Below are 228,000 nucleotides of genomic sequence, written 5' to 3'. Positions count from 1 at the left end.
GTGCCTTACCCGGGCGCCTGCATCCACGTGCCGCCACCGCCGCCGAACCAGTTGGTGCTGGTGCGTTATCCGAAGGGGTTGAAGCTGGATGACATCTATACACCACTGTGGGTAACCGGCACGTTGAAGATCGAGAAGGTCAACAACGACCTGGCTGATGCGGCGTATGCGCTGGATGCGGCGAAGGTGCGGGTAGTAAAAGAATCGGATCTGTAGGTGATCAAAATGTAGGAGTGAGCCTGCTCGCGATGGCGGTGTAACAGTCAACATTGATGTTGGATGTTATGGCTTCATCGCGAGCAAGCTCGCTCCCACATTGTTTTGCAGTGTTAGAGGGATTTGCTGGCGATGCTTACGCCCAAGGTATGGCTGGCACCCGGTGCCAGTGTCACCACATCACCCATCACATTCGCCGTCTCGATGCACAGCATCCGCTGCCAGCCATCGTCGGCCATGTCGCTGAACGCTGCCGCACGCTCGATCCACGGGTTCCAGATCACCGCTGCGCGCGACCCGCTGCTGGTCAGCTCGATGCGTCGCTCCCACGCCGGATCGACAATGCTCAGCGTCGTCGGGGGATCGAGGTAAATGCGATCAGTCTCGCCGGTAAACTGCAGGTCACCAGACTGAGTGACGGTTTTCCAGTCATCCAGCGTCTCGATGTAGCTCAAGCCATCCAGCCCTTCAACCTGCACGTTGCGTACATCGCTGACCGCGAAATAACTGTGCAGCGCCTGGCTGAGGGTGACGGTATCCGTGCCCTGGTTATGGCTGGTCAGGCTGATGTGTAGTTGCTCATCCAGACGAATGCTCAGCTTCAAATCCACCTGATGCGGCCACTGCGCAAAGCCACCTTCAGGGTAGGGCAGGACAAATTCCACCTTGAGGCTTTCGCCTTCGGCCTCAATGCCGCCCAACTCCCAATCCATTGCCCGGACAAAACCGTGGGCGCTCGGCGCTTCATGGCTGACGCGCATCGCCTGAACGCTCTGCGGGTTGCGTGCAAGGTTGCCGAACCACGGCCAGCACACCGGCATGCCGGCGCGGATGCTCTTGCCGGTCTTGAACACGGCCTCATCGTTGAGCCAGATCAGCGGCGGTTGGCCGGCCAATTGATAACTGAGGATGTGCGCGCCTTGCTGGGCGACCAACAATTCAGCCTGACCGTGGCGGATGCGCCAGCAGTTCAGTTCATCCAGTTTCACGGCTTCAACGTTGGGCGTGTTCATGGGACAACTCTCGATCGGGAACAATGACTGCAATGGACCGCAAAACCGCCTCAGCGTTTAACGCGCGCGGGGCGGAACCGAGCGAGTACGGCCGCTGCCGTCGATGGCGACGAACACAAACACCGCTTCAGTCACTTTACGCCACTCGCTGGACAGCGGATCGTCGCTCCAGACCTCGACCATCATCTTGATCGAGCTGCGGCCGATTTCCAGGGCCTGGGTATAAAAGGAGAGCTGGGCGCCCACCGCCACTGGAACCAGGAACGCCATGCGATCAATCGCAACGGTGGCAACACGCCCGCCAGCAACCTTGCTGGCCATGGCGGTGCCGGCCAAATCCATCTGCGCCACCAGCCAGCCGCCGAAAATATCGCCGAAGCCGTTGGTTTCGCGAGGAAGCGCGGTGATTTGCAGGGCCAGATCGCCTTGCGGGATTGGATCTTCTTGTTCGAGCTCTATCATGCCGGGGGTGCCTCTGACCCGTGACTCTTCGTTGGTACTTCAGGTGAATAGCCGCTTTCAAGAAAAACGATTCAGCCCCGAACATACTACGTTCGTCACGTTTTTCGTAAGGCGCCTAAAGGGAAACTCTGCGAAATCGACTGGTAGAGCCAGCAGCGTCTTCGCACAGCAACCCTTTCAAACTGTTGCAAGATCCCGAGTATATCGGTCGGTAGACTCCGAGACGACCGCCGGGTTCTCATTTTGACCGTCAAAAACGCACCTCTATGTGCTTTTTCGAACAATTTGTTATGGTGCCGGACCTGCCCAAGCCTCCGCCAGCGTTGTTGAGGTTGCAGATTCGACTATAAGAGAAGCCCTTGCCATGACCACAGCGCCCTCGAGCATCGCGCAGCCGACTCAACCCGCACGTCCCTTGACCCGCAACGACTACAAGACTCTATCGCTGTCTGCCCTGGGCGGTGCGTTGGAGTTCTACGACTTCATCATCTTCGTGTTCTTCGCCACGGTGGTGGGAAAACTGTTCTTCCCGGCGGACATGCCCGAGTGGCTGCGGCTGATGCAGACCTTCGGCATTTTCGCTGCCGGCTACCTGGCGCGCCCGTTGGGCGGCATCGTCATGGCGCACTTCGGCGACCTGCTGGGACGCAAGAAGATGTTCACCCTGAGCATCTTCATGATGGCGGTACCGACCCTGATCATGGGTTTGCTGCCGACTTATGCGCAGATTGGCATGTGGGCACCGATCCTCTTGCTGCTGATGCGGGTGATTCAAGGCGCAGCGATTGGCGGTGAAGTGCCCGGCGCGTGGGTCTTCGTTTCCGAACACGTGCCGCAACGGCATATCGGCTACGCCTGCGGCACCCTGACCAGCGGTCTGACGGCAGGCATTCTGCTGGGCTCGCTGGTCGCCACGGCGATCAACAGCATCTACACCCCCGTGGAAGTCTCGGATTACGCCTGGCGGATCCCGTTCCTGCTCGGTGGTGTGTTCGGCCTGTTCTCGGTGTACCTGCGCCGCTGGCTGCACGAAACCCCGGTGTTCGCCGAACTGCAACTGCGCAAGGCCCTGGCTGAAGAAGTGCCGCTACGCGCCGTACTGCGTGACCATCGCGGGGCGATCCTGATTTCCATGCTGCTGACCTGGCTGCTGTCCGCCGGCATCATCGTGGTCATCCTGATGACCCCGACCGTGTTGCAGACCGTTTACCACTTCTCGCCGACCACGGCGTTGCAGGCCAACAGCCTGGCGATTGTGTTCCTCAGCCTGGGCTGTGTGGCGTCCGGTGCGCTGGCGGATCGCTTTGGTGCCGGACGGGTGTTCGTGTTTGGCAGCGCCGCGTTGCTGATCAGCTCGTGGACGTTCTATCACAGCCTGTTCAATCACCCGGACTGGCTGTTCCCGATGTATGCCTTGACCGGTTTGCTGGTGGGCACCATCGGCGCGGTGCCGTACGTGATGGTGAAGGCCTTCCCGGCGGTGGTGCGGTTCAGCGGGTTGTCGTTCTCGTACAACCTGGCCTACGCGATTTTCGGTGGTTTGACGCCGATGGTGGTGACGTTGCTGCTGAAGGAGAGCCCGATGGGGCCTGCCTATTATGTGGCGATCATTTGCGGGGTCGGGATTGTGGTGGGTGGGTATCTCTGGAAGAAGGGGCGCTAACCGTCGCCATCAAGGCTTTCGCCAGCGCGAAAGCCTTGCCTCACACTCGCCTGACGGTAAACGTGCTCCGCGCATAAGCATGTCCTCCAAAGCATCCGCAGCCTGCTGCAATCCAACAACCTGGCAGTCAACCATCAGGTCCAGCAGCCAAAGTGCACCGTGTACCTGTAGCCCATCCTTTTGTGCCTGCTTTCTAAGTTTGCCGTCCCCCGTCAATAACGGTCGACCTGTTTGCTGAGCCAGTAGATAGCAGGAAACGTCTGCCAGAGAGCTGTTGTTATGTTCGATTTTCAGACTGAACAGCCGTGCCACTTCCGGACCCTCGAATGATTCGACTATTAACCCGTGGGCTAGCAATTCGTCGTGCGGAAAATCTTCGAGCTCGTGCAGTACGAAATCTGTGCAGCAAAGAGTGAACGGCAGTCTGAACATCTGTTCCAGCAGCCCTGCATTCCTGAAATCGATCCAGATATTCGTATCGCTGATGTAGATCAGAGTCATGCACTCTCCAGTGAGCCCAGGAAGTTGGGATCTAAAGCGCTCACTGGTTTGCGTAGAAGTTCAGCTGCACGGGATTTGGTGATCAATCCTTCGGCCAATCCCCAAAACACCAACGACTCAAAACGTTGTGGAGGTTTGCACGGCAATGGCTCTGGCTCGGCCTTGCGCCAGCCGTTCGAGCTGAATTGAATGGTGAGGGATTTGTAACCGCCGTCGCTGAGAAGATTTAAATCCTTGAGGCGCCGCAGTGCTGCGTGCATCGAAATTCCATATTGGCGCTTGGCGATGAGCAGTTCCCGGGGATGAACCCTGGAGCGAGGGTGGTTACCAAAGTCACTGGTGACACCTTTGGCCGGATAGAGGAAGGCCCCCGCGAAACGATGGCAGCAGTTTTCCTTTTCTCTTTCGGGCATTTCTTCGGGTAACTGCATGACCCAATGACCCAGCTCATGGGCAGCGGTGAAGCGTATGCGTTCGCCAGGACGCTCGGCGTTGAGCGCGATCAGGACATGACGACCGTCACCGGTAGCGGCGCAGGCCCCATCAAAGTCATCTGGCCCCATGAGCATGGCTACCTTGATGCTGTGCTCTTCCAATTGCTCGGTAAGGTTGGAGATGGGATCACTGCCGATCTTCCAGAACTCACGCAGTTGTTCGGCCGCGCGTTCAGCTTCCTCTATAGAGGAAACCGGTAGCATTTGCGCTGGGGTGGCCGGAGTATGGATGTCTGCCGGGTCGAAGCAATCCTCCAGAGCGATGTAGCGCTCGAGATGCTCACGAATCTGTTCTTCGACTTGAACCTGGCGGTACTTCGGCATTTTCGCCAGTTTGCGAAACTCTAACGGTGCAAGTGGCACAGCCTCCGCGCGGAAAAAGTACTCAGGACTGACCTCCAATACTTTTGCCATTTGTAACAGGCGTGCGGAGTTTGGAGTGCTTGACCCTTTCTCGTATTTGCTGAGGCCTTGCTTGGTGATATCGCCAAGCTTGAGTGCTAAAGCCTCTAGAGACATGCCCCGCAGTAGGCGGGCGCGGCGAATTCGGTCGTTAATCATGGGGTCCTCTCGTGGTTGACAAGGCTATCTTCTAGTTATGATTTGTCAACCTGCGCTGCAAGGCTGGATGTATCCGGCACTCGAATGCTGGCCTTTCATCCAATTGTCATATTTCAGCCATAGAGTGTTCACACGGCCTGCTGATACTTGGCCCCGACTTAACACACCCTATCTGCTAGGAGTAAGGCATGAAACTGAAGCGTTTGATGGCGGCAATGACTTTTGTCGCTGCTGGCGTTGCGACTGCCAATGCGGTTGCCGCTGTTGACCCTGCTATCCCGAGCTACACCAAGACCACTGGTGTGTCGGGCAACCTGTCCAGCGTCGGCTCCGATACCCTGGCCAACCTCATGACCCTCTGGGCTGAGAACTACAAAAAAGAATACCCGAACGTCAACATCCAGATTCAGGCCGCGGGCTCTGCCACCGCGCCACCTGCGCTGACTGAAGGTACCTCTAACCTGGGCCCGATGAGCCGCAAGATGAAGGACACCGAACTGGCTGCCTTCGAACAGAAGTACGGCTACAAACCAACCGCTATCCCGGTTGCCGTGGACGCCCTGGCTGTCTTCGTTCACAAAGACAACCCGATCCAGCACCTGACCATGGAACAAGTCGACGCGATCTTCTCGTCCACTCGTCTGTGCGGCGCTAAAACCGACGTCAAAACCTGGGGCGACCTGGGCGTGACCGGCGACCTGGCCAACAAGCCGGTTCAACTGTTCGGTCGTAACTCGGTATCCGGCACCTACGGCTACTTCAAAGAAGAAGCCCTGTGCAAAGGCGACTACAAGCCAAACGTGAACGAACAACCTGGCTCGGCTTCGGTCGTGCAGTCGATCAGCTCCTCGCTGAACGGCATCGGTTACTCGGGCATCGGCTACAAAACGGCTTCCGTGAAGACAGTGGCTCTGGCCAAGAAGGGCAGCACTGAGTTCATCGAAGACAGCGAAGAAAACGCACTGAACGGCAAATACCCGCTGTCGCGTTTCCTCTACGTTTACGTCAACAAAGCCCCGAACAAGCCTCTGGCCCCGCTGGAAGCCGAGTTCGTGAAACTGGTTCTGTCCAAACAGGGCCAGGAAGTTGTAGTGAAAGACGGTTACATCCCACTGCCAGCCAAAGTCGCAGCCAAAGCACTGGCTGACCTGGGTCTGTCGGAAGGCGGCGCTGAAGTCGCAAAAAAGTAACAAATTGATTCGAGGTTAACCTCGGATCCTGTGGGAGCGTGGCTTGCCCGCGATGGCCGTAACCCGGTCTCCCGGCAAGCCAGGGCTCTTGCTCCCACACCCCCAAATTTCCGGTCCTCTGCCAGTTCCCGCTGGCGGCGGACTTGTTGCGTCACTGCATTGTCATCTTTCTGTCATACAGGATCGCTAGGGTGTGCGCATGAATGATCTGGCCAATTCCACCATGACTACGAATCCCCCCAAGCGAATTGATTTCAATACGCCTGAGCTGCAACGCAAGCGCCGCATTCGCGCGCTCAAAGATCGCCTGACCCGTTGGTACGTCCTTGTTGGCGGCCTCGCTGTCCTCGGCGCGATCACGCTGATTTTCTTCTTCCTTGCCTACGTCGTCGCGCCCCTGTTCCAGGGTGCCAACCTGACCGCCAAGGACGCCATCACGCCCGCCTGGATGCAAGACGCCGGCAAGCCGTTGATGATCTCCCTCGAAGAACAGAACCAGGTCGCCATGCGGGTTTCCGACAAGGGCCAGGCGCTGTTCTTTGATATCGACAGTGGCGCTGAACTCAAGCGATTCGATCTGCCGTTGCCCGCCGGTGTCAGCGTGACCTCCATCGGTGAAGACCAACCGGGCCATCCATTGGTGGCTGTGGGTCTGTCCAACGGTCAGGCACTGGTGTTCCGTCACACCTATAAAGTCAGCTACCCGGACGGCAAGAAAACCATCTCGCCGGCCATCGAATACCCGTATGGCCAGACGCCGATTGCCCTGAACGAAGCGGGCGGCGCGCTGGAGCACATCAGCCTCAACGCCAACGATTCGACGCTGATGCTGGTCGGCGCAACCGGTTCGCAACTCAATGTTTTGTCGCTGACCAGCGAAGAAAACATGATGACCGGTGAAGTCACCAACGAGCAGAAGCGTATCGACCTGCCGCAGATGACCGAGGCGGTGAAGAACATCTTCGTCGACCCGCGTCAGCAGTGGCTGTACGTGATCAACGGGCGTGCTCAGGCCGACGTGTTCAGTCTGCGCGACAAGAGCCTCAACGGTCGCTACAAACTGCTTGAAGACGGCGAAGCGCAAATCACTGCCAGTACCCAACTGGTGGGCGGTATCTCGCTGATCCTCGGCGACTCCAAAGGTGGTCTGGCCCAGTGGTTCATGGCGCGCGACCCCGACGGCGAGCTGCGCCTGAAGCAGATTCGTACGTTCCAGATGGGCACCACGCCAATTGTTGAAATCAGCGCTGAAGAACGTCGCAAAGGCTTCGTCGCCCTCGACGCCTCCGGCAAACTCGGCGTGTTCCACAGCACTGCTCACCGCACCTTGCTGGTGGATCAGGTCGTGGAAGGCCAGGGCCTGTTCGGTCTGTCGCCACGCGCCAACCGCATCATTGTCGAAGCGGGCGGCAAGATTCAGCCGCTGCTGCTGGACAACCCGCACCCGGAAGTGTCCTGGAGCGCGTTGTGGAGCAAGGTCTGGTACGAGAACTACGACGAGCCTAAATACGTCTGGCAATCGACCGCCGCCAACACTGACTTCGAACCGAAGATGAGCTTGTCTCCGCTGACCTTCGGTACCTTGAAGGCCGCCTTCTACGCCATGCTGCTGGCGGCACCGCTGGCCGTCGCTGCGGCGATCTACACCGCGTACTTCATGGCCCCGAGCCTGCGCCGCAAGGTCAAGCCGGTGATCGAACTGATGGAAGCGATGCCGACGGTGATCCTCGGTTTCTTCGCCGGCCTGTTCCTCGCTCCGTATGTAGAAGGGCATTTGCCGGGCATCTTCAGCCTGCTGATGCTCCTGCCGATCGGCATCCTGGTCGCCGGTTTCACCTTCAGTCGCCTGCCTGAGTCGATCCGCCTGAAAGTGCCGGACGGCTGGGAAAGCGCGATCCTGATCCCGGTGATCCTGTTTGTAGGCTGGCTCTCGCTGTACATGAGCCCGTACATGGAAACCTGGTTCTTCGGCGGCGACATGCGCATGTGGATCTCCCACGACCTGGGCATCACCTACGATCAGCGCAACGCACTGGTCGTCGGCCTGGCCATGGGCTTCGCGGTCATCCCGAACATCTACTCCATCGCCGAAGACGCCGTGTTCAGCGTACCTCGTGGCTTGACCCTCGGCTCCCTGGCCCTCGGCGCCACGCCGTGGCAGACCATGACCCGCGTGGTGATCCTCACCGCCAGCCCGGGCATCTTCTCGGCACTGATGATCGGCATGGGCCGTGCGGTCGGTGAAACCATGATCGTGTTGATGGCCACCGGTAACACCCCGGTCATGGAAATGAACCTGTTCGAAGGCCTGCGCACCCTGGCGGCCAACGTTGCGGTGGAAATGCCCGAATCGGAAGTCGGCGGCAGCCACTACCGCGTGCTGTTCCTCTCGGCGCTGGTGCTGCTGTTGTTCACCTTCATCATGAACACCCTCGCAGAACTGATTCGTCAGCGTCTGCGCAAGAAATACTCGTCGCTTTAAGAAAGGTAGAAGTCTGTGAAACAGAACTCCCTGAATGGATGGTTCAAGAGCGGCGCCCCGGGCGTCTGGATCAGCGGTGGCGCGGTGTCCATCGCGGTCATCATGACCATTGGCCTGCTGGCCGTGATTGCCGTGCGCGGCCTGGGTCACTTCTGGCCGGCGGATTTGATTCACGCCAGCTACGACGTGCCGGGCCAGGCCAATCACCTGGTCATCGGCGAAGTGGTACAGAAGGAAGAAGTGCCGCGTGAGCGCCTGAAAAGCGCTGGCCTGCCGGTACCCGATCAGGGCCCGGAGTTCATGACCCGCGAGCTGATCAAAGTCGGTAACCGTGACTTGAACGGCAACGACTTCACCTGGATCGTCGGCGAGTGGCTGACCAACCAGAAAAACCCGCCTGAGCTGATGACCATCGAGCGTCGCGAGTGGGGCAACTTCTACGGCTACCTGGTCAACCTCAAACAGGACGGCAAAGTCATCGCTGAAGGCGAAGCGGCCTGGCCGGAACTGCAGGCGCGTGTTGATCGCGTGAACAAGCTCGCGGCACAGCTCAAGACCCTGGAAAAGGTCGACATCGGCGCCATCAACTCGGGTCTGGAACGCATTCGTCTGCACGGTCGCAAACTGGAACTGGCCGGCAAACTCGACGCCGCCGCGCAAGCGGACATGGATGCCGAGCGCGCCGAGCTGAATGCACGTTATCAAGACATCGAAGCCCGTCTGAATGACCTGCACGCCCAGTTCAACCGCGACAGCCTCACGGCCCGCGATGCGAACGGCAAGGAAGTCGAAATCAGCATCGGCAAGGTAGTTCACGCTTACCAGCCGAACGCCATGGGCACGATGACCAAGGTCGGTTTCTACTTCAGCAAGGTCTGGGAATTCCTGTCCGACGACCCGCGTGAAGCGAATACCGAGGGCGGGATCTTCCCGGCGATTTTCGGCACCGTGATGATGACGTTGATCATGGCGATGATCGTGACGCCATTCGGCGTGCTGGCAGCGGTTTACCTGCGTGAATACGCCAAGCAGAACACGTTGACCCGGATTATCCGCATCGCGGTGAACAACCTGGCGGGCGTACCGGCCATTGTTTACGGCGTGTTCGGTCTGGGGTTCTTCGTCTATGTACTGGGCGGCTCGGTTGACCGGTTGTTCTTCCCTGAAGCCTTGCCGGCACCGACCTTCGGTACACCGGGTCTGCTCTGGGCCTCGCTGACCCTGGCACTGCTGGCCGTACCGGTGGTGATCGTGGCCACCGAAGAAGGCCTGGCGCGGATTCCTCGCACCGTGCGTGAAGGCTCGTTGGCCCTCGGCGCGACCAAGGCAGAAACCTTGTGGAAGATCGTGCTGCCGATGGCCAGCCCCGCGATGATGACCGGCATGATCCTCGCCGTGGCGCGTGCCGCCGGTGAAGTGGCGCCGCTGATGCTGGTGGGTGTGGTGAAACTGGCGCCGTCGCTGCCGCTGGATGGCAACTACCCGTACCTTCACCTTGACCAGAAGATCATGCACCTGGGCTTCCATATTTATGACGTCGGCTTCCAGAGCCCGAACGTCGAAGCCGCGCGGCCGCTGGTATACGCCACGGCACTGCTGCTGGTACTGGTGATCGCCACGCTGAACCTGTCGGCCGTCTACATCCGGAACCACCTGCGCGAGAAATACAAAGCGCTGGATAGCTAAGTTAATTGGTCGCCGCTGTCCCTTGAGGGAGCTGGTGTCAGACAGAGATTTTGAGTAAGCCGCTGGCCCGAATACCAAGCCAGCGGTTCAACGAACCGAATTTGTTAGCACAGGGAGCCTCCCATGCAGCACGAAACACATACCCACGGCATCAACATGTCGGCGTTGGGTCGCGACAAACAGAGCCTGAGTCTCGAGCAGGAAACCGTGGCCATTGAAGTGCCGGGCCTGAGCCTGTTCTACGGCGAGAAACAAGCGCTGTACGACGTCAGCATGAACATCCCGAAACAGCGTGTGACCGCGTTCATCGGCCCGTCCGGCTGCGGTAAATCCACGCTGCTGCGGACCTTCAACCGCATGAACGACCTGGTGGATGGCTGCCGTGTCGAAGGCGCGATCAACCTCTACGGCAACAACATCTACCGCAAGGGCGAAGACGTGGCCGAACTGCGTCGTCGCGTGGGCATGGTGTTCCAGAAGCCGAACCCGTTCCCGAAAACCATCTACGAAAACGTTGTGTATGGCCTGCGCATCCAGGGCATCAACAAGAAGCGCATCCTCGACGAAGCCGTTGAATGGGCGTTGAAAGGCGCGGCGCTGTGGGACGAGGTCAAGGACCGTCTGCATGAATCGGCACTGGGTCTGTCCGGTGGCCAGCAACAACGTCTGGTCATCGCGCGCACCATCGCCGTGGAACCGGAAGTGCTGCTGCTCGACGAACCGTGCTCGGCACTCGACCCGATCTCCACGCTGAAAGTCGAAGAGCTGATCTACGAACTGAAATCGAAATTCACCATCGTCATCGTGACCCACAACATGCAACAGGCCGCGCGGGTTTCCGACTACACGGCGTTCATGTACATGGGCAAACTGGTGGAATTCGGCGACACCGACACCCTGTTCACCAATCCGGCGAAGAAACAGACCGAAGACTACATCACGGGGCGGTACGGCTAGCCGTACAGCTGCAAGCCGCAAGCTTCAAGCGGCAAGAAAGAAGCGGTGCGATATCAGGACTTATACATAACTGCTTGAAGCTTGCAGCTTGAAGCTTGCAACTTTCGCGGAGCGAAACAGATGATTAGTAAAGAAGGCCTTACCCACCACATTTCTGCGCAGTTCAACGCTGAACTGGAGGAAGTGCGCAGCCACCTCCTGGCCATGGGCGGGTTGGTGGAAAAGCAGGTCAACGACGCGGTGACCGCGCTGATCGAAGCCGACTCCGGTCTGGCCCAGCAGGTTCGCGAGATCGACGACCAGATCAACCAGATGGAACGCAACATCGACGAAGAATGCCTGCGCATTCTGGCCCGTCGTCAGCCGGCAGCGTCTGACTTGCGCCTGATCATCAGCATCTCCAAGTCGGTCATCGACCTGGAACGCATCGGTGACGAAGCGACCAAGATTGCCCGCCGCGCCATTCAGTTGTGCGAAGAAGGCGAAGCGCCGCGCGGTTACGTCGAGGTTCGCCACATTGGCGATCAGGTGCGCAACATGGTGCGCGATGCGCTGGACGCGTTTGCCCGTTTCGACGCCGACCTGGCGCTGTCGGTGGCGCAGTACGACAAGATCATCGACCGCGAATACAAGACCGCCCTGCGTGAGCTGGCGACCTACATGATGGAAGACCCACGCTCTATCTCGCGGGTCTTGAGCATTATCTGGGTGTTGCGTTCGCTGGAACGGATCGGCGACCACGCGCGCAATATCTCGGAACTGGTGATTTACCTGGTGCGCGGCACCGACGTGCGTCACCTGGGCCTCAAGCGCATGAAAGAAGAAGTTGAAGGAACAAGCGGTGAAACCGCTAATGTTCCGGGCAAAGCTGACGATAAGTAAGACTGCCCAAGAAAAACGCCCGGTCCTTTGGCCGGGCGTTTTTGTGTGTGGTTTTCGACGTTACTAGCAGCACCCGCGAACGAAAAGTCCCGGCGTGACTGAAGGTTTTTGGCAATGTGCCATCAGCAAAACGGTATGCTTGCCGGGATTTTTTCGAGGGGTGATGGATGAGCAAGATCAGCGTGTTGGTGGTGGACGATGCAGCGTTCATTCGTGACCTGGTAAAGAAAGCCCTGCGCAACTACTTCCCGGGCATTCGCACGGAAGACGCGATCAACGGCAGAAAGGCTCAGGCCATGCTGGCCAAGGAGACGTTCGACCTGGTCCTGTGCGATTGGGAAATGCCGGAAATGTCAGGCCTGGAACTGCTGACCTGGTGTCGCCAGCAGGACCACCTCAAGACCATGCCCTTCGTGATGGTCACCAGCCGTGGCGACAAGGAGAACGTGGTCCAGGCGATTCAGGCCGGCGTTTCCGGCTACGTCAGCAAGCCCTTCACCAACGAACAACTGCTGACCAAGGTCAAGCAGGCGTTGAACAAGGTCGGCAAACTGGACGCCCTGATGAGCGGCGCGCCGGCGAAAATGAACTCGGCCTTCGGCAACGATACCCTCAGCGCCTTGACCGGCGGCAAACCGGCCGTGATCGCACCGACGCCAGCTGCCGCCCCGTCTCGTGGTTTGCTCAACAGCCCACCGGTCAAGGCCCCGGCTGCCGTCGCGCCTGCCAGTGGTCGTGGTCAAGGCCAGCTGCGCTTGCCGAGCGGCATCCAGCAATGCGTGATCAAGGCCTTGAGCATCAAGGAAGCGCTGCTGGTGGTTAAGCGCACCGACACGCTGCCACAAATCCTCGACAGCGCGGTGCTCGACCTGGAGCAGGGCGAGAACGCTGAAATCGCGCGCCTGAACGGTTACCTGCACGCTGTCGTCGCCCATGAGCCGAAACCGGACAGCGACTGGTTGCAACTGACCTTCCGCTTCGTCGACCAGGACGCGCAAAAACTCGACTACATCTCCCGCCTGATTGCTCGTGGTACGGCACAGAAGCACTTCATTCCTGGCGCGTAATCTTCGTCGCCTGACAGTCCGCTTTCGCCAGCAGGCTCCCACACCGGAATGCATTCCCCTGTGGGAGCGAGCTTGCTCGCGATGGGGCCCTCAAAATCACCACATAGCTGGAGAGTGGGAACGATCATTTGAAACATCTGCCGACTCCTTGGGTCCATTGCAGCTGCTAGGCTCACCCCAAGGCCTTACTCGACAGAACCTTGCCCATGCTCGCGCGCCTGCTGTTTTTCTGTGGTCTGTTCATGGCCGCCACTTCGGCGATGGCCGTGACGGTCTACAAGTCCACCGACGCCAATGGCGTGGTCTCCTACAGTGACCGCCCCACGAAAGGCTCCGAGGTGTTCGTTTTTCGAGATCGCATGGATGAGCACCTTGAGCGTCAGGTGTACCTGGTTTTCCTGAAGAAGGACGGCGAGCACAGCGTGTACGTGCGCAATAACCTGTACGCGCCAGTGGAGATCGGCTTGAGTTTCGCCGGGTTGAAAAACGTCAGCGGCGCGCCGGGTAAACCGATTCGCAAGGTATTGCCGGCGCGCAGCAGCGTCCGTGTCGCAGTGCTCACCGCGACTCAGGCCGGAAGGCCGCTCGTGTACACCCCGAAGTTCAAATACGCCTTGGGCAACCCCTCAGGGTCTGCCATGGCCTATCGATACCCGTTCCCCTGGCGAGGCGGTCCGTTTCATGTGAGCCAGGGTGCCGAAGGCGCCTACAGCCACTTCGGGCCGAAGAGTCGCTACGCGATCGACATCGCCATGCCTGAAGGCACGCCGATCATCGCTGCGCGTGGCGGGGTGGTGGTGAAAACCGAGAGCGGGCAAACGGGGCGTGGCACCAATCCGTCGGGCAATTTCGTGCGGGTGCTGCACGATGACGGGACCATGGGCGTGTACCTGCACCTCAAGCAAGGTTCGGTCTGTGTTCGTGAGGGGCAGCGGGTGTCGGTGGGCAGTGCGTTGGCGCTGTCGGGCAACACCGGCAACAGCACCGGGCCGCACCTGCATTTTGTGGTGCAGCGCAATACGGGACTGGGGCTGGTGTCGATTCCGTACCAGTTCAAACAACCGATGGGGGTGTTGCCCAACTTTGTGTTGGGCAAGCAGTGATGTGTTGCCTGTACTGACGCCTTCGCGAGCAGGGTCGCTCCCGCAGGTTTTGTGGTTTAGTCGAGCATTAACACCTTGGCCAGAATGATCTTCGGCCCTTTCATCTTCTTGATGATGATCCGCAAACCTTCGACTTCCAGCACTTCTTCCTCTTCCGGCACCCGCTTGAGGCTTTCGTAGACCAGCCCGGCGAGGGTTTCGGCTTCGACGTGATCCAGGTCGATGCCCAACAGGCGTTCGACCTTGAACAGCGGTGTATCACCGCGCACCAGCAGTTTTCCAGGCTGGTACGCGAGGATCCCGCGCTCGGCCTTGCGATGTTCGTCCTGAATGTCGCCAACCAGCACTTCCAGCACGTCCTCCATGGTCAGGTAGCCAATGACGTTGCCATCGGCCTCTTCCACCAGGGCGAAGTGCGAGCCGCCCTTGCGAAATTGCTCCAGCAGCTGCGACAACGGCATGTGCCGCGAGACGCGTTCCAGCGGCCGGGTCAGCTCAGCCAGGTTGAACGACTCGGGGATGTGATCCAGCGCCGCCAGCTCCAGCAGCAGGTCCTTGATGTGCAGCAGGCCGACGAACTCCTGTCGCTCGCTGTCGTACACCGGGTAACGGCTGAATTTGTGGCGACGGAACATCGCCAGGATCTCTTTCAGCGGTGCGTTGAACTCCAGCGTCACCAGGTCTTCCCGGGAATTGGCCCAGTCGACCACTTCCAGCTCGCCCATTTCCACAGCCGAGGCCAATACGCGCATGCCTTGGTCGCTCGGGTCCTGGCCACGGCTGGAGTGCAGGATCAGTTTCAGTTCTTCACGGCTGTAATGGTGCTCGTGATGCGGGCCGGGCTCACCCTGGCCGGCGATGCGCAGGATGGTGTTGGCGCTGGCGTTCAGCAGGTAGATCGCCGGGTACATGGCCCAGTAGAACAGGTACAGCGGCACGGCAGTCCACAGCGACAGCAGTTCCGGTTTGCGGATGGCCCAGGATTTCGGGGCCAGCTCGCCGACCACGATGTGCAGGTACGAAATGACGAAGAACGCGGCGAAGAACGAGACGCCTTTGATCACTTCGGCCGACTGCACGCCAACTGCTTCAAGCATCGGCTCGAGGATGTGCGCGAACGCCGGTTCACCGACCCAGCCAAGGCCGAGGGAGGCGAGGGTGATACCTAACTGGCACGCCGAGAGGTACGCATCGAGCTGACTGTGAACGGTGCGCAGGATATGTCCGCGCCAGCCGTTTTTATCGGCGATGGCCTCGACTCGCGTCGAGCGCAGTTTGACCATGGCAAATTCCGCCGCAACGAAAAATCCGTTGAGCAACACCAGGATCAGAGCAAAGAGAATCATGCCGAAGTCGGCGAATATTGTTGCGAGGGTCAAGCCAGGGGAAGGGTCCATGATGGGGTTTTGCGGGTTCCGTCTATTCAAAAAAAGGGGAGTAATGCGGTGCCTGAAGGGCAGGCACAAGTCAGCCAATGTAGCGGCTGACTCGGTGATTGCCTAGTGGCGCGTGCTGGCCGGTATCAGTCAGCGGTTCTCAGGACTTGGGATTTGGCCACCTGAGCCGGGGCAAAGTGGCAGGTGAAGGTGCTGCCGTGGCCTGGCACGCTGCTGATTTCCATCCGCGCGCGGTGGCGCAACAACACGTGTTTGACGATAGCCAGGCCCAGGCCGGTGCCGCCGGTGTTGGAATTGCGGCTGGAGTCGACGCGGTAGAAGCGTTCGGTCAGGCGCGGCAGGTGTTTGCTGTCGATGCCGATCCCGGAATCCTGCACGCTCAGGTGCGCGCCTTGCTCATCGGCCCACCAGCGAATGCGGATATTGCCTTCGGCCGGGGTGTATTTCACTGCGTTGAACACCAGGTTGGAAAACGCACTGCGCAGTTCCGCTTCGCTGCCCTTGAGCATGATCGTCGGGTCGGCTTCCAGGGTGATGCGCTGGTTTTTCTGCCCGGACAGCTGCTGAGCGTCGCTCTTGATCGACTGCAACAGGCTGTCAACGACCACGGGCTGGTTGTCCGACGGGTAATCGGTGGCTTCCAGCTTGGCCAGCAACAGCAAGTCATTGAGCAACGTCTGCATGCGACCGCCCTGTTGCTGCATCTGCTGCAAGGCACGGGTCCAGCGTGGGTTCACTTCATCGACGTTGTCGAGCAGGGTTTCCAGATAGCCACAGATCACCGTCAGCGGCGTGCGCAGCTCATGGGAGACGTTGGCGATGAAGTCTTTGCGCATCTGTTCCAACTGATGGATACGCGTGACGTCGCGCACCAGCATCAAGTGTTCATTGTTGCCGTAGCGGGTGATGTACAGCTGAATGCGCACGCGATCATTGGTCGGCGACGGGATTTCCAGCGGTTCGGCGTAGCTGTCCTGCTCGAAATATTCCTTGAAGCGCGGGTGGCGCACCAGGTTGGTGACCGGCTGACCGCTGTCTTGCGGGGTCTTGAGGCCGAGCAGGGTTTCGGCGGCGAGGTTCCACCATTCCAGGTTGCCGTCGCTGTCGAGCATGACCACCGCGTCTTTCAGCGCGGCGGTTGATTCCTGGATCCGGTCGATCACCGCTTGCAGACGCCCGCGTACCCGTTGGTCGCGACGTTGCAGGTGATAGATGCTGTCGAACACCTCGCCCCACAGGCCATAGCCATCGGGTGGTGCTTCATCGGCTGAGTGCAGGCGAAGCCATTCGTGCAAACGCAGCAGTTGCTTGAGGGTCCAGGCCAGGTAAAGGCCCAGCCCCGCGGCCAGGCTCCAGCCGTAGTAGCCGGTAATCAGGCCGATCACCAGGCAACCGGTGACCAGTAACAGCATGTGGCGAATCAGGGTGCCATGCCAGTTTTGGTTCACGGAAACGTGCGTCCTTGTCAGCTTGTCGGGCGGGTAAGGGCAGGGTCAGGCTTTGGTGGAAAAGCGGTAACCCGTGCCACGCACGGTTTGTACCAGATTTTCGTAAGCATCGCCGAGGGCCTTGCGCAGACGACGGATGTGCACGTCGACGGTACGCTCCTCCACATACACGTTGCCGCCCCAGACCTGATCCAGCAACTGGCCACGGGTGTAGGCGCGTTCCTGGTGAGTCATGAAAAATTGCAGCAGGCGGTATTCGGTCGGGCCCATTTCGGCCGGTTTACCGTCGATGGTCACGCGGTGACTGATCGGGTCCAGCAGCAGGCCGCCGACTTCAATCGGCGCTTCGCCATCGGTTGGGCCGGCACGGCGCAACACGGCTTTGAGGCGGGCGACCAGCTCTCGCGGGGAAAACGGTTTGGTGATGTAGTCGTCGGCGCCGACTTCCAGGCCCTGGATCTTGTTGTCCTCTTCGCCCTTGGCGGTGAGCATGATGATCGGGATGTCCCCGGTCAGCTCATCGCGCTTGAGGCGGCGGGCCAATTCGATACCGGAGGTGCCGGGCAGCATCCAGTCGAGCAGGATCAGGTCCGGCTTGCGGTCAACGATGATGGCATGGGCCTGCTGCGAGTTCTCGGCCTCCAGGCAGTCATAGCCGGCCATCTCCAACGCAACGGCGATCATTTCGCGAATGGGCGCTTCGTCGTCGACGATCAGAATGCTCCTGCCAACCATGCCTTAATCCTCTTGTCATTTAACTGTCTTGCGCCGCATTAGATAACGGAATTATTGCAGTCGTGTGACAGTATTTTAGCTGCCCGGCGATTGTCATGATCCTGAACTAAGCTCTAAGTCCGAATCCTGACAACCACAAAAGGAAGGTTTCCATGAAGCAAATCTCACATTCCTTTAAAGCCCTGCTGTTGGCGGCTGCGTTCTCCTTGCCGGGCATAGCCTTCGCGGCTGAGCCGGGCATGATGAAAGGCGACATGATGGTCGACCACAAGGGCATGACCTTGTACACGTTCGACAAGGACACGGGCGGCAAGTCGGTGTGCACCGGTGAATGTGCCAAAAACTGGCCGCCGCTGGAGGCAAAGGCAGGCGACAAGGCTGAAGGGAAATGGACCATTATCAAACGTGACGATGGCATGATGCAGTGGGCGTACAACGGCAAGCCGCTGTATTACTTCATGAAGGATAAGGCTCCCGGAGATATGACGGGCGACAAGATGAAAGACGTCTGGCACGTCGTTCGCGAACATATGTAGAGATGGTGTAGCCCTGTAGCAGCTGGCGTAGCCTGCGTCCGGCTGCGCAGCAGTCGTAAATCCTGAGTGTGCGGTCCATCTGATACACCGCGTGAGCAGACTTTACGACGGCTGCGCAGCCGGACGCAGCCTTCGGCAGCTGCTACATAAAGCGTGTCCGTCAGCGCAGTGCGTAATCCAGCACGATCCCGACAAAAATCGCCAACCCGGCCCAGTGGTTGTGCAAAAACGCCTTGAAGCAACGCATCCGGTCCTTGTCACGGGTGTACCAGAATTCCCACGCGAAACAGCCTGCCGCCGCCAGCAAACCGAGGTGGAACCAGCCACCGAGCTCGAATGTCGACCCTGCCAGCAACAGGCAGCCCAGCGCCAACCCCTGCAACGTCAGGATGATCACCCGATCCGCATCGCCAAACAGAATCGCCGTGGATTTCACGCCGATCTTGAGGTCATCGTCACGGTCAGTCATCGCGTAATACGTGTCATAACCCACGGTCCAGAGCAGGTTGGCGATCCACAGCAACCACGCCGTCGCCGGCAGTTCACCGGTTTCGGCGGTGAACGCCATTGGCATCCCCCAGGAAAACGCCGCGCCCAGCACCACTTGCGGGTAATAGGTGTAGCGCTTCATGAACGGGTAACTGAACGCCAGCGCCAAACCGCCGAACGACAGCCAGACCGTCGCCGCATTGGTGCACAACACCAGCAGAAAACTCACGCCCATCAACAGCGCGAAGAACACCAGGGCTTCTTTGGAACTGATCCTGCCGCTGACCAAGGGGCGTTGTTCCGTGCGTTTCACGTGGCCATCGACCTTGCGATCCGCCCAGTCATTGATCACGCAACCCCCGGCGCGGGTCAGAATCACGCCCAAGACAAAAATCACCACGTTGGCCAGCGACGGCGAGCCTTTGCCGGCAATCCACAGCGCCCACAGCGTCGGCCACAGCAGCAGATAAATGCCGATCGGTTTGTCCATGCGCGTCAGTTGAATGAAATCCCAGGCCCTAGGGTTCAAACGGTTCAAGGACTTGAGCAGGCTCTGGTACATCAGCAGTTCTCCGGATGGGCGCGAGTGGCGCTCCACAACGTCGGCAGGAAGATTTCGGCCACCAGCACGCTCAGGGCGCCACGGTCGAAACGCGAGCGCCGGCCCCACAATTCCGATGTCCGGCACTCCATTGGCAACCAGGCTTGAGGGTAGTGACACACCTCGATAGCGCGACGCTGGAACGCATGATCGCAAAACAGCAATTCCCCCAGGGAACGGCTGCCCAGTTCGTCCATGTGCAACCCGTCACCCTGCAACGCGCTGCGAGCTGCAACGCTGCGGGCAAACACCCATGCCTCGCCGTGACCGCGCAAATACACCTCGCGCACCCAGCCCTCGCTGCCCTCGGCCAGGTCCAGTGCAGCACATTCGTCGGCGCGCAGTGGTTGCCAGCCTTCGAACAGTGGCGTGACGCTGAAGCGGTCATTCGACAAACGGATCAACCGTCGGGTCAGGGAGCCTTCGTCGAACAGCCAGTCGAGGGTAGACGCGTCGGGGAGGGGCGTGAGTTGGCTTTGGGGGAGCCACAGCGGGGCGTTTGAGTGCGGCACAGTGAGTCATTATTGGCAGCAAATGAGGCGGCGAGCTTACCATGTCAGCCGGCGATTTTGATTGACCGGCCTGCCGTTGCGCCGAACAGGCTTGCATCTGTCGGGCCCGATCAGTACAAAACGCCCTGAGCCGGACGGCAACGCTGCAACCATCGACCGTTCGTGCCGGCAATACGCCTGAATCCTGAGGAAGTAACTGAATGAAAAAGTGGCAATGTGTGGTCTGCGGCCTGATCTATAACGAAGCCGACGGCTGGCCGGACGACGGTATTGCGGCGGGCACGCCGTGGCAGGACGTGCCGGAAGATTGGCTGTGCCCGGACTGCGGCGTGGGCAAGATGGATTTCGAAATGATCGAAATCAACTAAGAATCCAAGGAGTAAGGAATGAACGCACCTGTCGTCATCGTCGGTACCGGGCTGGCTGGCTATAACCTGGCCCGGGAGTTTCGCAAACTCGATAGCGACACCCCGTTGCTGTTGATTACCGCCGATGACGGGCGTTCCTACTCCAAGCCGATGCTCTCCACCGGTTTCGGCAAAAACAAAGACGCCGACGGCCTGAGCATGGCCGAACCCGGCGCGATGGCCGAACAGTTGAAGGCTGAAGTGCGCACCCACACACGCATCAGCGGCATCGATCCGGGCCACAAACGCTTGTGGATCGGTGAAGAGTCGGTGATTTACCGCGACCTGATTCTGGCCTGGGGCGCGGAAACCGTGCGCGTGCCCATCGAAGGTGACGCGGCGGATTGCGTGTTCCCGATCAACGATCTGGAAGATTACGCGCGCTTTCGTGCAGCGGCGGCCGGCAAGCGTCGGGTGCTGTTGCTCGGCGCCGGGCTGATTGGCTGCGAGTTCGCCAATGACCTGAGTCTGGGCGGTTACGAGGTGCAACTGGTTGCACCGTGCGAGCAGGTGATGCCAACCCTGTTGCACCCGGCTGCGGCGGCTGCCGTCCAGGCCGGGCTGGAAAGCCTCGGTGCGCGATTCCATCTCGGGCCGGTGCTCAATCGCTTGCAACGCGTGGCGGATGGCCTGGAAGCGCATCTGTCCGATGGCCAGGTGATCCCTTGCGACGTTGTGGTGTCGGCCATTGGTCTGCGTCCGCGTATCGATCTGGCCGCGGCGGCCGGTGTGCAAGTCAACCGTGGCGTGGTGGTTGACCGTCATCTGAAAACGTCCCATGACAACATCTACGCGCTAGGCGATTGCGCCGAGGTCGATGGGCTGAATTTGCTGTACGTCATGCCCCTGATGAGCTGTGCGAGAGCGCTGGCCCAGACCCTGGCCGGAAACCCTACGCCCGTGAGCTACGGCCCGATGCCGATCACCGTGAAAACCCCGGTGTGTCCGTTGGTGGTCTCGCCGCCGCCACGGGGCAGCGAGGGCGTCTGGACGGTCGAAGGGCAGGGCGGCGACATCAAGGTGTTATGCCGCGATGCCAGCGGAAAACTGCTCGGTTATGCCCTGACAGGCACCGCCGTGATGGAAAAACTGGCCCTCAACAAAGAGCTTCCGGCACTGCTGGCGTAAATACCGGTCGTTCTGTCGGAATCACCCCTCTTTTGCCCCTACAAAGCACGCGCCGAGACTGGCGCGGCTCTTCCTTGCGTGCCATCCTCACTCCCGTCTGCCGCAGAGTAGAGCACCTGCGGCGCTTTGGGCGCTGCTCCACAGAGAGCAGCACGGACATAACAACAAAAAACCGTCAAAGGGGCTTCACTAATATGCGTAAACCAGAACTCGCCGCAGCAATTGCTGAAAAAGCAGACCTCACCAAAGAGCAGGCCAACCGCGTTCTTAACGCCGTTCTCGAAGAAATCACCGGCGCTCTGCATCGCAAGGACAGCGTCACGCTGGTGGGCTTTGGTACCTTCCTGCAACGCCACCGCGGTGCCCGCACCGGCAAAAACCCGCAAACCGGTGAGCCCGTCAAAATCAAGGCCAGCAACACTGTTGCGTTCAAGCCAGGCAAATCGTTGAAAGACAGCGTCAATCCGTAATACGCACCGACTGCCCGCGTCGCGGGAGAGCGGGATAAAAAATGGGCACGCCAACGAGGTTGGGTGCCCATTTTTTTTATGTGGCGGATCAACTGGCCCGGCTGTGTTTCCTGGCGTGAATCGCCGCCATTTCTGGCTCTGAATACAAGGCGCTGATGGTTTCAGTGCCTTCGAAGGCCAGCACTTTGAAATCGTTGCGAACCGTCGGGATCACAAGGGTGAATTGAGGGGCGTTAGCGGGTGCGAACATGCGCTTATCCTTTTGCTTTTTTAGCTCATCCTTGAGCTGAGAACGGAGAATCTTGTGTTGTCAGAGACGTGTTTGGTCGGTGTAGGCACCTGCACGCTATCAACGCATCAGAAGGGTGGATGTAGGGCGCAGCCGGAAGCATTGTCCGAAACTTCCTTATTTCAGAATATTGCGCTGCAGTTGCGAGCGAAGTTCATGCAATTGCCCGGTGTATTGCCGAACTTGAGTATCTGCTCCAATTGAAAGTGCTATCGGTTCGATGGCACTTTTTTGTGTATCCATTGTCTGATCGCGTTTTTTTTAAATTTCGGAAACATTTCAGAGCTTTCCTACATTCATCCTTGCTGATTGTTGGCATGCTGCACACCTTCTGCGGGGCGATGGCAGCCAATAATCTGCGTCAAGGTCGGCGAGCCGCTCTACCTCAATGGTTTCATGGGTATCACATGAAGGCTTGAATATTAAAACGACATCAGGGGATCCCCCTACACATATAGGGATTTCTCCTACGGTCAATAAACAACACTTCGTCTTGTTGTTTAATCAGATGCTTGCTAGTGGCCATCATTGTGATTACGATGCGCGCACTTGAAAGAGCACGAACTCAATTGGATGAGACTCATCGCAGCTCTTTGATACTGTCCCGCGCCGCTGGAATACTCTTTTGGCGTATGACTGTAATCCTAAATAAAGGCCATGGATGTCCTACTCGAGCAAACTTTCCGCGCATTATCTCGAACTCGCAAAAGTCTCTGTTTCCAAAGAGAATTTCGCGGGCGAGGACGTTCGCTTTTCAAGCGAATATGAAGCCCTGGAAAGCGAGCTGGCGAAAGCCTCGTCCATGCACGAAAGCGGTCAAATCGACTGGCTGAAAATCCGCGAAAACAGCGAAAACCTGCTGCGTACCCAGTCCAAGGATTTGCGCGTTGGTGCCTGGCTGACCTGGGCGTTGTACCAGCGTGAATCGTTTCAAGGACTGCTGGCCGGCCTCGGTTTGCTGCACCATTTGTCAGAACATCACTGGGCCGAAGTCCACCCGAACAAGGCCAGAACCCGCTCCGCCGCGATCAGTTGGCTAGTGCCGCGTCTTGAGCAGGTGCTGACCGAAAACATCGCGATCAAAGAGCAGTTACCGATGTTCCGGCGGCTGGTCGAGCACCTTGAAGGCCTCGATGCCGCTTGCACCGAGCACTTGGGCGACGACGCACCGTTGCTGCTGCCGATCTCCCGCCGCCTGAAAAACATGGTGCAACGCGCCGCCGACAACCAGCCGGAACCCGGTGTGGTCGGCGCCGCCGTCGCCCAGGTCAAACAAGCTGCTACGCAGTTGTTCACCCCCGGCGCACCGATCGATAACGAAAAAGAAGCACACAAGGCCCTGCGCGCCCAGCAAGAGAGTGCGCGGCCGTTGTGTGCCTGGTGGCTGAAGCAGAAAGCCACCGACCTGCGCGCCTTGCGCCTCAATCGCACGTTGCTGTGGTTGCCCATCGACGCCGTCCCCGAGCGTAACGCCGAGCAAATCACCGTGCTGCGCGGCTTGCCGGCGGACAAGCTCAAGGCCTATCAGGACCGTTTCGACCAGGCGAAATACGCCGACCTGCTGGTGGAACTGGAGGCGAGCCTGGCGAAGGCGCCGTTCTGGTTCGATGGCCAGCGAATGGCCTGGGAATGCCTTCAGTCCTTGAACGCCGAAATGGCGATGCGCGAAGTGGAAATCCACTTCGCGCTTTTGATTCAGCGCCTGCCCGGCATTATCGAATTGCGTTACCACGACGGTGCGCCATTCGCCGATCCGGCCACCCGCGCCTGGATCAGCGCCCACGTCATGCCGCACCTGCAAACCGCCAGTGCGCCGCGCAAGGTCGAAGTGGCTGACACGCAGCCGGCGTGGGAACTGGCCCTCGAAGAAGTCCTGCCGATTTTGCGCAAGGACGGCCTCAAGGCTGCCGTGCAAATCCTCAAGCAGGGCCTGCAAAGCGCCCAGGGCGGGCGCGTTCGATTCTTCTGGCAGTTCGCCCTCGCGCGGCTGTGCTTCATGGCCAAGAAATACGAACTGGCCAAGACCCAGTTAGAGACCCTCGACCAAACATTACAGGACTCAGGCCTGAACGCCTGGGAGCCCGATCTTGCGCTGGAAGTGCTGCATTTACTGCATAGCTGCTGCGAGTTGTTGCCGCAGAACCATGCCGTACGTGAACGCAAGGAAGAGATTTATCGCAGGCTGTGCCACCTCGATCTCGAAGTGGTACTCGAATAGGCCCCCGGGCCACAACCGCAAGGAGAAAAGCCATGGCCAAAGAAGGCTCGGTAGCCCCCAAGGAACGCATCAACGTCACTTTCAAACCTGCCACCGGTGGTGCCCAGGAAGAGATCGAACTGCCGTTGAAACTACTGGCAATCGGTGACTACACCCACCGCAAGGACGAACGCAAAGTCGAAGATCGCAAGCCGATCAGCATCGACAAGATGACCTTCGACGAAGTGCTGGCCAAGCAAGAGCTGAGCCTGACACTGAGCGTACCGAACCGTCTTCAGGAAGAAAGCGACACTGAAGAACTGGCCGTGAAACTGCGCGTCAACTCGATGAAGGACTTCAACCCGGCCAGCCTGGTCGAGCAAGTGCCTGAGCTGAAAAAACTGATGGAACTGCGCGACGCGCTGGTGGCCCTCAAAGGCCCGCTGGGTAACGCACCTGCGTTCCGCAAAGCCATCGAAGGCGTGCTCGCCGACGACGAATCCCGCGGTCGCGTATTGGGTGAGCTGGGCTTGAACGCCGCCGCCCAGGACGCCTGAGCCCCCATCAGCCAAGGAAGCCAAGACAATGAGCACTAGCGCAGCACAGCAAAAGAGTAACGAGAACGGCGAATACAGCATTCTCGACAGCATCATCGCCGAAACCCGCCTGACCCCGGACGACGAAGCCTACGACATCGCCAAGCGCGGTGTGTCGGCCTTCATCGAAGAGCTGCTCAAGCCGCAGAACAACGGCGAGCCGGTCAAGAAAGCCATGGTTGACCGCATGATCGCCGAGATCGATGCCAAGCTCAGCCGCCAGATGGACGAAATCCTGCACCACCCGGACTTCCAGTCGCTGGAATCGTCATGGCGTGGCCTGCAGTTGCTGGTCGACCGCACCAATTTCCGCGAAAACATCAAGATCGAAATCCTCAACGTCTCCAAGGACGACCTGCTGGACGACTTCGAAGATTCGCCAGAAGTGATGCAGTCGGGCCTGTACAAGCACATCTACACCGCTGAATACGGTCAGTTCGGTGGTCAGCCGGTGGGCGCGATCATCGCCAACTACTTCATGTCCCCGAGCTCGCCGGACGTGAAACTGATGCAGTACGTGTCCAGCGTTGCCTGCATGTCCCACGCGCCGTTCATTGCCGCGGCCGGCCCGAAATTCTTCGGCCTGGAAAGCTTCACCGGCCTGCCGGACCTGAAGGATCTGAAAGATCACTTCGAAGGCCCGCAATTCGCCAAATGGCAGAGCTTCCGCCAGTCGGAAGACTCCCGTTACGTTGGCCTGACCGTGCCGCGTTTCCTGCTGCGTAACCCGTACGACCCGGAAGACAACCCGGTCAAATCGTTCGTGTACAAGGAAACCGTCGCCAACAGCCACGAGCACTACCTGTGGGGCAACACCGCCTACGCGTTCGGCACCAAGCTGACCGACAGCTTCGCCAAGTTCCGCTGGTGCCCGAACATCATCGGCCCGCAGAGCGGTGGCGCGGTGGAAGACCTGCCGTTGCACCACTTCGAAAGCATGGGCGAAATCGAAACCAAGATTCCTACGGAAGTATTGGTTAGCGACCGTCGTGAATACGAACTGGCCGAGGAAGGCTTCATTTCCCTGACCATGCGCAAAGGCTCCGACAACGCGGCGTTCTTCTCCGCGAGCTCGGTGCAGAAGCCGAAGTTCTTCGGCATCAGTGCAGAAGGCAAGGCGGCAGAGCTGAACTACAAGCTCGGCACCCAACTGCCGTACATGATGATCGTCAACCGTCTGGCTCACTACTTGAAAGTGCTGCAGCGCGAGCAACTCGGTTCGTGGAAAGAACGTACCGACCTCGAGCTGGAACTCAACAAGTGGATCCGCCAGTACGTGGCCGACCAGGAAAACCCGAGCGCCGAAGTCCGTGGCCGTCGTCCGCTGCGTGCCGCCCAGATCATCGTCAGCGATGTCGAAGGCGAGCCTGGCTGGTACCGCGTCAGCCTGAACGTGCGCCCGCACTTCAAGTACATGGGTGCCGATTTCACCCTGTCGCTGGTTGGCAAGCTGGACAAAGAGTAAACGGAGCTAACTCATGACTGGATACGGCAGCCTTTTCGAACGCCTGGGCGGCGACGCGGACAAACGCGTCGGCTGGAGCCGCGAGGTTTCCGCCATGGCGTCCGTGGCTGCCCATCTGGCCAAGATGCTCAGCACCCGTGCGGGCAGCGTGCAAACGCTGTCCGATTACGGGCTACCCGATCTCAATGACATGCGTCTGAGCCTGCACGACTCCCTGAGTCAGGCCCGTCTGGCCATCGAAAATTTCATCGAAGCCTACGAGCCACGCCTGAGCAATGTGCATGTCATCTCCCTGCCGCGTGACCACGATCAGCTTCGCCTGTCCTTCAGCATCGAAGGCCTGCTGGAAGTTGATGGTTTCAAGCGTCAGGTCAGTTTCGCCGCGCGCCTGGATGGCAGCGGTCAAGTGAAGGTCAACTAAGGAGATTCGTATGTCCGGCAAACCCGCAGCCCGCGTATCCGACCCCACCGCTTGCCCGCTCCCCGGCCACGGGACCAACCCGATCGCCGCCGGTTCCGGCGACGTGTTCTTCGACGGCCTCGCGGCCGCCCGCCAAGGCGATGCCTCGGCGTGTGGTGGTGCGATGGTCGGCGACCTTGCAACGACTGTTTTGATCAACGGTAAACCGGCGGCCACTGTGGGCTCCGTTGGTACTCATGGCAACAAAGTTACGGCTGGGTCCGGGACGGTGATTATTGGGAATTCGCATTCGCCGGCGCCGTTTGTTCCGCCGTTGCCGGTGGAGATTCAGTGGCCGTTTAACGAGCACTTTGTGATCAATTGCCAAGAAAGCGGAAAGCCGCTCGCCGGAGTGGAATACACACTTAAAACTGCCTCGGGGAAGATCATTAACGGTGTGACGGGGGCGGACGGAAAAACGCAAACAGTTTTCTCAGCTACTGCGGAGGCGGTTGAGTTGGTCATTGAACCCCAAGCCAGAGTTGTACTCGCTTAGTTATTTGCTTTTCGCCACCAGTGACAATCGGATCCTGGAGTAACTGTTAGAGGGATATGGAAATGGCAGCAACAACAGTGGCAACGACCATGACTCCGGCAAGTAATAAAGTCGGACAGTCTGCGACTGCGCGTCAGTTCAAGATCACTGATATTCCAGATACGATGAAAAAAATGAAATGGCCAGTTGCCGCAGGCCTTATGAACCATTGGTTCAGTGGTAAGCCATGGCCAACTGGTGATGGTGGGATGGATGATAAAGTAAAGAAGCATGATGTTTTCGCGCCCAAGGAATACATAGAAGAATCCCTCGTTAAAATGAGTTGGGTTTCCGGTTTTGAACGTGCAAATTCTGCGATAAAGCATTTGAGGGGGACCTGGAATAGTCCAGCTGGAGTCACTCTGATCAAAAGCAGGCTCCGTCGAGCGTTTTCCGGTAAAGCCTCTGGGTGTTATCCGGTTGCGTTTAATGGTGTTGCCAGTGCTGCTGAGAAATTTGGTTATTCAAATAACAAAGTAGTCGAGTTTGAGCAGACAGGCTCTGATGAGGTGAATGAGCTTCGAGCGGCACTGGCTAATTTCAACATGCGAGCTATTGCTGAAGGTGTCGTCGTTGTAACGGATAAGAGTATCGTATTTACCCCGTCGAAATTGGGCTTTTATATCGAGGATTCCTACGATTTCAACGATGGCGTAGCTCTGTTCAGTCAGATTCTTGGCTACTGGAATTTTGATAAGTTAGTGACGGACCCCGTTGAGGGAGCAAAAGCTAACGCGAAACTGGCTGCCCAAATGAATGCTGTTATGGCGGAGTCGCAATATCAGGGTGTGAGAGGACAGCAAAGCACACAGCAAAAAGATGAGGCCGTACGTCGATATCGAGAGCTCGAAGGCAAACACTACATGCTCGTTCAAAACAGTGATTTTCGAGACTATCGTGATCTGAATGAGAAGGGCGGCGATTTTCGCGTGTATTCGGACATTATGTACGAGCCCGTAACGTCTGCACCTATTGAGATATCTGCTAAATGAAGATCGGACATAAGTACGCCATAAGCTTGGCTGTCTTGTTGTGTAGCTTGTTGATGGCTAGTGCAATCATTGTGGTTGAAGTTTTAGGTCGTGCGCCAGACTATTCGAAAAAAAGTCCGTCTGGGCAATACCTTATCGAGTCTGTTCCTGCAAGCTCGCTTTTGACCCCGCGAGACTTTGTTTATCTGCGATTCACCGATTTAAACAACCCCAGTCAGGTTTACCGTACACCTCTTTTTTCCGAGTTGGAGTTGGATATGCGCGCCGATGAAGATGAAAAAACAGTGGGTGTTGTATTTATAGAGTTTGATAAGTCGAGCAAGGCTTTTACGTTGGGGCTTTCCAGCCCGAAAAAGCACTGGTTGAATTTTTTTATCAGCAATACGCCTTACAGGGTTCTGGAAAACTGATGCTGGGTTCAGTGACCGGGATGCTCTTTGCAAGACCACGAAAAAGCAGTTGTGGCATCAGCACGGCGATTACGCCTGAAAAAATGAGAGAGCGGTAATCATGAGCGCAATGGATTTGCAGGGGTATCTGGCCCCTCGCGCTCTACAGGATTTTTTTTGATGAGTTCCACTACCAGGCAGGTAACCCGTGTCCTTTAACCACTACTACCAAAGCGAACTCACCGCACTTCGCCAGTTAGGTCGTCGTTTCGCCGAGCGTAGCCCGGCGTTGGCGCCTTTCCTCGGTCAGGCCGGGCGGGATCCGGACGTGGAGCGGTTGCTGGAAGGTTTTGCGTTCCTGACCGGTCGCCTGCGTCAGAAGCTCGATGACGAATTGCCCGAACTCAGCCATTCGCTTATGCAACTGCTGTGGCCCAACTACATGCGGCCGCTGCCGGCGTTCAGCATTTTGCAGTTCGACCCGTTGAAACGTTCCGGCCCGGCGCTGAAGGTCGATCGCGATACACCGATTGAAAGCGTTCCGATTGAAGACGTGCGTTGCCGTTTCCGCACGTGCTACCCGACCGAAGTCCAGGCGCTGGATCTGGCCGCGCTGATGTACTCGGTGAAAGGCGACGGTTCGCTGTTGAGCCTGCGCCTGGAGATGAGCGCCGACGGTCACCTCGGTGAGCTGGAATTGAGTCGTTTGCGCCTGCACTTCGCCGGCGAGCGTTACATCAGCCAGATGCTGTACCTGAGCCTGTTGCGCAATCTGGAAGGCATCGAGTTGATCCCGCTGGATAACGCCGGCAAGCCGATCAATGGCGTCAACGGCACCCCGATGGCGTTCAAGATGCCCGGCGACCGGGTGCAGCCGGTGGGTTTTGCCGAAGAAGAAGCGTTGATTCCGTATCCGCTGAACACCTTCCGTGGCTACCGCTACCTGCAAGAGTATTTCGCCTTCCAGGACAAGTTCCTGTTCGTCGACGTCAACGGTCTGGACATTCTCAAGGCGCTGCCGGAAAACACCCTCAAGCAGATGCGTGGTCTGGAGTTGCGCTTCGATATTCGCAAGAGCGGCATCCTGCGCATGCGTCCGACCCTGGACAACGTGAAGCTGTATTGCACGCCCATCGTCAACCTGTTCAAGCACGACGCACTGCCGATTCGCCTCGACGGCAAGCAGGACGAATACCTGCTGTTGCCTGCCGAATACGACCTGGAAAACTGCGGCGTGTTTTCCGTGGAAAGCGTCACCGGCTGGAAGCCCGGCGGTCTCGGTTATCAGGAGTACGTGCCGTTCGAATCCTTCGAGCACGACCCGAGTTTCGACGTGCCCACCAGCCGTCCGCACTACAGCATTCGCCAGCGTTCATCGCTGCTGCACGACGGCCTCGACACTTACTTGAGCTTCGGCATCCGCCATACCGAAGCCCACGAAACCCTGTCGATCGAGCTGACGTGCACCAACCAGAACCTGCCAAAAAAACTCAAGCTCGGCGACATCTGCCAGGCCTGTGAAGAGACGCCGGAGTTTCTCAGTTTCCGCAACATCACCCCGGCTACCCCGAGTTATGCGCCGCCGCTGAATCGCGACTTCCTGTGGAAGCTGATCAGCAACATGTCGCTTAACTATCTGTCATTGGCCGACGTCAATGCGTTGAAGGTGATTCTCGAAACCTACGACCTGCCGCGCTACTACGACCAGCACGCGGAGAAGGTCAGCAAGCGCCTGCTCGGCGGGCTCAAATCGATCAAACACCAACACGTCGACCGCCTGCATCGCGGCTTGCCGGTGCGCGGGTTGCGCACCGAGCTGACCATCGACCCGGAAGGCTACATCGGCGAAGGCGACCTGTTCGTGTTCGCTTCGGTTCTTAACGAGTTTTTCGCGCTTTACGCCAGTCTCAATTCGTACCACGAGCTGCGGGTAAAAAGCACACAGGGAGAGGTGTACCAATGGACACCACGTATGGGCCTTCAGCCGCTGCTTTAAGCGGTCTGACCCGAGGAATACGCGAGTACTCGCTGTTTCAGGCCGTGCTGCTGGTGGTTGACCGGCTGCGCGAGGCCCACCCGCACCTGAGTCAGGACGATTTGTACGACCAGCTGGAATTCCAGGCCAACCCGAGCCTGGGTTTCCCTGGCAGCGATGTCGATCGCGTGGAGTTTTTCCACGAGCACGGGCAGATGCGCGCGCGCCTGCGTTTCAACCTGATCGGCCTGGTCGGTTCCGGTTCGCCGCTGCCGGCGTTCTACGGCGAACAGGCCCTGGGCGACAGCGAAGACGGCAACCCGACCCGCAACTTCCTCGACCTGTTCCACCATCGCCTGCAACGGCTGATGCTGCCGATCTGGCGCAAATACCGCTACCGCGCCAGCTTCGAGAGCGGTGCGCTCGACCCGTTCTCCTCGCAATTGTTTGCGTTGATTGGCCTGGGCGGCGAAGAGATCCGCAAGGCCGGCGAACTGAACTGGAAACGCCTGCTGCCATACCTCGGCTTGCTCAGCTTGCGCGCGCACTCGGCGGCGCTGATCGAAGCGGTGCTGCGTTACTACTTCAAGCACGCCGAGCTGACCATCGAGCAGTGCATCGAGCGCCGCGTGGAAATCCTCGACGAGCAGCGCAATCGTTTGGGTCGCGCCAACAGCCTGCTTGGCGAAGACCTGGTGCTGGGCGAACACGTGCGCGACCGCAGCGGCAAATTCCGCATTCACATCCGCGAACTCGACTGGCAACGCTTTCACGAATTCCTGCCCATCGGTTTCGGCTACCAGCCGTTGTGCGCGCTGGTGCGCTTTACCCTGCGTGACCCGCTCGATTACGACATTCGCCTGGTGTTGCGCCACGAAGAAATCCCGGAACTGCGCATCGGTGAGCAGAACGCCTGTCGCTTGGGTTGGACCAGTTGGCTGGGCCGCGAAAAAGCGGACGGCGTGGTGACCCTGGGCAGCAAAATTCATTAAGGACAGATGACCAATGATCAACGTAGACCTGCAACAACTTATCCAGGCGCTGGACGCCGAAACCCGTCGTGACCTGGAAAGTTCTGCCGAACGCTGCGTCGCCCGTGGCGGCAGCAAGATCCTCGTCGAAGACTTGTTGCTCGGCCTGCTGGAGCGCCCGCAAGGCTTGCTCGCGCGCGCGCTGCAAGATGCCGAAGTGGATGCCGGTGAACTGAGCGCGGCCCTGCAATCGCGGGTCGAACACAGCGCTTCGCGCAACCCGGTGTTTGCCCCGGAACTGGTGCAATGGCTGCAGGATGCCTTGCTGGTGGCGAACCTCGAACTGGGCCAGACCCAGGTCGAACAGGCCGCGCTGATCCTCGCCTTGCTGCGTAACCCGATGCGTTACGCCGGCAGCCGTTACCAGGCGTTGTTGGCCAAACTGAACATTGATCGCCTGAAAGAATTCGCCCTGTCGCAGAAAGATCAACCGGCCACCGGCAAACCCGCCGTGCCGGGCGAATCGCTGCTGCAACGCTTCACCCACAACCTGACCCAACAGGCCCGCGACGGCAAACTCGACCCGGTGCTGTGCCGCGATGGTGCGATCCGGCAGATGATCGACATCCTTGCCCGTCGCCGCAAGAACAACCCGATTGTGGTCGGTGAAGCCGGTGTGGGTAAAACTGCGATCGTCGAAGGCCTGGCCTCGCGCATCGCCGCCGGTGAAGTGCCTCAGGTGCTCAAAGGCGTCGAGCTGCTGTCGCTGGACATGGGCCTGCTGCAGGCCGGTGCCAGCGTCAAAGGTGAATTCGAACGTCGCCTCAAGGGCGTGATCGACGAAGTCAAAGCTTCGCCGAAACCGATCATCCTGTTCATCGACGAAGCCCACACGCTGATCGGCGCGGGCGGCAATGCCGGCGGTTCCGACGCGGCCAACCTGCTGAAACCGGCGCTGGCCCGTGGCGAACTGCGCACCATCGCCGCCACCACCTGGGCCGAGTACAAAAAATACTTCGAGAAAGACCCGGCGCTGGCCCGTCGTTTCCAGCCGGTGCAACTGCACGAACCGACCGTCAGCGAAGCGGTGACCATCCTTCGTGGTCTGGCTCAGGTGTACGAGAAGAGCCACGGCATCTACCTGCGCGATGACGCCGTCGTCTCCGCCGCCGAACTGTCCGCCCGTTACCTCGCCGGTCGCCAACTGCCGGACAAAGCCGTCGACGTGCTCGACACCGCGTGCGCCCGCGTTCGCATCAGCCTCGCCGCCGCTCCGGAAAGCCTTGAACGCCTGCGTGGCGAACTGGCTGAAGGCGGTCGTCAGCGTCAGGCCCTGCGCCGTGATGCGGAAGCCGGTTTGCTGATCGATCACGAAGCGCTGGAAGCACTGGAAGCGCGGCTGGAAGAAGCTGAAGACGAAAGGGCGGCGCTGGAAATCCTGTGGACCGAACAGAAGGCATTGGCCGAACGCCTGTTGGACCTGCGCCAACAACTGGCCAAAGCGCGTGAAGCCGCTGCCGTCGAACCCATCGTCACGGTTGAAGAAGACGCCGAAGGCACCGTGATCGAAACCCTGCCGGTGGACGAAGCGCACAGCGTCGAAACCCTGGAAGCGGCACTCAACGAAACGCACAAAGCGCTGACCGAGCTTCAGGTCAAAGAACGCCTGGTGAGCTTCGAAGTCTGCCCGCGTCTGGTCGCCGAAGTGATCAGCGCCTGGACCGGCGTGCCCTTGGCGCAACTGGCCCGCGAGCACAATGCCAAGGTCGCGAGCTTCGCCACCGACCTGCGCACGCGCATCCGTGGTCAGGAACAAGCCGTTCACGCCCTGGACCGCTCGATGCGCGCCACCGCTGCCGGCCTTAACAAACCGGACGCGCCGGTCGGCGTGTTCCTGCTGGTAGGCCCGAGCGGTGTCGGCAAGACCGAAACTGCGCTGGCCCTGGCTGATCTGCTTTACGGCGGTGATCGTTTCATCACCACCATCAACATGTCCGAGTTCCAGGAGAAACACACCGTCTCGCGTCTGATCGGTGCGCCACCGGGCTACGTCGGTTATGGCGAGGGTGGCATGCTCACCGAAGCCGTGCGTCAGAAGCCGTACTCCGTCGTGCTGCTCGATGAAGTCGAAAAAGCCGACCCGGACGTGCTCAACCTGTTCTACCAAATCTTCGACAAAGGCGTGGCCAACGACGGCGAAGGGCGCGAGATCGACTTCCGCAACACGTTGATCCTGATGACCTCGAACCTGGGCAGCGACCGCATCAGCGAACTCTGCGAAAACGGCGCGCGGCCAACCGCCGAAGTCCTTGAAGAAACCATCCGCCCGGTGCTCAGCAAACACTTCAAACCGGCGCTGCTGGCGCGGATGCGCGTGGTGCCTTACTACCCGGTGGGCGGTCCGGTGCTGCGCGAGCTGATCGAAATCAAACTCGGCCGTTTGGGCGAGCGCCTGAACCGTCGTCAGCTGGACTTCACTTACTCCCAGGACCTCGTCGATCACTTGGCCGAACGCTGCACCCAAAGCGACAGCGGCGCACGCCTGATCGACCATTTGCTCGACCTGCACGTGCTGCCGCTGGTGGCCGACCGCTTGCTCGACGCGATGGCCACCGGTGAAAGCCTCAAGCGTGTGCATGCCACGCTCGACGGTGACGCCAGCGTGACCTGCGAGTTCGCCTGAGGTGGGTGTGATGTTCACTCAAGTGCCGCAACCGCTGGTCTATGCCGAAGCCTTGCTGGCGCAGTTCGCCAGCCTGTCGCGGGCGGCGGACGGGGCTGCGCTGCTGGGTGACTTCGTGCGCGGTCTGGCCGAGCTCAGCGGTTGCGAACTGACGCAGCTGTACTTGCTGGACGCGACCCACACCTGCCTGGGCATGAACGCCGAATGCCTGAACGGCATCCTGCAACCCCGGGAAGCGGCGAGCCTGCCGGCGGATTACAACGGTGAACAACTGCTGCAGTTCGCCCTGTGCCAGAACCGCGTGGTGAGCCTCAGCGAACTGAGCGGCAGCCTGCACGAAACCAGTTTCCTGCCGCCCCAGGCCACGCCTTGGCAGTCGCTGTTGTGCGTGCCTTTGGTCAATCAGCAGAAGTCGGTTGAAGGCTTGCTGCTGTGCGCCAGTCGCCGGCATATCGACCTGCAAGGCTTTGCCGACTCCCTCGGTCAGCTGGGTTCGTTCGTGCTCGGCCAGTTGCACCTGCTGCAACGGTTGCGTCAGCCGAGCGGTGTTTCGCGGCCAGCGCCGGTCAGTGTGCCGAGCGCCAGCGGTTACGGTTTGATCGGTAAAAGCTCGGCCATGCGCCAGACCTATTCGCTGATCAGCAAAGTCCTGCACAGCCCATACACCGTGCTGTTGCGCGGCGAAACCGGCACCGGCAAGGAAGTGGTCGCCCGGGCGATTCACGATTGCGGGCCGCGCCGCTCCCAGGCGTTCATCGTGCAGAACTGCGCGGCGTTCCCCGAGAACCTGCTGGAAAGTGAACTGTTCGGCTACCGCAAAGGCGCCTTCACCGGCGCTGATCGCGACCGCGCCGGGCTGTTCGACGCGGCCAATGGCGGCACCTTGCTGCTGGATGAAATCGGCGACATGCCGTTGTCGCTGCAAGCCAAGTTGCTGCGCGTGTTGCAGGAAGGCGAGATCCGTCCGCTGGGTTCCAACGATACCCACAAGATCGACGTGCGCATCATTGCCGCGACGCACCGGGATTTGTCGGTGCTGGTCAGCGAAGGCAAATTCCGCGAGGACTTGTACTACCGCCTCGCGCAATTCCCGATCGAGTTGCCGGCCCTGCGCCAACGTGAAGGCGACATCCTCGACCTGGCCCGGCACTTTGCGGAAAAGGCCTGCTCGTTCTTGCAACGCGATGCGGTGCGTTGGTCTGACGCGGCGCTGGATCACCTGTCCGGTTATGCCTTCCCCGGCAACGTGCGCGAACTCAAAGGCCTGGTCGAGCGCGCCGTTTTGCTGTGCGAGGGCGGCGAGTTACTGGCCGAGCATTTCTCCCTGCGCATGGAAGCCATGCCGGAAGACAACAGCCTGAACCTGCGCGAACGCCTGGAGCAGGTCGAACGCAGCCTGCTGCTCGATTGCCTGCGCAAAAACGACGGCAACCAGACCCTCGCCGCCCGCGAACTCGGCCTGCCACGACGCACGCTGCTGTACCGCCTCGGGCGCCTGAATATCAACCTGGGTGACTTCGATGGGTAGGTCAATGACCGTCGATTTCACCTCATTCGCTTCTGATAGCGCCGCCCAATCGGGCCGGCGCTTTGTGCTTTGTCTATCCCTGGAGACCCTCTGATGCCTGTTCGTCACTGGCAAGCCGTCCTGCTGACCCTCGTCGTTCTATGCGGCCTCGGCGGCTGTAGCGGCAATTACAAATACAACGACAACACCTATCGCCCATTGGGTGATCCGCAGGCGGTCAATCGCGGCAAGTGACCGCAAGGAGTATCACCATGGAACTGGTTTTCGAAATGCTCAACACCAAGCAATTCGTGCCCACGGACTTGTGCCAAAAGACCTTTAAACAGGCTGGGGGCGTGATTGGCCGGGGCGAGGATTGCGACTGGATCATTCCTGATCGCAAGCGCCACCTGTCCAACCACCACGCGTTGATCAGCTACCGCGAAGGCACGTTTTTCCTGACCGATACCAGCAGCAACGGTATCCAGAACAGCGAAAGCGGCGCACGCCTGCGCAAGGGCGAAGCCATGCGCATCGAACACGGCAGTGTCTATGTGCTGGGTGATTTCGAGATCCGCGCGCGGCTGGTGCGTGACCCGGCGACCTTCGACGTCGAAGTTGGCCGTCCGCAAGCGGCCGGCAGCATCATTCCGGATGACGCGTTCCTCGACCTCGACCCGCTCAATGCACTGGATCAGCAAGAACGTGTGTATTCGGAAATCGAGCAATTGATCTCCCCGAGCACCGCCATCGAAGACACCCGTCAGCGCGCCGACTACGCCCGTATCGACATGGAAAGCCTGATGGTCCCGGAGCTGATCAATGCCCCGGCCGAACCCGCTCCGGCCCCACCGCCGAAAGCGGTCGAACGTCAGAGCGAAGGCTTCTGGGAGCATTTCGGTGCCGCGCTGGGCGTGGACCTCAAAGGCCTCGACCACGACGCCCGCGAAGCGCTGGCGCTGAACGCGGCCCGCTTGCTCAAGCAAAGCGTCGGCGGTTTACAGCAGAGCCTGCGCACCCGCAGCGAACTGAAAAACGAACTGCGCCTGGCCCAGACCACCGTGCAAGGCTCGCAAAAGAACCCGCTGAAATTCGCCGTCGATGCCGGTGAAGCACTGGGCATTTTGTTGCAGCCGAACAAGCCGGGCCAGTTGCCGGCAGAACAAGCGATCTCCCGCGCGTTCCGCGATTTGCAGGCGCATCAGGTGGCTTTGCTGACCGCCAGCCGCGCCGCCGTTCGCGGCACGCTGGAGCACTTCTCGCCACAGCAATTGACCCTGCGTTTCGAGCGCGACAACAAGCCGTTGCTCGCCACCTCGGGCAGTCGCTGGAGAGCCTACGGTCGTTATCACCAGGCCCTGCGTCAGGACGATGACTGGAGCGAGCGCCTCTTGGCCCGTGACTTCGCTCAGGCCTACGAAGAGCAGATCCGCCTGATTTCCACCCTACACACCGACCACCAAGGATGATGCGCATGTCTCGCTGCTCGACCGCTTTTTTCAAGACGCTGACGGCGCTCATGGCCCTGGTGCTGTTGGCCGGCTGCTCGTCGCTGTCGCCGTATTCGAAAGTCACCAAGCTCAACCTGAAACTGACCGCCAGCGATCAGCTGAACCCGGACCTCAACGGGCGTCCGTCGCCGATTGTCGTGCGCCTGTTCGAGCTCAAGCACCCGGTGACGTTCGAAAACGCCGACTTCTTCAGCCTGTATGAACGCGCCAAGGAATCCCTGGCCCCAGACCTGGTGGCCAGCGAAGAACTCGAGCTGCGCCCCGGCGAAACCGTTGAGCTGAAACTCAGCGTGGAGGAGGGCAGCCGCTACGTTGGCGTGCTCGCCGCTTACCGCGACCTGCCGGAAACCAAATGGCGCTACACCGTGCAAATCACCCCGGTGGAAGTCACCGACGCTGACCTGACGCTCGATCAGGCCGGTATCCGCAATAGCCTCGAAACGCTCGCCAAGGCGGATGACTGATCATGAATAACCATAAAGTCATTTGGCAGGAAGGCATGCTGCTGCGCCCGCAGCATTTCCAGCACAACGATCGCTACTACGATCACCAGATGAAGACCCGCACCCAGTTGCTGGGCAGTTACACCTGGGGTTTCCTGAACCTGGACATCGATTTGCAGTTCCTCAACATGGGCAAACTGGTGGTCAGCCAGGCCTCGGGGATTCTGCCGGACGGCAGCCTGTTCGAACTCGGTGGCAACACCGAACCGCTGGCGCTGGACGTGCCGCCGAACACCGGCAACACGCCGATCTACCTGGCGTTGCCGCTGGTCACCGGTAACCACATCGAGGCGCGCCGTCCGGAGCAATCCGACGTGCTGGCGCGCTACACCGCGTACGAAGCCGAAGTCGCCGACTCCAACGCCGGCGACGACTCTGCCAGCCAGGTGCGCTGCGGTCGCCCGGACTTCAAATTGTTGCTCGGTGAACAGCAGAGCGATCAGGCCTACGTGAAGCTGAAAATCTGCGACGTGCTCGACACCACGCCTGACGGCGTGATCAGCCTCGATCCGGATTTCGTGCCGACTTACATCCAGGCGCATGCCTCCAGCTACCTGCTGTCGTGCCTCAAAGAAGTGATCAGCATGCTCGGTCACCGTGGCGACACCATCGCCGAGCGCATCCGTTCCAACGGCAAGGTCGGTGGCGCGGAAGTCGGCGACTTCATGATGCTGCAACTGATCAACCGCACTGAACTGTTGCTGCGTCACTACCTCGGCCTGGAGCAGGTTCACCCGGAAGAGTTGTACCGCACGCTGCTGACCATGCTCGGTGACCTGGCGACCTTCTCCAGCGACAGCAAACGCCCGCGCCTGGACAGCCGTTACCAGCACAGCGATCAGGGTGCGAGCTTTCGCAAACTGATGGAAGCGATCCGCCAGGTGCTGTCGATGGTGCTGGAACAGCACGCCATCGAACTGATCCTGCAGGAACGTCAGTACGGGATCATCGTCTCGCCATTGCACGACCACAAACTGCTGGGCTCGGCGTCGTTCGTGCTCGCGGCCAGTGCCAACTGCGACTCCGAAGAACTGCGCCACCGCTTGCCGGCGCACCTCAAGGTCGGCCCGGTGGAGCGCATCCGCCAACTGGTCAACCTGCACCTGCCGGGCATCAAGGTCAAACCGTTGCCAGTGGCCCCGCGGCAGATCGCGTTCCACTCCAACAAAACCTATTTCATCCTCGAACTCAGTTCGGGAGACCTGGCAGACCTGGAGCGCTCCGGCGGCTTCGCGTTCCACGTTTCCGGTGAATTTGCCGAGCTCGAACTGAAATTCTGGGCCATCAGGAACTGACTGAAATGATTAAGGACATGGAACACCATCAGGACGATAAAACCGTCTTGCTCGACCGCCAGGGCCACGGCCCGGCGCAAAGTCCGCTGACCGATTTCGCTGCACCGCCGCGTTTCGAACAGCTCGAAGAACGTATGATCTACGCCGCGCGTTTGCGTCCGGCCGAAGCGTTCAACATCAGCCTCAATTCGCTGGTGGCCGCTGCGTCCGAGCTGCTCTCGGAAGTGGTGCGACTCAAGCACAGCGACACCCGCGAAGACATGTATGCGCTCAACGAGCGACTGACCGCCGGGCTCAAGCTGTTTGAAGTGCGCGCACTGCACAACGGCGCCGAAAGCAGCCAGGTGATGGCCGCGCGCTACGTGCTGTGCACCGTGGTCGACGAAGCCGTCGTGACCACGCCGTGGGGCAACGAAAGCGAGTGGTCGCAGATGAGCCTGCTCAGCAGCTTCCACAACGAAACCTTCGGTGGCGAGAAGTTCTTCCAGCTGCTGGATCGCCTGTCGAAAAACCCGGTCAAGCACCTGCCGATGCTGGAGTTGATGTACCTGTGCCTGTCCCTCGGTTTCGAAGGCAAGTACCGCGTACAAGCGCGCGGCATGCTCGAACTCGAAGGCATCCGCGATGCCTTGTACCGGCAGATCCGTCAACTGCGTGGCGACGTGCCGCGTGAGCTGTCGCCGCACTGGGAAGGCCTGAACGATCAGCGCCGCAGCCTGGTGCGCATCGTGCCGGCGTGGATGGTGGTGCTGTTCACCTTCGTCTGCCTGGTGGTGATGTATTCAGGTTTCGCCTGGGTGCTCGGCGAGCAGCGCGACACCGTTCTGCAACCTTTCCAGCCGCTAGATCCGGCCGCGGTCCAGCCGCAGTCACAGCCGTAAACAGGGACGTGTCATGAAAAAGTTTTTCAAGAAAGTCGGCGCATTCTTGCGCAAGACCTGGGTCTGGACCTTGCTGGTGGTGCTGTTTGTCGCGCTGCTGGTGTGGTTCGTCGGGCCGCTGCTGGCGGTGGATGACTACAAGTTCTGGGAAGGTTCGACCTCGCGCTTGCTGACCATCAGCGTGCTGTTCCTGATCTGGGGCCTGACCATGGTCTTCGTCAGCTGGCGCGCCGGTGTGCGTAAAAAAGCCATCGAAGACACCGAAGACGGCCAGGACCGTATCCGCCGCGAAGAGCTGATCGACGAAGAAGAGAAAGAGCTGAAGGTGCGTTTCAAGGACGCCCTGAAAACCCTCAAGACGTCGAGCCTGTATCGCGGTCGCAGCGAGCGCTGGCGCAGTGATTTGCCGTGGTACTTGCTGATTGGCCCACAGGGCAGCGGCAAGACCAGCCTGCTGGACTTCTCGGGCCTTGAGTTTCCGATCAACAAGATCGACCGCAAGCTCACCCGCGACACCCAAGGCACTCGTCATTGCGACTGGTATTTCGCCGACCACGGTGTGCTGATCGACACCGCCGGGCGCTACCTGACCCAGCCGGACGGCGAAGTCGACGGCAGCGCCTGGAGCACCTTGCTCGACCTGCTGCGCAAGCGTCGCCGCAACCGGCCATTGAACGGTGTGCTGGTGACCATTCCGGTGGAAACCCTGCTGTGCCCCGACGAGAAAGACCTCGACACCCTGGCCCGCCAGGTGCGTGCGCGCTTGCAGGACGTGCATCAAAAACTCCACGTCGACGTGCCGGTTTACCTGGTCCTGAGCAAGGCCGACAAGCTGCTCGGTTTCGACGAGTTCTTCGATCAACTGACCCGCGAAGAAAGCGATCAGGTGCTCGGCACCAGCTTCCGCAAAGAGCAGAGCGGCACCGACGTTGTAGTATTGCGCGCCGAGTTCGAAGAGCTGCTGCGTCGCCTGAACAGCCAGGTGATCATGCGCATGCATCAGGAGCGCGACACCCAGCGCCGTGGCCGCATCCTCGACTTCCCGCATCAGCTGGGGCAGATCGGCGAGCGCCTGTGCCTGTTCGTCGACATGGCGTTCACTGGCAACCGCTACCAGCGTGTCAGCCAGTTGCGCGGTTTCTACCTGACCAGCGCACCGCACCTGACCCAGGAAATGGACCAGACCACCGCCGGCATCGGCGCCAATCTGGGCATGAACGCGGGCGTGCTGCCGACCCTGCGCAGCGGCCGTTCCCGCTTCATCCATCATTTGCTTAGCCGGGTGATTTTCCCCGAGGCCGATCTGGCCGGTCTGGACAAGCGCGAACGCAGCCGCATCCATTGGGGCCAACGTGCGCTGTATGTGGGCGCGCTGGCGGCATTGGCGCTGTTCGGCATGCTCTGGGCGGGCGGTTTCTCCGCCAACTACGAGCGTCTGGAAAACCTGCGTAACTTGGCCACCAACTGGACGCAACAGCGCTCGGCGCTGACCGCGCGCGATGATTCCATGGCGGTGCTCAAGCCGCTCGACACGGCCTACGCGGCGACTCAGGTCTTCCCGAAAAAAGGCGACGTGAGTTACCACGAGCGTGGCGGTCTGTATCAAGGCGAAGACGTCAATCCAGTGGTCAAGAACGCCTACGAGCGCGAGCTCGAAGCGCAATTGCTGCCGAAGGTTGCGACGCTGCTGGAAGGGCAGATCCGCGCCAACATGCACGACCGCGAACGCCTGCTCAACAGCCTGCGCGCGTACCTGATGCTGAACATGAAAGACCGTCGCGACGGCCCGTGGCTCAAGGATTGGGTTGCCACCGAATGGTCCCAGCGTTATGCCGGCAACACCGCCGTGCAGAACGGCTTGAACACGCACTTCGAGCGTTTGCTGCAGCAGCCGTTTATCTACCCGCTCAACGATCAACTGGTGGCACAGGCCCGTCAGGTCCTGCGCAGCGAATCGCTGGCCAACGTGGTTTACCGGATGCTGCGCGAGCAGGCCCGCAACCTGCCGGAATACCGTCTCAGCCAACACCTCGGCCCACAAGGTTCGCTGTTTGTCGGCACCGATTACGTGATTCCCGGCTTCTACACCCAGCAGGGTTATCAGCAGTATTTCTCGGTCCAGGGCAGTGCGCTGGTCACCGACATCCTGCGTGACAACTGGGTACTGGGGGAAGGCTCGGGCATCAGCGGCATGGACTTGCGTCGCCTGATGGTCGAACTGGAACAGCTGTACTTCCGCGACTACGCCAACTTCTGGAGCGAAGCGGTCGGCCAGGTTGCGTTGCCGCCGATCAACGACGCGGGTGAGGGCGCCGAGCAACTGGCGGGCCTGACCTCGGCCAACTCGCCAGTCCTGCAACTGCTGGTGGAAGTGCGCGAGAATACGCGCTTCCCGGTGGCCGCTGACAGCGCTGAAGACGCCGCCGATGCAGCCGGGAAACTGGCAGAGAAGGGCGGCAAGCTCGGCAAACTCGCGGCAGCGGCGGCGGATAAAGCCGCTGACATGACCAAGAACCTGCCGGACACCGCGAAGAAATCACTGCAACGCCGCTTTGAACCGTTGCACCGTTTGCTGGACGACAACAACGGCCCGGCCGCTGATTTGACCCCAGCCCTGGCGGCGCTCAACGACCTGCAAATGCAGCTGGCGAGCCTGGCCCGCGCCAGTTCCCCGGAGCAGGCCGCGTTTGAAATGGCCAAGACCCGCATGAGCGGCCAGCGTGATGCGCTGAGCGCCCTGCGCAATGCTTCGAATCGTCTGCCGCGTCCGGTCAGTGTGTGGTTCAACGTGCTGGCCGAAGACACCTGGCGTCTGGTGCTCAACGATTCTTATCAGTACCTGAACCAGCGCTATCAGAGCGAGCTGTACAGCTTCTATGGCAAGGCGATCAACAAGCGTTATCCGTTCAGCGCCCACAGCACCAGTGACGTGGCGATCAGCGACTTCCGCGAGTTCTTCAAGGCCCAGGGCATCAACGATCGCTTCTTCGAGACCTACATGCGTCCGTTCGTCAGTGGCGATCCGGGTAACTACCGCCTGCGTAGCATCGACGGTCACAGCCTGCCAATTTCCAAGGTCTACCTCGACCAGATGGCCGCGGCCCAAGTGATTCGCCAGAGCTTCTTCTCGATCAACCCGGCCGAGCCGCAAGTGCAGTTCAAACTGGAGCCGTACACCCTCGACCCGGCCGTCAGCCGTTCCGAGTTCAAGTTTGGCGACAAGACCATCGAATACCGCCACGGTCCGATTGTGCCGGTGTCGTTCAAATGGCCGACCGACGCTGAAGACGGTCGCACCAGCCTGGTCCTCGACAAAATGGCCGGGCGCCCGATCGGTATCGAAAAGAACACCGGCCCATGGTCGCTGTTCCGTCTGTTCGATCTGATGCAGACCGAGTACCTGAGCGGTCGCGATGTGCTGGTATTGAAAGCTGACGTAGGCGGCCTGCGCGCCAATTACCTGCTCAGCAGCCAGCGCACACCGAACCCGTTCGACATGGGCGTGCTGCGCACCTTCCGTATGCCGGTGCAGCTCTGATGCTGGTTGCCAGTCCCTGGCGCAGCGCTGCGCGTACCGACGCCGGCAAGGTTCGGGCGCGCAACGAAGATGCTTTTCTCGACTGCCCGCAGCAGGGGCTGTGGGTGGTCGCGGACGGCATGGGCGGTCATCAGGGGGGCGACATTGCCAGCCAGTTGATCGTCGCCAGCCTGGCGGAATTGCCGGTGCAGGATGATTTCGACGAACGCCTCAAAGGCATTCGCCAGTGCCTGCACTGGTTGAACCGCCGCTTGGGGCAGGAGTTGACCGTCACCGCCGGGCGCCACGACAGCATCATGGGCAGCACCGTGGTGGCGCTGTTGGTGGACGGCAATCGCGCGGCCTGCATCTGGGCCGGTGACAGCCGTTGCTACCTGTGGCGCGGCCAGCGTTTGTATCAACTGTCCAAGGACCACTCGCTGCAACAGCAACTGATCGACGAGCAAAACATGAGCATCGAAGACGCCAAGGCTCACCCTGCCGCCCATGCCCTGACCCGAGCGGTCGGGGCGGCCGAGCAATTGACCCTGGACGTGCTCGAACTCGAGGTTTATCCCGGCGATGCGTTTCTGTTGTGCAGCGATGGTTTGTACAACGGGTTGAGCAGCGATGCCTTGGGCAACGCCCTGAGCCTGACCGCGCCGCACGTTGCGCTGGAGCGTCTGTTCGATGGCGCCTTGCGTGGCTCGGCCCGGGACAACCTGACTGCCGTGGTGATCCGACAATGACCCAACTCATGCCGCCGCTCGACGACCTGCTGGTGACCGACGAGGAAGCCAATAACCTGACTTACTTCGCGTTCGCCAAGTCGCATAAAGCTGAGCCCGCGCTGGCGCCAACCAAGGCCAGCATCGGCGAAATGCCCGACGTGCTCGCAGGCCGTTACCGCATCGAGCGTCTGCTCGGTGCCGGCGGCATGGGCGCGGTTTACCGCGCACGGGACTTGCTGAGCGAACAGTTCGGCGATCCCGACCCTTATATCGCGCTGAAAATCCTCAGCGAAGAATTTGCCGAATCGCCGGACGCCAGTGCCTTGCTCTACAGCGAGTTCGCCCTGATCCGGCGCCTGCGCCACGACAACGTGCTGCGCTTGCACAGCTTTGAAGTGGACACCGACTGCCAGCGCGCCTTCATCACCATGGAACTCATGCGTGGGTTGACCCTGGACAAATTACTCTGCGAGCGGCCCCTGGGCCTGCCGTGGAAAGAACTGCGCGACATCGCGCTGCCGCTGCTCGACGCGCTGGCCTACGCCCACTCGCGCGGCGTGCTGCACGGCGACATGAAGCCGAGCAACGTGATGCTCAGCGAAGAAGGCGTGCGCCTGTTCGACTTCGGCCTCGGCCAGGCGGTGGAAGGCATTCTCCCCGGCCTGCCGCACCTGAGTCGCGACCGCTTCAACGCCTGGACCCCCGGCTACGCCGCCCCGGAACTGCTCGAAGGCCAACCGCTGACCGCCAGCGCCGATGTGTACGGCGTGGCCTGCGTGCTCTACGAACTGGCCGGCGGCAAACACCCGTTCCGCCGCTTGCCCTCGACCGAGGCCCGCGACGGCCAGCTCGAACGCGAGCTGCACCCGCCGCGAAACCTGCCCAAACACTGCTGGCCAGCCCTGCGAACGGCGCTGGCTTTCGATGCGGCCAAGCGCACCATCACCGCCGCCCAACTGCGTGACGCCCTGGGCGCCACATCGTCTTTGCTGCAACGCCTGCGATTGAAGGCGTAACGGATGACCACCGAACAGGGAGCAAGCAATGTTCAACCTCGCTAACGAAACACATTTCACTCTGACGGTTGAAGACTACGTCGGCGACCTGCAAGTGCTGTCGTTCACCGGCCCCGAAGGCATCAGCCAGCCGTATCGCTTCGACCTCGAACTGGTCAGCGAAAACCCCGATCTGGACCTGGAAAAACTCCTGCACAAACAGGCGTTCCTGGCGTTCGATCCACAGGGTTCCGGCATCCACGGCCAGATCTACCGCGTCGCCCAAGGCGATGCCGGCAAGCGCCTGACCCGTTACAAAATCTCCCTGGTGCCGCACCTGCAATACCTGCATCACCGCACCAACCAGCGCATTTACCAGCAGATGTCGGCGCCGAAAATCATCGCGCTGATCCTCGAAGAGCACGGCATCAAAGGCAACGCCTACCGCTTCCAGCTCAGCCAACCGTGCCCGGACCGCGACTACTGCGTGCAGTACGACGAAACCGACCTGCACTTCGTCCAGCGCCTGTGCGAAGAGGAAGGCATTCACTACCACTTCCAGCACAGCGACAAAGCCCATCTGCTGGTCTTCGGCGACGACCAGACCGTATTCCCGAAGCTCGGCCAGCCAACCGCGTATGTGCAAGGCAGCGGCATGGTCGCCGACGAGCCCGTCATCAAAGGCTTCAAACTGCGCCTCGAAACCCGCACCGGCCGCGTCACGCGCCGCGACTACGATTTCGAAAAACCACGCCTGCAACTCGAAGCCGCCTACAAACCCGACGGCGAAAGCACCGAACCGGATCTGGAAGATTACGACTACCCTGGCCGCTTCCTCGATCGCGCGCGCGGCAAATTCCTCAGCCAACGCGCCCTCGAACGCCACCGCGCCGACTACCAGCAAGCCGAAGGCCACGGCGACCAGACAAGGCTGATCAGCGGCCACTTCCTGGAAATGTCCGACCACCCGCGCACCGAGTGGAACGACCTCTGGCTGCTCACCGAAATCGTCCACGAAGGCAAACAACCGCAAGTCCTCGAAGAATCGGTGACCAGCGACACCACCGACAACAAAGACGACTTCCACCAGGGCTACCGCAACCGCTTCCTCGCCACCCCGTGGAACGTCTTCTACCGCCCCGCGCTGGAACACCCCAAGCCCCGCGTCCTCGGCAGCCAGACCGCCATGGTCACAGGGCCCAAAGGCGAAGAAATCCACTGCGATCAGTACGGCCGCATCAAAGTGCAATTCCACTGGGACCGCGAAGGCTTGGCCGACGACAAAACCAGCTGCTGGATGCGCGTTTCATCGAGCTGGGCCGGCGACCGCTACGGCGCCATCGTCATCCCGCGCATCGGCATGGAAGTCCTCGTCACCTTCCTCGAAGGCGACCCCGATCAGCCGTTGGTGACCGGGTGCCTGTACCACAAGGAAAACCAGGTCCCCTACGAATTGCCGGCGAACAAAACCCGCACCGTCTTCAAAACCCTCAGCTCACCGGGGGGCGGTGGGTTTAATGAACTGCGGATTGAAGACAAGAAGGGTGCGGAGCAGATCTTTATTCATGCGCAGCGGGATTGGGATGAAAACATTGAGCATGATCAGAAGATTCGCGTCGGCAATGAGCGGCATGACACGGTGGTCAAGAACACCTACACCGAGCTCAAGGCGGAAGAGCATCGCACCACGATCGCCGACCGCAAGGTTGAAACGCGGCTGGATGATCACCTGACGATTGGGCAGAACCAGCACGTGAAGCTCGGGACTGCGCAACTGACGAGTGTTGGGAAAGAGATTCATCTGAAGGCTGGGGCGAAGATTGTTATCGAAGCTGGCAGCGAACTCACCATTTTGGGGGGAGGGAGCTTTATCAAGCTGGATGCCGGCGGGGTGACGGTGGTTGGGCCGGTGGTGAAGATTAATGCGGGTGGTTCGGCAGGGAGCGGGACGGGGATTGGGATTAAGCCGCCGGTGCTGCCGGGGGCTGCGGATAAGGATAAGGCGGGGAGTTTGATGGATCAGGCGTTGGGGAATGCGCCTGAGGAACAGGTCAAACGCAAACCGAAACGAATGCTCAATTTTTCCGGGTAAGACATTGACGGCAATCCAAGCCACCAGGGATCAGAATTCAGGTAATTGGTAATGACAGAGACAACAAACAAAATTCAAAAATGGTCGTATCCCCTGAAAGTAGGGACAGCCGAAGCGACCGATCCGCAGCAGTTCTACAAAGCGTTAGCCAAAGCTAAAGATGGTTACTACCCATTGGGGGCAAATGGCCTTTGGCATGGTGGTGTTCACTTCGATGAAGCTTCGGGGTTGGTGAAGGATTTGACGGAGGTCAGATGCATCGCTGATGGAGAGGTCGTCGCATACCGAATTGACGAGAAATATCCGACTTCTGATTTTGGCTCGGCGCACTCGGTTTATTCGACGGGGTTTGTGCTGGTGAAGCATCGACTTGAACTTCCGTCACCTTCTACGCCAGCTCCTGCTACCGGTGCGGCTGCTGCAACTGGGCCGAGCCTGACTTTCTTCAGTCTCTATATGCACCTACTTGATTGGGAAACCTATAAAACGAATCCTACGCTTAAACCACCGGGTTTCTGGGGGAAAGGCCTTTATCAAGTAAAGGAAAATCTTCGAACCAAATCATTGGGGCTTAGGGTTCGTGAAGGAAATTCGTCTCAAACACCCATTTTGGCCGTACTACCCCGTGGCACTAAGATTCTCACCAAACCGGCACCGTCTAACCAAAACTGGCTTGAAGTAGTAAGCGTCACTCCTGAGTTCCCAAGCTTGGCTGTCAACACTGGATGGGTATTTAAGGGGCAAATGAAACATCTGGGGGGTGAGAGCTATCTGGTAGGAGAGGAAGCAAAAGACGCTCCTCCAGACCAAAAGAGCGGCGCTAACGTTCGCGATGCTACTAGCAGTGGGCAACCGATCGCGTTTTTACCGGCGGGTACGCAGATTAGGATTAGCGACGAACAAGCCGCAAGACAATATCGCAAGCTGGTAGAGATCGTAAGCGGTCAGCCTATTCCAGTTCTAAAGGCTGGTGGCGACGGTAAATTGCCTGGATTTGTTTGGCTTGAAGATTTGGAGGCCAAGAACGAGCCCCATGCCCCTATTGGGCAGGTAGTTCCACTGGCTCAGGCCTTCAAAGTTAGGGCCGGTGAGGTGTTGGGGCATGTTGGAAAATACCAGACCCATGCAGATGCCGCCCCGAAGAATTTATTACATCTCGAAGTTTTCAGCTGTGAGGACGTGAAATCTTTTACTAGTAAAAGTAAAGAAAAGGCTGTCGGCCTACCCGCTGCTGAAAAGACATTAGTCAAGATACCAGTAGACACGTGGTTAGTTACTCATGCTCCACACATGAATGCCGCGACCCCTCCTAAAGCAGCAGATCCAGGTAATAAAGTGGGGTATGACTTCTATATTCCTGTTGGATTGCTTGAAGCATTGCCAGCGGAGAAGAAAATCAAAGAATCTGTTGTGATGGGTACATCGACCTCCACCACCTATTGGTGGCGCCTAGATGGGTTATTAGGTGACAAAGATGGTAATGGAATTGATGGATGGTTTGCAGAACCCGACACAGTGCTCTCGCGGCACTCTCCTTTTGAATGGAATGGGTTCAACTTTATTGACGAAACCACGAGCAATGTCGACCACCTAGCAGCTTTTCTGCATGCCCAAGATAGGCTCGATGAACAAGAGCGTGAATCGTATCTTCCGAATGTAGAGGTCGCCCTCGCTGGTTCTGTTAGCGAGACGCTGTACAAGATTCTCGACAGGAATGGGGATAAAAAGCTGGCGCCGTCTGAAATTGCGGAGGCGTTGGGCAAACCGTGGTTCTCTCAACCCATATCGCAGATGGTGACGCGTTATGAGAATGAATGGGACTACAAAAAAGAAAACTGGGATGCCCTGGATGAAATTATTGGCCACAGCGATTCTGACCCTCATAAAGCTTGGGTAGAAGAAAAGGTACGAATTGAACGGTTAAGTTGGTGGGCGAAGTTGGTTGGGCAGCATGGAATAACTGCTACTACTAGCGTACAACATATTCACCCTGTTGGCTTGATATCAAATTGTATGAAGTATTCTTGCGGGTGCTTAAATATAGAGAAGTTCGTTGAAGAGTACAAAAAAGAACATCGGCATGTATTTGGCTGGTTCGAAGACGACAACGTGACTCATGTTTCACTGGCTTATTCTCTGAATCAAGAGTCAGAAGAAAATCTGAAAAAGCTATTGGCGATGATGATGAAGTTGTGGGGTGAGTACTTTGATGAGTGCAATGATGTTTACTTGGCCTATATGTTAGCCACAATTCGTGTGGAGGCATACGATTTTAATCGCGTTGTTTTCTTCGCCCCTATTGCTGAAAAAATCAGTGAAGAAAAAGCTGAAATAGATTACGGTTCTGGCCCCACAGGGCGTAGGGCCGCTATGGCGAGGGACTATCATAATACTGAAATTGGTGATGGCTACAAGTATCGGGGTCGTGGGCTTAGTCAGATAACCTGGAAAGCTAACTATGAAAAGTTTTCTGCAGCCTTGGGGATAGATTTTACAAATAATCCAGATTTGGCTTTAGAGTTAGAATATGCAACTAGAATTATGATTGGCGGAATGAAGGGCGGGGTATTCAAAGCAGGAGAGACACTTGCTGCGCATTTATCTCCTGGAAATAAAAATTATGTTACGGCTCGTAGAATCATTAATGGGACTGACAAGAAAAACGTAATTGCATTTTATGCCCAAAAATTTGAAAATCTTTTAGAGAGAATTAAAAATTGAAGATTTTAGTTTTGATTTTAGCCATTCTGGTTCCCGCCTTAAGTTACGCGAAGCCATTTTTTCCCAGTCATGATTCGTGCGCCGGCAAAGAAAAAACACAAGCTTGCAAAGTTGTACTCAATGAAGACGGTTTTTTAGTTGATGCTGTTACAGGTGAAAAGCTATCAGAAATCTCTGAGGATACGGGGATGATGAGCGCTAACTGGCTTTATATATATGGTGATAAATATGTTCTGGAGCATTTGGACTTTTCATCCTCTAAGTCCCGTAGCTGGGTAGTGTTCTCCTACAGTAAGCAGCAAGTTGTGGTCGATAGGATCTACAGTTTTTCTCAGGTCATTTCAGCGGCATCGGTAGCTGCTTGGTATGGATATGAATGCCGAGCCGGCGAAGGAAGTCTAATCAATGCAAAGGATCAAGCATTTAGTGAGTCGGCAGTAAGCGCATTTTGTGGAAAAGCTGCCAGAAATAGTCTGAAGCTAAGAAAAGAAACGCCTGATTCGTCCATGGGTGTAGATATCGCTATAAATATCCCTGTTTATAGCGCAGGGGAAACAGCCGATTCAGCTACGTATTTGTTTTTCGACACGGATAAGCCCGATTTTTTTCAGATGGCTTGTTATTCGAACTGCAAACTGAAGTCTGATGGCACGGCCATCACGTATGTCGGAAGAGTTTCCAAAAGTACCTGGTTTCTCGGCGACATAAAAAATACTTCATGTGCTAGTGAAGGGAGTTATAAATATAAGAGCTCCTCCGAGAAAATTGTTTTTGATGGATGTGTCGAAGCAGGAAGCATGAAATTGACTGAGTACGCAGCTGGTGGAAAAAGCCCGCGGGCTCAGTTTGTTGGTAAGGCAGATGGTGATGGCTATAAAGGCGAGTGGATATCAAAATCTGGTGATAATAAAAAATATAGCTTCTTCATGTTTCCTTTAACAGTTTATTGAATTGCAGATGAAAGGGGGTGGGGCAAGCTTTAACAGTTATGTGGAGGTTTGGCCTGTCTCGCAGCAAATTCGAAAAGCGCGAATTTATATATGAAGTACTTTTTTGTTCTTGCTTTGTTTGCTACTGCTGCTCGCGCTGCCCCTGTAGATGTCTGTTATCCCACGGAAGGGCCTAAGCATTTTTTATCGCAGTGGACCGAAGATTCACGCACAATCGATTTGCTTTCACGGGTTGAGGATGAGAAATTTTCAATTGAGGAAGGGGAAATCGTCTATAACGAAGACTTCAATGGTGATGGAGTGAAGGATTTTATTTTTCTTTCATATTCTAGCGCGGGTTCCAGTGGTGATTTTACTTACGGATTTTTTGTCCAGTGCCAAGGCTTTCTGAGGAATGTGGGAGGTGATTACTTTGCAGATGTAAAAGTTCTAGATAGCCATCCAGAGAATACTCCATATAAAGATATTCAGATCTATTCTTATAATAGAGATAAACAAGATCAAATTATGCACAGAGATGGAAAGCCGCTGACTACTCCCCATCTTTGGCGCTTCAATTCAGAAACGAAGCTGTATGAAGGTGAGTCAAGATAAGTGGAGGTTGAAAGTGAAAAGTTGACGGATTTATTTATGATGATGCGGTCGCCAATAAATAATCCATCCCCTTTTCCTAGTCCCCTTTTTCTAATAAATAAATCTGCCCTGCGGTTTTACTTCTTCTCCTGTGATCGGTCGTAGCGTCGAGGGTCAACCGTGACAACGAAGTTTAAAAGGTTTGCTGTAGCACTGGTGAGCGCCGCTTTCGCGGCATCGATGATTTCGGCTCATGCACAGGTGAAAAGGGGACGGATTTATTTATGATGATGCGGTCTCCAATAAATAAATCCGTCCCCTTTTCCCCGTGAGTGGATTAAACCCGGATCTCCGGGTGTTTTATTAATTGCCCGATGAACATGGAGGAACCGAAGGTATGTCAGTATTAACAGGTGTTATTAAGTCAGTTCGCTGCTGCGCGACGTTGATGGTAGAGCTGTTTGTAGGAAGGCAGTATTTAGATCGGAAAAATATTAACTCTAATAGGCCTGGAAAATTATTAATCCTATCAGTCGGAATGCTTTGCGTAAGCGCGTGCAACGCTGGTCCGGAAATGGTGTCTGCACCGGTTACTGGTTATAACCATACATCCGCAGAAATTATAAGATTTAGTATTAACGGTGCCGGTGGTCCACGGATTCCAGCAAATCAAGGTGGAGGTGAAGTTTTCTGTGGCACACTACCCGTTCAGTGGAATCCTGGAATTAGAGCGATTATCGAGTGGGACAAAGATCCAAAGCCATACCAATCCCTCAAACGTGATCAGTATGGGCAAATTGTTAAAGAGGCTGCAGTTCGTCACTCCTCTGGTTACTCTCACCATACAGCTACGGTTGAGATTCCCAAGTACGCCGAAAAACTATGTGCGTTACAGGTTCACTTTCTTCCCTGCGACCAGGTAAAAGTATCCACGACTTGCTTCACACCCGGCAATCCAAATTATCCAGATAGAGCGTACTTTCAAGCTAAGGAGCCGACCTCATGTTCGAATCATTGATGGCAGATGGTGCTCCTCCGCCGGAGGGAGCACTAATTGCCCCAAGCTTTCCTCTTACGCGTCGGTTGCCAAATGATCCGGGACAGTTGTCGAAGAACATACAACAGCAGAAAAAAGACGAAAGAGTATTTGGTAATAATCAACGCAAGCTTGCTCAAACTAAGGGGCAGGCAAATAGCGGGGTGCCTTGCTGTAAAACATTACATATCACATTGGCTTTTGATGGCACCAATAACAACGATCAAGCAGACGGCTCGTCAACACCCAATTCTCGAAGCAATATCGCTCGGCTTTTTCACGCAAGTTTGGGGGCAAACCCTGATACGCAGAGTGAGGGATTTCTAAAATATTATTGTCCCAGTGTCGGGACAGTTTTTCCGGTGAAAAGGGGACGGATTTATTTATGATGATGCGGTCTCCAATAAATAAATCCGTCCCCTTTTCCCGCTTTTCCCCTGATACCAAGCCCTCGCTGCACTAATGAATATTAACTAAGAGGTCATTCGCTATGCTCCGTTTTTTTATGTTTGCTTTCGTTTTTCTTATATCAAATTCCAGCAGTGCTCAAGATGTAGATTACCTTCAGGGTCGAGTGATTCAGGGGCCGTTTAAAACTAATGTTGTAAAGGGAGGGGAGCTGTCCTTTTTGCAGACAGGGAGCGCAGAGTTTCCGGTTTCTTTGGTTTTGGATGTTGTTGGTGTCGATAATAAAAAAAATAGAAGTCTTGTCGATAAATATGATGTGGCGGGCTCGGACCCAAAAATCGAGTCGATTTTTTTTATCCGGTAAAGGGTAAGAAAAATGTACTGGTTTTGGTTTCTTGGGAAATCACGAGCAGAGGAATTGGAACGTACGGAACCCTTTATCAAGTTTATGGGTATGAAAAAGGTTCGGACAATAAATTGGTTGTGAATAAGCTTGTCAGGTTTGATAAGAACTTGAGTGGGATGGAAGGGTATCAAGAAGGTGAGGAGCAACATTTCCCTTATGTTAATGCAGGTTTGATCAAGTCCTATATTAACGCTGCTAAATAGTGATGGCTGGCAATTTTTTGCGTGCCATAGGGGAACACCACGCTCTATCACTTGTGCGTAAACGTGGCTTGTCCCCGGATTCACGGTTTTCGTAGTGATTGGGAGGTAGTGGGCAAAAGTGCAGCCAGCGGCTTCCTTGTCGCGCATTTCAGGGTGAAAAGGGGACGGATTTATTTATGATATGCGGTCTCCAATAAATAAATCCGTCCCCTTTTCCTTACAAAAAACTGATGGCGCGATTTGAGGCTCAGCAAAAGCGTGATACGGAACAAGGGAAAGCGTTCATGGCTATTGCCAGAGATTCCCAGCGGGCCTGGATCAAGTTGCGAGACACCACTTGCCCGCTTGAAGCCATGGATATCGAGCCTGGTACAGCGGCGCATGCCACGACGATCAATAACTGCATTGCCAGAATGAGTTTGGAGCGTGCTGTTTATCTGGACGGGATCGTGACGGATAGGTCGGGCGACTTGCTCGATCTTAACAAGGTGTTTACGGCGGGCTCACAACGCTACGGTGATGTTGTGGCTCGCTATGTGACTACCTTCGGCAGCGTTTGTCTCAACGCCCAGATCCTTGCGCCTGACGGCGGCTGGAGAGTACTGTCATCTGCGCGGTTCTGCAGCTTTGACGGCAAATCGTTTTGGGATGGTTATTCCTATGCCGGGTTCGAAAACCTTGAGTTTCATGCGGACGGGTTGCACGTGACGCTCAGCTTGTCGGAACTTCGTGGCAATGGTGAGGAGCGTCGTGCCTGTGTAATTCCGATTCAGGACTCGCAAATCAAAGAGCTGAAATGCGGCCCGCCTGAATCCATGTAAGTACAAGCAAAGATATGAATTGTTCGATTCGTGTATCACCAAGGAAGGTAGCTGAAATTGGAAAGGCTTTTAAGGTATGCCTGCGTGCTCGGACTCATGGTTGGCTTACCAATTCAACCGGCATCGGCAAGCGACCCGCAAACCATTGGTGAGCTGCATCCGCCTGTAGTGGCATCCGTGGGCGATCAAAAGATCATGGTGTACTTTTTTAAGAACAATCTGAAAGATCAGGCGACAGAGGTCCACGTTCCTGACGCCGAAATTTTCTACTCACCAGTAAACGCAACGAAGCCAACGCTGAACTATGTGTGGAAGCTGGAAGATGAGCAGGTTGTGTCGGTGTTTTTCTTCGAGCGAAAGACCCCGGAGCGGGCGGGGAAATCCATGTTTGTGCTGGGGAAAAGCAAAGAGTCGTACATTAGCTTCGAGGGCTTTTCCTATTCAGTATTAGAGCTGCCGCTCATTAAAAACGGCAACCAGTTGTCTTTGAAGTTTTTTCGCGGTGATCCGTCAGATCCTGAATTGCAGAACTGTCGCGACGGTAGAGATCTGGAGAGGGGGGTAGACGTGGTATGCGCTTACAAGGACGCGGCGAGTATTAAAAAGCGTTTGGCAGCACTTGATGGAAAGGCTGTTGCAGATCAAAAGCGGGAGCCCGGTCGTCGCATTGGTATTCAACAGTGACCACGGTAGTTCAGAGGCTTTCGGTCGTAACGTTGACGGACAACACCGCTAAAGGAATGATCGATTTGAAATCTTTGTCTGTGTTTTTTATTGCGTTGTTGCTCCTCTGCCCGATGGCGGCTTACAGCGAAGTCACAACTGAGGTTTCTTGTTTTCGTTCGCTGGAAGGCAAAAACATCAATTTCGAATTCAGAACCTATTACGACTCGGTCATCAAATGGGGAGGCGCCGGGGTTAGGTATAGCAAGTCGAAGAAGGCCATTCCTCTCGTCTATCGGAACACTGAGGAAGAAGTCATGACGGAAGACGGGCCGTATCAGTTCACGACGACTTGGGTGGAGGTTTCTGACGGTGTGGTGACGGGGGAGTATGAAAGGGCAACTCAGGGGGCTCGGGTAAACTCGATGTACTACACGAATTACAAATCCGGTAAGAAGTATTCGTTCGATCAAGATATCAGCATGGAGGCGTCACCAGAGGCAGGCTGTCAGTGGTGAGTCGAGATCATCAAGAAAGGGGACTCAACATCCCCTTTTTTTATCCCGTGGCTCCGTTACACCTTCGCCCGATGCTCCGCCGGATTCGGCGAATCAATGTGATCCAGCGCTCGCTCCACCAACAACCGGACCCCATCCGCCAATCTGCTAAGCGCCAAAGCTAAGGAGCGACGTGCTCCGTCCACGTCGTCGGCCAGGTTGGCGGCGATGGCGCTGATGGATAGCAGGTCTTCCGAGGCGTTGGCCAGGAGGGCTTCGGTGTCGATGTCGGGGGAGACGGCGAAGAGGTTGCCTTTGCGAGGCTTGGGTTTATCGCCTGGTGGTGGGGCGAAATGGTGGTTGAGGGCGCGTTCGGCGGCTTCGTGGAGTTTCTTCGAATCGAGGGATTCGTAGGGGGAGGTGGCTTCGTTTGCTGGTGGATTCGGTGTTGGCTTGATCATTAGTAATTTCCGATATGTGTTTTAGATGTAGCTGTCTACTCTTCGCTTGCATTCGAATAAGGGTGGCAGCCGTGCGCAGGTGTGCAAGACCGGGCATATCGGACCCCGGCAGACCCCAAAGGGACCTCCCACGCACAGCCGCCATGAAGCATTTACATCAAGCTGAAAGACGCTTGATGTTCGGTTTGGCGACCGTGCGGCGATATGTACCGGACTTGCACGTCCGTGTCACCGATTTTGCGGTAACGAACAAAGACTATCGGCGAAGCCAAAGGCTGCCTAGTTCACGAACAGCACCACGTGTTGAAGGAAATATCCGAGGGAGTCGAGCGTAGAAACATCAAAATCCTCACGCTTTTAAACACCCTCGTTTCGTCAATGACTTGGTAGTCATCAGCGTCAAAAACCACGGCATCTTCTTCTATCGCTGCACAACAGTGGCGTTCTCGCTTGAAGCCGCTACACTGCGCCGGCCGTTCACTTTTCTCTTGAGGCTGTGCGCATGAAATTTCGTTTTCTACTGTGGATGCTGGGTTTGTTGATGGGTAAGGCCAGTCGGACTAATCCTGCGTTTCAGCAGCAGTTGGGTGACAAGGAATTGGTGTTCCAGCTACAGACCCTGGACGGGAAGGTGGCGCGGCATTTCTTTGTGAAGGATCAGCGCATTACCAGCAAGTCGGGCGTGTATGCCGAGCCGGCGTTTGCGATTGCGTTCAAAGATGCGGCGTATGGCTTTGCCACGATGCAGGCGAAGAACAAGCAGTTGGCGTTTATGACGGGGATTCAGGACAAGTCGATTCAGATCAAGGGCAACCCGGCGTTGGTGATGTGGTTCCAGGGGTTGACCAAGTATTTGAAGCCTAGGAAGGCTAAGGCATAGGTCATTCAGCCATTCGACTCAGAAGGCTCGCCGCCGTCGAGTGGCTGGGCGGCCTCTAAGTCGCTGAGCGGATTAAGACTCATGAGCTACGTTTCTGCGCACGCCTCTCCTGAAGATAGCGCCCTTGCAGCGCCAGGATCTCAGACTTGCTGAGAACACCCTTTCTCTTGAGATTGACGAGCAGTTGCTCGATGCCATCCAACTCAACGACATCGCCAGTCATACGGGTAATGATCACGGCTATACGGCTCATGCCGTCAGGATCAGCAGTAACCTTGTGATCGTTAGCAAGTTTGCGGATTTGACTTGCAACACTGACAGCCGCTGTTTGGGTCATCGGAAGCGCTCAATTGGCAGTCGCATCATAGCGGGGCGCAGGTTTGAGGTGATCAGATAAACCGCGGGGTATTCTTCGCGAGCAGGCTCGCTCCCACAGGGGCTTGTGGTGATTCAGAGATACCGAGTTGGATTCATCGCGAGCAGGCTCACTCCTACAGGGTCTTGTGGTGAATCAGGTAGATCGGCGGGGGATTCTTCGCGAGCAAGCCCGCTCCCACATTAGACCGAGTGTGGGAGCGGTTTTTTTTAGGCCTGTGTGAATTGCGAAGCCAGTTCGCGCAGCAGCACTTCAGCCTCTAGAACTTTGCTGACCACGTCGTTGGCTTTGTCGCGGCTCAGGCCGACGCGTTCCAGCAGGGCGTCGGGGATGTCTTCATCCGGCCCGGAGCCAATCCCACGACTACGCAGCAAACGCACCGCCAAACACACGAGGTTCGGGTATTCGGCGTAGTCGCCGTCGTAGTGCGGGTCGTGCTGGAAGCGCAGGGCGGTGGCCAGTTCGTCGGGCATGTCCCAGTAGCGCATCAGCCATGAGCCGATCTGTTCGCGGCTGATGCCGAGCAGGTGTTGCTCGACGTAGCTGTGGCACAGGTGCTGGTTGACTTCCAGGTGGCGGCAGATCAGTGAGAAATGCGGCGGGAAGACGTGGGCCAGCAACAAGTAGCCGAAGTTGTGCAGCAGGCCGGCGAGGTAGGTCAGGCCGGCTTCCGGGCGCTGGGCGCGCGGCATGGCGCGGGTCAGGCCTTCGATGACGGCGGCGGTGTAGATCGATTGCTGCCAGTACGGCGTGGCGTGTTGCGGGTGGTCTTTGGGCAGGCTCAGGGTTTTGCCCAGAGCCAGGCCGAGCGCGAGGTTGATCACCAGGTCGAAACCCAGGACCCGCACAATCGCGTCTTCTACTGAGCGAATCTTGCCCGGCGAGGCGTAGTACGGCGACGCGGCCCAGCTGACGACTTGCGCGGCCAGCGCCGGGTCGGTTTCGACGACGCCGGTGATGTCGTCAATGGTGGCGTTGGGGTCGACGCGCAGCTTGATGATTTTCTGTGCGGTCTCGGCCAGCGGCGGAATCTCGATGGTCTCTTCCAGGCGTTGCTGGATGCGTCGCGCGGTGAACACTTGAACGGCCTGGGTGATTTCCTTGCGGTCATCGTCGGGACGGTCGAGGTTGGGACGGATGCTGGTCAGGTTCTCGCCGAAGTTGGCGGCGCTGGCCTTGGTCAGCATGGTCTTGAAATCTTCGCTGGTGATTTCCAGCAGCAGGCCCGGCTCGCCCGAGTTGATCAGCAACTTCGGTTGGCGCAGCAGGCTTTCTTCGTACAGACACGGCGAACTGGTCAACGCCGGCAGGCCGGGTAACAGGCTCAAGCTGTGTTTGCCGAGCATCTTCACCAAGCGTTCGGTGGGCACGGCAGTGAGGCGGCGGCCGGTCAGTTCAGCGAGGCGATTGAGGTCGAGCAATTGGCTTTGCGCAAACAGCACCATCAGCGCGCCGACGGCATCGTCCAGCAACACGGCCTGTACTTTGCGCGAGGCGTTCAAGCCGTGGTGGTCCAGCACTTCTTCGTAGGCAATGCCCAGCTTGCCCAGCAGCAACCGAATAACAGACGGAGCGTGCAGGGGTTCCGGGGCGAGGGCAGCTTCAGTCATGGTCTGTATCCGTATTCAAACAATTGCAGGAGTATAACCAGCTTGTTTAAAAGCATCGTCCACAAACTGCGACGGTGCTCACACTTGGCCGTATTGCTGCCCATGGCGCAGCCAGCGGTCGAGCAGCGGGCTGACGTGGTCCGGCCAGCGCTCCAGCAATGCCTGGGCGGCGTCGCGCACGGCGGGCAATAAATCGGCATCACGCATCAGGTCGGCGACCTTGAATTGCAGCAGGCCGGTCTGGCGCGTGCCGAGCATTTCGCCGGGGCCGCGCAGTTCGAGGTCCTTTTCGGCGATGACAAAACCGTCGTTGGTTTCACGCATGATACCGAGGCGTTGACGACCGATTTGCGACAGCGGCGGATGGTAAAGCAGCACGCAATGGCTGGCCGCGCTGCCTCGACCGACACGGCCACGCAACTGGTGCAATTGCGCGAGGCCGAGGCGTTCAGGGTTTTCGATGATCATCAGGCTGGCGTTCGGGACGTCGACGCCGACTTCGATCACGGTGGTCGCAACCAGCAGTTGCAGGTTGCCGGCCTTGAATTCGGCCATCACGGCGGCTTTTTCCACCGGCTTCATGCGGCCGTGGATCAGCCCGACCTTCAACTCGCCGAGGGCGGCGGTGAGGTCTTCGTAAGTGGTTTCGGCGGCCTGGCAGGTCAGCTCTTCTGACTCTTCAATCAGCGTGCACACCCAATAGGCCTGACGCCCTTCGGCACAGGCGCCGCGCACCCGTTCGATGACTTCAACGCGCCGGGTGTCGGTGATCAACACGGTGTTGACCGGGGTCCGGCCGGGCGGCAGTTCGTCGAGGATCGAGGTGTCGAGGTCGGCGTAGGCGCTCATGGCCAGCGTCCGCGGAATCGGTGTGGCGGTCATGATCAGTTGATGCGGACACATGCGCCCGCCGACACCTTTCTGTCGTAACGCCAGACGCTGCTGCACGCCGAAGCGGTGTTGTTCGTCGATGATCACCAGCGCGAGGTTCTTGAACTGCACTTCGTCCTGGAACAGCGCGTGGGTGCCGACCACCATCGGCGTGCCGCTGGCGATCTGTTCCAGCGCGGCGACGCGGTTCTTGCCCTTGAGCTTGCCGGCCAGCCACGCGACTTCAATGCCCAGCGGTTCGAGCCAGCGCTTGAAGGTGATGAAGTGCTGCTCGGCGAGGATCTCGGTGGGCGCCATCAGCGCGACCTGATAGCCGGCCTCCAACGCCTGAAGCGCGGCGAGGGCGGCGACCACGGTTTTACCGGCGCCAACGTCGCCCTGAATCAGCCGCAGCATCGGTTCGTGCTGGCTCAGGTCGTAGGCGATTTCGTTGCCGACCCGTTGCTGTGCGCCGGTCGGTGCGAAGCCCAGATTGGCCAGGTACTTGGCCGGGAGTTGGGTGGCTTTTGGCATGGCCGGTGCGCGCAGGGAACGCATGCTTTCCCGCAGCCGTTGCTGGGACAGTTGATGGGTCAGCAACTCTTCAAAGGCCAGGCGGTGCTGCGCCCAGTGATGGCCGAGGGCGAGTTCATCGACGTCGGCATCGGCAGGCGGGTGATGCAGGTAGCGGATCGCATCGGCCAGCGGCGCGAGTTGATAGTCACGAGCGAGTTCGGTCGGCAGCCAGTCGGGCAGGCTGGTCGGGCCGAGCATGGTCAGGGTTTGCATGCACAGTTGACGCAAGCGCTGCTGGGTCAGGCCTTCGGTGAGCGGGTAGACCGGGGTCAGGGTTTCGTCCACCGGCGGTGGCTCGTCGCCGGTGATGGCGCGGTATTCCGGGTGGTAGATTTCCAACCCCGACGCACCGGGCCGGGCTTCGCCGTAGCAGCGAATCCGCGTGCCGCGTTTGAGGCCTTCTTTCTGTGCATTGCTGAAATGGTAGAAGCGCAGGCTGAGCCCGCCGGTGCCGTCTTGCAGGCGCACGACGAGGCTGCGGCGACGGCCCATGACCACATCGGCGCCGCTGACGGTGCCTTCGATCACGGCGTCTTGCCCCGGTCGCAAATGGCCGATCGGGACCACGCGAGTGCGGTCCTGATAGCGCAGCGGCAGGTGAAACAGCACGTCCTGAAGATTCTCCAGGCCGACCTTGGCCAGCTTCTCGGCCATGGCCTCGCCGACACCCTTGAGTGCCGTCACCGACACTTGCGACAACTCGGTCATGACAGCAACTTACGCCGCCACCACCGGCACGGACGGCTTGGCCACCGAGCACAGGCGAATGGAGTCAGCGAGGATTTCAATCGCCTTCGGCCGCGGGAAGCTGGCGCGCCAGGCGATGGCCACGGTGCGGAACGGCACCGGCGGCGTCAGTGGGCGCACTTCGATCACGCCGGGGGCGTAGTGATGGCTGTCGACGGCCGACAGCGGCAGGATCGAGATGCCGAGGCCGGAAGCGACCATGTGGCGGATGGTTTCCAGGGAGCTGGATTCCACCGTGGTGTGTTTGGCGCCGTCGTTGCCTTTGGTCAGGGTCGGGCAGGCTTCCAGCACTTGATCGCGGAAGCAGTGGCCTTCGCCGAGCAGCAGCAGGCTCTTGTCGTTGAGCAGGCTGGCGTCAATGGATTCTTTTTGCGTCCACGGGTGCTGGGCCGGCATCAGGACGTAGAACGGCTCGTCGTAGAGCTGCAAGGTCAGGACGTCGGCTTCGTTGAATGGCAGGGCGATGATGATCGCGTCGAGCTCGCCGTTGCGCAGTTTGTCGCGCAGCACGTGGGTGAAGTTTTCTTCGATGTACAACGGCATCTGCGGGGCGACCCGGTGCAGTTGCGGAATCAGGTGCGGGAACAGGTACGGGCCGACGGTGTAGATGGCGCCGACTTTCAGCGGGGCAGTCAGCTGGTTTTTACCGGCCTGGGCCAGTTCGCGGATGCCTTGGGCTTGTTCCAGGACTTTTTGCGCCTGGGCCACGATGCCTTCGCCGACCGGAGTCAGGCGCACGGCGCTCTTGCTGCGCTCGAAAATCAGCACACCGAGTTCGTCTTCAAGCTTTTTCACGCCCACCGACAGGGTCGGTTGACTGACGTGGCAACGCTCGGCCGCATGGCCGAAATGCTGCTCTTGGGCGAGGGTAACGATGTAGCGTAATTCTGTGAGAGTCATAGCAAGCGTCCATGAAGTTGCGCGCCAAGCATAACGGCTGCAATCGATAGACGCACGTTATCAGAGTGAGTGTGTTGAGTGACACTGGGTAATGCGTGTTTGCCGCTGGCAGATACGCGAAAGGCACCTTTCGGTGCCTTATCGCGGACATTCCTGCTGGGGGAGAACCCTGTGGGAGCGAGCTTGGCTCGGTATTGCTTCTAGCGGCGGCGTTTGTCTATGGAATACAGGAACGGGGCCGTGATTTCGATAGTGCCGTTGGTGAGCATGTCAGCCGGTGGCTTGGGCAGCGGCTGGGCGTCACGGATCATTTGCAAGGTGGCGCGGTCCAGATCGGAATTGCCGGAAGGGCTCTCCAGTTGGAATGACAACACATTCCCTTGCGCATCCACGACAAAGCGCAAACGGTTCACGCCTTCCTTGTTCCGCAGCCGTGCAGCGTCCGGGTATTTCTTGTGTTTGGCGAGGTGAGCGAGCAATTCGCTTTGCCAGCTGGCCTTGGCAGCCTGCTGCGCCGGCGATGGACCCGGTGCCGGTTGTGCGGATTGTTCGGTAGGCGCCTGAGTCGGTTGTGCGTCGCTCGGTTTAGCCTCGGACGGCTTTTCCTTCGGCGGCTCCGGCTTCTTTTCCACGGGCTTGGGCGGTTGCGGCGTGGGCTTGGGTTTGACCGGCTTGGGCACGGCAATCTCGGCTTTCGGCACCTCAGCCAGTTTCGGGATCGGCAGTTCTTCCACCGGGGCCGGTGGCTGCGGCGGCGTGATGACCTTCGGCGGCGCGGGCGGTGGCGGCGCCGGGACCGGTGCCAGCTCAACCATCATGGCCTGCGGCGGCAGCTCAATCGGCGGGCGCGACGTCCAGTTCAGCGCCAGCGCGATGGCCAGTGCATGAACGCCCAGCACCACGGCCAGGCTCGCGCTGTAACGCGTCAGCTTATGGCGCGTCGTGATCATTTCTTGACTGCCGACTCGAGCCCGACCAGACCCACCTTCAGGTAACCGGCGGAGCGCAGGTTATCCATCACGCTCATCAGGTCGCCGTAATCCACGCCTTTGTCAGCCTGGAAGAAGATCGTTGTGTCTTTCTTGCCCTTTGTCTTGGCGTCCAGTGTGGCGCCGAGGGCTTCGGCCTTCACTTCTTCTTCGCCGAGGAACAGGCGCTGGTCAGCCTTGACGCTGAGGAACACTGGTTTTTCCGGACGTGGTGCCGGTTTGGCGGTGGAGGTGGGCAGGTCGACCTTGATGTCCACGGTGGCCAGCGGGGCGGCCACCATGAAGATAATCAACAGCACCAGCATCACGTCGATGAACGGCGTGACGTTGATTTCGTGGTTCTCGGCCAGATCGTCGTCTGCGCCTTCTCTCAAATGCAAGCCCATGGCTGATTACCCTACTTTGACCATGTGCGGTTGCGTGGAGCGCTCGGTGGTCGGCAGGTGATCGAGGTCACGGCTGACCAGCAGCAGGACTTCAGCCGAAGCGTCGGACACTTGAGCCTTGTAACCGGCAATGGAGCGGGCGAAGACGTTATAGATCACCACGGCCGGGATCGCTGCCACCAGACCCAGCGCGGTCGCCAGCAGGGCTTCGGCGATACCGGGCGCCACGACAGCGAGGTTGGTGGTCTGGGTTTTGGCGATGCCGATGAAGCTGTTCATGATGCCCCACACGGTGCCGAACAGACCCACGAACGGCGCGGTGGAACCGATGGTGGCGAGGACGCCGGTGCCGCTGCTCATGTTGCGACCGCACGCCGCTACCAGGCGCTCGAGACGGAAGGCAACACGTTCCTTGATGCCTTCTTTTTCGCGGCTGTTGACCGACAGGCGCATCTCTTCCAGGGCGTCATGCACCAACAGGTTGGCGAGGGTGCCTGCCTTGGTAGCGGTCGCGCTGGCTTCTTTAAGGGTGGTGGCTTTTTTCAGGTGGACGATTTCGCTGCGCAGACGACGCTTGGCGCCCATCAGTTCAAGGCCCTTGGCGATCCAGATGGTCCAGGTGATGATCGAAGCAATGGCCAGACCGATCATCACGATTTTCACGATAATATCGGCGTTCTGGTACATGCCCCACGGCGACAGGTCGTGGGCCATGCCCAGGGAGTTGTCGGCTTCGAGCACTTCAGGAACGTCCGCAGCGTCAACCGCCTGAGCCGGATCGGTCGCGGCTGGCGCGGCGACAGGGGGGGCGTGATCGGCGGGTGCAGGAGTCGCGGCGGCAGCCGGCGCGGCAGGTGCTTGTGCGTCAGCGAATGCGGCGGTCGGCGCGAGCATCAGGCTCAGCAGCAGAGCGGCCACTGCGCTCCAGGCGCGAGGTCGTTTGGTTGGCGAAGCGGAGAATTGATTGCGTGTCATGCTGGCCGGACCTGAGAGAAAAAGACGGTTAATGTTCTTCCAGGCCTCGCGAGGCCGAGAACAAAAGTGGCGTGCATTATTGCAATTAATTCTTGTTAACAAAAGTAATAGAGTCTCTTTTTTTCCTGCATTACTAGCCGCTCGTCTTGTGTCGGCGCTAGTCTGCGGCTTTCCGATAGGAGTTTTTCGATGTCCACACCCTCAGTTTTGATCGCCGGTTGCGGTGATGTCGGCAGTCGCCTGGCCACGCAATTGGTGGCTGGCGGGTGGGAGGTCCATGGCCTGAGACGTGACGTTTCACGCCTGCCCGAGGGCGTCATTGGCGTTGCCGGCGACTTGTTCAAAGAGGACTGTCCCGAGACCTGGCCTATCGGTGCGGTGGATTACCTGGTGTATTGCGCGGCGGCTACCGATCACGATGAAGCCGGTTATCGCGCTGCGTATGTGCAGGGCTTGGAGCATGTGCTGGAGTGGCTGAGCGACTACGGCCAAGTGCCAGAGCGACTGCTGTTTGTGTCCAGCAGCAGTGTGTATGGCCAGCAGGAGGGTGAATGGGTCGATGAGACTTCGCCGACCATTGCCACCGGCTATTCAGGTCGTTTGATGCTGGAGGCTGAGCGGGTGGCACTGCAAAGCGGCATCCCGGCGAGCATTCTGCGCTTGACCGGCATCTACGGGCCGGGCCGCGAATGGCTGCTGACACAGGTTCGTCGCGGTTATCGCGTGGCAGTCGATCCGCCGTTGTACGCCAACCGTATTCACGCCGACGATGCGGCGGGGTTGATGGCGTATTTGCTGGAAGCGGATCGTCGTGGTGTGGCGCTGGATGACATTTATATCGGCGTCGACGATGCGCCTGCACCGTTGGCCGAAGTGGTGGGCTGGTTGCGCGAGTATCTGGGCGTGACGGAGTGGGATGAAGACTCGAGCGTGCGGCGCACGGGCAGCAAGCGTTGCAGTAATGCGCGGGCCAAGGCTTTGGGTTGGACACCGAAGTACCCAAGCTATCGCGAAGGTTATGCCGCCATTCTCGAAGGCCGCAGCTGACTCCCAGTGGCCACAAAACTGTGGGAGCGACGGTGCGACCTGTTCGCGAAGGGGCCATAACATTCAACATTTCTGTTGGCTGTTAAACCGCTATCGCGAGCAGGTCGCACCGTCGCTCCCACATTTGATCTTCGTTGTAGCTGAGATCGGGTTACTGCTTTTCCAGCAACCATTTGCGGTCGCCCGGGGTGAACTGCGGCATTTCGTCAGCCTGTGCGGTGTTCACCGCCTGGAAAATTTCCAGCTCCTTGCCCTTGCGCGCAAAGATCCAGGTGTTGCCTTGGCCGTTCAGCTGCAGCCACATGTTGTCGTTGCCGCCGCTCATCGACGCGCAATCGCCCGCCAGGCACAAGGCATAGCGGTCTGCGCCGGGCAGGCCGGCCACCTGGCCATCAGCCTGGAATTGCACGGTATTGCCTTCGCCCTGACCGCTGACAATATTCCAGTTGCCACCCATGTACGCCGTATACAGCGCACGTTCGAAGGTCGCACCCACCGGGGCACCTTCCGGTACCTGGATCTGCGCGCGGTCGAAAACCTGGGCAGGTTCGTTATCGAGTGCAGCCTGGCGCAGTTGCTTGCCGTCGCGTTTCAGCTCACTGCCGGAACTGCCGTAAAACTCGATCTTCCAGGCGCCGGACTCTTCGCCCAGCAGCTTGCCGTCGACATTTTCAAAACCGTTGGTATAGCGGGCCTGACCGGCCTTGGTGTTGACGTCCCATTCCAGATTCGGGCCATAGGCCTGGAGCGCTTCGCGCAGGGGAGCGCCTTTGGCTGCAGTGTCAATCGCCACCTGATTGATCCAGGTGCCGCTGATGTCACGATCGGCAGGGTTGCTGGCACAACCGCCCAAGAGTAGGGCGACCAGCGAGAGGGCTAGCGCATGGCGCATGGTGGAATCCTTTCAAGACAAGATCGGCGCAGCCTTTAAGAGGGCTGCGCCGGACGCATTACTCGATGACCAGAATGGCATCCATCTCAACCTGCGAACCCTTTGGCAGGGCAGCCACGCCGATGGCGGCGCGGGCAGGGTAAGGCTGGTCAAAGTACTTGCCCATGATCTCGTTGACCTTGGCGAAGTGGCTCAGGTCGGTGAGGAAGATGTTCAGTTTGACGATGTCTTTGAACGAGCCACCGGCCGCTTCGGCCACGGCTTTGAGGTTCTCGAACACCTGGACAGTCTGGGCTTCGAAGCCTTCAACCAGTTCCATGGTTTTTGGGTCCAGAGGAATCTGACCCGACATGTAAACAGTGTTGCCAGCCTTGATCGCCTGGGAGTAAGTACCGATGGCAGCCGGGGCCTTGTCGCTGGTGATAACAGTCTTGGTCATGAATGACTCCTTGTAAGAGTGGGCTTTACGCACGCATGCGGGTGATGCGAATCACCCCGGTCAAGGCACGCAGTTTCTTGATCACGCGAGCCAGGTGCACGCGGTCGTGCACGCTGACCACCAGTTGGACCACGCTGATGCGACCATCGCGTTCGTCCATGCTGATTTTTTCGATATTGCCGTCGGCCGCGTTGACGCTGCTGGCCAGCAGGGCGATCAGGCCGCGCTGATGTTCCAGCTCGACGCGCAGCTCGACGTTGAATTCGCCGGTGACATCCTTGGCCCACGAGAGCTGGATGCATTTTTCCGGGTTGTGGCGGATTTCGCTGATATTGCGGCAGTTGTCCAGGTGCACCACCATGCCTTTGCCTGCGGACAGGTGGCCGACAATCGGGTCGCCCGGGATCGGCGTGCAGCACTTGGCGTAACTGAGGACCAGACCTTCGGTGCCGCGAATCGCCAGCGGGCCTTCCGGGCTTGGCAACTGTTCGCCTTCGCCAAGCAGGCGGCGGGCGACCACGTACGCCATGCGATTGCCCAGGCCGATGTCTTCCAGCAGGTCTTCGATCAGTTCGAGGCGGTACTCGGCAAGCATCGCCGTAACACGCTCTGGCTGGATTTTTTCCAGCGAACTGTCGAAGCCGTTCAGCACCTTGTTCAGCAGGCGTTCGCCGAGGCTGATGGATTCGGAGCGGCGTTGCAGTTTCAGTGCATGGCGGATGTGTGTCCGCGCCTTGCCAGTGACCACGAAGTTGAGCCACGCCGGGTTCGGCCGCGCACCGGGAGCGCTGACGATCTCGACCGTGGAGCCGCTTTGCAGCGGTTCGGACAGCGGTGCGAGACGACGATTGATCCGGCAGGCGATGCAGCTGTTGCCCACGTCGGTGTGCACCGCGTAAGCGAAGTCGACCGCCGTGGAGCCTTTGGGCAGCTCCATGATCCGGCCTTTGGGCGTGAACACGTAGACCTCGTCCGGGAACAGGTCGATCTTCACGCTTTCGATGAATTCCAGCGAGTTGCCGGCGCGTTGCTGCATTTCCAGCACGCCTTTGACCCACTGGCGGGCGCGGGCATGCGTGCCTTTTGGCTGCTCGTCGCCGCTGGATTTGTACAGCCAATGGGCGGCGATGCCGTTGTTGGCCATCTCTTCCATTTCACGGGTGCGGATCTGGATCTCGATCGGAACGCCGTGCATGCCGAACAACGTGGTGTGCAACGACTGATAGCCGTTGGCCTTGGGGATCGCGATGTAATCCTTGAAGCGACCCGGCAACGGTTTGTACAAATTATGCACAGCACCCAGCACGCGGTAGCAGGTGTCAACCTTGTCGACGATGATCCGGAACGCGTAGACGTCCATGATCTCGTTGAAGGCCCGACGCTTGCCGCGCATTTTCTTGTAGATACCGTAGAGGTGTTTCTGGCGACCGCTGACCTCGCCCTGAATGCCGTCGACGGCCAGGCAGTGGCTGAGGGACTCTTCGATCTTGTTGACGATTTCCTTGCGGTTGCCCCGGGCGCGCTTGACGGCCTGGTTGATCCGCGCGGAACGCATCGGGTGCATGGCCTTGAAGCCGAGGTCTTCGAATTCTATGCGAATGGCGTGCATGCCCAGCCGGTTGGCAATGGGCGCATAGATTTCCAGGGTTTCCTTGGCGATCCGCCGGCGCTTTTCACCGGACAGGACTTCCAGCGTGCGCATGTTGTGCAGGCGGTCGGCGAGCTTGACCAGGATCACGCGAATGTCGCGCGCCATGGCCATGGCCATTTTCTGGAAGTTTTCGGCCTGGGCTTCGGCTTTGGTCTCGAAGTTCATCTGGGTCAGTTTGCTGACCCCGTCGACCAGTTCGGCCACGGTTTCACCGAACTGCGCTTGCAGCGCTTCTTTGGCAATACCGGTGTCTTCGATCACGTCATGCAGCATCGCAGCCATCAGGCTCTGATGGTCCATGTGCATGTCGGCAAGAATATTCGCCACGGCAAGAGGGTGCGTGACGTACGCCTCACCGCTACGGCGGCGTTGACCGTCGTGAGCTTGTTCGGCGTAGAAGTACGCTCGGCGAACCAGGTTGACCTGGTCCTTGCCGAGGTAGGTCGATAAGCGATCGGCGAGGGCGTCTATGCTCGGCATGATAACTCCTGCCGTTCGCTGTGACCCCGCGCCGTGCTACGTCGACCAGGCATAGGCTTAGACGGCCTCGTTGGACTCGTCCTCGAACGCTGCGAACAGCGGTTCGTCTTCGACGATTTCAGCGTTGGCGATGAACTCGTAGCTCATCAGGCCTTCAGCGATTTCACGCAGCGCTACAACGGTAGGCTTGTCGTTTTCCCACTGTACCAGTGGCTCTTTGCCGCCGGTGGCCAGTTGACGGGCACGCTTGGTGGACAGCATGACCAGTTCAAAACGGTTTTCCACGTGGTTCAGGCAGTCTTCAACGGTTACGCGGGCCATGGTATTCCTCGGAGCGAATGCAATATGCGCGCTGCCCGGGTGGGCGAGCGGACTGAACAGTTTAAAAAATCACCAGCGATTAGGGAAGCGCTGATTTTTTGACCAAGCCCTTCAACGCGCTGCAAGTACCAATGTAAAGCCCTTGCAGCGGTTTTGGGAAGTGCTGTTTAGCCGAGCAATTCAGCCAGCAACCTGCCGAAACGCACCTGTTGGCGCTTCTGTTGCAATTGATTGGCACGGAAAATCGCCTTCAGGTCATCCAGCGCGTGGGAGAAATCGTCATTGATGATCAGGTAGTCGTACTCGACATAGTGGCTCATTTCGTTGACGGCTTCGCGCATCCGGCCGGCAATGATCTCGTCGCTGTCTTGGCCACGGTTGGTCAGGCGCTGGTGCAAGGCTTGCAGCGATGGCGGCAGAATGAAGATCGAGCGCGCCTGGGGCATCAGCTTGCGCACTTGTTCTGCGCCTTGCCAGTCGATTTCCAGAATCAGGTCATGGCCTTCGTCCAGCGTCTGCTGCAGATGGCTTTGCGAGGTGCCGTAGAAGTTGCCGAATACTTCGGCGCGCTCCAGGAAATCACCGTGCTCGCCCATTTTCACAAAGGCTTCGCGGGTCACGAAGTGATAGTTCACGCCGTCCACTTCACCCGGACGCATGGCGCGGGTGGTGTGGGAAATCGATACGCGAATCTCCGGGTTGGTGTCGGTCAGAGCCTTGACCAGGCTGCTCTTGCCCGCGCCCGAAGGGGCGGAAATGATGTACAGGGTGCCGGTGCTGTGGGTCATGTCGGGTTTGCCTTACTCAATATTCTGCACTTGTTCGCGCATCTGCTCGATCAACACTTTGAGGTTGACCGCCGCTTGGGTGCTGCGCGGGTCGAAGGCTTTGGAGCCCAGTGTGTTGGCTTCGCGGTTGAGCTCCTGCATCAGGAAGTCCAGGCGCCGACCAGCAGCGCCGCCGGATTTGAGCACCCGGCGAACTTCGATGATGTGAGTGCTCAGGCGATCCAGTTCTTCGGCGACGTCGCTCTTTTGCGCGAGCATGACCATTTCCTGCTCCAGACGCTGCGGGTCGAGGTCGGCCTTCATGTCGGCGAAGCGGTCGAGGACTTTCTGGCGCTGGGTGGCGAGCATCTGCGGGACCAGTTCGCGCAGGGTGACGACGTCTTCCTCAATGGAGGTCAGGCGATCGTTGATCAACCGCGCCAACTCCGCGCCTTCGCGCTCGCGACCGGCCTTGAGTTCTTTCAGGCCTTCGTTGAACAGCGCCAATGCTTCGGCATTCAAGGCTTGCGGGTCGGTGGCGTCGCCTACCAGCACGCCAGGCCACGCCAGCACTTCCAACGGGTTGAGCGCCGCAGGGTTCTTGATCAGGCTGGCAATCGTCTCGGCAGCGGCGACCAATTGCGCGGCGCGCTCGCGGTCCACTTGCAGTGGTTTGTCGGTGTTTTCTTCGGTGAAGCGCAGGGTGCATTCAAGCTTGCCCCGGGAGATGCCTTGACGCAGGGCCTCGCGGACCGCGCCTTCGAGATCCCGAAAGGATTCCGGCAGGCGCAAGTGCGGCTCCAGGTAGCGGCTGTTGACCGAGCGCAGTTCCCAGCTCAGGGTGCCTTGGGTGCCGGCTTTTTCTACGCGGGCGAAGGCGGTCATGCTGTGCACCATGGAGGTACCTCGCAAGTCGGGTTTGCGTTACCAAAGGTTTCGCGGACCCGATATCTGTGAATTAAAGCCGACAGGCAGCAAAGGCGCAGGATTGTAGCGCAGTGGGGCAGATGCGCCCAAACACACGGTGTGACAAAGGGCTGCAGGCCGTCGGTAAAGCGCTGTTCAGGGCCTTCGGTCGTCGGGCGGATTTTTTAGAAGTGCCCACTCGTGGCCTGCCGCTCTATAATGCTCCGCAGTTTTCCGTCCCCCGTACAGGTATTCCCTATGAAACGTCCAAGTGGTCGCGCTGCCGATCAGCTCCGCTCGATCCGCATTACCCGCAACTACACCAAACACGCCGAGGGTTCTGTGCTGGTCGAGTTCGGTGATACCAAAGTCATCTGCACCGTCAGCGTCGAAAACGGCGTGCCGCGTTTCCTCAAAGGCCAGGGCCAGGGCTGGTTGACCGCCGAATACGGCATGCTGCCGCGCGCCACTGGCGAGCGTAACCAGCGTGAAGCGAGCCGTGGCAAGCAAGGCGGCCGTACCCTGGAAATCCAGCGTCTGATCGGTCGTTCCCTGCGCGCTTCGCTGGACATGTCCAAGCTGGGCGATGTGACTCTGTACGTCGACTGCGACGTGATCCAGGCTGACGGTGGCACTCGCACCGCGTCCATCACCGGCGCCATGGTTGCACTGGTCGATGCCTTGAAAGTGATCAAGAAACGCGGCGGCCTGAAAGGCGGCGACCCGTTGAAGCAAATGATCGCGGCCGTTTCCGTGGGCATGTACCAGGGCGAACCTGTGCTCGACCTCGACTATCTGGAAGACTCGGCTGCCGAGACCGACCTGAACGTGGTGATGACCAGCACTGGCGGTTTCATTGAAGTTCAGGGCACTGCCGAAGGCGCACCGTTCCAGCCTGAAGAGCTGAACGCTATGCTGGAACTGGCGAAGAAAGGCATGACTGAAATCTTCGAGCTGCAAAAAGCTGCACTGGCCGACTGATCGGACCCGCTTCAACCAAGGAGGACGTTATGAGTGATGAGCAAGAGCTGCTTCCCATCCCGAGCAAAGAGGCTCGACAGTGGGCGATGTTTTGTCACTTGTCCGCCTTGCTGGGGATCTGGATTCCGTTTGGCACGTTGATCGGCCCGCTGATTCTCTGGCAGATGAAGCGTGAGATGGACCCGTTTGTCGATGCACAGGGCAAGGAGGCGCTGAACTTTCAGATCACCGTCGCCATTGCCTCGGCCATCTGCTTTTTGCTGATGGTGGTGATTATCGGGTTCTTCATGTTCGGTCTGGTGGCGATTGGCGCGTTGGTGCTGACGATCATTGCGGGCGTGAAGGCTAACGAAGGGTTCCCTTACCGTTACCCATTCACCTGGCGGTTGATCAAATAACGACCGGCGCTGATTTCCCCTGTGGGAGTGAGCCTGCTCGCGATTGCGGTCTGACATCAGAGTTCATGTCGCCTGACACGCCGCTATCGCGAGCGGGCTCACTCCTACAGAAAAAGCCAAAAATCAGCGCGCACAAAAAAGCCGACAGTGATGTCGGCTTTTTTGCATCTGCGAATCGACGCTTAGATGGTCAGCGTCCAGTCGTAGTCCACGATCAGCGGTGCATGCTGCGAGAACCGTGGCTGACGTGGCAGGCGCGCGCTACGAACAAAGCGGCGCAGGCCCGGGGTCAGCAACTGGTAGTCGAAACGCCAGCCCAGGTTGAGCATCTCCGCCTGTTCGTTGTCCGGCCACCAGCTGTACTGGTCGCCTTCACGGCTGACTTCACGCAGGGCATCAACATACCCCATGTTGCCGACAATCTCGTCCATCCAGGCACGTTCAGGTGCCAGGAAGCCCGGGGATTGCTGGCTGTCGCGCCAGTTCTTGATATCCAGCTTCTGTTGCGCCACGTACAGCGAGCCACAGTAAATGTACTCGCGACGTTTGCGTCGCTGTTTATCCAGATAACGGGCGAAGTCGTCCATTAGCTTGAACTTCTGGTTCAAGTCTTCATCGCCATTCTGCCCCGAAGGGAGCAGCAAGGTCGCGATGCTGACCTTGTCGAAATCGGCTTGCAGGTAACGCCCGTAGCGGTCGGCCGTCTCGAAGCCGAGACCGCTGATGACTGCCTTCGGTTGCAACCGCGAATACAAAGCCACGCCACCCTGGGCAGGAACTTCGGCTTCGCAGGCATAAAGGAAGTAGCCATCCAGTTGGAAGGCTGGATCGTCCAGTTCAAAGGCGGAGGCGCGGGTGTCCTGCAGGCAGATGACGTCGGCATTCTGTGCTTGCAGCCAACTGAGCAAACCACGCTCGACTGCAGCCTGAATACCATTGACGTTCACACTGATGATCCGCATAAATGGCCCCAAAAATCGCGTGCGTGTATGATACACGGCGTCAACCTAATTAGCTAAATCCGTGGTATTTGGGGTTTTTTTCATGCAAGCGTATCAGCGCGATTTCATTCGTTTTGCCATCGATCGCGGCGTTTTGCGCTTCGGTGAGTTCACCCTGAAGTCCGGGCGCACCAGTCCTTACTTCTTCAACGCTGGCCTGTTCAACACGGGTTCGGCCCTTGCGCAGCTGGGTCGTTTCTACGCGGCAGCCATCGTCGAGAGCGGTATTTCGTTCGACGTACTGTTTGGCCCGGCCTACAAAGGCATCCCGTTGGCGGCAACCACGGCAGTGGCCCTGGCTGAACACCATGACCGTGACCTGCCATGGTGCTTCAACCGCAAAGAGGCCAAGGCCCACGGCGAAGGCGGCAGCCTGGTCGGCGCACCGCTGACCGGCGACGTGCTGATCATCGACGACGTGATCACCGCCGGCACCGCGATTCGTGAAGTGATGCAGATCATCGCTTCCCAGGATGGCGCCAAGGCCAAGGGCGTGCTGATCGCCCTGAACCGTCAGGAGCGTGGCAACGGTGAGTTGTCGGCGATTCAGGAAGTGGAGCGTGATTTCGGGATTCCGGTGATCAGCATCGTTTCGCTGAACCAGGTGCTGGAGTTCCTGGCTGACGATCCGCAGCTCAAGCAGCATTTGCCTGCCGTAGAAGCCTACCGCGCCCAATTCGGCGTGTAACCCCGTCCCTTTGTGGGGGCGAGCCTTTGTGGCGAGGGAGCTTGCTCCCGCCGGGCTGCGTAGCAGACCCAAGAATTTTGTGAGTGCTGCGCACTCAAGCGGGAGCAAGCTCCCTCGCCACAAAAGATGATATGCCGCAGGGATCGCAGGCAAAAAAAGACCCCGCTCAGCCTGGCAGAGCGGGGTCTTTTTGTATGTGCCGCTTAAGGACGCTTGCGATTACTGATCAGCGTACCCACACCGGTATCGGTGAAGATTTCCAGCAGAATCGCATTCGGCACCCGGCCATCAATGATCAACGAGCTGCCGACGCCGCCCTGAACCGCTTCCAGCGCGCAACGGATCTTCGGCAGCATGCCGCCGTAGATCGTGCCGTCAGCGATCAGCTCGTCGACCTGCTGGGTGGTCAGGCCGGTCAGCACGGTGCCCGACTTGTCCATCAGGCCAGCGATGTTGGTCAGCAGCATCAGCTTCTCGGCTTTCAGCGCCTCGGCGACTTTACCGGCCACCAGGTCGGCGTTGATGTTGTACGACTCGCCGTTCTCGCCAACGCCGATTGGCGCGATCACCGGAATGAAGTTGCCTTTCACTAACAGGTTCAGCAGCTCGGTGTTGATCCCGACCACTTCGCCCACCTGACCGATGTCGATGATTTCCGGTTGGGTCATCTCCGGGGTCTGGCGGGTGACGGTCAGTTTCTTCGCGCGAATCAGCCCGGCGTCTTTACCGGTCAGGCCGATGGCGCTGCCGCCGTGACGGTTGATCAGGTTGACGATGCTTTTGTTGACCTGACCGCCGAGAACCATTTCCACCACGTCCATGGTCGCGGCGTCAGTGACGCGCATGCCGTCGACAAAATGGCTCTCGATCGACAAGCGCTTGAGCAGGTCGCCGATTTGCGGGCCGCCGCCGTGAACCACGACCGGGTTGATGCCCACGGCCTTCATCAAGACGATGTCGCGGGCGAAGCCGGTTTTCAGCTCCTCGCTTTCCATCGCGTTGCCGCCGTATTTGATCACCAGCGTCTTGCCGACATAGCGGCGAATGTAAGGCAGCGCTTCGGACAGGACCTTGGCGGTGTTGGCGGCGGCTTCGCGTTCGAGGGTCATTCAGGGCTCCGGGTGCTTCGTTAAATCAAAACGGTAATTGGAGATCAGGTGCAACACGTTTCAGCTGGGTGTGGAACACGTCCTTGATGCGCTGCAATTCAGCCTCATCATCGGCCTCGAAACGCAGCACCAGCACCGGTGTGGTGTTGGAGGCGCGCACCAGGCCCCAGCCTTTGGCGTAGTCGACTCGCACGCCGTCGATGGTGGTCAGGTCAGCGCCTTCGCCCCACTTCGCATCGTGCAGTGCATCAATGATGCTGAATTTGCTCTCTTCGGTCACATGGATATTGATTTCCGGCGTAGAAATATCGTTCGGGAAGGTCGCAAACAGCTCTTCCGCGGTGGATTTTTCTTTGCTGAGGATCTCCAGCAGACGCGCGGCGCTGTAAATGCCGTCGTCGAAGCCGAACCAGCGTTCCTTGAAGAAAATGTGCCCGCTCATTTCGCCGGCCAGCAACGCGCCGGATTGTTTCATTTTCTTTTTGATCAACGAGTGACCGGTCTTCCACATTAGCGGCCGACCGCCATATTCCTTGATCAGCGGAACCAGGCGGCGGGTGCATTTGACGTCGAAGATGATCTCCGCGTCCGGGTTGCGCGCCAACACGTCGCGGGCGAACAGCATCAGCAGGCGGTCCGGGTAGACGATGCTGCCGGTGTTGGTCACGACGCCAACGCGGTCGCCGTCGCCGTCGAAGGCCAGGCCGAGGTCGGCGTTGGTTTCCTTGACCTTGGCGATCAGGTCGACAAGGTTTTCAGGCTTGCCCGGGTCCGGGTGGTGGTTCGGGAAGTTGCCGTCGACGTCGCAGAACAGCGGAATGACTTCGCAGTTCAGCGCTTCGATCAACTGCGGGGCGATCACGCCGGCCGCACCGTTGCCGCAGTCGACCACGACTTTTAGGCGACGGGCCAGTTTGATGTCCTGGACGATTTCGGTGTTGTAGCGGTCGAGGATCTCGACCTTGGTCACGCTGCCCTTGCCGCTGCTCAGGTTGTGGGTCTTGAGGCGGTCGTGCAGGGCCTGGATCTGTTCGTTGGCCAAGGTGTCGCCGGCGATGACGATCTTGAAGCCGTTGTAATTCGACGGGTTGTGGCTGCCGGTGAGCATCACGCCCGATTTGCCGGCCAATACGTTGGCGGCGTAGTACAGCGCCGGCGTCGGCACCAGGCCGACGTCGCTGACGTGGCAACCGGCATCGGCCAGGCCTTTGATCAGTTGTTCGACCAGCTCCGGGCCGGACAGGCGGCCGTCGCGACCCACGGAAACGTTCGGTTCGTCCTGAGCCAGGCTTTGGGCGCCGATGGCGCGGCCGAGCCAGTAAGCGGTTTCAGCGTTCAAGAACTCCGGGACGGTGCCGCGAATGTCGTACGCACGGAAGATGCTGTCGGGAAACTTGGGGGCGACTTGGGCGGGGGTGTTCATCTGTAGGAATGCTCCATCTCGAAAGTGGCTGTACCTGCCTGCGACAAATGCATCGGCCGGCTCAAACTGAAGGGTATGACGGCGTTTTCCGCGGAGAGTTCGTGGTGCGAAAAGGCCATGCCACCGGGATTAGCGGAACCTGGGACGGCCAATGCCTTGATTTTCGGCGGTAAACCTTCCAGATGAACGTTGTAATTCAGTGCCAAACCAGTGGGAGCGAGCAAGCTCGCTCCCACTGGTTTTCTATCGGATCAATGGCTGCCGGAATGTCCGAAACCGCCCGTGCCGCGCTGGGTTTCGACGAACTCTTCAACCATCTCGAAATGCGCTTGAACCACGGGCACCAGCACCAATTGAGCGAGGCGCTCGCCAACGACCATGGTGAATTCGGTCTGGCCACGGTTCCAGCAGGACACCATCAACGGACCCTGGTAATCGGAGTCGATCAAGCCGACCAGGTTGCCCAGCACGATGCCGTGCTTATGGCCCAGGCCAGAACGCGGCAGAATCAGTGCCGCCAGGCCCGGATCGCCGATGTAGACCGACAGGCCGGTCGGAATCAGCACGGTTTCACCCGGCTTGATCACGATGTCTTTTTCCAGCATGGCGCGCAGGTCGAGGCCGGCGGAGCCTGGGGTGGCGTATTGCGGCAGCGGGAATTCGGTTCCGATGCGAGGGTCGAGGATCTTGGCTTGCAAAGCGTGCATGTAAATTAAACCTGGTTCAGACGTTCGGCGATAAAAGTGATCAGCTGGCGAGCAATCTTGCTCTTGCTGGTCTGGGCGAAAAGTGTGGCGTGTAGCTCGCGGTCGATCACGCTGCAGGCGTTTTCTTCGCTGTTGAAGCCAATGCTCGGGTTGGCGACATCGTTGGCAACGATCAAATCGAGGTTCTTGTCTTTCAACTTGCGCGCAGCGTAGTCGAGCAGGTGTTCGGTTTCAGCGGCGAAACCGACACTGAACGGACGGTCAGGGCGTGTGGCGATGGTGGCCAGGATGTCCGGGTTACGCACCATCTGTAGCAACAAGCCGTCGCCGTTCGTAGGGTCTTTCTTGAGTTTCTGTGGGGCGACGACTTCCGGGCGGTAGTCCGCGACCGCTGCCGAGGCGATGAACAGGTCGCAAGGGATCGCAGCTTCGCAGGCGGCGAGCATGTCGCGGGCACTGACCACGTCGATGCGCGTCACGCGATCCGGTGTTGGCAGGTGCACCGGACCGGTGATCAGGGTCACGCGGGCGCCGGCCTCTACCGCGGCTTCGGCCAGGGCAAAGCCCATTTTTCCGGAGCTGTGGTTGGTGATGTAGCGCACCGGATCGATGTTTTCCTGGGTCGGGCCGGCGGTGATCAGCACGTGTTTGCCGGTCAACGCTTTGCGCTGGAAGCAGTCCGCCGCGCATTGGGCGAGTTCGACGGCTTCGAGCATGCGCCCCAGGCCGACGTCGCCACAGGCCTGGCTGCCGGAGGCCGGGCCGAAGGCCTTGATGTCGCGGCTTTCGAGGGTTTGCAGGTTGGCCTGGGTTGCCGGGTCGCGCCACATGGCCTGGTTCATCGCCGGAGCAACGGCCACCACGGCGTCAGTGGCCAGCACCAACGTGGTCAGCAGATCGTCGGCAATGCCTTGGGCCAGGCGGGCGATCAGGTCCGCGGTGGCAGGGGCGATCAGCACCATGTCGGCCCATTTGGCCAGCTCGATGTGGCCCATGGCAGCTTCAGCCGCCGGGTCCAGCAGGTCGAGGTGGACGGGGTGGCCGGACAAGGCCTGCATGGTCAGCGGGGTGATGAACTCGCTGCCGCCACGGGTCATGACCACGCGCACTTCGGCGCCCTGGTCGATCAGGCGGCGAACCAGGTCAGCGCTCTTGTAGGCAGCAATGCCGCCGCCGACGCCCAGAACGATGCGTTTCCGATACAGCCGCTGCATAGGTCTGCCTTTCATTTCGTTGATGACAGCATGGCGAGACCCCCTCCCCAGGGATGAAATCGCCAGCAAAAAAGATGGGCTACGATATCACAGCGACCGCTATGGAACAGCGGCGCCCACATACAGGGAAGGTGCTATGAGTATTCGTGATTGGCCGGCGGCGGAGCGGCCGCGGGAGAAGCTGTTGGAGCATGGCTCGGCGAAACTGTCGGACGCCGAGTTGCTGGCGATTTTTCTACGAACCGGTGTATCCGGTAAAAGCGCAGTGGATCTGGCGCGACACCTGTTGAGTCAATTTGGCAGCCTGCGCAGACTGCTGGAAGCGGATTTGCGCACCTTCAGTGGGGAGCTCGGACTCGGCCCAGCAAAGTACGCGCAGTTGCAGGCCGTGCTGGAAATGGGGCGCAGGCATCTGGCCGAGCGGTTGCGTCACACCTCGGTACTTGAGAATCCGCTGGCCGTGCGTGAGTACCTCAAGTCGATGTTGCGTCATGAGCCACATGAGGTGTTTGGCTGTCTGTTTCTGGATTCCAAACACCGAGTACTGGCGTTCGAAGCGCTGTTTCGCGGCTCAATCGACAATACCAGCGTCTATCCACGGCAAGTGGTCAAACGGGCTCTGGCGCACAATGCCGCGGCTCTGATCCTGTGCCACAACCATCCGTCGGGCAATCCTGATCCGAGTCAGGCTGATCGGTTGCTGACCAAAAGCCTGCAAGAGGCGCTGGAGCTGGTTGATGTGCGGGTGCTCGACCATTTCATCATCGGCGACGGCGATCCGCTGTCGATGGCTGAATATGGGTGGATGTGAGCGAGGGATTCGACGCTAAGTGAGTCCCTGTGGGAGCAGGCTTGCCCGAGATGACGTCGGCACATTCAACATAGTTGTCGCCTGAAAGTCCGCTATCGCGGGCAAGCGCGCTCCCACAGGTTTTGTGTGGGTGCTTATGGCTTGAGGACTACCTTCGAATAGTCCTGACGACCGAACGGGCTGACCGAGTAACCCCCCACCTCTTTGCGCGTCAACGCGAAAGCCGTCGGGTGAGCCAGTGGCAGCCACAACGCCTGCTGCTGGATCTGCGCCTGCGCCTGTTCATAGAGCTTGGTGCGCACACCTTGCTCGCCGGTGGTCTTGCCGGCGCTGATGAGCTTGTCCAGGTCCTGGTTGCAATAACGGGCGAAGTTGGTGCCGGACTTGACCGCTGCGCAGGAAAACTGCGGCGTGAGGAAGTTGTCCGGATCACCGTTGTCGCCGGCCCAGCCCATAAACAGAAGGTCATGCTCGCCGGCCTTGGCGCGACGGATCAGTTCGCCCCATTCGATCACCCGGATTTCGGCTTGAATGCCGATTTCCGCGAGGTCGGATTGGAGCAACTGCGCGCCAAGGCTTGGGTTGGGGTTCAGCAAACTGCCGGAAGGACGGGTCCAGATGGTGGTCTGGAAACCGTCTTTCAGCCCGGCCTTGACCATCAAGGCCTTGGCTTTCGCTACGTCGTGCGGGTAGCCCGGCAGGCCTTTGGCGTAACTCCAGGTATTCGGTGGGTACGGGCCATTGGCTGGCTCGGCGGTGTCCTCGAACACCGCTTTGATGTAATTGGCCTTGTCGAACGCAAGGTTGATCGCCTGGCGCACTTCCGGTTTGTCCAGCGGTGGATGCTGGCTGTTGATGCCCACAAATGCGGTCATGAAGGCGTCAGTCTTTTCCACTTTCAATGTCGGCTCTTTCAGCGCGGCCTGTACGTCCAGTGGCTTGGGCGACAGGGCGATCTGGCATTCATTACGACGCAATTTCTGCAGTCGCACGTTGGCATCCGGGGTGATCGCGAAGATCAGCGGGTCCACTGAAGGCTTGCCGCCAAAGTAGTCCGGGTTGGCCTTGTAGCGAATCGAGGCGTCTTTCTGGAAGCGCGTGAACACGAACGGGCCGGTGCCGATGGGCTGGCTGTTGAGCTTCTCTGCAGCGCCGGCCTTCATCAGCTTGTCGGCGTACTCGGCGGAATAGATCGAGGCGAAGCCCATGCTCAGAGTGGCCAGGAACGTCGAGTCCGGGTGATCGAGGGTGAAACGCACGGTGAACGGGTCCAGCGCGTCGATCTTCTTGATCAGCGTGGGCAATTGCATCGATTGCGCGTGCGGGAAACCGCTCTGGGCGACCTTGTGCCACGGGTTGGCCGGATCGAGCATGCGCTCGAAGCTAAAAATCACGTCTTCGGCGGTCAGGTCGCGCGTCGGGCTGAAGTAGTCGGTGCGGTGGAATTTCACCTGCGGATGCAGTTTGAACACGTACGTCAGGCCGTCGGGCGTGACTTCCCAGCTGTCCGCCAGGCTGGCGACCACTTTGCCGCTGGCCGTGTCGAAGTCCACCAGGCGGTTCATCAGCACGTCGGCCGAGGCGTTGGTGGTGGTCAGCGAGTTGTATTGCACCACGTCGAACCCTTCGGGGCTGGCCTCGGTGCAGACGCTAAGCGCCGCGGCATGGGCCAGTGGGCTCAGCAGGAGAGGGGCGAGCAACAGGGGTAGGGCAGCGAGGCGCATGGTCGGATTCCTTTACAGATCGAAGGCCCATCTGCAAGTGCAGTCTGGAAAAGGCTTACCCTAGTGGGCTCTTTTGCAAATGACTATCCCCTTTTTCATTTTAAGGGGAGTATGTGCGATTGTTTTCAGTGCGCACCGGCTGAGAAGAACCCTGGGTTGGCCGGTTGGCCGATTCTCTGCGACGAGCGGTCTTTCGCAACGATAGCCTTTATCCAAGGCGCTTGTGGCCCGAAAAACCGGGTTTTTATTTAGTCTGTGCACACGGAATGTTGTTGCTCTTCAGTCTTTCTGGTATAAAGCAGCGCTCTTTTCTAGGGGCCCGGTTCCTTCACTGTAGGTGTAGCCGGTAAGACCTCTAAAGAAACGCGGCGCCTGGCGCCAAATGACTGAGAGATTAAGCGGCCAACCCATGCCGGGTTGGGCATGTGGTTTTAGAGGGCTGAGGCATGTCGAGAGTATGTCAAGTTACCGGTAAGGGTCCGGTGACTGGGAATAACATTTCCCACGCAAACAACAAAACCCGTCGTCGTTTCCTGCCGAACCTGCAGCATCACCGCTTCTGGGTTGAAGAAGAGAAACGTTTCGTGCGTCTGCGCGTATCTGCCAAAGGCATGCGTATTATCGACAAGCGTGGCATCACTGTCGTGCTGGCCGAAATCCGCAAAGCCGGCAAGATCTAAGGGAGCTAATCATGCGTGAATTGATTCGTTTGATTTCGAGCGCCGGTACTGGTCACTTCTACACTACCGACAAGAACAAGCGTACTACCCCGGACAAAATCGAGATCAAGAAATTTGATCCGGTTGTTCGCAAGCACGTGATCTACAAAGAAGGCAAAATCAAGTAATTGATTTTTCTCTCTTACGAAAAAGGCCCGTATCGCGAGATACGGGCCTTTTTTGTTGCCTCAGGAAAGCCTCAAGCCTTCTGCTCAAACGCCACATAAATCTTGCGGCACGGCTCCAGTACTTCCCAGGTGCCCCGGAAGCCGGCAGGAATCACGAAGCGGTCACCCGCGCGCAGGGTTTTGCTGTTGCCATCGTTGTCGCGCAGCACCGAAACCCCTTGAACGATTTCGCAGTACTCGTGTTCGGTGAAGTTCACCGTCCATTGCCCGACTTCGCCTTCCCAAACACCAGCATTCAACTGCCCGCACGGGCTGTTGTAATGGTTGTACACCGCTTGCTCGGGATCGCCCTTGAGGACTTTCGCCGGGTCCGGCCGATAGCGCTCGGGCGCGGTCGTGGCCTGGCTGAAGTCGACGACATCCTGGATATTCATTGTTGTAATTTCCCGTGATTGCCTGAAAAGTCCAAAGTCTATGTTTATTAAAATGAACATCGCAAGGCCGTTTGCCGGCCTTATGTCAAATATATTGAAACATGAGGGGTGGCTGGTTTAGGGTGGCAGTTGCCTTGGGCCGAAAAAGCAGGCTGGCCGGGCAGAATTCCTGACAGCGCCCGCGAAGACCGCGCAGCGTTCGTATTCAATAAGAGGAGGACACTCGAATGACCACCCTGACTCGTGCCGACTGGGAACAACGCGCTCGCGATCTGAAGATCGAAGGCCGCGCCTACATCAATGGCGAATACACCGACGCTGTCTCCGCCGAGACCTTCGAGTGCATCAGCCCGGTCGATGGCCGTCTGCTGGGCAAGATCGCCAGCTGTGACGCCGCCGACGCCCAGCGCGCTGTTGAAAACGCTCGCGCCACCTTCAATTCCGGCGTCTGGTCGCGCCTGGCGCCCGCCAAACGCAAAGCCACCATGATCCGTTTCGCCGGCCTGTTGAAGCAGAATGCTGAAGAGCTGGCGCTGCTTGAAACCCTGGACATGGGCAAGCCGATCAGCGATTCCCTATACATCGACGTTCCCGGCGCGGCGCAAGCCCTGAGCTGGAGCGGCGAAGCCATCGACAAGATCTACGACGAAGTCGCAGCCACCCCGCACGATCAGCTGGGTCTGGTGACGCGCGAGCCGGTCGGTGTCGTGGGGGCCATCGTGCCGTGGAACTTCCCGCTGATGATGGCCTGCTGGAAACTCGGCCCGGCACTGTCCACCGGTAACTCGGTGATCCTCAAGCCGTCGGAAAAATCGCCGCTGACCGCCATTCGCATCGCGGCACTGGCCGTTGAAGCCGGTATCCCTAAAGGCGTGTTGAACGTGCTGCCGGGTTACGGTCACACCGTCGGCAAGGCCTTGGCCCTGCACAACGATGTCGACACGCTGGTGTTCACCGGTTCGACCAAAATCGCCAAGCAACTGCTGATCTACTCGGGCGAGTCGAACATGAAACGCGTCTGGCTCGAAGCCGGCGGCAAGAGCCCGAACATCGTATTTGCCGATGCACCGAACCTGCAGGAAGCGGCCGAAGCCGCTGCCGGCGCCATCGCCTTCAACCAGGGCGAAGTCTGCACCGCCGGTTCGCGCCTGCTGGTGGAGCGTTCGATCAAGGATGCATTCCTGCCGCTGGTGATCGAGGCCCTGAAAACCTGGAAGCCAGGCAACCCGCTGGACCCGGCGACCAACGTCGGCGCGCTGGTCGATACCCAGCAGATGAACACCGTACTGTCCTACATTGAGTCCGGTCATGCCGACGGCGCCAAACTAGTGGCCGGGGGCAAGCGCACGCTTCAGGAGACGGGTGGCACCTACGTTGAGCCAACGATTTTCGACGGTGTGAGCAACGCGATGAAAATCGCTCAGGAAGAAATCTTTGGCCCCGTCTTGTCGGTCATCGCTTTCGACACCGCCGAAGAAGCCGTTGCGATTGCCAACGACACGCCATACGGCCTCGCCGCTGCGGTGTGGACCAAGGACATCTCCAAGGCTCACCTGACCGCCCGTGCGCTGCGTGCCGGTAGCGTCTGGGTCAACCAGTACGACGGTGGCGACATGACTGCACCGTTCGGTGGCTTCAAGCAGTCGGGTAATGGCCGCGACAAGTCGCTGCACGCGTTCGACAAGTACACCGAGCTGAAGGCGACCTGGATCAAGTTGTAATCAGTAACGGGCCCCGATACCGGGGCCCGGCACAACGAAGATCCCCTGTGGGAGCGAGCTTGCTCGCGATAGCGGTCTGACAGTCGACGTCATTGTTGAATGTGAAACCGCTATCGCGAGCAAGCTCGCTCCCACAGTGTTTTGTGTTGTACATAAAAATATCCACAGGAGCGTGGAACATGCGTTGGGCGACTTATTTCGCCGTGTTGGCGTCTGTCTTGAGTGTCGGCCTGGCCTTGGGCGTCAGCATGCCGCTGGTGTCGTTTCGCCTGGAAAGCTGGGGCTATGGCTCGTTCGCCATCGGTGTGATGGCGGCAATGCCGGCCATTGGCGTGTTGCTGGGGGCGAAGATCTCCAGCCACCTGGCCGCGCGTCTGGGCACGGCGAATCTGATGCGTCTGTGCCTGTGGGCCGGGGCGTTGTCCATCGGCTTGCTGGCCCTGATGCCGAGCTACCCGATCTGGCTGCTGTTGCGCCTGATGATCGGAGTGATCCTGACGCTGGTGTTTATCCTCGGTGAAAGCTGGATCAACCAGCTCGTGGTCGAACAGTGGCGCGGGCGGCTGGTGGCGCTGTATGGCTGCAGCTATGCCCTGAGCCAACTTGCTGGCCCGGTGCTATTGGGCGTTCTGGGCACCGAACATGATTACGGTTTCTGGGTCGGTGTCGGCTTGCTGACGACAGCACCGTTCCTGTTGTTGGGTCGCAGCGGCGCGCCCAGCAGTGAAGCGAGCAGCGTGACCTTCAGCGACTTGCTGGCTTTCTGCCGTGGCCTGCCGGCGATTGCCTGGGCGGTGTCGCTGTTCGCCGCCTTCGAAGCGATGATCCTGACCTTGTTGCCGGTGTATTGCCTGCGCCAGGGTTTCACCACGGAAATCGCCCTGGCGATGGTCAGTACCGTGGTGGTCGGTGATGCGTTGCTGCAATTGCCGATTGGTGCGCTGGCGGATCGTCTGTCGCGGCGCACGCTGTTTACGGGCTGCGCGGTGGTGTTGCTGCTGTCGAGCCTGGCGATTCCGCTGCTGATCGACACGCTGCTGATCTGGCCGTTGTGGGTGCTGTTTGGTGCCAGTGCAGGCGGTTTGTTTACCTTGTCACTGATCCTGATCGGCGAGCGTTATCGCGACGATGCGCTGGTGCGCGCCAATGCGCATATCGCGCAGCTGTGGGGGATTGGTTGCCTGGTCGGGCCGTTGGCCGCTGGGGCGGGTAGCCAGTGGATCAGCGGGCATGCGTTGCCGTTGCTGATGGCAGCCGGTGCGTTTGGGTTGGTGATTCTGCTGATGCGCCAGGGTGCGTTTGGCACGGTGGCCGAACCCGCCTGACACCGTCCCCTGTAGGAGTGAGCCTGCTCGCGATAGCGGTGTGTCATTAGGCATCTGTGTTGGCTGGCGTGACGCCATCGCGAGCAGGCTCACTCCTACAAAGATTTTTATCGCTTGTCAGAGCATCCGTTCGAGGCCGACCGTGGTACTCATCCACGCATTGAACCGTCGCCACCAGCTCCCCGGTTCCTTGGTCAGGGTGTGCAGTTTGCCGTCGTCTTCAGTGACCCAAACCACCTTGCCATCCTGCAGTTTCGCCTCATAGCTCAATGGTGGCTCCATACCCTGCATTGCCAGGTCGCGCACATGCGCGGCCAGTTCGGGGCTGTCCACCAGCACCCCGACTTCGGTGTTCCACAGTACCGAGCGCGGATCGAAATTGAACGAGCCGACAAAGGATTTCTGCTGATCGAAGATCATCGCCTTGCTGTGCAGGCTGGAGTCGGAGCCTTGGTAAGCGGGGCGTCCAAAGAAGTGTGGTCCACTGCCGCCGCTTCCTCCTTCACCCGGTTGACGCCGTAGTTCGAATAACTTCACGCCGTGTTCCAGCAACGCCTTGCGATAGGGCGCATAGCCGCCATGCACGGCCGGCACGTCCGTGGCTTCCAGCGAATTGGTCAGCAAACTCACCGAGACCCCGGCATCGGCGCGACCGGTCAGGTACACCAGTCCAGGCTGGCCGGGCACGAAGTAAGCCGAGATCATGATCAGCTCTTTGCTGACGCCGTTCAGTTCGGGCGCCAATTGTGTCGTCAGCAACAAATGCGGATCCGGCTCTCCGTCGGCCAGCACCTTGCTCGGCGCATCCCACAGCGCCTGGTTCCAGGCCCAGATCAGCTCACGACGCCAGATGTCCAGGCGCGGATGCGTCTTGAACGTCATCAGTTGTTGGTACAGCGCATGGTTCTCTTTGCGCGTGTCATCCAGCGATTCCTCCAGGCGGGTCCGGGTGTTTTTCAGGTCCTTGGCCGTGGGTTTGCTGGACAGGAATTGTTCGATCGGCTTGCTCAGCGCGCTGTTCCAGTACTGATCAAAACTGTGCCCCAGTTGTTCGGCCACCGGGCCGACGCCGAGCATGTCGATGTCAGTGAAATTCAGGTTGGGCTCGGCATCGAAATACTCGTCGCCCAGATTGCGCCCACCCACGATGGCCATGCTGTTGTCCGCCAGCCACAACTTGTTGTGCATGCGCCGGTGTTGCTGCGACAGGTTGAACAAGCGGCCCATGGTTCGTGTCACGCCGGTGCTGCGACCCAGGTGCAACGGGTTGAAGACGCGGATCTGAATGTTCGGGTGCGCGGCGAGGGTGGCGATGATCTGGTCCAGGCCGTCGCTGGTGGTGTCGTCTAGCAGCACCCTGACGCGTACGCCGCGATCTGCCGCTTTGAGCAACTCCTCGACGAGCATCCGCGTGCTGATGCCGTCATGCACGATGTAGTACTGCAAATCGAGGCTGCTTTGCGCGTTGCGGATCAGCTCGGCGCGAGCGGTGAAGGCTTCGGTACTGTCGGACAGCAGGCGAAAGCCCGACTGGCCCTGATGCGGCGCAGCCTGCGCCTGGACCGAACGGCCGAACGTCGAGTCACTGGCGGGCAGCGCCTGACTGGCCTGACGCTGAACGTCAACGCTGGCGCAGCCGCTGAGGAACGAGGCGAAGAGCAGAACAGCGAGCAGGTTTTGTCTGGCTCTCACGTAGGATCGTTCCGATTGGCGGCAGGTGTCGGCATATGGACGCTGGTTTCCCGAGAAAAGTCAGTCAGTGATGCTGTCAGTTTCGGCTAACAGTTTGATAGCCAGGGCACCGACCTTGCGCACCGCCTCTTCAATCTGCGGTGTTGGCTTGGCAGCGTAGTTCATGCGCAGGCAGTTGCGGTACTTGCCTGACGCAGAAAAGATGCTGCCCACGGCAATCTGTACGCCTTGATCGTGCAACGCACGATTCAGTTTCAGGGTGTCGAAGCTTTCCGGCAGCTCGACCCACAGCATGAAGCTGCCTTGCGGGCGACTGGCGCGGGTGCCGACCGGGAAGTAGCGCGTGACCCAATCGATCATCACGTCGCGATTGCGTTGATACTGCGTGCGCATCCGCCGCAAATGCGGCTCGAAGTGCCCGGCCTTGAGAAACTCGGCGATCGCAATCTGCGGTTGTGGCGCGGTGGAGCCGGTGCTGATGTATTTCATGTGCAGCACCCGCTCCAGATACCGGCCGGGCGCGACCCAGCCGATGCGTAATCCGGGTGCCAACGTCTTGGAAAACGAACTGCACAGCAGCACGCGACCGTCCTCGTCGAAGGATTTGATCGTGCGCGGTCGCGGGTAGGTGTAGGCCAGTTCGCCATACACATCGTCCTCGATAATCGCCACGTCAAAACGCTGTGCGAGCGTCAACAACGCGCGTTTTCGCGACTCGGGCATGATGTAGCCCAGCGGGTTGTTGCAGTTGGGGGTCAACTGTATGACTTTGATCGGCCACTGTTCCAAGGCCAGTTCCAGCGCGTCGAGGCTGATGCCGGTGATCGGGTCGGTGGGAATTTCCAGCGCTTTCATGCCCAGCCCCTTGAGGGTTTGCATGGCGCCGTGAAAGCTCGGCGAGTCCACGGCCACAATGTCCCCCGGCTCGCAGATCGCCCGGATGCTGGTGGACAGCGCTTCGTGGCACCCGGTCGTGACCACCAGATCGCTGGCGCTCAACTGGCACCCGGAGTCGAGCATCAGGCGTGCGATCTGTTCGCGCAGTTCGAGGGTGCCGTGGATGTTGTCGTAATACAGGCCGGGCATGTCCTGCCGACGGCTGATACGCGCGAGGTTGCGCAGCAGCGGTTTCATGGTCGGCGTGGTGATGTCCGGCATGCCCCGACCCAGTTGCACCACGTCCTTGCGCGGCACCGCGCGAATCAGCTCCAGCACCTGATCCCACTGCGAAATATCCACCGGCCGCTGGGCCGGACGCCCGATGGCCGGCAGCTCCGGCAGTTCGCGACCCACGGGTACGAAGTAGCCCGACTTGGGTTTTGGCGTCGCCAGGCCACTGTCTTCCAACACGCGATAGGCCTGCTGCACCGTGCTCAGGCTGACCCCGTGTTCAACACTCAGCGCCCGCACCGAGGGCAGCCGGTCACCGGGGCGATAGAAGCCCTGTTCGATACGCGTGCCGAGCAACTCGGCGAGGTTGACGTAAAGGGTCATGGTGCAGTCTCGGTGTGGGTGATTCGGTAAACCAATACAGATCAGGCAAGAAATGAGGATTCAGACGCTGGGACGCCAAATCTGTATGGAATTAATACTTATCTGTTGAATCTGTAATGCTTTTCGTCGCCCACGCATCATGAAAGCTCTGGCTACCCAAGTAAACAGGAGCAATCAAAATGAACGGCTTGAGCGATGTGCGGCTGACGTTACACAGTCAGGAACTGGTGAGAGGGCAGGAACACGGTACACGTGAGGCGCTGATGCGCAACGCACCGTCCGGCCTGGGTCGCTGGGGTCTGTTCTGGCATCGTCTGCACACGCGCAAGGCGTTGCTGGCGCTGACGCCGGAGCAGCTCAGGGATGTGGGGCTGACGCGGGAACAGGCGCGGGAGGAGGGGCTCAAGCCTTTCTGGCGGATCTGATTTTTGTGGTTTTCTCCCGGCCCAATCGCGAGCAGGCTCACTCCTACAGTTGATCTGTGTTGTTTACAAATCCCCTATAGGAGTGAGCCTGCTCGCGATGGCGCCGGAACAGACACCAAAAACCTGTCAGGCCAACTCTTTAAGCCGATGCCACAACATCCCCAACGCCAACAACGGCGAGCGCAAATGTTTCCCGCCCGGAAAGGTGATATGCGGCACCTTGGCAAACAGATCAAACCCACCACTGTGCTGCCCGCTGATCGCTTCAGCCAACAACTTGCCGGCCAAATGCGTGGCATTCACCCCATGACCGGAATAGGCCTGGGCGTAATACACATTCGGCTGGTCTTTAAGCCGGCCAATCTGCGGCAGGCGGTTGGCGCCGATGCCGATCATTCCGCCCCATTGATAGTCGATCTTCACCGTGCCCAGTTGCGGGAAGACTTCCAGCATCTTCGGTCGCATGTACGTGGCGATGTCTTTCGGATCGCGGCCTGAATAATGGCAGGCACCCCCAAACAGCAAGCGCCGGTCGGCAGAGAGCCGGTAGTAATCCAGTGCCACGCGCTGATCACAGACCGCCATGTTCTGCGGCAGCAGTGAATGGGCCAGTTCTTCGCTCAACGGCTCGGTGGCGATGATGTAGCTGCCGGCGGGCAGCACCTTGCCGCTGAGTTCGGGGTTGAGCTGATTGAGGTAGGCGTTGCAGCCCAACACCAGCGTCTTGGCGCGGACCGAGCCGTGGGCTGTGTGGACCTTGATCTCGGGACCATAATCGATGCAAGTGACCGCCGATTGTTCAAACAGTACCGCCCCCATTTCCTCGGCCGCCGCCGCTTCGCCCAGTGCCAGGTTCAGCGGATGCAGGTGCCCCGAGCCCATGTCGATCAAACCGCCGACGTAACGATCGGAGCCCACCACCGAGTGCATTTCATTGGCCTGCAGCAGGCGGGTTTCGTAGCGATAACCGAGGCTGCGCAGCTCTTCGGCATCCTCGGCGAAGCCTTCGAGGTCGCGGGGTTTGTTGGCCAGGTCGCAGTAACCCCACGTCAGGTCGCAGGGGATCTGAAAACGCGCGACGCGCTGGCGGACGATTTCCACCGCCTCCAGGCCCATGAGCTTCATCTGGCGTACGCCGTCGGTGCCGATCACGTTGGCGAATTGATCAAGGCCATGACCGACGCCGCGAATCAATTGTCCGCCGTTGCGCCCGCTGGCGCCCCAGCCGATTTTGTGGGCCTCGAGCAGGATGACGCTCAAGCCTCGTTCCGCCAGTTCCAGAGCAGTGTTCAGCCCGGAAAACCCGCCACCGACCACGCACACATCCGCCACCAGATCCCCCCTGAGCGCCGGATAATCGGGTCGCGGCAGGCTGCTGGCGGCGTAATAAGAGGCAATGTGCTGGTGACCTGGAGCGGATGGCTGAGCACCGGCATTCATGGGCGTGTTCCCGATTCTGGCGTCTGGAAAAGTTGACGGAGCATAAGCCGGACCTTCTGGCACGGGCAACATTGGTCGGCTGCTGCTGTATGGATCGGCGCCTTTGCTGCAGAATCGCGCTCTATTCCGCTTTTGGTCACCGCTTCAATGAGCTGCAACAGTCAGAAAATCCGAACGCTTCGCCAACAGATTCCCTCGTTCGAGTGCGTGCCCGGCTGCCATGACTGCTGTGGGCCGGTGACCACCTCGCCGGAAGAAATGTCCCGCCTGCCGCGAAAGACCCGCGCCGAGCAGGACGCGGCGATGGATGAGCTCAATTGCGTGCACCTGGGGCCGAACGGTTGCACGGTGTATGACGAGCGTCCGCTGATTTGCCGGTTGTTTGGCACCACCAAGACCTTGCCATGCCCGAATGGGCGGGGGCCGGTGGAGCTGATTCATCCTCGGGTGGAGAAGCAGATTCATGAGTACATGGCGTCTACCCGGCAAGTGCTTGTTTGAATCCATTCAGGTAGACCGAGTTGCCTCAATCGCGGGTTGGCCACCGAATATCTCAATCCGGAATCGGCAAACTCAAGCTCTCCTTCACCTCTTCCATCACGATATAGCTCTTGGACTCGCGCACATGCGGCAGCTTGAGCAGGATGTCCCCCAGCAGCTTGCGGTACGAGGCCATCTCGGAGATCCGTGCCTTCACCAGGTAGTCGAAATCCCCTGACACCAAGTGGCATTCCAGCACATGGGGCAGTTTCAGCACCGCGCGTCGGAACTCTTCGAAGGTATCCCCGGATTTGTAGTCCAGGCTGATCTCGACGAACACCAGCAGACTGCCCTTCAAATGCTGCGGATTGAGCCGGGCGTTGTAGCCCATGATGATCCCTTCGCGCTCCAGGCGCCGCACCCGCTCAGTGCACGGCGTGGTAGAGAGCCCGACCTTTTCCCCCAGCTCCGTGAACGAGATGCGTCCGTCCGCTTGCAGGATCCGCAGAATGTTGCGGTCGATCTTGTCCAGCTCTCGTTTGGTCTGAGTGTTGGTACGCATAGGGGATGCGCCTCCGTGAAAAGGGTTTTTGCCGAGAATTGTCGCCAAATATAGCTGCTTATATAGTGAAAAACACTGGCAAATCTTTTTTACACTGCGCACATCACTGCTTGAATACAACACACGTCAGCGGTCAGCCGCGATGAGGGATATGAAAATGCGCGTTATGGTCTTGGGTAGCGGCGTCATCGGTACCGCCAGTGCTTACTATCTGGCTCGTGCCGGGTTTGAAGTGGTGGTGGTGGACCGTCAGCCGGCCGCTGCCATGGAGACCAGTTTCGCCAACGCAGGTCAGGTCTCGCCGGGCTATGCCTCGCCGTGGGCCGCGCCGGGCGTGCCGCTCAAAGCCATCAAGTGGCTGTTGCAGCGCCACGCACCGCTGGCGATCAAGGCCACGGCCGATATCGACCAATACTTGTGGATGGCGCAGATGCTGCGCAACTGCACCGCCAGCCGTTACGCGGTGAACAAGGAGCGCATGGTCCGCCTGTCCGAGTACAGCCGTGACTGCCTCGACGAATTGCGCGCCGAAACCGGCATCGCGTACGAAGGCCGCAGCCTCGGTACGACCCAACTGTTCCGCACCCAGGCTCAACTCGACGGCGCCGCGAAAGACATCGCCGTGCTGAAAGAGTCCGGCGTTCCGTTCGAACTGCTCGACCGCGCCGGCATTGCCCGCGTCGAGCCAGCGCTGGCCAGCGTCACCAACATCCTCGCCGGTGCCCTGCGCCTGCCGAACGACCAGACGGGCGACTGCCAGATTTTCACCACCCGCCTGGCCGAAATGGCCGTGAAACTGGGGGTGGAATTCCGTTTCGGCCAGGACATTCAGAAACTCGACTACGCCGGTGATCGCATCAACGGCGTGTGGATCGACGGCAAGCTGGAAACCGCTGACCGCTACGTGCTGGCACTCGGCAGCTACTCGCCGCAATTGCTCAAGCCGCTGGGGATCAAGGCGCCGGTATACCCGCTCAAGGGTTACTCGCTGACCGTGCCGATCACCAACCCGGCAATGGCCCCGACCTCGACCATTCTCGACGAGACCTACAAGGTCGCGATCACCCGTTTCGACAACCGCATCCGCGTCGGCGGCATGGCGGAGATCGCCGGTTTTGACCTGTCGCTGAACCCGCGTCGGCGCGAAACCCTGGAGATGATCGTCAACGACCTTTATCCTCAGGGCGGCGATCTGGCCCAGGCGAGTTTCTGGACCGGTCTGCGTCCGACTACTCCGGACGGCACGCCGATCGTGGGCGCGACCCCATTCAAGAACCTGTTCCTGAACACCGGTCACGGCACACTCGGCTGGACCATGGCCTGTGGCTCCGGCCGCTTGCTGGCTGACCTGATGGCCAAGAAGACGCCGCAGATCAGCGCCGAAGGCCTCGATATTTCCCGTTATGGCAGCAAACCCCAGGAGTCCGCAAAGCATGGCAATCCAGCGCCAGCTCACCAATGAACGCATGAGTCAGATCGTCAGCCACAATGGCACCGTGTATCTGGCGGGGCAGGTCGGCGATGACTTCAACGCCGGGATTGAACAGCAGACCCGCGATGTCCTCGGCAATATCGAGCGTTTGCTGGATCTGGCCGGGACTGACAAGCAGCATCTGCTGTCGGCGACGATCTACCTGAACGACATCGAGGCGCACTTTGCCGGGATGAACTCGGTGTGGGACCAGTGGCTGCCCAAAGGCGCCGCCCCGGCCCGTGCCACCGTCGAAGCGAAGATGGCCAAGCCGAGCATCCTGGTTGAGATCTCCATCGTCGCCGCGTTGCCCTAACCGTTTCAAAAATCCCTCTGCCGGTGCTGTTGGCGGTTTACGCCGCCAGCCAGCGCCGGTTTTTTTATTCCCATGACCGCCTAGAAGTCTGCCGCCATGCGTCCAGCCCGTGCCCTGATCGACCTTCAAGCCCTGCGTCACAACTTCCGAATCGCCCGCGAAATTACCGGGGCCAAAGCCCTCGCGGTGATCAAGGCCGATGCCTATGGCCATGGCGCGGTGCGTTGTGCCCAGGCGCTGGAAGCCGAGGCTGACGGTTTTGCCGTGGCCTGCATCGAAGAAGCGTTGGAGTTGCGCGCGGCGGGTATTCGGGCGCCGGTGTTGCTGCTGGAAGGGTTCTTCGAAGCCGATGAGTTGGCGCTGATCGTCGAGCATGATTTCTGGTGCGTGGTGCATTCGTTGTGGCAACTCGAAGCCATCGAGAAAGCCACGCTGAGCAAACCGATCACTGTCTGGCTCAAGCTCGATTCGGGCATGCACCGCGTGGGTCTGCATCCAAAGGATTATCAGGCGGCCTATCAACGGCTGCTGGCCAGCGGCAAGGTCGCGAAAGTGGTGCTGATGAGCCACTTCGCCCGGGCCGATGAGCTGCACGAACAGGCCAGCGCCGAGCAGGTCGCGGTATTTGAAGCCGCGCGCAAAGGTTTGTCGGCGGAAGTCAGCTTGCGCAACTCGCCGGCCGTGTTGGGCTGGCCGCAGATCCCAAGCGATTGGGTTCGCCCCGGTATCATGATGTACGGCGCGACGCCGTTCGAAGAAGCCAACACCGTGGCGGCCCGCCTGCAACCGGTGATGACCCTCGAATCCAAAGTGATTTGCGTGCGTGAACTGCCGGCTGGCGAGCCGATCGGTTACGGCGCCAAATTCATTACACCCAAGCCGATGCGTGTAGGCGTGGTCGCCATGGGCTATGCCGACGGTTACCCGCGTCATGCACCGACCGGCACGCCGGTCATGGTGGCCGGGCAACGCAGCCAGTTGATCGGCCGGGTGTCGATGGACATGCTCTGCATCGACCTGACCGATGTGCCGCAAGCCGGCCTCGGTTCGACCGTCGAGTTGTGGGGCAAAAACATCCTCGCCAGCGATGTGGCAGCGGCGGCGGACACGATTCCTTATCAGATCTTCTGCAACCTGCGTCGGGTGCCACTGCTCTATTCCGAGGGCTGACACCTCGCGGGCCGCACCGAAAATCGCCTCGCCCCACAGGATTCAGGTCCAAGTGTTGTAAATACTGAACGCTGTCGCCATGATAACGCTCAATATTCCAACAACCTGAATCCCTGGAGGCGCAAGCATTGGACGTCGGTGAACGACTGCAATCCATCCGTAAGCTCAAAGGCCTTTCGCAGCGTGAGCTCGCCAAGCGCGCGGGTGTCACCAACAGCACGATTTCGATGATCGAGAAGAACAGCGTCAGTCCCTCGATCAGTTCGCTGCGCAAAGTACTGGGCGGGATTCCCATGTCCATGGTCGAGTTCTTTTCTGAAGAAATCCTGCAGGAAAAACCGACGCAGATCGTCTACAAAGCCAACGAGCTGATCGATATTTCCGATGGCGCCGTGACCATGAAACTGGTCGGTCGGGCACACCCGAGCCGGGCTATCGCGTTTCTCAATGAAATCTACCCGCCAGGCGCCGACACCGGTGACGAGATGCTCACCCATGAGGGCGAGGAAACCGGCATTTTGGTGGAGGGTCGACTGGAACTGGTGGTCGGGCTGGAAACTTTTGTGCTCGAGGCCGGCGATAGCTACTACTTTGAAAGTACCAAGCCGCACCGTTTCCGAAATCCGTTCGATGCGCCGGCGCGACTAATCAGCGCAGCGACACCGGCGAATTTCTGAGTAAAGAAGGCGCCCTGCCAGTCAGGCCGAGGCACCCGGGCGGTTTTTCCGCTGCAGCATAAGACCCCTTCGACTTTGGGGTTGTTTCAGTGTGGCGGGCTTACCGCTATACTTGCGCCCGCCTGCGAACCGTGGCCGTAGGCGTGACTAGCCACCATTGAGGGTGAACGCGTGAACCTAATTATGAAAATGCTGGCTGCACCAGCAACCGTATTGGCCCTATGGGCTGTCAGCGCTCAAGCTGCGACGAACGACGATATTGCCAAACGCCTTGAACCGGTCGGTCAGGTCTGTGTACAGGGCAAAGAGTGCAAGGGGATGGAAGTTGCTGCCTCTGCGGGCGGTGGCGGCGGTGCCAAGACCCCGGACGAAGTGATTGCCAAACATTGCAACGCTTGCCACGGTACTGGCCTGTTGGGCGCACCGAAAATCGGTGACGCTGCTGCCTGGAAAGAACGTGCCGATCACCAGGGTGGCCTCGACGGTATCCTGGCCAAGGCCATTACCGGTATCAACTCGATGCCGCCTAAAGGCACCTGCGCCGACTGCTCGGATGCCGAGCTCAAAGGCGCGATCCAGAAGATGTCCGGCCTGAAATAAGCCCGGGTCTTCAGCGAAAAAACCGGCCTCGGCCGGTTTAATGAGATGGTCACCCCACACCCTGCGAGGGCTACGCTTTCGCAGGGTGTTTTGTTTTCGGAGGCCATCATCATGAGCGAGTCAGCGCTGATCGGTATCGATCTCGGTAAACACAGTTTCCACCTTCACGGCCAGGATAAGTCGGGTCGTGAGGTGTTTCGCAAAAAATGCTCACGACCGCAGGTGATGCATTTTTTCGGCAACCTGCCGAGCTGGGTAGTCGTTTGCTGAGCTTGCCGTGTGTCGGGCCGATCACCGCCAGCCTATTGGCTGTGGAGATGGGCGATGGTCAGCAGTACCGATGCAGTCGCGATTTTGCTGCGTCCGTTGGCTTGGTGTCCAGGCAGTACAGCACGGGTGGCAAGGCCAACCTACTGGGGATCAGCAAGCGCGGTGACAAGCACCTGCACTCAGTATGAAGCAGGGCCAGACGCGCTGAACGCCTGACCCTGCGGTTGTTGCAGTACCACGAATCACCCTTCAGGTTTTGCGATAGCTGAACAACGGATGACGTGAACGGCCTACCGGCCTGGCGAAGATCCTGACACAAAAATCGGCTCCAGAAGCCGACGGTTTTTTAAGGATCGTCAGGCGCGACTCTCATCGTGGCGCTGGGGCATGCCCCAAACAGACGCCGGATAGATTTAAGCAAGCCAACCACTTCAGCCACTAATCAGTATTGCAAAAATGGGGGTGACCATAGATTTTTGTGCCTGCGATTTGTGCGGGAGGCTATCCATTGCAGCAAAGACCCGGCAAGCTCGGTCCAACCCCGATTCACGGAATGTAAGGGAGGATCACATGGTGCAGCTGTGTTCTATCGAGCAAGCGGTCGATGACGTACTGGCGCGATTGCCGGCGCACATTCACATGGGCTTGCCCCTCGGCCTGGGCAAACCCAACCACTTCGTCAACGCGCTGTACCGGCGCATCGCGCAACTGCCGCAGCGGCAGCTGACGATCTACACCGCGCTGTGCCTGGGTCGTCCGTCACTGGGTGACGGTTTGCAGAAGCGCTTTCTCGAACCCTTTATCGAGCGCGTATTTGGCGACTATCCGGAACTGGATTTCCTCGCCGAACTGCGACGCGACAACCTGCCGCCGAACATCCATATCCAGCAGTTCTTCATGCAGCCGGGCAGCCTGCTGCATAGCGCATCGGCCCAGCAGGATTACGTCAGCAGTAACTACAGCCATGCCGCGCGGGACATCAACGCCGCCGGTTTGAACCTGATCGCGCAACTGGTGGCCAGCCATTCCGAGCACCCCGATCGCCTGAGCCTGAGTTGCAACCCGGACATTACCCTCGACCTGTTCCCGATGATCGCCAAACGGCGGGCGGCGGGGGAGACGATCCTGCTGGTGGGCCAGGTGCATAACGATTTGCCTTACATGCCTGGCGACGCGGAAATCGGCATCGACACCTTCGATCTGCTGGTCGACGAAAAGGACGACAGCACGTTGTTCTCGACGCCGAATATGCCCGTGGGTTTCCAGGATCACTTCATCGGCCTGCACGCCAGCACATTGGTACGCGACGGCGGCACGTTGCAGATCGGCATCGGTTCCATGGGTGATGCACTGACGGCGGCGTTGCTGGCACGGCAAGCCGACAATGGCGGTTACAAGGACTTGCTGGCGGACGTGAATCTGAGCCAGTGGGCGCAGTTGATCGACCGTGAAGGTGGTCTCGAACCGTTCGCCAAAGGCCTGTACGGTTGCAGCGAAATGTTCGTCAACGGCTTGCTGGTACTGGCCGATGCCGGGATCGTGCGGCGCAAGGTGTATCCCGATGTGCCGACTCAGCAACAGGCCAACGCCGGCACCCTCGATGAAGCCGCGCAAACCGACGGCATCTCGGTGCACGGCGGTTTCTTCCTCGGGCCGCGCAGTTTCTACGAGCGCCTGCGCGAGCTGCCGCAAAGCAAACGTCTTGAATTCAACATGACCCGCATCAGCTACATCAACGAACTGTACGGGCAGGAAGAGCTCAAGCGTTTGCAGCGCCTGGACGCGCGGTTCATCAACACCGTGTTCACCATGACCCTGCTGGGTGCTGGTGTGGCCGATCAGCTTGAAGACGGACGCGTGCTGAGCGGCGTGGGCGGGCAATACAACTTCGTTGCCCAAGGCCATGCGCTGGAGGGCGCGCGTTCAGTGTTGCTGCTGCGCAGCTGGCGCGAGGCGGGCGGGGACGTCAGCTCGAACATCGTCTGGCAGTACGGCCACTGCACGATCCCAAGGCACCTGCGCGACATCGTGGTCACCGAATACGGCATCGCTGACTTGCGCGGCAAGACCGATGCGGCGGTCATCGAGGCGTTGCTGAACATCAGCGATTCGCGGTTCCAGTCGGGGCTGATCCAGCAAGCCCAAAGCGTGGGCAAGCTGCCGAAAGACTTTCGCCTCGACCCACGCTTCGCCGACAACAGCCCGGAGCGTTTACAAGCGATTCAGGCACGGCATCCGAACCTGTTTCCGGAATATCCGCTGGGCTGCGATTTCACTGAGGTGGAGCGCGACGTGTTGCGGGCGCTGAACTGGCTGAAGAGCAAGTTCAAACTGACGGAGATTCTGGAACTGGGCAAAGCGGCACTGGATGCGCCAGAGGCATCGATGTTTCCCGAGCATCTGGAGCGGATGCAACTGACCAACCCTGACGGGTTGAAAGAGGACTTGTTCCAGCGCCTGCTACTCACCGGCCTGAAAGCCACCCCACAATAACAACCATCCCCAAACAACTGTGGGAGCCGGGCTCGCCCGCGATGAGGCAATAACATTCAACATCGATGTTGTCTGTTCAGCCGCCATCGCGGGCAAGCCCGGCTCCCACAGGTTCGGTGCTGTACTGGTTTATTCGATGAAGGTCACGACACCGCCGGCCAGCGATTGCACGCGAGCCAGGGATTCCACGCGATAACCCTGAGCATCCAGTTCGGCACGACCGCCCTGGAACGACTTCTCGATCACGATACCCAGGCCCGCCACGGTCGCGCCGGCCTGTTTGATGATCGAGATCAGCGCTTGCGATGCCTTACCGTTGGCCAGGAAGTCATCGATGATCAGCACGCGGTCGCTGCTGGTCAGGTGGCGCGGGGAGATCGCCACGGTGCTTTCAGTCTTCTTGGTGAACGAGTAAACGGTCGCCGACAGCAGGTTTTCAGTCAGGGTCAGGGACTGTTGCTTGCGGGCGAAGATCACCGGCACGCCGAGGTTCAGGCCGGTCATGATCGCCGGAGCGATGCCCGAGGCTTCGATGGTGACAATCTTGGTGATGCCCGAGTCCTTGAACAGTGCGGCGAATTCGTCGCCGATCAGCTTCATCAGGGCCGGGTCGATCTGGTGGTTCAAAAAGGCGTCTACCTTCAGGACCTGATCGGAAAGCACGATGCCTTGTTCGCGGATTTTCTGGTGCAGTGCTTCCATGAAGCGTTCCTCTACTGGCGCCAAATGCGCCTAGTTTGTAAAAAGTGTTCGGTTAAAAATGCTTTGATTAAAAAGTGCTCAATTCTAGCGCTTTAACATCGCGCGTATATCCGCCAATGCGGTATTTCCGCGAACGGCTTTGACTTCAACCGGCGTGTCGTCGTTGCCTTCCCACGCCAGATCGTCCGGCGGCAGCTCATCGAGGAAGCGGCTCGGCGCGCAATCGATGATCTCGCCGTACTGCTTGCGCTTGGCGGCGAAAGTGAAGGCCAGGGTCTGACGCGCGCGGGTAATCCCGACGTAGGCCAGGCGGCGTTCTTCTTCGATGGTGTCGGCTTCGATGCTGGAACGGTGCGGGAGGATTTCCTCTTCCATGCCCATGATGAACACGTACGGGAATTCCAGGCCTTTGGAGGCGTGCAGCGTCATCATCTGCACACCTTCGGCGCCGTCTTCCTCTTCCTGCTGACGCTCCAGCATGTCGCGCAGCACGAGTTTGCCGATGGCATCCTCGACGGTCATCTCGCCTTCTTCGTCCTTCTCCAGGGTGTTTTTCAACGCCTCGATCAGGAACCAGACGTTGCCCATGCGGTAATCGGCGGCCTTGTCACTGGAGCTGTTGGTGCGCAGCCAGTTCTCGTAGTCGATGTCCATGACCATGCTGCGCAGCGCCGAGATCGGGTCTTCGCCAGAGCACTGCTCGCGCACCTTGTCCATGAAGCGCTTGAAACGCGACAGGCGATCGGTGAAGCGCGTGTCCAGATGCTCGCCCAGGCCGATTTCGTCGGTGGCGGCGTACATCGAGATTTTGCGTTCGGTGGCGTAGTTGCCGAGCTTTTCCAGGGTGGTCGAACCGATCTCCCGGCGTGGGACGTTGATCACCCGCAGGAAGGCGTTGTCGTCATCCGGGTTCACGATCAGGCGGAAGTAGGCCATCAGGTCCTTCACTTCCTGACGTCCGAAAAAGCTGTTACCGCCGGACAGGCGATACGGAATCTGGTGGTGTTGCAGCTTCAGCTCGATCAGCTTGGCCTGGTAGTTGCCGCGATACAGGATCGCAAAATCGCTGTAGGGCCGGTCCGTGCGCAAGTGCAGGGTCAGCAGTTCCACGGCCACGCGCTCGGCTTCGGCGTCTTCGTTGCGGCAGCGGATCACGCGGATCTCGTCGCCGTGGCCCATCTCGCTCCACAGCTGTTTTTCGAATTCGTGCGGGTTGTTCGAGATCAGTACGTTGGCGCAACGCAGGATGCGGCTGGTGGAGCGGTAGTTCTGCTCCAGCATCACCACTTTCAAGGACGGGTAGTCATCCTTGAGCAACATCAGGTTTTCCGGACGCGCGCCGCGCCAGGCGTAGATCGACTGGTCATCGTCGCCGACTACGGTGAACTGGTTGCGCGTGCCGATCAGCAGTTTCACCAGCAAATACTGGCTGGCGTTGGTGTCCTGGTATTCGTCCACCAGCAGGTAGCGGACTTTGTTCTGCCACTTTTCGAGGATGTCGGCGTGTTCCTGGAACAGCTTCACCGGCAGCAGGATCAGGTCGTCGAAGTCCACCGCGTTAAACGCCTTGAGCGTGCGCTGGTAGTGGGTGTAGACGATGGCGGCGGTCTGTTCCTTGGGGTTGCGCGCGTTTTCCAGGGCTTCGGCAGGCAGGATCAGGTCGTTTTTCCACGAGCCGATCATGTTCTTGATCTCGTCGACGCCGTCGTCGCCCGCGTATTCCTTCTGCATGATGTCGGTCATCAAGGCTTTGACGTCAGTCTCGTCAAAGATCGAGAAGCCCGGTTTGTAGCCCAGCCGCACGTGTTCCTTGCGGATGATGTTCAGCCCCAGGTTGTGGAAGGTGCACACCGTCAGGCCACGGCCTTCGCCGCCCTTGAGCAGGGTGCCGACCCGTTCCTTCATCTCGCGCGCGGCCTTGTTGGTAAAGGTCATGGCGACGATGTACTGGGCGCGGATGCCGCAATTCTGGATCAGGTGCGCGATCTTTCGCGTGATCACACTGGTCTTGCCGGAGCCTGCGCCGGCGAGCACCAAAAGAGGGCCGCCGACGTAGCTCACGGCTTCTTGCTGCCGGGGATTGAGTCGGGACATACGGAATTCAGGGGGTCATTTATGAAATGGGCCGGCATTTTAACAGGCTCAGCGAATTCTGCTGCTCTGTCCGACTTGTGACGCAACACGCTTTCTCTAATTGCCGGTTTTGTTACTTTCAAGCAGGATGCGCGGTGAATCTGCGGCTAATGTTCGTATTCCTGACACAAAGTCACGTTTGACAACTGATGTCATTTGGTCATTGGTTAGCGGCGCGGCATAATGCCTGCCGCCTACATCTTTGCAGAGTCTAGGGAGCTAGCTTGTCTACGCCTGTCGAACCCTTGCGTTTGCTGCTACTGGCCGAAGAGCCAGCGTGGGCAGCGTTGTTGCGCGAGTGTCTGGCTCCGATGGGGAGCTCGGCCGTGCTCATCAGCGCGCCGAGCTGGGAGTCGGTCAGCAGTCTGTTCGATGACAATCGCCATGCGGTGTTGTTGACTGTTCCTGCACTTCAGCCGCTACCAGGCCGTTGCAGCTTGCCGACGGTGTTGTTGCTCGAACACGAGCCACTGATGCCGCCCGATGGTGTGAGTGACTGGCTGGTGCGCGACCTGCTCGATGCCGGGATGCTGCGTCGTTGCCTGCGGCATGTGCGCGAGCGCGGCCTGCTGGAAAACACCCTGCAACGCCTGGCTGAGCAAGATCCGCTGACCGGCATCGCCAACCGCCAGGGCTTCCAGACCCTGCTGGCCGCACGTCTGGCGGAAAACGAAGGCCGTGGCCTGGCCCTCGGTCACCTAGACCTCGACAACTTCCGTCACGCCAACGATGCCCTTGGTCACCAGGCCGGCGACCGCTTGATCCTGCAAGTGGTCGCGCGGCTGAAAAGCCAGCTTGAGGCCGGCGATCAACTCGCGCGCCTGGGCAGCGATGAGTTCGCCTTGCTGATCGACACCCGCCGCGCACCTCAACGTGCCGAATGGATGGCCGAACGCATCACCGAAGCGCTGGCCGAACCCTACTGGGTCGACGGTGAAAGCCTGTTGATCGGTTCCAGCCTGGGCATCGCCCACGCCCGGGCCCAGGCCGGCGCCGACCCGCTGATGTGGCACGCGCACATCGCCATGCAGCAGGCCAAGAGCACGCAAGGCTGCACCTTTCACATTTTCAACGAACGCATCAACCGCAACGCCCGCAGCATGGCCGACCTTGAAAGCGAGCTGCGCCGGGCCTTGCGCCGTGACGAGCTGGAACTGCATTACCAGCCGCGCCTGAACATGGCTGACGGCCAGATCGTCGGCCTCGAAGCCTTGGTGCGCTGGCGGCATGCCGAGCGCGGCTTGCTGGCGCCCAGCGAATTCGTGCCGCTGGCCGAGCAAAGCGGTTTGATCGTGCCGCTCGGTTACTGGGTGATTTCCCGGGCGCTGCGGGACATGCAGGCCTTGCGCGAACAGGGCCTGCCGGCGCTGCACATGGCGATCAACCTGTCATTCCGGCAGTTCCAGGACAGCCAATTGCTCTCCACGCTGAGCCGGCTGATTGCCGAACGCGGCGTCGAAGCACAGTGGCTGGAGTTCGAACTGACCGAAACCGCCGTGATGCGCCGCAGCGATCTGGTCAAGCAAACCATGGACGCCCTCGGACGCCTGGGCGTGCGCTTCTCCCTGGATGACTTCGGCACCGGGTTCTCCTCCTTCGTGCACCTCAACAGCCTGCCGATCGCCTTGCTCAAGGTCGACAAGAGCTTTGTCGGCGGCATGGAAGAGCGTGAAGAGAACCGCAAACTGGTCCACGCGATGATCAACCTGGCGCACAACCTCAATCTTGAGGTCGTCGCAGAAGGGGTGGAAACAGTGGAGCAGCTCGATTTGTTGCGCGGGTTTGGTTGTGATCAGGTGCAGGGTTATCTGATCAGCAAGCCGCTGCCGTTGGCGGATCTGGTTGAGTACCTGACCTTCGGCAGCGATCAGTTGCCAGTGCTGGAAGTCGTGAGCTAACTCAAATCCCTTGTAGGAGTGAGCCTGCTCGCGATAGCGGTGTATCGGTCAGCATCATTGTTCACTGACAGACCGCTATCGCGAGCAGGCTCACTCCTACAGGGGGATTTCATTCGGCCTGAGCGATCTTGAATCCTTGAGATTGAGGCTCCTGCCGAATCATCCGTTTCATCTTCCATTCAAACGCCAGCGTCAAACTCACCGCTGCGCACGCCAGCCCCAGCGCCAACCCCCACCAGACACCCGTCGGCCCCCAGTGCAAATGGAAGGCCATCCACCACGCGGCCGGTGCGCCTATCAGCCAGTAACAGCCCAACCCGACCAGGAACGTGGTCTTGGCGTCCTTGAGCCCGCGTATGCAGCCCATGGCGATGGTTTGCGTACCGTCAAACAGCTCGAACCACGCTGCCACCGCCAGCAGGCTTACAGCCAGTTCAATCACGGGGCGGAACGCCGGGTCGTTGTGGTCCAGGAACAGGCCGATCAACTGATTCGGCAGGAACCAGAAGACCATCGCAAAGCCCAGCATCGCCGCCGCGCCGAAGGCAATGCCGACCCGTCCGGCCAACCGTGCATCCAGTAACTGCCCGGCGCCATAGTGCTGACCGATGCGCATGGTGATCGCGTAGGAAAGCCCCGCCGGAATCATGAACGCCACCGAAACAATCTGCAGGGCGATCTGGTGCGCCGCCAATTGCGTGCTGCCCATGGTGCCCATGCACAGCGCGGCGAACGCAAACAGTCCGACTTCCACTGCGTACGTGCCGCCAATCGGCAGGCCGAGGCGCCACAGTTCTTTCAGGTACTGACGGTTCGGCCGTGACAGGCCCTGGCGCAACGGATAGGCGTCATATGCCGGATGCCGGCGGATGTGCAGGGCCAGTGCCACCGCCATCAGGTTAGCGACAATCGCTGTCACCAGCCCAATGCCCATCAAACCCATTTTCGGCAGGCCGAACATGCCGGTGATCAACGCATAGTTGAGCAGGAAGTTGGCCACGGTACCGCCGAGGCTGATGACCATCACCGGCGTCGCCCGGCCGATGGCGCTGGTAAAACCGCGCAACGCCATGAAACTCAGGTAACCGGGCAGGGCGAACGGCAGGATCAGCAGAAACTGCCCGGCGGCGTGGACGTTGGTTTCGGTTTGGCCGAACAGCAGCAACACCGGTTTGAGGTTCCACAGCAGCAGTCCGGCCACCAGCGCCATCAACCACGCCAGCCACAATCCGGCCTGGGTCAGTCGTGCGGCGCCAACAATGTCACCCGCGCCCTGACGAATCGCCACCAAGGTGCCGACCGCCGCAATCACGCCGATGCAGAAAATCGACACGAACGAGTAGGTCGCCGCACCCAGACCGCCGCCGGCCAACGCTTCGGGGCTCAGGCGCGCCATCATCAAGGTGTCGGTGAGGACCATCAGCATGTGCGCCAACTGCGAGGCAATCAGCGGCCCCGCCAGCCGCAGGATGGCCCAGAGTTCAATACGCGCTGGATGCTTCATGGTCATCACGCTCGATTATCAAAGAGGTCTGGAAAGCGTCGATTCTCGGCGCTTCACGGGGTTAACACAAAGGGATAAAAAGGATGGGTAGCATGAGTCAGACTCATGCAGAACAGATTCTGCTACGGTAGCCGGATTGCACTATAGGAGCTTTCCTCATGTCCCGTCGTCTTCCTCCCTTGTATGCCTTGCGCGCATTTGAAGCGGCGGCGCGGCACAGTTCATTCACCCGCGCGGCTGAAGAACTGTCGATCACCCAGAGTGCGGTGAGCCGGCATATCCGTACGCTCGAAGAGCATTTCGCCTGTCGGTTGTTTCACCGCAGTGGGCGAAATTTGCAACTGACCGAGTCGGCGCGGTTGATCCTGCCGGGCATTCGTGACGGTTTCACCGCCCTGGAGCGCGCCTGCAATACCTTGCGCGCCGAAGACGACATCCTGCGCATGAAAGCCCCCTCGACCCTGACCATGCGCTGGTTACTGGCGCGGCTCAGCCGTTTCCGGCACCTGCAACCGGGCAATGAAGTGCAACTGACCAGCGCCTGGATGGACATCGATTCGGTGGACTTCAATCAGGAGCCGTTCGATTGCGCCGTGATCCTCAGCAACGGGCATTTCCCGCCGGACTGGGAGGCCACGCTGCTGTTCCCCGAGGAGCTGATCCCCGTCGGCGCGCCGAATCTGCTGAACGACCAGCCGTGGGACGTCGCGCGTTTGGCCAGCGCTGAGCTGCTGCACCCGACACCGGATCGGCGTGACTGGCGCAGTTGGCTCGACCGCATGGGCCTGACCGATGAGGTCTCGCTCAAGGGCGGCCAGGTGTTCGACACCCTGGAGCTGGGCATGATCGCCGCCGCGCGGGGCTATGGCGTGTCCATGGGGGATTTGCTGATGGTGGCGGAGGATGTCGCACAGGGGCGCTTGAGTCTGCCGTGGCCGACGGCGGTCGCCAGCGGTGAGAATTACTACCTGGTCTGGCCGAAAACCCGCCCCGGAGGTGAACGTTTGCGCAGGCTCAGCGATTTTCTGCTGGGAGAGGTCCGGGCCATGGATTTACCGGTTGTGCAGCGGTTGAGCTGAATCGATAGAGCCCACGCAGTAGAGGCCTTGAGCCATATCCGGGCTATTTACTCAAGTATTCGGTTTTGCCGCCGAAAATCTGCAGGTGGAACCTTCGTGCTGGTTCGACGCTTTTCCCCATTATCTGGAAAATTTTGCTGAGTGCTCAGCCCGATCAAGCAGGATCAGGTCGCTCGGCCAGGAGCTGTCATGTCTCAACCCCGTGCCCGGATCGCCTCACAGCTTGGTCTTGCGCTTGCCGTGATACTGGCGATTGTCATCACTGGCAGTACCGTGTTCGCCCTGCGTTCGCTGGACACTGCCAACCTCGCCACCCGCGAAGAGCACCTGGCCAGTGAAGCCCGGTTGCTGGCCGATCAGTTGAGCACCTTTCACGGCACCTTGCGTGAAAGCACCCAGCGTCTGGCCGGTCTGTTCGAGAAGCGCTTCAGCGTCGGTCTGAGCGTGCACCCGGAGGAGCCGGTGGCGGTGGCGGGCACGCAGACTCCGGGCTTGCACCTGGGTAGCGAAGTGTTGAACAACAATTTCAAGGAAGTCGACGAGTTCAAGCAAATGACCGCGGGCGTGGCGACGTTGTTCGTGCGCAGCGGCGAAGACTTTATCCGGGTCAGCACCTCCCTGACCAAACAGGACGGCAACCGCGCCATCGGCACGCTGCTCGATCACGCTCATCCGGCGTATGCACGCTTGATGGCGGGGCAGAGCTATGTCGGTCGCGCCTTGCTGTTTGATCGCTCCTACATGACGCAATACACCCCCGTGCGCGACAGCAGCGGCAAGGTGATTGCCGTGCTCTTCGTAGGGTTCGATTACACCGACGCGCAGAACGCGCAGTTCGAGAATCTCAAGCGTTTCCGCATCGGCCAGACCGGCTCCCTGGCGTTGCTCGATGAGCAAAGCAAATGGCTGGTGCCGATTTCGGGTGTGCAGGCACTGGATCAAGCTGTCCCGGCCATCGTCGGACTGGCGAAGACACCGGGAAAAGGCCAGTTCTGGAGTGATAAATCCGAAGATTTCTACAGCGTGTCCGTGCCGTTCGATGGTGGCCCATGGTCGGTCGTGGCGAGCATGCCAAAAGCTGAAATCAGTGCGGTGACCTGGAGTGTCGGCATTCAATTGGCCATTGGCAGTCTGCTGGCGATGTTGATCGCGGTCGGTTCGGCTGTCTGGTTGCTGCGCAGCAAACTCGCGCCGCTGGGTGATCTGGTGCGTCAGGCCGAAGCCTTGGGCGCCGGTGATTTGAGCGTGCGCCTGAACGTGGCGAGCAACGACGAGATCGGTCAACTGGCCCGCGCGTTCAACCAGATGAGTCAGGCCTTGTCGACCATGGTCGAGCACATTCGCAAGGCCTCGGCCGAGGTCAACAGCCGTGCGCAGGCATTGTCCGGTCTGTCCGGTGGCGCCTACGAAGGGATGGAGCAGCAGTCCGGCGAGATCACCAGCATGGCCGGCGCCGTGGAGGAATTCAGCGCCACGTCCCTGAACATTGCCGACAACATGGGCAACACTCAGCGGCTCGCCCAGGAAAACGCCCAGCAAACCCAGATCGGTCGTACCTCGATGGACGAAGCCTCAGCATCGCTGGAACAAATTGCCGGTGCGTTGAACAGCACCGCGACGGTGATCAACACTCTGGGCCAGCGTTCCCAGGAAATCGGCGGTATCGTCGGTGTGATTACTGCGATTGCCGAACAGACCAACCTGCTGGCGCTGAACGCCGCCATCGAAGCGGCTCGCGCCGGTGAGCAGGGCCGTGGCTTTGCGGTGGTGGCCGATGAGGTGCGTAACCTGGCATCGCGCACTCGTCAGGCCACTGACGAAATATCCGGGATGATCAACAGCATCCAGCAAGAAACCGGCAACGCCATCAGCACCATGGAACAGGGCAATGTGTTGATGCAGGAAGGTCTGTCGCGGAACGCCAATGTGGCTTCAGCCCTGGCGCGGATCGATGAGCAGAGCCGTTCGGCCGGTCAGCAGTTTGCGGCGATTACCACCGCGACTCAGGAGCAAAGCAGCACGGCGACGTTGCTGAGCAGCAACCTGCAGAGTATTGCGTTGGCGAACAGTGAACAGCGGGAAGTGGTGTCGAACCTGGCGGTGACGGCCAAGGAGCTGGAAAGCCTGGCGGCGGACTTGCGCCAAGAGGTTGACCGGTTTCGTTGAGGCGCCTTTGAAATCGCTTTCGCGAGCAGGCTCCGCTCCCACAGGGTTATAGGTTGTTCCGCTCTCTTGTGAGCGACACAAATCCTGTGGGAGCGTGGCTTGCCCGCGATGGGCCCACCTTAGTATTCAAGCCAAGTGACTAGTCGCACTTGGCATTGCTCGACACTTCCTTGGTCGCCTGTTTCAGCTGACTACCCAGCTCAGCCGCATTGGTGCTGCTGTAAACCCGGCCACCGGTGTTTTCAGCGATGCAGCGTGACGGGCCACCGGCGCCGATTTTCACCACGTTGACCCGCAAGCGCGGTTGTTCCCTGGCGATTCGGCGGGACACCGCGCAAGCGTCTTTCTGGCAACCGTCCTCACCGTCGACAAACATCACGATCACCGCATCGTTATTGCGCCCGTCGACCGTGCTCGCTGCGTAGGCCAGGCTGTCGGCCAGCGGCGTACCGTCGTTGGGCACCAGTCCGCGGATCCCGTTGATCAACCGCTGACGGTCGCCGAACCGGAACACGCCCTGGTCCGGTGTTCTTTCGCAACCGGCGAAGGTGATCAGGCGTGTGTCGATCTTTGGATCGAGCCCGTTGATCATGCCGGCCAGCGAGTCCTTGGCGACGTCCATGCGGCTGGGCTTGGCGAAAATTTGCCGGGTGCGGTTCACGTCCAGGTACTTGTTCATCTCATTGCCGAAGAACCAGTCCTCATCGGATTTCACCGACTTGATGTTCAAGTCCATCGAGCCCGAGGTGTCGAGTACCACCACAAATTGCGGAGGCACGGCATCCGGCGCTTTTTTACGGCACGCGTAGTTATCCAGCGTCGGGGCTGGAGGTGGCGGCGGTGGTGGCGGTGGCGGTGGCGGCGCGGCCGGTTTTGGTGGTGGGACCGGCTTGGGTGGCGGCACTGGTTTTGGTTCGGGCACCGGTTCTGGTTCCGGAACAGGTTCCGGTTCCACGACAGGCTCGGGAACTGGCTCTGGAACAGGCTCAACCGGTTTCTCGACGGGCGTCACCACGGGCGCGACCGGCGCAACCGGTGGCACCACGACAACGGGTTCACGGTGCAGGAACCACCAGAGCCACAGCGCCAGCAGCAGCAACAGCAATGCGAGCAAGGCCGCCGCGATCCACCAGCCACGACGCGACGGCGGTACGACTGGCACCACCGGGACCACCGGCGGCACGATGGGCTTGGGCGGACGCTGGTGCCAGCGCACCACCAACGGCTCACCGTTGAGGCTGTAGAGTTTGTCCAGCTCTGGCGTACCGAGCAGGCTGCGCAGGTCTTCCGCTTCCTTCGGTTGACCGCGTCGTTGCAGTTCGTCCGCCAGCTGTCCGAGGGACGTCTGACGCACTTCATAGGTTTGCAGCAAACGTCGTTGCGCGTCCTCGTTGAGGTCGGCGTAGGGCGTGGGTTGGCCACCCAGTTCGGTCCACCATTCCAGCACGTCGCCGCTGCCCATCCGCGGGATAGCAAACAGGCTGGCGACGGTCGGCGGAAAGTGTTTCTGGATGAGGGCGACTTTGGCTTGCAGCGCACTCATCCCCTCCGGTGTGGCTTGCGCATCCCTGATGACCCGCTGCATGACGACGATTCCTGAAAAAGTGCGGGCCTCCGTCGGGAGGCCTGCGGGGTGAAAAGTTACTCTTCGTAGCCGAGGCTGAATTGCAGTTGATTGACCTTCTTCTGCAACGCCTTCAGCTCTTCCTGCTTGGCCGCCAGGGTTGCGGGCGTTGATTTGGTCACGGGCGCCGCTTGCGAAGCCTTGAGCTGCTGCTCGAGGCCGGCAATCTGCTTCTGCACCGAGCTTTCATTGGCATGCCGGGCCTTGAGCGAGCTCAGCAGTTGCCCCAGCGACTGATTCAGCGTTGCCTGGGCTTTCTGCTGGCTGGCCAGGTCGGTCTTGGTGCTGAGCTGCTGGGCCTGGATGTTCTCGTACACCTGACGGAACATCGCGTTTTGTTGACGGGACTCGCTCAGGGCCAGTTCCTTCTGCTTGACCTGATCGCTGTAACCACCGGAGTAGTCGCAGTTCATCTTGGTCAGCATGCTGCTGTCGCGATTGGTCGCATCGCATTCGCCCGGCTTGGTCGCGCAACCGCTCAAGGCCAGGACGGCGGTGAGGACCGCCAGTTGTCGTAACGTCATGTGCTTAGCCCAGGGTGATCGCGGAGCGTTGGCTGTACAGACCGTCGACTTCCTTCTGCAGGGCGGCGACTTTCTGGTTCAGTTTCATGATGTTCATGTCCACCTGCTTGATCTCCGCACCGGTGGCGCCTTGTGCACGCTCGGCGTCTGCCACTTTGGTGTACTCGGTGACTTTGGTGCGCATGTTGCCGAGGTCTTTGCGCAGGCGCGCGATGTTCGAATCAATCTCGGCGATTTGCACCTGGGCCTTGGCCTTGTCGACTTTCTTGTTGGCGATGTCCTTTTTGATCTGGGCGATCTGCGCCTGATCGTCATTGATCACTTGCTGAGCGGTCGCGGTACGGGCGATCACGTTCTGCGTGTCTTGTTCGACGTCGCTGTTCATTTTAGCCAGGCGGGTGGTGGTGTCGGCGTATTCGCTGCGACGCTGATCCAGATAGTAGTTCGCGCCCATGGCCACACCACACGCGGTAATACCGGCGGCGACGGCACACACCGCTTTGTTGTTGCTGTTGGACAGTGCGCACGCGAGGATGCCGACACCGGCGCCCATGGCACAGGCCTGGTAGCCGGACTTGCTGAAGAACTCTGCGTCCTGGCCCTGGGTCAGGCGCGGGTCGGCCCCGCCGCTTTCGCCGAGCATGGAGCTACCGGTGTTGGCGCAACCGGTCAGCAGCAGGCTGCCGGCAACAACGAAAGCGATCTGTAGCTTGAAGCGAGTCCAAAGGCTGCGCGACATGGTGAAACTCCTAGGTGACGGTGTTGACGCGTTTTTATTGAGGTGAGTTATTGAGTGACGGCTTTGCAGCTGCTCAGCCAGGCTTCAGTGTCGATCTTCTGTTTTTGGAGGAACGCTTTCTGATTGGCCCAGTGGGTGCGCAAGTAAGGTTTCAGGTCTTGCAGCTGTTTGTTGCGGGTGATGATTTCTTCCATCACCGGCACCTGAGTTTCAAGCAGTGGCTGGCCGTACAAGGTCGCCGATTCCACCAGGCTGCTGGCGTAGTAACGGCTGAGTTTGTGCAGGCGATCCTTTTGCTCGTCGAGCTTGGTTTTACGCATGTCGCAGCTCGCGTCCTTGTCCGCGCTTTCGCAGTTGAGCTTGTAGTTCTTTTGCAGGAAGTCCACGTACTGGCCGTCGTCGAGCATCTTGGTGCACAAGAATGCGCCCAGATTGAGGCTGGCGCGAATCGCCTGGTCGCGGGTTTCTTCCTGCTGCTGGTTGCTGGCGCGCAACTGGTTCTCCAGGGCCTGGAGTTTTTCCTTGAGCGCTTTGTCTTCGACGCCCGAAGCGAGGCTGTTCAGGGATTGCACCGTGCCTTTGTCGGCGGATTCGGTTTCCTTGCTGCCGGTGCCGAGTTTCTTCCAGCTGGATTCGATGCTGGCGACCCGTTCGCGAGAGGTCAGGGTCGGTGAGACCATGACCAGGCGCAGGCCCGTGGTTTTGTTCTTCACCTGGCCGTCGGCGTTGTAATACGGCGCTTCCTTGCGCAATGCCGTGCGCAGGTCGGCCTGAGCGGTCAGGTAGTTGCCGCCGCGCACCACATAGCCGCCGGCCTGACCGTGCTGGCGGTCGAGCTTGTTCAGGCGAAACGGCTCGAACATCATTTCGTCGACGTTGCCGAGCATGTCATGCAGGCCCAGCGGATTGGGCTTTTGCAGACCGGACAACTGCACTTTGCCGTTGGAGGATTGCGCCCCGGCGAACCACTCGTAGGCATTGATGCCGTCCGGCATCGGGTAATGCGTATCGCGGAATTCAGCGGCGCTGACTTCCAGCCCTCCGCGTGCGGCGAACTCCCACTCGACTTCAGTCGGCAAGCGCAGGAAGCCCTGCGCGCCGTCTTCCTTGGGCAACTTGTCGGCCGCGTTTTTGCGCAGCCACAGGTTGTACTTGTCGGCGGCTTCGATGGCTTGCACCCAGCTCACGGCCGTTTGCGGCACGCGCAGTTTGGTGGCAGCGGTGGGGCAGGTGGCTTCGGTCAGCGCGGCGTATTGCAGCTGACTCATCTCGTACTTGGCCATCAGGTAATAGCGGGATTTGTCGTTCTTGCCGCCCGTGAAGCTACCGGCGATGAACGTCGGCCGGGTCTGCTCGACGTAGCCGTATTCCGCGCCGTCCTGACCGATGTTGATCGGATAGTCGTCGAGCGGCCCGGCCACCGGGATGAACACCTTGCGAAACACCATCGAGCCTTCGCAGGGCATCGGCAGCACCACGTCTGCGGCGTCCGGCATCGGGTTGTAATACTTCTCTTCCCAGCCCGCCGCCGAGGCGTCGAGCAAATAGCCGAGGCTCAGGGGCAACAGCAAGCCAAAACGTTTATAGCTCACGCAGACTCTCCGCAGGTTGGATGTTGATGGCTCGCAGGGCGCCGACCACGGCCACCAATGCAGCGACCAGAAAGGTCAGGAGCAGGGCGGCAACGCCATGCCAGACGGTGATGTGGCAAACGAAGGTGCCGGTGGCCTGGCTGCTGCCCAGCAAGTAGTCGAACAAATGGCTGCCGACAGCATAAAACCCCAGCCCGCCGATGTAACCGGCCAGGCTCAGTATCAGCGCTTGCAAGACCACAAAACCACCGACGGCCCGACGCTTGAATCCCAGCAGGCGCAGGACCGCCAGGCTTTTACGCTTGCGATCGATGTTGGCCAGGAACGCGCCGACCATCGACGCCACGCAACCGATCAGCGCCGCCACGGCAATCACGCCGAAGATCAGTCCCAGCACATGGTTGATGGCTTTGACGTTGTCGATGTCGGCCAGCCGGCTCGACGTTTCGATGTGTTGTTCGTTGAGCCAGTGCTCCAGCGGTGCGACCTGATCGATGTTGCGTGCATACACGCGGGCGCGGGCGTACAGCGGTTGCAGATTGCCCAGCGGCTTGCCGGTGGCGACGCCGAACGCACTGACCTGATAACCGTCGCGAAAGTGCTCCAGGTCCAGCAGCAGCGGCGGGGCGACAAACCCGGCCGCACGCCCGAACCGGGCGCCGTCGAGCACCGCCAGCACGGTCAGCGTCATCTCGCCGCGTTCATTGACCCCTTCCAGGCGCCGCAACGTCCGCAGTTGCACGCTGTCGCCAACCTTGGCCTGCAAACGTTGCGCGGCGCTGGCGCTGAGGATCACTTGATTGCCGACGGGGGTAAGCGACGGCAGGTTCAGCTGTGGATCGCCAGGTTCCGTGGCGATGATTTCCGCACCTTCGACAAACCGTTGCATGCCGATCAGCAGGTCTGCCTGGGTATTGAGCGAGCGGGTCTGGCCGAGGGCAAAACCGGTTTCGGGGCGCAGGCGCAAACGCTCGATCCAGGCCGTGTCGTAGTTGCCGTTGCTGAGCATCTTCACTTCAAGGTTGCGCGGGTCACGCAGCAGTTCGTCCTGCAACTGGCTGACCACCCCGTGCTTGAGCCCGAACAGCAGCAACAGCGGCGCTATCACCGCCACCAGGGACGCGGCGATGCACAGCGAGACCTTGCGGTCGTGCCAGAGGTCTTGCAGCGCCAGTGAGCCCAGCAGGCGCAAGCGATCAATCCATCGGTTCAAACAGTGTTTCTCCCTGATGGCTGATAGCGCCGAGTCGCGGCAAGCCGAAATCCTTCAGCAAGGCCCAGTCATGGGACACCACGAGCGCACTTAACCCCATGCTCGACACCAGGCTCAGCAGCAACTCGAACAAACGCCGGGCGCTGTGCGGATCGAGCGCGGCGGTCGGTTCGTCGGCCAACAGCAGCAGCGGTTCATGGGCAATCGCCCGAACGCAGGCCACGCGCTGGCGCTCGCCGATCGACAAGGCCTGCGGTTGTTTATCCAGCAACCCTTGCAGGCGCAACACGTCGACGGCGTGGTCGATGTGTTCGCTGTTCGCCGACATCCCGAGCAAACGGCGCGGCAGGCTGATGTTGTCGCGCACGCTCAGGAACGGCAGCAAGCCGCCGCTCTGCAAAATGAAGCCCAAGTGCCGTGAACGCACCGCTGCGAGCGCCGGCTGGTCGTCGGTCGCCAGCAGGTGGGCGATATCCTGAGCGTGCGTCGGGCCCAACCGAAAGCGCTCGAGCTCCACCGGCGCGAGCAACAGGCCGATGGCTTCGAGCAAGGTGCTTTTGCCGCTACCGCTCTCGCCGGTGATGGCGAGGATTTCCCCGGCACCGATCTGCAAATGCGGCAGGCGTACATGATGAGCCAGCGCGCCCTCACCACGGCGCACCAGCAGGTTCTTGATATCGAGCATCAGCGTCTCGTTAAGGCATCATTTCCAGTGGCACGGGGTACACGTTGTCCCGCGCATCGCTGTCTTTGGCTAAAGCAACCCAGCGGTCGACGTCAGCGTTGTAACGCTGGTAATGCCGCAGTTTGGTGTTCAGCGTGCGGATGAATTTCTCTTGCGCCAGACCGTCCCAGCTCTTCCAGGTCTCTTCATCCAGGTTCAGCACTTCGCTCTGGTAGGGCAGGTCTTCGAGGTACTCGCCGAGCACGCCCATGTCCGCCAGTTTGGCGTTGCTGTTCTGCTTGAGCTGATTGGGATCGGCGCCCATGGTCGCCGCCACGGAACGCAGGCGATCGAACATTTCCGTTGGCGAAATCAAACCTTCGTTGGCGGCATCGAGGATCTGCTTCATCACGTCGCTCAAGTCGCTGAGCTGCGACTTCGTCAGCAGTACCCGCACATCGGTCGTCGGGATGTTCTGCTTGATCAGGTCGCGGTCGGTGATCCACGCCTTGAACACCGGCGGGGCCTTGCTGTTGGTCTTCTCGCCGAGATAGGCCAGTTGCATGGCGTGGCCGATCAGCGCCGCGTCCTCGAGCATTTTCTTCTCGGCCGGGTCCTGCTTGGCGTTCGCCGCACTGCCGATGGCGTCTTCACCCATGTAGGCGGCTTTCACCTGGGTGGTGATCGCGGCGGCCAGTGCGTCGACCTTGCGCCCGAACTCATGCACATCGCCCGCGTCCACCGGGTAGTACAGCGAGGTGTTGGTGCCCGGGTAAGTCGACAGGTTCTTGTATTGCGCCTCAGCCTTGGCGTGGTCCTTGGCCCCGGCCGGGGTTTTCAAGTGCAGGGTGTAAATCGCCACGCCGGGGTTGGCGGCCTCGATACGCACCTGCGCAGCGCTCAACCCGGTCTTCGACAGCTTGTCGTCGCCTTCGATGGCGCCGGCATCGGTGATCAGCACCACATAGCGCGCGCCGAACTGGCTCCAGTCGACCTTGTCGATACTCTCCATGACACCGGCAAACGAGTCTTCGTCGAAGCTACTGCTCGACACGGTGGCCTGTTTGAGGTCGGCGATCTTGGCAAAAAAGTCGGCGCTGTCTTTCACCTTGGTCGGGTCGGCGTACATCTTGGTGGTGTATTCCAGCCCCGGTACCGCCTGGGTGTTGGAGCGGAAAGCGACCATGCCGAACTTGACCTGCTTGCCGAGGTTCTGCGCTTCGATCTGCTGATAAACCTTGCGGATCGCCTCGCGGGTGCGGTCGATGTACGGGTCCATCGAAATCGTCGAGTCGATGACAAACACCACGGCCGCACTGAACTCCTTCAGTTGGTTGGTGTTTTTGTCCTCGGCTTCCTTGCCGCCGGCAGCGCTGTTGGCAGCACCGGGCTTGGCGTTCTTGTCATCCGGTTTGCTGACCGACGCGACGTTCAGCAGGCGCGTGCGGAAACCGCTTTCGGTCATCACTTCTTCGCCGCTGAGCACCGGCAGCAGGTAGAACTGCTTTTGCAGGTCGACGAAGAATTCAGGCTCTTCCGCCAGCACGCCTGGCGCCTGCTGACCCTTTTTCAGCTTGGCCCGCAGCGGTGCAACTTTGCTTACCGGGTCCGGCGCATCGAGGATGGCTTCGACGGTGGCGCGGTCCTTGAAAAACAGCAGCCGGTCGCGATTGGCCGGGTTGGTGAAGGCCAGTGTCAGCTGCATCTTCCAGTCTGTGGTGCAGCCGGCCGGCAACCAGCCAATGGTTTTGCCATAACTGTCGGGGCCGACTTTCAGCCACTCGGCGTTGTTCGCTTGGGCGCGCTCGTACACGTAAAAGCGGCTGAACACCGGCTGTTCGTCACCGGCGGCACCGCCTGCCGTCGGGCTGATCTTGCAGCCGGGTGTGGTCAGCACGCGCTGGAACAGGGTCTTTTTACCGGCCTGGATCAGCGGTTTGTCATCGGCCTGGGACAACGGGCTGATGCACAGTGCCAACAGGGCGGCGCCGCTCAGCAGGAAACGACTCAGGGGAGAGCGCATCACTTCTGCAACTCCTCGAAACGCTGCTTGGCTTCGGCGTTGTTCGGGTCCTGGGTCAGGATCGTTTCATACCAGTAGGCGGCGGTGGCGTTGTCCGCGGTCGGGAAACACTCGCTGGCCTTCAGGTATTTAGGGTCGTATTCACGGGCATAAGCGTTGGCGATCAGCGCGTCACCGGCCTGGGCACGGTTGGCGTACAGCCGTTGGGCGACACCGCAGTGTTTGCCGGCCTTGGCCTGGTTGATGATCTCCAGCAACTTGGCACTGTCGGGCGCCGCCTTGATGCAGGTCTGGACGAAGGTCAATTCAGGCAGGCTGTTCATGCTCTCCACGGTACAGGCTTGAGCATCAGCGCCGGCCGGTGCGGCGGCAGGGTTGGCGGCCACCGGGGCAGGCGCCGGGGTGCGTTTGTAGAACCAGAATCCACCACCCGCGGCCAGCAGCAACAGCACGACAACCAACAGGCCGATCAGGCCTTTGTTGCTTTTCTTCACCGGCGGGGGAGGTGGTGCGTAGTCGGGCTCGTGGGGCACTGACTCCAGCTCCACTTCGGGCTCGGCGGTGGACAGGACCAGTTCCGGCAGCTCCGGGATTTCCAGGATTTCCGGTGCTGGTGCCGGTGCACTCGGCGCCGTCAGTTCGGCGCCGCCATACGTCGAGCGCGTCTGGCCGCCGGCCGTGGACGGCAACACGCCAACGCCTGGACGAACCACGCCTTTGTCGGTGTGGCCGTGGCTCTGCTCGCGCAGTTCGATCTGGAATTGCGAGTTGGCGCCACCTTCCAGCAGTGGGTCGACCACGTCCGGGCCGACCTGCGCTTCCAGGCCATCGCCGCTGTCCGTGACGTTGAAGCGCGAGACCTTGAACCAGAATGGATTGTTGCTCCAGGCCTTGTGGTCCTGGAGGTAAAAACCGTCCTGGTTACGCTGAATGGAAAACTCCAGCTGTTCCTCGCCACCCTGCCATTTCTTCACAGTCAGGCGGGCCTTGCCAGGCACATTGGGCTCTAACGCGAGCAGGTCGACACGAATTGGCATTACTTATCTCGCTGTGAAGGCTGTGAGCACTTTGCCCAGCCGTTCGTTCTGTTCAGGGGTGATTTCACGTCCGGCACCATGGCCGGCATTGTCCTGCGTGATGTAGGCCAGGCCCGAGAGCCAGTCGCCGAGGTAGCGCTGCGCCTGGTTCGCCGGTTGTGCCGGCAGCACGGGCACTTGTCCCGGGCCAACGTCGGTGTAGAACGAGAACAGCGGCGCCTTGGCCCCGGCGCGGCTGTTCGGACGCTCGCTCACCGGCTTCTGCAGGTAGCCGAACCAGGACACGAAATCGCGCAGCACACGTTGCACTTCGAATACCTGGCGTTCGACCAGTTGATCGCGTCGCGCGCCACTTTGTGCACGCTTGAGGACGGCGCGACTCAGTTGCCCCGGCAAGTCCTGGCGATAGCCGGCGGTGATCAGTTCGTCGACCACCGCTTCGAGCAAGGCCTTTTCCAGGCCGAGCAGATTGAGCAGGCTTTGGCGGGTGGTCAGCTCGCGCAGGTGCGCGATCCAGGCCTTGAACGCCGCTTTGGCGAATCGGTGCTCGTTGCTTTGCAGCTCGGGCGCGGGGGTACCGTTTTTGCTGCTGACCGGTGCGACAAGGCTCGTGTCGTCACCGAAATCGAAATCGAAACCGGCGTCGTTGCCGTACAGGCTCTGGCTCGGCGTCGGGGCGGCCGGCTCGTCGTTCGCGGCTGGCTCGTCATCGGTTTCATACACGCCGCTGAGGTACAGGTCGCGCACTTCTTCGCTCGGCATGTCGAGTTGATCGATCAGCTCGCCGAGCACGGCCGGGCGCCGACCCAGACCAGTCAGAATCATCTGCGCCTGGGCTTTCTTCGCGGCGGCGGCACCATCGCCATCGGCGTGGTACCAGGTGCTCAAGCCGTGAGTGGTCAGGCCTTCGAGGCATTCGCTCAATTGTTCGCGGATGCGCTGCAATTTGAATTCGATGTTGGCCACGCCGGTGAAGCTGCTGCTGAAGTGACTGATACCACCGTCATCGTTGCGCAGCATTTCCGCCCAGGCATTGACCGGATTTTTGATGTGTTTGCACACCAGGGCGTTGCTGGCGAAGCTGCTGCCCAGTGCGTCAACACGCTCCTGATAGATGGCATTGAGGCCGGTTTCCGCACCGCTCGCGTCTTGCTCGATGAACGCCGCGTCCATGCGCGGTTTGCGCACCAGGAAGGTGTTCTGGAACGGCGTGCCGGCCCAGTCGCTCATCCAGCTCAGGCTGCCGAAGCGCTCCAGCATGGTCAGCTTGACCATGCCGTTCCAGCTCTCGTCGTACTGATCTGGCGTCAGGCTCAGGGAGTTGGTGATGCGCAGGTCGAGCATGGTCAGCGCCCAGATCAGACCGGTGTCGCGTTTGCTGCGAGCGGCGGAGTCGGCGCCCTGGGTTTTTTCGATCCAGCGGGTCAGCACCGGGCCCACGTCGTTGACGTCGCTCTGCTTGGTCGAACCGGTGCAGACCACTAGCGCGTTCATTTCCTGGTTGTCGGTGTAGCGCTCGAACAGGTAGGCGACCTTGCCCCGCAGGATCAGCTGCGAAACGGAGTTGTCCTTGGTGGCGGATTGCGGATCGTTGGAGTCGGCGATCTCGTGCAGTTTCTTGCGCCCGCGATAACCGGGGAAATCCAGCAGGTCGACTTGATTGACGATGTCATCCAGCGGCGCTTCGATCAGGCGGAAGGTCATTTCGGCCGTCAGTGCCGCCAGTTGCGCGACCGGGATGCCCTGACTGTTTTGCAGGCGACCGCCAATCAGGGGGCGAACCTCGATCGGCAAGTCCCGTGGGCTCCCGAAGCGTTCGAGGATGTCGACGTTCATGATGCTGTCGCGCTGGCTGTAGGTGTCGTTTTCGAAACTCACCAACGCTTTCAGCGGTGCGAACACGGTTTCGGGCAGGCCCAGCGCGTGCAGCGCACCGGCCAGTTGCTGGTACACCCGCGTCAGCTCGCTTTGCTCACCCCACAGGATCGAAAACAGCTCGGCCCGTTCCTGGAAATTCAGGCGTGGCGCCAACTGCAACGCTTTGGGCCAGTACAGGTGCTCAAGTTTTTTCACCGAGTTGCGGAAGTTGTCGCGCAGGTAATCCCACAGCGACACTAGATCGTCGGCGTTGACGCCCGTTTGCAGCGGCCCGGTTTCGCGGCCTTCGAACGGTTTGAGCACGCGCTGGATGCGCTCTTCGTCGATCTCGTAGGAAATGCGCTCAAGGTCGAAATCCTTGAACCAGGAGTTGGCGAGAATCTTCGCCAGCTCGATTTCCTTGAACAGCGTGAGCTGTACCGGAAAGTCATTGTCCTGGCTTTCCGTCGCGCGACGGCTGAAGCGTGTCACCAGACCGGTGGCTTCCTTGCCGCCACCGACCGGGTTGATGTGCTTGATGAAGTCCAGGCGCTGGCCACCGAAATCGGTTTCCAGTTTGCCATTCTGACCTGCCGCGAGGGCCGAAATCAGGTAGGACTTGCCGGCCTGGGACAAGCCGAAAAAGCCAATGGTCATCGGCGTGCAGGCCACGCGGCCGAGGCTGTGAGCCAGGTTGCGGGCACGGTGCAGGCGGATGTTCAGGTTATCGGCTTCGCTGTCCAGGCGCGGCGCGTTGCCGCGCGTCTGGGCAATCCAGTCCAGCGCCTGACCGGCACCTTCATAAACAGCGGCCCAACTGGCAGAGAGCTGAGTTTGATCGGGGGTCAGGTCATTCATTTGCGTTTCACACTTCCACTGTCGAGCCAGTACTTGGTCTCGCGCAGGCCGGCGTCGAGCATGGTGTTGAGTTCCAGCTCGAGGTCGCTGCGCGGGTTGAAGTTGACGTTGTTACTGTTGGATTCGATGTCGCGAACCGAAAGGCGGTCGCTGACCAGATCCTGCTTGCGCGTGTACTTGTCGGCCGCCTTGACCTCGAAGCGCACCTTGAGCAGCGGCGCGCTGCCGTTTTCTCCAATCGCCCGGGAGAACTTTTCCCGGCCGGCCTTGGTGAACCGCAGGATGTACAGCGGCGAAGCCGCCCAGCGATCAGCGGCCAACTGGCGGAAACCGAGACGCAGGTCGCCGCGCATTTCCAGCTGCGGCGTGTCGGCGTCATCGCCCGTTCCGATTTCCGGCAACTTGATTTTGTAGTCTTCGGACTGGATGTCGCGGTACAGCACGTCGGCATCCTTGATCACGTTGTTCAGGTCGATGACGCCGATGTGCTTGACCGTCGAATACGGTTTGAGCGCCGAAGAGCGGAAGTAGAAGTTCGGCACGCTGTGGTTGGCGCACAACAGGCACAACATTGCGCCCACCGAAGCGGTGCTTTTCGGGTCGTCAATGCGGCCGTTCTTGTGGAACGGGTACCAGCCGCCGGTGCGATAGTTTTGCAGCGCCAGAATGCGCCCGGGTGGCAGCGGCAGCACCTTGCGAATGAACGCCTGGATGCCGGGCAGACGCGAAGGGCGGCCAGTCAGCAGCAGAACATCGCACGGATAGTGCGCGACCACTTCACAGAGTGCGCCGAGGATCTTGGTGATGTTGATCTGATCGTTGAGAAACGCGGCGTGGAGCTTTTGCAGGTCGAAGCCGATCAGCGATTCGTACAGGTCGAAACCGCTCTGGCCCCCGACATCGCGGCGCACGGCGGCGTTGACGTAGTCGAGCACGGTCTGGCTGATCGCGTTGTCACCGAGCAATTGGCGATAGCTTTGCGGGGTGACTTCTTGAGGGACCTGCGGATCGTAGTGCTCGTACGCCTTGAGCAGCGCCAGGCCCAGTGGGACGAACACCTGCAGGTTCAATTGCTGGCGCAGGATCATGTCCTGAGCGCTGACCGACTCGTCGCCACACAGACGCGACATCAGTGAATCCGGGGCTTTCACGCCCGCGTTCTGCAAGGCTTTTTCGAAGCTCGGCAGAATGAAGTCTTGAATCACGTCCAGCAGGATGTCGTCACCGGCCACTTTGAAGCCATCGCGAAAACGCTGTTCGGGCACGATGTGCACGTTGCTGCCGCTGCCGGTGTTGCCGGCGCGGTCGAGGCGGTAGTCGGTGATCACCAGGTCGGTGGTGCCGCCGCCGATGTCGATGGTCGCCAGGGTGATGCGTTCGCGGTCGGTTTTGTCGGGCCGGGCGATGGTGTCGAAAAACTCTTCCGGGTGACCGGCGAAGTTTTCGTTGACCTCGGTGTACAGGTACACCAACTGTCCGCAGGAGGCTTCGTCCCATTCCACGCGAATGCTCGGGATCGGCGTGCGCGGGCTGACAGCCTGATCCAAATGCGGGTCTTCCTCGCCGGCATGCCAGCCGAGGCTTTTCCACACCAGGCCGATGGCTTGCAGCATGCGTTCGTTGAGGATGCTGCGCTCGGCCTGGGGCATGCCCGGCGGCACGGTCAGGGTGATGCTGTTGAGCTGGCGCGGCACGCGGGTGTGACCCTGGCGCGAGCGCTGGGCCGGGCTGTTGATTTGCGACAGCGCCTGGGCCAGCACTTCGGCGAGCATGAAGGTCATCAGCGAGCTGCGCGAATAACGCGGCATGAACACTGGCAGACGATCATCTTCTTCAAGGCTGTACAGCGCCTCGCCGGTTTCGTTGATCAAGTGCGAGAACGGCGCGGCGGTGGCGTACGGCTCGCTGTCGGTCTTGATGTACGAGCAGTTGAAACGCCAGCCGTGGCCGTAGGCATTTTCGTCCCACAGGTAGCGTTTCGGGCTGGACAGGCCGGTAGAGCCTTCGGTGCCGCGACGACGGCTGGCCAGACGGCTGGCCTCATTGCCGACGCGGGCAATCGTCGCCCACTGGAACGCATCGTGCCGGCCGCTCTTGACCGAGCAGTGGTCCTTGCCGAAGTACGCCTGAGCGAATTCCACGCGGCTTTCGAACGGTAGGTTGTAGGTGTGTTCCGGGGTGATCAGGTCGCGCAGTTCCAGCACGTAGTTCTGCTTCAGCCCGGAGCCGGCCTGACCGTGGTTCTCGATCAGGATGCCGCAGGTGCGCGAGTTGCCGACGTCCAGCACCAGGTCCACCGGAATCGGTTTGACCAGGCCATTGCTGTCGTTGGCGACCACTTTCAGCTCGGGGATTTCAACTTTCGCACGGGCCGTCGATTGCTGGGCGGCGGACGGTGCGCCCAACAGGCTGAGCAAATTGAGGTAGTGCGCCAGGTGATAGTTGGCGCGGATATCGGTGTCCAGCTCCGCGCGCGAACGGTGGGCATTGCCTTCGTTGAAGACTTCCAGCAGCCACTCGTTGACCCACGGCTGCGCCAGGAACCAGCGGGTTTCGCTGGCCTTGGTTGCCAGTTTGAAGGACACACCGGAGCTGATGTCCTCTTCATTTGGCGCCAGGTAAGCGGTGCCGTCACGCTTGGGCATGACGCGGCTGTCGAACGCCATCGTCAGACGGTGGGTGTTGCCGTCAATGTCGGGTGTCGCCAGTTTCACCAGGCGCATGCGCGACCAGTTGGTCGGACCTTCATCGAAGCGATGAGGCGGCATGAAACGGAAAAACGGAGTCGGCAGCCAGACACCGTCGAGCAATTCGAGGCTGCTTTTCATGTCGACGCTGAACGCAGGCTTGGCTTTCTCGATCTTTTCCGGTTCGGGCTCGTAGAAAAAGAAGTCTTTCTCTTCGTTGTACGCCAGGCGGCAGATCAACCCGCTGATCATCGGCGCGAATTCGCCCGCCGGTTCCTTGCGGGGATCCAGGCGCAGGGCGAAATCCATGAACTGGATGCCGGTGTCGCTGACCAGCGTGACGGTGTCTTCGAATTGGGTGACTTCAGGCAACATGTCGGGTTATTCCGTTTTTATTCGGCCACGTGCCGCATGGACATGGGGAATTGATCTTTTCCGTAACCGCCGGTGCAGTCCGCGACCGTGGTCGCCCCTTTGCGGCAGTTGACCTTGGGCATGTCGTACGTGCTGCCGTCAGCGCACACGGCCTGACCCTGGCTGTCGATGGCCAGGCTGCCTCCCTTCATGGTAGCGCTCACTGGCCCGCTGCACTTGGTGCCGTCGGCCTGATGCACGGTAACTTCGCCCTTGCCGTCCTTGAGCTGGTACTCCAGACGCAGCGGTTTGCCGGTCCGGCGATCCTGAATACCCGCCCCGGCACGGTACTGACCGTCGAGGAACTTGGCGGCACCGTCAGCGGCGTCTGGCGGAATGCTCAGGGGAGGGCCGGGTTTTGCGGCAGCGGCGGGTTTTTCGCCCTCGGGGGAGGTGATATCCGGCGGCGCGGTTTTGTTTTCGGGTGGTGTGGTTGGCGATTCGGCGGCCGGGTCTGCTGCCGGGTCTTTGGCGGGGTCTTGGGTCACGCCGGCGGGCGCTGTGTCAGCCTCGCTACCTTCGACCGCGGGCGCTTCTACTCCATGAGTACCGGTCACGGCGGTGCCAGTTCCTGTGGTGGAGCCCACGACAGCGCCATTCACCGGAACGCCATTCAGCGTCGTGACATTGCCAGTCACTTGCGGCTCTTCCAGTTGTTTTTCCACCGGCACGATGCCCTCAGGCAACAGATCTACCGCCACCGACGGAATCGGCACGCAACCGCGCAGGCCGAGCAGCAACCACAAAAGCAGCAGCAGGAGCGGCAGCAGCAACAGCCACCACCAGCGACGCCACCATGGACGAGCAACCACCGGTACGACGGGCGCAACAACAGGCGCGGGTTCGACCTCAGGTGGAAGCGTGAACGCGGGCGGAACCTGATAGAGGCAGTGCAGGGGATCGCGAGTGCCGTTACCGGCATGCTCGAAACCCCAAAAGGTCAGCACCGGTTTGCCTTGCACCAGGTAGACGAAATTCTCGTCGGGGAAATGAATGACGCGCTTGAGCAGCTTGCCGAACACGGCTTTGTCGCCTTGCTGCGGTTCGCCGGAATCAGTCACCAGGAAACGCTGGCTCAGTTCCTCGAGCGCGGTTTTCAGCGCTTCAAGTTGGCGGCGGGCAGGGGCGCGTTCTTCTTCGGTCGCACTGCTCCACGGGATCACATCACCGTCGAGGCCGCTGTACCAGTCGATCTGGTTACCGAGCTCATCGCTTTGGGGGATGGCCAGATGATCGACCAACTCAGGATTTTTGCGGCGAATGGCTTCGCGCAATTGCAAGGCAGCCCGGTAGACCGGCTGACCTGTTTCACCCAGGGCAATGAATGACCCGCTCTTACCGCTGCGTAATAATGCCCCGCGCATTCAAACTCCCTATGTTCCGTTGCGCAAAAATGACAGACAAAAGCGTCTGCGCTTGCTCCTGCAATTAGCTGGCGACCTTAATGTCATAATGATGTCGCCGTCAATTAGCGGAGGTCCAAAACCGTATGAGACTAGCGTAAGTGCGCAGAGGTTGCATGAGGTCAATTTGAATTGACGTGGGAAGGTTTGGTGGTGTGCTTTTTTAAGCTTGCTGAAACGATTCATCAGCGCTATAAAAAACCCACAACTCCAAGAAAGGCTTTCCCCATGACCCCGCTCAAATTCGCTGTCGCACTCGGCGCGCTCACCGCTGCCTCTCACGCCCTGGCCTGGGATTACGTATTGCTCGACAGCGACAAGGCTCCCCAGAATTGGCAGATCACCAGCCAACAACTCGGACTGAAAACCGACCGACCTTTTTCCGTGACCCTTCGCACCTTGCACGGCGGTCGGCAAGAGGGCGTCAGCATCGTCGACATCGATAACGGCACGATGAAACTCTCGGTGGTACCGACCCGCGGGATGAACGTCTTGCAGGCGTCGGTTGGTACTGTGCGCATGGGTTGGGATTCGCCGGTCAAGGATGTGGTCAATCCGTCCTTCATCGAACTCAACGGCCGCGGCGGCCTGGGCTGGCTCGAAGGCTTCAACGAACTGGTTGCCCGCTGCGGCTACGAATGGGTCGGCCATCCCGGCATGGACAACGGCGAACTGCTGACCCTCCATGGCCGCGCCGCCAACATCCCGGCCAGCAAAGTCACCCTGCACATCGATGAGAAACCGCCTTACGCCATCAGCCTGCGTGGCGAGCTTAAAGAACAGGCGTTCAAGAAAGTCGACTTCTCGGTGATGACCGAACTGGTCACAGAGCCCGGTAGCGTCACGTTTGCCCTCAACGACACCCTGACCAACAACGGGGATTATCCGAAGGAATACCAGGCGCTGTACCACAGCAACTTCAGCACGCCGTTCCTGGAGCAGGGCGCGCGGTTTGTGGCACCGGTGAAACAGGTGTCGCCATTCAACGACAAGGCCAAAGGGGATTTGCCGGATTGGCAGACTTACCGTGCGCCGACCAAGGACTACGACGAGACGGTTTACAACGTCGTGCCCTACGGCGACGCCAAGGGCGATACGCTGACCGTGCTGCATAACAAGGCCGGGAGCCTTGGGGTGTCGGTTGGGTTTAATACTCAGCAGTTGCCAGTGTTTTCGCTGTGGAAAAACACCGATACGCAAGGGCAGGGGTATGTCACCGGATTGGAGCCAGGGACGAGTTTTTCCTACAACCGTCGGTACCAGCGGCCGCTTGGTTTGGTGCCGATGATTGGGGTTAAAGAGCAGAAGCAGTTTCAGATTCATTACAGCCTGTTGGCAGATAAAGGGGCTGTGGATAAGGCGCTGAAGCGGGTGAGCGAGATTCAGGGTGGGCGGGAGACTGAGGTGCGGCAGGTGCCGTTGGTTGATCTGACCAAGGAATGACTTTCGTCAGTTTGTGCTTGGCCGATACTGCAATGCCTCCGCCAGATGTTCGCGGGTGATGCCATCGACCTGTTCAAGGTCTGCCAAAGTGCGTGCGACTTTGAGCAGTCGATGGGCTGACCTGAGTGACAAGGTCAAACGCTCGCAAGCAGTTTCCAGCCACGCCTCGTCGGTTGTGGATAACTTGCAGTGTCGACGCAGCCCTGGCAAATCAAGGAATGCGTTGGCACAGCCTTGGCGTTTGTTTTGAAGCTCCCGGGCGTCGGCGACCAGTACCGCAGCAGTGGCGGTGTCATCACCGGGTTTGAGCGCAGGATTCAGAGCCGTGGCTTCTCGGGCGACAGTCAGGTGCAGGTCGATCCGATCCAGCAGAGGCCCCGACAATTTGTTGCGATAACGCTGGACCATGTCCGGTGTACAACTGCATTTGCCGCTGGGTTCGCCAAGATATCCACAGGGACACGGGTTCATCGCGGCCACCAGTTGAAAGCGCGCCGGAAACCTCACGCGATCCTTGGCGCGGGAAATCACGATGTGCCCGGACTCCAGCGGTTCCCTTAAAACCTCCAACACCTTGCGATCGAATTCCGGAAGTTCGTCGAGGAACAGCACGCCATGATGGGCGAGGGTGATCTCGCCGGGTTGCGGCTTCGAGCCACCGCCAACCAATGCCGGCCCCGAGGCGGAGTGATGGGGCTGGCGGAATGGTCTTTGCGGCCAGTGGCTCAAGGGCACGCAACTGGTGACGGATTGAATGGCAGCGACTTCCAGCGCCTCGTTTTCGGCTAACGGGGGAAGCAGCCCCGGTAACCGACTCGCCAACAACGTTTTCCCGGTCCCCGGCGGTCCGCTAAAGAGCAGGTTATGAGCCCCAGCCGCCGCAATCAGCAATGCGCGCTTGGCCGAGATTTGCCCCTGCACTTCATTCAAGTCCGGATAGGGTTTGCTGGCGTAGAGCAAGCCATTGGAAACGTAGGGCTCGACCGGCGTATGTCCGTTGAAGTGAGCAACGGCTTCCAGCAGATGGTCCACGGCAAACACCTTCAACCCCGAGGCCAGGCACGCTTCCTCGGCGTTCGCCCGTGGCACCATCAACGAGCGTCCGGCCTTGCGTGCAGCCAGTGCAGCCGGCAACACGCCTCTCACGGCACGTACCGCGCCGGACAACGCCAGCTCTCCCAGGCATTCAATGTCATCCAGCGTCAACGTCGGCACCTGCACGCTGGCGGACAGAATCCCCAAGGCAATCGCCAGATCGAATCGGCCGCCGTCCTTTGGTAAGTCCGCAGGCGCGAGATTCAGCGTGATGCGCCGCGCCGGGAATTGCAGACCGGAGTTGATGATCGCGCTGCGTACCCGATCCTTGCTTTCCTTTACCGCCGCTTCGGGTAATCCGACCATCGTCAATGACGGCAGACCGTTGGCCAGATGGACTTCTACGGTAACGGCGGGCGCATCGACACCAATCTGGGCGCGGCTGTGAACGATGGAGAGGGACATGGTCGTTCCTTGAGCTTTACGGGAACCGCTTCCTGCGGTTTTTTGAAGGGTAGTCGGGGGCGTGTGATGGCGCAGGTGCCAAATCTTCGCAGGATGTTGCGAGTGTCTTTCTGATGGGGGAAGCGTAAGGGAGTGGGGATTTACGACGTAATCAGTCGCGGGATGAGGTTGTTGTAGGACGTTGCCTGGATTGATGAAGGACGGCGGCGAAAGGGTGTGAGCGATCTTGTCTGGCTGGCAGGGCTGCTTATGATCGTCAATTGATCGCTGCCTTCGGAGAGGAAAAATGAACAGTAATGGAATGCGGCCGATTCATCCCGGTGAAATCCTCAAAGAGGAGTTTCTTGAGCCGTTAGGCATTTCAGAATCAGCGTTCGCCCATTCGTTGGACGAATGTTTGGAAACGGTAAACGAAATCGTCATGTACCAGCGTTGTGTCAGTGCCGATCTAGCGGGCAAGGTATCTCATTGCCTGAACACCACGCCCGAGTTCTGGCTGAACCTGCAAGCGACTTACGATTTGCGGGAAGCCGAAATCGAACGTGGTAGGGCTTCAAATACTTAAAGCGATTGCAACATCCGCGAAGCACGCTTCCACCACGATGCATTGATCGAGCGCTGCGGCCGTTCATGGCCCGGCAAGCATCTGCGGAACATCCTGCAACCGAATCCACGGCTGGTTATTCCAGTGCAGCAAACTCAGCGACATCTCCGGCCAGTTCAACAGACTCAGAATCGGGCGTTCGCTTGTTGCCGGATGTTGGGCGTCTCTGAGGGCTGGCACTACGTCGTGGGTCAGCCATTCGCGCAGGCCTCGGTATTCGGGGCAGTAGTGGTAGACGAGCAGGGCGTAGACGCCAGATTCGCTGATTAGCAGGGTGTTTTCGAGGGTGCCGTGGATGAGAACTCGCGCGGATTGATGTTGATCAGGATCGAGTTTGCGGACGGCGCGTTCGTCGAGGAAGAGGCGCAAGAGACGGCCTAGATCACGGGCGCTAAACCAGGCTTGGTTTTCCAACAGCAGGGCGTGGAGATAGAGTTTGTGGCGGATGAAGATGTGTGGGGACAGATAAGCGTCATCGCTATTCATTGATACAGCTCCTTTTGCTAATGGGGCTGCCGGCAATCGTCGCCAAACGATTGGGGTGGCAGCTGTACGCGGGTTGGCGAACCGGAGCAAAAGGAACCCGGCAGACCCGAAGGTCTCCCACGCACAGCCGCCATGACTCGAGAGATGGTCGTCGTGCACCTTAAGCTTCCAGGTCGCCAAACCCAGTGCTGAATATTCAGCTGGGGATGAGCTTAGGAACCTGGGCTTCGCGGCGCTATCGGACGGCGGTGGTGATCTTTGTAGGACGTTGCCGAGATTGTGGCGGGGCGGAAGATCAAAAGATCGCAGCCTACGGCAGCTCCTACAGGGGGCGGTCTATCCAGTGTGGGAGGGCTGGTAGACCGAGGTGACGCTATTCGCGGGCGAGCCCGCTCCCACAGGGATTTTCAGTGTTACTCGGCAGGTGGATTCAGCTTCGCTTCCAGCTCCGCCACCTTGGCTTCAAGACTCTCCAGCCGTGCCCGGGTGCGTGCGAGCACGACCATCTGGCTATCGAACTCTTCCCGGCTCACCAGATCCAGCTTGCTGAAGCCACTCTGCAACAAAGCCTTGAACTGGCTTTCGATTTCGCTTTTCGGCAGCGGGGTGTCGCCGCTGAAGAGGCGTGAGGCGGTGCCGGTCAGGGCGTCGAGGAAGTCTTTGGGTGCGAGCATGGCAAATGTCCTGTCAACAATGGCGGGCAGTGTATCACGCAGTGTCTATAGTCAATTTCGGCGGGTCGTCGACGCACGCTTTTCGCGCATGCGGACGGACGGCAGCGCACTGTTGTTGTGCGTTAGTTCGCGGGTAATGGAGGGCGCCGGCTCGTGGTATTGGCCAAGGGATTGAATTCAGTGGGTTTTGGCGAGATGGCAAGCTTTCTGCTTAGTGACTATCAACCCATGCACTGATGCAGTCGCTGTGACGAATGCAGTGCGCCAGGCGAAACGGGGGAAGTGTTTCGTACGGGGTGGTTAGCTGGGGTCGGACGGGCATTCAAGGCCGACGATGCGTTACAAAGCCAGGCACTGCGCTTAGACTTGAGTCGGGTTTGTTTTCCTGGGGCAAGTCCACCAATTCGGGAGAGAGTTTTCATGAAGCTAGTCACTGCCATCATCAAGCCGTTCAAACTGGACGACGTGCGCGAGTCGCTGTCCGAGATCGGCGTGCAGGGCATTACCGTTACTGAAGTCAAAGGCTTCGGTCGGCAGAAGGGTCACACCGAGCTATATCGCGGCGCGGAATACGTGGTCGATTTTCTGCCCAAGGTGAAGATCGATGTCGCCATTGACGACAAGGATCTGGACCGGGTTATCGAGGCGATAACCAAGGCAGCCAACACCGGCAAGATCGGTGACGGCAAGATCTTCGTGGTCAATCTGGAACAGGCGATTCGCATCCGTACCGGCGAAACCGATACCGACGCGATTTAAACGCCGCCACAAACCCAACGCCCCAGGAGAAAACAATATGACTCTGCGTAAATTCGCAGGGCTAGGAGCCCTGTTGTCCCTCGTAATGCCCGGCCTGGCCTTGGCGGCAGACGAAGTGGCGGCCCCAGTCCTCAACTCTGGCGACACCGCCTGGATGATGACCTCGACAGCCCTCGTGCTGTTCATGACCATTCCCGGCCTCGCGCTGTTCTACGGCGGCATGGTTCGGTCCAAAAACATTCTTTCCGTGATGATGCAGTGCTTCGCCATTACCGGCCTGATCAGCGTCCTGTGGGTCATTTATGGCTACAGCATCGCGTTCGACACCACCGGCATGGAACAGGGCGTCATCAATTTCAACTCGTTCTTCGGGAGCCTGAACAAGGCCTTCCTCGCCGGCATCACGCCAGCCAGCCTGACGGGTCCTGCGGCGCTGTTCCCTGAGGCGGTGTTCGTTACCTTCCAGATGACCTTCGCCATCATCACTCCTGCGCTGATCGTCGGTGCCTTCGCCGAGCGGATGAAGTTCTCCGCCATGCTGATCTTCATGGGCGTGTGGTTCACCCTGGTTTACGCACCGATTGCGCACATGGTCTGGTCCGGTAACGGCGGCCTGTTGTGGGACTGGGGCGTACTCGACTTCGCCGGCGGCACCGTGGTGCACATCAACGCCGGTGTGGCCGGTCTGATTGCCTGCCTGGTACTGGGCAAGCGCAAAGGCTTCCCGACCACTCCGATGGCCCCGCACAACCTCGGTTACACCTTGATGGGCGCCGCGATGTTGTGGGTCGGCTGGTTCGGCTTCAACGCCGGTTCCGCTGCGGCGGCCAACGGTACCGCCGGCATGGCGATGCTGGTAACGCAGATCGCAACCGCCGCGGCCGCACTGGGCTGGATGTTCGCCGAGTGGATGACTCACGGCAAACCGAGTGCACTGGGTATTGCTTCGGGTGTGGTCGCCGGTCTGGTCGCCATTACGCCAGCCGCTGGCACGGTGGGCCCGATGGGCGCGCTGGTGATCGGCCTGGCAGCGGGCGTGGTGTGCTTCTTCTGCGCCACCACCCTGAAACGCAAACTCGGTTATGACGATTCCCTGGACGCCTTCGGTGTGCACGGTATCGGCGGTATCCTCGGCGCGATCCTGACCGGTGTGTTCGCTGCACCGTCGCTGGGTGGCTTCGGCACCGTCACCGACATCGCCGCACAAGTCTGGATCCAGTGCAAAGGCGTGGGCTTCACGGTGATCTACACCGCGATCGTCACCTTCATCATTCTCAAGGTCCTGGACGCTGTCATGGGCCTGCGTATCACGGAAGAAGAAGAGGCTGTCGGCATCGACCTGGCACTCCATAACGAACGCGGCTACAACTTGTAAGACGCGCATAAAAAACTTGCCCGGCTTGCCGGGCATTTTTTTGTCTGGCGTTTGTCAGTGAAGGACCTGCTGAAAGGTTTTTTCGTACACGTTCAGGGGCGTTTGCGACGGGCGTTTTTCTGCAGGCAATGGCTTACATGATTGAAGGAATATTAGGGCCTTTGTTTTTTCCCAGAGCGCGCTAGAATGCGCCCCGAACGTGCGGAGAACTGTATGTGGCAACAGACTCTGATTACCCTGCGGGCACGGCCCCGGGGCTTTCATCTGGTAACGGACGAGTTACTCGCCGGCTTGCCTGAACTCAAGGCGTGTCGGGTCGGTCTGTTGCATTTGTGGCTACAGCATACCTCGGCGTCGTTGACCATCAACGAGAACGCCGATCCGGCGGTACGTCGCGACTTCGAACGATTTTTCAATCGTCTGATCCCACAAGGAACAGACGGCTATGAGCATAACGACGAAGGCCTGGACGACCTCCCGGCGCACTTCAAGGCCAGCGTGCTTGGCTGTCAGCTCAGTTTGCCGATCTCGGCAGGCCGACTGGCGCTGGGGACCTGGCAAGGTGTTTATCTGGGCGAGCACCGTGATTTTGGCGGTGCCCGTAAAGTCCTCGCCACCGTGCACGGTGAAGAGGCATGAACCGCTGGTCACCAGCGGTTATTGAATTTTTCCGGCAACTGTCGACAGACGGTAAAGCTGGGCTATAACTAATCTGCTTTTCGCAAGAGTCATGAGGTAGAACATGAGCGACGATGATCTGGAAAACGACGACCTCGAAGTAGGCGACGACGACGAAACCGAAGAAGGTCTGGAAGCAGCGGCCGAAGACGTCGCTGAAGACGACGGTGGCGACGCGCCCGTTCCGACCGCCAAAGGCAAAGCCAAGGCAGCGGTATCGGTCGATGAGCTGCCGAGTGTCGAAGCCAAGAACAAGGAACGCGATGCTCTCGCGCGGGCCATGGAAGAGTTTTTGGCCAAGGGCGGCAAGGTGCAGGAAGTGGAGGCCAACGTGGTCGCCGATCCTCCCAAGAAGCCTGATAACAAGTACGGCAGCCGGCCTATCTAAGCGTCTGCCCTTGCTTGCTGAAAAAGCCCGCCGTCGCTGCGGGCTTTTTCATGGGCGGTGCAAAACGCTTGAGCTCGACACGATCCCCTGTAGAAGTGAGCCTGCTCGCGATTGCGGTGTGTCAGGCAACATAAATGCTGAATGTCACACCGCAATCGCGAGCGGGCTCACTTCTACAAGGGAAAATCGGTGGTTTCAGGATGGGTGTCGGGAATTCCACAGGGCCAGCAACGCCGGCAATTCGGTCAAACTGCGAATCTCGGCATCCGGAGCCTTCGGCGCTTCCCACGCTTTACCTTGCGGGTTAAACCAGATCGCCCGCAGCCCTGCCTGCTGCGCACCGGCAATGTCATCGCCTGGATGATCGCCAATGTGCACAGCCGTTTCAGGTGTTGCCCCGCCACGTTGCAACGCTTCATGAAACAAGCGCGCATCCGGTTTGGCGATGCCGATGTCTTCGGCGCACAAGGCAAACTTGAAGTAGTCCGCCAGCCCTAACCGACGCACATCGGCGTTGCCATTGGTGACCACGCCGAGGGCGTAGTGTTTGGCCAGGGTTTCCAGGGTCGGCTCGACTTCCGGGAACACCTCGATCTGATGCCGCGCATGCAAAAACACTTCAAAGCTTTGGTCGGCGAGATCGTTTGCCTGGTGATCGTCGTAACCGGCTTCTTCCAGGGCGTGGAACAACACTCGACGACGCAACGCGCTGATGCGGTGCTTGAGCCCCGGTTCACTACTGAGGATCCGCTCACGAATCGCCCACAAATGCTCTACCGGTACGCCCCCAAGGTTCGGCGCATGCTCGGTCAGCCATTCACGCAGTACGGCCTCGGCGCTGATGATCACCGGGGCGGTGTCCCAGAGGGTGTCGTCGAGGTCGAAGGTGATCAATTGGATGGTCATGAGTCATCGCCTTTAATGCGTTTGGCCCGTGGATGGGCGCTGTCGTAAACCGTGGCCAGGTGCTGGAAATCCAGGTGGGTGTAGATCTGGGTGGTCTTGATGTCCGAGTGGCCGAGCAGTTCCTGCACCGCGCGCAAGTCCTGCGAGGACTCGAGCAAGTGGCTGGCAAAGGAGTGCCGCAGCATGTGCGGGTGCAGGTTTTGCCCCAGCTCCCGCTCGCCGGCCGCCTTGACTCGCACCTGAATCGCTCGTGGCCCGAGGCGTCGGCCTTGCTGGCTGACGAATACGGCGTCGTCGGCCGGGTTGGTCATCGCGCGCAGGGGCAACCACAGCTCCAGCGCTTCGCGCGCTTTCTTGCCGACCGGCAACAGACGGGTTTTGCTACCCTTGCCCAGCACTTGAACCATGCCGTCGGCCAGATCCAGCTGATCCAGATTGAGCCCGGTCAGCTCTGAAAGACGTAATCCCGAGGAATAGAACAACTCCAGAATCGCCTGATCCCGCCGCGCCAGGAAATCATCCTCCACCGCGCCCTCCAGCAGTTGCAGCGCGCGGTCGGTGTCGAGGGTTTTCGGCAGGCGGCGTTCGCCTTTGGGCGGCGCCAGGCCATTGGCCGGGTCGTGGTCGCACAGGCCTTCGCGATTCAGATAGTGATAGAGCCCGCGAACCGCTGATAACAGTCTCGCGAGGCTGCGGGACGATTGGCCCTGTGAATGCAGGCGGGCGATCAGGCTGCGCAGGCGCTGGATGTCCAGTGCAGCCCAGCTGCCGATGTTCTGTTTGACGCAGAAGCCCAGCACCTTATCGAGGTCGCGACGGTAGGCGTACAGCGTATGAGGCGACACCTGCCGCTCACTGCGCAGGTGTTCGCAGTAAGCGTCCAGTTGCCGTTCCATGCTCAGCGGACCGAGCGCAGGGAGCTGTTGACCCGTGGCAGCACGCGGCCCATGACTTCGGCGATGTAGCTCAGGAACAGGGTGCCGACCGAGCTTTTGTAGTGTTGCGGATCACGGCTGGCGATGGCCAGGATGCCGTGAATGCCTTGATGGCTGATCGCGACGACGGCGGTGGAGCCGATTTGCTTGCGCTGTTCTTCGCCGAACAGGAAGTCCAGTTCGTGTTCGCGCAGGCTGCCGCTGACGCTTTTATCTTCCGAGAGCAAGCCGCCGATGGTCGTTTGCGCCTCGGCGTGAGTCACCCAGCGGCCCACCGGCATCGGGTTGTCGCCCAGCAGGATCAGGCTGACAAAAGGCACCTGGAAATCCTGGCGCAAGCTGTCTTCGACGCTGATCACCACGTCTTCCAGGCTGGTGGCGTCCATCAGCGCGAGAATCAGGCGGCGGGTCTTGTCAAAGAGACGGTCGTTGTCGCGGGCCACGTCCATCAAGTGCGACAGGCGATGCCGCAGCTCGATGTTGCGGTCGCGCAGGATGGTCATCTGGCGTTCGACCAGCGAAATGGTGTCGCCGCGACGGTGCGGAATGCGCATGGCCGGGAGCAGTTCTTCGTGCTCGATGAAGAAATCCGGATGAGCCTCCAGGTACGCGGCAATCGCCGCCGCCTCAAGGCTTTCGGAAGGGGATTCGTCGGGCTGCAGGGCGGGAACCTGGGGCTTGTCGGTCATGGATTTCGCTCACTCAAAGACGCACTTGTCCTTCGTATACGCGGACTGCCGGGCCGGTCATCATGACCGGTTGGCCAGGGCCTGCCCACTCAATGGACAAGCGCCCGCCAGGCAGGTCGATCAATAGCGGCGAATCCATCCACCCCTGGCTGATCGCGGCCACTGCAGCTGCGCAGGCACCGGTGCCGCAGGCCTGGGTTTCCCCGGCGCCACGTTCCCAGACGCGCAACTGCGCTCGGTTCCGGTCGATGACCTGGAGAAAACCGACATTGACCCGCGCCGGGAAGCGCGGGTGGTGTTCGATTTTCGGCCCCAGTTCATGCACCGGTGCGTTATTGATGTCGCTGACCCGCAGCACGGCATGGGGGTTGCCCATGGACACGGCGGCCAGTTCGACGGTCGTACCCTCGACATCGAGCTTATAACTCAAGGCCTGTTCTGACGCGTCGAATGGAATCTCGGTCGGTACCAGGCGCGGTGCGCCCATGTTGACACCAATCTGGCCGTCGCTGCGGATATCCAGTTCGATGATGCCGCTTTTGGTCTCGACGCGAATCTGCCGTTTTGCGGTCAGGCGCTTGTCGAGCACGAAGCGGGCGAAACAACGCGCACCGTTGCCGCACTGTTCCACTTCGGAGCCGTCGGAGTTGAAGATCCGATAACGGAAATCCACGTCCGGATTGCTCGGCGCCTCGACGATCAGCAACTGGTCGAAACCGATGCCGGTGTGCCGATCGCCCCATTGTTTGGCGTGCTTGGGCAGAATGTGCGCGTGCTGGCTGACCAGGTCGAGGACCATGAAGTCATTGCCCAGGCCGTGCATCTTGGTAAAACGCAGCAGCATGGGGTTACTCCGGCAGCAGGCTTTCGCCAGCAAACAACTCGGCTACCGTCTCACGGCGACGCACTTCAATTGCCTGATCACCGTCCACCAACACTTCAGCGGCGCGGCCGCGGGTGTTGTAGTTGGAACTCATGACAAACCCGTAGGCGCCAGCCGAATGCACGGCCAGCAGGTCGCCTTCTTCCAGGGCCAGCTGACGATCCTTGGCCAGGAAGTCGCCGGTTTCGCAGATCGGGCCGACGATGTCGTAGGCACGCGCCGCGGTGTCACGCGGGCGCACGGCGGTGACGTCCATCCAGGCCTGATACAGCGCCGGGCGGATCAAGTCGTTCATGGCCGCATCGACGATGGCGAAGTCTTTATGTTCGGTGTGCTTGAGGTACTCGACCTGGGTCAGCAGCACGCCGGCGTTGGCCACGATGAAGCGGCCCGGTTCGAATACCAGTGCCAGGTCACGCCCGTCGAGACGCTCGCGCACAGCCTTGATGTAGTCGCCAGCCAACGGTGGCTCTTCGTCGCGGTAACGCACGCCCAAACCACCACCGAGATCGATGTGGCGCAGGTAGATGCCGCAATCGCCGAGGCGGTCGACCAGGCCCAGCAGGCGGTCGAGGGCATCGATGAAGGGTGGCAGGGTGGTCAGCTGCGAACCGATGTGGCAATCGACGCCGACAATTTCCAGGTTTTGCAGTTGCGCGGCGCGGATGTACACGTCTTCGGCGTCGGCAATGGCGATGCCGAACTTGTTCTCTTTGAGACCGGTGGAAATGTACGGGTGCGTGCCCGCATCAACGTCCGGGTTCACACGCAGCGAGATCGGTGCGCGAACCCCCAGCTCGGCGGCGACCACTTGCAGGCGTTCCAGCTCATCGGTGGATTCGACGTTGAAGCAATGCACGCCGACTTCGAGGGCGCGACGCATGTCGTCACGGGTCTTGCCGACACCGGAGAACACGATCTTGTCAGCGCTGCCGCCAGCGGCCAGCACACGTTCCAGCTCGCCACGGGAGACGATGTCAAAACCGGCGCCCAGACGCGCCAGGACATTCAGTACACCCAGGTTGGAGTTGGCCTTGACGGCAAAGCAGACCAGGTGCGGCATACCGGCCAGTGCATCGGCGTATGCCAGGTATTGGGCTTCGATGTGCGCGCGGGAGTAGACGTAGGTCGGTGTGCCGAAACGTTCGGCGATGGCCGACAGGGCCACACCTTCGGCAAACAGCTCCCCGCCACGGTAGTTAAAAGCGTCCATGGCGTTCCCTTATTGGTAGACGTCGTGCTTGTGTGCTTTGGAGACAGGCTGTTTTTGCGAGGACTTGGCCTGTTCGACAGGGTCCTGGTCTTCGTCTGGCAGATACAGCGGGCCTTTTTGACCACAGGCCGACACAAGGCAGGCAACCGCGACGAGCGCAGCAAGGGAAGAGATCAGGCGCTTCATGGCGAAATCCTTGAAAATGCGTTAATTGCGCCGGAGTATACCGGCCACCCGTCAGCTTGCCTATGCGACGGGGCTCCCGTCCGGCGGGGCTTGGCACGATGCCGGTCAGCCGGGCGCAATCCCTGTGGGAGCGAGCCGGCTCGCGAAGGCGTAGTGTCAGTCAACATTGATGTTGAATATGATGGGCCCTTCTCGAGCAGGCTCGGTCCAACAGGTTTAGTGATCACCTTGGGTCGTTATCCTTTGCAATCACCGGGGCTCGCCCGTATCTTGCGGCGCTTGAGCGTGAACAGACACTTTTTGAGGTTGCCGCAATGAGTTTGACCGAAGCCCGTTTCCACGATCTGGTCGATGCCACCCAGCAGACGCTGGAGGATATTTTTGACGAGTGTGACCTGGATATCGATCTGGAGAGTTCGGCCGGTGTGCTCACCGTCAAGTTCGAAAACGGCAGCCAGTTGATCTTCAGTCGTCAGGAGCCGCTGCGTCAGCTGTGGCTGGCGGCGGTCTCCGGTGGTTTCCACTTTGACTACGACGAAGAGAGCGAGCGCTGGATGTGCGACAAGAGCGAAGAGCAGTTGGGCGAAATGCTCGAGCGCATCGTCAAGCTGCAAGCGGACGTCGAACTCGATTTCGAAGGTCTGTGAGATTGTGACCGAGCCTGCCGTCGTTCGCCCACCGAAGCCGCTCTACAGCAATGTCAGCCCGGCGGTCCCTTCGCCGTGCAGTGGTGTGTGCCGGCTGGATGAACAAAAGGTGTGCCTGGGGTGTTTTCGCCATGTCGAAGACATCCGCGAATGGCGTTCGGCCGACGATGATCGCCGCCGGGTTATCTGCGCCCAGGCGCACCAGCGCAAAACTTCCGCCTGACCCAAAACCTGTGAGCCTGCTCGCGATTGCGGTCTAGCATTCAGCTTTGATGTTGTCTGACACGCCGCTATCGCGAGCAGGGTCTCCTTTGGCTCAGCTCGAAATACCCATATCGGGGCTTGGTCGCCCCTCACTTGTATATTTATTGAGCTGTGATAGTGTCCAGAAACGCCTCAACCCATCGAGGCTCGTGAAAACCCCGCCTTTTTCTGGCGGGGTTTTGCTTTTTCTGTGCAGAAGAAAGGAGTCTGCCTTAATCATGACCGCACCTTCCATCACCCTTACTCGTCTGGACGTGCAACGTCTGGAGCGCCTGATCGACAGCCTGGATGACACGCTGCCGGGCGTTATTGCGCTGCAAACCGAGCTGGACCGCGCCGATACGCTGGTCGGTCACGAAGACGTGCCTGCCGATGTCGTAACGATGAATTCCCGTGTGCATTGCCGTGAAGAAGGCAGCGGCAAGGACTATCACCTGACGCTGGTTTACCCAAAAGACGCCAATGCCGACGAAGGCAAGATTTCCATTCTGGCGCCCGTCGGCAGTGCACTGCTCGGTCTCAAGGTTGGTCAACACATCGACTGGCCGGCACCCGGCGGCAAGACCCTCAAGCTGACGTTGCTGGAAGTCGAATCACAGCCGGCCAATGGCGGCGACTTCCCGGAGTAACGCTCCTCAGACCTGTTCGAGCGCCTCGTTCAACGAGCGCTCCAGGTCAGCCTTGTAACGCAGATACAGATTGCTTGAACTCTGACCGTCACCGAGCAGGCCCGAGAGGTCGAGGTCGGTGATGTAACAGCGATAGCGCTCGGTCTCGCGGCGTTGCTCGACGATCTCTTGCGCGACCACGCTGAACAGTTGGTCGCCATGTTCCAGCTCTGAAAACTCTCGCTGATTGCAATACAGCGTCACCTGTACCTCGCCCGGCGCGGCTTTGCCGATGATGGCCTGCACGTCGTAGAACGGTTTGTTGACTGGCGTTTGCGGCGCTGGCCGCGTTTCTACCCGGCGCGCGCGCCCGGAGCCGGACGGCAGCAGTTGGTAGTACAACGTGTCCAGGGTCAACGGCTGCGCGGCATCCATCGGCAACAAGGCATCGCGCCGGTACTGGATCGATTGCAGGAAGCGTTGCAACGGCACCAACAGGCTTTGTTCGTCGTGATAGGGCAGGCGTTGTTGCCACAGCGCATTGAGCTCATCCAGCACGTAGAGATCAGCCTGATCCTCATTGATTCTGTAGAACACCTGAATGCACTCGGGCTGGCCCATCGGCAGGATCAGCGCGAGGTCGTGGTCTTCCAGCGCCATCGGGTCCAGGTGCAGCGGGCTGTAGCCTGTCAGTTCCTCACCCAGGTAATCAATCAGCGCCGGCAAGGTGGCGATGGCGACGTGGTTGACCTGGCCCGGCACCAGTTCCAGCACGTGATAGTGCTGCTGGACCTGGATCAGGTAACGGTGATTGAGGTTGCTTAACAGCAGGTTCTGCGCGGAGTCGATCACCTCTTCTACCCGGCGGGCAATGAATTGCGCACGGTTATGGCAGAAGCACCGAACCCGCAGCTTGGGCTGCTGTGGCCCGCTCGGCAGGTTGTTGAGGTAGGCGCGCAGGCAGTCGAGCAGGGCATGAGGGCCGTCGTAGCGGCTGACCAGCACTTCGTTCCAGCTGTTGAGCGTGACCTGGTCCAGCGTCAGCACCAGGTTCTCGCGAACCCCGGCATAGCTCAGCGAGTCGGTGCGCTCGGTGGTCATCAGGATGTTTAAATCGCGATGGTGCTTGAGCGGGTCGACGCCAACGTTCACGAGGATCAGCACCTCGCTCGGTACGCTGGCGCGCAGCAAGGGTTCTTCCGCGACGGTGGTCAGGGGCAGGGCAATGCTCTGTTGCAGGCTGCCGAGCAGGTTGAACAGTTCGAACTCGCTCAGGTCGCTGGTGCCGGGGTGCAGGGCCAGCCGCGTGCTGCTGTCGATCACGCCATTACGGTGGCACCAGGTCAGGAGTTCCAGCAATTGGCGGCTGCGCTTGATCGGCGCGAAATGTTCCCACTCGTGGGCTGCCAGGCTGCCGTTGTACAAGCCCCACTGGGTTTGCCCCGGTTCCTTCTTGTTGGGTGCCTGCACCAGCGTCAGCGTGTCTTCGGCCAGGTCCGGGGCGATGCCCGGGTTGATGAATTCGACCTTGTCAGCCTTGCGCTCGAAGGCCGCGTACAACCGGCGACCCAACACGTTGAGGTCGCGCTTGTTGATCAGGCTGACGGTGTCTTCGGTGCGGGCGAACTGGGTCAGGAAGCGGTAGCTGTAGTTCAACTCGTTGACCAAGGCGCGACGTTCAGCGCTGACCTGGCGGACTTTCCACTGGCTGCGGCTATCGAGCAGCGCCAGTTGCCGCTGATCCCAGCCCCATTCCTGGGCCAGTCGCTCAAGCAATGAACGCTGCCAGCTCTGGGTGCGGGTGTTGCCGGTCAGTTTGCGATTGACCTTCAGGTACAGCGCGCGGCGCACCAATTCCAGCCGTTCCGGCTCGCCCCGGGCCTTGAGGTATTCCTCGATGCGCCGGTAGACCACGATGTACGGGTCCAACTCGTCGAGGTCCAGTTGATTGGCGAAAACGGCTTGCTTGAAGCGCAGGCTCAGGCAATGAACCTTGGGGGGCTCGCTGGCGTAGACCTCGGTCAGCAGCAGCTTGAGTACGGACTTGTAGGGCGACTCGATGCCCTTGAACAATTGCCAGAGCCCGGCGCCGATGAATTCCCCCGGCGGTATGAATGCCAGATGCCCCAGGTCCAGGCTTTCGTCGGCACGGATGAAGCGTTTGGACAGCAGCGTGTGGGTGTAGCGGTCGTAGGCGGACTCTTCATAGACTGGCACCAGCCACCAGATCGGCGTGCGGCCGGCCAGCCAGATGGCGGTGCGGTAGAACTCGTCCAGCAGCAGGTAGTGCTGGGTGGTGCCGCAGTCTTCGGAGCTCAACTGGGTGTCGCGCTCACCGAGCACGAAGCGCGTCGGGTCGATCAGGAAGAAATGCGCCTCGGCGCCTTGGCTTGCGGCCCAGACCTCCAGCAGCTGGCACTTTTTACGCAGCTCCGCGAGCTCGCTTTCGCCGAGGTCCGGCGCGTGGCAGACCCAAACGTCCATGTCGCTTTGATCGGCTTGAGCCAGCGTACCCAGGCTGCCCATCAGGAACAGGCCGTGGATCGGTCGCGGCGGATTGCTGCCATGGCGCGGCTTGTAAGAGAACGAGCGGGTCAGGCGCTGGGCTTCAGCGAGGGCATTGGCGTCCGGCTCGAAGTTCGACAGCCCGGCCGGCGTAGCGCCGGAAACATACCCGGGCAATAACGGATGATTGACGTGGAAAAACAGCGGTAGCAGCGTCAGCACCGTTTGCTGGCGGGTCGACAACCCTTCCATGGCCCGGGCCATGCGGCCTTCATTGAGTTTTAGAAAGCGTGCGCGCAGTTGGCTGAGAACCTTGCGGTCGATTCCCTCGTCCAGATCGGGGCGGATTTCATGGGTGCGGGTCATGTCAGCTCAAACCGGCTCGCGAGGCTCGGACGTGGGGGCGGCGGATGAGGGGCAGTTTAGCGCCTCGGGCCCGCCACCTTTAAGCTGAATTTGTATTTTTGACGTCAGATTTTTATCGCGAGGCGACAGCAGGCCGCCGGGTTTGCCCGCGGAAATCCCGTGGCAGGGGTTTCCGTGGGCGAAGCGGTGATCTCAGGCAGTTTCTCGGACGTTCAGAATGGTCAGCAGCGTTTGCACGTTTTGCGCGGCGTCACGCCCCAGGCTGGTCAGGTAACCGCCATCGGGCTGGTCGATCAGTTCCTTTTCAAACAGGCGTTGGGCGGCGGCAATGGCTTTCGGGGCAGCGGTCTGATGAATTTTCAAACCTTCCTGGGAACTGTCCAGGTTGAAGAGTGCGAGGATTTCCAGTTCGGCAACCAACTCAGGGGTAAGCGACATAAGGACTCCAGACTTTCTAGGAATTGGACGACAGCGCCCCTAAGGTGAGCCCACTCGTGCGGCATGTCCAGTGCCTGCATCAGGGTTTTTTCACCTCGGGAAGCATTCCCCGGCGGCTGGTGCGGCAGCGGGGTGCGTACCAGTGTAGTCAGGGCATGGGGGAAGGCAGGATGGATGGGTGACAATTTGTGTAGGAGCGGATTGCCCGCTCCCGCATGGTGTTCGCTTACTTCTTTTCCGGCGGCAATTCCGGCAGCGCGCGCAGTGCTGTTTCGTACCATTCGGTGTTGAACGCGCGGTCTTCTTCCAGGATCGCGTCGATTTCTACCGCTAACACGTGAGCCATCATGTTGAGGATTTCTTCACGTTCGTAACCCACCAGGGTCAGCTTGTTGAAGGTGGCCTTGGCCGCTGGCGGGTTGTCGCTTTCGATCTGGTTTTCGATGGCTTCGATCAGGGTGGTTTCGGTAAATTCTTCTTCGTCGCTATCGATGTCGATTGGCTCGCTCATGGCAGGCTCCTCAAGTTAAGGCGGCCAGTTTACCTGCATTCAGCGCTGTGATGCTGCTGGCAAGAATCGCTTCGGCGTTCTATAAAACAGGACTGCCAACCCCGCACGGCCTGGAGGCTTTGTGATGCTCAAGCTTTATGGATTTTCCGTCAGCAACTACTACAACATGGTGAAACTGGCGCTGCTGGAGAAGGGACTGCCGTTCGAAGAAGTGCTGTTTTACCCTGGCCCGAGCCCGGAAGCGCTGACCATCAGTCCGCGCGGCAAGGTGCCAGTGCTGGGCGTCGAACAGGGTTTCGTTAATGAAACCGCCATCATTCTCGAATACATCGAACAAAGCCAGAAAGGCACTCCTCTGTTGCCAAGCGATCCTTTCGAGCGCGCCCAGGTGCTGGCGCTGGCCAAGGAAATCGAGCTGTACATCGAGTTGCCGGGGCGCATGTGCTACGGCGAGGCGTTTTTTGGCTCGCCAGTGCCAGAGGCAATCAAGGACAGGACCAGGTCCGAGTTGCTGCTGGGGTTCGCCTCGCTGGCGCGACACGGCAAGTTCGCCCCTTATGTGGCGGGTGACAGCCTGAGCGTTGCCGATCTGTATTTCCTGTATAGCGTGCCATTGGCCGCTGCGGTGGGGCAGAAGTTGTTTGGCCTGGATTTGTTGGCCGAGATGCCAGAAGCCAAGGCGCTGCTGGAGCGTCTGGAGGCGAATCCGAATGTGCAGAGGATTGCTGCGGACAAGGAAGCGGCGATGCCAGCGTTTATGGCGATGATCGCGTCCAAGAAATGAAATTTGTAGCGTTCTGAAGTCAGTCATCGTCGGAGCGCCGCCCGGAGCAAGCTCGCTCCCACAGTGGAAAGTGCTGAACACACCGGGCCACTGTGGAGGCGAGCCGGCTCCGGGCGGCGTTCCGACGAAGCTTTTAGCGGCTGGCGAGCAACGCCTGGCCGCGAACCACTGCCTGCTTGACCTGTGCTGGCGCAGTGCCGCCGATATGGTCACGGGCATTCACCGAGCCTTCCAGGGTCAGCACGGCAAACACGTCCTGATCGATCTGGTCGCTGAATTTACGCAGCTCTTCCAGGCTCATTTCCGCCAGGTCCTTGCCGTTTTCCACACCGTACTTCACCGCATGGCCAACAATTTCGTGGCAGTCACGGAACGGCAGGCCACGGCGCACCAGGTAGTCGGCCAGGTCGGTGGCAGTGGAGAAACCGCGCAGCGCCGCTTCGCGCATCATCGCGTGCTTGGGTTTGATCGCCGGGATCATGTCGGCAAAGGCTCGCAACGAGTCGCGCAGGGTATCGGCGGCGTCGAACAGCGGCTCTTTGTCTTCCTGATTGTCCTTGTTGTAGGCCAACGGCTGGCCCTTCATCAAGGTCAGCAGGCCCATCAGTGCGCCGAAGACGCGGCCGGATTTGCCGCGAACCAGTTCCGGCACGTCCGGATTTTTCTTTTGCGGCATGATCGAGCTGCCGGTGCAGAAGCGGTCTGGCAGATCGATGAACTGGAATTGCGCGCTGGTCCACAGCACCAGCTCTTCGGAGAAGCGCGACAGGTGCATCATCGCGATGCTGGCCGCCGAGCAGAACTCGATGGCGAAGTCGCGATCGGACACGTTGTCCAGCGAGTTGCCGCCGACGGCGTCGAAGCCCAGTAGCTGCGCGGTGTATTCGCGGTCGATCGGGTAGGTGGTGCCCGCCAGCGCAGCGCTGCCCAATGGCATGCGGTTGGTACGCTTGCGGCAGTCGACCAGACGCTCATAGTCGCGGCTGAGCATTTCGAACCAGGCCAGCATGTGGTGCCCGAAAGTCACGGGCTGTGCGGTTTGCAGGTGAGTGAAGCCGGGCATGATGCTGCCAGCTTCGCGCTCTGCCTGCTCCAGCAAACCTTTTTGCAGGCGGGTGATTTCGCCGAGGATCAGGTCGATCTCGTCACGCAGCCACAGGCGGATATCGGTGGCAACCTGGTCGTTACGGCTACGGCCGGTGTGCAGCTTCTTGCCAGTGACGCCGATGCGATCGGTCAGGCGCGCCTCGATGTTCATGTGCACGTCTTCGAGGTCGATGCGCCAGTCGAACTGGCCGGCCTCGATTTCACCCTGGATGGTGTTCAGGCCATCAATGATGCTGTCGCGCTCGGCATCGGTCAGCACGCCGACCTTGGCCAGCATGGTGGCGTGGGCGATCGAGCCCATGATGTCGTGGCGATACAGGCGCTGGTCGAAAGTGACGGAGGCGGTGAAGCGGGCGACGAAGGCGTCGACGGGTTCACTGAAGCGGCCGCCCCAGGACTGATTGGTCTTGTCAGTGCTCATGAATTCGCTCGTATCGGCTGGAGAAAAGTGACGTTGAAAGCTGTCGCGGATAATAACAGGGTTGCCAATCCTGTCGCTGACACTGGTCGATACGTTTTTTTCTTATTGCGCGGTCCATACTCAAGGTGAGCCTTCGGGAAATTGCGCAACGATATTTTTCATTTGAGCAATAACGTCCCGGCAACCGTCTACAGTTGGACAGTAGGATCACCGCACTTTCTGGTGCGATTACTGACTATAAGAAGAGGGGGTGTTCATATTGTGTATCGGCAAACCCTACGGCGATCCCTCGCCAACGCGGGCCAGAGCCTCCAATCACGCGGCAGTTGAAAATTTAGCCGCCGATTTCGCGGCACTTTTTGGCCCTCGCGCTAGTCTTAGCGTGGATCGCGGTGACGGACGTCACTTCACCTGTCTACGTTATCCTTGTGCGAGACTCACGCAGGAATCCAGCGCAATATGAATGTCCTGATCGTTGATGACGAACCCTTGGCCCGCGAGCGCCTGAGCCGAATGGTCGGCGAACTCGAGGGATACAGTGTCCTGGAGCCGAGCGCCACGAACGGCGAAGAGGCGTTGGCACTGATCGACAGCCACAAGCCGGATATCGTGTTGCTCGATATCCGCATGCCAGGCCTTGACGGCCTGCAAGTGGCTGCGCGGTTGTGCGAACGCGAAACTCCGCCCGCTGTGGTGTTTTGTACAGGACCCGATGAATTTGCCGTGGAAGCCTTACAGGCCAGCGCCGTAGGCTATGTGGTGAAACCTGTGCGTACTGAACATCTTCACGAAGCATTGAAAAAAGCCGAGCGCCCCAATCGTCTCCAGCTCGCCGCCCTGACGCGTCCCGCTGCCGAAAGTGGTAGCGGACCGCGTAGCCACATCAGTGCACGAACCCGAAAGGGTATCGAGCTGATCCCACTGGATCAGGTGGTCTACTTCATTGCCGACCACAAATACGTGACCTTGCGCCATGAAAGCGGCGAAGTGTTGCTGGATGAACCGCTCAAGGCCCTTGAGGACGAATTTGGTGACCGATTCGTGCGTATCCACCGCAACGCCCTGGTCGCCCGCGAGCGTATCGAACGCTTGCAGCGCACACCTCTGGGGCATTTTCAGCTGTTCCTCAAAGGTCTGAACGGCGACGCATTGATCGTCAGCCGACGCCATGTGGCCGGCGTGCGCAAGATGATGCAGCAGCTTTAATTCGCCGTTCACAGGGCGAACTTCACACCCGCTTGCCGCACATACAGGCCAGGGAGGCCACGCAGTATCTGATTCAAGTCAAAGTGGATTTGGCTGAGCTGTTATTATCCGCCGTATCTATTCAGTACGGATTGATCCATGTCCTCTCGCGAAATCCGCATCGCCACCCGCAAAAGCGCCCTGGCCTTATGGCAGGCCGAATACGTCAAAGCCCGTCTGGAAGAGGCCCATCCCGGTCTTCTCGTGACGCTGGTGCCCATGGTCAGTCGTGGCGACAAGCTGCTGGACTCGCCGCTGTCGAAAATCGGCGGCAAGGGCCTGTTCGTCAAAGAGCTGGAAACCGCGTTGCTGGAAAATGAAGCCGACATCGCTGTGCACTCGATGAAAGACGTACCGATGGACTTTCCCGAAGGTCTTGGCCTGTTTTGCATCTGCGAGCGTGAAGACCCGCGCGATGCATTCGTCTCCAACACCTACTCCAGCCTGGATGAGTTGCCGAAAGGCAGCGTCGTCGGTACCTCCAGTCTGCGCCGTCAGGCTCAACTGCTGACCCGTCGTCCGGACCTGCAGATCCGCTTCTTGCGTGGCAACGTCAATACGCGCCTGGCCAAGCTCGATGCGGGTGAGTACGACGCCATCATCCTCGCTGCCGCTGGCCTGATTCGCTTGGGCTTCGAAGACCGCATCACCTCGGCCATCAGTGTCGACGACAGCCTGCCGGCCGGTGGCCAGGGCGCAGTCGGTATCGAATGCCGCTCCGCCGACAGCGAAATCCATGCCTTGTTGGCACCGCTGCACCATCTGGACACTGCCACTCGCGTGACCGCCGAACGTGCACTCAACAAACATTTGAACGGTGGCTGCCAAGTGCCGATTGCCTGCTACGCCGTGTTGGAAGGCGAGCAGATCTGGTTGCGTGGCCTGGTCGGAGACCCAAGTGGCGGCCTGTTGCTCAGCGCAGAGGCCCGTGCGCCACGCGCTGACGCTGAAACCTTGGGCGTGCAAGTCGCCGAGGACCTTTTGAGCCAGGGCGCCGACGATATCCTGAAAGCGGTGTATGGCGAGGCAGGTCACGAGTGACTGGCTGGCGCTTGCTGCTGACGCGCCCTGCGGATGAATCCGCAGCGCTGAGCGATGTTCTGGCGCAAGCGGGGATTTTCAGCAGCAGCTTGCCGCTTTTGGAAATCGAGCCAATCCCGGCCTCTGACACAATGCGCGCGCTGATTCAGACACTGGATCGCTTCTGTGCGGTGATCGTGGTCAGCAAACCCGCGGCCAGAATCGGTGTTGATCTGGTTGACCGGTATTGGCCGCAGTCACCTGCGTTGAAGTGGTTCAGTGTCGGCGCCGCCACTGCGCAGATCCTCGAGGGCCGTGGGCTGGACGTGAGCTTTCCGGCCGAGGGTGATGACAGCGAAGCCTTGCTGGAACTTCCCGGGTTGCGCGAGGCTATCAACCGGCCCGATCCGCGCGTGTTGATCATGCGCGGGGAAGGCGGGCGTGAACTCCTGGCAGAGCGTTTGCGCGAGCTTGGTGCTAGTGTCGAGTATCTGGAGTTGTACCGTCGCGGCTTGCCGCATTACCCGCCGGCGGCACTGCCTGACCGGATTGAAGCGGAACGCTTGAACGGGCTGGTGGTCAGCAGTGGACAAGGTTTTGAGCACCTGCATCAACTGGCTGGCGTTGCCTGGCCACAATTGGCGCGGTTGCCGTTGTTTGTTCCAAGCCCCAGGGTCGCCGGGCTGGCACGTGCCGCCGGGGCCCAAACAGTTGTGGATTGTCGTGGCGCCAGTGCCGCGGCTTTGCTGACGGCGTTACGGGAGCATCCCGAACCCGTTCTCTAATGCAAAGGATGGATACGTGAGCGAAACTGCCTTGCCTAAAGATGACGTCCAGCCAGTGCTTGATGCGCCGGTTGAAACTCCGGTTGAAACCGCGACACCCGCTGACGTGCAGCGCCGAGGCAATGGCCTGGCAATCGTCGCGCTGCTGCTCGGCGCTGCCGGTGTTGCCGTGGGCGGTTGGGGTGTCTGGCAGGTGCGACACCTGCAAGCCAATAACCAGCAGCAACTGGCTCAGGTGCAAGCGCTGAACGACCAGGCGCAAAGCCTCAGGCTCAATGAACAGCGCATCAGCGCACGTTTGGAGCAGTTGCCCGCCGTTGATGAACTGGATGCTCGCGCCCGTCTGGTCACGCAGTTGCAGGGCGATCAACAGCGTCTGAACCAGCGCCTGGAAACCGTCCTCGGTGCCAGCCGCAAGGATTGGCGCCTGGCCGAGGCCGAGCACTTGCTGCGTCTGGCCAGCCTGCGCCTCTCTGCCTTGCAGGACATCAGCAGCGCCCAGGCGCTGGTGCAGGGTGCCGACGACATACTCCGTGAACAGAACGATCCGGGTTCCTTCGCCGCTCGCGAGCAAGTGGCCAAAACCCTCGTGGCGTTGCGCAGTACAGAACAGCCGGATCGCACCGGCTTGTTCCTGCGCCTGGGAGCATTGCGTGATCAAGTGATCGACCTCACCGAGCTGGCGCCCGAGTACAAGGACCGGGGTGAATCACTGCTGGGCCTGACCGCTGATGGCGACGGTGCCAGTCGCTGGGCGCAGTGGTGGGATCAGATCTCCCGTTACATCCGTATCGACTTCAATGCTGACAAAAATGTCCGTCCACTGTTGGCCGGGCAGAGCCTGAGCCAGGTGCGCCTTGCCCTGAGCCTGGCGCTGGAGCAGGCGCAATGGGCCGCGCTCAATGGCCAGGCCGCGGTTTACACCCAGGCGCTGGCGGAGGCGCGGGACGTGTTGACCGGCAACTTCAACCCGGACAACCCCCAGAGCAAAGTGATGCTGGAGCAGGTTGGCGAGTTGAGCAAACAACGGGTCACGGTCGTGACACCGGATCTGACGGGTACCCTGAGCGCGGTCCAGGGGTATCTGGAGCGGCGTAATGTCAACGCTGAAGACTCGATCAAGCCAATGGCCAAGCCTGCTGCGGGTACCGCCCAGGAGGCAACGCCATGAAACGCCTCTATGTGATCGTGTTCCTGGTGATCGCCGCTGCTGCCGCGCTGGGACTGGCGATTGCCGAGCATGCCGGATACGTGCTGATTGCCTACAAGAGCTTTCGTTACGAATCGAGCCTGTGGGCGACCCTCGCATTGATCGCGGTGTTGTGGCTACTGTTCTGGGGCATCAAGGTGCTGGTTGAGCTGGTGATGACCTCCAGTGGCGTGGTCAATCCCTGGTCGCGGCGCAATCGCAGCCGCCGGGTGCAAGTGGCGATCGAGCATGGTCAGCTGGATCTGGCGGAAGGTCGCTGGGCCAGTGCGCAGCGTCATTTGCATCGGGCGGCCGAAGCCGAGCGCCAGCCACTGCTCTATTACCTCGGCGCGGCACGTGCCGCCAACGAGCAGGGTCATTACGAAGAAAGCGACAACTTGCTGGAGCGCGCCCTCGAACGTCAACCGCAGGCTGAACTGGCGATTGCCTTGAGTCATGCGCAATTGCAGACCGACCGTGGCGATACCGACGGAGCCTTGGCCACCCTTGAGGCCATGCATGAGCGTCATCCCCATAACGCCCAGACATTGCGCCAGTTACAGCGCCTGCTTCAGCAGCGTGGCGACTGGTCAGCGGTGATTCGCCTGTTGCCCGAGTTGCGCAAGGATAAAGTCCTGCCGCCCGCCGAACTGGCCGAGCTGGAGCGTCGTGCGTGGGGTGAAAACCTGTCGCTGGCGGCGCATCAGGAAGAGGACGGCAAGGTCGGTTTGCAATCGCTCACTCGCGCCTGGCAACAGCTTACGTCGGCTCAGCGTCAGGAGCCGCAATTGGTGCTGGCCTATGCCGAGCAGCTACGACAACTGGGGGCGCAGGTCGAGGCGGAGGAGGTTCTGCGCACAGCCCTCAAGCGCAATTACGACAGCCATCTGGCGCGCCTGTACGGATTGGTTCGCGGCAGCGATCCGGCTCGGCAACTGCAGACTGCCGAGGGGTGGCTCAAGGATCATCCGGCTGACCCAAGCCTGTTGCTGACACTGGGCCGCTTGTGCCTGCAAAACAGCTTGTGGGGCAAGGCGCGAGACTATCTTGAAAGCAGTCTGCGGGTTCAGCGCAATCCGGAAGCCTGTGCGGAGTTGGCGCGGTTGCTGGCGCAACTGGGCGATACGGAACGCAGCAATCAGTTGTTCCAGGAAGGCCTGGGCATGCTCGATGAGCGCCTGCTGGCGGCACCGTTGCCCACTCCCGTTTACGCCTGAGGCTGGTCTGTAGCAGCTGCCGAAGGCTGCGTCCGGCTGCGAAGCAGTCGTCATAAAGATAACGCGGTCGACCTGATAAACCAGAGCGCCTGATTTTACGACTGCTGCGCCGCCGGACGCAGCCTTCGGCCGCTGCTACATGGGCGGGGCGGCGTTCTCAGGGGGCTCGAAACGCGTCGTGTGTTTGGCTTTGTAGTCCCTGGTCGGCAACGTCCTACAGAGGGCTACACCGATTCCTCTCGACACTGTCGGGAATTCCCTACACTTCTGGTGAAGTGTCCGTGCCGGCCTGCCTTGAAAGGCTGGCGCGCTTTCCTCTACCGTAACCACCTGTCTCTACTGGTACGGAAAAGCCATGTCTTTGGCCTGCTCACGCTCCTTGTTTTTCATGGTTTTCATTACAGGTTCCCTGGCCTTGGGCGTTTCCTATTACCTGGAATATGCGGTCGGACTCAAACCTTGCGGCCTGTGCGTTTTGCAGCGGGTTTGTCTGGCGTTGCTGACGGGTGTTTGTCTGACAGCCTCCGTGCAGGGCCCCGGACGCTTTGGATCGTTCCTGTATTGGTTACTTGGATTCTTCTGCAGCCTCGCGGGCATGATTACGGCGTGGCGGCAGATTTTGCTGCAAAGTGACCCATCACATGTGCTGTCGACGTGCCCGCCTGACCTGGAAGGCTCGTACGAGAACATGCCCTGGTTGTGCCGGGTCACGGAGATGTTCAAAGGGAACGCTGATTGTGCCGAGATTTCCTGGACATTGTTCGACCTGAGCATTCCGGAATGGAGCCTGCTGTTCTTTGTCGGGGTGACGATTCTGGGGGTTTATCAGTTGCTGCGCGTCGTCTGGCTCGCGTGTGAGCGACCGCTCAGCGGCGTGTCGTCGCACCGGGTGCAGATGGGTGATTAAACACTTGTATGAACTTTATCTCCTGCGTACCTTGAAGCCACAGTCGCGCGGGCATAATCTGGCCCGCACGTGTCATTGGAATTATGTTGCTCGATGACGCTCTGCCCGACCGCCCACTGACGTAACAAGAGGCGAGCAGGCATAGAGCAGCTGACCCACAAGGGAAGAGAGATCACCATGCTCGAAAGTTGTCAGAATGCTCAGGAACGCTGGGGCGGAGTGCACCTGCTGATCGATCGCTGGTTGCAGGAGCGCAAAGATCTGATTGATGCCTACGACAAGCTCGGTGCAAAGCCTGAAGCACTGAGCGAGGACCGAAAGCCCTTGCAGGAGTTCTGCGGAGTGCTGGTCGATTACGTGTCTGCCGGGCACTTCGAGATCTACGAGCAGTTGACGGGGGAGGCCAAGGCTTTCAACGACAAGCGTGGTCTGGAACTGGCCGAGACCCTCTACCCGCGCATCGATGTCATCACCGAGAAGCTGCTGGCGTTCAACGACCTGTGTGATGCAGGCAAGTGCGTCGCGGAGAAATTCAAGGAGTTGGGCGGCTTGTTGCATGAACGCTTCGAACTGGAAGATTGCCTGATCGAAGTGCTGCATACCGCTCACAAGGAAGAGGACTCGGTTCAGGCCTGAATCCCTCCCGGCAAGTTAAAAACGGTGCGCACTGCGCGCCGTTTTTTTATGCCTGTTTTTCAGCTGGTAGCGCCGCGCAATTCGACTTCAAAAACCAGCGGGGTGAAGGGGGCGATCAGGTCGCCGGCACCGTCCGCGCCATAGGCTTGAGACGATGGAATCACCAGGCGCCATTTCGCACCCACCGGCATGTTTTGCAGTGCGCTGCGCCAGCCGCTGATCACGCTGTCGAGACTGAACCACTGCGGCTGATTGTTCTGATCGAACACCGTGCCGTCCGGCAGGCGCCCGACATACAAAACCTGGACCTTGCCATTTGGGCCGGCCTTGGCACCGGTGCCGGGAGTCAGCTCTGTCAGCAACACGCCATCGGCCAATTCGCGAACACCCGGTTTGGCTTTTTCCTCAGTGAGAAATCGCTGCTCTTTTTCCAGTGCGGCTTCGCTTTGCGGGAGCGCCGGTTGCTCGGCGAGCTGGGCTTCATGCTCGGCCAGGATTCGCTCGATCTGCTCGTCCTTCAGCGCCAGTGGCTTGCCTTGATACGCTTGTTGCAGACCCTCCAGCAGTGCCTGAAGTTGTAGATCGGGAACCTCCTGACGCAGGCGTTCACCGAGGCTCGCGCCCAGGCTGTAAGCAAGATCGTGAGGGTTATTTGCGGAGGTTTTTTCGTCGGCTTGAGCCACTGAAAAAAACACGCACAGCGATAAAAAAAGGTAGCGCGACATGGGCACTCTCCGACCTGGAATGCGGTGGATTATGCCAGTGAGAATGCGCACAAAGGTGAACTGGTTTTGCACAAGCGCAGAAGTTTTTCGATCCGTTGCAACGCAACGCTTTCGATACTGTCAACATGCCCTAGCGGCGGTAGCAGCAGAGGTCTAGTATGAGCCGCACCCACGTCAGCCAGGAGGTAAACCATGTCGGCCACCAAGAAGCCTGTAAATACCCCGTTGCACTTACTCCAACAACTGTCGGGCAGCCTGCTCGAGCATTTGGAAAACGCTTGTTCCCAAGCCTTGGCTGATGCTGAAAAACTGCTCGCCAAACTGGAAAAACAGCGCGGAAAAGCACAGGAAAAATTACACAAGTCCCGTACCAAATTGCAGGACGCTGCGTCGGCCGGCAAGGCCAAGGCACAAGCCAAGGCGAAGGACAGCGTGCAGCAACTCGAAGACGTGCTCGATGCCCTCAAGGATCGTCAGTCCGACACCCGTGCCTACATTCTGCAACTCAAACGCGATGCTCAAGAAAGCCTGAAACTGGCCCAAGGCGTCGGTCGTGTACAAGAGGCTGTCGGCAAGGCGTTGTCCCTGCGTGCAGCCAAACCTGCTGCAGTACCGGTCAAGAAAGCCGCTGCCAAGCCAGCTGCTGCAAAAGCGCCGGCCAAGCCTGCTGCCAAGCCAGCGGTGAAAACTGCTGCAAAACCTGCCGCTGCGAAAAAACCAGCCGCTGCCAGCGCTGCCAAACCGGCGGCTAAAACAGCCGCTGCGAGACCTGCCGCCAAGCCAGCCGCCGCGCGAACCGCTGCTGCCAAGCCTGCTGCAAAATCGCCTGCTGCCAAACCTGCTGCTGCAAGAGCCGTAGCCGCTAAACCGGCTGCTAAACCAGCCGCCAAAACGGCTGCTGCAAAACCTGCTGCCAAGCCAGTTGCTGCGCGAACCGCTGCTGCCAAGCCTGCCGCTAAACCCGCTGTAAAAGCTGCTGCCAAACCGGCTGCTAAACCTGCCGCCAAAACGGCTGCCGCGAAACCCGCTACTGCCGCCAAGCCAGCCGCTGCTAAACCAGCCGCTAAACCTGCCGCTGCTAAACCGGCTGCAAAACCAGCCGCCAAACCTGCCGCTGCCAAACCGGCTGCAAAACCAGCGGCCAAACCAGCTGCTGCAAAACCTGCCGTTGCCAAGCCGACTCCAGCGCCTGCTGCCAAGCCAGTGACTCCGGCGCCAGCAGCATCGGCTGCACCCGCAGCAACCACCTCGACAGCCACGGCTGCGCCAACGCCAGCCGCACCGTCGAGCGCCAGCACCACCCCAACCAGCGCTTCCTAAGTGCCGGTTACCGCGACGCGCAGCTGATGCAGCGCGTCGCGGTCCAGGTTGGCGGCGCCTGCCGCCACACCTTCCAGCCAGGCCGTCAGATCGGTCGCCTCACCCTGCGGCCAGCTCTGCGCCGTTCGCTCCAGCCGCAACAACAGATGCCGTTCGGCTTCCAGCTCCAGCGCCTTCACTTGTTCACGCAGCTTTTTCAGCTCGGCATCGTCAGTCGCGACGACTTTCCAGCGCATGCGCAAGGCGCGCAACGGTTGCACGACGTCTCCATCCCAAGGCTCCGCCACGGTGCGCAGTAGCTTGATTCGCTGTTCATTGCAGACGACGCCACGCTGTCCAAGCCACGCTCCACAGAACAGCAAACACACATTGGCGCCGGCTGACTGCAACTGCAGGCATGCGCGTTCGACGCCGGGACGGGCGTAAGTGGTCAGGGAAAAGCTCCACAGGTCAGAGGACATAGTGCTACTCGCGCCAGTTGCGAGCGAAGCTGGTAGACTCCGCCGCCATTATGATTCGACTTCAGAACCTGACTTTACAGCGTGGCCCTCAACGTCTGCTAGAAGACGCTGAGCTGACCCTGCACGCCGGCCACAAAGCCGGCCTCATCGGTGCCAACGGCGCCGGCAAATCGAGCCTGTTCGCCTTGATCCGGGGCGAACTGCACCCGGACTCGGGTGACTGCTTCCTGCCGGCCGACTGGCGCATCGCCCACATGCGTCAGGAAATCGAGACGCTCGAACGCCTGGCGGTCGACTACGTGCTCGATGGCGACCTGCGCCTGCGTGAGGTGCAACGCGACCTCGCCGCAGCCGAAGCAGCCCATGACGGTGCCGCTCAGGCCCGCCTGCACTCGGAACTCGACAGCGCCGACGGTTACACCGCCGACGCCCGGGCCAGAAAGTTGTTGGCCGGCCTTGGGTTCACCAACGAGCAGATGGATCGCCCGGTAGGAGATTTCTCCGGTGGCTGGCGGATGCGTCTGAATCTGGCGCAGGCTTTGATGTGCCCTTCGGACCTGCTGCTGCTCGACGAACCAACCAACCACTTGGACCTCGACGCCATCATCTGGCTCGAAGAGTGGCTGAAAAGTTACCCCGGCACATTGTTGTTGATTTCCCACGACCGGGACTTTCTCGATGCCGTGGTCGATCACGTGGCTCACGTCGATCAACGCAAGATCACGCTGTATCGCGGTGGCTATAGCGCCTTCGAGCGCGCCCGCGCCGAACGTCTGGCCCAGCAGCAGCAGGCTTACGAGAAGCAGCAGGCGCAACGTGCGCACATGGAAAGCTACATCGCCCGCTTCAAGGCCCAGGCCACCAAGGCCCGCCAGGCCCAGAGCCGGATCAAGGCGCTGGAGCGGATGGAAGAACTCTCCGCCGCCCACGTCGATTCGCCGTTCGATTTCGTTTTCCGTGAATCGCAGAAAATCTCCAGCCCGCTGATCGACCTGTCCGATGCCCGTTTGGGTTACGGCGACAAAGCTGTGCTGGAGAAGGTCAAGCTGCAACTGACCCCTGGCGCGCGCATCGGTTTGCTCGGCCCGAACGGTGCCGGTAAATCGACCCTGATCAAAAACCTCGCCGGTGAACTCGAACCGTTGTCCGGCCGACTGACCCGTGGCGAGAACACCGTCGTGGGTTACTTCGCCCAGCATCAACTGGATTCTCTCGACGCCAAGGCAAGCCCTTTACTGCACTTGCAGCGTCTGGCCCCGACCGAGCGTGAACAGACCCTGCGCGACTTCCTCGGTGGTTTTGACTTCCGTGGTGCGCGCATCGATGAGCCGGTGCTGAATTTCTCCGGCGGCGAAAAGGCCCGTCTGGCCCTGGCGTTGATCGCTTGGGATCGGCCGAACCTGCTGCTGCTCGACGAACCGACCAACCACCTGGACCTGGAAATGCGCCTGGCGTTGACCATGGCGCTGCAGGAGTTTAGTGGCGCGGTTCTGGTGGTTTCCCACGATCGTCATTTGCTCAAAAGCACGACCGATAATTTCTATCTGGTGGCGGACGGCAAGGTCGAGGAGTTCGACGGCGACCTGGAAGACTACGCCCGTTGGCTGGTCGACTATCGCCAGCGCAATGCACCGGTCAACAACACGCCGGTCAATCCGGACAAGACCGACAAGAAGGCCCAGCGCCAGGCTGCGGCTGCGTTGCGTCAGCAACTGGCGCCGCACAAGCGTGAAGCTGACAAGCTGGAAGCCGAGCTGGGCAAGCTGCACGAGAAGCTGGCGAAGATCGATGCCAGCCTTGGCGACAGCGATATTTACGAGCCGGCGCGCAAGAATGATCTGCGCGATCTGCTGGCTGAACAGGCCAAGCTGAAGGTGCGTGAAGCCGAGCTGGAAGAATCCTGGATGGAAGCGCTGGAGCTGCTGGAAAGCATGCAGGCGGAGCTGGAGGCACTGTCTTGATGGAGGCGTTCAAGCTGCCATTGCCGGCGGTGTGGATCGAGCCCCTCTGGCTGGTCGTGCAGATCCTGCTGATTCTGCTGGCCGGCTACTTCACCCAGCGTTTCGTTGCCAAGGGCCTGACCCGGCTGGGCGAGCGCTATCCGTTTCCGCCGCAATTGCTGATGCCGCTGCGAGGCGGTCTGCGCTGGCTGATCATGGGCAGTGCGCTGATTTTCGTGCTGGAGCGCCTCGGGGTGTCGGCCACCGTACTCTGGACCGCATTGTCCGGTTTCGTCGCGGTGGCGGCGGTGGCGTTCTTCGCCATGTGGAGTGTGCTTTCCAACCTGCTGTGCGCGATCCTGATTTTCACCGTCGGCCCATTCCGCCTCGGCGATGTGGTCGAGTTGGTGGACACCACTGACAAGCCCGGCGTCAAAGGCCGGGTGGTGGCGATCAATCTGCTGTACACCACGTTGATCGAAGCGGAAGAACTCGGGACTGGCAGTGCGATGGTTCAGGTGCCTAACAGCCTCTTCTTCCAACGATCGGTTCGACGCTGGCGGGGGAGTGATGTGTTCCCCTCGAGCGGGTTCGAGAAGTAAGGCTGCTGTAGTCTGATAGATCGCCATCGTCGGAACGCCGCCCGGAGCGAGCTCCTACAGGGTTTTCGGCTGTTCACTAAATAGGTGTCCACCGAGGATTCAATGTAGGAGCGAGTCTGCTCGCGAAGGGGTCCTAAAGCTGTAAACGCTGGTCGGCAGCCGTAACATCCTGCAAAAAATCGATAGTCATCCGCCCAAAGCCGCATTAGCTTAGACGTCTGTCACGAGTCTGAGTCGAGGTGTGCAATGGAGCTTCAAACATGGCTGGCGTTTTTTGCTGCCTGCTGGGTGATCAGTCTGTCGCCTGGTGCCGGCGCCATTGCGTCGATGTCCAGCGGTCTGCAATACGGTTTCTGGCGCGGTTACTGGAATGCCCTGGGCCTGCAATTGGGCCTGGCGGTGCAGATCGCGATTGTCGGCGCCGGTGTGGGCGCGATCCTCACGGCTTCAGCGTCCGCCTTCTATGCGATCAAATGGTTCGGCGTGGCGTATCTGGTGTACCTCGCCATCAAGCAATGGCGCGCGTTGCCCAGCGACATGAGCGATGACGCGGCTGTGCGTCAGATCGGCAAGCCGATGGCGCTGGTGTTCCGTGGTTTCCTGGTCAACATCAGCAACCCCAAGGCGCTGGTGTTCATGCTCGCGGTGTTGCCGCAGTTCATTGACCCGCACGCTCCGTTGCTGGCTCAGTACCTGATCATTGGCGTGACCATGATCTGCGTCGACCTGATTGTCATGGCCGGTTACACCGGGTTGGCGTCCAAGGTGCTGCGTCTGTTGCGCACGCCCCAGCAGCAAAAACGCATGAACCGTACGTTTGCCGGGCTGTTTATTGGCGCGGCGGCATTTATGGCGACTCTGCGTAAAGCCGCGGTATAAAAGCTGTCAGGCACAAAAAAGGCGACCTTTAGAGGTCGCCTTTTTCATTTCGGGTGTCAGCGCAGAATGACCGGCGCGGTATCCGGCGGCAGGTCATTGCGTAGCTCGGGTGGCCCCGGCGGTTGATAACTGCCATCACCGAGCTGCTCGCTCAATTGCCGCGCCACATCCTCACCCAGCGACCTGGATACTTCGCGCACCACCCGCGGCCGGTTCAGCGAGACGTGGATATCCCGGTCATTCACCAGTTTGGTGTCCTGAGCCTCACCCATTGCGGTGAAGGCCGAGGTGATCTCGTAGGTTTTGGTGTTGATCAGGCTGAAGTCAGCCACCAGGGTCAGCGCCAGCACCGCTGAATAGCTGTCGGTATTGGCCAGTTCGTTCATGTCCTGGGTGAAGTCGATGTCTGACAGCGTGCCGAACAGCACGTAGTCGGCTCCCTCGAAATCACCGGCCTTGATGCGTTGGATCACGTCATACACATCGCGTTTGGCGTTGGCGGTATAGGGCGTCCCCTGAACCAGCTGGAACATCCCGGTCTTGAGCATCTGACCCTTGATGTCACCGCTGAATCGACGGATTTCGGTCTGTTCCAGATAGCTGTTCTGCGTCGTGTACTCGTCATAACTGGACGAGCCGCTGGCGCCGTAATAATCCTGCTGATGATCATCCCTAGACGAAATCACGTGGACGTATTGATCCACGCTGGCCTCATAGGCGATGTCGGTGACAGCGATTTTCGGGGCCGCCTGAACGCCCAGGGCGCAGGTCAGGGCCATGATGCCAATCCATGCACGCATTGTTCAGCGCTCCGTGGTCTTGCGGATTTCTTTCTCGTCCATCCACTCGGCCAGCCCGCTTTCGACATCGATCAACTGCAGGCTGAATTTGTAGAAGACGTCCTTGTAATCATTGCTGCGCTTGACGATCGAGCTGATCGAGCCTTCCAGTCGATAGCGGGCGGCGATCATGTTGCCGGTCTTGGCCACCGTGCTTTTCTTGTACAGGCCGCTCTGGTTTTGCAGTTTGAGTTGATCGACCTGGCTCTGCATGTCGGTGTTGTCGCTGGCAAAGCGGGCGGTACCGGAGCGCATCAGCTGGGTCTTGATCGACGTGGTGATGTCGCGCGTGTCGATGTACTCGCTGGTCTTGTTTCGTACGTCGTACACCTGAACCACCGGACGACCTTTCAGGACCCCGGACTGGGCGAGCGAGCGGGTCATGCTTTCAGCGATCATCTGCAGGTCGGTGGAACCGAATTCGTTGGTCACCAGCTCCACGGCTTTCGGGTCGCCGTAACTGATGTTGCCGCTGCCCAGTACCGGCGAGTGATTGACCGCGCAGCCGCCAATCAGCAGGGCGCTCAGGGCGAGGGACGACAAGCGTACAAACATGGGCAGGTTCTCGTGTGGACGGTTCACGGCGTATTGATCTCCAGACGGAAATCCACGGCTTGTGGCACGGGAGCGATCGCCGGCAGGAAGCTCGTCTGCTCGGCATACAGGGTCAGGCTTTTCCAGGACTCGGCTTCGGCCACTGGAAAACCTTCGGGGCCGAGCCAGAGATAGCGGTAGTAGAGCGTTTTGTTACGGGTGTCGGCGTTACTCAGCTGCGTGCTGACGGTGAGGAAACCGTTTTCCCGGGCCATGCGCATGGGGCCGATAGCCAGGTCCTCGATCGGTCCCGTGGCCAGGACTTTGCTGGCGGCACTGCCCGGTTCCGGCGGCGGTGGGGTGGTGCAACCGGCCAACAGGGCCAGCGCGACAACGGCGATGCATTTCAATCCCATGAAGATCTCCGTTCAGGGTTGAGCGCGGCGGGTGACAGCCTGCGGTGCGGAAGGGGGGTTGAGCTCCAGAGCAACATCAGCGGCGAAAATCCGGTTGCTCACTGCGCGCAGGCTGAAGGCTTGATGTGTCTGGTCGATCCTGAACCTGACCGGTAGTTGTTCCGGGGCATTGGGCAGGGTCAGTTGATGCTCGCCTTTCTTGAGTCGCAGGCGAGCGATCAGCGTCTTGTCCGGTAGCGTGCGCCAGCCTCGTGTGTCGGCATCTTCACGTTGAGTTTGCTGCACGAGGGTTTCCTCAAGCTTTTCGGGTTTGTTTTTTTTCAAATAGGCCAGGTACTCGACATTGGACCGGGCGCGATGGAGCGTGCGCTGGATGATGCCAGGCATGTCGTCGCGCAACGTTCGCCGTGACATGTCGCCATAGCTGTTGAGCAAGGTCAGCTTATGTTTTTTGCCGTCCACCATGACGAAGTCCACCGGTGGCGTAGACGCATCGGGGACAAGGATCGGGAACGACATGTTGGTGATGTAGGTTTCGCCTTCGACATCCACCGAAATCGGCACACGCACCGAGTTGCGCGCGGGTGCAAGGCCGGTTTGCACGATCAGCAAGACATCGCTTTCGCCGGCCTTGAGCGGCGACTTGTCGAGATTGCGCAGCGCCTGCTCAAGCAGCGGTGTGTTGGGGCGCAACTCAAGGGCTTTGCGATACCCCGGCGCGGCGAGGTCTTTTTCGTCAAGCGTTTCATAGACGAAACCTGCCAGGTAATGACTGAACGCACTTTGGTAGCTGTTTTTCAGGGCAGTCACTTCAGGCGCATCGAGGGTCGCCACCGGGTAGCCCTGAAGGTTCTGGTATTTCAGGGGTACGCCTTGCTCCTGGGCCTGGTTCTCCAGTGCCAGGTATTGCACGTCGCGCTTTTCGGCAATGGTTGCCTCGCGCTCGTGGGTTTTCTTGATCATCACCCGAGCGAGGTCGACTTCGGCACTGGACAGGCACGTCAAGGCCATTTGCGTGGTCAGGGCGACCTTCTCGAAATCGTAGCCATCGTACAAACGCACTTTGTCATTGGCGCCGTAACTGTTGAACTCGGTGAAGGCTTTGAAGGCGCCGAATCGCGGCGAGTTTTCCCACCCCTCAATCAGCCGGTCGGCGTAATCCCAGCTGGCGTAGCTACCGGTCATATCGCCAGTGAGCCGCAGCAGTTCGCCCTTCTCGAAGTTATAGAGCAAGTCGCCCGGGGCAATGGGATTGTTTCGGTCCAGGACAGCAACGGCGGAGTCGACCTGGCCGGCTTTGAAATAGTCGAGGGTCTCGCTCAACTCCGCGTTGTAGTCCCGCAGGGTGGGGCAACCGCTCAGTAGCAAGCATGCACCGAGCAAAAACAAGAAGCGCAGGCGGGTAGCCATTTGCTGTGTGTCTTCCTTGAAGATAAGCCGCCAAGAGGCGGCAAACTATAGAGGCGAATGATGGCACTTTGTTCCGCGCCCTCTGATCTCTTCTTGCAGACAAAGCTTGAGTGAAACTCATTGAGAGTGAACAATGTGTTACTTCGTATTTCCATTTGAGATTTATTCATGATTGCCTCCTCTCGTTTTCCGGCGTGGCTCGTGCTGTCGGTGATCGCGTTTTGCAGCTTTAATGCGCAGGCCGAAACCACGGAAGGTGCGCCGAAGGCCCTGCATTTGCTCGATTACATTGGCGCTGATTACCCGGCGACGGTCGAGGCGGGCAAAGTCATCGATGAGTCTGAATACCGCGAACAGCAGGAATTCCTAAAGGTGTTGCAAGGTTTGATCGCCGATTTGCCGGCCAAACCTGAACGCGCAGAACTGGAGCAGGGCGTCAGCAGTCTTGGCGCTGCGATCTCCGCTCGCGAAGATGGCGCGGACGTCGCCCATCAGGCGCGGCAGCTGGGGGCAAAACTGGCGGTGACTTATGAGGTCAGCCAGGCCCCGGTCATCACGCCGGATCCGACCCGCGGCGCGCCGCTGTATGCCCAGCAATGCTCGGTCTGCCATGGCGATGCGGGCGCTGGTGACGGCCCGGCAGGTGTCGGTATGACGCCACCGCCGGCCAATCTGCGCGATGCCGCGCGACTGGACCGTCTGAGCCTCTATGCGATCTACAACACGCTGGGCATGGGCGTTGAAGGCACCGACATGCCGTCCTTCGCTGACCAGCTCGATGATCGTCAGCGCTGGGACCTGGCGACCTACATCGCCAGCTTCAGCGCCGATCCGGCCGCGGCAAAATCCGAGAAAACCTACAACATCGCCGACCTGGCACGTCAGACGCCAGCCGAAGTGCAGGCCGCTGAAGGTCCGCAAGCGGCCGCGACCTTCCGCGCGCAACGGGCGCAACCGCCGCAGGTCAAGCGCGGCCCGGGGCAGTTGCTGGATTACACGGCGGCCACCTTGGACAAAAGCATCGCCGCCTACCGTGCCGGCGATCACGATCAGGCCTATGACCTGTCGGTGGCGGCGTATCTGGAAGGGTTCGAGCTGGTCGAAAGCTCCCTCGACAACGTCGACGCCAACGTGCGCAAAGACACTGAAAAATCGCTGATGGCGTACCGTCAGTCGTTGCAGGATGGTTTGCCGGTGGCTCAGGCCCAGCAGCGTCTGGACACGGCCAAGGCCAAGCTGAAGCAGTCCGCCGACTTGCTGGGCAGCGATGGCCTGAGCTGGACCTTGAGTTACATCTCCGGGTTGCTGATTTTGCTGCGTGAAGGCCTGGAAGCGATTCTGGTGCTGGCGGCGATTCTGGCCTTCCTGCGCAACACCGGCCAGCAATCGGCCGTGCGCAGCGTTAACGTCGGCTGGGGCCTGGCGTTGTTGGCCGGCCTGGGAACCTGGGCGCTGGCGGCGTACGTGATCGATGTCAGCGGCTCGCAACGCGAATTGCTGGAAGGCGCGACGGCGCTGTTTGCCTCGGTCATGGTGCTCTGGCTCGGCGTGTGGATGCATGACCGTCGCCATGCGGCGGCGTGGCAGGATTACATCAAGAGCAGCCTGGTGGGCGGTGGCGGGCGTTTCGGCTTCGCGATCCTGGCGTTCTTCTCGGTGTATCGCGAGTTGTTCGAAGTGATTCTGTTCTACGAAACCCTATGGCTGCAGGCCGGGCCTGCGGGGCACAACGCGGTGTTGGCCGGCGGCGCGACGGCGCTGGTGCTGTTGGTGGGGCTGGCGTGGGTGATTCTGCGCGGTTCGGCGAAGTTGCCGCTGGCGTTGTTCTTCAGCATCAACGCCGGCCTGCTCTGCGCGTTGTCGGTGGTGTTCGCCGGGCACGGCGTGAAGGCGCTGCAGGAAGCGGGGATCTTCGGCACGCGGCCGGTGCCGTTCTTTGATTTTGACTGGCTGGGCATTCATGCGGATGCGTATTCGCTGAGTGCTCAGGCGGTGGCGATCATTGCGATTGTTGTGTTGTATAGCCGTAGTCGGATGGCGGAGAAGCAGCGGGTGGCCGCCTCTTAACAGCATTCGCTGCGCTCATCATCGCGGGCAAACCACGCTCCCACAGGATTGCGTATAACCTGTGGGAGCGTGGCTTGCCCGCGATTTTTTTGAAGAGGAAAACATGATGCGAGTCTGGATCGATGCTGACGCCTGCCCTCGGGCGGCCAAGGATCTGGTGGTGAAATTCGCCCTCAAGCGCCAGTACGAAGTGGTGCTGGTGGCGGGGCAGCCGCAGATCAAGCCGGGGCTGGCGCTGGTGAAATTGATCGTGGTGCCGAGTGGCCCGGACGCCGCCGATGATTACCTGGTGGAGCATGCGGTGCCGGGTGAGCTGGTGATTTGCAGCGACGTGCCATTGGCGGATCGCCTGGTGAAGAAGGGCGTGGCCGCACTCGACCCGCGAGGCAAGGAGTTCGATGCACAGAACATGGGTGATCGGCTAGCGGTGCGCAACCTGTTCACCGATTTGCGTGAACAAGGGCAGATGGGCGGTGGCCCGGCACCGTTTGGCGAGCGCGAGAAGCAGGCGTTCGCCAATGCACTGGACCGGATACTCACCCGGCTGACCCGTAAGCCCTGAGCCTTGCGTCGACCCCTGTGGGAGCGAGCCTGCTCGCTCCCACAGTGGATTGAGGTCAGGCTTCGTTTTCGTGGGTCAGTTCGAGGACGCGGTCGACCATTTTGTTGATACCGGACGCCGCTTCGCTGATGGTTTGCGCCAGCATGTACGCTGGGGTACTCACCAGTTTGCGCGCCCTGTCCTCGACGATTTCAGTTACGGCGCAGTCAGTATGCGTCGCGCCCATTTTGTTCATGGCTGCCGCGGTCTCGGCGTCGTTGCCGATGGTGCAGTTCACCCCCGGGCCGTAGATCTTCGCCGCCAGCGCGGGCGATATGCACATCAACCCGACCGGTTTGCCCGCCTCAGCGAAGGCTTCGGTCAGCGCCAGGACATCCGGCTGCACCGTGCAACCGGCGCCTTCAATCGCAAAGTTCGACAGGTTCTTGGCCGAGCCAAATCCGCCGGGCACGATCAACGCATCAAAATCGTCGACGTCGGCGTCGCGAATGTCCTTGATATTGCCCCGGGCGATCCGCGCCGATTCCACCAATACGTTGCGCGACTCGGGCATTTCCTCACCGGTCAGGTGATTGATCACATGCAATTGCGCGATGTTCGGCGCAAAGCACTGCACCTGTGCGCCACGCTGGTCCAGTCTCAGCAGGGTAATCACGCTTTCGTGGATCTCGGCGCCGTCGTACACGCCACAGCCGGAAAGGATCACTGCAATTTTTTTGCTCATGGGTTGTTCTCCAGATTCATGGCGTTAAATGTCCACTAATTTGTCGCTCGTTGCCATAGGGTAAATGGGCGGCTACACCTAGCATCTGTCCTCAAGATTCCGATCAGGGCGCGTCATGGACTTCATTCTGTATGCGGTGCCGTTTTTCATTGTGCTGATCGCTGTCGAACTGCTGGCCGATCGTTGGCGCGGAGTCAGCCATTATCGCGTGGCCGATGCGATCAACAGCATGAGCACCGGTGTGCTGTCGACCACCACGGGCTTGTTGACCAAGGGGGTCGGGCTGCTGACCTACGGGTTTGCCCTTGAGCATGTGGCGCTGTTCGAACTCTCGGCCGACAGCGTCTGGGTCTGGGTGCTGGCCTTTTTTCTCTACGACTTCTGCTACTACTGGCTGCACCGCATGGGCCACGAACGCAATATCCTCTGGGCCGCGCACTCGGTGCATCACCAGAGCGAGGAGTACAACCTGTCCACGGCCTTGCGCCAGACCAGTACCGGCTTCCTGCTGGGCTGGATTTTCTACCTGCCGATGGCCGTGCTCGGCGTGCCGCTGCTGGTCTTCGTCAGCGTCGCAGCGCTGAATCTGCTGTATCAGTTCTGGGTCCATACCAGGCACATTCCCAAGCTCGGCTGGTTCGAATGGTTCTTCGTGTCGCCGTCCAATCATCGGGCTCACCATGCGCAGAACGCTCTCTACATGGATCGCAACTACGGCGGGGTGTTCATTATTTGGGACCGTCTGTTTGGCTCGTTCCAGGAAGAGGACGACAACGAACCGGTGATTTTCGGGGTGACTACGCCGTTGGCAAGCTGGAATCCGCTGTGGGCCAACGTGCAGTTCTATGTGCAGTTGTGGAATGACGCGCGGCGAGCCGAGCGCACATGGGACAAGCTGCGGATCTGGTTCATGCGCACCGGTTGGCGTCCGGCGGATGTGGCGGCCAGGTACCCGATGAACAAGCCCGACTTGAACCTGTTCCGCAAATTCGAGGTGCCGCTGGACGGGCGTCAGCAACTGTATGTGGCGTTACAGTTCTGCACTTACATCGCGCTGGGCAGCTACTTGATGAATCTGGAGCGCAGCCTGCCAACCGCCGCGTTGGTGCTCGGCTGGAGCGCGGTGGCGCTGGGATTGTTTACGTTGGGCGTGGCCCTGGAAAATCGCCCGTGGGCGTTGAAGCTGGAGCTGCTGAGGTTGGTATCGAACGTGCCGTTGGTGTGGCTGGCGCCGTTGGCAGGGCTGTGGCCGGCCAGCGCAGTGGGCTGGATCGGCCTGCTCAGCTACAGTCTGCTGAGCGTTATCGGTCTCTACTGCTGCAGAAACCGCTTCACTCGTTTGGCGTCTTAGGCACTTCGGCGTGAGCCCGTGCGGCTTTCAGGGCTTGCTCGTCGGCGTAGATCTTTTTCGCCAGACGGGCATTCTTGAAGCGCCGACGCAGCCACAGGCCCAGGCCCAGTACCAGCAAGGCGCCGAGCACCCACAGTTCGTACTTCTTGACGCTGCCGAGCATGCCTTCCAGTACGGCGCCAAAGTGGTAAGCCGCTGCCGCCAGGGCTGCCGCCCAGACCGCCGCGCCAATGCCGTTGAGCAGCAGATAACGTCCCGGTGGATAGCCTGACAGGCCGATGGCCACCGGCATCACCGTGCGTAAACCGTAGACAAAGCGGAAGCTCAGCACCCAGATGTCCGGGTGTTTGCGGATATGTTCCAGCGCCCGATCGCCCATCATCTGCCAGCGCGGCTTGCGGGCCAGCAGTTTGCGCCCGTGCTTGCGCCCCAGGAAGTACCACAGCTGATCACCGGCATAACTGCCGAAGAACGCCACGACTACCACCAGGTTAATGTCCATGTATCCGCGGAACGCGAGGAAGCCGGCGAGCACAAGAATGGTTTCGCCTTCGAAGAACGTGCCGAGAAACAGGGCAAAGTAGCCGAAGTCATGCAGAAATTGTTGGAGCATTGTCTGGGTGCTGGCGAAATGAACGCGCAGCCTAACCCTTCGTGCACATTCATGAAAGTGTCCAAATGTGTCTCGACGTGAACATTTCCTACAACGACAATGGAATGCGACTATAGGGGGCGTTCTCAATCAGTTTCCCCACCGCGCCGGGTCTGCTGCTGTGCAGGTCAAGGCGCGAGAAGCGCGGTTGGGTCATTCCAAATAAGCTTCGAGCAACGCAGCCCTGCACAACAGCAGCCCCGGCCCTTCGGGTTGTGCCTTAAAGCGGGCCAGGCTGCGTTGCAGGCCTTGGAAAGGGAACAACCATTCCCAGCGGCCTGCGTCTTGCCTGGCCCGCTTTAAGGCGACAACGCGGGGGGGGGGGGAACTAATTGAGAACGCCCCCTAGTCACAGGGGTGCACATAACTGTAATACGTTCGTCATAATGGCCGCTTATAACTGTCACGCTCGCCCGTAAGCGCGGGCTCAGGAGTCTGTCGTGAGCTTTACCCCCGCCAACCGTCTGTTCCCCGCAACCCGCCTGCGCCGCAACCGCCGTGATGATTTTTCGCGTCGACTGGTCCGTGAAAATGTTCTGACCGTCGACGACCTGATCCTTCCGGTGTTCGTCCTGGACGGTGAAAACCGTCGCGAAGCGGTGGCCTCGATGCCGGGCGTCGAACGCCTGACCATCGACCTCTTGCTGGAAGAAGCGGCCAAATGGGTCGAGCTGGGGATTCCGGCGCTGGCGCTGTTCCCTGTCACGCCACCGGAGCTCAAGACACTGGATGCCGCCGAAGCCTGGAACCCGAACGGTATCGCCCAACGCGCCACGCGCGCCTTACGCGCACAGTTCCCGGAACTGGGGGTGATCACCGACGTTGCCCTGGACCCGTTTACCACCCACGGTCAGGACGGCATCATCGACGAAGAAGGCTACGTGCAGAACGACATTACCGTCGATGCACTGGTCCGGCAGGCCCTGTCCCACGCCGAAGCCGGCGCCCAAGTGGTGGCCCCCTCGGACATGATGGACGGCCGCATCCAGGCGATCCGCGAAGCCCTGGAGCTGGCGGATCACGTCAACGTGCGGATCATGGCCTATTCGGCAAAATACGCCAGCGCCTACTATGGCCCGTTCCGCGATGCGGTCGGTTCGGCGCTGAACCTGGGCAAGGCCAACAAGGCCAGCTATCAGATGGACCCGGCCAACAGCAACGAAGCCCTGCACGAAGTGGCGGCGGACTTGTCAGAAGGCGCGGACATGGTCATGGTCAAGCCAGGCATGCCGTACCTGGACATCCTTTACCGGGTCAAAGAAGAATTCAAAGTGCCGACGTTTGTTTATCAAGTCAGCGGCGAATACGCCATGCACATGGCGGCGATCCAGAATGGCTGGTTGAGCGAAGGAGTGATTCTCGAATCCCTGACCGCTTTTAAACGTGCAGGCGCCGATGGCATCCTGACTTACTTCGCCGTCCGTGCCGCTCAACTGTTACGAGAGCAGAAATAGCCCTCCCAGGAACATTCCATGAATACCGAAGGACTCACTGAAGTTGCCGTAAAAGAGGCTCAACCCCTGGTCGAGCAAATCGCCGAAACCCCGCCGGAGCTGGAGCCTGCTCCGCCTGCGGTGGTGGCCGAAACCGCTGTCGCAGCCGCGGCGCCGGCGATTGCCATTCCCGGTCTGGATGACAGCAGCCTGTACATCCACCGCGAGCTCTCGCAACTGCAATTCAACATCCGCGTGCTGGAACAGGCGCTGGATGAGTCCTATCCTTTGCTGGAACGGCTGAAATTTCTGCTGATCTTCTCCAGCAACCTGGACGAGTTCTTCGAAATTCGTGTGGCCGGCCTGAAGAAGCAGATCACCTTCGCCCGTGAACAAGCCGGCGCCGATGGCCTGCAACCGCATCAGGCCCTGGCCCGCATCAGCGAGCTGGTGCACGGTCACGTTGACCGCCAGTACGCGATCCTCAACGACATTCTGTTGCCGGAACTGGAGAAACATCAGGTCCGCTTCATCCGTCGTCGTTATTGGACTACCAAGCTCAAGACCTGGGTCCGCCGTTATTTTCGCGACGAGATCGCGCCGATCATCACCCCGATCGGCCTCGACCCGACGCACCCGTTCCCGTTGCTGGTGAACAAGAGCCTGAACTTCATCGTCGAACTCGAAGGCATCGACGCCTTCGGTCGCGATTCCGGTCTGGCGATCATCCCGGCACCGCGCCTGCTGCCGCGAGTGATCAAGGTGCCGGAAGAGGTCGGCGGCGCCGGCGACAACTATGTGTTCCTGTCGTCGATGATCCACGCTCACGCTGATGACTTGTTCCAGGGCATGAAGGTCAAGGGCTGCTATCAGTTCCGTCTGACCCGAAACGCCGACCTGGCGCTGGATTCCGAGGATGTGGAAGACCTGGCCCGCGCACTGCGCGGTGAGTTGTTCTCGCGTCGCTACGGTGACGCGGTGCGTCTGGAAGTGGCGGATACCTGCCCGAAACACCTGTCGGACTACCTGCTCAAGCAATTCAACCTGAGCGAGTCCGAGCTGTATCAGGTCAACGGTCCGGTGAACCTGACGCGTCTGTTCAGCATCACCGGCCTGGACAGCCAGCGCGAGCTGCAATACCTGCCATTCACGCCACAGATCCCGAAACTGCTGCAAAACAGCGAGAACATCTTCAGCGTGATCAGCAAGCAGGACATCCTGCTGTTGCACCCGTTCGAATCGTTTACCCCGGTGGTCGACCTGCTGCGTCAGGCCGCCAAGGACCCGCACGTTCTGGCCGTGCGCCAGACCCTGTACCGTTCGGGCGCCAACTCGGAAATCGTCGATGCGCTGGTGGATGCCGCGCGTAACGGCAAAGAGGTCACGGCGGTGATCGAATTGCGCGCACGCTTTGACGAAGAGTCGAACCTGCAACTGGCCAGCCGTCTGCAAGCGGCCGGTGCGGTGGTGATCTACGGCGTGGTGGGTTTCAAGACCCACGCCAAGATGATGCTGATCCTGCGTCGCGAGGCGGGGGAAATCGTCCGTTACGCGCACTTGGGCACAGGCAACTATCACGCCGGCAACGCGCGCCTCTACACCGACTACAGCCTGCTGACCTCCGACGACGCCTTGTGCGAAGACGTCGGCAAACTGTTCAGCCAGCTGATCGGCATGGGCAAGACCCTGCGCATGAAGAAGCTGCTGCATGCGCCGTTCACGCTGAAGAAGGGCATGCTCGACATGATTGCCCGGGAGACTCAGTTTGCCCTCGACGGCAAACCGGCGCACATCATCGCCAAGTTCAACTCGCTGACCGATCCGAAGATCATCCGCGCGCTGTACAAGGCCAGCCAGTCGGGCGTGCGCATCGACCTCGTCGTACGCGGCATGTGCTGCTTGCGTCCGGGCATCGCCGGGGTTTCGCACAACATCCACGTGCGCTCGATCATCGGCCGTTTTCTGGAGCACACCCGGGTCTTCTACTTCCTCAATGGCGGCGACGAGCAGATGTTCCTCTCCAGTGCCGACTGGATGGAGCGCAACCTCGACAAGCGCGTCGAGACCTGCTTCCCGGTGGAAGGTCGCAAGCTGATTGTGCGGGTCAAGAAAGAGCTGGAGCTGTACCTCACCGACAACACGCACAGCTGGAGCCTGCAGTCTGACGGTCGTTACATCCGTAACACGCCAACCGGCAACCAGAACCCGCGCAGTGCGCAGGCAACCTTGTTGGAGCGTTTGGGCAGCCCGATCCTGACGGTGCGCTAACCCACAGGGGAGGTGTGTCGCTCGCTGAATCGCGGGCACAAAAAAGGGCGATCCATTGGATCGCCCTTTTTACGTTTAGCGGGTTTTCAGCGGGCGTTCAGGACAATGTCGACGCGGGTGAGCCATTCCGCTTCGATGGCGAAGTCGGCCTGGGTCAGTTGGTTTTCGTCCAGCCATTGGTCCGGGAACACCACCTCCAGGCTGTTGCCATTGGCGTGCAGTTCCACTTGAGGCATTTGCTGGGTGCCGCGGATGTGATGGAACAGGATCGCAAAGCGCAGCAGCACGCACAGGCGAATCAGCTTGATGCCGTCATCACCGAACTCGGCGAATTTGTCCTTGGGAATGTTGCGTCGGTGGCCGCGCACCAGCAGTGCGAGCATTTGCTGGTCCTCGCGGGAGAACCCGGCGAGGTCCGAGTGCTCGATCAGGTAGGCGCCATGCTTGTGATACTGATAGTGAGCGATGTCCAGGCCCACTTCGTGGACCTTGGCGGCCCAGCCCAGCAGTTCGCGCCAGACACCGTCATCCAGGTCCCAATCCTTGGCCACTTGATCGAAGGCGTGTAGGGCCTTGCGCTCGACCCGCGCCGCTTGTTCCAGGTCGACGTGATAACGCTCCATCAGCGAGCTGAGCGTGCGCTCACGGACGTCTTCGTGGTGATGACGGCCCAGTAGATCATAGAGCACGCCTTCACGCAGGGCGCCTTCGCAGTGGTCCATGCGCTGAAGTTCGAGGGCGTCGAAAATTGCCTCGAGGATTGCCAAACCCGCCGGGAAAATCGCCCGGCGGTCGGGCTTGATACCGTCAAAGTCGATTTTCTCGACGTCGCCGAGCTTGATCAGTTTGCGTTTGAGCCAGGCCAGGCCCTCAGCATTCACCTCGCCCGTGCCGTGGCCGCCGGCCTTCAGCGCCAGGCCGATGGCGCGGATGGTGCCCGAGGAGCCGATGGCTTCATCCCAGGTCAGGCGGTGCAGGGCGTGCTCGATGCTCATGATCTCCAGCCGTGCCGCGGTGTACGCCTGGGCGTAACGGGCCGGGGTGATCTTGCCGTCCTTGAAATAGCGCTGGGTGTAGCTGACGCAGCCCATTTGCAGGCTTTCGCGCAACAGCGGCTCGAAGCGCTGGCCAATGATGAACTCGGTACTGCCGCCGCCGATGTCGGCCACCAGGCGTTTGCCCGGGGTGTCGGCGAGGGTGTGGGACACGCCGAGGTAAATCAGGCGCGCTTCTTCACGGCCGGAGATGACTTCCACCGGATGGCCGAGGATGTCTTCGGCGCGGCGGATAAATTCGGCGCGGTTACGGGCCTCGCGCAGGGCGTTGGTGCCGACGATCCGCACGGCGCCCGTGGGCATGCCGTTGATCAGTTGGGCAAAGCGCTTGAGGCAGTCGAGCCCGCGTTGCATGGATTCTTCGTTGAGATGGCGCTCTTCGTCGATGCCGGCGGCCAGCTGAACCTTCTCCCCGAGACGCTCGAGAATACGGATTTCGCCGTTCTGGGCCTTGGCCACGACCATGTGAAAGCTGTTGGAGCCCAGGTCGATTGCGGCGATCAGGGACAGATTCTTGGCTTGGGATTGCGGCATGGTCAGGGGGTCTCGGTCGATAACCTCGACATCGTGCCACGATCAAAGGCTGGCGCCAACGCGTAGGAGCTGCCGAAGGCTGCGATCTTTTATCGCGGGGGCATTCGTGGCGTTGCAGATGGCCTCTTCGCGGGCGAGCCCGCTCCCACAGGTTTTTGCGTCGAGCACATGATCGCGTTCCAACAGAGAACCCTGTGGGAGCGGGCTTGCCCGCGAAGGCGGCCTCGAAGGCCCTGAATATTCTTCAGCCTGCCGCTTCCACCGTCCCTATGAAATTCGCCAGCTCCGCCGTCTGCGGATTGGCAAACAGCACTTTCGGATCCCCCACCTCATGCACCTTGCCCTGATGCATGAACACCAACTTGTCCCCTACCTCCCGGGCAAAGCGCATTTCGTGGGTGACCATGATCAGCGTCATCCCATCCCTGGCCAGTTGCCGAACCACGCTCAGCACTTCATTGACCAGTTCAGGGTCCAGTGCCGAGGTAATTTCATCGCACAGCAACACCTTGGGCGACATCGCCAGCGCCCGTGCAATGGCCACCCGCTGTTGCTGCCCGCCGGACAGCCGGTCAGGGAAGGCGTCAAACTTTTCGCCCAGCCCGACACGTTCCAGCATCTGCCGCGCCAGCTCGGTTGCTTTGGCTTTCGGTACTTTCTGCACCACCTGTGGCGCGAGCATGACGTTCTCGCCCACGGTCAGGTGCGGAAACAGGTTGAATTGCTGGAACACCATGCCGACTTTCTGCCGCAAGCTACGAAAGTCCGCGCGGGCGGCGTCGAGGTATTCGCCGTCGACTTCGATCACGCCATCGTTGATCGACTCCAGGCCGTTCAATGTGCGCAACAATGTGGATTTGCCCGAGCCGCTACGGCCGATGATCGCCACCACCTGGCCTTCCTCGACGCTCAGGTCGATGCCTTTGAGCACATGGTGATCGCCATAATATTTATGCAGGGCGGAAATTCTAAGCAGAGGCATGCAGTCTCCTTTCCAGGTAGCGCGCGCTGAGGGACAAGGGGTAGCAGAGCAGGAAGTAGCCGAGGGCAACCAGGCCATACACCATGAAGGGTTCGAAGGTGGCGTTGGCGAGCATGCCGCCGGTCTTGGTCAGTTCGGTGAAACCGATGATGGAGGTCACGGCGGTGCCCTTGACCACTTGCACCGAAAACCCCACGGTCGGCGCCACGGCGATCCGCAGCGCTTGCGGCAGGATCACGTAACGCAGTTGCTCCAACGGATTGAGCGCCAGGCTTGATGATGCTTCCCACTGGCCGTTGGGGATCGAGTCGACGCAACCGCGCCAGATTTCCGCCAGATAGGCGCTGGTGAACAGCGTCAGGGCCAGCGCCGCCGCCATCCATGGCGAAATGTCCACACCGGCCAAGGCGACGCCGAAGAACACCAGGAACAGCTGCATCAACAGCGGCGTGCCCTGGAACAACTCGATGTACGTGCGGGCGATGTTACGCGGCAGGGCTTTTTTCGAAATGCGCATGACCATGATCAGCAAACCGATCAAGCCGCCGCCGATAAATGCCACCAGCGACAGCGCCAGGGTCCATTGCAGGCCCGTGAGCAAGTTGCGCACGACGTCCCAAAAGGTGAAATCGCTCATTGGCTGCTCCTGGCGATGTAGCGGCGCCCGATCCAGTTCAGTAACTGGCGGATCACGAGCGCCATGCACAGGTAGAGCAGGGTGGTCAGGGCATAGGTTTCAAAGGCGCGGAAGTTGCGCGATTGAATGAAGTTGGCGGCGAAACTCAACTCTTCGGTCGCGATCTGCGAGCAGACGGCCGAACCCAGCATGACGATGATGATCTGGCTGCTCAGCGCCGGCCAGACTTTGCCCAGGGCTGGCAGCAAGACGACGTGGCGGAACGCTTCGAAGCGGTTCATCGCCAAGGCGGCTGCGGCTTCAAGCTGCCCCCGGGGAATCGCCTGGATGCCGGCACGGATGATCTCGGTGGAATAGGCGCCCAGGTTGATCACCATCGCCAGCACGGCGGCCTGCCATTCAGAAATCTGCACACCCAGGGAGGGCAATCCGAAAAAGATGAAAAACAACTGCACCAGAAACGGGGTGTTGCGGATCAGCTCGACGTAAACCCCGAAAATCGTCGAGAACGGGCGAATATTCCACGCCCGTACCTGCGCGCCGACGATGCCCAGACTGACGCCGAGCACAGCGCCAATGGCCGTCAACTCAAGGGTGAACAGCGCACCGTGCAGCAACAGGTCGGTGTTTTGCACCACCGGCAGAAAGTCGAACTGATAAGCCATGCTCAGTCTCCTTGGCGAAAATCAGAGATCGGCCGGCAACGGTTCTTTCAGCCAGGTCCGGGAGTTTTTCTCCAGTGCGCCATCCGTCCTGGCGGTGGCGAGGATCTGGTTGACCTTGCCCAACAGCGCCGGCTCGTTCTTGTTCACACCCACGTAGACCGGCGAATTCTTGAGCTTCACTTTCAATGCGGGCACACGTTTCGGGCTTTTCTCGCTGATCGCCACCATCACCACGTTGCCGCTGGCGATCAGGTCAACCTGGCCGGCGAGGTAGGCGGCGATGGTCGAGTTGTTGTCTTCGAAGCGCTTGATGGTCACGCCTTCGGGGGCCACCTTGGTCAGTTCGATGTCTTCGATGGCGCCACGGGTGACGCTGACGGTTTTACCCTTGAGGTCGTCCAGGCTTTTGATATCAGCGTCTGGCGGACCGAACACGGCGAGGTAGAACGGCGCGTAGGCGCTGGAGAAGTCGATGACTTTCTCGCGCTCGGGGTTCTTGCCGAGGCTGGAGATCACCAGGTCCACCTTGCCGGTGGTCAGGAACGGGATACGGTTAGTGCTGTTGACCGGGGTCAGTTCGAGTTTGACCTTGAGCTCATCGGCCAGCAGTTTTGCGGTATCGATGTCCAGGCCGCGCGGTTTCATGTCCGGGCCGACCGAGCCGAATGGCGGGAAGTCCTGTGGCACGGCGACTTTGAGAATGCCGCGTTTGACCACATCCTCCAGACCGTCGGCGTGGGCGGGCGCCTGGCTCAGCATCAGGCTGGCAAACAGGGCGGCAAGGAGGGCGCTGTAACGCTGGGTCATGGCAAATCTCCGGATCGGCGAAAAGTGAATGCTGCGGATCGACAGAGCACGGGCCATGCCAAGAGTCGGTTTCAGGGGGCGCAGGCCACGGGTTTACTGGCGTCGATCGGTCTTACTGGTCTGAACAGTCAACTTGTGTTTCGCACCCCGATAGCGCATCGCCGGAAACGACCGAACCCCCATGGGGCACGACTTGCCGGGCGTCGCGATTAGCTTTACAACTGAGCACTCATTGGCCTGGCTTGTTTGAAAAACCATGAATTCGATCTCCCGCGCCGTTCCTGAAGTGGCCCTGCAGGCCATCCGCAAACTGATCACCGAGCAAGGCTTCGGGCCAGGCGATGCCTTGCCCTCGCAACGGGACCTGGCGGTGCAGTTGGGGGTCAGTCGCGCGTCATTGCGTGAGGCGTTGTCGTCGCTGAGTGCGCTGGGCGTGATCAGTATCCAGCCAGGCAAAGGTGTGTTCGTGCAGGCGCCGGTGGACCTGTCGGGTGACGAGGCGGCGGTGAGCTGGCCGTTCGCTGCCCAGGCCTCACCACTGGATATCTTCCAGTTGCGTTATGCCCTTGAGGGGTTTGCCGCCGGTTTGGCGGCCATTACCTTGAGCACACAAGAGCTCGATGCGCTGGAAGACAATGTCGCAGCCATGCGCCGGGAATTGAAGGCCGGCGACTTCGAGGCGGCGGCGCGGCTGGATTTCGAGTTTCACCGGCGCATCCTGCTGGCCAGCGGCAATCAGGCGATGCTGAGCATCCTGACCGCCAGCGCCGAGATCTTTCTGGAGAGTCAGAAGCTACCGTTCATCCGGGCTGAGCGGGCCATGGAAACCTGGCAAGAGCATCGCAAAATTCTCCGCGCGCTGACTCGACGGGCCTCTGGCGCTGCGCAGAAGGCGATGCACGAACATGTACGAAACGCGGCGCTGCGTACAGGTATTGCCTTCGTCGCTCCCGCCACCTCATGACTTGAGCTATACCCAAACTCATGGACCACCATAGCGAGACTCAATCATCTGCACCTTCCTGAACGAGGGAAGGGCGGCTATGATGGGCCACGTTTTTTTGCTTACAACCTGGAGACTTCCATGAGCAGCGATCTTATCAAACACGTTAGCGACGCTAGCTTCGAGGCCGACGTACTCAAGGCCGAAGGCGCTGTACTGGTCGACTACTGGGCTGAATGGTGCGGCCCATGCAAAATGATCGCTCCTGTTCTGGACGAGATTGCTGAAACCTACAAAGGCAAGCTGACCGTTGCCAAGCTGAACATCGACGAAAACCAGGAAACCCCGGCCAAGCATGGCGTGCGTGGTATCCCGACGCTGATGCTGTTCAAGAACGGCAACGTTGAAGCGACCAAGGTCGGCGCACTGTCCAAGTCGCAACTGGCTGCCTTCCTCGACGCCAACATCTAAGCGTTGATCAAAGCGTCATCAAAAAGGCCCCGCACATTGCGGGGCCTTTTCGTTATTCAGGGCTAGACGCTCCGAAACTCAGGTGGTACATTCGGCCCCGCACTGGTTTCTCCATTGCCCCCTGCTAGCCGTCGCCGACGCACTCCTTTTCGAATAAGTACGCGATCCTGTCGCCTTCTCTGCGGCGCGGCCTCATTAAGCCAAAAGCTTAATTTCCCCCCTCCATAAATGATTACGTCATTCCTATATGAATCTGACTGAACTCAAGCAAAAGCCGATTACCGAACTGCTCGAATTGGCCGAACAGATGGGCATAGAAAATATGGCCCGTTCGCGCAAGCAGGACGTGATTTTCTCCCTGCTCAAAAAGCACGCTAAAAGCGGCGAGGAAATCTCCGGTGATGGCGTGCTGGAGATTCTCCAGGACGGCTTCGGCTTCCTGCGCTCCGCTGACGCTTCCTATCTCGCCGGCCCGGACGATATCTACGTCTCGCCGAGCCAGATCCGCCGTTTCAACTTGCGCACCGGTGACACCATCGTTGGCAAGATCCGCCCTCCAAAGGAAGGCGAGCGTTATTTCGCGCTGCTCAAGGTCGACACGATCAACTACGATCGTCCCGAGAACGCGAAAAACAAGATTCTCTTCGAGAACCTGACCCCGCTGTTCCCGACTGTGCGCATGAAGATGGAAGCCGGCAACGGTTCCACCGAAGACCTGACCGGTCGTGTCATCGACCTGTGCGCCCCGATCGGCAAAGGCCAGCGCGGTCTGATCGTTGCACCGCCGAAAGCCGGTAAAACCATCATGCTGCAGAATATCGCAGCGAACATCGCCCGTAACAATCCTGAAGTTCACCTGATCGTGCTGCTGATCGACGAACGTCCGGAAGAAGTAACCGAAATGCAGCGCACCGTGCGCGGCGAAGTGGTTGCCTCGACGTTCGATGAGCCGCCAACCCGCCACGTGCAGGTTGCCGAAATGGTGATCGAGAAGGCCAAGCGCCTGGTCGAACACAAGAAAGACGTGGTGATCCTGCTCGACTCCATCACCCGTCTGGCTCGCGCCTACAACACCGTGATCCCGAGCTCCGGCAAAGTGCTCACCGGTGGTGTCGATGCCCACGCCCTGGAGAAACCGAAACGTTTCTTCGGCGCTGCGCGGAACATCGAAGAAGGCGGTTCGCTGACCATCATCGCCACCGCGCTGGTTGAAACCGGCTCGAAGATGGACGAAGTGATCTACGAAGAATTCAAAGGCACCGGCAACATGGAACTGCCTCTGGACCGTCGTATCGCTGAAAAACGCGTCTTCCCGGCTATCAACATCAACCGTTCCGGCACCCGCCGCGAAGAGTTGCTGACGGCCGACGACGAGTTGCAGCGCATGTGGATCCTGCGCAAGCTGCTGCACCCGATGGACGAAATCGCTGCCATCGAGTTCCTGGTCGACAAGCTGAAAACGACCAAGACCAACGACGAGTTCTTCTTGTCGATGAAGCGTAAGTAAAACGGTTTTTTTAACCGCTAAAAAATGGCGTCCTTCGGGGCGCCATTTTTTTTGCAAAAAAAAGGGAGGTTTGCGACTGCGATTTGTCAGTACAGAAGCGAATTGGGCCTGCGACCCAAACAACTTCAACTGACTGGCATTCCTGTTTATGAGCACACTTGCTTACCGAAGGGACATCGACGGCTTGCGCGCAATCGCGGTGATTGCGGTGGTGCTGTTCCATTTTGGTGTTCCTGGCTTCACCGGCGGCTTCGTCGGTGTCGACATATTCTTTGTGATTTCCGGCTATCTCATCACCTCGATCATCTGGAATCAGCGCCAGGCCGGGCGCTTCAGCTTTGTGGATTTCTGGGCACGTCGTGCGCGGCGGATCCTGCCGGCGCTGTTCGTGATGATTCTCGCGGTGCTGGCGGTGGGCTGGTTTCTGATGGCGCCCAAGGATTACGAAGAGCTTGGCCGCTCGGTGCGTTACCAGGTGATGTTCGTTTCCAACCTCCTGTTTATGCGTCAGGACGGTTATTTTGATGTCGCTTCCGACCTCAAGCCGTTGTTGCACACGTGGTCGCTGGCGGTTGAAGAGCAGTTCTATATTGTCTTCCCGCTGCTGCTGACGGTGCTGTCGAGTCGCCTCAAGCATTGGCGACTGGCGCTGTTCGGCGTGTTGCTGGTGTCGTTCGGGCTCAGCGTCTGGGCCGTGGCACATCATCCCGAGAAAGCCTTTTTCCTGCTGCCGATGCGCGCCTGGGAGTTGTTGGCCGGTGCCATGTTGGCGGTTGCGCCAAGAACCGGTTGGCGTCTGACCTCTACGGGCGCGCAAGTGGTGAGCCTGGCCGGCTCCGCTCTGATTCTGCTGGCCGTGTTCTGCTATGACAAAAGCACACCGTTCCCAGGCGCAGCCGCGTTGCTGCCGACGCTGGGTGTGGTGGCGTTGATCTGGGCCAACGGTCATCGGCAAACGCTGGTCGGTGCCTTGCTCGCCAGCCGTGTGTTGGTCGGGCTCGGGCTGATTTCCTATTCCTGGTACCTGTGGCACTGGCCGGTATTTGTCTTTGCCAGCTATGCCAGTGTCGATGAGCCAGGCCCGTTCGATATTTCGGGGTTGATTCTGCTCAGTCTGGTGTTGGGTTATCTGTCGTGGCGGTTCGTCGAAACGCCGTTGCGCGAGCGGCGATTGTTGGCGGGGCGTCGGCAGATTCTGCTCGCGGCGGCGTGTGGCGTGCTGGTGCTGGGGCTGGCCGGACAGATGTTGCGCTGGACCGATGGTTTGCCCGTGCGCCTGCCCGACCAGGCCCTGCAATACGCCAAAGGGAAAGAATGGCGCCCGGAACTGATGCGCTGCCTGGCCAACGACCAAACCCCTGACGAAAAGCTGTTTTGTCATTACGGGACGTCCACGCCGACCGCATCAAAAGCGCTGGTCTGGGGCGACAGTCATGCCACGGCGTTGATTCCGGTATTCGACGACGGCGCGCAAAAACACGGGGTCAGCGTGATACTCGCCAGTTCCCCTGGCTGCATTCCGGTTGAAGGGCTGGAACACGAGCCACAGTGTGCCCGCTTCAACCGTCGGGTCGAGCGGGCCTTGAAGCCACAATCGGTGGGCGATGTCGTGCTGGTCGCACGCTGGAGCCTGTACCTCTATGGCGATGTGAAAGGCGACCTCGGGTTTGTGCTGCGCGATTCCAGCGGCCGTTATGACCGGGCGATCGCCGAGCAACGCCTGGCCGAAGGGTTGCAGGCAACCGTCCGGCAACTGCGCAATGGCGGGCATCGCGTCTGGCTGGTCAAGGAGGCGCCGCTGCAACAGTTCAGTCCGCCTTACCGCCTCAGCCGCCTGGCGATGTTGCATCGTCCAACCGATGACGTTGGGTTGCCGGTGACCGAGCACTTCAAGCGTCAGGCTTTCATCAGCCAGTTGTTCGCGCAAATAGCGGCCACCAATCCGGGCGTGACCGTGGTCGATCCGGCACCGCTGCTGTGTAATGACGAAGGTCTTTGCCGCGCCGAACTCGACGGTCATTCGCTGTACACCGACGACAATCACCTGTCCGAGGTCGGGGCTCGCTTCATCGCGCCGGCACTTGAGCCGTTGTTCAGGCGCTTGCAAGCCCGGGCAACACTCGGCAATGGCAACTCAAATGCGGTCAGGTAATCAGCGATAAGCTGCCAGCGGACGGCAGAGCAGGTAGGATGTACGCCTATTTTAGGGGTGCCATCGTCAATGAAATTCAAGGACCTTCGGGATTTCGTGCAGCAGCTTGAGCAGCGCGGAGAGTTGAAACGCATCCAGATCCCCGTCTCTCCAGTGCTGGAGATGACCGAAGTCTGTGATCGCACACTGCGGGCCAAAGGCCCGGCGCTGCTGTTCGAGAACCCGACCGGCTACGACATTCCGGTGCTCGGCAACCTGTTCGGCACCCCCGAGCGGGTCGCCATGGGCATGGGCGCCGAGGCGGTCAGCGAGCTGCGCGAAATCGGCAAGCTGCTGGCGTTCCTCAAGGAGCCCGAGCCGCCGAAGGGCCTGAAAGACGCCTGGTCGAAGTTGCCGATCTTCCGCAAGATCATCGCCATGGCGCCGAAAGTCGTCAAAGACGCGGTGTGCCAGGAAGTGGTCATCGAAGGCGACGACGTCGATCTGGCGATGCTCCCCGTGCAAACCTGCTGGCCGGGCGACGTCGGTCCGCTGATCACCTGGGGCCTGACCGTCACCAAAGGTCCGAACAAGGACCGCCAGAACCTCGGCATCTACCGTCAGCAAGTGATTGGCCGCAACAAGGTCATCATGCGCTGGTTGAGCCACCGTGGCGGCGCGCTGGATTACCGCGAATGGTGTGAAAAGCATCCCGGCCAGCCGTTCCCGGTGTCTGTGGCGTTGGGCGCTGACCCGGCGACCATCCTCGGTGCCGTGACGCCGGTGCCGGACAGCCTCTCCGAATACGCCTTCGCCGGTCTGCTGCGCGGCAACCGAACCGAGCTGGTGAAGTGCCGTGGCAACGACCTGCAAGTTCCGGCGACTGCCGAGATCATCCTCGAAGGCGTGATCCATCCGGGCGAAATGGCCGATGAAGGCCCGTACGGCGACCACACCGGTTATTACAACGAAGTCGACAGCTTCCCGGTGTTCACCGTCGAGCGCATCACCCACCGGATCAAGCCGATCTATCACAGCACCTACACCGGTCGTCCGCCGGATGAGCCGGCGATTCTCGGTGTGGCGCTGAACGAAGTGTTCGTGCCGATCCTGCAGAAACAGTTCCCGGAAATCACCGATTTCTACCTGCCACCCGAAGGCTGCTCGTACCGCATGGCCATCGTGACCATGAAGAAGTCGTATCCGGGGCACGCCAAGCGGGTAATGCTCGGTGTCTGGTCGTTTTTGCGACAGTTCATGTACACCAAGTTCGTTATCGTCACCGATGACGACATCAACGCGCGGGACTGGAACGACGTGATCTGGGCCATCACCACGCGCATGGACCCCAAGCGCGACACGGTGATGATCGACAACACGCCGATCGACTACCTCGACTTCGCCTCGCCGGTCTCAGGCCTGGGCTCGAAAATGGGCCTGGATGCCACGCATAAATGGCCGGGCGAAACCACTCGCGAGTGGGGCCGGGTGATCGTCAAGGACGACGCCGTGACCCAACGGATCGATGCCATCTGGAATCAGTTAGGAATAGATTGATGCGTGTAACCTTGCAGCCCTCCGGAGCGGTGCTGGATATTCTGCCCGGCGAGCGGATTCTCGATGGTGCGCGGCGCCTGGGCTATGAATGCCCGCAAAGCTGCCGCAACGGCAATTGCCACGTGTGCGCGGCGTTGCTGGTGGAAGGGCGGGTCGAACAAAGCGGCAATGTGCACGACCATGGCGAGTTCTACACTTGCATAGCAGAGCCGCTGGAAGACTGCATTTTGCTGTGGGATGGCGTGCTTGCGCTGGGAGAACTGCCGGTGCGCAGCGTGTCGTGTCAGGTCATTGAATGCAGGGACGTCGGCGGCGATACCTGGCGTGTGCGTCTGCGCGCGCCGGCCGGCAAGCCACCGCGCTATCACGCAGGTCAGTATTTGATGATCGAACGTGAGAATGGCGAAAAGTCCGCGTTCTCGCTGGCCTCGGCTCCCCATGGCGGGCGCGATCTGGAAATTCATGTGCTGGCACGCGAAAGCAGTGCGCTGAGCCTGATCGAGCAGCTGCAACGCAATCGGATGGTGCGAGTCGAACTGCCCTTCGGCGATACCCATCTCGCGGAATTGCCGGATGGCCCGTTGGTACTGATCGCCGCTGGCACGGGCATGGGCCAGATCCACAGTCTGATCGAACACTGCCGCGCCAGCGGCTTCAAGCACCCGGTGCACCTGTACTGGGGCGTGCGTCGTCCTGAAGACTTTTACGAGATCGAGCATTGGGATGAATGGTTGAAGCTGCCCAATCTGTTCCTGCACAGGGTCGTCAGTGATCAGTGCGGTTGGCAGGGGCGCTGCGGGATGCTGCATGAGGCGGTGTGTGAGGATTTCCCGGACCTCAAAGCCTTGCATGTCTACGCCAGCGGCTCACCGGCCATGGTCTACGGCACGCTGGATGCGTTGGTGGAAGCCGGGATGGATGCTCATCAAATGCGTGCGGATGTGTTTGCGTATGCGCCAAGATCCTAGGCCATTGTGGCGTGTCAGAAGCGCACGCCAGTCGTCACCATGGCGGCGTTGAAGCCGAGCAACACCAGTTCGGCCGCCAGCGGTCCGTAATGCGCGCCGAGTGAGGGGATGATCACCGGCGCCACCCCGAAGTGATTCAATGGGATCTTGTCCTGATACTTGCCGCTGTAACCCTCCAGCAGACCACCGGTAAGTTTTATATACACCGGATAGTTGGCGCTCTCGTATCGTTTGCCCGCATAGGCGTAATAAGACCGCTGGCTGAACGAGTTGCGAAAAGTGGCGCCGCCCAACACCCAGCCTGACGGGGCCTCACGTTCAAGGCCAATCAGGTCCTGATTGTTATTGTGCTCGGGGTCGGGCGAATAGTGTTTGGTGTAAACACTGGTCTGCAGATACCAGGAGCCGGTGTCCTTGGGGGGTGTCTCGGCAGCCAGTGAAAGCGGCGCCAAGAGCATTGCCAGTAGTCCGTAAATCCACGGTTTTTTCATCATTCAGTCTCTTGTGATAGCCGTCAGCGTACGAGCAGGCGGAAAATCAGAAGAGGATGTAGGAGGAGTCTGGCAGTAGCGTTCTATCTGATCGAGCCTATGGCTTATGTATATTTCATTCTGGTATTTAGAATATTGCCAAGATTACCTTAGGGTATATGAACAGTTCCTGAACCCTTCTGTTGTTTATTGGGCATACGTCCTTTAGCACTTTTCGTTTCACCATTACTGCTATATGTTCTATAACGTTAATGTTGCTTACATTTTGCAATACTCGCAGGGCCGAAACTCCATTGCCATGAATGCCGTTGAATCTGCTTTTTTGAATCTGGCTTACCCTCCGCGGCTCGATCTGGGGCCGCAACTCACGCACGAACAATTACTCTGCTCCATGCAGTCAACCATGGCGCGCCACAAGGGCGGGCCGGTCTGGTTGTTCGCTTACGGTTCGCTGATCTGGCGTCCTGAATGCGCCGCGGTAGAACGCAAGCGCGGCCGGGTGCATGGTTACCATCGCGGTTTGTACCTGTGGTCCCACGAACATCGCGGCACGCCCGAAGTGCCAGGCCTGGTGTTTGGTCTGGATCGTGGCGGTTCTTGCAGCGGCTTCGCTTATCGCTTGCCCGAAGAACAACTTGAAGCCTCACTTTATGCGCTGTGGCAACGTGAAATGCCATTCCCGTCCTATCGCCCACACTGGCTCAACTGCCGTCTTGAAGACGGAAGCCAGGTTCAGGCATTGGGGTTTGTATTGGAGCGCCACCTGCCCAGCTATGCCGGCAACTTGCCGGATCACGTGCTGAGCCAGGTGTTTGAAAACGCTTGCGGGCGCTACGGCACCACTCGCGATTATGTCGAGCAGACCGCCCACGCCCTGCGTAGCCACGCCATGCCGGACCGAAATCTGGAGGCGCGACTCAAACGCTGCAAATCAAAATCCGATCAGGCGATCGCTTCGCGGGTCTGACTGGCGACGTTCTTGTGGCCCAGCGTGGGCGCCAGGAACGCCATCGCCAGCAGGCAGGCCACCACCAGCAGAATGAAGCCGCCATCCCAGCCAAAATAGTCCACGGTGTAGCCCATCAAGGCACTGGCCGCGACTGAACCACCCAGGTAACCGAACAGACCGGTAAAGCCCGCGGCAGTACCGGCAGCTTTCTTCGGCACCAGTTCCAGCGCTTGCAAGCCGACCAGCATCACCGGGCCGTAGATCAGGAAGCCGATGGCGAACAGCGAGATCATGTCGATCATCGGGTTACCGGGCGGGTTCAGCCAGTACACGATCGTCGCGACGGTCACCAACGCCATGAACACCATGCCGGTCAGGCCACGGTTGCCACGGAAGATTTTGTCCGACATCCAGCCGCACAGCAGCGTGCCCGGAATACCGGCCCACTCGTACAGGAAGTAAGCCCACGAGGTCTTGTCGAAGTCGAAGTGCTTGACCTCTTTGAGGTAGGTCGGCGCCCAGTCGAGGATGCCGTAGCGCAGCAGGTAGACGAAAACGTTGGCCAGGGCGATGAACCAGAGCATTTTGTTGCGCAGCACGTATTTGACGAAGATGTCCTTGGCGCTGAATTCTTCTTCGTGGCTGGCGTCGTAGCCGTCGGGGTAATCGTTTTTGTATTTCTCGATCGGCGGCAGGCCGGTCGATTGCGGTGTATCGCGCATCACAATGAAGGCAAACACGGCGACCAGCAGCGCCACGGCGGCGGGTACATAGAACTTGCTGTGCCAGTCGTTGAACCAGCCCATGCCGAGGATCGCCAACGGACCGATCAAACCGCCGCCCACGTTATGCGCGGTGTTCCACACCGACACCACTTGACCGCGTTCTTTCTGCGACCACCAGTGCACCATGGTCCGGCCACTTGGCGGCCAACCCATGCCTTGTGCCCAGCCATTGATGAACAACAGGATGAACATCATGGTCACGCTGGACGTTGCCCAAGGTGCGAAACCGAACACGAACATGACCCCGGCGGAGACCACCAGGCCGAAGGGCAGGAAGTAACGCGGGTTGGAGCGGTCGGACACGATACCCATCAAAAACTTGGACAGGCCGTAGGCGATGGCAATCGCCGACATGGCCACGCCCAGTTGACCCTTTGTGTAGCCTTGGGCAATCAGGTCCGGAAACGCCAGGGTGAAGTTCTTGCGCAGCAGGTAGTAACCCGCATAGCCAATGAATATCCCGGCAAAGATCTGCCAGCGAAGGCGTTTGTACGTGTCATCGATTTGTTCGTCAGGCAATGGAGCCTGATGTGCGGCAGGGCGAAAGAAAGCAAACATTCAAGAGCTCCAGATTTCTTGTTTTGACTGCGGATGCGAATGTTACAGTTTCGTTACCGAAAATAGCACCGGTTCGCATTAGCAAAACAGCGGAAATGTGGGCAATCGAGTGTTCCTTTATGAACATGTCGCACAGGTATAAGTGAAGGGCGGTGTGGGAAATGTCTTTTGCAGGCTCTAACGACCATTTCAGTCCGGGGTAGGACGAGGCTTTGAGAAATGTCCTGCGGTGGAATGGGACGTCGCGGCGTTCTGCAGGAAAGGCATTTAGAATCGTCAGGGAATGCCGGGCGAGTCCGATGCGCAGGTATGTGAGCTTGCTGCCGGAGGACGTTCGGACGTTGCTTTAGTCCCGGCCAATAAAAATGCGGTCTGGACACTCCAGACCGCATGTTCCGGCTCAGCGAACCTGAACCACGACTTTCCCGACCGCCTTGCGCTGGCCGAGATCATTGATCGCCTGCGCCGCATTGCTCAGCGGATACACCTGCGACACCAACGGTTTCAACTTGCCCTCGGCAAACCAGCCAAACAGTTGCTGGAAGTTCGCCGCGTTGTCTTGCGGCTGGCGCTGGGCAAACGAACCCCAGAACACACCCACCACGGCCGCACCTTTGAGCAGCGCGAGGTTGACCGGGAATTCCGGAATGCGTCCGCTGGCGAAACCGACCACCAACAGGCGGCCGTTCCAGGCGATGGCGCGCACGGCCTGGTCAAACAGGTCGCCGCCAACCGGGTCGTAGATCACGTCGGCGCCCTGGCCATCGGTCAGGCGCTTGATCTCGTCCTTGAGGCTGGTTTCGCTGTAGTTGATCAGTTCGTCAGCACCGGCCGCCTTGGCCACGGCAAGTTTTTCAGCGCTGCTGGCGGCGGCAATCACGCGGGCGCCCATGGCTTTGCCGATTTCCACGGCGGCCAGGCCTACGCCGCCGGAAGCGCCGAGGACCAGCAAAGTTTCGCCCGGTTGCAGGTTTGCCCGTTGCTTGAGGGCGTGCATCGACGTGCCGTAGGTCATGCTGAAGGCGGCCGCGGTGTTGAAATCCATCGAGGATGGAATAGGCAGCACGTTGTAGCCTGGCACGGCGACCTGTTCGGCAAAGCTGCCCCAGCCAGTCAGGGCCATGACGCGATCGCCGACCTTGAGGTGGCTGACCTTTTCGCCCACCGCGCTGACCACGCCGGCCGCTTCACCGCCCGGCGAAAACGGGAAGGGCGGTTTGAACTGGTATTTGCCCTCGATGATCAGCGTGTCCGGGAAATTCACCCCGGCGGCGTGCACGTCCAGCAGGATTTCATTCTTTTTCGCAACAGGACTGGCGACGTCTTCCAGCACCAGCGATTCGGCAGGGCCGAAGGCTTTGCACAGCACGGCTTTCATCAGGGCTATTCCTTTGGGAGTGATGGCCGATAAGTGTAGGTGTGTGAGTCGATGGGTCAACGAGCATGCCCGACCCTGATAGTCAGCCATAAGCTTGTGCTTGAGCGGCGGGTCGTTATGCTAGGCCGCAAACCGGATAAGGAGCGAATTGTGAAAGCGTGGATCATGTTGTTGCTGGCCCTGTCTCTGCCTGTGGCAGCGATGGCCGAAGAAGCCAAAGAAGGTGAAGCTCCGAAGGTCAATTACATCACCCTGAGCCCGCCGTTCGTGGGTAACTACGGGCTGGACGGTACGCCCAAGCTCAAGGTCTACAAAGCTGATGTGGCCTTGCGCGTGACCGGTGATGACGCCACCAAAGCGGTGAAGGCCAACGAACCGTTGATCCGCAATCAGCTGGTGGCGTTGTTTGCACAGCAGACTGCCGAGACGATGAGCAACGTCGAAGCCAAGGAAAAACTGCGCCAGGAAGCCCTGAAGCAGACTCAGCAAGTGATGAACGACGAAACCGGCAAGCCGGTGGTTGAAGATTTGTTGTTCAACAACCTCATCATTCAATAAGTCATTCGTTGTCCGGGCTGGCCTCATCGTCGGAACGCCGCCCGGAGCAGGTTCGTTCTCACATTGGTTTTGTGAACGCCACATCTCCAATGTGTGCGGGCTTGCTCACGAAGGGGGCGACTCGGCCCCTCAGGACGCGAGACTCTTGCGAAACCGCATCAGCGCTATCGCAAAGAACAGCATCCCTATGGCAGTGAGCGCGAGCAAGTCCGGCCAGACCACGCTCAACCCGGCGTCGCGAAACAAAATGGCGGCGCTCAGGCTGACAAAATGCGTTGATGGCGAGCCCTGCATCACCCATTGCAGCCATTGCGGCATGCTGTCCAGCGGTGTGCTGCCGCCGGATAACAGCAACATCGGGATAATCACCGGAATGGCCAGCAGTCCGAATTGCGGCGTCGAGCGAGCCAGGGTGGCGAGAAAGATCCCCAGTGCGGTACTGGCGAACAGATAGACCGCCGTCACCAGCAAAAACAAACTCAGGGAGCCGGCCAGCGGCACACCGAGCGCGCCTTTGACTATCACCTCAAGCGACAGCCAGGTGCACAGCACCACCACCAGCATGTTGCTCCATATTTTCGCCAGCATGATTTCCAGCGCCGTCAGCGGTAGCACCAACAGGTGGTCGAGGGTGCCGTGTTCCCGTTCACGCAGCAGTGCTGTGCCGGTCAGAATGATGGCGAGGATCGTGATGTTGTTGACGATTTGAATCACCGCCAGAAACCAGCCGCCTTCCAGATTGCTGTTGAACAGGGAGCGGGTGGTCAGCATTACGGGCGCTTTGCTCGCCACATCGCTTTGACCGCTGTAGGTCAACAACTCGCGCTGGAAAATTCGCCCTATATACCCCGCGCCCATGAATGCCTGGCTCATGGCGGTGGCGTCGACATTGACTTGCACGGCAGGCTGACGACCGGCCAGCAGGTCGGTCTGAAAGTTTGCCGGCACATTGATGACAAATGTGTACTTGCCACTGTCCATGACCTGGTCCAGTTGCCCGTACGGCAACAAGACCGGCCGTTGGAATTCCGGAGGTTGCAGCGCCTGCGCCAGTTGTCGCGACACAAGGCTGTGATCTTCATCCACGATTGCCACGCTGGCGTTATGTACGCCAATTACCGAGCCCGCAGCCGGCATGTAGATCGCCACCGTAAAGGCGTAAAAAAGAAACAGCAGCAGCACGCTGTCGTGTCGCAGGCTTGTCAGTTCCTTGAGACCCAGGCGCAGAATGTGCGCAAACTTGTGCATCAGGCCTCCTGCTTTTTCAGCATGACCAGGCTGAGCCCGGTGAACCCGAGGAAGAATCCGCACAGCGCCAGGCATTGCGGCCAAAGCTGGCGTATATCCAGAGCCTTCGTGAAAGTGCCTACAGCGATATCAAGGAAGTGCCCGGCCGGAAACAGCATCCCCATTGTGGCGGCAGCGCCTTCGAGGGAGGAACGAGGCACGATCAGGCCGGAAAACTGGATGGTGGGCAGGCTGGTAATGATCATGGTGCCGAGGATGGCGGCGATCTGGGTTCGGGTGAAGGCCGAAATCAACAAACCCATGCTGGTTGTCGCCAATACATAGAGCAGCCCGCCGAAGGCCAGGGTCAGGAAACTGCCCTTGAACGGCACACCAAACAGCCATCGGTTCATCGCGACCAGCACTGCAAGGTTGATCAGGCTGACTGCCAGATAGGGCGCCTGTTTGCCCAACAGGAACTCGAGTCGAGTCAGCGGTGTGGCGTAGAAGTTGGTGATCGAACCCAGTTCTTTCTCCCGCACGATGCCCAGCGCCGTGAGCATGGCCGGGATGAACGCCAGAATCAGCGCCATGACGCCGGGCCCGATGGCGTTGACGCTGACCACGTCCTGGTTGTAGCGGAAGCGGGTTTCCAGTCGAGCGGCAGCTGGCCGGCTCAACGCCGGGCTGCTTTGTTCGGCCAGTTGTTCGATATTGGCCTGGTGCACCGCCTCGACGTAGTTGCGGCTCGTCTCGGCGCGAAACGGCATACCGCCATCGAGCCAGGCCGCCACGGCAGGTTGGCGTCCGGCGTACAGATCCCGGCCAAAACCGGGAGGCACCTCAAGTGCCAGTTTGATTTCAGAGCGCTGAAGGCGACGATGCAGTTCTTTGGCGTCCTGGATGGGCGCTTGCTCGTCGAAGTACCGAGAGCCGCGGAAGGCCTCCAGGTACGCGCGACTCTGTGGTGTCTGATCCTGATCGTAGACAGCGAACGCGAGCTTCTCGACGTCCAGGGAAATGCCATAACCGAAGATCACCATCATGAAGATGGCCCCGAGCAGGGCAAACGCCATCCGCACTTTGTCACGCAGCAGTTCCTTGCCCTCACGACTGGCCACCGCCATCAGGCGGCCGGGACTGAAACCGCGATCCTTCAGGGGCGTGGCCGGCGTGACAGGCGCATTTGCAGGCTCTGCCGGTTTGGGTGGTTCGCAGGTGCCTTGGGCTTGCTCCAGGCAGGTGACGAACGCAGCTTCCAGCGTCTCACCTTTGAATTGTTGTTGAAGGGCTGCCGGTGTATCGCAAGCCAGTACCTTGCCGGCATGCATCAACGAGATGCGATCGCAGCGTTGGGCTTCGTTCATGAAATGGGTAGAGAGGAAGATGGTCACACCTTGCTCTCGGGACAACTCGATCAGTAGTCGCCAAAAATCGTCCCGTGCCGCCGGGTCTACACCGGAGGTCGGTTCGTCGAGAATCAAGACTTCCGGCCGATGCAGCACCGCTACCGCCAGGGACAGGCGTTGGCGCAAGCCCAATGGCAATGCTGCGGACTGCTGTTCGCACACGCTGCCCAGATTGAAACGCTGGATCAGCTCTTCGATGCGTTGTGCGCTGTCGACTTTAGGCAAATCGAACAGCCGTGCATGCAGCTCCAGGTTCTGCCGCACACTGAGTTCGCCATACAGCGAAAAGCTCTGCGACATGAACCCGACGCGTTTGCGGGTGGCCAAATCCTTGGCATCCACCGGATTGCCCAGCAGCGTGGCGCTGCCTTCGCTGGCCGGTATCAGCCCGGTCAGGACTTTCATTGTGGTGGTTTTGCCGCAGCCGTTGGACCCGAGGAAGCCAAAGATTTCGCCACGACCGATGGCGAAGCTGACCTTGTCTACGGCAGTGAAGTCGCCGAAGCGCAGGGTCAGATCGTGGGCCTCGATGGCGATATCGGTGGCGGTGCCGGTTCCCGGTGGAATCACCAGAGGCTGCGGGTCATGGCTGCCGTCGCCCTGATAATGGGTGAAGGCTTCGTCGAGTTTGCCGCTCGTTGTTACAGCCCGTAATTCCTTGGTCAACCCAGTGGCAATCAGCTTGCCGCCATCAAGCATCAGGCAATGTTCGAACTGCTCGGCTTCCTCCATATAGGCGGTGGCGACCAATAACGTCAGTTGTGGACGCTGGCGCCGCACATCGTCAACCAGCTCCCAGAACCGCCGACGGGATAACGGATCGACGCCGGTTGTCGGTTCATCGAGGATCAACAGGTCCGGTTCATGGATCAGCGCACAACACAGGCCCAGCTTCTGTTTCATGCCACCGGACAATTTGCCTGCCGGTCGATCGGCGAAGTGCAACAGGTCGGTGGCCAGTAACAGATTGTGCATACGCTGATTGCATTCGGCTTTTGACAGCCCAAACAAGGTGGCGAAAAACTGAATGTTCTCGCTGATCGACAACTCAGGGTAAAGGTTGCCGCCCAGGCCTTGGGGCATGAAGGCAATACGCGCGTAGAGGGTGTTGCGATGGCGGCGGTCCTGGATCGCCCCGTCGAGTACATTCAGTTGCCCTTGCTGCAGCTTTTTCACGCCGGCGATCAGTCCCAGCAGACTCGATTTGCCGGCCCCATCGGGACCAATCAACCCACACCGGGTTCCGGCGGGCAGGCTGAATGTGATGTCATTCAGCGCCTGATATGTGCCGTAACGATGTTCGATTGCGCAAGCTTGAACCGCCAGGCTGGTCATTGCAGATTAGCCGGCCAGCCAACAGGGGCGGTGCGCACATAACCGGCGCCGGGCATGCCGGGTTTGGCCTGGGGCATGGCCCCGGGATCAGTCAAACGTAACTTGACCCGAAACACGAGTTTTTGCCGCTCATCGCGGGTCTCGACTTCTTTGGGGGTGAACTGCGACTTGGCCGCGACAAAGCTGACCTTCGCCGGCAGCGGGCGGTCGGGCAGGGCATCAAGCAAAATTCGCGCTTCATCGCCCACCGCCAGGCGTCCGGTCACGGAGGTCGGCAGGTAGAGGTTCATGTATTGATCGTTCGGGTCGATCAGCACTAATACGCGTCCGCCCGCACCGAGCACTTCGCCCGGTTCGGCCATGCGCAGCTGGATCACTCCGTCGATAGGGGCTCGCAAACTGCTGTCGTCGATTTCACTGTTCAACTGCGCGACTTGCGCTTGCGCAGCGCCAATGGCAGCACCGACCGCAGACTCTTGTGCGCGGGCCGCTGCAACGGCGGCATTGCCCGTGCCAATACGCGCCTGCTGCTGATCGATGATCTGACCGCTCACGAAACCGTGTTTGAACAGCGTCTCGGAACGACTGAGTTCCTGTTGGGCGAGCAGTTGCTCGCTCAGGCGTAATTGCACGTTGGCTTGTGCGGCGGTGAGGTTCTCCCGGGCGCGCAATACTTCGGCTTCGGCCTGGTTGCGTTGGGCTTCAAGGGTACGGGTGTCCATGCGGGCCAGCAGTTGGCCTTTGCTGACCTTGTCGCCTTCATCGACGAGTACTTCGGCCAGTCGCCCGGGTGTTTTGCTGGCGATCTGTACTTCGGTGGCTTCGAGGCGGCCATTGCCGACATACAAGCCTTCGGGCAAGCGGTCATGCATCGACTTCCAGTAGCCAAAGCCCCCGGCGCCCAGCAGCAGTATCACTAAAGCACTGGCAAACAATATTGAAGAGCGACTGTGCGTAGACATGCGGGCATCCTGCGGCTGTTGCGTCCTAGTCTGGTTGATCGAACGCCGGGGCGAGTTGATACCAGTCAACTGAGGGCCAAGCCTAACGCTATTGAGCGCAGAAAAGAGGATGACCGGGTGGTTCTGCCCGATTTAACGTAAATCGAGTACCGCTGCCCATTGCTCGGCCGTCACCGGCATCACCGACAATCTCGACCCCTTCTGCACCAGTGGCATCTCGGCCAACGCCGCTTGCTGCTTCAAATAATCCAGCTTCAACACCTTGGCAAACGTCTCGACATGCTCGACATCAATTGCGCTCCAGGCGTTTTTCTCGGCGCTGGCCTTTGGATCGTAGTAATGACTCTCCGGCTCCAGCGCCGTCGGGTCCGGATACGCCGCTTCGACAATTTTTCCAATGCCGGCAATTCCCGGCTCCGGGCAGCTGGAGTGATAGAAGAAAAACGCGTCACCGACCGCCATGGCGCGCAAAAAATTACGCGCCTGATAGTTACGAACCCCGTCCCAGCGCGCTCGGCCAAGTTTCTCCAGACCTTTGATCGAGAGTTCGTCGGGCTCGGACTTCATCAGCCAATAGGCCATGGATTTTGCTCCTTGCGAGGTGAGTGGACAGGTTGTCAGGCAATTTTATGACAAACCGACAGTCGGTTGACGCCAGCGTTTGCGTGTCAGTTCACGTTGTCGCAAAATGCCGGCCTTCTAAGCTTGACGCTGCTGCACGGCCTACACCTGAAACGGAACCGCTGCTGTCATCGTGTTGATGTGCCTTTGGGGGGCAATCGATGAAACGCAAACCGGATTTACTATGGATTTTGGTTATTTTGTTCGGCCTTGGCGTCGTAACCACCGGTTATGCCCAAAGCCTGTGGAATAACAAGACCGATGCGCCGATCGAAATCGCGCAGCAGCAACAGCAGCCATCGGCGTTCAAGCGTTAAACCTGTCTTTTGGACGCCGCTGATCGCAGTGGCGTCTACCCTGCGAAATACCACGCCTTGTCTGTCACCGTGCCTTGCAACGGCACATCCCAGCTCGCCTGAGCCAATCGTTCGACTTTCTGACATTCATGGGCCAGCCCCAGCAGCGTCGGCTTGCGCCAGGTTTTGCGGCGGGCCAGGTACGCCAGGCTTCGATCGTAGAAGCCGCCGCCCATGCCCAGACGCCCGCCGACATCGTCAAACCCCACCAGCGGCAACAGCACCAGATCCAGTGCCCAGACTTTACGTTGTCGGGCGAGGTTGTGCCGGGGTTCGAGAATTCGAAAGCGGTTGGGTTTGAGTTTTTCGCCGGGGCGAATGCGCTGGAAGACCATTTTGGTGCGCGGCCAGGCACTGAGCACCGGCAGATACGTGGCCTTGCCCCGGCGTTGAGCGGCACGCAGCAGGATGCGCGGGTCGATTTCACCGTCGGTTGGCAGGTACAGGGAGATGTGCTTGGCGCGGCGAAACAACGGCTGTTGGGCCAATTGCTTGTACAGCCCGCGAGCAGCCTGGCGCTGTTGACTGGGTGTCAGTGCGCGACGGGCCTTGCGCAGCATGCGTCGAAGTTGCGGGCGGGGCAGCAGCGCAGGTTCGGTCATGGATTCAGGCTTCGACAGGACGAATACGTAAAGCGTACCCGTAAAAAAGCCGATGCCGGTATTTAAACCGGCATCGGACTGAAATCAGGCTCCCCGGATGAACCGCTGCTGACTTAGCCCTTGAACCCGAAAGTTCAAGGTGGAAGATGCAGTAGGCTTTAAGGCTTTCCGTCTAGCGGACATGCACACCAGCCCAACGTGCAGCCTCCAGGGTAGTGCGAATCGGCTCAGGGACGTGGTCAACTGGCAAGCACCCCAGGGAGTGAAGCGAGTATACCCCAAGCGGTTTCGTGTTTCAGCCCTTGGTGACGTCCGGATCGGTGGCGAGCACCAGATCGACGCGGTCCAGCAGGTCGCGAACCTGTTCGCGAGTCGAGCCGCTGGCCTGTACATCCGGGCGTTCTTCCTTGTGCAACAAGTCGTGCGTGATATTCAGCGCGGCCATGACGGCAATGCGGTCGGCACCGATGACTTTGCCGCTGCTGCGAATTTCGCGCATTTTGCCATCCAGGTAGCGGGCGGCGCTCACCAGATTGCTGCGTTCTTCCTGGGGGCAGATGATCGAATATTCTTTGTCGAGGATCTGCACGGTAACGCTATTGCTTGAACTCATGAGTCTTGCTCCAGGGCCTTGAGGCGCGAAATCATCGATTCAACCTTACGCCGGGCGATTTCGTTTTTTTCAATGAGGTGCGCGCGTTCCTCGCGCCAGGTCTTTTCCTGAGCTAGTAAGAGTCCGTTTTGGCTCTTTAGTTGCTCGACTCGACTAATTAGCAGTTCGAGTCTGGCCATCAGCGCTTGCAGGTCGGTGTCTTCCATTGTGTCCACTGAATGTGTGCTTGATGGGGGTAGCTGGCGGACAGCCTTTAATAGTCTTGGCGAGTCTGTCGATGTAGGATACAAGGCCTTCATTCTAGACATAGCGCCGTCTGGCGCCTAGCTGCCCATGACCATTCAGAATTCCCCGTACCAAGCCTTCGCCACACTGCTGACCTCCAGCGGTCATAACGTCTCGCCTGCCGAACTGCATGGCCTGTTGCTCGGCCGCAGTTGCGCCGGTGCCGGCTTCAATGCCGAGGAGTGGTTGATCGATGCCGCCGAACTGCTGGAAAGCGAACCGCAGGACAATGTCCGCAATGCCCTGATCGGCTTGCAGGAGATGGTCAAGGGCGAGCTGACCGGCGACGACGTGACCGTTGTTCTGCTGCTGCCGACCGATGACGCCCCCCTGACTGACCGTGCCGTCGCACTGGGTGAGTGGTGCCAGGGCTTCCTCAGCGGTTTCGGCTTGAACTGCCGGGACAGCAGCACACTCAGCACTGAAGCCACCGAAGTATTGCAGGACCTGGCGGCCATTTCTCAGGTGCAAGATGCCCTGGAAGAGTCCGAAGACGGCGAAACCGATTACATGGAAGTCATGGAATACCTGCGCGTCGCGCCGCTGCTGCTGTTCTCCGAAACCAAGAAAGCGGACGTGCCGCCAGCCGCCAAACCGTCGTTGCATTAATCGCGTGCCAGGAAAAGCCATCTGCCCATGATTCATATCCCGAAATCGGAATACAGCCGTCGCCGCAAGGCCCTGATGGCGCAGATGGAACCCAACAGCATCGCGATCCTGCCCGCCGCCGCGGTCGCCATCCGCAACCGCGACGTCGAGCACGTCTATCGCCAGGACAGCGATTTCCAGTACCTGAGCGGCTTTCCCGAGCCTCAAGCGGTCCTCGTGTTGATGCCGGGGCGTGCCCACGGCGAATACATCCTGTTCTGCCGTGAGCGCAACGCCGAACGAGAGCTGTGGGATGGTTTGCGCGCCGGCCAGGAAGGCGCGATCCGCGACTTTGGCGCCGACGACGCTTTCCCCATCACCGACATCGACGACATCCTGCCGGGCCTGATCGAAGGGCGCGACCGGGTGTATTCGGCCATGGGCAGCAACCCCGAATTCGACCGGCACCTGATGGACTGGATCAACGTGATCCGCTCTAAAGCGCACCTCGGTGCCCAGCCGCCGAACGAATTTGTTGCCCTGGATCATCTGCTTCACGACATGCGCCTGTATAAATCGGCGGCAGAAGTGAAGGTGATGCGCGAAGCCGCACGGATTTCCGCTCAGGCGCACATCCGCGCGATGCAGGCCAGCCGCGTGGGGCTGCACGAGTTCAGCCTCGAAGCCGAACTCGATTACGAGTTCCGCAAGGGCGGCGCGAAAATGCCGGCCTACGGTTCAATTGTCGCCGCCGGGCGCAACAGCTGCATCCTGCATTACCAGCAGAATGACGCGGTGCTCAAGGACGGAGACCTGGTGCTGATCGACGCCGGTTGCGAGATCGACTGCTACGCCAGCGACATCACCCGCACCTGGCCGGTCAATGGCAAGTATTCGCCGGAACAGAAAGCGATCTACGAGTTGGTACTGGCCTCGCAAGAAGCCGCCTTCGCCGAAATCGCCCCGAACAAACACTGGAATCAGGCGCACGAAGCCACGGTCCGGGTGATTACCACCGGGCTGGTGAAGCTCGGCCTGTTGCAGGGTGACGTCGACGAACTGATCGCCAGCGAAGCCTACAAAGCGTTTTACATGCACCGCGCCGGCCACTGGCTGGGGATGGATGTGCATGACGTCGGCGAGTACAAGGTCGGCGGTGAATGGCGGGTGCTGGAAGTCGGCATGGCGCTGACGGTGGAGCCGGGGATCTACATTTCCCCGGACAACCAGAACGTGGCGAAGAAATGGCGCGGCATTGGCGTACGCATCGAGGACGACGTGGTGGTGACCAAGACCGGTTGTGAAATATTGACCAAAGGCGTGCCGAAAACGGTCGCCGACATCGAGGCCCTGATGGCGCAAGCGCGGACACAAGCAGCATGAGCCGGGTCAATCTGGCAATCATCGGTGGCGGCCTGGTCGGCGCCAGTCTCGCCTTGGCATTGCAGGCCGGGGCTAAAGCGCGTGGCTGGAAGATCGTCCTGATCGAGCCCTTTGCCCCCGGCGATACTTATCAGCCGAGCTACGACGCCCGCTCTTCGGCGCTGTCCTATGGCGCCAAACAGATTTACCAACGGTTGGGTGTGTGGCAGGAAATCTCCCGCCGCGCCGAGCCGATCAAGCAGATTCATGTCTCTGACCGTGGACGCTTTTCCACCGCACGATTGTCGGCGATGGAAGAAGGCGTTCCTGCGTTGGGTTACGTGGTGGAAAACGCCTGGCTTGGCCAATGCCTCTGGCAAGGTCTGGACAAGGACGTGGTCGCCTGGCGTTGCCCGGCGGAAGTCACGCGCATGGAACCGCTGAGCGATGGTTACCGCCTGACCCTCAATGATGAAACCACCCTGGAATGCGACCTCGCGGTGCTGGCGGATGGTGGCCGTTCGGGCCTGCGCGAGCAACTGGGGATCGGCATCAAGAAGCGTCCGTATAACCAGAGCGCGCTGATCGCCAATATCACGCCGAGCGAAGCACACAACGGCATGGCGTTCGAGCGATTCACCGACGACGGTCCGATGGCGCTGTTGCCGCTGCCGGACAACCGCTGCGCCTTGGTCTGGACCCGTCTGGGTATGGACGCGCAGCGGCTGGCCGCACTGGATGAAAAGAGCTTTCTCAGCGAGTTGCAGGGTGTGTTCGGTTATCGCCTCGGCACGTTGAAACAGGTTGGCGCACGTCATCTTTACCCGCTGACGCTGATCGAAGCGGAAGAGCAGGTGCGTCCACATCTGGCGATCCTCGGCAATGCGGCTCACAGCCTGCACCCGATTGCCGGCCAGGGTTTCAACCTGTCGCTGCGTGATGCCCAAGCCTTGGCGGAGGCCTTGTTGGCCAGCGAGAACGGGCCGGGCGACTTTGCCACCTTGCAGGCTTACCGCGAGCGCCAGCGTCTGGATCAAAACCTGACGGTGGGCTTCTCCGATCAGGTCACCCGATTGTTCGGCAGCACCCAGCCGCTGGTGTCGCTGGGCCGCAATCTCGGCCTGCTTGGTCTCGATCTGCTGCCGCCGGCCAAGCGCTGGTTCGCCCGGCAGGCCATGGGTCTGGGTACACGCCCCGATGCTTAAGTGGCTGACGAGCAGGTTCGGCAAGGCGCGGTTGATGCGTTGGTTCATGTCCTTTTACCCGCCGTACATGGGCGCCGGGGTTCGGGTGCGGCACATCAGCGATGACTTTCGCGACATCACGGTGTCCATGGGCCTGAGCTGGTACAACCGCAATTACGTCGGCACCCAGTTCGGTGGCAGCCTGTATTCGATGGTCGACCCGTTCTACATGCTGATGCTGATGGAAAACCTCGGGCACCGTTACATCGTCTGGGACAAAGCCGCTGACATCGATTTCATTTCGCCGGGCAAAGGCCCGGTGTTCGCCAGATTCCGCATCGACGAGACCTTGCTCGACGAGATCCGTCGGCAAACGGCCGACGGCGAAAAGTACCTGCCGCAATTGCAGGTCGATATTCACGACGGCGCCGGCACCTTGGTGGCGCGGGTCGAAAAAACCCTTTACGTGCGGCTCAAGCCGCAAGCGAGACAGGTTTAAAGCATGGACATGCGCGCAGATCTGCTGATTGTCGGGGCCGGAATGGTCGGCAGCGCCTTGGCGCTGGCGTTGCAGGACAGCGGGCTGGAAGTCCTGTTGCTGGACGGCAGCCCCCTGAGCGTCAAACCCTTCGATGACCAGGCACCGTTCGAACCGCGAGTGAGCGCCTTGTCGGCGGCCAGCCAGCGGATTCTCGAACGCCTGGGCGTGTGGGACGGCATTGCCAAACGACGCAGCAGCCCCTACACCGACATGCACGTCTGGGATGGCAGCGGCACCGGGCAGATCCATTTCTCGGCCGCCAGCGTGCATGCCGATGTGCTTGGGCACATCGTCGAGAACCGAGTGGTTCAGGACGCCTTGCTTGACCGTTTGCACGACTGCGATCTCGGGATGCTGGCCAATGCGCGTCTGGAACAGATGCGTCGCTCGGGCGATGACTGGCTGCTGACCCTGGCGGACGGCCGCACCTTGCGCGCACCGTTGGTGATTGCGGCGGACGGCGCCAACTCGGCCGTTCGGCGCCTGACCGGCATGGCGACGCGCGAGTGGGACTATATGCACCACGCGATTGTCACCAGTGTGCGCAGCTCCAAAGCGCATCAAATGACCGCCTGGCAGCGTTTCACCGACAACGGCCCGCTGGCGTTTTTGCCGCTGGAGCGTGATGGGCAGCAGGATTGGTGTTCGATCGTCTGGTCGACCACACCGAGTGAAGCCGAACGCCTGATGGCGCTGGACGACGACGGCTTTTGCCGCGAGCTCGAACGCGCCTTTGAAGGGCGACTCGGCACCGTGCTCAGCGCCGACCCGCGTCTGTGCGTGCCGCTGCGTCAGCGTCACGCCAAGCGTTATGTGGCCGAAGGCCTGGCATTGATCGGCGACGCGGCGCACACCATTCACCCGCTGGCCGGGCAGGGCGTGAACCTTGGTTTCCTCGATGCAGCCGTGTTGGCCGAAGTACTGCTGCAAGCGTTTGAGCGCGGTGAACGCTTGGCGGATGTCAAAGTGCTGAGCCGTTACGAGCGCCGGCGCATGCCGCACAACCTGGCGTTGATGGCGGCGATGGAAGGGTTTGAGCGGTTGTTCCAGGCTGATCCGCTGCCGGTGCGCTGGTTACGCAATGCCGGGTTGAAGATGGTTGAGCAGATGCCCGAGGCCAAGGCGTTGTTTGTGCGTGAGGCGCTTGGGTTGACCGGGGATTTGCCGGCGTTGGCCAAGGCCTAGGTATTGGGTGAGGCTTATGGCCTCATCGCGAGCACATTCGCCGCAGATTTCTGACGATGCAACATCTGGTAACTCCTCCACGAACTGATTGATTGAGAAGCTAAATGTGAGTCCTTATCATTTGGCCTCACTTTTTCAATCGAGAGATCGCTCCCATGTTGCCGAAGCGTCTACTGACCGCACTCGCCCTGTCCCTGATTGGCAGCACCGCCGCCCAGGCCGCTGACGAGGTGGTGGTTTACTCCTCGCGTATCGACGAGCTGATCAAACCGGTCTTCGACGCCTACACCGCCAAGACCGGGGTGAAGGTGAAGTTCATCACCGACAAGGAAGCGCCGCTGATGCAGCGCATCAAGGCCGAGGGTGAGAACGCCACCGCCGACCTGCTGCTGACGGTCGATGCCGGCAACCTCTGGCAGGCCGAGCAAATGGGCATCCTGCAGCCATTCACCTCCCAAGTGATCGATACCAACATTCCGCTGCAATACCGCGCTGCCTCCCACGCCTGGACCGGCCTGAGCCTGCGGGCGCGGACCATCGCTTACTCCACGGATCGCGTGAAGCCGGGTGAACTGACCACCTACGAAGCACTGGCCGACAAGAACTGGGAAGGGCGCCTGTGTCTGCGCACGGCGAAGAAGGTCTACAACCAGTCCCTGACCGCCACCATGATCGAAGTCCACGGCGCCGAAAAAACCGAGAAAATCCTCAAGGGTTGGGTGAGCAACCTGTCCACCGACGTGTTCTCGGATGACGTCGCAGTGCTGGAAGCGATCAACGCGGGTCAATGCGATGTCGGTATCGTCAACACCTACTACTACGGTCGCCTGCACAAGCAGAAGCCTGATTTGGGCGTGAAACTGTTCTGGCCGAACCAGGCTGACCGCGGTGTGCACGTCAACCTGTCGGGTATCGGCCTGACCAAACACGCGCCGCACCCGGAAGCGGCCAAGGCACTGGTGGAGTGGATGACCACTCCTGAGGCGCAGAAGATTTTCGCCGACGTGAACCAGGAATTCCCGGCCAACCCGGCGGTGGCGCCTTCAGAGGAAGTGGCGGCGTGGGGCAAGTTCGTGGCCGATACCCTGCCGGTGGAAGTGGCCGGCAAGCGTCAGGCCGAAGCAATCCGCATGATGGATCGCGCTGGCTGGAACTGACATTGCTGCTGATCGTTCCCACGCTCTGCGTGGGAATGCCTCTTCCGACGATCCGCGTCGAAGCGTGACGCAGAACGTCACAAAATATGTGCCCACGCAGAGCGTGGGCACAATCATTTAACATTTTCTAGAGAACCCCTTTGGCCCACCCCGCCCAACGTCGCTGGTATCCCCTGGTCTTCGCCATCGCTGCGCTGGTCCTGTTGCCCCTCAGTGTTTTACTGCTGTCCTGGCAAACCATCGATCAACAGATCTGGTCCCACCTCTGGGCCACCCAGATGCCGCGCCTGTTGGGCAACACCCTGACCCTGATAGTCGGCGTCGGGGTTGGCGTCACGCTGCTGGGCGTCAGCCTCGCGTGGCTGACCAGTCTCTGTGAGTTCCCCGGCCGGCGCTGGCTGGACTGGGCGCTGATGCTGCCGTTTGCGATTCCGGCGTACGTACTGGCGTTTGTCTTCGTCGGCCTGCTGGATTTCGCCGGCCCCGTGCAAACCCTGATGCGCGAGTGGTTTGGCACGGGCCTGAGGTTGCCGGGTGTGCGCTCCACCGGCGGGGTCATTGTCGTGCTGGTGCTGGTTTTCTATCCCTACGTCTATCTGCTGGCCCGTACGGCGTTCCTCGCCCAGGGCAAAGGCTTGATGGAAGCCGCCCGGGTGCTCGGCCAGTCGCCGTGGCAAGCGTTCTGGCGAGTGGCCTTGCCGATGGCGCGCCCGGCCATCGGCGCGGGGGTGGCGTTGGCGTTGATGGAAACCCTGGCGGATTTCGGTGCAGTGTCGGTGTTCAACTTCGACACGTTCACCACTGCGATTTACAAAACCTGGTACGGGTTCTTCAGCCTGTCCACCGCCGCCCAACTGGCCAGCCTGTTGCTGCTGGTGGTGATGGTCGTGCTGTACGGCGAACGTCGTGCTCGTGGGGCCAGCCGGGCGAGCAACGAACGGCCGCGGGTCAAGGCGCTGTATCACCTGCGTGGCTTCAAGGCGCTGGCGGCGATGAGCTGGTGCGGCCTGGTGTTTGCCTGTGCGTTCGTCATCCCGATGCTGCAACTGCTGGTGTGGTTTTGGTTGCGCGGGCGTTTCGATCTGGATGAGCGTTACACCGGACTGATTCTTCACACCTTGTACCTGGGCGGCATGGCGGCGCTGATCACGGTCAGCGTTGCCTTGGTGTTGGCGTTTGCCCGGCGCCTCGCACCGACCCGAACGATCCGCTCCGGCATTGGCCTGGCCAACCTGGGCTATGCCTTGCCGGGTTCGGTATTGGCGGTGTCGATCATGCTGGCGTTCAGTTACCTGGATCGCGAGCTGGTCATCCCGCTGTCCGGCTGGCTAGGCGGCGCTGGCAAGCCTTTGCTGCTGGGCAGTCTCTCGGCGTTGTTGCTGGCCTATCTGGTGCGTTTCATTGCGGTGGCATACGGGCCACTGGAAAGCAGCCTGGCGCGTATACGGCCATCTTTGCCCGAAGCAGCACGTAGCCTTGGCGTCAGTGGGCCACGACTGTTTTTCAAGGTGTATCTGCCGTTGTTGTTGCCGGGCACGTTGAGCGCCGCGTTGCTGGTGTTCGTCGATGTGCTCAAGGAAATGCCCGCAACCCTGCTGATGCGCCCGTTTGGCTGGGACACGCTGGCCGTGCGGATCTTTGAAATGACCAGCGAAGGGGAGTGGGCGAGGGCGTCTTTGCCGGCACTGACGCTTGTTTTGGTCGGCCTGTTACCGGTCATCGGATTGATTCGACGTTCGGCGCATCGAAACAGCTAGGTGCCAGTCCTACACCTTGCGGCTACAATGCGCGGCATTCGGTGCGGTCCGTCTGACAGACCCGGTAGCTGAAATCGGCTGAAAGCCTTCTAGTTCAAGGTTTTCACCCCGTGCAGCGCCTGTCCGCACCTTCGCCACGCCCGGAAGGAGAAACCCATGGGACAGCGTACGCCTCTGTATGACCTTCATCTCGCCCTCGGCGCGAAGATGGTCGATTTTGGCGGTTGGGATATGCCTCTGCATTACGGCTCGCAGGTCGAGGAACACCACCAGGTGCGCCGCGATTGCGGGGTTTTCGATGTATCCCACATGACCGTGATCGATATCAGCGGCCCCCAGGCCAAGGCCTGGCTCCAGCACTTGCTGGCCAATGATGTCGAGCGCCTGCACAGCCCCGGCCGTGCTCTTTACAGCACCATGCTCAATGAGCGCGGCGGCATCGTCGACGACATGATCGTCTATCGCCTCGACGACGGTTATCGCCTGGTGGTCAACGCCTCCACCCGCAATCAAGACCTCGCCTGGATGCAGGCTCACCTCGACGGCTTCGATGTTCAGCTCAACGAGCGTGCAGAGCTGGCGATGCTGGCGATTCAAGGCCCGCATGCCCGTCAAAAAATCTGCGAACTGGTCTCCCAGGCCCGCAGCAATCTGATTCAGCTGCTCAAGCCCTTCGAAGGCCAGCCGGAAGGTGACTGGTTCATCGCCCGTACCGGTTACACCGGCGAAGATGGATTGGAAATCGTTCTACCGGCTGATCAGGCACCGGGTTTTTTCAACGATCTGGTCGGCGCGGGCATTTCCCCCATCGGCCTTGGGGCGCGGGATACCTTGCGGGTCGAAGCCGGCATGAACCTGTACGGTCAGGACATTCATCAAGATGTATCGCCACTGGCGTCCAATATGGCCTGGAGCATTGCCTGGGAACCGGCCTCTCGCCAGTTCATCGGGCGCACCGCCCTAGAGGCCGAACGGGCCGGCGGCGTACAGCACAAACTGGTGGGACTGGTCCTTGAGGAGCGAGGGGTTTTGCGCGCTCATCAAGTGGTCCGCATCGCCAATGTTGGCGAAGGGGAGATCACCAGTGGTAGTTTCTCTCCTACGCTTAGCAAGTCGATAGCACTGGCGCGCGTGCCGATGGCAACTGCCGACCGCGCAGAAGTGGAAATCCGTGGCAAGTGGTACCCGGTCCGAGTGGTCAAGCCGACCTTCGTACGCCACGGAAAAACCTTGATCTAACCTTTTTTGGCGGACTAAAACCGCTGACATTTTTCTTGAGGACACAGAACATGAGCGATATTCCTGCCGACCTGCGTTTTGCCGAAAGTCACGAATGGGCCCGCCTGGAAGCCGACGGCACCGTCACCGTGGGCATTAGCGATCACGCGCAGGAAGCGCTGGGTGACGTGGTCTTCGTTGAGCTGACCGAAGTGGGCAACAAGTTTGCGGCTGGAGATCAGGCGGGCGTTGTTGAATCGGTGAAAGCCGCCTCCGACATCTACTCCCCGATTGCCGGTGAAGTGATTGCGGTCAACGGAGAACTGAGCGCAACTCCGGAATCGCTCAACTCCGCCCCGTACAGCGCGTGGATCTTCAAGCTCAAGCCCAGCAACACCGCGGACCTGGAAAAACTGCTCGACGCCGCCGGCTACAAGGCTGCGATCGGCGAATAGTCCCCGCTCTGCGAAATCGCTGTGGGAGCGAGCAAGCTCGCTCCCACAGGTGTTTAGGGCTTCAGAACAGCTTTGACCGCCGCCACCGAACGCTCGACATCCGCTTTGCTCATCGCCGTGAACATCGGCAACGAGACAATCAAGCGGCCGACCCGCTCGGCGACCGGGAACATGCCCTCCTTGAAACCGCGCTCGCGGTAAAGGCTCAGCAAGTGAATCGGCGGGTAGTGATAGCCGATACCGACGCCCAACGCCTGCATCTGCTCCATGAACGTCGCCCGTGCCGGCAGGCCATCCCCGCGCTCCGGCAACACCAGCTGGAACAAATGCCAGTTGCTGTTCTCGAAATCCGCCGGGGGCAGTTGAGCCCCGTATTGCGCCTCGAAAACCTCACCAAAACACGCGAAATAGTGCCGGGCCAGTTCACGGCGATGGGCCGTGATGGCTTCGATGTGAGCAAATTGCCCAAGGCCGATGGCCGCCGCGACGTCGGTCATGTTGAACTTGCCGCCCAGCACATCGACATCCAAACCATCGAAGCCGCTGCGGGTCACGCCCTGCAAACGGTACTTCTGCGCCAGTCGCACTTCCTCATCATTGTTCAGCACCAGGCAGCCGCCCTCTGACGAGGTGACGTTCTTGTTCGCCTGGAAACTGAAGGACACGAAGTCGCCGGTCGAGCCGATGCGCTGGCCGTTCCAGCTGGAGCCCAGCGCCTGGGCCGCGTCTTCCAGCACCCGCAGGTTGTACTGCTTGGCCAGTGCGTAAAGGCGCGTCATGTCCACCGGCAGTCCGGCGAGAAATACCGGCAGGATCGCTTTGGTACGCGGGGTGATGGCGGCTTCGAGTTGAGCCAGGTCGATGTTGCGGGTGACCGGGTCGATATCGGCAAACACCGGGGTGGCGCCGACTTCGAGAATGACGTTGGCGGTGGCCACCCAGGAGATCGGCGTGGTGATCACTTCATCGCCCGGTCCGATCCCGGCAATGCGCAGGGCGATTTCCATGGTGCAGGTGCCGGAATTGAACGTGAGCACCGGGCGCCCGCCAAAAAATGCCGAGAGTTGTTGTTCAAAGGCCTGGACCTTGGGGCCGCTGGTAATCCAGCCCGAGCGCAACACGTCGCCGACCGCGGCAATCGTCGCTTCATCGATGGTGGGTTTGGAAAACGGCAGGAAAGGCAGTGGGCTCATAAATTCAGGCACCTGATCAGCGGACATTTGGCAGATGCCGAGCATGATGTCTGCAATGGTCGTCGGCGCCAAGCCATCCGCCCGGATATCGACTGCTATGCTGGTTTGACCGTGTTGCATCGACGTTGAGCGCCAGTCAAGAGAGAGCCCGTCATGTCCCAGTTGCCGTCCTTGAGCCAGTTACGCGACCCCAATGCCTTTCTGCGCCGCCACCTCGGGCCCGATGCCGTCGAGCAGCAGGCCATGCTTGACAGCCTCGGCCTCGGCAGCCGGGTCGAATTGATCGAGCAGACGGTGCCGCCGGGTATTCGCCTGAACCGCGCGCTCGACCTGCCGCCCGCCCTCGATGAACAAGCCGCGCTCGCCAAGTTGCGCGGTTACGCCGAGCAAAACCAGGTCTGGACCAGCCTGATCGGCATGGGCTACCACGGCACCCTCACCCCGACCGTGATTGTGCGTAACGTCCTGGAAAACCCCGGTTGGTACACCGCGTACACGCCTTATCAGCCAGAGATTGCCCAGGGCCGGCTCGAAGCGCTGCTGAACTTCCAGCAACTGACCATCGACCTCACCGGCCTGGAACTGGCCAACGCGTCCTTGCTGGATGAAGCCACCGCCGCCGCAGAAGCGATGGCGCTGGCCAAGCGAGTCGCCAAGTCCAAAAGCAATCTGTTCTTCGTCGACCAGAACTGCCATCCGCAGACCATTTCGGTGGTGCAGACCCGCGCCGAAGGCTTCGGTTTCGAGCTGATCATCGACACTGTGGAAAACTTGAAACAGCACCAGGTGTTCGGTGCCCTGCTGCAATACCCCGACACCCATGGCGAGATCCACGATCTGCGGCCGTTGATCGATCACCTGCACGCGCAGCAAGCCCTGGCGTGTGTTGCCACTGATTTGCTGAGTTTGCTGCTGCTGACTCCGCCGGGAGAGTTGGGCGCCGATGTGGTGTTCGGCTCATCCCAGCGTTTTGGTGTGCCCATGGGCTACGGCGGGCCGCATGCGGCATTTTTTGCCAGTCGCGATGAATACAAACGGGCGATTCCCGGGCGGATCATCGGCGTGTCCAAGGATGCTCGCGGCAATGTTGCCTTGCGCATGGCCCTGCAAACCCGCGAGCAACATATCCGCCGGGAGAAGGCCAATTCGAACATTTGCACTGCTCAGGTGTTGCTGGCCAACATCGCCAGTTTCTACGCGGTGTACCACGGACCTGAAGGGCTCAAGCGCATTGCCCAGCGTGTGCATCGCTTGACCTGCATCCTCGCTGCCGGCCTTGAGCGGCACGGCGTCAGCCGTCTCAACAGGCATTTCTTCGACACCCTGACCCTGGAGGTTGGCGGCACCCAGACCGCGATCATCGAAAGTGCTCGGGCGGCGCAGATCAATGTGCGGATTCTGGGGCGAGGACAGTTAGGGTTGAGCCTCGATGAAACCTCAGACGAGACCACCGTCGCCAAGTTGTTCGATGTGTTCCTTGGCGCCGATCATGGTTTGAATGTCGACGATCTGGACGCCGAAACGCTGGCGTCCGGCATTCCTGACGGGCTGCTGCGCGCCTCGCCTTATCTGCGTCATCCGGTGTTCAATGCGCACCACAGCGAAACCGAGATGCTGCGTTACCTCAAGCAACTGGAGAACAAGGACCTCGCCCTCAACCAGTCGATGATCCCGCTGGGCTCCTGCACCATGAAGCTCAACGCCACCAGCGAGATGATCCCGATCACCTGGCCGCAGTTCGCCAACCTGCACCCGTTCGTGCCGAAGGAGCAGGCCGTGGGGTATTCGCTGATGATCGAAGAGCTGGAACGCTGGCTCTGCGCGATCACCGGTTTCGATGCGATTTGCATGCAACCCAACTCCGGCGCCCAGGGCGAATACGCCGGGTTGCTGGCGATCCGCAAATACCACGAGAGCCGTCACCAAGGGGCGCGGGACGTCTGCCTGATTCCGTCCTCGGCCCACGGCACCAACCCGGCCTCGGCGCAAATGGCCGGGATGCGCGTGGTGATTGTCGAGTGCGACGAAGCCGGCAACGTTGATCTGGATGACCTCAAGCAAAAAGCCTCGGAGGCGGGGGACAAACTCGCGTGCCTGATGGCGACGTATCCATCGACCCATGGTGTCTACGAGGAAGGCATCAGCGAGATGTGTGAAGTTATCCACAGCCACGGCGGTCAGGTGTACATGGATGGCGCCAACCTCAACGCGCAAGTCGGCTTGGCTCGCCCGGCGGACATTGGCGCCGATGTGTCTCACATGAACCTGCACAAGACCTTCTGCATTCCCCATGGCGGCGGTGGGCCGGGCATGGGGCCGATTGGTGTGCGGGCGCACCTGGCGCCGTTCGTGGCCAATCACCCGGTGGTACCCATCGACGGGCCGTTGCCGCAGAACGGCGCAGTGAGCGCGGCGCCCTGGGGCAGTGCGAGCATTTTGCCGATCAGCTGGATGTACATCGCGATGATGGGGCCGCAACTGGCAGACGCCAGCGAAGTGGCAATCCTCGCCGCGAATTACCTGGCGCAGCATTTGTCCGGTGCGTTCCCGGTGCTCTACACCGGGCGCAACGGGCGGGTGGCTCACGAATGTATCCTGGATCTGCGGCCACTGAAGGCGCTGACCGGCATCAGTGAAGAAGACGTTGCCAAGCGTTTGATGGATTACGGTTTCCATGCGCCCACCATGTCGTTTCCCGTGCCGGGGACGTTGATGGTCGAGCCGACCGAAAGTGAATCAAAAGCCGAACTGGACCGGTTTATCGGAGCGATGCTGAGCATCCGTGCGGAAATCAGCGAGGTGGAAAACGGCAACTGGCCAGCCGAGGACAATCCGCTGAAGCGTTCGCCACATACTTTGGCGGACATCACCGGAGTGTGGGAGCGGTCGTACAGCATCGAGCAAGCGGTGACGCCGGATGCGCACACCCGACAGCACAAATACTGGCCGGTGGTGAATCGGGTGGATAACGTTTACGGCGACCGGAATCTGTTCTGCGCCTGTGTGCCTGTCGACGATTACCGCTGAGATCCCGAATTCACTCCTACAGGGGGGATTTGTGTTTGGGCAAAAAAATGCCGCTCATATGAGCGGCATTTTTGTATCGATGGACTTACTTCGAAGCGACGGCGTTCTTCGCCAGAATCGCATTCGCCAGTTCCATGTCCGTCGCCTGCAGGCCCGGGTTGTCGGCGCGGACTTTCTGCATCGCCGCTTCCAGGTAAGGGCCGCGAATGCCGCCGTCACTGGCAACAAAACTACCGGCATCGTCCTGGGCCGCGACGATCAGCTTGTGATCCTTGAACGTCAGGTAAGTCGAGCCGGTGGTCGCGCCCGACGAAAGGACGTTAGTCCAAAAGCTATCGGCCATCGCGGAACCGACTGGAAGGGACAGCAGCGCGACGGTGGCGACAGCAAGTTTGAAACGCATGATGGGTGACTCCACTGGGTTAACTACACGGCCTTGGATAGCCATCCCCCCATCCAGTTCCATACACCCGTGCCTACTTTTGCTCGCTCTGCGGCGTCACGCGCAGCACCTCTTCGATCGTGGTCAGCCCTGCCGCCACCTTCTGAGCGCCTGATAGTCGCAAGCTGCGCATGCCCTCCTTGAACGCCTGACGCCGGATCGCCAGCAGGTCGGTGTCCGGATTGATCAACGCTTTGACGCCGTCCGTCAGCTGCATGATTTCGTAGACCCCGGCGCGGCCGTGATAGCCGGTGTCGCGACACTCCAGGCAACCGATGGCGCGTTGCGCGTTGGTCGGCAGCGGGGCTTGCCAGGGTTTGGTCAGGGTCTGCCAATCCTCTTCGCCCAGTGTCAGTGGTGCCTTGCAATGGGGGCACAAGGTACGCACCAGGCGCTGGGCCATGACGCCGAGCACCGTGGCTTTGATCAGGTAATGCGGCACGCCGAGTTCCAGCAGGCGACTGATCGCGCTCGGCGCGTCGTTGGTGTGCAGCGTCGAGAGCACCAAGTGACCGGTGAGCGCCGCCTGAATCGCCATCTCGGCGGTTTCGAGGTCGCGAATCTCGCCGATCATGATGATGTCCGGGTCTTGTCGCATCAACGCGCGCACGCCAGCGGCGAAGGTCAGGTCGATGTTGTGCTGGACCTGCATCTGGTTGAACGCGGGTTCGACCATTTCAATCGGGTCTTCGATGGTGCAGAGGTTGACCTCCGGCGTCGCCAGTTTCTTCAGGGTGGTGTACAGCGTGGTGGTCTTGCCCGAACCGGTCGGCCCGGTGACCAGAATGATGCCGTTGGGCTGACGAGTCATGTCCTGCCAGCGGCGCAGGTCTTCGGCGGAAAAGCCCAACTGATCGAAATCCTTGAGCAGCACTTCCGGGTCGAAGATCCGCATGACCATTTTTTCGCCAAACGCCGTTGGCAAGGTCGACAGCCGCAGTTCGACTTCGCCGCCGTCCGGGGTCTTGGTTTTCACCCGGCCGTCCTGGGGTTTGCGCTTTTCCGCGACGTTCATCCGCCCAAGGCTTTTCAGGCGACTGACGATGGCCATGGTCACTTGCGGCGGGAATTGATAGACGTTGTGCAACACGCCGTCGATGCGAAAGCGCACCGTGCCTTGTTCGCGCCGGGGTTCGATGTGGATATCGCTGGCGCGTTGCTGGAAGGCGTACTGAAACAGCCAATCGACGATGTTGACGATGTGCGCGTCATTGGCGTCCGGCTCCTGGTCGCTGGCGCCGAGGTTGAGCAGTTGTTCGAAGTTGCCCAACGTGCTGGTTTGCTGATCGGCAGCGGTCGCACCGCTGACCGATTTGGCCAGACGAAAGAACTCGACGCTCAAGCGCTGGATGTCCACCGGGTTGGCCACGACCCGTTTGATCGGCAACTTCAACACATGGGTCAGGTCGGCTTCCCAGCCGCTGACGTAGGGCTGGGCGCTGGCCACGGTCACCGCGTCGCGGTCGATCGATACCGCGAGAATCTTGTGGCGCTGGGCAAAGGCGTAGGACATCAACGGCGTGATGGCCGCGACGTTGATCTTCAGTGGATCAATGCGCAAATAAGGCTGGCCGGCTTGCTGCGACAGCCACAGGGTCAGGCTTTCCAGGTCCAGGTGTTTGCCGGGACGGCTGAGATCGTCGAGGTGTTGGCTGGCTATGAATTCCAGCGGGTGCATCTGGCCATTGGCGGCGTGGCGGCGGCGGGCATTGAGCGCGTGCTCGGCCGAGTCCTGGCTGATGAAACCTTGGGCGACCAGTTCGCGCAGCAAATCATTGAGATCCAGCCAGCGGTCCTGAATGGCAAGTTGAACGGACATGCGGGCTCCTCATGAACAACAGTCCGCAAAGGATAGTCGCGCAGCCCTCGACCGTTGGGCCACTACCCGACGAAGCCGTGTCGGGATTTTTCAGCCCGCTGCCTGGGCCGGTTGATCCCACATCACATCAGCCGTTTGCAACTCGACCGAACAGACGCTGATCAGGTTGCGTAATTTTTCCGCAATCACTTGGGCGCGGTGCCAACTGAGACCGTCCATGACGATGTCGATCGACAGCAAATCCTCCTGGCGCTGCACGTTCACCTGTTGCGGCGTCAAGAACTGCAAGGCAAACAGATTGAGCGCTCGGCACAGCAGATCCGGCTCGGCCTCCGCCAGCAGTTGGTAATGAACGCGGCAGTGGGCGTTGCTGGCGTTCCAGACATCGGCGCGGGTGGGCGGGGTGTAGACGGCTTCGAGAGGCGGCATGGTCGGGCTCCAAATTCAATGGAGGAATTTTTACATTCGGTGCCGGGCATTTCTTATCTATGATTGGGCTTATTGGCGATTTATCGAATCGTGTAATTCGAATAACGAACGATTTAAGGTTTTTCTATGCAAAGCGAGCTCGATGGCTACGACCGCAAGATTCTCGCGTTGCTGCAAGAGGACGCTTCGCTCTCCAGCGCTCAGATCGCCGAACAGGTGGGGCTGTCGCAGTCGCCCTGCTGGCGGCGGATTCAGCGGATGAAGGAGGAGGGAATCATTCGTGGGCAGGTGACGCTGCTGGACCGCAAGAAGATCGGCCTGAACACGCAGATCTTTGCCGAGATCAAACTCAATGCGCACGGGCGTTCGAACTTCACTGAGTTCACTGAGGCGATCCGCGGTTTTCCCGAAGTGCTGGAGTGTTATGTGCTGATGGGGTCGGTGGATTTTTTGCTGCGGATCGTCACGGCGGACATTGAGGCGTATGAGCGGTTTTTCTTCGAAAAGCTGTCGATGGTGCCGGGGATACAGGAAGTGAATTCGATTGTGGCGTTGTCGGAGATCAAGTCGACGACGAGTTTGCCGGTGTAACACCGGCAGAGTGCTTTTGTGGCGAGGGGGCAAGCCTCCTCGCCACAGTTGTGTACTTACATACGCAGCAGCATTTTCCAGGCACGATTCTGGTACACCGCAATCGCCTGCTGCTTACGCGCATCCAGCGATTCATCGGTGATCGGCTCGTTGGCCAGTTGCGCCAGCTGTTTCAGCTCACCGTACAGGCGATCCATTTCCGGGATGTCCAGCACGCCACGGGCATGGTGCAGCCACGCCTGAATGCGCTCGATGCGCGGCAGTTGCTCGGCCAGGTCTTCCGGCTGTTGCTGATAACGCTGCAATTGCAGGGACGTTGCTTCTTCACCCAGCAACCGCGGCAACCAGCTACCCAGTTGCGCGGCACCCTGGCGATTGCCACGAACGTTGCGATCAGCCGCCCAGGTGCGGGCCAGCAACCAGCGTGAGGTGTTCAGCGAGAACAGGCCCCAGCGCGGGTCTTCCAGTTCTTCGAGGAATTGCTCCGGCGCGGCTTTGCGCACGTCTTCGTCCTCGATGCCGGCTTGCACCAGCGGACGCCAGTCTTCCAGCAACGCATCCAGCGCAAGGCGCAGGTCGTGGGTGGACTGACGCGGCGCGGCTTGACCCAGGCTACTAAGCAAAGCACGCAATTCAGCGAGGTTTTCGACCCAGTCCAGCAACAGGCGCCAGTGGCCGTTGAAGCGATATTGCTCAGCCAGACGCTGGCTGCTGCCCAGCAAGTGCCAGCTCAGCGCGGCGAACGCGTCGTCCAGCGGGGTTTCGGCGGTGATTTGCGGCGCCGGCAGGCTCAACGAATAGCTGTTGGCGTCGTACAGGCGATAGCCGCGCTCAGCCTTGCTGATGTCACACGGCATCAGGGCCAGGGTTGCGGCCAGTTCTGCGGCCAGTTCCAGCAGGGCGGCCGGCTCGCCTTCGCGCAATTCCAGTTCCAGTTCGCAGATTTCTTCTTTCTGCTTGCCGACGATCACGTGGCCCAGGTCCAGCGCGGCTTCGATGACTACTTTGGTCTTGCCACGGCCCCAGGCGATTTCAGCGCGTTCGCGAACGAAATCGGTGGTGAAGATCGGCTTGAGGGTTTTCTTGTCCAGCTCGGCCAGCTCTTCAGGCCAGCATTCGCCGTCGAGTTTCTTCACGTCGAGCTTGGCTTTGGGCAGGTTCCAGTCGTATTCGTTACGCTCGGACAGGCCGGCAACACTGTGGCCGCGGGTCTTGAGCGTCTGAATCACTTCTTCGCCATCGCGGCGCAGGCGCAGGGCAACCTTGGCGCGGGCCAGGTCGCGCTCAGGCGTGTCGAAGTATTGATTCATCAACTCACGGCGTTCCCAGCCACTTTTGTTGCGTTTTTTCAGGAGCGGGTGCTCGCGCAGGGCCGCGAGGGTTTCGCGGCTGACGCGGAGCTTGATTTCGGTTTCTTTCTGCATGGCCGGAAAATCCAGGATCGGGAGCGCAGCCGGGGGAATGTGTGGCTGCCAAGGTCGTGCAGTGTACAGGAGTGAACGTTCCTACGCCCCGCGACGGTTTATTCCTGTCGCCAGATGGTTCTATGATGGACTTCAATCCGGGAGTTGGAGTCAGCGATGCCCTTGCCGTCCATGAAAGATCAGTTCGCTGCACTGATCGCTGCGCCGTCGGTCAGCTGCACCCAACCGAACCTGGATCAGACCAACCGCCCGGTAATCGATTTGCTGGCGACGTGGCTGGGTGATCTGGGGTTTGCCTGTGATATCCAGCAAGTCAGCCCCGGCAAGTTCAACCTGCTGGCCAGTTTTGGTACCGGCCCCGGCGGCCTGGTGTTGGCCGGCCACAGTGACACGGTGCCGTTCGATGGCGCGTTGTGGCAGACCGATCCGCTGAAGCTCACCGAAGTCGATGGTCGTTGGGTGGGCTTGGGCAGTTGTGACATGAAGGGCTTTTTCGCCTTGGCCATCGAAGCGGTGATCCCGCTGCTCGATCAGCCGTTCAAGCAACCGTTGTTGATCCTCGCTACATGCGATGAAGAAAGCTCGATGTCCGGTGCTCGCGCCCTGGCCAAGGCCGGGCGTCCATTGGGCCGCGCAGCGGTTATCGGCGAGCCGACCGGGCTGAAGCCGATCCGCATGCACAAAGGCATCATGATGGAACGCATCGACATTCTCGGTCAGAGTGGCCATTCCTCGGACCCACGCCTGGGCCACAGCGCCCTTGAAGCGATGCACGATGCAATCGGCGAATTACGTGGTCTGCGCCTGTTGTGGCAGCGCGAATTCCGCAATCCGCAGTTTGGCGTGCCGACGCCGACCATGAACTTCGGCTGCATCCATGGCGGCGACAACCCTAACCGTATCTGCGGCCAGTGTTCGCTGGAATTCGACCTGCGGCCCTTGCCGGGCATGGATCCCAAGGCCTTGCGCGCGGAGATTTTGCAGCGGCTCAAACCGGTTGCCGAGCGCCATCAGGTGAAGATCGATTACGCGCCGCTGTTCCCTGAGGTGCCGCCCTTTGAGCAGGCCGAAGACGCGGAATTGGTGCGGATCGCTGAAAAGCTTACCGGCCATGGTGCCGAAGCAGTGGCGTTCGGCACCGAAGCGCCTTATCTTCAGCAACTTGGCTGCGAGACACTGGTGCTCGGCCCGGGCGATATCGCCTGCGCCCACCAACCGGGGGAATACCTCGAAATGTCACGTTTGCAGCCTACGGTGCATCTATTACGTCAACTGATTCAACATTACTGCCTGACACCGGCCGCAATGCCCGTCAGTTGAGCGCAAATCCATGTGGGAGCGAGCCCGCCCGCGCCCACAGGGTCTGTGCTTTGCCTGACATGCCGTATAAATTGCCAGTGTCCCAACCCGTATTCATGAGGAGAGCGCGCGTGTCGCCAAGCCTGTTCCGACGATAACCATCAGCCCGCTGTGCGTTTTCAGTTTCGCCCATTTTTTGGCTGCTATTTATTACAGGCCCAGGTTCATGCCCGAATACGTTAATTGGCTTCGTCACGCTTCGCCTTACATCAATGCCCACCGCGATTGCACCTTTGTCGTCATGCTCCCCGGCGATGGGGTGGAGCATCCGAATTTCGGCAATATCGTTCACGACCTGGTGCTGTTGCACAGCCTGGGGGTGCGCCTTGTGCTGGTTCACGGTTCCCGACCGCAAATTGAAACCCGCCTCGCCACGCGTGGCCTGACCCCGCATTACCATCACGGCATGCGCATCACCGATGCTGCGACGCTGGAGTGTGTGATCGATGCAGTCGGCCAGTTGCGTATTGCTATTGAAGCGCGCCTTTCCATGGACATGGCCTCTTCGCCGATGCAGGGCTCGCGCCTGCGGGTGGCCAGCGGCAACCTGGTCACGGCGCGGCCGATTGGTGTGCTCGAAGGTGTGGATTATCACCACACCGGCGAAGTGCGTCGGGTCGACCGCAAAGGCATCAATCGCCTGCTGGACGAACGCTCCATCGTGTTGCTGTCGCCGTTGGGCTACTCGCCAACCGGTGAAATCTTCAACCTCGCCTGTGAAGACGTCGCCACTCGCGCGGCCATCGACCTGGGCGCGGACAAGCTGCTGCTGTTTGGCGCCGACCCGGGCTTGATCGATGAAAACGGTCGTCTGGTGCGCGAATTGCGTCCGCAACAAGTGCCGGCGCATTTGCAGCGGCTGGGCAGCAACTATCAGGCTGAATTGTTGGATGCAGCCGCTGAGGCCTGTCGGGGCGGCGTGGCGCGCAGCCATATCGTCAGCTACGCCGAAGACGGTGCTCTGCTGACCGAACTGTTCACCCGTGACGGTGGCGGTACGCTGGTGGCGCAGGAACAATTCGAAGTGGTGCGTGAAGCCGCGATCGAAGATGTCGGCGGTTTGCTGGACCTGATCAGCCCGCTGGAAGAGCAGGGGATTCTGGTGCGTCGCTCCCGTGAAGTGCTGGAACGTGAGATCGAGCAGTTCAGCGTGGTTGAACGCGAAGGCATGATCATCGCCTGTGCGGCGCTTTATCAGATTGCCGACTCGGACGCCGGGGAGCTGGCGTGCCTGGCAGTGAACCCGGAATACCGGCATGGCGGTCGCGGTGATGAGCTGCTGGAGCGCATCGAAACCCGTGCCCGGGCCCAGGGGTTGAAAACCCTGTTCGTGCTGACGACCCGCACCGCTCACTGGTTCCGCGAGCGCGGGTTCGTGCCGAGCAGCGTTGAACGCCTGCCGTCAGCACGGGCTTCGCTGTACAACTATCAGCGTAATTCGAAGATCTTCGAAAAGACCCTGTGATCCTGTGGCAGTGATCGTTCCCACGCAGAGTGTGGGAACGATCATCAGTCAGCCACAAACTTTGCACTGACATACGCCGAATAATCCGGCAGCACCGTCTCTACCTTCCCTTGCTCTTTCAAGAGCTTCGCCGTCTCGCCAATCGCCTTCGCCGTGCCGCCCTCCAGTAGCGCAGTGGTTTGCTGAGTGCGCGCGGTCACCACTTCCGGGCCGCTGTTGAAGCGACGCCAGTCAATTTTCTCGCCGATTGTTTTTTTCGTACGGACCGTCTGCCTGGGGACTTTGCTGGGGGCGATACCGGTTGGGTAGCCCACGGTCAAGTTGGCCGCCTGAGCGGAGAGCGTAAATAATCGCGATACACAAACTGTAACAATTGGACTGGATAGTGCGCGTTTGGTCGTCATGGCGGGGCCCTTCGGTAAGGTTTTGTTTCCGAATTGCTTCAAACGCTAAACGATCTAAAAAACGGCTAGTAAATACTGTTTAGGAATTAGCTTATGAGCTGAGGGCCCTATTCTGGGGGGCTGGGAGCGGCGCAGAGCTTAATTCCTAAAGGGTATGAGAAAAGAGGCAGCTAGTTCTTTTCAGGTTTATGACGAACTCATGACCTGCATGGACCAAAAAACGGGGGATTAGACCATGGTCGTAGACACACATAGTTACGATTGACTTGTGGGTCACGCTCTGGCGCTAATCGCGCATCTTAGGATTCCAAGCATCGACTTGGGGCCAGGAACACAAGAATTAGAAACGAGAGGAGCTAAACAATGAACAAGTCCACCTTGGCCTTGGCCGTGGCCGTAGGGGTTTTGGCGCAGCAGGCAGGCGCCGCCGGTTTCCTGGAAGACAGCAAGGCTTCCGTCAGTTCCCGCACCATGTATTTCAACAACGATAACCGTGACGGCGGTGCCGATCAGAAAGAGACCGCTGAAGGCCTCAAATTTGATTACCTGTCCGGTTTCACCCAAGGTACTGTCGGCTTCGGTATCGACGCTCAAGCACTGGTCGGTATCCATCTGGACGGCGGCAAGGGGCATCACCCGTACCCGAGCTCATTCTTCCCAAGCGACTCCGATGGTTCGGCGGCGAGTGAGTGGAGCCGTGCGGCAGCTAACGTAAAGGCACGCTTCTCCAAGACCGAGGCCCACTTGGGCGGCGCGTTGCAACCGAACATGCCGATTCTGGTCGCGAACGACAGCCGTCTGCTGCCACAGACCTTTGAGGGTGGCACGATCTCCTCGAAGGAAATCGACAACGTTACCTTCAACGTTGGTCAGTTGGAGCACGCGGCGGGTCGCGCCTCTTCCAACAGCACCGGTCTGGCCGTGGCTGGTGGTACCGAGGAGAGCAACCAGTTCCGTTACGCCGGTGCCGACTGGAAGGTCACCAAAGACCTGACTCTGCAGTACTACCACGCGAATCTGAAGGACTACTACAAACAGGACTTCCTGGGTCTGGTACATGTCTGGCCGATTGGTACCAATCAGTCCTTCAAGACGGACCTGCGCTACTTCGATAGCGGTTCCGATGGCAAGAACGGCGATGCGGGCTATCAGTTCAACAACAACGGTGGTTACGCCAAGACCCCGGGCGAGGTCGACAACAAGACCTGGAGCGCCATGTTCACCTACACCCTGGGTGGCAACGCGTTCCTGCTGGGTCATCAACGCGTCAATGATGACGGCGGTTTCGTCTACCTGAACCAGGGTAGCGTTGTGAATGACAACCGTCGCAGTGAAGAAGCGGGCGGCGCGAGCTTCTACCTGTTCACCGATTCCATGATCAACGGCTTTGTCCGGGCCGGTGAAAACACCACGTTCGGTCAGTACTCCTACGACTTCGCTGCGTTGGGTGTGCCAGGTCTGAAAGCCTCGGCCGCCTACCTGTATGGCGATAACATCAAGGCCAAAAACGGTACCAGCCCTGATCAGTCCGAGTGGGAACGCGACCTGCGTGTGGACTACACCATCCAGCAAGGCGTACTCAAAGGCTTCGGCACAACACTGCGTCATGGCACTTACCGTGGCAGCGATACCGGTATCGCCAGCCAGGACCAGACCCGTCTGATCTTCAACTACACCTACAGCTTCATGTAATACGTTTTCAGAAAAAGCCTCGCCAACTGGCGAGGCTTTTTTTTGCCTGTCAATATTCCAATAACTGCAGTTATGCGTACTTTTTATTCTTTTTGGTTTTTGTCACGGGCACCTAAAGTGGGCTCCGACCGGTCCTCATCGTGGCCGGCGTTAGTTGAAAAACCTCGTAAGTAGAACAGGTCAAGGAATTGGCTTTCATGCCGATACCTCGGATCTGTGCTGTGCAGGCATATACCTAAACGGTATTAAAAAGAAAAACAAAATTCTTTTTGGCTTTATGAAGCTGTGTATCCTGCACGGCCAAAATGACCGGCCTAGAAGGCTCGGCAACAATTGCGCGTCTTAGGATCCAGGGCATTCGACCCAGGACCAGGACCACAAGCATTAGTAATGAGGAGCGAAACAATGAACAAGTCCACCTTGGCCATCGCTGTGGCCGTTGGGGTTTTGGCGCAGCAAGCAGGCGCCGCTGGTTTCATCGAAGACAGCAAGGCCACCCTGGGGCTGCGTAACTTCTACATCAACACCGATAACCGTGACGGTACCGGTCCGAACAAAAACGAAGAGTGGGGCCAAGGCTTCGATCTGCGTTTCATCTCCGGTTACACCCAAGGCACCGTCGGCTTCGGTATCGATGCGATCGGCCTGTTGGGCGTGAAGCTGGATTCGGGCGGCGGCACCAACGGCGCGACTGCCACCTCGTACGGCGGCACTGTGTTCCCGAGCAAGTCCAACGGCGAAGCGGTTGATGACTTCTCCAGCCTGGGCCTGACGGCCAAGGCCAAGGTTTCCCAGACTGAGCTGAAACTGGGCACCTTGCAGCCGAAAAACCCGGTCATCGTGACCAACGATGGTCGTCTGCTGCCGCAAACGTGGCAGGGTGGCCAGATCACTTCTGCCGAGATCAAGGACCTGTCCCTGGTCGGTGGTCAGATCGAAGCCGTTAAAGGCCGTAACTCCAGCAACAACGAGCAGATGTCCATTTCGGGCGCGAACTCCCGTGGGACCAAATTCCGCGACAGCAACAAGTTCATCTACGCCGGTGGTGACTACAAAATCACCAAGGACCTGACGGCCCAGTACTACTACGGCAACCTGGAAGAGTTCTACAAGCAACACTTCCTGGGTCTGGTTCACAACTGGGCAATCGGCCCGGGCGTGTTGAAGTCGGATTTCCGTTACTTCAACAGCTCTGACGACGGTGCCAACGGTCACGACCCGCTGTACTACACCACTGGCAACTACAACGCGCCAAACGGTAAAGGCAAGGTCGACAACAACCTGTACAGCGGCCTGTTCCTGTATTCGGTTGCCGGTCATACCTTCGGTGGCGGTTACCAGGTCAGCAACGGCAGCAGCGACTTCCCTTGGCTGAACCAGGGTGACGGTTCGTCGAACTACACCATCACCGATTCGCAAATCCAGAAGTTCGGCCGTGCCGGCGAGAAAACCTGGCAAGCACGCTACTCGTTCGACTTCGCCAAGGTTGGCGTACCAGGCCTGACCGCCGGTATGGTTTACCTGCGCGGTGACAACATCGACACCGTCAACGCAAAAGGTGGCGAGTTGGCCAACGGCGCTTCCGAGTGGGAACGCGACTTGAGCGTTGCCTACGTCCTTCAGGACGGCCCGCTGAAGAACCTTGGTGTTGCCTGGAAAAACGCTATGTGGCGCACTGACCTGCCGGGCACTCGCTCCCAGGACGAAAACCGCCTGATCCTCAGCTACTCGATCCCGCTGTTGTAATAGCGCTCTTGTAACCGAGACAAAAAAAGCCCCGCCCGGCATCTCGCCCGGCGGGGCTTTTGCGTTTCAAGGCGGGGTCACCCCCGTAAACCCGCCTCGAAATTCCCCTCTTTTGCAGCACTCAAGGCCTTCTCGAACCTTGTGGGCGATGTTGGGCGCGTTGTCTGTTCGCGTCCAGTGAACAGATCTTTAATATTTCTTTATGATCTAAATAAATCGATATTTATTCTTTTTAATTATTCTCGGATGCAGGCAAAGTCGAGCTCAACACGCATTCACCAGGAGCAGCATCATGAGCCTCAGACTTGGCGATATCGCCCCCGACTTTGAACAGGACTCCAGCGCCGGCACCCTCCGTTTCCACGAATGGCTGGGCGATAGCTGGGGTGTGCTGTTTTCCCATCCGGCGGACTTCACCCCGGTGTGCACCACCGAATTGGGGTTCACCGCCCGGCTCAAGGACGAATTTTCCCAGCGCGGGGTCAAGGCCATCGCCCTGTCGGTTGACCCGGTGGACTCGCATCACCGGTGGATCGAGGACATCAACGAAACCCAGAACACCCTCGTCAACTTCCCGATCCTCGCCGATGCCGACCGCAAGGTGTCGGACCTGTACGACCTGATTCATCCCAACGCCAACGACACCCTGACCGTGCGCTCGCTGTTCGTGATCGACCCGAACAAAAAGATTCGGCTGACCATCACCTACCCGGCGAGTACCGGCCGCAACTTCCACGAAATCCTGCGGGTCATTGATTCGCTGCAACTCACCGATAACTACAAGGTGGCGACCCCGGCCAACTGGCAGGACGGTGATGAAGTGGTAATCGTGCCGTCGCTCAAGGACGAAGATGAAATCAAGCAACGTTTTCCCAAGGGTTATCGGACGGTGAAACCGTATCTGCGCCTGACGCCGCAGCCAAATCGCTAAACATTTTCTGCGCGGCTTGAATCGCCATCGCAATGAGGCCCTGACAGGCACTGCAGAACCCAGATCCAATAGCAGGGGATTTCAGGCCGTTTCGACGGCCTTTTTTTATGCCAGAAAAGCACTGATTTATATATCTCCATAAAGCATAACCAAATGAATAAATATGATTTATGGATATAACAATCAGCTGTTAAGGTCACTCCCATCCCAGCGAGATCGCAAACCGCGAATCGCCAACACCGTTCAAGGAATCCTCTGAATGCTGGTCGTCTCACTCGGTGGCAGTCCCAGCCAACGCTCCCGATCCGGGGTGCTGCTGGAACGCTCCCAGCGCTGGTTGCAGGAGCAAGGGGTAGAAGTGGTGAGTTACCAGATTCGGGATTTCCCGGCGGAAGACTTGCTGCACGCACGCTTCGACAGCCCCAAGGTCATCGACCTGCTGCAACAGATTGAAAACGCCGATGGCCTGCTGATCGCCACACCGGTTTACAAAGCGTCGTTCTCCGGCGCACTGAAAACCGTGCTGGACCTGCTGCCCGAGCGCGCCCTGGCCCACAAGGTCGTATTGCCAATGGCCACCGGCGGCAGCATCGCCCACATGCTGGCGGTGGACTACGCACTCAAGCCCGTGCTGTCGGCACTGAAAGCCCAGGAAATGCTTCACGGAATTTTTGCGGTAGATAGCCAGATCGCTTACGGCGAAGGCAGTGCCCAGGCGCAATTGGCGCCGGAGCTGGAACAACGATTGAACGAGTCGCTGGACCTGTTTTGCAGCGCCATGGCGCGACGGCCCAAGCCGCTCGATCCGAACCTGTTGAATGAACGTTTGTTGAGTGCTCGCTGGAGCATTTGAGCCTCACCCGACATTGATCCACTCACCTTACTCAGCCGCCAACGGCCAAGCAGGTGCAGCCAACACCCAACTGCAAAAAGGAGAGCGCTATGCGCACTGTCATTTTGCGTCGTGGTCTGGTCGCTCTGTTTGTTGCGGCTGTGTCCTTCGGCGCCATTACTCAAGCTCAAGCCGAGACGTTGCGAATCGGTTATCAAAAGTACGGCACGCTGGTGCTGCTCAAAGCCAAGGGCACCCTGGAAAAACGTCTCGCCGCCCAAGGCGTGGACGTGCAATGGACTGAATTCCCCGGCGGCCCGCAGCTGCTCGAAGGCCTGAACGTTGGCTCCATCGACTTCGGTGTGACCGGTGAAACCCCGCCGGTGTTCGCCCAGGCTGCCGGCGCCGATCTGCTCTACGTCGCCTACGAACCACCGGCGCCCCACAGCGAAGCGATCCTGGTGCCGAAGGACTCGCCGATCAAATCGGTGAAGGACCTCAAGGGCAAGAAAGTCGTGCTCAACAAAGGCTCCAACGTCCACTACCTGTTAGTGCGTGCGCTGGAAGACGCCGGCCTCAAATACACCGACATCCAGACCGTGTTCCTGCCGCCAGCCGATGCTCGCGCTGCCTTTGAGCGTGGCAGCGTCGACGCCTGGGTCATCTGGGACCCGTACCAGGCCGCTGCCGAGAAACAACTGCAAGCGCACACCTTGCGCGATGGCCAGGGCATCGTCGACAACCATCAGTTCTACCTCGCGACCAAACCTTACGCACAGAAAAATCCTGAGGTGATCAAGACCCTCGTCGAAGAAGTGCGCGCGGTCGGTGAATGGTCCAAGGCCAATCCCGAAGACGTGACCCAACAGGTGTCGCCACTGCTCGGTCTGCCGGCCGACATCACCCTGACCTCGGTGAAACGCCAGGGCTATGGCGCGCTGTTCCTCACGCCTGAAGTGGTCGCCGCGCAACAGAAAATCGCCGACACCTTCTACCAGCTCAAGCTGATTCCGAAGCCGTTGAGCATCAAAGACGTGATCTGGACGCCACCGGCAGCCGTTGCGAAAGCGCAGTAATTCGATTCTTTGAAGGAGACCACTCCATGAGCCTCAATATTTTCTGGTTCCTGCCTACCCACGGCGACGGCCATTACCTTGGCACCGCCGAAGGCGCTCGCGCCGTCGACCACGGTTACCTGCAACAAGTCGCGCAAGCGGCGGATCGATTGGGTTTCGGCGGGGTGCTGATTCCTACCGGGCGCTCCTGCGAAGACTCGTGGCTGGTAGCCGCGTCGCTGATCCCGGTGACCCAGCGTTTGAAATTCCTTGTCGCCCTGCGCCCCGGGATCATTTCCCCGACGGTGGCCGCGCGTCAGGCGGCGACCCTGGATCGTCTGTCTGGCGGTCGTGCGTTGTTTAATCTGGTCACAGGCGGTGATCCGGACGAATTGGCCGGCGACGGTTTGTTCCTCAGCCACGAAGAGCGCTATCAGGCCTCGGTGGAGTTCACCCGCATTTGGCGTCGCGTGCTCGAAGGCGAAACCGTTGATTACGACGGTCAGCACATCAGCGTGAAAGGGGCGAAATTGCTCTATCCGCCGATCCAGCAACCGCGTCCGCCGCTGTACTTCGGTGGCTCGTCGGAAGCGGCGCAAGACCTCGCGGCAGAGCAAGTGGAAATGGTCCTGACCTGGGGCGAACCGCCGGCCGCCGTGGCCGAAAAAATCGAGCAAGTGCGCGCCAAAGCGGCGAAGCTCGGTCGCACAGTGCGCTTCGGTATTCGTCTGCATGTAATCGTTCGCGAGACCAACGCCGAAGCCTGGCAAGCCGCCGATAAATTGATCTCGCATCTGGACGATGAAACCATCGCTCGTGCCCAGGCTTCGCTGGCGCGTTTCGATTCCGTCGGCCAGCAACGCATGGCCGCCCTGCATGGCGGCAGCCGCGACAACCTCGAAGTCAGCCCCAACCTGTGGGCCGGTGTCGGTCTGGTGCGTGGCGGTGCCGGTACGGCATTGGTCGGCGACGGCCCGACCGTGGCCGCCCGCGTGAAGGAGTACGCGGACCTGGGCATCGACACCTTTATCTTCTCCGGTTATCCACACCTTGAAGAGTCTTACCGCGTGGCCGAATTGCTCTTTCCGCATCTGGACATTCAACGTCCGGAGTTGCCGAAGGGGGCCAACTACGTCAGCCCGTTCGGCGAGATGGTCGCCAACGACATCCTTCCCAAAGCCGCGTCCCGGAGCTGAGGCGCGCCATGAAAAAAATCATCCACAACCTCGCGCCGTGGGCGTTGCCGGTGTTGCTGCTGGCGGTGTGGCAGTTGTCGGTATCGGCGGGCTGGTTGTCGACGCGGATCCTGCCAGCACCGATCGCCGTGATCGAAGCCGGTGTGAGCCTGGTGCGCAGCGGTGAAATCTGGACGCACCTGGCAATCAGCGGCTGGCGCGCCGCGTTGGGCTTCACTATCGGCGGCTGCATCGGCCTGGTGCTGGGCTTCATCACCGGCCTGTCGACATGGGGCGAACGCCTGATCGACAGTTCGGTGCAGATGATCCGCAACGTGCCGCACCTGGCGCTGATTCCACTGGTGATTTTGTGGTTCGGCATCGACGAGTCGGCGAAGATTTTCCTGGTGGCGCTGGGCACGTTGTTCCCGATTTACCTCAACACCTATCACGGCATCCGCAACGTCGATCCGGCACTGGTGGAGATGGCGCGCAGTTATGGCTTGTCTGGTTTCAGCCTGTTTCGCCAGGTGATTCTGCCGGGTGCGCTGCCTTCGATTCTGGTCGGTGTGCGTTTTGCGTTGGGCTTCATGTGGCTGACGCTGATCGTTGCGGAAACCATTTCGGCCAGTTCCGGTATCGGTTATCTGGCGATGAATGCCCGAGAGTTTTTGCAGACCGACGTGGTGGTGCTGGCGATTCTTCTGTACGCGGTGCTTGGCAAACTGGCCGACCTCGCGGCCCGTGGACTTGAACGCGTATGGCTGCGCTGGCACCCGGCTTATCAGGTAGTCAAAGGAGGTGCGGCATGACCGCTCAGCAACCTCCACGCCTGCTGCGCGGGATTGCGCTGGTGGTGCGCAAGCTGCAAAAAACCTTTGGCTCGCGGCAGGTATTGCGCGAGATCGATCTGCACATTCCGGCGGGCCAATTCGTTGCGGTGGTCGGGCGCAGCGGCTGCGGCAAAAGTACGTTGCTACGTTTGCTGGCGGGCCTCGACAAGCCTACGGGCGGTGACTTGCTCGCCGGCGCTGCGCCGTTGAGTGATGCGCGGGAAGACACCCGATTGATGTTCCAGGAAGCGCGTTTGCTGCCGTGGAAAAAGGTCATCGACAACGTCGGCCTCGGCCTTAATGGCGACTGGCGTGCGCAAGCCCTTGAAGCACTGGAGTCGGTCGGCCTGGCGGATCGCGCCAATGAATGGCCGGCGGCCTTGTCCGGTGGGCAAAAGCAACGTGTGGCGCTGGCCCGTGCGTTGATCCATCAACCGCGCTTGCTGCTGCTCGACGAACCGCTGGGCGCGCTGGATGCCCTGACCCGAATTGAGATGCAGCAACTGATCGAGCGGCTCTGGCGCAAGCATGGTTTCACCGTGTTGCTGGTGACCCACGACGTCAGTGAAGCGGTGGCGATTGCCGACCGGGTGATCCTGATCGAAGAGGGCGAAGTCGGCCTCGACCTGATGGTGGAACTGCCGCGCCCTCGGGTGCGCGGCTCGCATCGGCTGGCGGCACTGGAAACCGAAGTCCTCAATCGCGTCCTCGCACAGCCCGGCGAACCGCCGGAACCGGAACCCGTTTCACCCTTGCCTACGCAATTGCGTTGGGCGCAATAGACGCAGCGGCGAGTTGCAAGCTTCAAGCGGAAAGAGGAAGCAGAGCGCTTTTACTTGCTGCTTGTAGCTTGCCACTTGCAGCTCATTTCGACCTCAGGAGAAATCGTATGACTATCAAAGCCATCAACGTTCGTAACCAATTCAAAGGCTCGATCAAGGAAATCGTACTGGGCGACGTGCTGTCGGAAATCGACGTTCAGACCGCATCCGGCATCGTTACTTCGGTGATCACCACCCGCTCGGTGAAAGAGCTGGAACTGGTGGTCGGCAGTGAAGTGATTGCGTTTGTGAAATCCACTGAAGTGTCGATCGCCAAGTTGTAACTTATTCAGTGAGATCGGCGGTGCGGCCTTCGCGAGCAGACTCGCTCCTACAGGGATTTTTGTCGTACACAAATTCTGTGTGCGCTGAAGATCAACTGTAGGAGTTAGCCTGCTCGCGATGGGGCCATTAAAACCCGCGAAAATCAGGCAGGGATAACGCGCTTGTGTAAGTACGGCGGCAAGTACAACCCAAGATAAGCATCAAACACCCGCATCCCTTCCTCGGCCATCCGCGGCGTGATCTGACCATGCTGCTGCACCGAGCGCGCATAAACGCGGTCACCGAGCTCCATCGCCAGCGCAAACACATCCACGTCCGTTGGCAGCTTCGGCAATTCGAAATGGTGATCGAAAAGTTTGTGCATCAGGTCGCCCAGTTCGATGTCGTGCTGGCGGTCGGCCTGGGTGACTTCGGTCAGGCCATGCTGGGCGAGGATCAATTGGCGGGCGGCGGCGTCTTCGCTGTAGATCGCCAGCATACGCTGCTCCACGAGGCGCGACAGGTCACGCCAGCCGCTGAGGGCGCCATGATCGATGGGCGCTTGCAGGCAGGCGCGGAACGCGGCGTGGACGTCGGCCGTCAGCGCTTCAAGCAGCGCCGGGACGCTGGCGAAGAAGTGGTAGACGGAGGAGGGCGGGATCTCCGCGCGCTCGGCGACGCTGTAGATCGACAGACTGGCCACGCCCTCGGCGGCCAGCAGCGTGCGGGCGGCATCGAGTATCGAATCGATCCGCGCCTGACTGCGGGCGCGGGGTTTGCGTGGAGTGGCGAGTCGGGTCATTGAAGTCTCCTGCGGGGGCAGCGGGCATTGTACGAGCAGGGTTTGATGTTGTCTGCCAGGACGCCATCGCGAGCAAGCTCGCTCCCACAGTTGATCGATGTGAAACACAGATTTTGCGTACGCCATAGATCCCTGTGGGCGCGAGCTTGCTCGCGACCCGCCGAAGGCGGCCATAAAAAAACGCCGTAAGCTGTAAAGCCGACGGCGTTCTTTTTTACTGCAACCGCTTACACGGTATGCAGGTACCAGTTGTACTCAAGGTCGGAGATGGAGTGTTCAAACTCCTCCAGCTCGCTTTCCTTACAGGCCACGAAGATATCGATGTATTTAGGATCGATGTACTTGGCCATGACTTCGCTGTCGTCCAGCTCACGCAATGCATCGCGCAGGTTGTTCGGCAGGCTTTGCTCGTTCTGCTCGTAGGAGTTGCCTTCCACGGGCGCGCCCGGCTCGATCTTGTTGGTCAGACCGTGATGCACGCCTGCCAGGACCGAAGCCATCAACAGGTATGGGTTGGCGTCGGCGCCGGCCACACGGTGTTCGATGCGTACGGCATCGGAGGAACCGGTTGGAACGCGGATCGCTACAGTACGGTTGTCCAGGCCCCAGCACGGCGAGTTCGGCACGTAGAACTGTGCGCCGAAACGACGGTAGGAGTTGACGTTCGGGCAGAGGAAAGCCATCTGCGCGGGTAGGGTCTCGAGCACACCGCCGATCGCGTGACGCAGTGCGGCGTTCTGCTCGGGATCCTCGCTGGCAAAAATGTTTTTGCCGTCTTTATCAAGAATCGAGATATGTACGTGCAGACCGTTGCCCGCCTGGCCCGGGTAAGGCTTGGCCATGAACGTGGTGTCCATTTCATGGTCGTAGGCGATGTTCTTGATCAGGCGCTTGAGCAGGACCGCGTAGTCGCAGGCCTTGATCGGGTCGGCCACGTGGTGCAGGTTCACTTCGAACTGCGCCGGGGCACTTTCCTTGACGATGGCGTCGGCCGGGATGCCTTGCTCTTTCGCACCTTCCAGAATGTCCTGGAGGCAGTCGACGTATTCGTCGAGGTCGTCGATCAGGTAGACCTGAGTCGAGTGCGGGCGTTTGCCGGAGATCGGCGAGCGCGGAGGTTGTGGGCGGCCGTTCACGTTCTCCTGGTCGATCAGGTAGAACTCCAGTTCGAAGGCTGCGCAGATGGTCAGGCCCATCTCGTCGAACTTGGTCACAACTTGACGCAGGACTTCACGGGGATCCGCGAAGAAAGGGTCACCTTCGAGTTCGTGCATGGTCATCAACAGTTGCGCGGTAGGGCGCTTCTGCCAAGGCTCATTGCACAGGGTGTCAGGGATTGGATAGCAGATTCGGTCAGCATCACCGATGTCCAGGCCCAGGCCGGTGCTTTCCACCGTCGAACCATTGATATCCAGAGCAAATAGAGAGGCCGGCAGGTTGATGCCTTTCTCGTAAACCTTGTGGAGGCTGGTGCGTTCAATGCGCTTGCCGCGCACCACACCATTCATATCCGCAATCAGAAGGTCAACGTACAGAACCTCAGGATGTTCCTTAAGGAACGCGTTCGCTTCGTTAAGCTGAACGGC

Annotated in this window: 210 protein-coding genes, 1 other RNA gene and 5 pseudogenes (2 of these 216 running past the window's edge); 122 read left to right on the top strand and 94 right to left on the bottom strand. The window is 59.7% G+C overall.

Going from position 1 to position 228,000, the window contains the following annotated elements:
* A protein-coding gene (locus H8F22_RS17525) for a DUF3299 domain-containing protein (protein ID WP_059181930.1) crosses the window boundary here: on the top strand, positions 1-216 show its 3' end. 321 nt of this gene lie to the left of the window's left edge; the window shows 216 of its 537 coding nt (coding positions 322-537); its start codon lies beyond the left edge, outside the window; it ends in the stop codon at positions 214-216.
* A 113-nt stretch (positions 217-329) separates the two neighbouring features.
* On the opposite strand, the gene H8F22_RS17520 is transcribed toward H8F22_RS17525, so the two are convergent.
* The gene (locus H8F22_RS17520; protein WP_194940495.1) at positions 330-1,229 is read right to left on the bottom strand and encodes a D-hexose-6-phosphate mutarotase; all 900 of its coding nucleotides are present in this window, start codon (positions 1,227-1,229) and stop codon (positions 330-332) included.
* Positions 1,230-1,286: 57 nt separating this feature from the next.
* Positions 1,287-1,691, bottom strand: a complete 405-nt coding sequence (locus H8F22_RS17515; protein WP_007942704.1) for an acyl-CoA thioesterase — start codon at positions 1,689-1,691, stop codon at positions 1,287-1,289.
* 364 nt (positions 1,692-2,055) lie between these two features.
* On the opposite strand from H8F22_RS17515, the gene H8F22_RS17510 reads away from it, so the two are divergent.
* On the top strand, positions 2,056-3,354 hold the full coding sequence (locus H8F22_RS17510; protein WP_027926294.1) for an MFS transporter: 1,299 nt from the start codon (positions 2,056-2,058) through the stop codon (positions 3,352-3,354).
* 9 nt (positions 3,355-3,363) lie between these two features.
* On the opposite strand, the gene H8F22_RS17505 is transcribed toward H8F22_RS17510, so the two are convergent.
* Positions 3,364-3,855, bottom strand: a complete 492-nt coding sequence (locus H8F22_RS17505) for a PIN domain-containing protein (protein ID WP_059181931.1) — start codon at positions 3,853-3,855, stop codon at positions 3,364-3,366.
* Positions 3,852-4,910: a helix-turn-helix domain-containing protein gene (locus H8F22_RS17500; protein WP_059181932.1), complete on the bottom strand. Its 1,059-nt coding sequence runs from the start codon at positions 4,908-4,910 to the stop codon at positions 3,852-3,854. Before H8F22_RS17500 ends, H8F22_RS17505 begins: the two co-directional genes overlap by 4 nt.
* A gap of 188 nt (positions 4,911-5,098) precedes the next feature.
* On the opposite strand from H8F22_RS17500, the gene H8F22_RS17495 reads away from it, so the two are divergent.
* The 7 genes from H8F22_RS17495 (at position 5,099) to H8F22_RS17465 (ending at position 14,277) form a co-directional block, all read left to right on the top strand.
* A complete protein-coding gene (locus tag H8F22_RS17495; RefSeq protein WP_027926297.1) occupies positions 5,099-6,100 on the top strand; it encodes a phosphate ABC transporter substrate-binding protein PstS in 1,002 nt (333 codons plus the stop codon).
* Between the two features lie 199 nt (positions 6,101-6,299).
* Positions 6,300-8,582: an ABC transporter permease subunit gene (locus tag H8F22_RS17490; RefSeq protein ID WP_027926298.1), complete on the top strand. Its 2,283-nt coding sequence runs from the start codon at positions 6,300-6,302 to the stop codon at positions 8,580-8,582.
* A 15-nt stretch (positions 8,583-8,597) separates the two neighbouring features.
* Positions 8,598-10,268 carry a phosphate ABC transporter permease PstA gene (gene pstA, locus H8F22_RS17485; protein WP_059181934.1) on the top strand — a complete coding sequence of 557 codons (1,671 nt, stop codon included), beginning with the start codon at positions 8,598-8,600 and terminating at the stop codon, positions 10,266-10,268.
* 123 nt (positions 10,269-10,391) lie between these two features.
* A complete protein-coding gene (gene pstB / locus H8F22_RS17480) occupies positions 10,392-11,225 on the top strand; it encodes a phosphate ABC transporter ATP-binding protein PstB (RefSeq protein WP_027926300.1) in 834 nt (277 codons plus the stop codon).
* Positions 11,226-11,345: 120 nt separating this feature from the next.
* Complete coding sequence (phoU, locus tag H8F22_RS17475; protein ID WP_008150055.1) at positions 11,346-12,107, top strand: phosphate signaling complex protein PhoU; 762 nt, start codon at positions 11,346-11,348, stop codon at positions 12,105-12,107.
* 167 nt (positions 12,108-12,274) lie between these two features.
* Complete coding sequence (locus H8F22_RS17470; RefSeq protein ID WP_194940494.1) at positions 12,275-13,174, top strand: response regulator; 900 nt, start codon at positions 12,275-12,277, stop codon at positions 13,172-13,174.
* 206 nt (positions 13,175-13,380) lie between these two features.
* Entirely contained in the window at positions 13,381-14,277 is an 897-nt protein-coding gene (locus tag H8F22_RS17465; protein WP_027926302.1) for a peptidoglycan DD-metalloendopeptidase family protein, read from the top strand.
* Positions 14,278-14,333: 56 nt separating this feature from the next.
* Here H8F22_RS17465 and H8F22_RS17460 read toward each other — a convergent pair whose 3' ends face one another.
* From H8F22_RS17460 to phoB, 3 genes are all read right to left on the bottom strand, one after another.
* Positions 14,334-15,674 (bottom strand): hemolysin family protein, encoded by a 1,341-nt coding sequence (locus H8F22_RS17460; RefSeq protein WP_027926303.1) that lies wholly within the window; start codon positions 15,672-15,674, stop codon positions 14,334-14,336.
* Positions 15,675-15,799: 125 nt separating this feature from the next.
* Positions 15,800-17,086, bottom strand: coding sequence for a phosphate regulon sensor histidine kinase PhoR (gene phoR, locus H8F22_RS17455; RefSeq protein ID WP_231986536.1), 1,287 nt, complete (start codon positions 17,084-17,086; stop codon positions 15,800-15,802).
* Between the two features lie 81 nt (positions 17,087-17,167).
* Positions 17,168-17,857: a phosphate regulon transcriptional regulator PhoB gene (phoB, locus tag H8F22_RS17450; RefSeq protein ID WP_007896474.1), complete on the bottom strand. Its 690-nt coding sequence runs from the start codon at positions 17,855-17,857 to the stop codon at positions 17,168-17,170.
* Between the two features lie 152 nt (positions 17,858-18,009).
* On the opposite strand from phoB, the gene H8F22_RS17445 reads away from it, so the two are divergent.
* On the top strand, positions 18,010-18,393 hold the full coding sequence (locus tag H8F22_RS17445; protein ID WP_027926305.1) for a COG4315 family predicted lipoprotein: 384 nt from the start codon (positions 18,010-18,012) through the stop codon (positions 18,391-18,393).
* A gap of 160 nt (positions 18,394-18,553) precedes the next feature.
* Here H8F22_RS17445 and ubiA read toward each other — a convergent pair whose 3' ends face one another.
* Both ubiA and H8F22_RS17435 read right to left on the bottom strand, forming a co-directional pair.
* Positions 18,554-19,444: a 4-hydroxybenzoate octaprenyltransferase gene (gene ubiA / locus H8F22_RS17440; RefSeq protein WP_027926306.1), complete on the bottom strand. Its 891-nt coding sequence runs from the start codon at positions 19,442-19,444 to the stop codon at positions 18,554-18,556.
* Positions 19,444-19,995, bottom strand: a complete 552-nt coding sequence (locus tag H8F22_RS17435; protein WP_027926307.1) for a chorismate--pyruvate lyase family protein — start codon at positions 19,993-19,995, stop codon at positions 19,444-19,446. Before H8F22_RS17435 ends, ubiA begins: the two co-directional genes overlap by 1 nt.
* Positions 19,996-20,195: 200 nt before the next feature.
* Here H8F22_RS17435 and H8F22_RS17430 point away from each other — a divergent pair, with 200 nt between their 5' ends.
* The 3 genes from H8F22_RS17430 (at position 20,196) to H8F22_RS17420 (ending at position 22,000) form a co-directional block, all read left to right on the top strand.
* On the top strand, positions 20,196-20,363 hold the full coding sequence (locus H8F22_RS17430; RefSeq protein ID WP_027926308.1) for a rubredoxin: 168 nt from the start codon (positions 20,196-20,198) through the stop codon (positions 20,361-20,363).
* 18 nt (positions 20,364-20,381) lie between these two features.
* Complete coding sequence (locus H8F22_RS17425; protein WP_059181935.1) at positions 20,382-21,530, top strand: NAD(P)/FAD-dependent oxidoreductase; 1,149 nt, start codon at positions 20,382-20,384, stop codon at positions 21,528-21,530.
* Between the two features lie 194 nt (positions 21,531-21,724).
* Complete coding sequence (locus tag H8F22_RS17420) at positions 21,725-22,000, top strand: HU family DNA-binding protein (RefSeq protein ID WP_003213368.1); 276 nt, start codon at positions 21,725-21,727, stop codon at positions 21,998-22,000.
* 88 nt (positions 22,001-22,088) lie between these two features.
* On the opposite strand, the gene H8F22_RS17415 is transcribed toward H8F22_RS17420, so the two are convergent.
* Complete coding sequence (locus tag H8F22_RS17415; RefSeq protein WP_156428515.1) at positions 22,089-22,250, bottom strand: hypothetical protein; 162 nt, start codon at positions 22,248-22,250, stop codon at positions 22,089-22,091.
* A gap of 700 nt (positions 22,251-22,950) precedes the next feature.
* Between H8F22_RS17415 and tssA the strand changes: the two genes are divergently transcribed.
* From tssA to H8F22_RS17270, 29 genes are all read left to right on the top strand, one after another.
* Positions 22,951-24,507, top strand: coding sequence for a type VI secretion system protein TssA (gene tssA / locus H8F22_RS17410; protein WP_027926310.1), 1,557 nt, complete (start codon positions 22,951-22,953; stop codon positions 24,505-24,507).
* Positions 24,508-24,539: 32 nt separating this feature from the next.
* On the top strand, positions 24,540-25,043 hold the full coding sequence (gene tssB, locus H8F22_RS17405; protein WP_027926311.1) for a type VI secretion system contractile sheath small subunit: 504 nt from the start codon (positions 24,540-24,542) through the stop codon (positions 25,041-25,043).
* 28 nt (positions 25,044-25,071) lie between these two features.
* Positions 25,072-26,547, top strand: a complete 1,476-nt coding sequence (gene tssC / locus H8F22_RS17400; protein ID WP_027926312.1) for a type VI secretion system contractile sheath large subunit — start codon at positions 25,072-25,074, stop codon at positions 26,545-26,547.
* A gap of 13 nt (positions 26,548-26,560) precedes the next feature.
* A complete protein-coding gene (tssE, locus tag H8F22_RS17395; RefSeq protein WP_027926313.1) occupies positions 26,561-26,968 on the top strand; it encodes a type VI secretion system baseplate subunit TssE in 408 nt (135 codons plus the stop codon).
* A gap of 10 nt (positions 26,969-26,978) precedes the next feature.
* Positions 26,979-27,503, top strand: coding sequence for a PAAR domain-containing protein (locus H8F22_RS17390; RefSeq protein WP_027926314.1), 525 nt, complete (start codon positions 26,979-26,981; stop codon positions 27,501-27,503).
* 62 nt (positions 27,504-27,565) lie between these two features.
* The gene (locus H8F22_RS17385) at positions 27,566-28,534 is read left to right on the top strand and encodes a DUF6402 family protein (RefSeq protein ID WP_194940493.1); all 969 of its coding nucleotides are present in this window, start codon (positions 27,566-27,568) and stop codon (positions 28,532-28,534) included.
* On the top strand, positions 28,531-28,944 hold the full coding sequence (locus H8F22_RS17380; RefSeq protein WP_027926316.1) for a hypothetical protein: 414 nt from the start codon (positions 28,531-28,533) through the stop codon (positions 28,942-28,944). The genes H8F22_RS17385 and H8F22_RS17380 overlap by 4 nt, the downstream gene beginning before the upstream one ends.
* Before the next feature lie 187 nt (positions 28,945-29,131).
* On the top strand, positions 29,132-30,919 hold the full coding sequence (gene tssF / locus H8F22_RS17375) for a type VI secretion system baseplate subunit TssF (protein WP_194940492.1): 1,788 nt from the start codon (positions 29,132-29,134) through the stop codon (positions 30,917-30,919).
* Complete coding sequence (tssG, locus tag H8F22_RS17370; RefSeq protein WP_027926318.1) at positions 30,883-31,890, top strand: type VI secretion system baseplate subunit TssG; 1,008 nt, start codon at positions 30,883-30,885, stop codon at positions 31,888-31,890. The genes tssF and tssG overlap by 37 nt, the downstream gene beginning before the upstream one ends.
* A gap of 13 nt (positions 31,891-31,903) precedes the next feature.
* Positions 31,904-34,552 carry a type VI secretion system ATPase TssH gene (gene tssH, locus H8F22_RS17365; protein WP_194940491.1) on the top strand — a complete coding sequence of 883 codons (2,649 nt, stop codon included), beginning with the start codon at positions 31,904-31,906 and terminating at the stop codon, positions 34,550-34,552.
* A gap of 10 nt (positions 34,553-34,562) precedes the next feature.
* A complete protein-coding gene (locus H8F22_RS17360; protein WP_027926320.1) occupies positions 34,563-36,080 on the top strand; it encodes a sigma-54 interaction domain-containing protein in 1,518 nt (505 codons plus the stop codon).
* Positions 36,081-36,173: 93 nt separating this feature from the next.
* Entirely contained in the window at positions 36,174-36,314 is a 141-nt protein-coding gene (locus H8F22_RS17355) for a hypothetical protein (protein ID WP_007894589.1), read from the top strand.
* A gap of 17 nt (positions 36,315-36,331) precedes the next feature.
* On the top strand, positions 36,332-37,528 hold the full coding sequence (tagH, locus tag H8F22_RS17350) for a type VI secretion system-associated FHA domain protein TagH (protein WP_027926321.1): 1,197 nt from the start codon (positions 36,332-36,334) through the stop codon (positions 37,526-37,528).
* Positions 37,529-37,533: 5 nt separating this feature from the next.
* Positions 37,534-38,034 (top strand): type VI secretion system lipoprotein TssJ, encoded by a 501-nt coding sequence (gene tssJ, locus H8F22_RS17345; protein WP_027926322.1) that lies wholly within the window; start codon positions 37,534-37,536, stop codon positions 38,032-38,034.
* Positions 38,035-38,036: 2 nt separating this feature from the next.
* A complete protein-coding gene (gene tssK, locus H8F22_RS17340; protein WP_027926323.1) occupies positions 38,037-39,368 on the top strand; it encodes a type VI secretion system baseplate subunit TssK in 1,332 nt (443 codons plus the stop codon).
* Positions 39,369-39,373: 5 nt separating this feature from the next.
* Positions 39,374-40,249: a type IVB secretion system protein IcmH/DotU gene (icmH, locus tag H8F22_RS17335; RefSeq protein WP_027926324.1), complete on the top strand. Its 876-nt coding sequence runs from the start codon at positions 39,374-39,376 to the stop codon at positions 40,247-40,249.
* A 13-nt stretch (positions 40,250-40,262) separates the two neighbouring features.
* Positions 40,263-43,787 carry a type VI secretion system membrane subunit TssM gene (tssM, locus tag H8F22_RS17330; RefSeq protein WP_059181939.1) on the top strand — a complete coding sequence of 1,175 codons (3,525 nt, stop codon included), beginning with the start codon at positions 40,263-40,265 and terminating at the stop codon, positions 43,785-43,787.
* The gene (locus H8F22_RS17325) at positions 43,787-44,515 is read left to right on the top strand and encodes a PP2C family protein-serine/threonine phosphatase (protein WP_123433131.1); all 729 of its coding nucleotides are present in this window, start codon (positions 43,787-43,789) and stop codon (positions 44,513-44,515) included. The genes tssM and H8F22_RS17325 overlap by 1 nt, the downstream gene beginning before the upstream one ends.
* Positions 44,512-45,513, top strand: coding sequence for a serine/threonine-protein kinase (locus H8F22_RS17320; protein WP_194940490.1), 1,002 nt, complete (start codon positions 44,512-44,514; stop codon positions 45,511-45,513). The genes H8F22_RS17325 and H8F22_RS17320 overlap by 4 nt, the downstream gene beginning before the upstream one ends.
* Positions 45,514-45,541: 28 nt before the next feature.
* Positions 45,542-47,584, top strand: a complete 2,043-nt coding sequence (locus tag H8F22_RS17315) for a type VI secretion system Vgr family protein (RefSeq protein ID WP_194940489.1) — start codon at positions 45,542-45,544, stop codon at positions 47,582-47,584.
* Positions 47,585-47,635: 51 nt separating this feature from the next.
* Positions 47,636-50,305: a hypothetical protein gene (locus tag H8F22_RS17310; protein ID WP_228758828.1), complete on the top strand. Its 2,670-nt coding sequence runs from the start codon at positions 47,636-47,638 to the stop codon at positions 50,303-50,305.
* Positions 50,302-51,255: a hypothetical protein gene (locus H8F22_RS17305; RefSeq protein WP_194940488.1), complete on the top strand. Its 954-nt coding sequence runs from the start codon at positions 50,302-50,304 to the stop codon at positions 51,253-51,255. Before H8F22_RS17310 ends, H8F22_RS17305 begins: the two co-directional genes overlap by 4 nt.
* A 90-nt stretch (positions 51,256-51,345) precedes the next feature.
* On the top strand, positions 51,346-51,849 hold the full coding sequence (locus H8F22_RS17300) for a hypothetical protein (RefSeq protein WP_194940487.1): 504 nt from the start codon (positions 51,346-51,348) through the stop codon (positions 51,847-51,849).
* Between the two features lie 376 nt (positions 51,850-52,225).
* Entirely contained in the window at positions 52,226-52,846 is a 621-nt protein-coding gene (locus tag H8F22_RS17295) for a DUF3304 domain-containing protein (RefSeq protein ID WP_228758827.1), read from the top strand.
* The gene (locus tag H8F22_RS17290; RefSeq protein ID WP_194940486.1) at positions 52,831-53,253 is read left to right on the top strand and encodes a DUF2235 domain-containing protein; all 423 of its coding nucleotides are present in this window, start codon (positions 52,831-52,833) and stop codon (positions 53,251-53,253) included. The genes H8F22_RS17295 and H8F22_RS17290 overlap by 16 nt, the downstream gene beginning before the upstream one ends.
* 101 nt (positions 53,254-53,354) lie before the next feature.
* Positions 53,355-53,636: a hypothetical protein gene (locus H8F22_RS32670; protein ID WP_228758826.1), complete on the top strand. Its 282-nt coding sequence runs from the start codon at positions 53,355-53,357 to the stop codon at positions 53,634-53,636.
* Positions 53,637-54,111: 475 nt separating this feature from the next.
* Complete coding sequence (locus H8F22_RS17280) at positions 54,112-54,702, top strand: lysozyme inhibitor LprI family protein (protein WP_194940485.1); 591 nt, start codon at positions 54,112-54,114, stop codon at positions 54,700-54,702.
* An 84-nt stretch (positions 54,703-54,786) separates the two neighbouring features.
* Entirely contained in the window at positions 54,787-55,386 is a 600-nt protein-coding gene (locus tag H8F22_RS17275; RefSeq protein WP_228758825.1) for a hypothetical protein, read from the top strand.
* The gene (locus H8F22_RS17270) at positions 55,383-55,883 is read left to right on the top strand and encodes a hypothetical protein (protein WP_324188017.1); all 501 of its coding nucleotides are present in this window, start codon (positions 55,383-55,385) and stop codon (positions 55,881-55,883) included. The genes H8F22_RS17275 and H8F22_RS17270 overlap by 4 nt, the downstream gene beginning before the upstream one ends.
* Before the next feature lie 56 nt (positions 55,884-55,939).
* Here the strand turns inward: H8F22_RS17270 and H8F22_RS17265 are convergent, their stop codons facing one another.
* The gene (locus H8F22_RS17265) at positions 55,940-56,323 is read right to left on the bottom strand and encodes a DUF6124 family protein (RefSeq protein ID WP_102599722.1); all 384 of its coding nucleotides are present in this window, start codon (positions 56,321-56,323) and stop codon (positions 55,940-55,942) included.
* Positions 56,324-56,825: 502 nt separating this feature from the next.
* Between H8F22_RS17265 and H8F22_RS17260 the strand changes: the two genes are divergently transcribed.
* On the top strand, positions 56,826-57,203 hold the full coding sequence (locus H8F22_RS17260) for an SCP2 sterol-binding domain-containing protein (RefSeq protein WP_194940484.1): 378 nt from the start codon (positions 56,826-56,828) through the stop codon (positions 57,201-57,203).
* Positions 57,204-57,282: 79 nt separating this feature from the next.
* On the opposite strand, the gene H8F22_RS17255 is transcribed toward H8F22_RS17260, so the two are convergent.
* From H8F22_RS17255 to exbB, 7 genes are all read right to left on the bottom strand, one after another.
* A complete protein-coding gene (locus H8F22_RS17255) occupies positions 57,283-57,540 on the bottom strand; it encodes a hypothetical protein (RefSeq protein WP_059181949.1) in 258 nt (85 codons plus the stop codon).
* A gap of 248 nt (positions 57,541-57,788) precedes the next feature.
* Complete coding sequence (locus tag H8F22_RS17250) at positions 57,789-59,189, bottom strand: aminoacyl-tRNA deacylase and HDOD domain-containing protein (protein ID WP_027926339.1); 1,401 nt, start codon at positions 59,187-59,189, stop codon at positions 57,789-57,791.
* A 78-nt stretch (positions 59,190-59,267) separates the two neighbouring features.
* A complete protein-coding gene (recG, locus tag H8F22_RS17245) occupies positions 59,268-61,343 on the bottom strand; it encodes an ATP-dependent DNA helicase RecG (RefSeq protein WP_194940483.1) in 2,076 nt (691 codons plus the stop codon).
* A 9-nt stretch (positions 61,344-61,352) separates the two neighbouring features.
* The gene (locus H8F22_RS17240) at positions 61,353-62,282 is read right to left on the bottom strand and encodes a hydrogen peroxide-inducible genes activator (RefSeq protein WP_027926341.1); all 930 of its coding nucleotides are present in this window, start codon (positions 62,280-62,282) and stop codon (positions 61,353-61,355) included.
* A gap of 200 nt (positions 62,283-62,482) precedes the next feature.
* Positions 62,483-63,232 (bottom strand): energy transducer TonB family protein, encoded by a 750-nt coding sequence (locus H8F22_RS17235; RefSeq protein ID WP_194940482.1) that lies wholly within the window; start codon positions 63,230-63,232, stop codon positions 62,483-62,485.
* A complete protein-coding gene (gene exbD / locus H8F22_RS17230; protein WP_194940481.1) occupies positions 63,229-63,657 on the bottom strand; it encodes a TonB system transport protein ExbD in 429 nt (142 codons plus the stop codon). The genes H8F22_RS17235 and exbD overlap by 4 nt, the downstream gene beginning before the upstream one ends.
* A gap of 6 nt (positions 63,658-63,663) precedes the next feature.
* Positions 63,664-64,632: a tonB-system energizer ExbB gene (gene exbB, locus H8F22_RS17225; protein ID WP_027926344.1), complete on the bottom strand. Its 969-nt coding sequence runs from the start codon at positions 64,630-64,632 to the stop codon at positions 63,664-63,666.
* Positions 64,633-64,821: 189 nt separating this feature from the next.
* Here exbB and H8F22_RS17220 point away from each other — a divergent pair, with 189 nt between their 5' ends.
* On the top strand, positions 64,822-65,679 hold the full coding sequence (locus H8F22_RS17220) for an SDR family oxidoreductase (RefSeq protein ID WP_059181953.1): 858 nt from the start codon (positions 64,822-64,824) through the stop codon (positions 65,677-65,679).
* A 151-nt stretch (positions 65,680-65,830) separates the two neighbouring features.
* On the opposite strand, the gene H8F22_RS17215 is transcribed toward H8F22_RS17220, so the two are convergent.
* From H8F22_RS17215 to H8F22_RS17190, 6 genes are all read right to left on the bottom strand, one after another.
* The gene (locus H8F22_RS17215; RefSeq protein WP_027926346.1) at positions 65,831-66,571 is read right to left on the bottom strand and encodes a hypothetical protein; all 741 of its coding nucleotides are present in this window, start codon (positions 66,569-66,571) and stop codon (positions 65,831-65,833) included.
* Between the two features lie 58 nt (positions 66,572-66,629).
* Positions 66,630-67,010, bottom strand: a complete 381-nt coding sequence (locus tag H8F22_RS17210) for a RidA family protein (protein ID WP_003229509.1) — start codon at positions 67,008-67,010, stop codon at positions 66,630-66,632.
* Positions 67,011-67,035: 25 nt separating this feature from the next.
* Positions 67,036-69,141, bottom strand: a complete 2,106-nt coding sequence (spoT, locus tag H8F22_RS17205) for a bifunctional GTP diphosphokinase/guanosine-3',5'-bis pyrophosphate 3'-pyrophosphohydrolase (RefSeq protein ID WP_027926347.1) — start codon at positions 69,139-69,141, stop codon at positions 67,036-67,038.
* Between the two features lie 57 nt (positions 69,142-69,198).
* Positions 69,199-69,462: a DNA-directed RNA polymerase subunit omega gene (gene rpoZ / locus H8F22_RS17200; protein ID WP_007894670.1), complete on the bottom strand. Its 264-nt coding sequence runs from the start codon at positions 69,460-69,462 to the stop codon at positions 69,199-69,201.
* A 167-nt stretch (positions 69,463-69,629) separates the two neighbouring features.
* Positions 69,630-70,250: a guanylate kinase gene (gmk, locus tag H8F22_RS17195; RefSeq protein ID WP_027926348.1), complete on the bottom strand. Its 621-nt coding sequence runs from the start codon at positions 70,248-70,250 to the stop codon at positions 69,630-69,632.
* Positions 70,251-70,262: 12 nt separating this feature from the next.
* Positions 70,263-71,126 (bottom strand): YicC/YloC family endoribonuclease, encoded by an 864-nt coding sequence (locus tag H8F22_RS17190; RefSeq protein ID WP_027926349.1) that lies wholly within the window; start codon positions 71,124-71,126, stop codon positions 70,263-70,265.
* 267 nt (positions 71,127-71,393) lie between these two features.
* Here H8F22_RS17190 and rph point away from each other — a divergent pair, with 267 nt between their 5' ends.
* Positions 71,394-72,116 carry a ribonuclease PH gene (rph, locus tag H8F22_RS17185; RefSeq protein WP_010465211.1) on the top strand — a complete coding sequence of 241 codons (723 nt, stop codon included), beginning with the start codon at positions 71,394-71,396 and terminating at the stop codon, positions 72,114-72,116.
* Between the two features lie 29 nt (positions 72,117-72,145).
* Positions 72,146-72,514: a DUF4870 domain-containing protein gene (locus H8F22_RS17180; protein WP_027926350.1), complete on the top strand. Its 369-nt coding sequence runs from the start codon at positions 72,146-72,148 to the stop codon at positions 72,512-72,514.
* 182 nt (positions 72,515-72,696) lie between these two features.
* Here the strand turns inward: H8F22_RS17180 and H8F22_RS17175 are convergent, their stop codons facing one another.
* Positions 72,697-73,476: an exodeoxyribonuclease III gene (locus H8F22_RS17175; RefSeq protein ID WP_007934608.1), complete on the bottom strand. Its 780-nt coding sequence runs from the start codon at positions 73,474-73,476 to the stop codon at positions 72,697-72,699.
* Between the two features lie 82 nt (positions 73,477-73,558).
* Here H8F22_RS17175 and pyrE point away from each other — a divergent pair, with 82 nt between their 5' ends.
* The gene (gene pyrE / locus H8F22_RS17170) at positions 73,559-74,203 is read left to right on the top strand and encodes an orotate phosphoribosyltransferase (protein WP_027926351.1); all 645 of its coding nucleotides are present in this window, start codon (positions 73,559-73,561) and stop codon (positions 74,201-74,203) included.
* A gap of 203 nt (positions 74,204-74,406) precedes the next feature.
* Here the strand turns inward: pyrE and argB are convergent, their stop codons facing one another.
* The 4 genes and pseudogenes from argB to coaBC all read right to left on the bottom strand — a co-directional run bounded on the left by argB (position 74,407) and on the right by coaBC (position 78,656).
* Positions 74,407-75,312 (bottom strand): acetylglutamate kinase, encoded by a 906-nt coding sequence (gene argB / locus H8F22_RS17165; RefSeq protein WP_027926352.1) that lies wholly within the window; start codon positions 75,310-75,312, stop codon positions 74,407-74,409.
* Positions 75,313-75,337: 25 nt separating this feature from the next.
* A pseudogene (locus H8F22_RS17160) lies at positions 75,338-76,714 on the bottom strand (phosphomannomutase/phosphoglucomutase); the annotation flags it as partial.
* A gap of 272 nt (positions 76,715-76,986) precedes the next feature.
* Entirely contained in the window at positions 76,987-77,442 is a 456-nt protein-coding gene (gene dut / locus H8F22_RS17155; RefSeq protein WP_027926354.1) for a dUTP diphosphatase, read from the bottom strand.
* Between the two features lie 5 nt (positions 77,443-77,447).
* Positions 77,448-78,656 (bottom strand): bifunctional phosphopantothenoylcysteine decarboxylase/phosphopantothenate--cysteine ligase CoaBC, encoded by a 1,209-nt coding sequence (coaBC, locus tag H8F22_RS17150; protein ID WP_027926355.1) that lies wholly within the window; start codon positions 78,654-78,656, stop codon positions 77,448-77,450.
* Between the two features lie 136 nt (positions 78,657-78,792).
* Here coaBC and radC point away from each other — a divergent pair, with 136 nt between their 5' ends.
* On the top strand, positions 78,793-79,467 hold the full coding sequence (gene radC / locus H8F22_RS17145) for a RadC family protein (RefSeq protein WP_194940480.1): 675 nt from the start codon (positions 78,793-78,795) through the stop codon (positions 79,465-79,467).
* A gap of 134 nt (positions 79,468-79,601) precedes the next feature.
* Here the strand turns inward: radC and H8F22_RS17140 are convergent, their stop codons facing one another.
* A complete protein-coding gene (locus tag H8F22_RS17140) occupies positions 79,602-81,191 on the bottom strand; it encodes an ABC transporter substrate-binding protein (RefSeq protein WP_194940479.1) in 1,590 nt (529 codons plus the stop codon).
* A gap of 446 nt (positions 81,192-81,637) precedes the next feature.
* Here H8F22_RS17140 and rpmB point away from each other — a divergent pair, with 446 nt between their 5' ends.
* Complete coding sequence (gene rpmB / locus H8F22_RS17135; RefSeq protein WP_007894701.1) at positions 81,638-81,871, top strand: 50S ribosomal protein L28; 234 nt, start codon at positions 81,638-81,640, stop codon at positions 81,869-81,871.
* Between the two features lie 11 nt (positions 81,872-81,882).
* On the top strand, positions 81,883-82,038 hold the full coding sequence (gene rpmG / locus H8F22_RS17130) for a 50S ribosomal protein L33 (protein WP_007894709.1): 156 nt from the start codon (positions 81,883-81,885) through the stop codon (positions 82,036-82,038).
* 71 nt (positions 82,039-82,109) lie between these two features.
* Here rpmG and H8F22_RS17125 read toward each other — a convergent pair whose 3' ends face one another.
* Complete coding sequence (locus tag H8F22_RS17125; RefSeq protein ID WP_027926358.1) at positions 82,110-82,472, bottom strand: cupin domain-containing protein; 363 nt, start codon at positions 82,470-82,472, stop codon at positions 82,110-82,112.
* Positions 82,473-82,699: 227 nt separating this feature from the next.
* Here H8F22_RS17125 and H8F22_RS17120 point away from each other — a divergent pair, with 227 nt between their 5' ends.
* Positions 82,700-84,193: an aldehyde dehydrogenase gene (locus H8F22_RS17120; RefSeq protein WP_059181954.1), complete on the top strand. Its 1,494-nt coding sequence runs from the start codon at positions 82,700-82,702 to the stop codon at positions 84,191-84,193.
* Positions 84,194-84,372: 179 nt separating this feature from the next.
* Positions 84,373-85,518 (top strand): MFS transporter, encoded by a 1,146-nt coding sequence (locus H8F22_RS17115; RefSeq protein ID WP_027926360.1) that lies wholly within the window; start codon positions 84,373-84,375, stop codon positions 85,516-85,518.
* Between the two features lie 117 nt (positions 85,519-85,635).
* Here the strand turns inward: H8F22_RS17115 and H8F22_RS17110 are convergent, their stop codons facing one another.
* Both H8F22_RS17110 and H8F22_RS17105 read right to left on the bottom strand, forming a co-directional pair.
* On the bottom strand, positions 85,636-87,210 hold the full coding sequence (locus H8F22_RS17110) for a phospholipase D-like domain-containing protein (protein WP_194940478.1): 1,575 nt from the start codon (positions 87,208-87,210) through the stop codon (positions 85,636-85,638).
* 60 nt (positions 87,211-87,270) lie between these two features.
* Complete coding sequence (locus H8F22_RS17105) at positions 87,271-88,704, bottom strand: aminotransferase-like domain-containing protein (RefSeq protein ID WP_027926362.1); 1,434 nt, start codon at positions 88,702-88,704, stop codon at positions 87,271-87,273.
* Positions 88,705-88,883: 179 nt separating this feature from the next.
* On the opposite strand from H8F22_RS17105, the gene H8F22_RS17100 reads away from it, so the two are divergent.
* Positions 88,884-89,129, top strand: coding sequence for a DUF1127 domain-containing protein (locus tag H8F22_RS17100; RefSeq protein WP_027926363.1), 246 nt, complete (start codon positions 88,884-88,886; stop codon positions 89,127-89,129).
* Between the two features lie 126 nt (positions 89,130-89,255).
* On the opposite strand, the gene H8F22_RS17095 is transcribed toward H8F22_RS17100, so the two are convergent.
* Positions 89,256-90,569: an NAD(P)/FAD-dependent oxidoreductase gene (locus tag H8F22_RS17095; protein ID WP_027926364.1), complete on the bottom strand. Its 1,314-nt coding sequence runs from the start codon at positions 90,567-90,569 to the stop codon at positions 89,256-89,258.
* Positions 90,570-90,716: 147 nt separating this feature from the next.
* Between H8F22_RS17095 and H8F22_RS17090 the strand changes: the two genes are divergently transcribed.
* Positions 90,717-91,070 carry a YkgJ family cysteine cluster protein gene (locus tag H8F22_RS17090; protein ID WP_007947437.1) on the top strand — a complete coding sequence of 118 codons (354 nt, stop codon included), beginning with the start codon at positions 90,717-90,719 and terminating at the stop codon, positions 91,068-91,070.
* 52 nt (positions 91,071-91,122) lie between these two features.
* Here the strand turns inward: H8F22_RS17090 and H8F22_RS17085 are convergent, their stop codons facing one another.
* Entirely contained in the window at positions 91,123-91,611 is a 489-nt protein-coding gene (locus tag H8F22_RS17085) for an Lrp/AsnC ligand binding domain-containing protein (RefSeq protein ID WP_003177284.1), read from the bottom strand.
* A 157-nt stretch (positions 91,612-91,768) separates the two neighbouring features.
* Here H8F22_RS17085 and dadA point away from each other — a divergent pair, with 157 nt between their 5' ends.
* The 7 genes and pseudogenes from dadA to H8F22_RS17050 all read left to right on the top strand — a co-directional run bounded on the left by dadA (position 91,769) and on the right by H8F22_RS17050 (position 98,608).
* A complete protein-coding gene (gene dadA, locus H8F22_RS17080) occupies positions 91,769-93,073 on the top strand; it encodes a D-amino acid dehydrogenase (protein WP_027926365.1) in 1,305 nt (434 codons plus the stop codon).
* Entirely contained in the window at positions 93,045-93,398 is a 354-nt protein-coding gene (locus H8F22_RS17075; protein ID WP_027926366.1) for a RidA family protein, read from the top strand. The genes dadA and H8F22_RS17075 overlap by 29 nt, the downstream gene beginning before the upstream one ends.
* Before the next feature lie 96 nt (positions 93,399-93,494).
* A complete protein-coding gene (gene alr / locus H8F22_RS17070) occupies positions 93,495-94,568 on the top strand; it encodes an alanine racemase (RefSeq protein WP_027926367.1) in 1,074 nt (357 codons plus the stop codon).
* Between the two features lie 128 nt (positions 94,569-94,696).
* A complete protein-coding gene (locus tag H8F22_RS17065; RefSeq protein ID WP_007947433.1) occupies positions 94,697-95,245 on the top strand; it encodes a cupin domain-containing protein in 549 nt (182 codons plus the stop codon).
* A gap of 183 nt (positions 95,246-95,428) precedes the next feature.
* The gene (locus H8F22_RS17060; RefSeq protein ID WP_027926368.1) at positions 95,429-95,845 is read left to right on the top strand and encodes a c-type cytochrome; all 417 of its coding nucleotides are present in this window, start codon (positions 95,429-95,431) and stop codon (positions 95,843-95,845) included.
* A gap of 248 nt (positions 95,846-96,093) precedes the next feature.
* Positions 96,094-96,291, top strand: a pseudogene (locus H8F22_RS33070) (transposase); the annotation flags it as partial.
* Positions 96,292-96,685: 394 nt separating this feature from the next.
* The gene (locus H8F22_RS17050) at positions 96,686-98,608 is read left to right on the top strand and encodes an acetyl-CoA hydrolase/transferase family protein (protein WP_194940477.1); all 1,923 of its coding nucleotides are present in this window, start codon (positions 96,686-96,688) and stop codon (positions 98,606-98,608) included.
* Between the two features lie 129 nt (positions 98,609-98,737).
* Here the strand turns inward: H8F22_RS17050 and H8F22_RS17045 are convergent, their stop codons facing one another.
* Positions 98,738-99,310, bottom strand: coding sequence for a xanthine phosphoribosyltransferase (locus tag H8F22_RS17045; protein ID WP_027926370.1), 573 nt, complete (start codon positions 99,308-99,310; stop codon positions 98,738-98,740).
* 84 nt (positions 99,311-99,394) lie between these two features.
* Positions 99,395-101,404 carry a DNA helicase Rep gene (gene rep / locus H8F22_RS17040; RefSeq protein WP_027926371.1) on the bottom strand — a complete coding sequence of 670 codons (2,010 nt, stop codon included), beginning with the start codon at positions 101,402-101,404 and terminating at the stop codon, positions 99,395-99,397.
* Between the two features lie 263 nt (positions 101,405-101,667).
* On the opposite strand from rep, the gene H8F22_RS17035 reads away from it, so the two are divergent.
* A complete protein-coding gene (locus H8F22_RS17035; RefSeq protein WP_027926372.1) occupies positions 101,668-103,341 on the top strand; it encodes a putative bifunctional diguanylate cyclase/phosphodiesterase in 1,674 nt (557 codons plus the stop codon).
* A 109-nt stretch (positions 103,342-103,450) separates the two neighbouring features.
* On the opposite strand, the gene H8F22_RS17030 is transcribed toward H8F22_RS17035, so the two are convergent.
* Positions 103,451-104,845 carry a NorM family multidrug efflux MATE transporter gene (locus H8F22_RS17030; protein WP_027926373.1) on the bottom strand — a complete coding sequence of 465 codons (1,395 nt, stop codon included), beginning with the start codon at positions 104,843-104,845 and terminating at the stop codon, positions 103,451-103,453.
* 158 nt (positions 104,846-105,003) lie between these two features.
* Here H8F22_RS17030 and H8F22_RS17025 point away from each other — a divergent pair, with 158 nt between their 5' ends.
* Positions 105,004-105,924 carry a LysR substrate-binding domain-containing protein gene (locus tag H8F22_RS17025; RefSeq protein ID WP_059181959.1) on the top strand — a complete coding sequence of 307 codons (921 nt, stop codon included), beginning with the start codon at positions 105,004-105,006 and terminating at the stop codon, positions 105,922-105,924.
* A 189-nt stretch (positions 105,925-106,113) separates the two neighbouring features.
* Complete coding sequence (locus tag H8F22_RS17020; RefSeq protein WP_059181960.1) at positions 106,114-108,090, top strand: methyl-accepting chemotaxis protein; 1,977 nt, start codon at positions 106,114-106,116, stop codon at positions 108,088-108,090.
* A gap of 139 nt (positions 108,091-108,229) precedes the next feature.
* On the opposite strand, the gene H8F22_RS17015 is transcribed toward H8F22_RS17020, so the two are convergent.
* The 11 genes from H8F22_RS17015 to H8F22_RS16965 are packed head-to-tail and all read right to left on the bottom strand — an operon-like array spanning position 108,230 to position 124,686.
* Positions 108,230-109,675 carry a vWA domain-containing protein gene (locus H8F22_RS17015; RefSeq protein WP_194940476.1) on the bottom strand — a complete coding sequence of 482 codons (1,446 nt, stop codon included), beginning with the start codon at positions 109,673-109,675 and terminating at the stop codon, positions 108,230-108,232.
* A gap of 56 nt (positions 109,676-109,731) precedes the next feature.
* The gene (locus tag H8F22_RS17010) at positions 109,732-110,238 is read right to left on the bottom strand and encodes a hypothetical protein (protein WP_027926377.1); all 507 of its coding nucleotides are present in this window, start codon (positions 110,236-110,238) and stop codon (positions 109,732-109,734) included.
* A gap of 4 nt (positions 110,239-110,242) precedes the next feature.
* The gene (locus H8F22_RS17005) at positions 110,243-110,977 is read right to left on the bottom strand and encodes a hypothetical protein (protein WP_027926378.1); all 735 of its coding nucleotides are present in this window, start codon (positions 110,975-110,977) and stop codon (positions 110,243-110,245) included.
* Positions 110,978-111,024: 47 nt separating this feature from the next.
* The gene (locus H8F22_RS17000; RefSeq protein WP_027926379.1) at positions 111,025-112,569 is read right to left on the bottom strand and encodes an SUMF1/EgtB/PvdO family nonheme iron enzyme; all 1,545 of its coding nucleotides are present in this window, start codon (positions 112,567-112,569) and stop codon (positions 111,025-111,027) included.
* Positions 112,559-113,782, bottom strand: coding sequence for an ABC transporter permease (locus H8F22_RS16995; protein ID WP_194940475.1), 1,224 nt, complete (start codon positions 113,780-113,782; stop codon positions 112,559-112,561). Before H8F22_RS16995 ends, H8F22_RS17000 begins: the two co-directional genes overlap by 11 nt.
* Positions 113,766-114,467 (bottom strand): ABC transporter ATP-binding protein, encoded by a 702-nt coding sequence (locus tag H8F22_RS16990; protein WP_027926381.1) that lies wholly within the window; start codon positions 114,465-114,467, stop codon positions 113,766-113,768. Before H8F22_RS16990 ends, H8F22_RS16995 begins: the two co-directional genes overlap by 17 nt.
* Before the next feature lie 10 nt (positions 114,468-114,477).
* Positions 114,478-116,469 (bottom strand): vWA domain-containing protein, encoded by a 1,992-nt coding sequence (locus H8F22_RS16985; RefSeq protein ID WP_027926382.1) that lies wholly within the window; start codon positions 116,467-116,469, stop codon positions 114,478-114,480.
* Positions 116,469-117,506 carry a hypothetical protein gene (locus H8F22_RS16980; RefSeq protein ID WP_027926383.1) on the bottom strand — a complete coding sequence of 346 codons (1,038 nt, stop codon included), beginning with the start codon at positions 117,504-117,506 and terminating at the stop codon, positions 116,469-116,471. Before H8F22_RS16980 ends, H8F22_RS16985 begins: the two co-directional genes overlap by 1 nt.
* A 3-nt stretch (positions 117,507-117,509) precedes the next feature.
* Positions 117,510-120,221, bottom strand: a complete 2,712-nt coding sequence (locus H8F22_RS16975; protein WP_059181963.1) for a putative virulence factor — start codon at positions 120,219-120,221, stop codon at positions 117,510-117,512.
* Positions 120,218-123,283 (bottom strand): virulence factor SrfB, encoded by a 3,066-nt coding sequence (locus tag H8F22_RS16970; protein WP_059181964.1) that lies wholly within the window; start codon positions 123,281-123,283, stop codon positions 120,218-120,220. Before H8F22_RS16970 ends, H8F22_RS16975 begins: the two co-directional genes overlap by 4 nt.
* A 17-nt stretch (positions 123,284-123,300) precedes the next feature.
* Positions 123,301-124,686, bottom strand: coding sequence for an SrfA family protein (locus tag H8F22_RS16965; RefSeq protein ID WP_059181965.1), 1,386 nt, complete (start codon positions 124,684-124,686; stop codon positions 123,301-123,303).
* Between the two features lie 267 nt (positions 124,687-124,953).
* Here H8F22_RS16965 and H8F22_RS16960 point away from each other — a divergent pair, with 267 nt between their 5' ends.
* Positions 124,954-126,168: an aldose 1-epimerase family protein gene (locus H8F22_RS16960; protein WP_027926387.1), complete on the top strand. Its 1,215-nt coding sequence runs from the start codon at positions 124,954-124,956 to the stop codon at positions 126,166-126,168.
* Positions 126,169-126,174: 6 nt separating this feature from the next.
* Here H8F22_RS16960 and H8F22_RS16955 read toward each other — a convergent pair whose 3' ends face one another.
* Positions 126,175-127,668 (bottom strand): YifB family Mg chelatase-like AAA ATPase, encoded by a 1,494-nt coding sequence (locus tag H8F22_RS16955; RefSeq protein WP_059181966.1) that lies wholly within the window; start codon positions 127,666-127,668, stop codon positions 126,175-126,177.
* 286 nt (positions 127,669-127,954) lie between these two features.
* Here H8F22_RS16955 and H8F22_RS16950 point away from each other — a divergent pair, with 286 nt between their 5' ends.
* Entirely contained in the window at positions 127,955-128,233 is a 279-nt protein-coding gene (locus H8F22_RS16950) for a HigA family addiction module antitoxin (RefSeq protein ID WP_032833699.1), read from the top strand.
* Here the strand turns inward: H8F22_RS16950 and H8F22_RS16945 are convergent.
* Both H8F22_RS16945 and H8F22_RS16940 read right to left on the bottom strand, forming a co-directional pair.
* A pseudogene (locus H8F22_RS16945) lies at positions 128,230-128,758 on the bottom strand (BRO-N domain-containing protein). The gene H8F22_RS16950 and the pseudogene H8F22_RS16945 sit on opposite strands and share 4 nt — an antisense overlap.
* 413 nt (positions 128,759-129,171) lie before the next feature.
* Positions 129,172-129,432, bottom strand: coding sequence for an accessory factor UbiK family protein (locus tag H8F22_RS16940; RefSeq protein WP_007942366.1), 261 nt, complete (start codon positions 129,430-129,432; stop codon positions 129,172-129,174).
* Positions 129,433-129,852: 420 nt separating this feature from the next.
* Between H8F22_RS16940 and glnK the strand changes: the two genes are divergently transcribed.
* The 4 genes from glnK to sutA all read left to right on the top strand — a co-directional run bounded on the left by glnK (position 129,853) and on the right by sutA (position 132,632).
* Positions 129,853-130,191: a P-II family nitrogen regulator gene (gene glnK / locus H8F22_RS16935; RefSeq protein WP_002555808.1), complete on the top strand. Its 339-nt coding sequence runs from the start codon at positions 129,853-129,855 to the stop codon at positions 130,189-130,191.
* 37 nt (positions 130,192-130,228) lie between these two features.
* On the top strand, positions 130,229-131,566 hold the full coding sequence (locus tag H8F22_RS16930) for an ammonium transporter (RefSeq protein WP_027926392.1): 1,338 nt from the start codon (positions 130,229-130,231) through the stop codon (positions 131,564-131,566).
* A gap of 213 nt (positions 131,567-131,779) precedes the next feature.
* The gene (locus tag H8F22_RS16925; RefSeq protein ID WP_008030499.1) at positions 131,780-132,205 is read left to right on the top strand and encodes a secondary thiamine-phosphate synthase enzyme YjbQ; all 426 of its coding nucleotides are present in this window, start codon (positions 131,780-131,782) and stop codon (positions 132,203-132,205) included.
* 103 nt (positions 132,206-132,308) lie between these two features.
* Positions 132,309-132,632 (top strand): transcriptional regulator SutA, encoded by a 324-nt coding sequence (gene sutA, locus H8F22_RS16920; protein WP_008050867.1) that lies wholly within the window; start codon positions 132,309-132,311, stop codon positions 132,630-132,632.
* Between the two features lie 195 nt (positions 132,633-132,827).
* Here sutA and H8F22_RS16915 read toward each other — a convergent pair whose 3' ends face one another.
* Genes H8F22_RS16915 through lptM form a run of 6 tightly spaced genes read right to left on the bottom strand, consistent with a single transcriptional unit; the run spans position 132,828 to position 137,444 of the window.
* On the bottom strand, positions 132,828-133,538 hold the full coding sequence (locus H8F22_RS16915; protein ID WP_194940474.1) for an HAD family hydrolase: 711 nt from the start codon (positions 133,536-133,538) through the stop codon (positions 132,828-132,830).
* Positions 133,535-134,434 (bottom strand): tyrosine recombinase XerC, encoded by a 900-nt coding sequence (gene xerC / locus H8F22_RS16910; RefSeq protein WP_008040629.1) that lies wholly within the window; start codon positions 134,432-134,434, stop codon positions 133,535-133,537. Before xerC ends, H8F22_RS16915 begins: the two co-directional genes overlap by 4 nt.
* Before the next feature lie 2 nt (positions 134,435-134,436).
* Entirely contained in the window at positions 134,437-135,162 is a 726-nt protein-coding gene (locus H8F22_RS16905; protein ID WP_027926404.1) for a DUF484 family protein, read from the bottom strand.
* 13 nt (positions 135,163-135,175) lie between these two features.
* On the bottom strand, positions 135,176-136,006 hold the full coding sequence (gene dapF, locus H8F22_RS16900) for a diaminopimelate epimerase (protein WP_059181968.1): 831 nt from the start codon (positions 136,004-136,006) through the stop codon (positions 135,176-135,178).
* 4 nt (positions 136,007-136,010) lie between these two features.
* Positions 136,011-137,258 carry a diaminopimelate decarboxylase gene (gene lysA / locus H8F22_RS16895; protein ID WP_027926406.1) on the bottom strand — a complete coding sequence of 416 codons (1,248 nt, stop codon included), beginning with the start codon at positions 137,256-137,258 and terminating at the stop codon, positions 136,011-136,013.
* Between the two features lie 9 nt (positions 137,259-137,267).
* Positions 137,268-137,444 carry an LPS translocon maturation chaperone LptM gene (lptM, locus tag H8F22_RS16890; RefSeq protein WP_032833701.1) on the bottom strand — a complete coding sequence of 59 codons (177 nt, stop codon included), beginning with the start codon at positions 137,442-137,444 and terminating at the stop codon, positions 137,268-137,270.
* A 314-nt stretch (positions 137,445-137,758) separates the two neighbouring features.
* Between lptM and cyaY the strand changes: the two genes are divergently transcribed.
* The 3 genes from cyaY to rnk all read left to right on the top strand — a co-directional run bounded on the left by cyaY (position 137,759) and on the right by rnk (position 138,984).
* Positions 137,759-138,091 (top strand): iron donor protein CyaY, encoded by a 333-nt coding sequence (gene cyaY, locus H8F22_RS16885; protein ID WP_027926407.1) that lies wholly within the window; start codon positions 137,759-137,761, stop codon positions 138,089-138,091.
* A gap of 4 nt (positions 138,092-138,095) precedes the next feature.
* Complete coding sequence (locus H8F22_RS16880) at positions 138,096-138,314, top strand: DUF1289 domain-containing protein (protein ID WP_027926408.1); 219 nt, start codon at positions 138,096-138,098, stop codon at positions 138,312-138,314.
* Between the two features lie 259 nt (positions 138,315-138,573).
* Entirely contained in the window at positions 138,574-138,984 is a 411-nt protein-coding gene (rnk, locus tag H8F22_RS16875) for a nucleoside diphosphate kinase regulator (protein WP_027926409.1), read from the top strand.
* 6 nt (positions 138,985-138,990) lie between these two features.
* On the opposite strand, the gene H8F22_RS16870 is transcribed toward rnk, so the two are convergent.
* The 3 genes from H8F22_RS16870 to H8F22_RS16860 form a co-directional block, all read right to left on the bottom strand.
* Positions 138,991-141,834, bottom strand: coding sequence for a class I adenylate cyclase (locus H8F22_RS16870; protein WP_194940473.1), 2,844 nt, complete (start codon positions 141,832-141,834; stop codon positions 138,991-138,993).
* A 192-nt stretch (positions 141,835-142,026) separates the two neighbouring features.
* The gene (locus H8F22_RS16865; protein WP_027926411.1) at positions 142,027-142,272 is read right to left on the bottom strand and encodes a TIGR02647 family protein; all 246 of its coding nucleotides are present in this window, start codon (positions 142,270-142,272) and stop codon (positions 142,027-142,029) included.
* 226 nt (positions 142,273-142,498) lie between these two features.
* Positions 142,499-142,783 (bottom strand): hypothetical protein, encoded by a 285-nt coding sequence (locus H8F22_RS16860; protein WP_027926412.1) that lies wholly within the window; start codon positions 142,781-142,783, stop codon positions 142,499-142,501.
* A 124-nt stretch (positions 142,784-142,907) separates the two neighbouring features.
* On the opposite strand from H8F22_RS16860, the gene H8F22_RS16855 reads away from it, so the two are divergent.
* Positions 142,908-143,567, top strand: coding sequence for a glutathione S-transferase family protein (locus H8F22_RS16855; protein ID WP_027926413.1), 660 nt, complete (start codon positions 142,908-142,910; stop codon positions 143,565-143,567).
* 133 nt (positions 143,568-143,700) lie between these two features.
* On the opposite strand, the gene argH is transcribed toward H8F22_RS16855, so the two are convergent.
* Complete coding sequence (gene argH, locus H8F22_RS16850; protein ID WP_027926414.1) at positions 143,701-145,095, bottom strand: argininosuccinate lyase; 1,395 nt, start codon at positions 145,093-145,095, stop codon at positions 143,701-143,703.
* Positions 145,096-145,441: 346 nt separating this feature from the next.
* Between argH and H8F22_RS33065 the strand changes: the two are divergent.
* The 8 genes and pseudogenes from H8F22_RS33065 to H8F22_RS16815 all read left to right on the top strand — a co-directional run.
* Positions 145,442-145,558 (top strand): annotated as a pseudogene (locus H8F22_RS33065) (sensor histidine kinase); the annotation flags it as partial.
* Entirely contained in the window at positions 145,555-146,301 is a 747-nt protein-coding gene (locus H8F22_RS16845) for a LytR/AlgR family response regulator transcription factor (protein WP_027926415.1), read from the top strand. The pseudogene H8F22_RS33065 and the gene H8F22_RS16845, both read left to right, overlap by 4 nt.
* A gap of 138 nt (positions 146,302-146,439) precedes the next feature.
* Positions 146,440-147,381: a hydroxymethylbilane synthase gene (gene hemC / locus H8F22_RS16840; protein ID WP_027926416.1), complete on the top strand. Its 942-nt coding sequence runs from the start codon at positions 146,440-146,442 to the stop codon at positions 147,379-147,381.
* On the top strand, positions 147,378-148,145 hold the full coding sequence (locus H8F22_RS16835) for a uroporphyrinogen-III synthase (protein WP_027926417.1): 768 nt from the start codon (positions 147,378-147,380) through the stop codon (positions 148,143-148,145). Before hemC ends, H8F22_RS16835 begins: the two co-directional genes overlap by 4 nt.
* A gap of 16 nt (positions 148,146-148,161) precedes the next feature.
* The gene (locus tag H8F22_RS16830) at positions 148,162-149,316 is read left to right on the top strand and encodes a uroporphyrinogen-III C-methyltransferase (protein ID WP_027926418.1); all 1,155 of its coding nucleotides are present in this window, start codon (positions 148,162-148,164) and stop codon (positions 149,314-149,316) included.
* On the top strand, positions 149,313-150,551 hold the full coding sequence (locus H8F22_RS16825; protein WP_027926419.1) for a heme biosynthesis protein HemY: 1,239 nt from the start codon (positions 149,313-149,315) through the stop codon (positions 150,549-150,551). Before H8F22_RS16830 ends, H8F22_RS16825 begins: the two co-directional genes overlap by 4 nt.
* A 355-nt stretch (positions 150,552-150,906) precedes the next feature.
* On the top strand, positions 150,907-151,458 hold the full coding sequence (locus tag H8F22_RS16820; protein WP_027926420.1) for a disulfide bond formation protein B: 552 nt from the start codon (positions 150,907-150,909) through the stop codon (positions 151,456-151,458).
* A gap of 177 nt (positions 151,459-151,635) precedes the next feature.
* A complete protein-coding gene (locus tag H8F22_RS16815; protein ID WP_027926421.1) occupies positions 151,636-152,094 on the top strand; it encodes an Rsd/AlgQ family anti-sigma factor in 459 nt (152 codons plus the stop codon).
* 59 nt (positions 152,095-152,153) lie between these two features.
* Here H8F22_RS16815 and H8F22_RS16810 read toward each other — a convergent pair whose 3' ends face one another.
* Positions 152,154-152,819 carry an FKBP-type peptidyl-prolyl cis-trans isomerase gene (locus H8F22_RS16810; RefSeq protein WP_027926422.1) on the bottom strand — a complete coding sequence of 222 codons (666 nt, stop codon included), beginning with the start codon at positions 152,817-152,819 and terminating at the stop codon, positions 152,154-152,156.
* Positions 152,820-153,011: 192 nt separating this feature from the next.
* On the opposite strand from H8F22_RS16810, the gene H8F22_RS16805 reads away from it, so the two are divergent.
* Positions 153,012-154,139 carry an AlgP family protein gene (locus H8F22_RS16805; RefSeq protein ID WP_194940472.1) on the top strand — a complete coding sequence of 376 codons (1,128 nt, stop codon included), beginning with the start codon at positions 153,012-153,014 and terminating at the stop codon, positions 154,137-154,139.
* On the opposite strand, the gene H8F22_RS16800 is transcribed toward H8F22_RS16805, so the two are convergent.
* Positions 154,136-154,600, bottom strand: coding sequence for a TIGR02444 family protein (locus H8F22_RS16800; RefSeq protein WP_027926424.1), 465 nt, complete (start codon positions 154,598-154,600; stop codon positions 154,136-154,138). The two genes, H8F22_RS16805 and H8F22_RS16800, sit on opposite strands and share 4 nt — an antisense overlap.
* A 50-nt stretch (positions 154,601-154,650) precedes the next feature.
* Here H8F22_RS16800 and H8F22_RS16795 point away from each other — a divergent pair, with 50 nt between their 5' ends.
* The 3 genes from H8F22_RS16795 to rhtB all read left to right on the top strand — a co-directional run bounded on the left by H8F22_RS16795 (position 154,651) and on the right by rhtB (position 158,021).
* Entirely contained in the window at positions 154,651-156,561 is a 1,911-nt protein-coding gene (locus tag H8F22_RS16795) for an ATP-binding cassette domain-containing protein (RefSeq protein ID WP_027926425.1), read from the top strand.
* Positions 156,561-157,142 (top strand): mechanosensitive ion channel family protein, encoded by a 582-nt coding sequence (locus tag H8F22_RS16790; RefSeq protein ID WP_027926426.1) that lies wholly within the window; start codon positions 156,561-156,563, stop codon positions 157,140-157,142. The genes H8F22_RS16795 and H8F22_RS16790 overlap by 1 nt, the downstream gene beginning before the upstream one ends.
* A 246-nt stretch (positions 157,143-157,388) precedes the next feature.
* Positions 157,389-158,021, top strand: a complete 633-nt coding sequence (rhtB, locus tag H8F22_RS16785) for a homoserine/homoserine lactone efflux protein (protein ID WP_027926427.1) — start codon at positions 157,389-157,391, stop codon at positions 158,019-158,021.
* A 56-nt stretch (positions 158,022-158,077) separates the two neighbouring features.
* Here the strand turns inward: rhtB and H8F22_RS16780 are convergent, their stop codons facing one another.
* From H8F22_RS16780 to H8F22_RS16765, 4 genes are read right to left on the bottom strand one after another with little or no spacing between them, the layout of a single operon-like run.
* Positions 158,078-158,821: a hypothetical protein gene (locus tag H8F22_RS16780; protein WP_027926428.1), complete on the bottom strand. Its 744-nt coding sequence runs from the start codon at positions 158,819-158,821 to the stop codon at positions 158,078-158,080.
* Between the two features lie 3 nt (positions 158,822-158,824).
* Entirely contained in the window at positions 158,825-159,415 is a 591-nt protein-coding gene (gene lpoB, locus H8F22_RS16775; RefSeq protein ID WP_027926429.1) for a penicillin-binding protein activator LpoB, read from the bottom strand.
* A 23-nt stretch (positions 159,416-159,438) separates the two neighbouring features.
* Complete coding sequence (locus tag H8F22_RS16770; protein ID WP_027926430.1) at positions 159,439-159,810, bottom strand: YcfL family protein; 372 nt, start codon at positions 159,808-159,810, stop codon at positions 159,439-159,441.
* A 12-nt stretch (positions 159,811-159,822) separates the two neighbouring features.
* A complete protein-coding gene (locus H8F22_RS16765; protein WP_194940471.1) occupies positions 159,823-161,220 on the bottom strand; it encodes a hypothetical protein in 1,398 nt (465 codons plus the stop codon).
* 168 nt (positions 161,221-161,388) lie between these two features.
* On the opposite strand from H8F22_RS16765, the gene H8F22_RS16760 reads away from it, so the two are divergent.
* On the top strand, positions 161,389-163,287 hold the full coding sequence (locus tag H8F22_RS16760) for an FTR1 family protein (protein WP_194940470.1): 1,899 nt from the start codon (positions 161,389-161,391) through the stop codon (positions 163,285-163,287).
* Between the two features lie 106 nt (positions 163,288-163,393).
* Positions 163,394-163,849: a YaiI/YqxD family protein gene (locus tag H8F22_RS16755; RefSeq protein ID WP_027926433.1), complete on the top strand. Its 456-nt coding sequence runs from the start codon at positions 163,394-163,396 to the stop codon at positions 163,847-163,849.
* A 55-nt stretch (positions 163,850-163,904) separates the two neighbouring features.
* Here the strand turns inward: H8F22_RS16755 and elbB are convergent, their stop codons facing one another.
* Entirely contained in the window at positions 163,905-164,573 is a 669-nt protein-coding gene (elbB, locus tag H8F22_RS16750) for an isoprenoid biosynthesis glyoxalase ElbB (RefSeq protein WP_194940469.1), read from the bottom strand.
* A 115-nt stretch (positions 164,574-164,688) separates the two neighbouring features.
* Here elbB and H8F22_RS16745 point away from each other — a divergent pair, with 115 nt between their 5' ends.
* Positions 164,689-165,924, top strand: a complete 1,236-nt coding sequence (locus H8F22_RS16745; RefSeq protein ID WP_027926435.1) for a sterol desaturase family protein — start codon at positions 164,689-164,691, stop codon at positions 165,922-165,924.
* Here the strand turns inward: H8F22_RS16745 and H8F22_RS16740 are convergent.
* The gene (locus H8F22_RS16740) at positions 165,905-166,537 is read right to left on the bottom strand and encodes a DedA family protein (RefSeq protein WP_027926436.1); all 633 of its coding nucleotides are present in this window, start codon (positions 166,535-166,537) and stop codon (positions 165,905-165,907) included. The two genes, H8F22_RS16745 and H8F22_RS16740, sit on opposite strands and share 20 nt — an antisense overlap.
* Before the next feature lie 479 nt (positions 166,538-167,016).
* Between H8F22_RS16740 and hemB the strand changes: the two genes are divergently transcribed.
* Both hemB and ppk1 read left to right on the top strand, forming a co-directional pair.
* On the top strand, positions 167,017-168,030 hold the full coding sequence (gene hemB / locus H8F22_RS16735) for a porphobilinogen synthase (RefSeq protein WP_027926437.1): 1,014 nt from the start codon (positions 167,017-167,019) through the stop codon (positions 168,028-168,030).
* A gap of 18 nt (positions 168,031-168,048) precedes the next feature.
* A complete protein-coding gene (gene ppk1 / locus H8F22_RS16730; protein WP_059181977.1) occupies positions 168,049-170,277 on the top strand; it encodes a polyphosphate kinase 1 in 2,229 nt (742 codons plus the stop codon).
* 86 nt (positions 170,278-170,363) lie between these two features.
* Here the strand turns inward: ppk1 and ppx are convergent, their stop codons facing one another.
* The 5 genes from ppx to H8F22_RS16705 all read right to left on the bottom strand — a co-directional run bounded on the left by ppx (position 170,364) and on the right by H8F22_RS16705 (position 174,957).
* Positions 170,364-171,866: an exopolyphosphatase gene (gene ppx / locus H8F22_RS16725; protein WP_027926439.1), complete on the bottom strand. Its 1,503-nt coding sequence runs from the start codon at positions 171,864-171,866 to the stop codon at positions 170,364-170,366.
* 244 nt (positions 171,867-172,110) lie between these two features.
* Positions 172,111-172,848 (bottom strand): amino acid ABC transporter ATP-binding protein, encoded by a 738-nt coding sequence (locus H8F22_RS16720; protein ID WP_194940468.1) that lies wholly within the window; start codon positions 172,846-172,848, stop codon positions 172,111-172,113.
* Entirely contained in the window at positions 172,835-173,485 is a 651-nt protein-coding gene (locus H8F22_RS16715; RefSeq protein WP_027926441.1) for an amino acid ABC transporter permease, read from the bottom strand. Before H8F22_RS16715 ends, H8F22_RS16720 begins: the two co-directional genes overlap by 14 nt.
* The gene (locus tag H8F22_RS16710; RefSeq protein ID WP_059181979.1) at positions 173,482-174,150 is read right to left on the bottom strand and encodes an amino acid ABC transporter permease; all 669 of its coding nucleotides are present in this window, start codon (positions 174,148-174,150) and stop codon (positions 173,482-173,484) included. Before H8F22_RS16710 ends, H8F22_RS16715 begins: the two co-directional genes overlap by 4 nt.
* A 21-nt stretch (positions 174,151-174,171) precedes the next feature.
* Positions 174,172-174,957 carry a transporter substrate-binding domain-containing protein gene (locus H8F22_RS16705; RefSeq protein WP_194940467.1) on the bottom strand — a complete coding sequence of 262 codons (786 nt, stop codon included), beginning with the start codon at positions 174,955-174,957 and terminating at the stop codon, positions 174,172-174,174.
* Positions 174,958-175,213: 256 nt separating this feature from the next.
* On the opposite strand from H8F22_RS16705, the gene H8F22_RS16700 reads away from it, so the two are divergent.
* From H8F22_RS16700 to H8F22_RS16675, 6 genes are all read left to right on the top strand, one after another.
* Positions 175,214-175,921: a FadR/GntR family transcriptional regulator gene (locus H8F22_RS16700; RefSeq protein WP_027926444.1), complete on the top strand. Its 708-nt coding sequence runs from the start codon at positions 175,214-175,216 to the stop codon at positions 175,919-175,921.
* A 120-nt stretch (positions 175,922-176,041) separates the two neighbouring features.
* Positions 176,042-176,371 (top strand): thioredoxin TrxA, encoded by a 330-nt coding sequence (gene trxA, locus H8F22_RS16695; RefSeq protein ID WP_003206727.1) that lies wholly within the window; start codon positions 176,042-176,044, stop codon positions 176,369-176,371.
* A 247-nt stretch (positions 176,372-176,618) separates the two neighbouring features.
* Positions 176,619-177,878: a transcription termination factor Rho gene (rho, locus tag H8F22_RS16690; RefSeq protein ID WP_007942421.1), complete on the top strand. Its 1,260-nt coding sequence runs from the start codon at positions 176,619-176,621 to the stop codon at positions 177,876-177,878.
* A gap of 148 nt (positions 177,879-178,026) precedes the next feature.
* Positions 178,027-180,030 carry an acyltransferase family protein gene (locus tag H8F22_RS16685; protein WP_194940466.1) on the top strand — a complete coding sequence of 668 codons (2,004 nt, stop codon included), beginning with the start codon at positions 178,027-178,029 and terminating at the stop codon, positions 180,028-180,030.
* A 69-nt stretch (positions 180,031-180,099) separates the two neighbouring features.
* Positions 180,100-181,566, top strand: a complete 1,467-nt coding sequence (gene ubiD, locus H8F22_RS16680; protein WP_007942423.1) for a 4-hydroxy-3-polyprenylbenzoate decarboxylase — start codon at positions 180,100-180,102, stop codon at positions 181,564-181,566.
* Positions 181,566-182,534, top strand: a complete 969-nt coding sequence (locus H8F22_RS16675) for a CDP-6-deoxy-delta-3,4-glucoseen reductase (RefSeq protein WP_059181982.1) — start codon at positions 181,566-181,568, stop codon at positions 182,532-182,534. The genes ubiD and H8F22_RS16675 overlap by 1 nt, the downstream gene beginning before the upstream one ends.
* 14 nt (positions 182,535-182,548) lie before the next feature.
* On the opposite strand, the gene H8F22_RS16670 is transcribed toward H8F22_RS16675, so the two are convergent.
* Complete coding sequence (locus H8F22_RS16670) at positions 182,549-183,025, bottom strand: hypothetical protein (RefSeq protein ID WP_027926447.1); 477 nt, start codon at positions 183,023-183,025, stop codon at positions 182,549-182,551.
* A gap of 298 nt (positions 183,026-183,323) precedes the next feature.
* On the opposite strand from H8F22_RS16670, the gene H8F22_RS16665 reads away from it, so the two are divergent.
* Positions 183,324-183,992, top strand: coding sequence for a gamma-glutamylcyclotransferase (locus tag H8F22_RS16665; RefSeq protein ID WP_027926448.1), 669 nt, complete (start codon positions 183,324-183,326; stop codon positions 183,990-183,992).
* Here the strand turns inward: H8F22_RS16665 and glpT are convergent.
* Together glpT and H8F22_RS16655 are read right to left on the bottom strand one after the other, a co-directional pair.
* Positions 183,968-185,317: a glycerol-3-phosphate transporter gene (glpT, locus tag H8F22_RS16660; protein ID WP_027926449.1), complete on the bottom strand. Its 1,350-nt coding sequence runs from the start codon at positions 185,315-185,317 to the stop codon at positions 183,968-183,970. The two genes, H8F22_RS16665 and glpT, sit on opposite strands and share 25 nt — an antisense overlap.
* A 400-nt stretch (positions 185,318-185,717) precedes the next feature.
* On the bottom strand, positions 185,718-186,695 hold the full coding sequence (locus H8F22_RS16655) for an NADPH:quinone oxidoreductase family protein (RefSeq protein WP_027926450.1): 978 nt from the start codon (positions 186,693-186,695) through the stop codon (positions 185,718-185,720).
* A gap of 150 nt (positions 186,696-186,845) precedes the next feature.
* On the opposite strand from H8F22_RS16655, the gene H8F22_RS16650 reads away from it, so the two are divergent.
* Positions 186,846-187,253: a flagellar basal body-associated protein FliL gene (locus H8F22_RS16650; RefSeq protein WP_027926451.1), complete on the top strand. Its 408-nt coding sequence runs from the start codon at positions 186,846-186,848 to the stop codon at positions 187,251-187,253.
* 129 nt (positions 187,254-187,382) lie between these two features.
* On the opposite strand, the gene H8F22_RS16645 is transcribed toward H8F22_RS16650, so the two are convergent.
* The 4 genes from H8F22_RS16645 to H8F22_RS16630 form a co-directional block, all read right to left on the bottom strand.
* A complete protein-coding gene (locus tag H8F22_RS16645) occupies positions 187,383-188,501 on the bottom strand; it encodes an ABC transporter permease (RefSeq protein WP_027926452.1) in 1,119 nt (372 codons plus the stop codon).
* The gene (rbbA, locus tag H8F22_RS16640; RefSeq protein ID WP_059181983.1) at positions 188,501-191,224 is read right to left on the bottom strand and encodes a ribosome-associated ATPase/putative transporter RbbA; all 2,724 of its coding nucleotides are present in this window, start codon (positions 191,222-191,224) and stop codon (positions 188,501-188,503) included. The genes H8F22_RS16645 and rbbA overlap by 1 nt, the downstream gene beginning before the upstream one ends.
* The gene (locus tag H8F22_RS16635) at positions 191,221-192,186 is read right to left on the bottom strand and encodes an HlyD family secretion protein (RefSeq protein WP_027926454.1); all 966 of its coding nucleotides are present in this window, start codon (positions 192,184-192,186) and stop codon (positions 191,221-191,223) included. Before H8F22_RS16635 ends, rbbA begins: the two co-directional genes overlap by 4 nt.
* 132 nt (positions 192,187-192,318) lie before the next feature.
* Positions 192,319-192,768: an EVE domain-containing protein gene (locus H8F22_RS16630; protein ID WP_027926455.1), complete on the bottom strand. Its 450-nt coding sequence runs from the start codon at positions 192,766-192,768 to the stop codon at positions 192,319-192,321.
* 200 nt (positions 192,769-192,968) lie between these two features.
* On the opposite strand from H8F22_RS16630, the gene H8F22_RS16625 reads away from it, so the two are divergent.
* The gene (locus H8F22_RS16625; protein WP_172825923.1) at positions 192,969-193,124 is read left to right on the top strand and encodes a hypothetical protein; all 156 of its coding nucleotides are present in this window, start codon (positions 192,969-192,971) and stop codon (positions 193,122-193,124) included.
* Positions 193,125-193,159: 35 nt separating this feature from the next.
* On the opposite strand, the gene H8F22_RS16620 is transcribed toward H8F22_RS16625, so the two are convergent.
* From H8F22_RS16620 to H8F22_RS16605, 4 genes are all read right to left on the bottom strand, one after another.
* The gene (locus H8F22_RS16620; RefSeq protein ID WP_027926456.1) at positions 193,160-193,765 is read right to left on the bottom strand and encodes a 5-formyltetrahydrofolate cyclo-ligase; all 606 of its coding nucleotides are present in this window, start codon (positions 193,763-193,765) and stop codon (positions 193,160-193,162) included.
* Positions 193,766-193,851: 86 nt separating this feature from the next.
* Positions 193,852-194,030: non-coding RNA, 6S RNA (gene ssrS, locus H8F22_RS16615), on the bottom strand.
* A gap of 30 nt (positions 194,031-194,060) precedes the next feature.
* Entirely contained in the window at positions 194,061-194,378 is a 318-nt protein-coding gene (locus H8F22_RS16610; protein ID WP_007942435.1) for a cell division protein ZapA, read from the bottom strand.
* A complete protein-coding gene (locus tag H8F22_RS16605) occupies positions 194,375-194,584 on the bottom strand; it encodes a TIGR02449 family protein (RefSeq protein WP_007942437.1) in 210 nt (69 codons plus the stop codon). Before H8F22_RS16605 ends, H8F22_RS16610 begins: the two co-directional genes overlap by 4 nt.
* Before the next feature lie 127 nt (positions 194,585-194,711).
* Here H8F22_RS16605 and H8F22_RS16600 point away from each other — a divergent pair, with 127 nt between their 5' ends.
* The 9 genes from H8F22_RS16600 (at position 194,712) to gcvH (ending at position 204,110) form a co-directional block, all read left to right on the top strand.
* On the top strand, positions 194,712-195,272 hold the full coding sequence (locus H8F22_RS16600; protein ID WP_027926457.1) for a YecA/YgfB family protein: 561 nt from the start codon (positions 194,712-194,714) through the stop codon (positions 195,270-195,272).
* Between the two features lie 27 nt (positions 195,273-195,299).
* Positions 195,300-196,634, top strand: a complete 1,335-nt coding sequence (gene pepP, locus H8F22_RS16595; protein ID WP_027926458.1) for a Xaa-Pro aminopeptidase — start codon at positions 195,300-195,302, stop codon at positions 196,632-196,634.
* Entirely contained in the window at positions 196,631-197,818 is a 1,188-nt protein-coding gene (ubiH, locus tag H8F22_RS16590; RefSeq protein WP_027926459.1) for a 2-octaprenyl-6-methoxyphenyl hydroxylase, read from the top strand. The genes pepP and ubiH overlap by 4 nt, the downstream gene beginning before the upstream one ends.
* On the top strand, positions 197,811-198,296 hold the full coding sequence (locus H8F22_RS16585; RefSeq protein ID WP_027926460.1) for a DUF4442 domain-containing protein: 486 nt from the start codon (positions 197,811-197,813) through the stop codon (positions 198,294-198,296). The genes ubiH and H8F22_RS16585 overlap by 8 nt, the downstream gene beginning before the upstream one ends.
* A gap of 9 nt (positions 198,297-198,305) precedes the next feature.
* Positions 198,306-199,523 (top strand): 2-octaprenyl-3-methyl-6-methoxy-1,4-benzoquinol hydroxylase, encoded by a 1,218-nt coding sequence (locus tag H8F22_RS16580; protein ID WP_177327633.1) that lies wholly within the window; start codon positions 198,306-198,308, stop codon positions 199,521-199,523.
* Positions 199,524-199,678: 155 nt separating this feature from the next.
* A complete protein-coding gene (locus H8F22_RS16575) occupies positions 199,679-200,680 on the top strand; it encodes an extracellular solute-binding protein (protein ID WP_027926462.1) in 1,002 nt (333 codons plus the stop codon).
* Between the two features lie 140 nt (positions 200,681-200,820).
* A complete protein-coding gene (locus tag H8F22_RS16570; protein ID WP_027926463.1) occupies positions 200,821-202,437 on the top strand; it encodes an ABC transporter permease in 1,617 nt (538 codons plus the stop codon).
* 156 nt (positions 202,438-202,593) lie between these two features.
* Entirely contained in the window at positions 202,594-203,676 is a 1,083-nt protein-coding gene (gene gcvT, locus H8F22_RS16565) for a glycine cleavage system aminomethyltransferase GcvT (protein WP_027926464.1), read from the top strand.
* A gap of 50 nt (positions 203,677-203,726) precedes the next feature.
* Entirely contained in the window at positions 203,727-204,110 is a 384-nt protein-coding gene (gene gcvH / locus H8F22_RS16560; RefSeq protein WP_059181987.1) for a glycine cleavage system protein GcvH, read from the top strand.
* Positions 204,111-204,163: 53 nt separating this feature from the next.
* On the opposite strand, the gene H8F22_RS16555 is transcribed toward gcvH, so the two are convergent.
* A complete protein-coding gene (locus H8F22_RS16555; RefSeq protein WP_027926466.1) occupies positions 204,164-205,303 on the bottom strand; it encodes a DegT/DnrJ/EryC1/StrS family aminotransferase in 1,140 nt (379 codons plus the stop codon).
* 153 nt (positions 205,304-205,456) lie between these two features.
* Here H8F22_RS16555 and gcvP point away from each other — a divergent pair, with 153 nt between their 5' ends.
* Positions 205,457-208,330, top strand: coding sequence for an aminomethyl-transferring glycine dehydrogenase (gene gcvP, locus H8F22_RS16550; protein ID WP_194940465.1), 2,874 nt, complete (start codon positions 205,457-205,459; stop codon positions 208,328-208,330).
* 85 nt (positions 208,331-208,415) lie between these two features.
* On the opposite strand, the gene H8F22_RS16545 is transcribed toward gcvP, so the two are convergent.
* The 3 genes from H8F22_RS16545 to H8F22_RS16535 all read right to left on the bottom strand — a co-directional run bounded on the left by H8F22_RS16545 (position 208,416) and on the right by H8F22_RS16535 (position 211,020).
* Complete coding sequence (locus tag H8F22_RS16545) at positions 208,416-208,733, bottom strand: DUF2388 domain-containing protein (RefSeq protein WP_027926468.1); 318 nt, start codon at positions 208,731-208,733, stop codon at positions 208,416-208,418.
* 73 nt (positions 208,734-208,806) lie between these two features.
* The gene (locus H8F22_RS16540; RefSeq protein WP_059181988.1) at positions 208,807-210,591 is read right to left on the bottom strand and encodes a GspE/PulE family protein; all 1,785 of its coding nucleotides are present in this window, start codon (positions 210,589-210,591) and stop codon (positions 208,807-208,809) included.
* Positions 210,592-210,681: 90 nt separating this feature from the next.
* Positions 210,682-211,020, bottom strand: coding sequence for a hypothetical protein (locus H8F22_RS16535; protein WP_027926470.1), 339 nt, complete (start codon positions 211,018-211,020; stop codon positions 210,682-210,684).
* Positions 211,021-211,146: 126 nt separating this feature from the next.
* Here H8F22_RS16535 and H8F22_RS16530 point away from each other — a divergent pair, with 126 nt between their 5' ends.
* Positions 211,147-211,611: an Lrp/AsnC family transcriptional regulator gene (locus H8F22_RS16530; protein ID WP_027926471.1), complete on the top strand. Its 465-nt coding sequence runs from the start codon at positions 211,147-211,149 to the stop codon at positions 211,609-211,611.
* A 56-nt stretch (positions 211,612-211,667) separates the two neighbouring features.
* Here H8F22_RS16530 and H8F22_RS16525 read toward each other — a convergent pair whose 3' ends face one another.
* Entirely contained in the window at positions 211,668-213,035 is a 1,368-nt protein-coding gene (locus H8F22_RS16525; protein WP_059181989.1) for a CYTH domain-containing protein, read from the bottom strand.
* Between the two features lie 156 nt (positions 213,036-213,191).
* Between H8F22_RS16525 and argE the strand changes: the two genes are divergently transcribed.
* Positions 213,192-214,355: an acetylornithine deacetylase gene (argE, locus tag H8F22_RS16520; RefSeq protein ID WP_027926473.1), complete on the top strand. Its 1,164-nt coding sequence runs from the start codon at positions 213,192-213,194 to the stop codon at positions 214,353-214,355.
* Between the two features lie 205 nt (positions 214,356-214,560).
* Positions 214,561-215,859: an amino-acid N-acetyltransferase gene (gene argA / locus H8F22_RS16515; RefSeq protein WP_027926474.1), complete on the top strand. Its 1,299-nt coding sequence runs from the start codon at positions 214,561-214,563 to the stop codon at positions 215,857-215,859.
* A gap of 191 nt (positions 215,860-216,050) precedes the next feature.
* Here the strand turns inward: argA and tauA are convergent.
* Positions 216,051-216,263: pseudogene (tauA, locus tag H8F22_RS33060) on the bottom strand (taurine ABC transporter substrate-binding protein); the annotation flags it as partial.
* A 363-nt stretch (positions 216,264-216,626) separates the two neighbouring features.
* Between tauA and H8F22_RS16505 the strand changes: the two are divergent.
* The 9 genes from H8F22_RS16505 (at position 216,627) to H8F22_RS16465 (ending at position 225,632) form a co-directional block, all read left to right on the top strand.
* On the top strand, positions 216,627-217,955 hold the full coding sequence (locus H8F22_RS16505; protein ID WP_027926476.1) for an OprD family porin: 1,329 nt from the start codon (positions 216,627-216,629) through the stop codon (positions 217,953-217,955).
* Between the two features lie 405 nt (positions 217,956-218,360).
* Complete coding sequence (locus H8F22_RS16500; protein WP_027926477.1) at positions 218,361-219,701, top strand: OprD family porin; 1,341 nt, start codon at positions 218,361-218,363, stop codon at positions 219,699-219,701.
* A gap of 292 nt (positions 219,702-219,993) precedes the next feature.
* Positions 219,994-220,632, top strand: a complete 639-nt coding sequence (locus tag H8F22_RS16495; RefSeq protein ID WP_027926478.1) for a peroxiredoxin — start codon at positions 219,994-219,996, stop codon at positions 220,630-220,632.
* A 259-nt stretch (positions 220,633-220,891) separates the two neighbouring features.
* On the top strand, positions 220,892-221,485 hold the full coding sequence (ssuE, locus tag H8F22_RS16490; RefSeq protein WP_194940464.1) for an NADPH-dependent FMN reductase: 594 nt from the start codon (positions 220,892-220,894) through the stop codon (positions 221,483-221,485).
* 89 nt (positions 221,486-221,574) lie between these two features.
* Positions 221,575-222,540 carry a sulfonate ABC transporter substrate-binding protein gene (locus H8F22_RS16485; RefSeq protein ID WP_027926480.1) on the top strand — a complete coding sequence of 322 codons (966 nt, stop codon included), beginning with the start codon at positions 221,575-221,577 and terminating at the stop codon, positions 222,538-222,540.
* Between the two features lie 26 nt (positions 222,541-222,566).
* Positions 222,567-223,715, top strand: coding sequence for an FMNH2-dependent alkanesulfonate monooxygenase (gene ssuD, locus H8F22_RS16480; RefSeq protein WP_027926481.1), 1,149 nt, complete (start codon positions 222,567-222,569; stop codon positions 223,713-223,715).
* An 8-nt stretch (positions 223,716-223,723) separates the two neighbouring features.
* Positions 223,724-224,506: an aliphatic sulfonate ABC transporter permease SsuC gene (gene ssuC, locus H8F22_RS16475; RefSeq protein WP_027926482.1), complete on the top strand. Its 783-nt coding sequence runs from the start codon at positions 223,724-223,726 to the stop codon at positions 224,504-224,506.
* Positions 224,503-225,309 (top strand): aliphatic sulfonates ABC transporter ATP-binding protein, encoded by an 807-nt coding sequence (ssuB, locus tag H8F22_RS16470; protein ID WP_059181994.1) that lies wholly within the window; start codon positions 224,503-224,505, stop codon positions 225,307-225,309. Before ssuC ends, ssuB begins: the two co-directional genes overlap by 4 nt.
* A gap of 107 nt (positions 225,310-225,416) precedes the next feature.
* On the top strand, positions 225,417-225,632 hold the full coding sequence (locus H8F22_RS16465) for a TOBE domain-containing protein (protein ID WP_003229256.1): 216 nt from the start codon (positions 225,417-225,419) through the stop codon (positions 225,630-225,632).
* A 143-nt stretch (positions 225,633-225,775) separates the two neighbouring features.
* On the opposite strand, the gene H8F22_RS16460 is transcribed toward H8F22_RS16465, so the two are convergent.
* On the bottom strand, positions 225,776-226,414 hold the full coding sequence (locus H8F22_RS16460) for a TetR/AcrR family transcriptional regulator (RefSeq protein ID WP_059181995.1): 639 nt from the start codon (positions 226,412-226,414) through the stop codon (positions 225,776-225,778).
* 227 nt (positions 226,415-226,641) lie between these two features.
* A protein-coding gene (locus H8F22_RS16455) for a glutamine synthetase family protein (RefSeq protein ID WP_017341358.1) crosses the window boundary here: on the bottom strand, positions 226,642-228,000 show its 3' portion. The gene runs 18 nt beyond the window's last position; only the last 1,359 of its 1,377 coding nucleotides appear in the window; its start codon lies off the right edge, out of view; its stop codon occupies positions 226,642-226,644.

Origin of the sequence: Pseudomonas mucoides, assembly GCF_015461845.1 — a bacterium.
Classification (GTDB): domain Bacteria; phylum Pseudomonadota; class Gammaproteobacteria; order Pseudomonadales; family Pseudomonadaceae; genus Aquipseudomonas; species Aquipseudomonas mucoides.
This window is presented reverse-complemented; position numbering and strand designations above follow the sequence as displayed.

Bases quoted from the DNA above. Each gene is read 5' to 3' on its own strand.
- H8F22_RS17520 (WP_194940495.1), bottom strand. From the start codon at position 1,229: ATGAACACGCCCAACGTTGAAGCCGTGAAACTGGATGAACTGAACTGC.
- H8F22_RS17515 (WP_007942704.1), bottom strand. From the start codon at position 1,691: ATGATAGAGCTCGAACAAGAAGATCCAATCCCGCAAGGCGATCTGGCC.
- H8F22_RS17510 (WP_027926294.1), top strand. From the start codon at position 2,056: ATGACCACAGCGCCCTCGAGCATCGCGCAGCCGACTCAACCCGCACGT.
- H8F22_RS17505 (WP_059181931.1), bottom strand. From the start codon at position 3,855: ATGACTCTGATCTACATCAGCGATACGAATATCTGGATCGATTTCAGG.
- H8F22_RS17500 (WP_059181932.1), bottom strand. From the start codon at position 4,910: ATGATTAACGACCGAATTCGCCGCGCCCGCCTACTGCGGGGCATGTCT.
- H8F22_RS17495 (WP_027926297.1), top strand. From the start codon at position 5,099: ATGAAACTGAAGCGTTTGATGGCGGCAATGACTTTTGTCGCTGCTGGC.
- H8F22_RS17490 (WP_027926298.1), top strand. From the start codon at position 6,300: ATGAATGATCTGGCCAATTCCACCATGACTACGAATCCCCCCAAGCGA.
- pstB (WP_027926300.1), top strand. From the start codon at position 10,392: ATGCAGCACGAAACACATACCCACGGCATCAACATGTCGGCGTTGGGT.
- phoU (WP_008150055.1), top strand. From the start codon at position 11,346: ATGATTAGTAAAGAAGGCCTTACCCACCACATTTCTGCGCAGTTCAAC.
- H8F22_RS17470 (WP_194940494.1), top strand. From the start codon at position 12,275: ATGAGCAAGATCAGCGTGTTGGTGGTGGACGATGCAGCGTTCATTCGT.
- H8F22_RS17465 (WP_027926302.1), top strand. From the start codon at position 13,381: ATGCTCGCGCGCCTGCTGTTTTTCTGTGGTCTGTTCATGGCCGCCACT.
- H8F22_RS17460 (WP_027926303.1), bottom strand. From the start codon at position 15,674: ATGGACCCTTCCCCTGGCTTGACCCTCGCAACAATATTCGCCGACTTC.
- phoR (WP_231986536.1), bottom strand. From the start codon at position 17,086: ATGCTGTTACTGGTCACCGGTTGCCTGGTGATCGGCCTGATTACCGGC.
- phoB (WP_007896474.1), bottom strand. From the start codon at position 17,857: ATGGTTGGCAGGAGCATTCTGATCGTCGACGACGAAGCGCCCATTCGC.
- H8F22_RS17445 (WP_027926305.1), top strand. From the start codon at position 18,010: ATGAAGCAAATCTCACATTCCTTTAAAGCCCTGCTGTTGGCGGCTGCG.
- ubiA (WP_027926306.1), bottom strand. From the start codon at position 19,444: ATGTACCAGAGCCTGCTCAAGTCCTTGAACCGTTTGAACCCTAGGGCC.
- H8F22_RS17430 (WP_027926308.1), top strand. From the start codon at position 20,196: ATGAAAAAGTGGCAATGTGTGGTCTGCGGCCTGATCTATAACGAAGCC.
- H8F22_RS17425 (WP_059181935.1), top strand. From the start codon at position 20,382: ATGAACGCACCTGTCGTCATCGTCGGTACCGGGCTGGCTGGCTATAAC.
- H8F22_RS17420 (WP_003213368.1), top strand. From the start codon at position 21,725: ATGCGTAAACCAGAACTCGCCGCAGCAATTGCTGAAAAAGCAGACCTC.
- H8F22_RS17415 (WP_156428515.1), bottom strand. From the start codon at position 22,250: ATGTTCGCACCCGCTAACGCCCCTCAATTCACCCTTGTGATCCCGACG.
- tssA (WP_027926310.1), top strand. From the start codon at position 22,951: ATGTCCTACTCGAGCAAACTTTCCGCGCATTATCTCGAACTCGCAAAA.
- tssB (WP_027926311.1), top strand. From the start codon at position 24,540: ATGGCCAAAGAAGGCTCGGTAGCCCCCAAGGAACGCATCAACGTCACT.
- tssC (WP_027926312.1), top strand. From the start codon at position 25,072: ATGAGCACTAGCGCAGCACAGCAAAAGAGTAACGAGAACGGCGAATAC.
- tssE (WP_027926313.1), top strand. From the start codon at position 26,561: ATGACTGGATACGGCAGCCTTTTCGAACGCCTGGGCGGCGACGCGGAC.
- H8F22_RS17390 (WP_027926314.1), top strand. From the start codon at position 26,979: ATGTCCGGCAAACCCGCAGCCCGCGTATCCGACCCCACCGCTTGCCCG.
- H8F22_RS17385 (WP_194940493.1), top strand. From the start codon at position 27,566: ATGGCAGCAACAACAGTGGCAACGACCATGACTCCGGCAAGTAATAAA.
- H8F22_RS17380 (WP_027926316.1), top strand. From the start codon at position 28,531: ATGAAGATCGGACATAAGTACGCCATAAGCTTGGCTGTCTTGTTGTGT.
- tssG (WP_027926318.1), top strand. From the start codon at position 30,883: ATGGACACCACGTATGGGCCTTCAGCCGCTGCTTTAAGCGGTCTGACC.
- tssH (WP_194940491.1), top strand. From the start codon at position 31,904: ATGATCAACGTAGACCTGCAACAACTTATCCAGGCGCTGGACGCCGAA.
- H8F22_RS17360 (WP_027926320.1), top strand. From the start codon at position 34,563: ATGTTCACTCAAGTGCCGCAACCGCTGGTCTATGCCGAAGCCTTGCTG.
- H8F22_RS17355 (WP_007894589.1), top strand. From the start codon at position 36,174: ATGCCTGTTCGTCACTGGCAAGCCGTCCTGCTGACCCTCGTCGTTCTA.
- tagH (WP_027926321.1), top strand. From the start codon at position 36,332: ATGGAACTGGTTTTCGAAATGCTCAACACCAAGCAATTCGTGCCCACG.
- tssJ (WP_027926322.1), top strand. From the start codon at position 37,534: ATGTCTCGCTGCTCGACCGCTTTTTTCAAGACGCTGACGGCGCTCATG.
- tssK (WP_027926323.1), top strand. From the start codon at position 38,037: ATGAATAACCATAAAGTCATTTGGCAGGAAGGCATGCTGCTGCGCCCG.
- icmH (WP_027926324.1), top strand. From the start codon at position 39,374: ATGATTAAGGACATGGAACACCATCAGGACGATAAAACCGTCTTGCTC.
- tssM (WP_059181939.1), top strand. From the start codon at position 40,263: ATGAAAAAGTTTTTCAAGAAAGTCGGCGCATTCTTGCGCAAGACCTGG.
- H8F22_RS17325 (WP_123433131.1), top strand. From the start codon at position 43,787: ATGCTGGTTGCCAGTCCCTGGCGCAGCGCTGCGCGTACCGACGCCGGC.
- H8F22_RS17320 (WP_194940490.1), top strand. From the start codon at position 44,512: ATGACCCAACTCATGCCGCCGCTCGACGACCTGCTGGTGACCGACGAG.
- H8F22_RS17315 (WP_194940489.1), top strand. From the start codon at position 45,542: ATGTTCAACCTCGCTAACGAAACACATTTCACTCTGACGGTTGAAGAC.
- H8F22_RS17310 (WP_228758828.1), top strand. From the start codon at position 47,636: ATGACAGAGACAACAAACAAAATTCAAAAATGGTCGTATCCCCTGAAA.
- H8F22_RS17300 (WP_194940487.1), top strand. From the start codon at position 51,346: ATGAAGTACTTTTTTGTTCTTGCTTTGTTTGCTACTGCTGCTCGCGCT.
- H8F22_RS17295 (WP_228758827.1), top strand. From the start codon at position 52,226: ATGTCAGTATTAACAGGTGTTATTAAGTCAGTTCGCTGCTGCGCGACG.
- H8F22_RS17290 (WP_194940486.1), top strand. From the start codon at position 52,831: ATGTTCGAATCATTGATGGCAGATGGTGCTCCTCCGCCGGAGGGAGCA.
- H8F22_RS32670 (WP_228758826.1), top strand. From the start codon at position 53,355: ATGCTCCGTTTTTTTATGTTTGCTTTCGTTTTTCTTATATCAAATTCC.
- H8F22_RS17280 (WP_194940485.1), top strand. From the start codon at position 54,112: ATGGCGCGATTTGAGGCTCAGCAAAAGCGTGATACGGAACAAGGGAAA.
- H8F22_RS17265 (WP_102599722.1), bottom strand. From the start codon at position 56,323: ATGATCAAGCCAACACCGAATCCACCAGCAAACGAAGCCACCTCCCCC.
- H8F22_RS17260 (WP_194940484.1), top strand. From the start codon at position 56,826: ATGAAATTTCGTTTTCTACTGTGGATGCTGGGTTTGTTGATGGGTAAG.
- H8F22_RS17255 (WP_059181949.1), bottom strand. From the start codon at position 57,540: ATGACCCAAACAGCGGCTGTCAGTGTTGCAAGTCAAATCCGCAAACTT.
- H8F22_RS17250 (WP_027926339.1), bottom strand. From the start codon at position 59,189: ATGACTGAAGCTGCCCTCGCCCCGGAACCCCTGCACGCTCCGTCTGTT.
- recG (WP_194940483.1), bottom strand. From the start codon at position 61,343: ATGACCGAGTTGTCGCAAGTGTCGGTGACGGCACTCAAGGGTGTCGGC.
- H8F22_RS17240 (WP_027926341.1), bottom strand. From the start codon at position 62,282: ATGACTCTCACAGAATTACGCTACATCGTTACCCTCGCCCAAGAGCAG.
- H8F22_RS17235 (WP_194940482.1), bottom strand. From the start codon at position 63,232: ATGATCACGACGCGCCATAAGCTGACGCGTTACAGCGCGAGCCTGGCC.
- exbD (WP_194940481.1), bottom strand. From the start codon at position 63,657: ATGGGCTTGCATTTGAGAGAAGGCGCAGACGACGATCTGGCCGAGAAC.
- exbB (WP_027926344.1), bottom strand. From the start codon at position 64,632: ATGACACGCAATCAATTCTCCGCTTCGCCAACCAAACGACCTCGCGCC.
- H8F22_RS17220 (WP_059181953.1), top strand. From the start codon at position 64,822: ATGTCCACACCCTCAGTTTTGATCGCCGGTTGCGGTGATGTCGGCAGT.
- H8F22_RS17215 (WP_027926346.1), bottom strand. From the start codon at position 66,571: ATGCGCCATGCGCTAGCCCTCTCGCTGGTCGCCCTACTCTTGGGCGGT.
- H8F22_RS17210 (WP_003229509.1), bottom strand. From the start codon at position 67,010: ATGACCAAGACTGTTATCACCAGCGACAAGGCCCCGGCTGCCATCGGT.
- spoT (WP_027926347.1), bottom strand. From the start codon at position 69,141: ATGCCGAGCATAGACGCCCTCGCCGATCGCTTATCGACCTACCTCGGC.
- rpoZ (WP_007894670.1), bottom strand. From the start codon at position 69,462: ATGGCCCGCGTAACCGTTGAAGACTGCCTGAACCACGTGGAAAACCGT.
- gmk (WP_027926348.1), bottom strand. From the start codon at position 70,250: ATGACCCACAGCACCGGCACCCTGTACATCATTTCCGCCCCTTCGGGC.
- H8F22_RS17190 (WP_027926349.1), bottom strand. From the start codon at position 71,126: ATGGTGCACAGCATGACCGCCTTCGCCCGCGTAGAAAAAGCCGGCACC.
- rph (WP_010465211.1), top strand. From the start codon at position 71,394: ATGAAACGTCCAAGTGGTCGCGCTGCCGATCAGCTCCGCTCGATCCGC.
- H8F22_RS17180 (WP_027926350.1), top strand. From the start codon at position 72,146: ATGAGTGATGAGCAAGAGCTGCTTCCCATCCCGAGCAAAGAGGCTCGA.
- H8F22_RS17175 (WP_007934608.1), bottom strand. From the start codon at position 73,476: ATGCGGATCATCAGTGTGAACGTCAATGGTATTCAGGCTGCAGTCGAG.
- pyrE (WP_027926351.1), top strand. From the start codon at position 73,559: ATGCAAGCGTATCAGCGCGATTTCATTCGTTTTGCCATCGATCGCGGC.
- argB (WP_027926352.1), bottom strand. From the start codon at position 75,312: ATGACCCTCGAACGCGAAGCCGCCGCCAACACCGCCAAGGTCCTGTCC.
- dut (WP_027926354.1), bottom strand. From the start codon at position 77,442: ATGCACGCTTTGCAAGCCAAGATCCTCGACCCTCGCATCGGAACCGAA.
- coaBC (WP_027926355.1), bottom strand. From the start codon at position 78,656: ATGCAGCGGCTGTATCGGAAACGCATCGTTCTGGGCGTCGGCGGCGGC.
- radC (WP_194940480.1), top strand. From the start codon at position 78,793: ATGAGTATTCGTGATTGGCCGGCGGCGGAGCGGCCGCGGGAGAAGCTG.
- H8F22_RS17140 (WP_194940479.1), bottom strand. From the start codon at position 81,191: ATGCGCCTCGCTGCCCTACCCCTGTTGCTCGCCCCTCTCCTGCTGAGC.
- rpmB (WP_007894701.1), top strand. From the start codon at position 81,638: ATGTCGAGAGTATGTCAAGTTACCGGTAAGGGTCCGGTGACTGGGAAT.
- rpmG (WP_007894709.1), top strand. From the start codon at position 81,883: ATGCGTGAATTGATTCGTTTGATTTCGAGCGCCGGTACTGGTCACTTC.
- H8F22_RS17125 (WP_027926358.1), bottom strand. From the start codon at position 82,472: ATGAATATCCAGGATGTCGTCGACTTCAGCCAGGCCACGACCGCGCCC.
- H8F22_RS17120 (WP_059181954.1), top strand. From the start codon at position 82,700: ATGACCACCCTGACTCGTGCCGACTGGGAACAACGCGCTCGCGATCTG.
- H8F22_RS17115 (WP_027926360.1), top strand. From the start codon at position 84,373: ATGCGTTGGGCGACTTATTTCGCCGTGTTGGCGTCTGTCTTGAGTGTC.
- H8F22_RS17105 (WP_027926362.1), bottom strand. From the start codon at position 88,704: ATGACCCTTTACGTCAACCTCGCCGAGTTGCTCGGCACGCGTATCGAA.
- H8F22_RS17100 (WP_027926363.1), top strand. From the start codon at position 88,884: ATGAACGGCTTGAGCGATGTGCGGCTGACGTTACACAGTCAGGAACTG.
- H8F22_RS17095 (WP_027926364.1), bottom strand. From the start codon at position 90,569: ATGAATGCCGGTGCTCAGCCATCCGCTCCAGGTCACCAGCACATTGCC.
- H8F22_RS17090 (WP_007947437.1), top strand. From the start codon at position 90,717: ATGAGCTGCAACAGTCAGAAAATCCGAACGCTTCGCCAACAGATTCCC.
- H8F22_RS17085 (WP_003177284.1), bottom strand. From the start codon at position 91,611: ATGCGTACCAACACTCAGACCAAACGAGAGCTGGACAAGATCGACCGC.
- dadA (WP_027926365.1), top strand. From the start codon at position 91,769: ATGCGCGTTATGGTCTTGGGTAGCGGCGTCATCGGTACCGCCAGTGCT.
- H8F22_RS17075 (WP_027926366.1), top strand. From the start codon at position 93,045: ATGGCAATCCAGCGCCAGCTCACCAATGAACGCATGAGTCAGATCGTC.
- alr (WP_027926367.1), top strand. From the start codon at position 93,495: ATGCGTCCAGCCCGTGCCCTGATCGACCTTCAAGCCCTGCGTCACAAC.
- H8F22_RS17060 (WP_027926368.1), top strand. From the start codon at position 95,429: ATGAAAATGCTGGCTGCACCAGCAACCGTATTGGCCCTATGGGCTGTC.
- H8F22_RS17050 (WP_194940477.1), top strand. From the start codon at position 96,686: ATGGTGCAGCTGTGTTCTATCGAGCAAGCGGTCGATGACGTACTGGCG.
- H8F22_RS17045 (WP_027926370.1), bottom strand. From the start codon at position 99,310: ATGGAAGCACTGCACCAGAAAATCCGCGAACAAGGCATCGTGCTTTCC.
- rep (WP_027926371.1), bottom strand. From the start codon at position 101,404: ATGTCCCGACTCAATCCCCGGCAGCAAGAAGCCGTGAGCTACGTCGGC.
- H8F22_RS17030 (WP_027926373.1), bottom strand. From the start codon at position 104,845: ATGAAGCATCCAGCGCGTATTGAACTCTGGGCCATCCTGCGGCTGGCG.
- H8F22_RS17025 (WP_059181959.1), top strand. From the start codon at position 105,004: ATGTCCCGTCGTCTTCCTCCCTTGTATGCCTTGCGCGCATTTGAAGCG.
- H8F22_RS17020 (WP_059181960.1), top strand. From the start codon at position 106,114: ATGTCTCAACCCCGTGCCCGGATCGCCTCACAGCTTGGTCTTGCGCTT.
- H8F22_RS17015 (WP_194940476.1), bottom strand. From the start codon at position 109,675: ATGCAGCGGGTCATCAGGGATGCGCAAGCCACACCGGAGGGGATGAGT.
- H8F22_RS17010 (WP_027926377.1), bottom strand. From the start codon at position 110,238: ATGACGTTACGACAACTGGCGGTCCTCACCGCCGTCCTGGCCTTGAGC.
- H8F22_RS17005 (WP_027926378.1), bottom strand. From the start codon at position 110,977: ATGTCGCGCAGCCTTTGGACTCGCTTCAAGCTACAGATCGCTTTCGTT.
- H8F22_RS16990 (WP_027926381.1), bottom strand. From the start codon at position 114,467: ATGCTCGATATCAAGAACCTGCTGGTGCGCCGTGGTGAGGGCGCGCTG.
- H8F22_RS16985 (WP_027926382.1), bottom strand. From the start codon at position 116,469: ATGCGCTCTCCCCTGAGTCGTTTCCTGCTGAGCGGCGCCGCCCTGTTG.
- H8F22_RS16980 (WP_027926383.1), bottom strand. From the start codon at position 117,506: ATGCCAATTCGTGTCGACCTGCTCGCGTTAGAGCCCAATGTGCCTGGC.
- H8F22_RS16975 (WP_059181963.1), bottom strand. From the start codon at position 120,221: ATGAATGACCTGACCCCCGATCAAACTCAGCTCTCTGCCAGTTGGGCC.
- H8F22_RS16970 (WP_059181964.1), bottom strand. From the start codon at position 123,283: ATGTTGCCTGAAGTCACCCAATTCGAAGACACCGTCACGCTGGTCAGC.
- H8F22_RS16965 (WP_059181965.1), bottom strand. From the start codon at position 124,686: ATGCGCGGGGCATTATTACGCAGCGGTAAGAGCGGGTCATTCATTGCC.
- H8F22_RS16960 (WP_027926387.1), top strand. From the start codon at position 124,954: ATGACCCCGCTCAAATTCGCTGTCGCACTCGGCGCGCTCACCGCTGCC.
- H8F22_RS16955 (WP_059181966.1), bottom strand. From the start codon at position 127,668: ATGTCCCTCTCCATCGTTCACAGCCGCGCCCAGATTGGTGTCGATGCG.
- H8F22_RS16950 (WP_032833699.1), top strand. From the start codon at position 127,955: ATGAACAGTAATGGAATGCGGCCGATTCATCCCGGTGAAATCCTCAAA.
- H8F22_RS16940 (WP_007942366.1), bottom strand. From the start codon at position 129,432: ATGCTCGCACCCAAAGACTTCCTCGACGCCCTGACCGGCACCGCCTCA.
- glnK (WP_002555808.1), top strand. From the start codon at position 129,853: ATGAAGCTAGTCACTGCCATCATCAAGCCGTTCAAACTGGACGACGTG.
- H8F22_RS16930 (WP_027926392.1), top strand. From the start codon at position 130,229: ATGACTCTGCGTAAATTCGCAGGGCTAGGAGCCCTGTTGTCCCTCGTA.
- H8F22_RS16925 (WP_008030499.1), top strand. From the start codon at position 131,780: ATGTGGCAACAGACTCTGATTACCCTGCGGGCACGGCCCCGGGGCTTT.
- sutA (WP_008050867.1), top strand. From the start codon at position 132,309: ATGAGCGACGATGATCTGGAAAACGACGACCTCGAAGTAGGCGACGAC.
- H8F22_RS16915 (WP_194940474.1), bottom strand. From the start codon at position 133,538: ATGACCATCCAATTGATCACCTTCGACCTCGACGACACCCTCTGGGAC.
- xerC (WP_008040629.1), bottom strand. From the start codon at position 134,434: ATGGAACGGCAACTGGACGCTTACTGCGAACACCTGCGCAGTGAGCGG.
- H8F22_RS16905 (WP_027926404.1), bottom strand. From the start codon at position 135,162: ATGACCGACAAGCCCCAGGTTCCCGCCCTGCAGCCCGACGAATCCCCT.
- dapF (WP_059181968.1), bottom strand. From the start codon at position 136,006: ATGCTGCTGCGTTTTACCAAGATGCACGGCCTGGGCAATGACTTCATG.
- lysA (WP_027926406.1), bottom strand. From the start codon at position 137,258: ATGGACGCTTTTAACTACCGTGGCGGGGAGCTGTTTGCCGAAGGTGTG.
- lptM (WP_032833701.1), bottom strand. From the start codon at position 137,444: ATGAAGCGCCTGATCTCTTCCCTTGCTGCGCTCGTCGCGGTTGCCTGC.
- cyaY (WP_027926407.1), top strand. From the start codon at position 137,759: ATGAGTTTGACCGAAGCCCGTTTCCACGATCTGGTCGATGCCACCCAG.
- rnk (WP_027926409.1), top strand. From the start codon at position 138,574: ATGACCGCACCTTCCATCACCCTTACTCGTCTGGACGTGCAACGTCTG.
- H8F22_RS16870 (WP_194940473.1), bottom strand. From the start codon at position 141,834: ATGACCCGCACCCATGAAATCCGCCCCGATCTGGACGAGGGAATCGAC.
- H8F22_RS16865 (WP_027926411.1), bottom strand. From the start codon at position 142,272: ATGTCGCTTACCCCTGAGTTGGTTGCCGAACTGGAAATCCTCGCACTC.
- H8F22_RS16860 (WP_027926412.1), bottom strand. From the start codon at position 142,783: ATGAGCGAGCCAATCGACATCGATAGCGACGAAGAAGAATTTACCGAA.
- H8F22_RS16855 (WP_027926413.1), top strand. From the start codon at position 142,908: ATGCTCAAGCTTTATGGATTTTCCGTCAGCAACTACTACAACATGGTG.
- argH (WP_027926414.1), bottom strand. From the start codon at position 145,095: ATGAGCACTGACAAGACCAATCAGTCCTGGGGCGGCCGCTTCAGTGAA.
- H8F22_RS16845 (WP_027926415.1), top strand. From the start codon at position 145,555: ATGAATGTCCTGATCGTTGATGACGAACCCTTGGCCCGCGAGCGCCTG.
- hemC (WP_027926416.1), top strand. From the start codon at position 146,440: ATGTCCTCTCGCGAAATCCGCATCGCCACCCGCAAAAGCGCCCTGGCC.
- H8F22_RS16825 (WP_027926419.1), top strand. From the start codon at position 149,313: ATGAAACGCCTCTATGTGATCGTGTTCCTGGTGATCGCCGCTGCTGCC.
- H8F22_RS16820 (WP_027926420.1), top strand. From the start codon at position 150,907: ATGTCTTTGGCCTGCTCACGCTCCTTGTTTTTCATGGTTTTCATTACA.
- H8F22_RS16815 (WP_027926421.1), top strand. From the start codon at position 151,636: ATGCTCGAAAGTTGTCAGAATGCTCAGGAACGCTGGGGCGGAGTGCAC.
- H8F22_RS16810 (WP_027926422.1), bottom strand. From the start codon at position 152,819: ATGTCGCGCTACCTTTTTTTATCGCTGTGCGTGTTTTTTTCAGTGGCT.
- H8F22_RS16805 (WP_194940472.1), top strand. From the start codon at position 153,012: ATGTCGGCCACCAAGAAGCCTGTAAATACCCCGTTGCACTTACTCCAA.
- H8F22_RS16800 (WP_027926424.1), bottom strand. From the start codon at position 154,600: ATGTCCTCTGACCTGTGGAGCTTTTCCCTGACCACTTACGCCCGTCCC.
- H8F22_RS16795 (WP_027926425.1), top strand. From the start codon at position 154,651: ATGATTCGACTTCAGAACCTGACTTTACAGCGTGGCCCTCAACGTCTG.
- H8F22_RS16790 (WP_027926426.1), top strand. From the start codon at position 156,561: ATGGAGGCGTTCAAGCTGCCATTGCCGGCGGTGTGGATCGAGCCCCTC.
- rhtB (WP_027926427.1), top strand. From the start codon at position 157,389: ATGGAGCTTCAAACATGGCTGGCGTTTTTTGCTGCCTGCTGGGTGATC.
- H8F22_RS16780 (WP_027926428.1), bottom strand. From the start codon at position 158,821: ATGCGTGCATGGATTGGCATCATGGCCCTGACCTGCGCCCTGGGCGTT.
- lpoB (WP_027926429.1), bottom strand. From the start codon at position 159,415: ATGTTTGTACGCTTGTCGTCCCTCGCCCTGAGCGCCCTGCTGATTGGC.
- H8F22_RS16770 (WP_027926430.1), bottom strand. From the start codon at position 159,810: ATGGGATTGAAATGCATCGCCGTTGTCGCGCTGGCCCTGTTGGCCGGT.
- H8F22_RS16765 (WP_194940471.1), bottom strand. From the start codon at position 161,220: ATGGCTACCCGCCTGCGCTTCTTGTTTTTGCTCGGTGCATGCTTGCTA.
- H8F22_RS16760 (WP_194940470.1), top strand. From the start codon at position 161,389: ATGATTGCCTCCTCTCGTTTTCCGGCGTGGCTCGTGCTGTCGGTGATC.
- H8F22_RS16755 (WP_027926433.1), top strand. From the start codon at position 163,394: ATGCGAGTCTGGATCGATGCTGACGCCTGCCCTCGGGCGGCCAAGGAT.
- elbB (WP_194940469.1), bottom strand. From the start codon at position 164,573: ATGAGCAAAAAAATTGCAGTGATCCTTTCCGGCTGTGGCGTGTACGAC.
- H8F22_RS16745 (WP_027926435.1), top strand. From the start codon at position 164,689: ATGGACTTCATTCTGTATGCGGTGCCGTTTTTCATTGTGCTGATCGCT.
- H8F22_RS16740 (WP_027926436.1), bottom strand. From the start codon at position 166,537: ATGCTCCAACAATTTCTGCATGACTTCGGCTACTTTGCCCTGTTTCTC.
- ppk1 (WP_059181977.1), top strand. From the start codon at position 168,049: ATGAATACCGAAGGACTCACTGAAGTTGCCGTAAAAGAGGCTCAACCC.
- ppx (WP_027926439.1), bottom strand. From the start codon at position 171,866: ATGCCGCAATCCCAAGCCAAGAATCTGTCCCTGATCGCCGCAATCGAC.
- H8F22_RS16720 (WP_194940468.1), bottom strand. From the start codon at position 172,848: ATGCCTCTGCTTAGAATTTCCGCCCTGCATAAATATTATGGCGATCAC.
- H8F22_RS16715 (WP_027926441.1), bottom strand. From the start codon at position 173,485: ATGAGCGATTTCACCTTTTGGGACGTCGTGCGCAACTTGCTCACGGGC.
- H8F22_RS16710 (WP_059181979.1), bottom strand. From the start codon at position 174,150: ATGGCTTATCAGTTCGACTTTCTGCCGGTGGTGCAAAACACCGACCTG.
- H8F22_RS16705 (WP_194940467.1), bottom strand. From the start codon at position 174,957: ATGACCCAGCGTTACAGCGCCCTCCTTGCCGCCCTGTTTGCCAGCCTG.
- H8F22_RS16700 (WP_027926444.1), top strand. From the start codon at position 175,214: ATGAATTCGATCTCCCGCGCCGTTCCTGAAGTGGCCCTGCAGGCCATC.
- trxA (WP_003206727.1), top strand. From the start codon at position 176,042: ATGAGCAGCGATCTTATCAAACACGTTAGCGACGCTAGCTTCGAGGCC.
- rho (WP_007942421.1), top strand. From the start codon at position 176,619: ATGAATCTGACTGAACTCAAGCAAAAGCCGATTACCGAACTGCTCGAA.
- H8F22_RS16685 (WP_194940466.1), top strand. From the start codon at position 178,027: ATGAGCACACTTGCTTACCGAAGGGACATCGACGGCTTGCGCGCAATC.
- ubiD (WP_007942423.1), top strand. From the start codon at position 180,100: ATGAAATTCAAGGACCTTCGGGATTTCGTGCAGCAGCTTGAGCAGCGC.
- H8F22_RS16675 (WP_059181982.1), top strand. From the start codon at position 181,566: ATGCGTGTAACCTTGCAGCCCTCCGGAGCGGTGCTGGATATTCTGCCC.
- H8F22_RS16670 (WP_027926447.1), bottom strand. From the start codon at position 183,025: ATGAAAAAACCGTGGATTTACGGACTACTGGCAATGCTCTTGGCGCCG.
- H8F22_RS16665 (WP_027926448.1), top strand. From the start codon at position 183,324: ATGAATGCCGTTGAATCTGCTTTTTTGAATCTGGCTTACCCTCCGCGG.
- glpT (WP_027926449.1), bottom strand. From the start codon at position 185,317: ATGTTTGCTTTCTTTCGCCCTGCCGCACATCAGGCTCCATTGCCTGAC.
- H8F22_RS16655 (WP_027926450.1), bottom strand. From the start codon at position 186,695: ATGAAAGCCGTGCTGTGCAAAGCCTTCGGCCCTGCCGAATCGCTGGTG.
- H8F22_RS16645 (WP_027926452.1), bottom strand. From the start codon at position 188,501: ATGCACAAGTTTGCGCACATTCTGCGCCTGGGTCTCAAGGAACTGACA.
- rbbA (WP_059181983.1), bottom strand. From the start codon at position 191,224: ATGACCAGCCTGGCGGTTCAAGCTTGCGCAATCGAACATCGTTACGGC.
- H8F22_RS16635 (WP_027926454.1), bottom strand. From the start codon at position 192,186: ATGTCTACGCACAGTCGCTCTTCAATATTGTTTGCCAGTGCTTTAGTG.
- H8F22_RS16630 (WP_027926455.1), bottom strand. From the start codon at position 192,768: ATGGCCTATTGGCTGATGAAGTCCGAGCCCGACGAACTCTCGATCAAA.
- H8F22_RS16625 (WP_172825923.1), top strand. From the start codon at position 192,969: ATGAAACGCAAACCGGATTTACTATGGATTTTGGTTATTTTGTTCGGC.
- H8F22_RS16620 (WP_027926456.1), bottom strand. From the start codon at position 193,765: ATGACCGAACCTGCGCTGCTGCCCCGCCCGCAACTTCGACGCATGCTG.
- H8F22_RS16610 (WP_007942435.1), bottom strand. From the start codon at position 194,378: ATGAGTTCAAGCAATAGCGTTACCGTGCAGATCCTCGACAAAGAATAT.
- H8F22_RS16605 (WP_007942437.1), bottom strand. From the start codon at position 194,584: ATGGAAGACACCGACCTGCAAGCGCTGATGGCCAGACTCGAACTGCTA.
- H8F22_RS16600 (WP_027926457.1), top strand. From the start codon at position 194,712: ATGACCATTCAGAATTCCCCGTACCAAGCCTTCGCCACACTGCTGACC.
- pepP (WP_027926458.1), top strand. From the start codon at position 195,300: ATGATTCATATCCCGAAATCGGAATACAGCCGTCGCCGCAAGGCCCTG.
- ubiH (WP_027926459.1), top strand. From the start codon at position 196,631: ATGAGCCGGGTCAATCTGGCAATCATCGGTGGCGGCCTGGTCGGCGCC.
- H8F22_RS16585 (WP_027926460.1), top strand. From the start codon at position 197,811: ATGCTTAAGTGGCTGACGAGCAGGTTCGGCAAGGCGCGGTTGATGCGT.
- H8F22_RS16580 (WP_177327633.1), top strand. From the start codon at position 198,306: ATGCGCGCAGATCTGCTGATTGTCGGGGCCGGAATGGTCGGCAGCGCC.
- H8F22_RS16575 (WP_027926462.1), top strand. From the start codon at position 199,679: ATGTTGCCGAAGCGTCTACTGACCGCACTCGCCCTGTCCCTGATTGGC.
- gcvT (WP_027926464.1), top strand. From the start codon at position 202,594: ATGGGACAGCGTACGCCTCTGTATGACCTTCATCTCGCCCTCGGCGCG.
- gcvH (WP_059181987.1), top strand. From the start codon at position 203,727: ATGAGCGATATTCCTGCCGACCTGCGTTTTGCCGAAAGTCACGAATGG.
- H8F22_RS16555 (WP_027926466.1), bottom strand. From the start codon at position 205,303: ATGAGCCCACTGCCTTTCCTGCCGTTTTCCAAACCCACCATCGATGAA.
- gcvP (WP_194940465.1), top strand. From the start codon at position 205,457: ATGTCCCAGTTGCCGTCCTTGAGCCAGTTACGCGACCCCAATGCCTTT.
- H8F22_RS16545 (WP_027926468.1), bottom strand. From the start codon at position 208,733: ATGCGTTTCAAACTTGCTGTCGCCACCGTCGCGCTGCTGTCCCTTCCA.
- H8F22_RS16540 (WP_059181988.1), bottom strand. From the start codon at position 210,591: ATGTCCGTTCAACTTGCCATTCAGGACCGCTGGCTGGATCTCAATGAT.
- H8F22_RS16535 (WP_027926470.1), bottom strand. From the start codon at position 211,020: ATGCCGCCTCTCGAAGCCGTCTACACCCCGCCCACCCGCGCCGATGTC.
- H8F22_RS16530 (WP_027926471.1), top strand. From the start codon at position 211,147: ATGCAAAGCGAGCTCGATGGCTACGACCGCAAGATTCTCGCGTTGCTG.
- H8F22_RS16525 (WP_059181989.1), bottom strand. From the start codon at position 213,035: ATGCAGAAAGAAACCGAAATCAAGCTCCGCGTCAGCCGCGAAACCCTC.
- argE (WP_027926473.1), top strand. From the start codon at position 213,192: ATGCCCTTGCCGTCCATGAAAGATCAGTTCGCTGCACTGATCGCTGCG.
- argA (WP_027926474.1), top strand. From the start codon at position 214,561: ATGCCCGAATACGTTAATTGGCTTCGTCACGCTTCGCCTTACATCAAT.
- H8F22_RS16505 (WP_027926476.1), top strand. From the start codon at position 216,627: ATGAACAAGTCCACCTTGGCCTTGGCCGTGGCCGTAGGGGTTTTGGCG.
- H8F22_RS16500 (WP_027926477.1), top strand. From the start codon at position 218,361: ATGAACAAGTCCACCTTGGCCATCGCTGTGGCCGTTGGGGTTTTGGCG.
- H8F22_RS16495 (WP_027926478.1), top strand. From the start codon at position 219,994: ATGAGCCTCAGACTTGGCGATATCGCCCCCGACTTTGAACAGGACTCC.
- ssuE (WP_194940464.1), top strand. From the start codon at position 220,892: ATGCTGGTCGTCTCACTCGGTGGCAGTCCCAGCCAACGCTCCCGATCC.
- H8F22_RS16485 (WP_027926480.1), top strand. From the start codon at position 221,575: ATGCGCACTGTCATTTTGCGTCGTGGTCTGGTCGCTCTGTTTGTTGCG.
- ssuD (WP_027926481.1), top strand. From the start codon at position 222,567: ATGAGCCTCAATATTTTCTGGTTCCTGCCTACCCACGGCGACGGCCAT.
- ssuC (WP_027926482.1), top strand. From the start codon at position 223,724: ATGAAAAAAATCATCCACAACCTCGCGCCGTGGGCGTTGCCGGTGTTG.
- ssuB (WP_059181994.1), top strand. From the start codon at position 224,503: ATGACCGCTCAGCAACCTCCACGCCTGCTGCGCGGGATTGCGCTGGTG.
- H8F22_RS16465 (WP_003229256.1), top strand. From the start codon at position 225,417: ATGACTATCAAAGCCATCAACGTTCGTAACCAATTCAAAGGCTCGATC.
- H8F22_RS16460 (WP_059181995.1), bottom strand. From the start codon at position 226,414: ATGACCCGACTCGCCACTCCACGCAAACCCCGCGCCCGCAGTCAGGCG.